At 63.7% G+C, this 230,686-nt stretch carries 171 protein-coding genes, 1 other RNA gene and 4 pseudogenes (1 of these 176 cut by a window edge); 88 read left to right on the top strand and 88 right to left on the bottom strand.

Annotated elements, in window-relative coordinates:
* From nuoF to nuoN, 9 genes are all read left to right on the top strand, one after another.
* Positions 1–1,041: the 3' portion of an NADH-quinone oxidoreductase subunit NuoF gene (nuoF, locus tag PPA02S_RS03950; protein WP_028632277.1), read on the top strand. It extends 324 nt beyond the left edge of the window; only the last 1,041 of its 1,365 coding nucleotides appear in the window; its start codon lies off the left edge, out of view; its stop codon occupies positions 1,039–1,041.
* A gap of 130 nt (positions 1,042–1,171) precedes the next feature.
* A complete protein-coding gene (gene nuoG, locus PPA02S_RS03945; protein ID WP_028632276.1) occupies positions 1,172–3,886 on the top strand; it encodes an NADH-quinone oxidoreductase subunit NuoG in 2,715 nt (904 codons plus the stop codon).
* Positions 3,883–4,890 (top strand): NADH-quinone oxidoreductase subunit NuoH, encoded by a 1,008-nt coding sequence (nuoH, locus tag PPA02S_RS03940; protein ID WP_028632275.1) that lies wholly within the window; start codon positions 3,883–3,885, stop codon positions 4,888–4,890. The genes nuoG and nuoH overlap by 4 nt, the downstream gene beginning before the upstream one ends.
* 11 nt (positions 4,891–4,901) lie before the next feature.
* Complete coding sequence (gene nuoI, locus PPA02S_RS03935; protein WP_016488223.1) at positions 4,902–5,450, top strand: NADH-quinone oxidoreductase subunit NuoI; 549 nt, start codon at positions 4,902–4,904, stop codon at positions 5,448–5,450.
* A gap of 10 nt (positions 5,451–5,460) precedes the next feature.
* A complete protein-coding gene (nuoJ, locus tag PPA02S_RS03930) occupies positions 5,461–5,961 on the top strand; it encodes an NADH-quinone oxidoreductase subunit J (RefSeq protein ID WP_028632274.1) in 501 nt (166 codons plus the stop codon).
* 3 nt (positions 5,962–5,964) lie between these two features.
* Positions 5,965–6,273 carry an NADH-quinone oxidoreductase subunit NuoK gene (gene nuoK, locus PPA02S_RS03925; RefSeq protein ID WP_003251446.1) on the top strand — a complete coding sequence of 103 codons (309 nt, stop codon included), beginning with the start codon at positions 5,965–5,967 and terminating at the stop codon, positions 6,271–6,273.
* Complete coding sequence (gene nuoL, locus PPA02S_RS03920; RefSeq protein ID WP_028632273.1) at positions 6,270–8,123, top strand: NADH-quinone oxidoreductase subunit L; 1,854 nt, start codon at positions 6,270–6,272, stop codon at positions 8,121–8,123. The genes nuoK and nuoL overlap by 4 nt, the downstream gene beginning before the upstream one ends.
* 49 nt (positions 8,124–8,172) lie before the next feature.
* On the top strand, positions 8,173–9,705 hold the full coding sequence (nuoM, locus tag PPA02S_RS03915) for an NADH-quinone oxidoreductase subunit M (RefSeq protein ID WP_028632272.1): 1,533 nt from the start codon (positions 8,173–8,175) through the stop codon (positions 9,703–9,705).
* A 7-nt stretch (positions 9,706–9,712) separates the two neighbouring features.
* Positions 9,713–11,182 carry an NADH-quinone oxidoreductase subunit NuoN gene (gene nuoN, locus PPA02S_RS03910; protein WP_028632271.1) on the top strand — a complete coding sequence of 490 codons (1,470 nt, stop codon included), beginning with the start codon at positions 9,713–9,715 and terminating at the stop codon, positions 11,180–11,182.
* 95 nt (positions 11,183–11,277) lie between these two features.
* Here the strand turns inward: nuoN and PPA02S_RS22480 are convergent, their stop codons facing one another.
* Complete coding sequence (locus tag PPA02S_RS22480) at positions 11,278–11,541, bottom strand: Ogr/Delta-like zinc finger protein (RefSeq protein ID WP_060481467.1); 264 nt, start codon at positions 11,539–11,541, stop codon at positions 11,278–11,280.
* Positions 11,542–11,742: 201 nt separating this feature from the next.
* On the opposite strand from PPA02S_RS22480, the gene PPA02S_RS03905 reads away from it, so the two are divergent.
* On the top strand, positions 11,743–12,135 hold the full coding sequence (locus PPA02S_RS03905) for a helix-turn-helix domain-containing protein (protein WP_028632270.1): 393 nt from the start codon (positions 11,743–11,745) through the stop codon (positions 12,133–12,135).
* On the opposite strand, the gene PPA02S_RS03900 is transcribed toward PPA02S_RS03905, so the two are convergent.
* The 3 genes from PPA02S_RS03900 to PPA02S_RS03890 are packed head-to-tail and all read right to left on the bottom strand — an operon-like array spanning position 12,132 to position 13,122.
* Positions 12,132–12,494 (bottom strand): hypothetical protein, encoded by a 363-nt coding sequence (locus tag PPA02S_RS03900; protein ID WP_028632269.1) that lies wholly within the window; start codon positions 12,492–12,494, stop codon positions 12,132–12,134. The genes PPA02S_RS03905 and PPA02S_RS03900 overlap by 4 nt on opposite strands.
* Positions 12,487–12,828, bottom strand: coding sequence for a head completion/stabilization protein (locus tag PPA02S_RS03895; protein WP_028632268.1), 342 nt, complete (start codon positions 12,826–12,828; stop codon positions 12,487–12,489). Before PPA02S_RS03895 ends, PPA02S_RS03900 begins: the two co-directional genes overlap by 8 nt.
* Before the next feature lie 9 nt (positions 12,829–12,837).
* Positions 12,838–13,122 (bottom strand): response regulator transcription factor, encoded by a 285-nt coding sequence (locus tag PPA02S_RS03890; RefSeq protein ID WP_245614629.1) that lies wholly within the window; start codon positions 13,120–13,122, stop codon positions 12,838–12,840.
* 220 nt (positions 13,123–13,342) lie between these two features.
* On the opposite strand from PPA02S_RS03890, the gene PPA02S_RS03885 reads away from it, so the two are divergent.
* Positions 13,343–15,415 (top strand): TonB-dependent receptor family protein, encoded by a 2,073-nt coding sequence (locus tag PPA02S_RS03885; protein ID WP_028632267.1) that lies wholly within the window; start codon positions 13,343–13,345, stop codon positions 15,413–15,415.
* Positions 15,416–15,469: 54 nt separating this feature from the next.
* On the opposite strand, the gene PPA02S_RS03880 is transcribed toward PPA02S_RS03885, so the two are convergent.
* Positions 15,470–16,030 carry an NADPH-dependent FMN reductase gene (locus PPA02S_RS03880; RefSeq protein WP_028632266.1) on the bottom strand — a complete coding sequence of 187 codons (561 nt, stop codon included), beginning with the start codon at positions 16,028–16,030 and terminating at the stop codon, positions 15,470–15,472.
* Between the two features lie 157 nt (positions 16,031–16,187).
* Here PPA02S_RS03880 and PPA02S_RS03875 point away from each other — a divergent pair, with 157 nt between their 5' ends.
* Positions 16,188–16,406 (top strand): hypothetical protein, encoded by a 219-nt coding sequence (locus tag PPA02S_RS03875; RefSeq protein ID WP_028632265.1) that lies wholly within the window; start codon positions 16,188–16,190, stop codon positions 16,404–16,406.
* Between the two features lie 179 nt (positions 16,407–16,585).
* Here PPA02S_RS03875 and dnaQ read toward each other — a convergent pair whose 3' ends face one another.
* From dnaQ to PPA02S_RS03860, 3 genes are all read right to left on the bottom strand, one after another.
* The gene (dnaQ, locus tag PPA02S_RS03870) at positions 16,586–17,344 is read right to left on the bottom strand and encodes a DNA polymerase III subunit epsilon (protein WP_028632264.1); all 759 of its coding nucleotides are present in this window, start codon (positions 17,342–17,344) and stop codon (positions 16,586–16,588) included.
* Positions 17,345–17,424: 80 nt separating this feature from the next.
* Positions 17,425–17,871 carry a ribonuclease HI gene (rnhA, locus tag PPA02S_RS03865; protein ID WP_028632263.1) on the bottom strand — a complete coding sequence of 149 codons (447 nt, stop codon included), beginning with the start codon at positions 17,869–17,871 and terminating at the stop codon, positions 17,425–17,427.
* Between the two features lie 13 nt (positions 17,872–17,884).
* Complete coding sequence (locus PPA02S_RS03860) at positions 17,885–18,658, bottom strand: methyltransferase domain-containing protein (protein WP_028632262.1); 774 nt, start codon at positions 18,656–18,658, stop codon at positions 17,885–17,887.
* 85 nt (positions 18,659–18,743) lie between these two features.
* Between PPA02S_RS03860 and gloB the strand changes: the two genes are divergently transcribed.
* The 7 genes from gloB (at position 18,744) to PPA02S_RS03825 (ending at position 28,522) form a co-directional block, all read left to right on the top strand.
* The gene (gloB, locus tag PPA02S_RS03855) at positions 18,744–19,523 is read left to right on the top strand and encodes a hydroxyacylglutathione hydrolase (protein ID WP_028632261.1); all 780 of its coding nucleotides are present in this window, start codon (positions 18,744–18,746) and stop codon (positions 19,521–19,523) included.
* 100 nt (positions 19,524–19,623) lie between these two features.
* Entirely contained in the window at positions 19,624–21,054 is a 1,431-nt protein-coding gene (locus tag PPA02S_RS03850; RefSeq protein WP_028632260.1) for a lytic transglycosylase domain-containing protein, read from the top strand.
* A 101-nt stretch (positions 21,055–21,155) separates the two neighbouring features.
* Complete coding sequence (locus tag PPA02S_RS03845; RefSeq protein WP_028632259.1) at positions 21,156–22,985, top strand: extracellular solute-binding protein; 1,830 nt, start codon at positions 21,156–21,158, stop codon at positions 22,983–22,985.
* Entirely contained in the window at positions 22,982–24,817 is a 1,836-nt protein-coding gene (locus PPA02S_RS03840) for an extracellular solute-binding protein (protein ID WP_028632258.1), read from the top strand. The genes PPA02S_RS03845 and PPA02S_RS03840 overlap by 4 nt, the downstream gene beginning before the upstream one ends.
* Before the next feature lies 1 nt (position 24,818).
* On the top strand, positions 24,819–25,892 hold the full coding sequence (locus tag PPA02S_RS03835) for a microcin C ABC transporter permease YejB (protein WP_028632257.1): 1,074 nt from the start codon (positions 24,819–24,821) through the stop codon (positions 25,890–25,892).
* A gap of 1 nt (position 25,893) precedes the next feature.
* Positions 25,894–26,913: an ABC transporter permease gene (locus PPA02S_RS03830; protein WP_028632256.1), complete on the top strand. Its 1,020-nt coding sequence runs from the start codon at positions 25,894–25,896 to the stop codon at positions 26,911–26,913.
* A gap of 1 nt (position 26,914) precedes the next feature.
* Positions 26,915–28,522, top strand: coding sequence for an ABC transporter ATP-binding protein (locus PPA02S_RS03825; RefSeq protein ID WP_028632255.1), 1,608 nt, complete (start codon positions 26,915–26,917; stop codon positions 28,520–28,522).
* On the opposite strand, the gene PPA02S_RS03820 is transcribed toward PPA02S_RS03825, so the two are convergent.
* Positions 28,477–28,932 carry a hypothetical protein gene (locus tag PPA02S_RS03820; protein ID WP_042141255.1) on the bottom strand — a complete coding sequence of 152 codons (456 nt, stop codon included), beginning with the start codon at positions 28,930–28,932 and terminating at the stop codon, positions 28,477–28,479. The genes PPA02S_RS03825 and PPA02S_RS03820 overlap by 46 nt on opposite strands.
* An 87-nt stretch (positions 28,933–29,019) precedes the next feature.
* On the opposite strand from PPA02S_RS03820, the gene PPA02S_RS03815 reads away from it, so the two are divergent.
* Positions 29,020–29,400, top strand: a complete 381-nt coding sequence (locus PPA02S_RS03815; RefSeq protein WP_028632254.1) for a MerR family transcriptional regulator — start codon at positions 29,020–29,022, stop codon at positions 29,398–29,400.
* Here PPA02S_RS03815 and PPA02S_RS23555 read toward each other — a convergent pair.
* The 3 genes and pseudogenes from PPA02S_RS23555 to PPA02S_RS03805 all read right to left on the bottom strand — a co-directional run.
* Positions 29,381–29,815, bottom strand: a pseudogene (locus PPA02S_RS23555) (methyl-accepting chemotaxis protein); the annotation flags it as partial. The gene PPA02S_RS03815 and the pseudogene PPA02S_RS23555 sit on opposite strands and share 20 nt — an antisense overlap.
* A gap of 102 nt (positions 29,816–29,917) precedes the next feature.
* Positions 29,918–30,493, bottom strand: a pseudogene (locus PPA02S_RS23550) (PAS domain-containing protein); the annotation flags it as partial.
* Positions 30,494–30,527: 34 nt separating this feature from the next.
* Entirely contained in the window at positions 30,528–32,312 is a 1,785-nt protein-coding gene (locus PPA02S_RS03805; RefSeq protein WP_028632252.1) for a sensor domain-containing diguanylate cyclase, read from the bottom strand.
* A 242-nt stretch (positions 32,313–32,554) separates the two neighbouring features.
* On the opposite strand from PPA02S_RS03805, the gene PPA02S_RS03800 reads away from it, so the two are divergent.
* Together PPA02S_RS03800 and PPA02S_RS03795 are read left to right on the top strand one after the other, a co-directional pair.
* Entirely contained in the window at positions 32,555–35,485 is a 2,931-nt protein-coding gene (locus tag PPA02S_RS03800) for an aminotransferase (RefSeq protein WP_028632251.1), read from the top strand.
* A 116-nt stretch (positions 35,486–35,601) separates the two neighbouring features.
* On the top strand, positions 35,602–36,507 hold the full coding sequence (locus tag PPA02S_RS03795; RefSeq protein ID WP_028632250.1) for a LysR family transcriptional regulator: 906 nt from the start codon (positions 35,602–35,604) through the stop codon (positions 36,505–36,507).
* An 18-nt stretch (positions 36,508–36,525) separates the two neighbouring features.
* On the opposite strand, the gene PPA02S_RS03790 is transcribed toward PPA02S_RS03795, so the two are convergent.
* The 14 genes from PPA02S_RS03790 to PPA02S_RS03725 all read right to left on the bottom strand — a co-directional run bounded on the left by PPA02S_RS03790 (position 36,526) and on the right by PPA02S_RS03725 (position 50,585).
* Entirely contained in the window at positions 36,526–37,221 is a 696-nt protein-coding gene (locus tag PPA02S_RS03790; protein WP_028632249.1) for a response regulator, read from the bottom strand.
* The gene (locus PPA02S_RS03785) at positions 37,218–39,872 is read right to left on the bottom strand and encodes a DUF4118 domain-containing protein (RefSeq protein ID WP_028632248.1); all 2,655 of its coding nucleotides are present in this window, start codon (positions 39,870–39,872) and stop codon (positions 37,218–37,220) included. The genes PPA02S_RS03790 and PPA02S_RS03785 overlap by 4 nt, the downstream gene beginning before the upstream one ends.
* A 97-nt stretch (positions 39,873–39,969) precedes the next feature.
* On the bottom strand, positions 39,970–40,521 hold the full coding sequence (gene kdpC / locus PPA02S_RS03780) for a potassium-transporting ATPase subunit KdpC (protein WP_028632247.1): 552 nt from the start codon (positions 40,519–40,521) through the stop codon (positions 39,970–39,972).
* A gap of 10 nt (positions 40,522–40,531) precedes the next feature.
* Positions 40,532–42,586, bottom strand: a complete 2,055-nt coding sequence (gene kdpB, locus PPA02S_RS03775) for a potassium-transporting ATPase subunit KdpB (protein WP_028632246.1) — start codon at positions 42,584–42,586, stop codon at positions 40,532–40,534.
* 9 nt (positions 42,587–42,595) lie between these two features.
* Positions 42,596–44,290, bottom strand: coding sequence for a potassium-transporting ATPase subunit KdpA (gene kdpA, locus PPA02S_RS03770; protein WP_028632245.1), 1,695 nt, complete (start codon positions 44,288–44,290; stop codon positions 42,596–42,598).
* A 9-nt stretch (positions 44,291–44,299) separates the two neighbouring features.
* Entirely contained in the window at positions 44,300–44,389 is a 90-nt protein-coding gene (kdpF, locus tag PPA02S_RS03765) for a K(+)-transporting ATPase subunit F (protein ID WP_033727914.1), read from the bottom strand.
* Between the two features lie 137 nt (positions 44,390–44,526).
* On the bottom strand, positions 44,527–45,576 hold the full coding sequence (locus PPA02S_RS03760) for an AI-2E family transporter (protein WP_028632244.1): 1,050 nt from the start codon (positions 45,574–45,576) through the stop codon (positions 44,527–44,529).
* Between the two features lie 12 nt (positions 45,577–45,588).
* The gene (locus PPA02S_RS03755; RefSeq protein WP_028632243.1) at positions 45,589–46,383 is read right to left on the bottom strand and encodes a DUF4892 domain-containing protein; all 795 of its coding nucleotides are present in this window, start codon (positions 46,381–46,383) and stop codon (positions 45,589–45,591) included.
* Between the two features lie 109 nt (positions 46,384–46,492).
* Entirely contained in the window at positions 46,493–47,347 is an 855-nt protein-coding gene (locus tag PPA02S_RS03750; protein ID WP_028632242.1) for an alpha/beta hydrolase, read from the bottom strand.
* Positions 47,344–48,132 (bottom strand): alpha/beta fold hydrolase, encoded by a 789-nt coding sequence (locus PPA02S_RS03745; RefSeq protein ID WP_028632241.1) that lies wholly within the window; start codon positions 48,130–48,132, stop codon positions 47,344–47,346. The genes PPA02S_RS03750 and PPA02S_RS03745 overlap by 4 nt, the downstream gene beginning before the upstream one ends.
* 92 nt (positions 48,133–48,224) lie before the next feature.
* Complete coding sequence (locus PPA02S_RS03740) at positions 48,225–48,608, bottom strand: hypothetical protein (RefSeq protein ID WP_028632240.1); 384 nt, start codon at positions 48,606–48,608, stop codon at positions 48,225–48,227.
* Positions 48,609–48,720: 112 nt separating this feature from the next.
* Positions 48,721–49,179 (bottom strand): phosphohistidine phosphatase SixA, encoded by a 459-nt coding sequence (gene sixA / locus PPA02S_RS03735; protein WP_028632239.1) that lies wholly within the window; start codon positions 49,177–49,179, stop codon positions 48,721–48,723.
* Positions 49,176–49,523, bottom strand: coding sequence for a DUF4389 domain-containing protein (locus PPA02S_RS03730; protein WP_028632238.1), 348 nt, complete (start codon positions 49,521–49,523; stop codon positions 49,176–49,178). The genes sixA and PPA02S_RS03730 overlap by 4 nt, the downstream gene beginning before the upstream one ends.
* Positions 49,524–49,559: 36 nt before the next feature.
* Complete coding sequence (locus PPA02S_RS03725; protein ID WP_028632237.1) at positions 49,560–50,585, bottom strand: NAD(P)H-dependent glycerol-3-phosphate dehydrogenase; 1,026 nt, start codon at positions 50,583–50,585, stop codon at positions 49,560–49,562.
* Positions 50,586–50,766: 181 nt separating this feature from the next.
* On the opposite strand from PPA02S_RS03725, the gene PPA02S_RS03720 reads away from it, so the two are divergent.
* From PPA02S_RS03720 to fabB, 5 genes are all read left to right on the top strand, one after another.
* Positions 50,767–52,881: a TonB-dependent receptor plug domain-containing protein gene (locus PPA02S_RS03720; protein ID WP_028632236.1), complete on the top strand. Its 2,115-nt coding sequence runs from the start codon at positions 50,767–50,769 to the stop codon at positions 52,879–52,881.
* A complete protein-coding gene (locus tag PPA02S_RS03715; protein WP_028632235.1) occupies positions 52,881–53,771 on the top strand; it encodes an ABC transporter substrate-binding protein in 891 nt (296 codons plus the stop codon). The genes PPA02S_RS03720 and PPA02S_RS03715 overlap by 1 nt, the downstream gene beginning before the upstream one ends.
* A complete protein-coding gene (locus tag PPA02S_RS03710) occupies positions 53,768–55,696 on the top strand; it encodes an ATP-binding protein (protein WP_028632234.1) in 1,929 nt (642 codons plus the stop codon). The genes PPA02S_RS03715 and PPA02S_RS03710 overlap by 4 nt, the downstream gene beginning before the upstream one ends.
* Positions 55,697–55,903: 207 nt before the next feature.
* Positions 55,904–56,419: a 3-hydroxyacyl-[acyl-carrier-protein] dehydratase FabA gene (gene fabA / locus PPA02S_RS03705; RefSeq protein WP_008089108.1), complete on the top strand. Its 516-nt coding sequence runs from the start codon at positions 55,904–55,906 to the stop codon at positions 56,417–56,419.
* Positions 56,420–56,430: 11 nt separating this feature from the next.
* Entirely contained in the window at positions 56,431–57,651 is a 1,221-nt protein-coding gene (gene fabB / locus PPA02S_RS03700; RefSeq protein WP_028632233.1) for a beta-ketoacyl-ACP synthase I, read from the top strand.
* 62 nt (positions 57,652–57,713) lie between these two features.
* Here fabB and PPA02S_RS03695 read toward each other — a convergent pair whose 3' ends face one another.
* The 3 genes from PPA02S_RS03695 to htpG form a co-directional block, all read right to left on the bottom strand.
* Entirely contained in the window at positions 57,714–58,718 is a 1,005-nt protein-coding gene (locus tag PPA02S_RS03695; protein ID WP_028632232.1) for an amidohydrolase family protein, read from the bottom strand.
* A gap of 85 nt (positions 58,719–58,803) precedes the next feature.
* Positions 58,804–59,529 carry a dienelactone hydrolase family protein gene (locus tag PPA02S_RS03690; protein WP_028632231.1) on the bottom strand — a complete coding sequence of 242 codons (726 nt, stop codon included), beginning with the start codon at positions 59,527–59,529 and terminating at the stop codon, positions 58,804–58,806.
* A gap of 64 nt (positions 59,530–59,593) precedes the next feature.
* Positions 59,594–61,498 carry a molecular chaperone HtpG gene (htpG, locus tag PPA02S_RS03685; RefSeq protein WP_028632230.1) on the bottom strand — a complete coding sequence of 635 codons (1,905 nt, stop codon included), beginning with the start codon at positions 61,496–61,498 and terminating at the stop codon, positions 59,594–59,596.
* A gap of 305 nt (positions 61,499–61,803) precedes the next feature.
* Between htpG and PPA02S_RS03680 the strand changes: the two genes are divergently transcribed.
* A complete protein-coding gene (locus tag PPA02S_RS03680) occupies positions 61,804–62,076 on the top strand; it encodes a hypothetical protein (RefSeq protein WP_028632229.1) in 273 nt (90 codons plus the stop codon).
* Positions 62,077–62,142: 66 nt separating this feature from the next.
* On the opposite strand, the gene PPA02S_RS03675 is transcribed toward PPA02S_RS03680, so the two are convergent.
* From PPA02S_RS03675 to sdhC, 11 genes are all read right to left on the bottom strand, one after another.
* On the bottom strand, positions 62,143–62,892 hold the full coding sequence (locus PPA02S_RS03675; RefSeq protein ID WP_028632228.1) for a DUF599 domain-containing protein: 750 nt from the start codon (positions 62,890–62,892) through the stop codon (positions 62,143–62,145).
* A gap of 213 nt (positions 62,893–63,105) precedes the next feature.
* Positions 63,106–64,419: a branched-chain amino acid transport system II carrier protein gene (gene brnQ, locus PPA02S_RS03670; protein WP_028632227.1), complete on the bottom strand. Its 1,314-nt coding sequence runs from the start codon at positions 64,417–64,419 to the stop codon at positions 63,106–63,108.
* A gap of 382 nt (positions 64,420–64,801) precedes the next feature.
* Positions 64,802–65,686, bottom strand: coding sequence for a succinate--CoA ligase subunit alpha (gene sucD, locus PPA02S_RS03665; RefSeq protein WP_016393102.1), 885 nt, complete (start codon positions 65,684–65,686; stop codon positions 64,802–64,804).
* A complete protein-coding gene (gene sucC, locus PPA02S_RS03660) occupies positions 65,686–66,852 on the bottom strand; it encodes an ADP-forming succinate--CoA ligase subunit beta (RefSeq protein WP_028632226.1) in 1,167 nt (388 codons plus the stop codon). The genes sucD and sucC overlap by 1 nt, the downstream gene beginning before the upstream one ends.
* 173 nt (positions 66,853–67,025) lie before the next feature.
* Positions 67,026–68,462 carry a dihydrolipoyl dehydrogenase gene (gene lpdA, locus PPA02S_RS03655; RefSeq protein WP_028632225.1) on the bottom strand — a complete coding sequence of 479 codons (1,437 nt, stop codon included), beginning with the start codon at positions 68,460–68,462 and terminating at the stop codon, positions 67,026–67,028.
* 96 nt (positions 68,463–68,558) lie between these two features.
* Positions 68,559–69,779, bottom strand: a complete 1,221-nt coding sequence (odhB, locus tag PPA02S_RS03650; RefSeq protein WP_028632224.1) for a 2-oxoglutarate dehydrogenase complex dihydrolipoyllysine-residue succinyltransferase — start codon at positions 69,777–69,779, stop codon at positions 68,559–68,561.
* Positions 69,780–69,821: 42 nt separating this feature from the next.
* Positions 69,822–72,653, bottom strand: a complete 2,832-nt coding sequence (locus tag PPA02S_RS03645; protein ID WP_028632223.1) for a 2-oxoglutarate dehydrogenase E1 component — start codon at positions 72,651–72,653, stop codon at positions 69,822–69,824.
* A 243-nt stretch (positions 72,654–72,896) separates the two neighbouring features.
* Positions 72,897–73,601: a succinate dehydrogenase iron-sulfur subunit gene (locus PPA02S_RS03640; RefSeq protein ID WP_028632222.1), complete on the bottom strand. Its 705-nt coding sequence runs from the start codon at positions 73,599–73,601 to the stop codon at positions 72,897–72,899.
* Positions 73,602–73,612: 11 nt separating this feature from the next.
* Positions 73,613–75,385 (bottom strand): succinate dehydrogenase flavoprotein subunit, encoded by a 1,773-nt coding sequence (gene sdhA, locus PPA02S_RS03635; protein ID WP_028632221.1) that lies wholly within the window; start codon positions 75,383–75,385, stop codon positions 73,613–73,615.
* Between the two features lie 3 nt (positions 75,386–75,388).
* Positions 75,389–75,757 (bottom strand): succinate dehydrogenase, hydrophobic membrane anchor protein, encoded by a 369-nt coding sequence (gene sdhD, locus PPA02S_RS03630; protein ID WP_028632220.1) that lies wholly within the window; start codon positions 75,755–75,757, stop codon positions 75,389–75,391.
* Positions 75,751–76,137, bottom strand: a complete 387-nt coding sequence (gene sdhC, locus PPA02S_RS03625) for a succinate dehydrogenase, cytochrome b556 subunit (RefSeq protein ID WP_174435875.1) — start codon at positions 76,135–76,137, stop codon at positions 75,751–75,753. Before sdhC ends, sdhD begins: the two co-directional genes overlap by 7 nt.
* 352 nt (positions 76,138–76,489) lie before the next feature.
* Between sdhC and gltA the strand changes: the two genes are divergently transcribed.
* Entirely contained in the window at positions 76,490–77,779 is a 1,290-nt protein-coding gene (gene gltA / locus PPA02S_RS03620; RefSeq protein ID WP_028632218.1) for a citrate synthase, read from the top strand.
* 103 nt (positions 77,780–77,882) lie between these two features.
* On the opposite strand, the gene PPA02S_RS03615 is transcribed toward gltA, so the two are convergent.
* From PPA02S_RS03615 to PPA02S_RS03575, 9 genes are all read right to left on the bottom strand, one after another.
* On the bottom strand, positions 77,883–78,488 hold the full coding sequence (locus tag PPA02S_RS03615; RefSeq protein WP_028632217.1) for an START domain-containing protein: 606 nt from the start codon (positions 78,486–78,488) through the stop codon (positions 77,883–77,885).
* Between the two features lie 33 nt (positions 78,489–78,521).
* The gene (locus PPA02S_RS03610; RefSeq protein ID WP_028632216.1) at positions 78,522–78,776 is read right to left on the bottom strand and encodes a YkgJ family cysteine cluster protein; all 255 of its coding nucleotides are present in this window, start codon (positions 78,774–78,776) and stop codon (positions 78,522–78,524) included.
* Between the two features lie 127 nt (positions 78,777–78,903).
* The gene (locus tag PPA02S_RS03605; protein WP_028632215.1) at positions 78,904–79,356 is read right to left on the bottom strand and encodes a hypothetical protein; all 453 of its coding nucleotides are present in this window, start codon (positions 79,354–79,356) and stop codon (positions 78,904–78,906) included.
* 64 nt (positions 79,357–79,420) lie between these two features.
* Positions 79,421–80,863: an aminotransferase-like domain-containing protein gene (locus tag PPA02S_RS03600; RefSeq protein ID WP_028632214.1), complete on the bottom strand. Its 1,443-nt coding sequence runs from the start codon at positions 80,861–80,863 to the stop codon at positions 79,421–79,423.
* A 194-nt stretch (positions 80,864–81,057) separates the two neighbouring features.
* Entirely contained in the window at positions 81,058–81,870 is an 813-nt protein-coding gene (locus PPA02S_RS03595) for an OmpA family protein (RefSeq protein ID WP_028632213.1), read from the bottom strand.
* The gene (locus tag PPA02S_RS03590; RefSeq protein WP_028632212.1) at positions 81,867–82,220 is read right to left on the bottom strand and encodes a DUF4398 domain-containing protein; all 354 of its coding nucleotides are present in this window, start codon (positions 82,218–82,220) and stop codon (positions 81,867–81,869) included. The genes PPA02S_RS03595 and PPA02S_RS03590 overlap by 4 nt, the downstream gene beginning before the upstream one ends.
* Before the next feature lie 9 nt (positions 82,221–82,229).
* Entirely contained in the window at positions 82,230–83,051 is an 822-nt protein-coding gene (locus PPA02S_RS03585; RefSeq protein WP_028632211.1) for a substrate-binding periplasmic protein, read from the bottom strand.
* A gap of 73 nt (positions 83,052–83,124) precedes the next feature.
* Positions 83,125–84,054 (bottom strand): electron transfer flavoprotein subunit alpha/FixB family protein, encoded by a 930-nt coding sequence (locus PPA02S_RS03580; protein WP_028632210.1) that lies wholly within the window; start codon positions 84,052–84,054, stop codon positions 83,125–83,127.
* On the bottom strand, positions 84,055–84,804 hold the full coding sequence (locus tag PPA02S_RS03575; RefSeq protein ID WP_016498683.1) for an electron transfer flavoprotein subunit beta/FixA family protein: 750 nt from the start codon (positions 84,802–84,804) through the stop codon (positions 84,055–84,057).
* A gap of 553 nt (positions 84,805–85,357) precedes the next feature.
* Here PPA02S_RS03575 and PPA02S_RS03570 point away from each other — a divergent pair.
* Positions 85,358–87,022, top strand: a complete 1,665-nt coding sequence (locus PPA02S_RS03570; RefSeq protein ID WP_028632209.1) for an electron transfer flavoprotein-ubiquinone oxidoreductase — start codon at positions 85,358–85,360, stop codon at positions 87,020–87,022.
* Between the two features lie 63 nt (positions 87,023–87,085).
* Here PPA02S_RS03570 and PPA02S_RS03565 read toward each other — a convergent pair whose 3' ends face one another.
* The 3 genes from PPA02S_RS03565 to PPA02S_RS03555 form a co-directional block, all read right to left on the bottom strand.
* A complete protein-coding gene (locus PPA02S_RS03565) occupies positions 87,086–88,423 on the bottom strand; it encodes an MFS transporter (protein ID WP_028632208.1) in 1,338 nt (445 codons plus the stop codon).
* Positions 88,424–88,495: 72 nt separating this feature from the next.
* A complete protein-coding gene (locus PPA02S_RS03560) occupies positions 88,496–88,969 on the bottom strand; it encodes a hypothetical protein (protein WP_028632207.1) in 474 nt (157 codons plus the stop codon).
* Between the two features lie 167 nt (positions 88,970–89,136).
* A complete protein-coding gene (locus PPA02S_RS03555; RefSeq protein WP_272867583.1) occupies positions 89,137–89,664 on the bottom strand; it encodes a sigma-70 family RNA polymerase sigma factor in 528 nt (175 codons plus the stop codon).
* Positions 89,665–89,825: 161 nt separating this feature from the next.
* On the opposite strand from PPA02S_RS03555, the gene PPA02S_RS03550 reads away from it, so the two are divergent.
* From PPA02S_RS03550 to PPA02S_RS03540, 3 genes are read left to right on the top strand one after another with little or no spacing between them, the layout of a single operon-like run.
* Positions 89,826–91,004, top strand: coding sequence for an efflux RND transporter periplasmic adaptor subunit (locus PPA02S_RS03550; protein ID WP_028632205.1), 1,179 nt, complete (start codon positions 89,826–89,828; stop codon positions 91,002–91,004).
* Complete coding sequence (locus PPA02S_RS03545; RefSeq protein WP_028632204.1) at positions 91,005–92,969, top strand: MacB family efflux pump subunit; 1,965 nt, start codon at positions 91,005–91,007, stop codon at positions 92,967–92,969.
* 3 nt (positions 92,970–92,972) lie between these two features.
* Positions 92,973–94,391, top strand: coding sequence for an efflux transporter outer membrane subunit (locus tag PPA02S_RS03540; protein ID WP_028632203.1), 1,419 nt, complete (start codon positions 92,973–92,975; stop codon positions 94,389–94,391).
* Between the two features lie 39 nt (positions 94,392–94,430).
* Here PPA02S_RS03540 and pvdP read toward each other — a convergent pair whose 3' ends face one another.
* Positions 94,431–96,053, bottom strand: coding sequence for a pyoverdine maturation tyrosinase PvdP (pvdP, locus tag PPA02S_RS03535; protein ID WP_028632202.1), 1,623 nt, complete (start codon positions 96,051–96,053; stop codon positions 94,431–94,433).
* A gap of 177 nt (positions 96,054–96,230) precedes the next feature.
* Here pvdP and pvdM point away from each other — a divergent pair, with 177 nt between their 5' ends.
* The 5 genes from pvdM (at position 96,231) to PPA02S_RS03510 (ending at position 104,149) form a co-directional block, all read left to right on the top strand.
* The gene (gene pvdM / locus PPA02S_RS03530; protein WP_028632201.1) at positions 96,231–97,583 is read left to right on the top strand and encodes a pyoverdine-tailoring dipeptidase-like protein PvdM; all 1,353 of its coding nucleotides are present in this window, start codon (positions 96,231–96,233) and stop codon (positions 97,581–97,583) included.
* 8 nt (positions 97,584–97,591) lie between these two features.
* A complete protein-coding gene (pvdN, locus tag PPA02S_RS03525; protein WP_028632200.1) occupies positions 97,592–98,872 on the top strand; it encodes a pyoverdine-tailoring periplasmic protein PvdN in 1,281 nt (426 codons plus the stop codon).
* A gap of 82 nt (positions 98,873–98,954) precedes the next feature.
* Positions 98,955–99,821 carry a dihydropyoverdine dehydrogenase gene (gene pvdO / locus PPA02S_RS03520; RefSeq protein ID WP_042141283.1) on the top strand — a complete coding sequence of 289 codons (867 nt, stop codon included), beginning with the start codon at positions 98,955–98,957 and terminating at the stop codon, positions 99,819–99,821.
* 134 nt (positions 99,822–99,955) lie between these two features.
* Positions 99,956–101,605, top strand: a complete 1,650-nt coding sequence (locus PPA02S_RS03515; RefSeq protein WP_028632198.1) for a cyclic peptide export ABC transporter — start codon at positions 99,956–99,958, stop codon at positions 101,603–101,605.
* Positions 101,606–101,749: 144 nt separating this feature from the next.
* Positions 101,750–104,149: a TonB-dependent siderophore receptor gene (locus PPA02S_RS03510; RefSeq protein WP_042141282.1), complete on the top strand. Its 2,400-nt coding sequence runs from the start codon at positions 101,750–101,752 to the stop codon at positions 104,147–104,149.
* A gap of 97 nt (positions 104,150–104,246) precedes the next feature.
* Here PPA02S_RS03510 and PPA02S_RS03505 read toward each other — a convergent pair whose 3' ends face one another.
* The 5 genes from PPA02S_RS03505 to PPA02S_RS03485 all read right to left on the bottom strand — a co-directional run bounded on the left by PPA02S_RS03505 (position 104,247) and on the right by PPA02S_RS03485 (position 134,856).
* Complete coding sequence (locus tag PPA02S_RS03505) at positions 104,247–105,188, bottom strand: alpha/beta hydrolase (RefSeq protein WP_028632196.1); 942 nt, start codon at positions 105,186–105,188, stop codon at positions 104,247–104,249.
* A 63-nt stretch (positions 105,189–105,251) separates the two neighbouring features.
* Positions 105,252–117,095 carry a non-ribosomal peptide synthetase gene (locus PPA02S_RS03500; protein ID WP_028632195.1) on the bottom strand — a complete coding sequence of 3,948 codons (11,844 nt, stop codon included), beginning with the start codon at positions 117,093–117,095 and terminating at the stop codon, positions 105,252–105,254.
* Positions 117,092–123,559: a non-ribosomal peptide synthetase gene (locus PPA02S_RS03495; RefSeq protein ID WP_154660046.1), complete on the bottom strand. Its 6,468-nt coding sequence runs from the start codon at positions 123,557–123,559 to the stop codon at positions 117,092–117,094. The genes PPA02S_RS03500 and PPA02S_RS03495 overlap by 4 nt, the downstream gene beginning before the upstream one ends.
* 13 nt (positions 123,560–123,572) lie before the next feature.
* Complete coding sequence (locus tag PPA02S_RS03490; RefSeq protein ID WP_033727912.1) at positions 123,573–126,935, bottom strand: non-ribosomal peptide synthetase; 3,363 nt, start codon at positions 126,933–126,935, stop codon at positions 123,573–123,575.
* Positions 126,922–134,856: a non-ribosomal peptide synthetase gene (locus PPA02S_RS03485; protein WP_050577079.1), complete on the bottom strand. Its 7,935-nt coding sequence runs from the start codon at positions 134,854–134,856 to the stop codon at positions 126,922–126,924. The genes PPA02S_RS03490 and PPA02S_RS03485 overlap by 14 nt, the downstream gene beginning before the upstream one ends.
* 177 nt (positions 134,857–135,033) lie before the next feature.
* Here PPA02S_RS03485 and PPA02S_RS03480 point away from each other — a divergent pair, with 177 nt between their 5' ends.
* Positions 135,034–136,002 carry a siderophore-interacting protein gene (locus PPA02S_RS03480; RefSeq protein ID WP_028632193.1) on the top strand — a complete coding sequence of 323 codons (969 nt, stop codon included), beginning with the start codon at positions 135,034–135,036 and terminating at the stop codon, positions 136,000–136,002.
* A 38-nt stretch (positions 136,003–136,040) separates the two neighbouring features.
* Here PPA02S_RS03480 and PPA02S_RS03475 read toward each other — a convergent pair whose 3' ends face one another.
* The 6 genes and pseudogenes from PPA02S_RS03475 to PPA02S_RS23545 all read right to left on the bottom strand — a co-directional run.
* Positions 136,041–137,432 carry an aspartate aminotransferase family protein gene (locus PPA02S_RS03475; protein ID WP_028632192.1) on the bottom strand — a complete coding sequence of 464 codons (1,392 nt, stop codon included), beginning with the start codon at positions 137,430–137,432 and terminating at the stop codon, positions 136,041–136,043.
* Positions 137,433–137,523: 91 nt separating this feature from the next.
* The gene (locus PPA02S_RS03470; RefSeq protein WP_028632191.1) at positions 137,524–138,846 is read right to left on the bottom strand and encodes an ATP-binding protein; all 1,323 of its coding nucleotides are present in this window, start codon (positions 138,844–138,846) and stop codon (positions 137,524–137,526) included.
* Positions 138,843–139,526 carry a response regulator gene (locus PPA02S_RS03465; protein ID WP_028632190.1) on the bottom strand — a complete coding sequence of 228 codons (684 nt, stop codon included), beginning with the start codon at positions 139,524–139,526 and terminating at the stop codon, positions 138,843–138,845. Before PPA02S_RS03465 ends, PPA02S_RS03470 begins: the two co-directional genes overlap by 4 nt.
* Positions 139,527–139,620: 94 nt before the next feature.
* Entirely contained in the window at positions 139,621–140,184 is a 564-nt protein-coding gene (locus PPA02S_RS03460; protein WP_028632189.1) for a nucleotidyltransferase family protein, read from the bottom strand.
* A complete protein-coding gene (locus PPA02S_RS03455; RefSeq protein ID WP_028632188.1) occupies positions 140,181–141,152 on the bottom strand; it encodes an XdhC family protein in 972 nt (323 codons plus the stop codon). Before PPA02S_RS03455 ends, PPA02S_RS03460 begins: the two co-directional genes overlap by 4 nt.
* A gap of 3 nt (positions 141,153–141,155) precedes the next feature.
* Positions 141,156–141,260: pseudogene (locus tag PPA02S_RS23545) on the bottom strand (hypothetical protein); the annotation flags it as partial.
* Between the two features lie 177 nt (positions 141,261–141,437).
* Here PPA02S_RS23545 and dsbD point away from each other — a divergent pair.
* From dsbD to PPA02S_RS03430, 5 genes are all read left to right on the top strand, one after another.
* Positions 141,438–143,156, top strand: a complete 1,719-nt coding sequence (dsbD, locus tag PPA02S_RS03450) for a protein-disulfide reductase DsbD (protein ID WP_028632187.1) — start codon at positions 141,438–141,440, stop codon at positions 143,154–143,156.
* On the top strand, positions 143,156–143,992 hold the full coding sequence (locus PPA02S_RS03445; protein ID WP_028632186.1) for a TlpA family protein disulfide reductase: 837 nt from the start codon (positions 143,156–143,158) through the stop codon (positions 143,990–143,992). The genes dsbD and PPA02S_RS03445 overlap by 1 nt, the downstream gene beginning before the upstream one ends.
* Position 143,993: 1 nt before the next feature.
* Positions 143,994–144,752, top strand: a complete 759-nt coding sequence (dsbG, locus tag PPA02S_RS03440; RefSeq protein WP_028632185.1) for a thiol:disulfide interchange protein DsbG — start codon at positions 143,994–143,996, stop codon at positions 144,750–144,752.
* A 1,295-nt stretch (positions 144,753–146,047) separates the two neighbouring features.
* Positions 146,048–146,803: a hypothetical protein gene (locus PPA02S_RS03435; protein WP_033727911.1), complete on the top strand. Its 756-nt coding sequence runs from the start codon at positions 146,048–146,050 to the stop codon at positions 146,801–146,803.
* Complete coding sequence (locus PPA02S_RS03430) at positions 146,804–147,508, top strand: ATP-binding cassette domain-containing protein (RefSeq protein ID WP_028632183.1); 705 nt, start codon at positions 146,804–146,806, stop codon at positions 147,506–147,508.
* A 56-nt stretch (positions 147,509–147,564) separates the two neighbouring features.
* Here the strand turns inward: PPA02S_RS03430 and PPA02S_RS03425 are convergent, their stop codons facing one another.
* Positions 147,565–160,512 (bottom strand): non-ribosomal peptide synthetase, encoded by a 12,948-nt coding sequence (locus tag PPA02S_RS03425; protein ID WP_028632182.1) that lies wholly within the window; start codon positions 160,510–160,512, stop codon positions 147,565–147,567.
* 303 nt (positions 160,513–160,815) lie between these two features.
* Between PPA02S_RS03425 and PPA02S_RS03420 the strand changes: the two genes are divergently transcribed.
* Entirely contained in the window at positions 160,816–161,346 is a 531-nt protein-coding gene (locus PPA02S_RS03420) for an RNA polymerase factor sigma-70 (RefSeq protein ID WP_028632181.1), read from the top strand.
* Positions 161,347–161,386: 40 nt separating this feature from the next.
* Here the strand turns inward: PPA02S_RS03420 and PPA02S_RS03415 are convergent, their stop codons facing one another.
* The gene (locus PPA02S_RS03415; protein WP_028632180.1) at positions 161,387–162,397 is read right to left on the bottom strand and encodes a GNAT family N-acetyltransferase; all 1,011 of its coding nucleotides are present in this window, start codon (positions 162,395–162,397) and stop codon (positions 161,387–161,389) included.
* A gap of 64 nt (positions 162,398–162,461) precedes the next feature.
* Positions 162,462–163,262 (bottom strand): substrate-binding periplasmic protein, encoded by an 801-nt coding sequence (locus PPA02S_RS03410; RefSeq protein WP_028632179.1) that lies wholly within the window; start codon positions 163,260–163,262, stop codon positions 162,462–162,464.
* Between the two features lie 171 nt (positions 163,263–163,433).
* On the opposite strand from PPA02S_RS03410, the gene PPA02S_RS03405 reads away from it, so the two are divergent.
* Complete coding sequence (locus PPA02S_RS03405; protein ID WP_028632178.1) at positions 163,434–163,979, top strand: 3'-5' exonuclease; 546 nt, start codon at positions 163,434–163,436, stop codon at positions 163,977–163,979.
* Between the two features lie 91 nt (positions 163,980–164,070).
* On the top strand, positions 164,071–164,355 hold the full coding sequence (ppnP, locus tag PPA02S_RS03400; protein WP_028632177.1) for a pyrimidine/purine nucleoside phosphorylase: 285 nt from the start codon (positions 164,071–164,073) through the stop codon (positions 164,353–164,355).
* A 54-nt stretch (positions 164,356–164,409) separates the two neighbouring features.
* On the opposite strand, the gene PPA02S_RS03395 is transcribed toward ppnP, so the two are convergent.
* Positions 164,410–165,105 (bottom strand): alpha/beta family hydrolase, encoded by a 696-nt coding sequence (locus PPA02S_RS03395; RefSeq protein WP_028632176.1) that lies wholly within the window; start codon positions 165,103–165,105, stop codon positions 164,410–164,412.
* A 49-nt stretch (positions 165,106–165,154) separates the two neighbouring features.
* Here PPA02S_RS03395 and ccoN (PPA02S_RS03390) point away from each other — a divergent pair, with 49 nt between their 5' ends.
* The 16 genes from ccoN (PPA02S_RS03390) to PPA02S_RS03315 all read left to right on the top strand — a co-directional run bounded on the left by ccoN (PPA02S_RS03390) (position 165,155) and on the right by PPA02S_RS03315 (position 180,580).
* The gene (ccoN, locus tag PPA02S_RS03390; protein WP_028632175.1) at positions 165,155–166,579 is read left to right on the top strand and encodes a cytochrome-c oxidase, cbb3-type subunit I; all 1,425 of its coding nucleotides are present in this window, start codon (positions 165,155–165,157) and stop codon (positions 166,577–166,579) included.
* 13 nt (positions 166,580–166,592) lie between these two features.
* On the top strand, positions 166,593–167,201 hold the full coding sequence (ccoO, locus tag PPA02S_RS03385) for a cytochrome-c oxidase, cbb3-type subunit II (RefSeq protein WP_028632174.1): 609 nt from the start codon (positions 166,593–166,595) through the stop codon (positions 167,199–167,201).
* Between the two features lie 5 nt (positions 167,202–167,206).
* Positions 167,207–167,410 carry a cbb3-type cytochrome oxidase subunit 3 gene (locus tag PPA02S_RS03380; RefSeq protein WP_028632173.1) on the top strand — a complete coding sequence of 68 codons (204 nt, stop codon included), beginning with the start codon at positions 167,207–167,209 and terminating at the stop codon, positions 167,408–167,410.
* Entirely contained in the window at positions 167,407–168,336 is a 930-nt protein-coding gene (ccoP, locus tag PPA02S_RS03375) for a cytochrome-c oxidase, cbb3-type subunit III (protein ID WP_028632172.1), read from the top strand. Before PPA02S_RS03380 ends, ccoP (PPA02S_RS03375) begins: the two co-directional genes overlap by 4 nt.
* Before the next feature lie 383 nt (positions 168,337–168,719).
* The gene (gene ccoN / locus PPA02S_RS03370) at positions 168,720–170,162 is read left to right on the top strand and encodes a cytochrome-c oxidase, cbb3-type subunit I (RefSeq protein WP_028632171.1); all 1,443 of its coding nucleotides are present in this window, start codon (positions 168,720–168,722) and stop codon (positions 170,160–170,162) included.
* The gene (ccoO, locus tag PPA02S_RS03365) at positions 170,162–170,770 is read left to right on the top strand and encodes a cytochrome-c oxidase, cbb3-type subunit II (RefSeq protein ID WP_028632170.1); all 609 of its coding nucleotides are present in this window, start codon (positions 170,162–170,164) and stop codon (positions 170,768–170,770) included. The genes ccoN (PPA02S_RS03370) and ccoO (PPA02S_RS03365) overlap by 1 nt, the downstream gene beginning before the upstream one ends.
* Positions 170,771–170,775: 5 nt before the next feature.
* Entirely contained in the window at positions 170,776–170,973 is a 198-nt protein-coding gene (locus PPA02S_RS03360; protein ID WP_028632169.1) for a CcoQ/FixQ family Cbb3-type cytochrome c oxidase assembly chaperone, read from the top strand.
* Positions 170,970–171,947: a cytochrome-c oxidase, cbb3-type subunit III gene (gene ccoP / locus PPA02S_RS03355; RefSeq protein ID WP_028632168.1), complete on the top strand. Its 978-nt coding sequence runs from the start codon at positions 170,970–170,972 to the stop codon at positions 171,945–171,947. The genes PPA02S_RS03360 and ccoP (PPA02S_RS03355) overlap by 4 nt, the downstream gene beginning before the upstream one ends.
* A 318-nt stretch (positions 171,948–172,265) precedes the next feature.
* Complete coding sequence (ccoG, locus tag PPA02S_RS03350; RefSeq protein WP_028632167.1) at positions 172,266–173,681, top strand: cytochrome c oxidase accessory protein CcoG; 1,416 nt, start codon at positions 172,266–172,268, stop codon at positions 173,679–173,681.
* A gap of 15 nt (positions 173,682–173,696) precedes the next feature.
* Entirely contained in the window at positions 173,697–174,224 is a 528-nt protein-coding gene (locus tag PPA02S_RS03345; RefSeq protein ID WP_028632166.1) for a FixH family protein, read from the top strand.
* Positions 174,221–176,692 carry a heavy metal translocating P-type ATPase gene (locus PPA02S_RS03340; RefSeq protein WP_028632165.1) on the top strand — a complete coding sequence of 824 codons (2,472 nt, stop codon included), beginning with the start codon at positions 174,221–174,223 and terminating at the stop codon, positions 176,690–176,692. The genes PPA02S_RS03345 and PPA02S_RS03340 overlap by 4 nt, the downstream gene beginning before the upstream one ends.
* Entirely contained in the window at positions 176,671–176,898 is a 228-nt protein-coding gene (gene ccoS, locus PPA02S_RS03335) for a cbb3-type cytochrome oxidase assembly protein CcoS (protein ID WP_028632164.1), read from the top strand. The genes PPA02S_RS03340 and ccoS overlap by 22 nt, the downstream gene beginning before the upstream one ends.
* Positions 176,891–177,574 carry a sulfite exporter TauE/SafE family protein gene (locus PPA02S_RS03330; RefSeq protein WP_028632163.1) on the top strand — a complete coding sequence of 228 codons (684 nt, stop codon included), beginning with the start codon at positions 176,891–176,893 and terminating at the stop codon, positions 177,572–177,574. Before ccoS ends, PPA02S_RS03330 begins: the two co-directional genes overlap by 8 nt.
* A gap of 99 nt (positions 177,575–177,673) precedes the next feature.
* Positions 177,674–179,056 (top strand): oxygen-independent coproporphyrinogen III oxidase, encoded by a 1,383-nt coding sequence (hemN, locus tag PPA02S_RS03325; RefSeq protein ID WP_028632162.1) that lies wholly within the window; start codon positions 177,674–177,676, stop codon positions 179,054–179,056.
* 186 nt (positions 179,057–179,242) lie between these two features.
* Positions 179,243–179,977, top strand: a complete 735-nt coding sequence (fnrA, locus tag PPA02S_RS03320) for a Crp/Fnr family transcriptional regulator FnrA (protein ID WP_028632161.1) — start codon at positions 179,243–179,245, stop codon at positions 179,975–179,977.
* 54 nt (positions 179,978–180,031) lie between these two features.
* Positions 180,032–180,580 carry an adenine phosphoribosyltransferase gene (locus PPA02S_RS03315; protein WP_028632160.1) on the top strand — a complete coding sequence of 183 codons (549 nt, stop codon included), beginning with the start codon at positions 180,032–180,034 and terminating at the stop codon, positions 180,578–180,580.
* 44 nt (positions 180,581–180,624) lie between these two features.
* Here PPA02S_RS03315 and recR read toward each other — a convergent pair whose 3' ends face one another.
* The 3 genes from recR to dnaX form a co-directional block, all read right to left on the bottom strand.
* Entirely contained in the window at positions 180,625–181,227 is a 603-nt protein-coding gene (recR, locus tag PPA02S_RS03310) for a recombination mediator RecR (protein ID WP_028632159.1), read from the bottom strand.
* A 166-nt stretch (positions 181,228–181,393) separates the two neighbouring features.
* Complete coding sequence (locus PPA02S_RS03305) at positions 181,394–181,729, bottom strand: YbaB/EbfC family nucleoid-associated protein (protein WP_023535908.1); 336 nt, start codon at positions 181,727–181,729, stop codon at positions 181,394–181,396.
* 65 nt (positions 181,730–181,794) lie between these two features.
* Positions 181,795–183,861 (bottom strand): DNA polymerase III subunit gamma/tau, encoded by a 2,067-nt coding sequence (gene dnaX, locus PPA02S_RS03300; protein WP_028632158.1) that lies wholly within the window; start codon positions 183,859–183,861, stop codon positions 181,795–181,797.
* 124 nt (positions 183,862–183,985) lie between these two features.
* Between dnaX and PPA02S_RS03295 the strand changes: the two genes are divergently transcribed.
* Positions 183,986–184,717 carry a substrate-binding periplasmic protein gene (locus tag PPA02S_RS03295; protein ID WP_028632157.1) on the top strand — a complete coding sequence of 244 codons (732 nt, stop codon included), beginning with the start codon at positions 183,986–183,988 and terminating at the stop codon, positions 184,715–184,717.
* Positions 184,718–184,729: 12 nt separating this feature from the next.
* Here PPA02S_RS03295 and PPA02S_RS03290 read toward each other — a convergent pair whose 3' ends face one another.
* On the bottom strand, positions 184,730–185,206 hold the full coding sequence (locus tag PPA02S_RS03290) for a DUF2938 domain-containing protein (RefSeq protein WP_028632156.1): 477 nt from the start codon (positions 185,204–185,206) through the stop codon (positions 184,730–184,732).
* An 80-nt stretch (positions 185,207–185,286) separates the two neighbouring features.
* Here PPA02S_RS03290 and PPA02S_RS03285 point away from each other — a divergent pair, with 80 nt between their 5' ends.
* The gene (locus PPA02S_RS03285; protein WP_028632155.1) at positions 185,287–185,706 is read left to right on the top strand and encodes a helix-turn-helix domain-containing protein; all 420 of its coding nucleotides are present in this window, start codon (positions 185,287–185,289) and stop codon (positions 185,704–185,706) included.
* 28 nt (positions 185,707–185,734) lie between these two features.
* Here PPA02S_RS03285 and ffs read toward each other — a convergent pair.
* From ffs to PPA02S_RS03265, 5 genes are all read right to left on the bottom strand, one after another.
* Positions 185,735–185,831: signal recognition particle sRNA small type (gene ffs, locus PPA02S_RS22470), an RNA gene on the bottom strand.
* A 190-nt stretch (positions 185,832–186,021) separates the two neighbouring features.
* Positions 186,022–188,352 (bottom strand): NAD-dependent DNA ligase LigA, encoded by a 2,331-nt coding sequence (gene ligA / locus PPA02S_RS03280; protein WP_028632154.1) that lies wholly within the window; start codon positions 188,350–188,352, stop codon positions 186,022–186,024.
* 98 nt (positions 188,353–188,450) lie between these two features.
* Complete coding sequence (gene zipA / locus PPA02S_RS03275; protein ID WP_028632153.1) at positions 188,451–189,344, bottom strand: cell division protein ZipA; 894 nt, start codon at positions 189,342–189,344, stop codon at positions 188,451–188,453.
* 206 nt (positions 189,345–189,550) lie between these two features.
* Positions 189,551–193,039 (bottom strand): chromosome segregation protein SMC, encoded by a 3,489-nt coding sequence (gene smc, locus PPA02S_RS03270; protein WP_028632152.1) that lies wholly within the window; start codon positions 193,037–193,039, stop codon positions 189,551–189,553.
* 3 nt (positions 193,040–193,042) lie between these two features.
* Positions 193,043–193,702: a GntR family transcriptional regulator gene (locus tag PPA02S_RS03265; RefSeq protein WP_028632151.1), complete on the bottom strand. Its 660-nt coding sequence runs from the start codon at positions 193,700–193,702 to the stop codon at positions 193,043–193,045.
* Positions 193,703–193,970: 268 nt separating this feature from the next.
* On the opposite strand from PPA02S_RS03265, the gene xdhA reads away from it, so the two are divergent.
* Genes xdhA through guaD form a run of 4 tightly spaced genes read left to right on the top strand, consistent with a single transcriptional unit; the run spans position 193,971 to position 199,994 of the window.
* On the top strand, positions 193,971–195,425 hold the full coding sequence (gene xdhA, locus PPA02S_RS03260) for a xanthine dehydrogenase small subunit (protein WP_028632150.1): 1,455 nt from the start codon (positions 193,971–193,973) through the stop codon (positions 195,423–195,425).
* On the top strand, positions 195,418–197,817 hold the full coding sequence (gene xdhB, locus PPA02S_RS03255) for a xanthine dehydrogenase molybdopterin binding subunit (protein WP_028632149.1): 2,400 nt from the start codon (positions 195,418–195,420) through the stop codon (positions 197,815–197,817). The genes xdhA and xdhB overlap by 8 nt, the downstream gene beginning before the upstream one ends.
* A 10-nt stretch (positions 197,818–197,827) precedes the next feature.
* Positions 197,828–198,673, top strand: coding sequence for a xanthine dehydrogenase accessory protein XdhC (xdhC, locus tag PPA02S_RS03250; RefSeq protein ID WP_028632148.1), 846 nt, complete (start codon positions 197,828–197,830; stop codon positions 198,671–198,673).
* 10 nt (positions 198,674–198,683) lie between these two features.
* Positions 198,684–199,994 carry a guanine deaminase gene (guaD, locus tag PPA02S_RS03245; protein WP_028632147.1) on the top strand — a complete coding sequence of 437 codons (1,311 nt, stop codon included), beginning with the start codon at positions 198,684–198,686 and terminating at the stop codon, positions 199,992–199,994.
* Between the two features lie 15 nt (positions 199,995–200,009).
* On the opposite strand, the gene PPA02S_RS03240 is transcribed toward guaD, so the two are convergent.
* Positions 200,010–200,765 (bottom strand): GntR family transcriptional regulator, encoded by a 756-nt coding sequence (locus tag PPA02S_RS03240; protein WP_028632146.1) that lies wholly within the window; start codon positions 200,763–200,765, stop codon positions 200,010–200,012.
* A 280-nt stretch (positions 200,766–201,045) separates the two neighbouring features.
* Here PPA02S_RS03240 and PPA02S_RS03235 point away from each other — a divergent pair, with 280 nt between their 5' ends.
* Positions 201,046–202,395, top strand: coding sequence for an NCS2 family permease (locus PPA02S_RS03235; protein WP_028632145.1), 1,350 nt, complete (start codon positions 201,046–201,048; stop codon positions 202,393–202,395).
* Positions 202,396–202,545: 150 nt separating this feature from the next.
* Here the strand turns inward: PPA02S_RS03235 and uraH are convergent, their stop codons facing one another.
* Positions 202,546–202,899 (bottom strand): hydroxyisourate hydrolase, encoded by a 354-nt coding sequence (uraH, locus tag PPA02S_RS03230; RefSeq protein WP_028632144.1) that lies wholly within the window; start codon positions 202,897–202,899, stop codon positions 202,546–202,548.
* 376 nt (positions 202,900–203,275) lie between these two features.
* Here uraH and puuE point away from each other — a divergent pair, with 376 nt between their 5' ends.
* The 7 genes from puuE (at position 203,276) to PPA02S_RS03195 (ending at position 210,225) form a co-directional block, all read left to right on the top strand.
* Positions 203,276–204,202 carry an allantoinase PuuE gene (puuE, locus tag PPA02S_RS03225; RefSeq protein WP_028632143.1) on the top strand — a complete coding sequence of 309 codons (927 nt, stop codon included), beginning with the start codon at positions 203,276–203,278 and terminating at the stop codon, positions 204,200–204,202.
* Positions 204,202–204,717: a 2-oxo-4-hydroxy-4-carboxy-5-ureidoimidazoline decarboxylase gene (uraD, locus tag PPA02S_RS03220; protein ID WP_028632142.1), complete on the top strand. Its 516-nt coding sequence runs from the start codon at positions 204,202–204,204 to the stop codon at positions 204,715–204,717. The genes puuE and uraD overlap by 1 nt, the downstream gene beginning before the upstream one ends.
* 46 nt (positions 204,718–204,763) lie before the next feature.
* Complete coding sequence (locus tag PPA02S_RS03215) at positions 204,764–205,267, top strand: ureidoglycolate lyase (protein WP_028632141.1); 504 nt, start codon at positions 204,764–204,766, stop codon at positions 205,265–205,267.
* Between the two features lie 60 nt (positions 205,268–205,327).
* The gene (locus PPA02S_RS03210) at positions 205,328–206,641 is read left to right on the top strand and encodes a urate hydroxylase PuuD (protein WP_028632140.1); all 1,314 of its coding nucleotides are present in this window, start codon (positions 205,328–205,330) and stop codon (positions 206,639–206,641) included.
* 235 nt (positions 206,642–206,876) lie between these two features.
* Positions 206,877–208,232 carry a nucleobase:cation symporter-2 family protein gene (locus PPA02S_RS03205; protein ID WP_028632139.1) on the top strand — a complete coding sequence of 452 codons (1,356 nt, stop codon included), beginning with the start codon at positions 206,877–206,879 and terminating at the stop codon, positions 208,230–208,232.
* Positions 208,233–208,304: 72 nt separating this feature from the next.
* Positions 208,305–209,090 (top strand): outer membrane protein OmpK, encoded by a 786-nt coding sequence (locus PPA02S_RS03200; protein WP_028632138.1) that lies wholly within the window; start codon positions 208,305–208,307, stop codon positions 209,088–209,090.
* 352 nt (positions 209,091–209,442) lie between these two features.
* Positions 209,443–210,225: an outer membrane protein OmpK gene (locus PPA02S_RS03195; protein ID WP_028632137.1), complete on the top strand. Its 783-nt coding sequence runs from the start codon at positions 209,443–209,445 to the stop codon at positions 210,223–210,225.
* A 40-nt stretch (positions 210,226–210,265) separates the two neighbouring features.
* Here PPA02S_RS03195 and PPA02S_RS03190 read toward each other — a convergent pair whose 3' ends face one another.
* On the bottom strand, positions 210,266–211,180 hold the full coding sequence (locus tag PPA02S_RS03190) for a DUF808 domain-containing protein (RefSeq protein ID WP_028632136.1): 915 nt from the start codon (positions 211,178–211,180) through the stop codon (positions 210,266–210,268).
* A 133-nt stretch (positions 211,181–211,313) separates the two neighbouring features.
* On the opposite strand from PPA02S_RS03190, the gene PPA02S_RS03185 reads away from it, so the two are divergent.
* Complete coding sequence (locus PPA02S_RS03185) at positions 211,314–211,925, top strand: TetR/AcrR family transcriptional regulator (protein ID WP_028632135.1); 612 nt, start codon at positions 211,314–211,316, stop codon at positions 211,923–211,925.
* Positions 211,926–212,091: 166 nt separating this feature from the next.
* Here the strand turns inward: PPA02S_RS03185 and PPA02S_RS03180 are convergent, their stop codons facing one another.
* On the bottom strand, positions 212,092–212,532 hold the full coding sequence (locus PPA02S_RS03180) for a GlcG/HbpS family heme-binding protein (RefSeq protein WP_028632134.1): 441 nt from the start codon (positions 212,530–212,532) through the stop codon (positions 212,092–212,094).
* 257 nt (positions 212,533–212,789) lie between these two features.
* Between PPA02S_RS03180 and gcl the strand changes: the two genes are divergently transcribed.
* From gcl to PPA02S_RS03150, 6 genes and pseudogenes are all read left to right on the top strand, one after another.
* Entirely contained in the window at positions 212,790–214,565 is a 1,776-nt protein-coding gene (gene gcl / locus PPA02S_RS03175; protein ID WP_028632133.1) for a glyoxylate carboligase, read from the top strand.
* Positions 214,566–214,619: 54 nt separating this feature from the next.
* A complete protein-coding gene (gene hyi / locus PPA02S_RS03170) occupies positions 214,620–215,402 on the top strand; it encodes a hydroxypyruvate isomerase (protein WP_028632132.1) in 783 nt (260 codons plus the stop codon).
* 197 nt (positions 215,403–215,599) lie between these two features.
* A complete protein-coding gene (locus tag PPA02S_RS03165; RefSeq protein ID WP_028632131.1) occupies positions 215,600–216,493 on the top strand; it encodes a 2-hydroxy-3-oxopropionate reductase in 894 nt (297 codons plus the stop codon).
* A 130-nt stretch (positions 216,494–216,623) separates the two neighbouring features.
* A complete protein-coding gene (locus tag PPA02S_RS03160; protein WP_028632130.1) occupies positions 216,624–217,898 on the top strand; it encodes a glycerate kinase type-2 family protein in 1,275 nt (424 codons plus the stop codon).
* Positions 217,895–219,309 (top strand): annotated as a pseudogene (pyk, locus tag PPA02S_RS03155) (pyruvate kinase). The gene PPA02S_RS03160 and the pseudogene pyk overlap by 4 nt, the downstream one beginning before the upstream one ends.
* 75 nt (positions 219,310–219,384) lie before the next feature.
* A complete protein-coding gene (locus PPA02S_RS03150; RefSeq protein ID WP_028632129.1) occupies positions 219,385–220,245 on the top strand; it encodes an urea transporter in 861 nt (286 codons plus the stop codon).
* A gap of 11 nt (positions 220,246–220,256) precedes the next feature.
* On the opposite strand, the gene PPA02S_RS22460 is transcribed toward PPA02S_RS03150, so the two are convergent.
* Positions 220,257–220,997: an RHS repeat-associated core domain-containing protein gene (locus PPA02S_RS22460; RefSeq protein ID WP_080667811.1), complete on the bottom strand. Its 741-nt coding sequence runs from the start codon at positions 220,995–220,997 to the stop codon at positions 220,257–220,259.
* A gap of 148 nt (positions 220,998–221,145) precedes the next feature.
* Here PPA02S_RS22460 and PPA02S_RS03140 point away from each other — a divergent pair, with 148 nt between their 5' ends.
* Entirely contained in the window at positions 221,146–221,967 is an 822-nt protein-coding gene (locus PPA02S_RS03140; protein WP_028632127.1) for an ion transporter, read from the top strand.
* A 111-nt stretch (positions 221,968–222,078) separates the two neighbouring features.
* Complete coding sequence (locus tag PPA02S_RS03135; protein ID WP_028632126.1) at positions 222,079–223,077, top strand: sulfate ABC transporter substrate-binding protein; 999 nt, start codon at positions 222,079–222,081, stop codon at positions 223,075–223,077.
* A 77-nt stretch (positions 223,078–223,154) separates the two neighbouring features.
* Here the strand turns inward: PPA02S_RS03135 and PPA02S_RS03130 are convergent, their stop codons facing one another.
* Positions 223,155–224,081 carry a class I SAM-dependent methyltransferase gene (locus PPA02S_RS03130; protein WP_028632125.1) on the bottom strand — a complete coding sequence of 309 codons (927 nt, stop codon included), beginning with the start codon at positions 224,079–224,081 and terminating at the stop codon, positions 223,155–223,157.
* A 509-nt stretch (positions 224,082–224,590) separates the two neighbouring features.
* On the opposite strand from PPA02S_RS03130, the gene PPA02S_RS03125 reads away from it, so the two are divergent.
* Complete coding sequence (locus PPA02S_RS03125; protein ID WP_028632124.1) at positions 224,591–226,123, top strand: NCS1 family nucleobase:cation symporter-1; 1,533 nt, start codon at positions 224,591–224,593, stop codon at positions 226,121–226,123.
* 16 nt (positions 226,124–226,139) lie between these two features.
* On the top strand, positions 226,140–226,868 hold the full coding sequence (locus tag PPA02S_RS03120) for an aspartate/glutamate racemase family protein (RefSeq protein WP_028632123.1): 729 nt from the start codon (positions 226,140–226,142) through the stop codon (positions 226,866–226,868).
* A 30-nt stretch (positions 226,869–226,898) separates the two neighbouring features.
* Here PPA02S_RS03120 and PPA02S_RS03115 read toward each other — a convergent pair whose 3' ends face one another.
* The 5 genes from PPA02S_RS03115 to PPA02S_RS03095 all read right to left on the bottom strand — a co-directional run bounded on the left by PPA02S_RS03115 (position 226,899) and on the right by PPA02S_RS03095 (position 230,481).
* On the bottom strand, positions 226,899–227,564 hold the full coding sequence (locus tag PPA02S_RS03115; protein WP_028632122.1) for a hypothetical protein: 666 nt from the start codon (positions 227,562–227,564) through the stop codon (positions 226,899–226,901).
* 233 nt (positions 227,565–227,797) lie between these two features.
* Positions 227,798–228,136: an FKBP-type peptidyl-prolyl cis-trans isomerase gene (locus PPA02S_RS03110; protein ID WP_028632121.1), complete on the bottom strand. Its 339-nt coding sequence runs from the start codon at positions 228,134–228,136 to the stop codon at positions 227,798–227,800.
* A gap of 75 nt (positions 228,137–228,211) precedes the next feature.
* Positions 228,212–228,619 carry a GFA family protein gene (locus tag PPA02S_RS03105; RefSeq protein ID WP_028632120.1) on the bottom strand — a complete coding sequence of 136 codons (408 nt, stop codon included), beginning with the start codon at positions 228,617–228,619 and terminating at the stop codon, positions 228,212–228,214.
* Between the two features lie 83 nt (positions 228,620–228,702).
* Positions 228,703–229,491: a PhzF family phenazine biosynthesis protein gene (locus PPA02S_RS03100; protein WP_028632119.1), complete on the bottom strand. Its 789-nt coding sequence runs from the start codon at positions 229,489–229,491 to the stop codon at positions 228,703–228,705.
* Positions 229,492–229,542: 51 nt separating this feature from the next.
* Positions 229,543–230,481, bottom strand: a complete 939-nt coding sequence (locus PPA02S_RS03095) for a 2-hydroxyacid dehydrogenase (RefSeq protein WP_028632118.1) — start codon at positions 230,479–230,481, stop codon at positions 229,543–229,545.
* Between the last annotated feature and the right edge of the window lie 205 nt (positions 230,482–230,686).

The following is a 230,686-nucleotide window of genomic DNA, read 5'->3' as shown; positions in this document are numbered from 1 at the left end:
GACCGCATGCTGATGGAGCAACAGCCCCATCTGCTGATCGAAGGCATGCTGATCAGTGCGCGGGCCCTGAAGGCCTACCGCGGCTATATCTTCCTGCGTGGCGAATACACCACCGCCGCCAAGAACCTTAACCGCGCCATCGATGAAGCCAAGGCCGCCGGCCTGCTGGGCAAGAACGTGCTGGGCAGCGGTTTTGACTTCGAGCTGTTTGTGCACACCGGTGCCGGGCGCTACATCTGCGGCGAAGAAACAGCACTGATCAACTCGCTGGAAGGCCGCCGCGCCAACCCGCGCTCCAAGCCGCCCTTCCCTGCCGCCGTGGGTGTGTGGGGCAAGCCGACCTGCGTGAACAACGTCGAGACCCTGTGCAACGTGCCGGCCATCGTCGCCAACGGCAACGACTGGTACAAGGCGCTGGCCCGTGAAGGCAGCGAGGACCACGGTACCAAGCTGATGGGTTTCTCCGGCAAGGTGAAAAACCCGGGCCTGTGGGAACTGCCATTCGGCGTGACTGCCCGCGAGCTGTTCGAGGACTACGCCGGTGGCATGCGCGACGGCTTCACGCTCAAGTGCTGGCAGCCGGGTGGCGCTGGTACGGGCTTCCTGCTGCCCGAGCACCTCGACGCACAGATGTACGCCGGTGGCATCGCCAAGGTGGGTACCCGCATGGGTACGGGCCTGGCCATGGCCGTGGACGACAGCGTCAGCATGGTTTCGCTGCTGCGCAACATGGAGGAGTTCTTCGCCCGCGAGTCGTGCGGCTGGTGCACCCCATGCCGTGATGGCCTGCCATGGAGCGTGAAGATGCTGCGCGCCCTGGAAAAAGGCCAGGGCCGCGCCGAAGACATCGAGACGCTGCTGGGCCTGGTCAACTTCCTCGGCCCAGGCCGTACCTTCTGTGCTCACGCACCGGGTGCCGTCGAGCCCTTGGGCAGTGCCATCAAATACTTCCGGTCCGAGTTCGAGGCCGGTGTCGCGCCAGCAAGCGCTGCCGACACCCTGCGCCCGAACCTGGGCCAGCCGATTACGGTTGGCGCATAACAAGATGAAACGCGGGTGGTCCGTGCCACCCGCCGGCCTTGCAGGCGCGCGCAGGTTTGACGCGAGCCGCGGGCCCACCGATTTCCATTAGCCACGCCCGCTCACGCGGGCCAACGAAGAACTTTGAACAATGGCCACTATCCACGTAGACGGCAAAGCGCTCGAAGTCAATGGTGCAGACAACCTGTTACAGGCCTGTCTGTCGCTCGGCCTCGACATCCCCTATTTCTGCTGGCACCCGGCGCTTGGTAGCGTTGGCGCTTGCCGGCAGTGCGCGGTCAAGCAGTACACCGACGAGAACGACACCCGTGGTCGTATCGTGATGTCCTGCATGACCCCTGCCTCCGACGGCACCTGGATCTCCATCGAAGACGAAGAGTCCAAGGCGTTCCGCGCCAGTGTCGTCGAATGGCTGATGACCAACCACCCGCACGACTGCCCGGTGTGCGAGGAAGGCGGTCACTGCCACCTGCAGGACATGACGGTAATGACCGGCCACAACGAGCGCCGCTACCGTTTCACCAAGCGTACCCACCAGAACCAGGACCTCGGCCCGTTCATCGCCCACGAGATGAACCGCTGCATCGCCTGCTATCGCTGCGTGCGTTATTACAAGGACTATGCCGGTGGTACCGACTTGGGCGTCTACGGCGCTCACGACAACGTGTACTTCGGCCGGGTCGAAGACGGCGTGCTGGAAAGCGAGTTCTCCGGCAACCTGACCGAGGTCTGCCCGACTGGCGTATTCACTGACAAGACCCACTCCGAGCGCTACAACCGCAAGTGGGACATGCAGTTCGCCCCGAGCATCTGCCATGGCTGCTCCAGCGGCTGCAACATCAGCCCCGGTGAGCGCTATGGCGAACTGCGCCGTATCGAGAACCGCTTCAACGGCTCGGTCAACCAGTACTTCCTGTGCGACCGCGGCCGCTTCGGCTACGGCTACGTCAACCGCACCGACCGCCCCCGTCAGCCGCTGCTGGCCGACGGCACCAAGTTGGGCCTGGATGCTGCACTGGACAAGGCCGCCGACCTGCTGCGTGGCCGTACCATCGTTGGCATCGGCTCGCCACGCGCCAGCCTCGAAAGCAACTATGGCCTGCGTGAGCTGGTGGGCGCCGAGTACTTCTACTCGGGTATGGAGGCCGGCGAGCTGGCCCGCGTACGCCTGGCGCTGAGCGTGCTGAACAACAGCCCGTTGCCGGTACCGACCCTGCGCGACATCGAAGACCATGACGCCGTGTTCGTGCTGGGTGAAGACCTCACTCAAACCGCCGCGCGCCTGGCCCTGTCGGTGCGCCAAGCCACAAAAGGCAAGGCCGAGGCCATGGCCGAGGCGATGAAAGTACAGCCTTGGCTGGACGCCGCCGTGAAGAACATCGGCCAGCACGCGCTGTACCCGCTGTTCATCGCATCCCTGGCTGAAACCAAGCTGGACGACGTGGCCGAAGAATGCGTACACGCCGCGCCAGCCGACCTGGCCCGCATCGGCTTTGCCGTGGCCAACGCCATCGACCCAAGCGCCCCGGCCGTTGCTGGCCTGGACAGCGAAGCCCAGGCCTTGGCCCAGCGCATCGCCGACGCACTCGTGGCTGCCAAGCGCCCACTGGTGGTCGCCGGTACCTCGCTGGCCGACCCGGCGTTGATCGAAGCGGCTGCCAACATCGCCAAGGCGCTGAAGCTGCGCGAGAAAAACGGCTCCCTGAGCCTGGTAGTGCCCGAGGCCAACAGCCTGGGCATGGCCATGCTCGGGGGCGAGTCGGTAGACGCTGCACTGGATGCAGTGATTGCCGGCAAGGCTGACGCCATCGTGGTGCTGGAAAACGACCTGTACGCCCGCGTACCGGCTGCCAAGGTCGATGCTGCCCTGGCGGCGGCCAAGGTGGTGATCGTGGCAGACCACACCAGAACCGCCACGGTCGAGCGTGCCCACCTGGTGCTGCCAGCTGCATCGTTCGCCGAAGGCGACGGTACCCTGGTGAGCCAGGAAGGCCGTGCCCAGCGCTTCTTCCAGGTGTTCGACCCGCAATACCTGGACAGCAGCATCCAGGTTCACGAAGGCTGGCGCTGGATGCACGCCCTGCGTGCCACCCTGCTGAACAAGCCCGTGGACTGGACCCAGCTGGACCACGTGACCAGCGCCTGCGCCGAAGCCGCCCCGCAACTGGCCGGCATCGTCAACGCTGCGCCAAGCGCCGCGTTCCGCATCAAGGGCATGAAGCTGGCCCGCGAACCGCTGCGTTATTCGGGCCGTACCGCCATGCGCGCCAACATCAGCGTGCACGAACCGCGTACCCCGCAAGACAAGGACACCGCGTTCGCGTTCTCGATGGAAGGCTACTCGGGCTCTGCCGAACCGCGCCAGCAAGTGCCGTTCGCCTGGTCGCCGGGCTGGAACTCCCCGCAGGCGTGGAACAAGTTCCAGGACGAGGTCGGTGGCCACCTGCGTGCCGGTGATCCGGGCGTGCGCCTGATCGAATCCCAGGGCGATGGCCTGAGCTGGTTCACTGCCATTCCGGGCGCCTTCAACCCGGCCCGTGGCAACTGGACAGCCGTGCCGTTCTTCCACCTGTTCGGCAGCGAAGAAAACTCGTCGCGCGCCGAACCGGTGCAAGCGCGCATCCCGGCTGCCTACGTGGCACTGGCCAAGTCCGAAGCGGACCGCCTGGGTGTCAACGAAGGCGCCCTGCTGAGCCTGAACGTGGCTGGCGTGGCCCTGCGCCTGCCGCTGCGTATCAATGAACAACTGGGCGCAGGCCTGGTGGCATTGCCCAAAGGCCTGGCCGGCATCCCGCCTGCCATCTTCGGGGCAACCGTCGACGGCCTGCAGGAGGCAGCACAATGAGCTGGTTCACCCCGGAAGTAATCGATGTGATCCTCAGCGTCTTGCGCGCCATCGTGGTGCTGCTGGCGGTGGTGGTGTGCGGCGCGCTGCTCAGCTTCGTCGAGCGCCGCCTGCTGGGCTGGTGGCAGGACCGTTACGGCCCGAACCGCGTCGGCCCCTTCGGCATGTTCCAGATCGCTGCCGACATGCTGAAGATGTTCTTCAAGGAAGACTGGAACCCACCCTTCGTCGACCGGGTGATCTTCACCCTGGCACCGGTGGTGGCCATGAGCGCCCTGCTGATCGCCTTCGTGGTCATCCCGATCACCCCGACCTGGGGCGTGGCCGACCTGAACATCGGCCTGCTGTTCTTCTTCGCCATGGCGGGCCTCTCGGTGTACGCCGTGCTATTCGCCGGCTGGTCGTCGAACAACAAGTACGCCCTGCTGGGCAGCTTGCGGGCATCGGCACAGACCGTCTCGTACGAGGTGTTCCTGGGCCTGGCGCTGATGGGCGTGGTGGTGCAGGTGGGCTCGTTCAACATGCGCGATATCGTCGAGTACCAGGCACAGAACCTGTGGTTCATCATTCCGCAGTTCTTCGGCTTCTGCACCTTCTTCATCGCTGGCGTCGCCGTGACTCACCGTCACCCGTTCGACCAGCCGGAAGCGGAACAGGAACTGGCCGACGGCTACCACATCGAGTATGCCGGCATGAAGTGGGGCATGTTCTTCGTCGGTGAGTACATCGGCATCATCCTCATCTCGGCGCTGCTGGTCACCCTGTTCTTCGGCGGCTGGCACGGCCCGTTCGGCATTCTGCCGCAACTGTCGTTCCTGTGGTTCGCGCTGAAGACCGCATTCTTCATCATGCTGTTCATCCTGCTGCGCGCCTCGATCCCGCGCCCACGCTATGACCAGGTGATGGACTTCAGCTGGAAGTTCTGCCTGCCGCTGACCCTGATCAATTTGCTGGTGACCGCTGCGATCGTGCTTTACAACACGCCAGCCGTCGCGGCCCAGTGAGGATTTGACCCATGTTCAAATATATCGGCGACATCGTTAAGGGCACCGGCACCCAGCTGCGCAGCCTGGCAATGGTGTTCTCCCACGGGTTCCGCAAGCGCGACACCCTGCAGTACCCCGAAGAACCCGTGTACCTGCCGCCGCGCTACCGCGGCCGCATCGTGCTCACCCGCGACCCCGACGGCGAAGAGCGCTGCGTGGCGTGCAACCTGTGTGCGGTCGCCTGCCCGGTGGGCTGCATCTCGTTGCAGAAGGCCGAGACCGAGGATGGACGCTGGTACCCGGAGTTCTTCCGCATCAACTTCTCGCGCTGCATTTTCTGCGGGCTGTGTGAAGAAGCGTGCCCGACCACCGCAATCCAGCTCACTCCGGATTTCGAAATGGCCGAGTTCAAGCGTCAGGACCTGGTGTACGAGAAAGAAGATCTGCTGATCTCCGGCCCCGGCAAGAACCCTGACTACAACTTCTACCGTGTTGCGGGCATGGCGATCGCTGGCAAGCCGAAAGGCGCTGCGCAGAACGAAGCCGAGCCGATCAACGTGAAGAGCTTGCTCCCATAAGGACAGAAAGATGGAATTCGCTTTCTACTTCGCATCCGGGATCGCCGTGGTTTCCACCCTCCGGGTGGTCACTGGCACCAACCCTGTGCACGCCCTGCTCTACCTGATCATTTCGCTGATTTCCGTGGCGATGATCTTCTTCTCCCTTGGCGCGCCGTTCGCGGGCGCCCTGGAAGTGATCGCCTATGCCGGCGCCATCATGGTGCTGTTCGTGTTCGTGGTGATGATGCTCAACCTGGGGCCGGCCTCGGTAGCCCAGGAACGTGGCTGGCTCAAGCCGGGCATCTGGGCCGGGCCGGTGATTCTTGGCGCCCTGCTGCTGCTCGAGCTGCTGTATGTGCTGTTCGTCGCCCCAAGCGGCGCCGCCATCAGCGGCACCACCGTGGGCCCGAAGGCCGTTGGCATCAGCCTGTTCGGCCCCTACCTGCTGGTGGTCGAACTGGCGTCGATGCTGCTGCTGGCGGCAGCGGTCACCGCCTTCCACCTGGGCCGCAATGAGGCGAAGGAGTAAATCATGGGTGCTATCCCTCTCGAACATGGTCTGGCGGTCGCCGGCATCCTGTTCTGCTTAGGTCTGGTTGGCCTGATGGTCCGCCGCAACATCCTCTTCGTGCTCATGAGCCTGGAAGTGATGATGAACGCCTCTGCCCTGGCGTTCGTCGTCGCCGGCGCCCGCTGGGTGCAGCCTGACGGCCAGGTGATGTTCATTCTGGTGATCAGCCTGGCAGCCGCCGAGGCCAGCATCGGCCTGGCCATCCTGCTGCAGCTGTATCGCCGCTTCCACACTCTCGACATCGATGCTGCCAGTGAGATGCGCGGATGAACCTTCTCTTTCTGACTTTCGTCTTTCCCCTCATCGGCTTCCTGCTGCTGTCGTTCTCGCGCGGGAGGTTCTCGGAAAACCTGTCGGCCGTGATCGGCGTGGGCTCGGTAGGCCTGTCGGCGGCCACCGCTGCCTATGTCATCTGGCAATTCAACGTCGCCCCGCCTGAGGGTGGCGCCTATAGCCAGCTGCTGTGGCAGTGGATGTCGGTGGACGGCTTCGCGCCGAATTTCACCCTGTACCTGGATGGCCTGTCGGTCACCATGCTGGGCGTGGTCACCGGTGTCGGCTTCCTGATCCACCTGTTCGCCTCCTGGTACATGCGCGGCGAAGCCGGTTATTCGCGCTTCTTCTCGTACACCAACCTGTTCATCGCCAGCATGCTGTTCCTGATCCTGGGCGATAACCTGCTGTTCATCTACTTCGGTTGGGAAGGCGTGGGCCTGTGCTCGTACCTGTTGATCGGTTTCTACTACAGCAACCGCAACAACGGTAATGCAGCGCTCAAGGCGTTCATCGTCACCCGTATCGGCGACGTGTTCATGGCCATCGGCCTGTTCATCCTGTTCGCCCAGCTGGGTACGCTGAATGTGCAGGAACTGCTGGTGCTGGCACCGCAGAAATTCCAGGCCGGTGACACCTGGATGGTGCTGGCAACGCTGATGCTGCTCGGTGGCGCGGTCGGTAAATCCGCCCAGCTGCCATTGCAAACCTGGCTGGCCGACGCCATGGCGGGCCCTACCCCGGTTTCGGCACTGATCCACGCCGCGACCATGGTAACCGCCGGCGTTTACCTGATTGCCCGCACCAACGGCCTGTTCCTGCTGGCGCCAGACATCCTGCACCTGGTAGGCGTGGTGGGCGGCGTGACCCTGGTGCTGGCCGGCTTCGCCGCGCTGGTGCAGACCGACATCAAGCGTATCCTCGCCTATTCGACCATGAGCCAGATCGGCTACATGTTCCTGGCCCTGGGCGTAGGTGCATGGGACGCCGCGATCTTCCACCTGATGACCCACGCGTTCTTCAAGGCCCTGCTGTTCCTGGCGTCCGGCGCGGTGATCGTTGCCTGCCACCACGAGCAGAACATCTTCAAGATGGGTGGCCTGTGGAAGAAACTGCCCCTGGCCTACGCCAGCTTCGTGGTTGGCGGCGCTGCGCTTGCGGCCCTGCCTATCGTGACCGTGGGCTTCTACTCCAAGGACGAGATCCTCTGGGAAGCCTTCGCCAGCGGTAACTCCGGGCTGCTGTACGCCGGCCTGGTGGGTGCGTTCATGACCTCGCTGTACACCTTCCGCCTGATCTTCATCGCCTTCCACGGCGAAGCCAAGACCGAAGCCCATGCGGGCCATGGCATCAGCCACTGGCTGCCACTGGGCGTGCTGATCGTGCTGTCGACCTTCGTCGGCGCCTGGATCACCCCGCCACTGGCTGATGTACTGCCGCAAAGTGCCGGCCATGCCGGTGGTGAAGCCAAGCATGCACTGGAGATCACCTCGGGCGCCATCGCCATTGCCGGTATCCTGCTGGCGGCGTTGCTGTTCCTGGGCAAGCGCAGCTTTGTCAGCGCAGTCGCCAACAGCAGCCTTGGCCGGGTGCTGTCGGCCTGGTGGTTCGCCGCCTGGGGCTTCGACTGGATCTACGACAAGCTGTTCGTCAAGCCTTACCTGCTGATCAGCCACCTTCTGCGCAAGGACCCGGTCGACCGTACCATCGGTTTGATCCCGCGCATGGCGCGCGGCGGCCACGTTGCCATGAGCAAGACCGAGACTGGCCAGCTGCGCTGGTACACCGCTTCCATCGCCGTAGGCGCAGTGCTGGTACTTGGCGCTGTGGTAGTGGCCGCGGTATGACCATGAACCTTGCGAACCTTGCGACCCTGCAAAAGGAAATGAACCCGTCATGATTTTGCCTTGGCTGATCCTGATCCCCTTCATCGGCGGCTTCCTGTGCTGGCTGGCTGAGCGCTTCGGCGCCACCCTGCCACGCTGGATCGCGCTGCTGACCATGTCCCTGCTGCTCGGCATCGGCCTGTGGCTGTGGGCTAACGGCGACTACACCCTGGCCCCCGCTCCGGGCGCCGAGCCTGCATGGGCCCTTGAATACAAGGTCCAGTGGATCCAGCGCTTCGGCATCAGCATCCACCTGGCGCTGGACGGCCTGTCGCTGCTGATGATCCTGTTGACCGGCCTGCTCGGCGTGCTGTCGGTGCTGTGCTCCTGGAAGGAAATCCAGCGCCATGTCGGCTTCTTCCACCTGAACCTGATGTGGATCCTGGGTGGTGTGGTCGGCGTATTCCTGGCCCTGGACCTGTTCCTGTTCTTCTTCTTCTGGGAAATGATGCTGGTGCCGATGTATTTCCTCATCGCGCTCTGGGGTCATAGCTCGGCAGACGGCAAGAAAACCCGCATCTACGCCGCCACCAAGTTCTTCATCTTCACCCAGGCCAGCGGCCTGATCATGTTGGTGGCGATCCTGGGCCTGGTGCTGGTCAACTACAGCAATACGGGTGTGATCACCTTCAACTACAGCGACCTGTTGAAGGCTGACCTGCCGGCCGGTACCGAGTACCTGCTGATGCTCGGCTTCTTCATTGCCTTCGCGGTGAAGCTGCCGGTGGTGCCCTTCCACTCCTGGCTGCCGGATGCCCACGCCCAGGCGCCCACCGCGGGCTCGGTGGACCTGGCCGGTATCCTGCTGAAAACCGCCGCCTACGGTTTGCTGCGTTTCGCCCTGCCGCTGTTCCCCAACGCCTCGGCCGAGTTTGCGCCCATCGCCATGACCCTGGGCCTGATCGGGATCTTCTACGGTGCCTTCCTGGCGTTCGCCCAGACTGACATCAAGCGCCTGATCGCCTTCTCCAGCGTTTCGCACATGGGCTTCGTGCTGATCGGGATCTACTCCGGCAGCCAGCAGGCCCTGCAGGGCGCCGTCATCCAGATGCTGGCCCACGGTGTTTCGGCTGCCGCGCTGTTCATTTTGTCGGGCCAGCTGTACGAACGCCTGCATACCCGTGACATGCGCCAAATGGGGGGCCTGTGGCACCGTATCGCCTACCTGCCGGCCATCAGTCTGTTCTTCGCCGCAGCTTCCCTGGGCCTGCCGGGCACCGGTAACTTCGTGGGCGAGTTCCTGATCCTGCTGGGTAGCTTCGTGCATGTACCGTGGATCACGGTCATTGCCACCACTGGCCTGGTGTTCGGCTCGGTCTACTCGCTGATCATGATCCACCGTGCCTACTTCGGCCCGAGCAAGGCCGACACCGTGCTGGCCGGCATGGACGCTCGCGAACTGATCATGGTCCTGGGCCTGGCAGTGCTGCTGATCCTGCTGGGCGTGTATCCGCAGCCGTTCCTCGACACCTCTGCCGCCACCATGAGTGGCGTGCAGCAGTGGCTCGGTTCCGCTTTCACTCAACTCGCTTCGGCCCGGTAAGAGCGCTATGGAATTCACCACTCAACACTTCATCGCATTGGCGCCGATGCTGATCACCACTATCACCACGGTGGTGGTGATGCTGGCGATCGCCTGGAAGCGCAACCACTCGCAAACCTTCCTGCTGTCCACCGTGGGCCTGAACCTGGCCCTGCTGTCGATCCTGCCGGCGCTGAAGGTAGCCCCCCTGGCGGTTACCTCGCTGGTGACCATCGACAAGTTCGCCTGCCTGTACATGGCGATCATCCTGGTGGCAACGCTGGCGTGCGTCACCCTCGCCCACGCCTACCTTGGCGATGGCGCCAAAGGCTTCCCGGGCAACCGCGAAGAGCTGTACCTGCTGCTGCTGATGTCGGCACTGGGTGGCCTGGTGCTGGTCAGCGCCAACCACCTGGCCGGCCTGTTCATCGGCCTGGAGCTGTTGTCGGTGCCGGTGTACGGCCTGGTGGCCTATGCCTTCTTCAACAAGCGGTCACTGGAAGCCGGCATCAAGTACATGGTGTTGTCGGCGGCAGGCTCGGCTTTCCTGCTGTTCGGCATGGCGTTGCTGTACGCCGACGCCGGCAGCCTCACCTTCGACCAGCTGGGCAAGGCCCTGGCCGCCACCAGCATGCCAAGCCTGCTGGCCCAGCTGGGCCTGGGCATGATGCTGGTCGGCCTGGCCTTCAAGCTGTCGCTGGTACCGTTCCACTTGTGGACCCCGGACGTGTATGAGGGCGCTCCTGCCCCGGTTGCCGCGTTCCTGGCCACGGCCAGCAAGGTGGCGGTATTCGCCGTGGTGGTACGCCTGTTCATGCTGTCGCCTGCTGCAAGCAGCGGTGTCTTGAGCACGGTGCTGGCCGTGATCGCGGTGGCATCGATTCTGGTCGGCAACCTGCTGGCGCTGACCCAGAGCAACCTCAAGCGCCTGCTGGGTTACTCGTCCATCGCCCACTTCGGCTACCTGGTGATCGCCCTGGTTGCCAGCAAGGGCCTGGCCATGGAAGCCATGGGCGTTTACCTGGTGACCTACGTGATCACCAGCCTGGGTGCCTTTGGCGTTATCACCCTGATGTCGTCGCCCTACGCTGGGCGTGATGCGGATGCGCTGTACGAGTACCGTGGCCTGTTCTGGCGCCGCCCGTACCTGACCGCCGTACTGACCGTGATGATGCTGTCGCTGGCGGGCATTCCGCTTACCGCAGGCTTCATCGGCAAGTTCTACATCATCGCCACAGGCGTCGAGTCGCAACTGTGGTGGCTGGTGGGTGCACTGGTGGTGGGTAGCGCCATTGGTGTGTACTACTACCTGCGCGTCATGGTGACCCTCTACCTGGTAGAGCCGAACCTGCGCCGTCACGATGCCCCGTTGAAGTGGGAGCAGCGCACCGGTGGCGTCATGCTGCTGGCCATCGCCGTGCTTGCGTTCGTGCTCGGCGTGTATCCGCAGCCGTTGTTGGACCTTGTTCAACAAGCCAGCCTGCAACTGATCGGCTGATCGGTCCGGCAACACGAAAACACCCCGCTTGTGCGGGGTGTTTTTGTATCTGCGCCATCAAGGTGGTGCGCCATCCATGGCCACATCGTTGCGCCTCACTCACCGTGGCAGCTCAGCGCTGTATCCGGTAACGCCGCCTTGCGCAAGTCGCCCTTGGCTGGCGGCAGGTAGACGCCGGGGTTTGGCATGCCGCTAGGGGACAACTCGTGGGTCATCTCGAACTCAGCGCGCACTGACCAGCCGCACGCCTCGGTGGTGCATTGCAAATAAGCAATTCGCAAGAAAATATGACGGCCTTCGCTGGTACGTATGCGCATGCGGCTATGGCAATGCGGGCAGACCAGTTTATAAGTACTCACGAGAAGTACCTGCTAGCATTGTCCATGCCCCTGCGATGCAGGCATGATCCGAACACCACGTAGGTTTTGGCTGAATGCAGGGCTGGGTGGCTCATCTTCAAGTTCCTCATGCGGGAATCCTCCTAAAAAAACACAGGGCTGTATTCATAACGAGTAGTTTGAGCCCATGGAATATCATTAAACCAGTGATGGATATTTGTTATGAGTACTCATGTACTTGCTGCAGTGATGGACCGCCTCAAGCAGCTGACCGGTGCCCAAACTGACGCGGAGCTTTCACGGGCGTTGTCGATCAGCCCGCAGACATTGAGCAGCTGGAAAGTACGCAACAGTATCCCGTACTCCCTTTGCATAAAAATGGCTACGCACTATGCGTGCTCTCTGGACTGGTTACTGCTGGGCAGAGACCAGGCCGGCTTTAGCCCTCAAGACGACGCTGCGTGGGAGTCGGATTTGCTGGGGCGATTGCGCAGCCTGTCCCCTACTGACCGGCAAGCCATCTTGCTGGTGATCAAGGACAAACAACGGATACAGATGCTGGAACAGCGGCTGACCGAACTGGGCATGCACCCTGGCAGCAGTGGCATCCCTTAACCCCGCCGCCGCCAGCGCTGAATCAGCTCGCGCGGGTCCAGTGAATCCAGCCAGACCATGACCTTCAGGCTGATGGGTATGACCACAACAGCCGCGACGAAGGCCGACATGCCAGGGGTCAGCAAAGGCGCCACGGATGAAACCAAGGGTTCGAACAGGTGCCCTACCCCCACTGTCACGAACACCAGCAGCATTTTCTTGCCCAATGTAAGCCGCTTGGCCGTGTTGGTGATGAGCCGATCCCGGGCTGCGCTGACCAGCAAAGCGCCAAGCAAGGCGGCGAACAACACATTGGCCTCCCCGCTCAGCAGCTGTATCACCGCCTGGGATAACCCCCCTGCATCGAGTCGTTCAGCCATGGTGAACACCCCGACGCGATGAGCGTACATAGGGCACTCCCAGGTAATGCATGATTGCCGCGTCCACGAAGCACAGGTAACACACCCGCAGCGCACGCCCATGGTCATGCCCGCACACATCATCCAGGCGTTTGTAGCCCAGGTTGCGCAACACGGCCCGCCAGTTGGCAAACTCGTGGGCGGCCTCGATCACGGCGCAACGAGCGGCCACCTCGATTGCTGCATCACCGGTGCTTCGCTGCAACCTAAGGCGCTTGCGGAGCTTATTGAGCTCAATGCGTGGCCAGAACGGGTCGTGGCAGTCGGCAACCCGTGCAGTGTCTTGATGATCCATGACCGTACCTCACGCTTCGGCCAACAGGCCGTAGCGAATGGCCTTGATCACTGCCCCTACCCGGGTAGGCACGTCGAATTTGCGCAGAATGTTGGACACGTGGAAATTCACCGTCGACTCCTTGCACCCCAGTATCTGCCCGATTTCCCACGAACTCTTGCCATAGGCGCACCACAGCAGTACCTGCTGTTCACGGGGTGTCAGGCGTGCCGGGGCGCTTATGGGTTCGCCGGTGGGCGCGCTTGTAGGGGTTGATGCGACGGATTGTTGCGGACCTCTTGCATCGGTAACCATGTTCGAACTCCAGGGTGGTTTGCGACCGGCGGTGCTGCCGACCTGTCGCCACCTTACGAAGCAAGTGCGCGCCCGCTCTAGCGACGGGCTTTGTAAAGAAACTTCGTACACTTGCGCGCTACCAAGTGTGCGAGAGATTTACTGGCTTTCGACGTGCTCCGAGCGCCATTTCGCTCGTCTCAACGCAGTTGTTCACCCGCTATCTACCTGGAGCCCTACAATGCGTCGCGTTTTGTCCCTACCCCCCTGCGTGGGCCTGCTGGGTGCGTTCATGGCTGCCCAGCCCGCGCAGGCAGCTGCACCGGTCGAACTGGGCCAGGTGTTGATCACCGAGGAGGAGCAGGACGACCTGAGCGCCGCAGGTGAACGCTTGCGGGCCATACCGGGCGCCAGCAACCTGGTGGACATGCACGGCGTTGGGCAGGGCCGCGTGGCCAGCAACCAGGACGTACTGGCCTACCAGCCGGGGGTATTCGCCCAGTCGGCAGGCAACGATGGGATCAAGCTGTCGATCCGTGGTTCGGGCATCAACCGGGCGCCAGGTGCTCACGGCTCGGGCGTGTACACGATGTTCGATGGCCTGCCCTTGACTGGCCCAGGCGGCACCCCCTATGAGCTGTTCGAACCCTTGTGGTTGAGCCGCGCCGAAGTGCTGCGAGGCGCCAATGGCTTCGACCAGGGTGCCTTGGCCCTTGGCGGTGCGATCAACTATGTCACACACACGGGCCGCGACGCCGCGCCGTTACAGGTGCGCTACGAAGTGGGCAGCCGCGGCTACCAGCATCGGCATGTCAGCTCGGGCCAGGTGCTGGGTGACCTCGATTACTACGTAGCCCTGACTGACGTTGAGTACAACGGCTACCAGCGGCACAGCAGTGGCAGTGCCAAAGGGGTTGCCGCCAATGTTGGCTACCGCTTCAACCCGAACCTGGAAACGCGGTTCTACCTGCGTTACCGGGAAACCGAAAACGAACTGGCCGGCCGCCTGACCAAAGACCAGACCAAGCACCACCCGCGGGCAGCCAACCCGGGCTACCTGGCACGCGATGACAGCCGCCCGCAACCGGGCAGCACCTGGCTGGGCAACAAAACCACCTTCTACCTCGATGACGACGCCAGCCTTGAGGCTGGCCTGGTGTACCACGACTACCCCATGGACCTTCGCGAAGGGCCCATGCGCCTGAAGGTCGCCTACACCGATGTCAGCGGCACGCTCAGCTACAAGCGCCGCGACACGGTGTTCGGGCGTGAAAGCAAGTCCACCATCGGCTGGCGCACCACCAAGCACCTGCCCAACAGCGGCGCATCGCAGTTTGCACGCAATGGCCATGTGTTCGGCGACCGCACGCGGGACTTCACCTATCAAGGGTCGGATACCGTGCTGCACCTGGGCAACGACCTGGAGCTGATACCCAACGTATGGCTGACCACCGGGCTTGCCGCCATCTATACCCGCCGCGAGAGTGACGTAACCTACCCCGCCCAAGGCGGCAAGGTGTCGATGCACGACTGGGACTACGCGCCACGTGTGGGCCTGCGCTACGACATACGCCCCGACCTGCAGGTGTACGGCAACCTCAGCCGGTCGGTAGAGCCGCCGCACCCGTGGTCATTGATCTGGAGTTCGCCAAGCGTCGGCGGCAAGCAGATCCAGCCGATCAAGATGCAGAACCAGACCGCGACCACCCTGGAGCTGGGTGCCCGTGGCGACTCCGCACTCGGTCGCTGGGACCTCGCCTGGTATTACTCGCGGGTCCGCCATGAGCTGCTGGCAGTTGAAGTGGTGCCCAATTTCACGTCCGAATTCAACGCCAGCGCTACGGTACACCAAGGTGTGGAAGCCGGCCTGCAGAGCACGTTGTGGGAAAGGCCAGGCACTGGCAAGCTCAGCGCGCGCCAGGCCTACACGTTCAGTGATTTCCACTACCGTGACGACGACCGCTTCGGCGACAACCGCCTGCCCGGCATCCCCATGCACTACTACCAGGCCGAGCTTCGCTACGACTGGCCAAGCGGGTTCTATGCCGGCGTGAACACCCAGCTGGCGTCGAAAGTGCAGGTGGACTACGCCAACAGCAACTATGCCGATGCCTACGCGATCATGGGGGCGCGGCTGGGCTGGGACTCGCCAAAGCAGGACTGGCAGGCCTGGCTGGACCTGCGCAACCTGGCCAACAAACGCTACGCCGCCACGGTAACCCCGGCGTACAACGATGCAGGCAGGGACAACCCCCGCTCCACGCCCGGCGAAGGTTTTGGGGTGTATGCAGGGGTTTCTTACAGCTTCCGCTAACAGGCCTTTAACCCGGGAGCGCCGCCATGCGGCCCTCCTGGGCGTCAACAGCTATCAAACAGCGCGGTTCAGCTTCACCCAAGAGGCGAACTTGTCGATGAACGCCTGCAAGAATGGCCGGGTCTTGTCATTGAGCTTGCCTGACTCGTCGAACAGGTTGGCCGCGCCGCCGATGTAGGCCTCTGGCATCTGCATACAAGGCATGTCGAGGAATACCAACGCCTGGCGCACGGCGTGGTTGGCGCCAAAGCCGCCTATGGCACCCGGCGATACACTGACGACCGCCGTGGGCTTACCCGCCCAGGCGCTTTGCCCATAGGGCCGGGAGCCGACGTCGATGGCGTTTTTCAGGCAGCCCGGTATCGAGCGGTTGTACTCCGGGGTGACGAACAGCACTGCATCGCTGTGGCGGATATCATCGCGGAAACGGGTCCAGGCCTGGGGTGCAGCTTCAGCCTCGACATCTTCGTTGTACATAGGCAGGTCGCCGATTTCGACGATTTTCAAGGCCAGGCTTGAGGGGGCCAGTTCCGACAAGGCGCGGGCGACCTTACGGTTGTAGGACTCCTTGCGCAAGCTACCGACAACGACAGCAACCGAATACACCTGGGTCATGGCGATCTCCATACTTCACGGGTTCAAGGGACGATGTAGTTATAGATGACCCTTTTCAGGCGCTTTGGTTTTTTTTCGGGCGCACGAAAACTTCCCTGACCGTTCCACGGTCTATTACTCCATACATTTCTTACGCAATTCAGAGGGTTCCACCCAAATGGCAGCAGTAATGGTCGGCCAATTCCATGCCCGTGACGCCGAAGGCCGCATCTACCCCGTGCACGAGTTTCAGGAATCGACCCTGCAACTGGACGGCAGCACGACGGGCGCCCCTATCACCACCTATCGCCTTGCCATCGGCGACCGGGTCAATCACCTGGGTGAGAACCGCTTCGAGCTGGTGCGTACGGGTATCGAGATCATTCGTATTCCGTAAGGCGTGCGATGTGCAGGGACTGCCTTACCCCTGTCCCTGTGGGAGCGGGTTTAACCGCGAAGCAGGCAGCGCGGGGCTTGGCACCGGCTTCGCCGGTGTTCGCGGGTAAACCCGCTCCCACCGTGATGGCGCCAACTTTGAGATCTTGTGGAAGACAGTTGCCCCCACAGGCCCCCTCACTACCCGGCTGTCGCCTCATTCAAGGCCTGCCACAACGATGGGCCACCCGCCGACTTGGCGATGGCCGCCAGGCGTTCGGCATGGGCCTCCAGTTCTTCGGCGCTAGCTATCACCACCCGCCCTGGTGCGCGACCGGTGATGCGGCGGATTTCACTGCCGCCACTACCCTGCCCGTCTCCATCAGCGTCAGTACCATGACCCGCCAGCGACAGGCTGGTCTGGCCCCCGGTCATCGCCAGGTAAACGTCGGCCAGCAGTTCGGAGTCGAGCAACGCGCCGTGCAACTCACGGCCGGAGTTGTCGATGTCGTAGCGTTTGCACAGGGCATCCAGGCTATTGCGCTGCCCCGGGTGGCGCGCCCGCGCCAGCAACAGGGTGTCGAGAATGGCGCAGTGCTGCGAGATGTCCGCCCGGTCCTGCTGGCCCAGCAAGGCATACTCGTTATTGATGAACCCGACGTCGAACGCCGCGTTATGGATGACCAGGGTGGCGCCGCGGATGAAGTCGAAGAACTCTTCGGCCACATCGCCAAACCGGGGCTTGCCGATCAGGAAGGCGTCAGTGATGCCGTGAACGTTGATCGCCCCCTCGTCGCTCTCGCGGTCCGGCTGCAGGTACACATGAAAATGCCGCCCCGTCAGCCGCCGGCCAATCACCTCGACACAGCCGATCTCGATGATGCGGTGCCCCTCGCTCACCGGCATGCCCGTGGTTTCGGTATCGAGAATGACGAACCGTTTGTCTTGCTGCTGCTCCACGTGGCGTGCTCCAAGTTGCATCAGTTACAGGGGCGCGCAGTATACCAGCAAGCGCCAGGCACCACGTGCCAGCCTGTCGATCAGCGCCCGGCGCGGACCTCGTCGACACCGCGGTTGGCCAACTGATCGGCGCGTTCGTTACCGGGGTGGCCGATGTGGCCACGCACCCACTTCCAGGTCACGCGGTGGCGGTTGACCTGTTCGTCAAGCTGCTGCCACAGGTCGGCGTTTTTGACCGGTTCCTTGGCGGCGGTTTTCCAGCCGCGCTTCTTCCAGTTCACCATCCACTCGTTGATGCCTTTCATCACGTATTGCGAGTCGGTGGTCAGCACCACGTCGCACTCACGCTTGAGGGCCATCAGCCCCTGGATGGCGGCCATGAGCTCCATGCGGTTGTTGGTGGTTTCACGCTCACCACCCCACAGTTCCTTCTCCACGCCCTTGAAAATCATCAGGACGCCCCAGCCGCCCGGGCCAGGGTTGCCCTTGCAGGCACCATCGGTATACATCTCGACGCTTTCGCTCATGCACCACTCATGTTCAGTTCTGTTCGGTATCGGTACTGGCCGCAGCGCGGTTCACCTTGGCCAGCGGCAACGGCAGCAGCTTGCCCATCGGCTCGCGCCGTTCGGGCCGCAATGGGCGCAGGCCCACCACCATCTTGCGCGCCACCAGCAGGTAGACACCGCCGCCTGCACTTTGCCAGCCACCAGCGATGCGCTCCCAACCTTGCAGGCGTTGCTGCCAGGCGGGTGAAGCGAGCGGCGGACGATAGCACCCGAAGCGGCGTTTCTCCAGCGCGAAGCCCAGCAGGTTCAGCCAGTCCCCTACCCTGGATGCAGGGATGCAGCGGGCCTTGCGCAAGGCCCCCTGGCTGAAGCAATGGCGGATGCCCCAACTGCTCCACGGGTTGATGCCGATGATCAACAGATGCCCGCCTGGGCGCACGGCGCTGGCAGCCTCGCGCAGCAGGCCGTGGGGTGAAAGGCTGAAATCCAGGCCATGCTGCAGCACCACCACGTCGGCGGCGTGTTCGCTCAATGGCCAGGCCTGCTCTTCGCAGACGATTTCAACCCCCGGCAAAGGCGCGCCCAGGCGCACGTTGCGTTGCACCTTGGGCGCACTGGGCGGCGCCTCGGCGCACGGGCCATAGTGCACGAGATAGCCACCAAAGAAGCGCCCCAGTTCCTCCTCGAGCAGCTTCTGTTCCTCCTGGAGCATCAACCGGCCCACCGGGCCGTTGAACCACTCACGGGCCAGGCTGGTCAGCGAGACCCACTCCGGGTCGGCCTGGGCAAAGGCTTGGTCGGTCATTGTGCTCTCCCTCGAAGGTTCTCGCGCCGCGCCATCGCGGCTAAGATGCCTTCATATGCCAAGCTAGGCGAATCGGATCCGCACCATGATACAGATCGATGCTCTCCCCGCTTTCTCCGATAACTACATCTGGTTGTTACAGGATAATGCCAAACGCCAGTGCGCGGTGGTCGACCCGGGCGATGCCGGCCCGGTGCAGCGCTGGCTGGCCGCGCACCCGGAGTGGACGCTGACGGACATCCTGATCACCCACCACCACAATGACCATGTGGGCGGAGTTGAACAGCTCAAGCGGCAGACCGGCGCACGGGTCTACGGGCCGGCCAGCGAAGCGATCCCGTGCCGCGATGTGGCCCTGGGCGAGGGTGACCAGGTCACCGTACTGGGCCAGACCTACCAGGTACTGGCCGTACCCGGCCATACCCTGGGGCATATCGCCTTCTTCAGCGACCAACCCACACCCGCGGTGCTGTTCAGTGGCGACACGCTGTTCGCGGCCGGATGCGGGCGCATGTTCGAGGGCACACCCGAGCAGATGCAGCCTGCCCTGGCCCGCTTGGCGGCGTTGCCGGAGCACACCCAGGTGTACTGCGCCCACGAATACACCCTGAGCAACCTGCGCTTCGCCAAGGCGGTGGAACCTGGCAACGCGGACATCCAGCAGCGCTTCGATGACGTCAGCCGCCTGCGTGCTGAGGATCGCATCACACTGCCTTCCACCATCGGCCTGGAACGGCGCACAAATCCATTTTTGCGCACCTCTGAAACATTAGTTAAACAAAAAGCAGACGAATGGAAGGGACATTCCAACACCACGCATGTCGCTGTTTTTGCTGCCTTGAGGTCTTGGAAAGACCAGTTCTGATAACCCCAAGATATATCGCAAGTGGTGGGGAAAGGTTGACCCGGTAGGGTGCGGTTCCTAGAATCGCCGAAATTTTTCGCCCGGATACCCGTACCCGCCGATGTCTTCCCGTAGCCGCAGAACCTCTCATTCCGTCGCGCTGACGCGCCTGGCCCAGGTCAGTGCGCTGGCCCTGGCCGCCACCCTGGTGGGTTGCCAGAGCACCCGTCAGCTCGAAGAATCCGACAGCGTTCGCGCGCACAATTACCAGGCGCGAATCAAGCCAAAGCCCGCGCCGTTGCTGGCCAAACCCGTGGAACAGGCACCGCGCGACGTCTGGGAGCGCATGCGCCAGGGCTTCGTGCTGCAGGACTACATCGACGTCAACCCACGTATCGACCAGCAGCGCCTCTGGTTCGCCAGCAACCCCACTTTTATCGAGAGCGCGGGCGAGCGCGGCAGCCTGTACCTGCATTACATCGTCGAACGCCTGGAAGAACGCGGCATGCCGCTGGAACTGGCGCTGCTGCCAGCCATCGAAAGCGCCTACAACCCGATGGCCTACTCCCGCGCCAGTGCTGCCGGCATGTGGCAGTTCATGCCGGCCACCGGCCGCCATTTCAACCTGCGCCAGACCAACTTCTATGACGGGCGCCGCGACGTCACCGCCTCGACCAACGCGGCGCTGGACTACCTTACCCGCCTGCACGACATGTTCAACGGGGACTGGCTGCTGGCCCTGGCGGCCTACAACGCAGGCGAAGGCACGGTGAGCCGGGCCATGGAGCGCAACGAAAAGCTCGGCCTGCCCACCGACTACTGGAACCTGCCACTGCCTCAGGAAACCCGCGACTACGTGCCCAAGCTGCTGGCCCTGTCGCAGGTGGTGTCCACCCCTGAAGCCTACGGCGTCAACCTCACACCGATCGCCAACGAACCCTATTTCGAGGCGGTGGCCATCAATGACCGCCTCGACCTAACCCGCGTAGCGGCGTTCGCCAACATCGACGAAGACGAGCTGATCCAGCTCAACCCGGCATTCAAGAAGCGCATGACCGTCGACGGCCCCAAGCAACTGCTGGTGCCTACCGCCAAGGCGCAATTGCTCACCGCCAGCCTTTCCAACCTCAAACCCGAGCAACTGGTGACCCTGCAGCCGCCGCAGGCAGCCTTCGCCCGGGCCGTGGCAGAGGCCAAGGCACCTGCCGCAGCCCGCAGCTACCGCGTCAAGCGCGGAGACAACCTGGGTGCGATTGCCCAGGCCAACCGTGTATCGGTGCAGGACATCAAGCGCTGGAATCGCCTGAGTGGCAACAACCTGCGCGCCGGCCAGGTGCTGGCCCTGCGCGGCGGCAATGCGCCGAGTGCAGCGGCCAACCGGGTCGCCAGCGCTGCCCAGCGCTCTACTCAGTACAAGGTGCGTAAAGGCGACTCCCTGTACCTGGTGGCCAAGCGTTTCAATGTGGAGATGACCCACCTCAAGCGCTGGAACCCACGCAGCGGCCATGCCCTCAAACCCGGCCAGACCCTGACCGTCTACCTCGGCCACTGAAAGTGTGCAGCTTCGGGCATGCAGCCTGAAGCTTTTTCCTACACTGGCAAGCTGTTACTGTACCCCGATCAAAGCCCAATGCCTCTGGATCGGATGCCGACTTGATACGTCCCCTCCTGCTTACGCTCAGCCTGGCCTTGAGCTTTCCCACAGTCGCGATGGTGAGCGAAAGCCACGGATACGCGCAGTTCGGCACGCTCAAATACCCAGCCACCTTCACCCACTTCGACTGGGTCAACCCGCAAGCGCCCAAGGGTGGCACCTTGCGGGCCATGGCCTTCGGCACATTCGACACCCTCAACCCCTATACCTTCAAGGGGTCGAGCCCGGTCACCACACCCAACTTCCAGCAGTACGGCGTGAGCGAGCTGAACGAAACGCTGATGGTGGGCACCGGCCAGTACGACCCCTCTGGCGACGAGCCCACGTCCAGCTATGGCCTGATCGCGCGTTCGGTCGAATACAGCGAAGACCGCAGCTGGGTGGTGTTCAACCTGCGCCCCGAAGCCCGCTGGCACGATGGCAAGCCGATTACCTCGGCAGACGTTGCCTTCAGCTACCGCACGCTGCTCAAGGAAGGCCACCCCCTTTACCGCACCAACCTGCAGGAAGTGCAACGGGTGGACATCCTTGGGCCGTTGCGCATCCGTTTCGTGTTCAAACGGGCGGGCAACCCGTTGTTGATCCTGCGCCTTGGCGAAATGCCGGTGCTGCCCAAGCACTATTGGCAGAACCGCGATTTCAAGGCCACCACCTTCGAGCCACCGCTGGGCAGTGGCCCCTACCGCATCACCGAGGTCCAGCCGGGCCGCCGGCTGGTGTTCGAGCGCGTGAAGAACTACTGGGGCAAGGACTTGGCGGTGAACCGCGGCAAGTACAACTTCGACCGCGTCGAATACGAGTTCTACCGCGATGCAACGGTGGCCTTCGAGGCGTTCAAGGCGGGTGAGTTCGACATCTACATCGAGCACCAGGCCAAGAATTGGGCGAACGGCTACAACTTCCCCGCCGTGCGCCGGGGCGAGGTGATAAAGGCGCAGATCCCCCACCGCATACCCACGCAAACCCAGGGCCTGTTCATGAACAGCCGCCGCGCCACCTTCAGCGACCCGCGGGTGCGTGAGGCGCTGGGGCTGATGCTGGACTTCGAGTGGACCAACCGCGCGCTGTTCAGCAGCGCCTACCGCCGCTCTACCAGCTACTACCCCAACAGCGAATTCACCGCCGAGGGCCTGCCAAGTGGCAAGGAGTGGCTGCTGCTGGCGCCGTTTCGCGATCAACTGCCAGCCAAGCTGTTCACCGAACCCTACCAGGTGAGCCATACGGATGGCCGTGGCACTAGCCGCCAAACCCTGCGCAAAGCCCTGGGCCTGCTGGGTGAAGCCGGCTGGAAGCTGAACGGGCAGCGCCTGGTCGACGCCAAGGGCCAGCAGCTGCGCATGGAGGTGCTGCTGGTGAACCCCAACCTTGAACGCATCCTGCAACCTTATGTCGAAAATCTGTCCAGCATCGGTATCGACGCACACTTGCGCACCGTGGACCGCGCCCAGTACAAACAGCGGCTGGACCAGTTTGATTTCGACATGATCCTGATGACACTCAACCAGACCCTCAGCCCCGGCCTTGAACAGTGGCTGTACTTCCACTCCAGCCAGGCGGCAACCAAGGGCAGCAAGAACTACGCAGGCGTCAAGGACCCTGTGGTGGACCACCTGCTCGACACGCTGCTGGCCGCACGCACCCGCGATGACCAGGTTGCCGCTGCCCGTGCACTGGACCGGGTGCTTTCGTGGCAGTACTACATGATCCCCAACTGGTACCTGGACAACCATCGCCTGGCCTACCGCAACCGCTTCGCCTTCATCACCACGCCGCCCTACACCCTTGGGCTGAACAGCTGGTGGATCAAGACTTCGGAGAAAGCCCAATGACGCCAACCCACCGACTGCGCCGGTTGGCAGGCAGCCTTCTGCTGGCCTGCCTGAGCCTTCCCGCCCTGGCGGCCCCCCAGCATGCACTGACCCTGTATGACGAGCCGCCCAAGTACCCCGCCGACTTCAAGCACTTCGACTACGTGAACCCGGACGCCCCCAAGGGCGGCACCTTCCGCCAGTCCAGCTTCGGTGGCTTCGACAGCCTCAACCCGTTCATCAACAAAGGCGTGTCGGCCGAGAACATCAGCATCATCTACGACACGCTGATGCGCCAGAGCCTGGACGAGCCGTTTACCGAATACGGGCTGGTGGCCGGCAAGATCGAAAAAGCGCCGGACAACAGCTGGGTGCGCTTCTACCTGCGCCCCGAAGCGCGCTTCCATGACGGTACGCCGATGCGTGCCGAAGACGTGGTGTTCAGCTTCAATGCGCTGGTGAAGGACGGCGCGCCGCTGTACCGGCAGTACTACGCCGACGTCGAAGACGTAATCGCCGAAGACCCGCTCAGGGTGCTGTTCAAGTTCAAGCACAAGGGCAACCGCGAACTGCCGCTGATCCTCGGCCAGCTACCGGTGCTGCCCAAGCACTGGTACGCCACCCGCGACTTCAAGCGGGGCAACCTGGAAGTGCCCCTGGGCAGCGGCCCGTACAAGGTCGCCGAGGTCAAGGCCGGGCGCTCGGTGCGCTATGAGCGGGTAAAGGACTACTGGGCCAAGGACCTGCCGATCAACCGCGGGCTCTACAACTTCGATGCAATGACCTACGACTCCTACCGCGATACCACGGTCGCCCTGGAGGCGCTGAAGGCAGGTGCATTCGACTACGCGCTGGAAGTGAGCGCCAAGAACTGGGCCACCGCCTACAACGTGCCTGCCGTACGCGATGGCCGGCTGATCAAGGAAGAACTGCCCAACGGCAACCCTACCGGCATGCAGGGCTTCATCTTCAATATCCGTCGCCCGGTGTTCCAGGACGTGCGTGTACGCCAGGCACTGAGCCTGTTGCTGGACTACGAATGGACCAACAAGCAGCTGTTCAATGGCGCCTATACGCGCACGGGCAGTTACTTCGAGAACTCGGACATGGCGGCTCGCGGGCTGCCCAGCCCCAGCGAGCTGAGCATCCTCGAGCCATTGCGCGGCAAAGTGCCAGACCCTGTGTTCAACCAGGCTTTCCACAACCCGGTCAGCGACGGCAGCGGCATGATTCGCGACCAGCAGCGCCAGGCCTACAAACTGCTGCAGGAAGCCGGCTGGAAGATCGTCGACGACAAGATGGTCGACGCCCAGGGCAAGCCCGTGAGCATCGAGTTTTTGCTGGCGCAAACCGAGTTCGAACGGGTTCTGCTGCCCTTCAAGCGCAACCTGGCTGACCTGGGCATCGAGCTGAACATCCGCCGCGTCGACGTTTCCCAGTACATAACCCGCCTGCGTTCGCGGGACTTCGACATGATCGTGGGCGGTTACCCGCAGTCCAACTCGCCCGGCAACGAACAGCGCGAGTTCTGGTCCAGCAATGCCGCCGACAACCCCGGCAGCCGCAACTTCATCGGCCTGCGCGACCCTGCCATCGACCAACTGGTGGAAGCACTGATCAACGCCGATTCGCGCCAGAGCCTGATCGACCATTGCCGCGCCCTGGACCGGGTGTTGCTGTGGGGCTACTACGTGATCCCCAACTGGCACATCAAAACCTGGCGCGTGGCCTACTGGAACCACATAGGCCACCCCAAGGTTTCGCCCAAATATGACATCGGCATCGACACCTGGTGGATCAAGCCCGACGTTACCCCGGCCGTAAGCGCCGCCCCCGCGAACGAGGCCAACTGAGATGCTGGCCTACATCCTGCGGCGCCTGCTGCTGATCATCCCGACCCTGTTCGGCATCCTGGTCATCAACTTCATCATTGTCCAGGCTGCCCCTGGCGGCCCGGTGGAGCAGATGATCGCCAAGCTGGAGGGCTTTGAAGGCGCCACCAGCCGCATTGCCGGCGGCGGCGCCGAAGTGTCCGTGGCCGGCTCCAACTACCGGGGCGCCCAGGGCCTGGACCCGGCGTTGATCGCCGAAATCGAGCACATGTACGGTTTCGACAAATCACCGCCCGAGCGCCTGTGGATCATGATCAAGAACTACGCCCGGCTGGACTTCGGCGACAGCTTCTTCCGCGATGCCAAGGTGATCGACCTGATCATCGAGAAAATGCCGGTGTCGATCTCGCTGGGGTTGTGGAGCACCTTGATCATGTACCTGATCTCGATCCCCCTGGGCATCGCCAAGGCTGTGCGCCACGGCAGCCATTTCGATGTATGGACCAGCTCGGCGATCATCGTCGGCTACGCCATCCCGGCGTTCCTGTTCGCCATCCTGCTGATCGTGCTGTTTGCCGGTGGCAGCTACTTCGACTGGTTCCCACTGCGCGGCCTCACCTCGAACAACTTCGACGAGCTGAGCACCACCGGCAAGGTGCTCGACTACTTCTGGCACCTGGTGCTGCCCATCACCGCGCTGGTCATCGGCAACTTCGCCACCATGACCCTGCTCACCAAGAACAGCTTCCTGGACGAGATCAACAAGCAGTACGTGGTCACCGCCAAGGCCAAGGGCCTGAGCAGGCCGCGGGTGCTGTACGGGCATGTATTCCGTAATGCCATGCTGCTGGTGATCGCCGGTTTCCCGTCGGCGTTCATTGGCATCTTCTTCACCGGTTCCCTGCTGATCGAAGTGATTTTCAGCCTCGACGGCCTGGGGCTGATGAGTTTCGAGGCGGCCATCAACCGCGACTACCCGGTGGTCTTCGGCACCCTGTTCATCTTCACCCTGCTGGGGCTGGTGGTGAAACTGATCGGCGACCTGACCTACACCCTGGTCGATCCTCGCATCGACTTTGCCAGCCGGGAGCACTGACATGGCCTTGTCCCCTCTCAACCGCCGGCGCTTCGAGCGCTTCAAGGCCAACCGCCGTGGCTGGTGGTCGCTGTGGTTGTTCCTGATTCTGTTCGGCCTGAGCCTGGGCGCCGAGCTGATCGCCAACGACAAACCCATCGCCGTGCGCTACGACGGTGAGTGGTACTTCCCGGCGTTCAAGCGCTACCCGGAGACCACCTTCGGCGGTGAATTCCCGCTGGAAGCCAACTACAAGAGCCCGTACATACGCGACCTGCTGGCAAAGAAAGACAGCTTCGTGCTGTGGGCACCGATCCCGTTCAGCTACCAGAGCATTAACTACGACCTGCGCGTGCCGGCCCCCGCGCCGCCTTCGGCGGACAACTGGCTAGGCACCGATGACCAGGGCCGCGATGTGCTGGCCAGGGTCATCTACGGCTTCCGCATTTCCGTGCTGTTCGCCCTCACTCTCACCGTGCTCAGTTCCATCGTGGGGGTGATCGCCGGGGCCTTGCAGGGCTTCTACGGTGGCTGGGTAGACCTAGCCGGGCAGCGCTTTCTGGAGATCTGGTCGGGCCTGCCCGTGCTGTACCTGCTGATCATCCTGGCCAGTTTCGTGCAACCCAATTTCTGGTGGCTGCTGGGCATCATGTTGTTGTTTTCGTGGATGAGCCTGGTGGATGTGGTGCGCGCCGAGTTCCTGCGCGGGCGCAACCTGGAATACGTGCGCGCCGCCCGGGCACTGGGCATGCGCAATGGCGCCATCATGTACCGGCACATTCTGCCTAACGCCATGATTTCGACCATGACCTTCATGCCCTTCATCCTCACCGGGGCCATCGGCACGCTGACCGCCCTGGACTTCCTCGGCTTCGGCCTGCCGCCAGGGGCGCCGTCGCTGGGCGAGCTAGTGGCCCAGGGCAAGTCCAACCTCCAGGCGCCTTGGCTGGGTATCAGCGCTTTCGCCGTGCTGGCCCTGATGCTGAGCCTGCTGGTATTCATCGGCGAATCCGCCCGCGATGCCTTCGACCCGAGGAAGTGACATGAGTGAACAGAACCTGATCGAAGTGCGCGACCTGGCCGTGGAGTTCGTGACCGGCGAGCACGTCAACCGCGTGGTGGATGGCATCAGCTTCGATATCCGCAAGGGCGAAACCCTGGCGCTGGTGGGCGAGAGCGGGTCGGGCAAGTCCGTCACCGCGCACTCCATTCTGCGCTTGCTGCCCTACCCCCTGGCACGTCACCCGGCGGGTAGCATCCGCTACGAAGGCAAGGACCTGCTTCAGCAAAACGAAAAGAGCCTGCAGCGCATCCGTGGCGACCGCATTGCGATGATTTTCCAGGAGCCAATGACCTCGCTGAACCCTTTGCACAGCATCGAAAAGCAGATCAACGAGATCCTGCTGCTGCACAAGGGGCTGACCGGCAAGCAGGCCACTGCACGCACGCTGGAACTGCTGGACATGGTGGGCATACCGGAGCCGCACAAGCGCCTCAAGGCCCTGCCCCATGAGCTGTCCGGCGGCCAGCGCCAGCGGGTGATGATCGCCATGGCACTGGCCAACGAGCCCGAACTGCTGATTGCCGACGAACCCACCACGGCGCTGGACGTGACCGTGCAGTTGAAGATTCTCGACCTGCTCAAAGCGCTGCAGGCACGCCTGGGCATGGCGCTGCTGCTGATCAGCCATGACCTCAACTTGGTGCGGCGCATCGCACACCGGGTGTGCGTGATGCAGCGCGGCAAGATCGTCGAGCAGGCCGAGTGCGCGACGCTGTTCAGCGCACCGCAACACCCCTACACGCAGATGCTGATCAACGCCGAGCCCAGCGGGCTGCCGGCCCACAACCCGCAGGGTGCACCGCTGCTTGAGGTGGATGACCTGAAGGTCTGGTTCCCGATCAAGAAAGGCCTGCTGCGCCGCACCGTCGACCATGTAAAGGCCGTGGATGGGGTAAATTTCAGCCTGCCCCAGGGCCAGACACTGGGCATCGTCGGTGAGTCCGGGTCGGGCAAGTCCACATTGGGGCTGGCCATTTTGCGCCTGATAGCCAGCCGCGGCGCCATCCGGTTCAACGGGCAGGACCTGCAAGGGCTGAATCAGCAAGCGGTGCGCCCGCTGCGCCGGGAGATGCAGGTGGTGTTCCAGGACCCGTTCGGCAGCCTGAGCCCGCGCATGAGCGTGGCGGACATCGTCGGTGAGGGGCTACGCATTCACCGTATCGGCACCGCCGCAGAACAGGAGGTGGCGATCATCGCGGCGCTTGAAGAGGTCGGGCTCGACCCGCAAACCCGTCATCGCTACCCGCATGAGTTCTCTGGTGGCCAGCGTCAGCGCATCGCCATCGCCCGGGCACTGGTGCTCAAACCTGCCCTGATCCTGCTGGACGAACCCACCTCCGCGCTGGACCGCACCGTCCAACGCCAGGTGGTCGAGTTGCTGCGCAACCTTCAGCACAAGTACAACCTTACCTACCTGTTCATCAGCCACGACCTGGCCGTGGTCAAGGCGCTGAGCCACCAGTTGATGGTGATCAAGCATGGGCATGTGGTGGAGCAAGGCGATGCCCAGGCGATCTTCCAGGCCCCGCAGCATGCCTACACTCAGCAACTGCTGGAGGCGGCATTTCTGCAGGCTGACGTGTCATGACAGGCAGCAGCTGGCGCCTTCGCCACAGGCGCCAGCTGCGCAATCGCCCACAGCACTTCCAGCACCAGAATGCCCCACAGCAACGCGGAGGCCCCGTTGGCCAGCGCATACAACTGCCAGGCAGAAAACAGCACCCGGCCTGCGGCGTCGTAGCGGCCGAACAACACCTGCGGGTGACGGATCCGCAGCCACGCCCACACACACACGATCGAGCCCATCAGGTTGGCCATCATCACGTGCATGGGTTCGAACACGGGTATTTCCCCTGCAAGGCCGAGGGTGCCGTGTAGCGTGCTGAGCCAGCCATGCAGCCAGGCAAAGGTCCAGGGGGTGGCGAAGCCCACGGTGATCAGCAAGTCGTAGAGGCCGCTGGCCCGCACCAGCTGGCGATACTGGGTGTTGCTCCACATGTTCGATGCCTTCTGCAATTCAATGAAGGCAGCAGGCTAAAGCCTGGAGTATGCTCCAGGGTCAAGCCCATGTTCAGGAAAAACACAGTGCGTATTGGTCAACTGGCCCAGGCCTGCGGCGTCAGCCGTGACACCCTGCGCTTTTACGAGGAACGTGGGCTGATCCGCTCGCACCGGTTGGCCAATGGCTACCGCGACTACGATCAGGAAACCGCGCAACTGGTCGCGTTCATTCGCACTGCGCAGCAGTTGGGGTTCAGCCTGAACGAGATCGGCAGCAACGTGCAAGCGCTCTGGGCCGCCCCAGACCCGGACCGCGCAGTGGAGGCGCTGCTACGGGACAAACTGGCCTTGGTGGAACAGCGCCTGGCAGACCTGCAAGCCCTGCGTGCTGCCTTGCAGCAACGCCTGACCCTGGCCTGCCCGCTGCGCCCGGAGTTACCCGCCGCTAGCGCAGGTCCTCGCTGACCCGCTCCACCGCCGCCACCACCCGCTTGGCGCCTTCCTGTATACCCGTGATGACATGGCCGGCATGCCCGGCCAGTTGCAGCCCATTGGCGGCTTCGGTGCGGCTGCTTTGCACTTCGCCAACGGCCTGGCTGACCAGGGCCTGGTTGCGCGCTACCACGGCATCGATCTCGGCCGTGGCAGTGCTGGTGCGGCCGGCCAGCTTGCGCACTTCATCGGCCACCACCGCAAAGCCACGCCCCTGTTCACCCGCCCGGGCAGCCTCGATGGCGGCATTCAAGGCCAGCAGGTTGGTCTGCGAGGCAATGGCACCGATGGTCTGCACGATCGCGCTGATGACCGTGGACTGTTCACCCAGCGCACTGATGGTATCGCCAGCCGATTGCAACTGACGGGCCACACCCTGCATCGACTGCCCCACCTCGTGCATTACCAACACACCCTCGCTGGCGCCGCCGTCGGTACGCCGCGACACTTCCAGGGCCACCTGCGCGGCCTGGCGCACCGCCTCCTCGCGCTGCACCTGGTCAGTGACCACCGAGGCGAATTTCACCACCCTCACCAATTTGCCACTGGCGTCGCTGACAGGGTTGTAGCTGGCTTCCAGCCACACTTCATGGCCCTGTTTATCGAGGCGTTTGAAGCGGCCGGTCACATAACGGCCGGCATTGAGGGTGCGCCAGAAGGTGGTGTAGCCGTCCCCGGACACTTCCTCGGCGCTGCAGAACATGCGGTGGTGCTGGCCGACCACTTCTTCCAGCCGATACCCCAGGGCGTTGAGGAAGTTGGCGTTGGCCGAGAGCACCTTGCCGGTCAGGTCGAACTGGATCACTGCACTGGAGCGTAACAGGGCATCTACCAGCGCCTGGCTCTCCTGGGCAGGTTCGGCCAGCCACTGGGCCAACGGTTGCCCCACCATTTCGCCAGCCTCCACCCCCAGCGCCGCAGCAAAGGCCGGGCTGCAGGTGGCGACGCGGCGCTGGTCGTCCAGACGCAGGAAAACGCCGCTTTCCAATTGTTGAAGGCGCTGACGGAGTTCAGCGAGTTCGGCATCACGCGCGGCTAGCGTTGCTTTTAGTTGGCGATTGAACATGAATGTCACCTGCGGGTGGAGTGCGCCATTGTCATTAGCCGGCGACCTGATCGATCTGCCGGGTGTTGCAGAACCATTGCACGAAATCGGCGACCGGCATGGGCCGGGCGATATGGAACCCCTGGGCCTCGGCGCATCCCCAGGCCGACACCTGGGCGAGCTGTTGCGCCGTTTCAACCCCTTCTGCCAGTACCCGGTATTTCAGGTGGCTGGCAAGGTCGATCACCGACCGCACCAGCAATGCCTCTCTGCAGCCTGGCAGCGCGTGGTGCACCAGCGACCTGTCGAGCTTGACGATGCTGGCCGGTATCCGCGCCAGGTAAACCCAGTTGCAGTAGCCGGTGCCAAAGTCGTCAATGGCAATGTCGATGCCGGCTTGCTGGGCGCGTTGCAACTGCAACTGCAACGCCTCGGGCTGCTCGATCAGCACACTTTCGGTGAATTCCAGTTGCACCCGCCTGGGGGAGATGGCTGCGCCCTGCAATGTGCTCAACAGCGCATCCATGAAGGTCGGGCTCTCCAGGTCACGGGCCGTGACGTTCAGGCTGATGCTGAAATCCATGCCCCGGGTATTGTCCAGAATGCCCACCACAGCGCGCATCACCCAAAGGCTGAGGCTGGCCATGAGCGCAGTCTTCTCTGCCAAGGGGATGAATTCTGCCGGGGATACATTACCCAACTGGGGGTGGTGCCAGCGTAGCAGCGCCTCGGCCGACCGGCATTGGCCAGAAGGCAGTTCAATGCGCGGTTGCAGGTGCAGGCTGAGCTCACCTTCATTGAGCAAGGCGTGCCCCAGGGATGCCAGCAGCAGCAACGCACGGCGCTGGGCGGCATCGACCTCCGGCACATACCAGGCATAGCGCCTCACATTGCGCCGCGCCGAGTCCGCTGCAGCCACCGCCCTGCGTAACCATTCCAGGCTGTTGCGTTCGTCGGCCGGGGGTGTGATTGGCGCAATGCCGATGCCGGCATCCAGCAACACCGGCACCTGGTGGCACTGGGCAGGCGCCTGCAGTGCAGCCACGATGCGCTGGCACAAGGGCTGAACGTTGCCAACGTCTTCCAGCAAGACCGCAAAGCGCGTAGGGCTTATCTTGTACAGGCATAGCCCAGCGTCCAACTGCGCAGCAATGCGTGCCATGGCCTGCAGGGTCAGGTCGTGGGCGAAGTTGTAGCCCAACCCGCGGATGATGTCGTTGAGCGCCTCGGGGGGCATGATGTCTACCGCCAACAGTGTCAACGGCTGCCAACGGCCCAGCGCCGCGCTCACGTCGTATTCGAGCTTGAGGCGGTTGAACAGCCCAGTGTCCTGGTCCGTGAATACATTCCGGCGCAAGCCAGAGATGATCTGCATGGCGGTTTCGGCGAAGGCCACCAGCATGGCTTTTTGCGCGTCGTCCAGCGGTGGACGCGTGGTGGTGTCGATGATGCAGAAACTGCCAATCGCAATCCGCTGCCCGACCATCAGCGGCGCACCGCAGTAGTAGCGTACGCCGGGTTCGCCGGTGACCAGCGGGTTGCGCGCGAAGCGAATATCGGCAGTGGCGTCCAGCACTTCCATGGGCTGAGCCTGCAAAATGGTGTGGGCACAGAACGAAATGTCCCGGGGCATTGTCTGTGCATCCAGCCCGGCCCGTGCCGCAAACCACTGCTGGCACTCACCGACGATCGAAACCACGCAGGTGGGCACACTGAAGTAGCGGCGCGCCAGGTCGACCAGCGCCTTCAGCTCGGTACTGGGCTCATGGTGCAACACGCACCACTCGGCAACCTCGGCCAGGCGGTCCTGTTCGTTGATCGGAACGGGTGCAACCATCATCTTGTTTCACCAGTCCTACAAGGCAGTGGATCATCAGGGGGGAATAATGGCGCTACGCTACACCAAATACTTGTACAAACCTAACTACTTGTACAGGTTTTTTGAAAGATCTTGCCGAGTGGTTGATCTCCGTCAAGCTATCGGGGCTGCTGCTTTTCAGAAAAACTGAAAATGATCGTCTTTCGTTGTCTGGCAAAACCGGCATAAATACGGGCTGCCTCCACCTCGATGACGGTAGCCCCATGCACAACCTTCCAGCTGACGCCTCTACACCCTTAATAGAACAACTGGCTGCGCGGGCCAGCCTGGCAAGCCCGGTGCTCGGTGCCAGCCAGGCCGCCAGCCTGTTGCAAGCGCATTACGGCATCTCGGGTGAGCTGCAAGCGCTGGGCAGCCAGCAGGACTTCAACCTGCGCGTGGAGGCGGCGCAAGGGCGTTACGTGCTGAAGGCCTGCCACGGCAGCTATGCTGAAACCGAACTGCAGGCGCAACATGCCGCGCTGGATCATCTGAAGGCCCAAGGCCTGCCCGTGCCTGCAGTGATCGCGGCACACAGCGGCGACACCCTGCTGGCAGTGAACATCGGCGAGCAGCCGCTGCGCGTACGCTTGCTGGAGTATCTCGACGGCCAGCCGTTGACCCGTGTCGCCCACCTGTCACCCGATGTGGTGGGCCGCCTGGGCGCACTCTGTGCACAGGTCGACAGGGCGCTTGCCGGTTTCGACCACCCGGGGCTGGCCCGCACGCTCCAATGGGACCCCCGCCATGCCCGCACCCTGATCAACCACTTGCTGCCGTTGATTGAGGACGCCGGCCAGCGCGCCCGCCTGCACGAAGCCGCCCGGGTGGCAGGTGAGCGCCTGGCGCCGCTGGTCGATCGGCTGCCTACGCAGGCTGTGCACCTGGATATCACCGATGACAATACCGTGTGGGCCTTGGACCCACAGCGTCAATGGCGGCTGCAGGGCGTGATTGATTTCGGCGACCTCATCCGCACCTGGCGCATCGCCGACCTGTCCGTCACCTGTTCTGCCCTGCTGCACCATGCCGACGGCGACCCGTTCATGATCCTGCCCGCGGTGAGCGCTTACCAGGCAGTCAACCCGCTGACCGAGGCGGAGCTGTGCGCCCTTTGGCCGCTGGTGCTCAAGCGCGCCGCCGTGCTGGTGCTGAGCAGCGCCCAACAGCTGGCGGTCGACCCCGGCAACCAGTACACCCGTGACAATGTCGCGCATGAATGGGCCATCTTCGACACGGCCATGGCCGTGCCACTGGCCCTTATGGAAGCGGCCATTCTCCAGGCGGCGGGGCTGGAACCTGAAGGCCCTGCGCTGGACGGCTGCCTGGCGTTGCTGCCTGGTTTGGCCGGGCAACCTGTTACCCGGCTCGACCTGGGGGTGCTCAGCGTCCACTGCCAAGCCGGCAACTGGGAGCAACCCGGTTTCGACCAGCGCCTGCTGGCCGCCCAGGCGGCGCCTGCATGCACGCTGCACGGGCAGTATCGCCTGTCTCAAACCCATATTGACCGCGCTGAGGCGCCCGCCACCTGCGCCTTGGGCGTGGAGCTGCACCTGGCGCCAGGCAGCCCGGTGCAGGCACCCCAGGCCGGCACCTGGGAAGCCCACGGTGACGGCGCCGGCTGCTTGCGCACTGCCCGCTGGAGCCTGTGGCTGTACGGGCTGAGCGCAGGCCCGCTGGACGGGCAACGCGTGCATCAGGGCGAGCCCCTTGGCCAAACCGGTGACAGGCTGAGCGTACAGCTGTGCCTGGACAGCAACCTGCGGCCGCCATTCTTCGCCACGCCCGCCCAAGCCCCGGCCTGGCTGGCATTATGCCCCTCGCCGGCAGCATTGCTGGGCGTTGACTGCGACGCCGATCCCTTGCCAGACCCACAGGCGCTGCTGGCGCGGCGCGATGCCAGCTTTGCCCGCTCGCAGAAACACTATTACGCCCAACCGCCACACATCGAGCGGGGCTGGCGCAATTACCTGATCGACATGCAAGGCCGCTCATACCTGGACATGCTCAACAACGTGGCCGTGCTGGGCCATGGCCACCCACGCATGGTGGCCGAGTCGGCGCGGCAATGGTCGTTGCTCAACACCAATTCACGCTTCCACTATGCGGCCATCACCGAGTTCTCGGAGCGGCTGCTTGACCTGGCGCCCGACGGCTTCGACCGGGTGTTCATGGTCAATAGCGGTACCGAGGCCAACGACCTGGCAATCCGCCTGGCCTGGGCCTACAGCGGTGGGCGCGACATGCTCAGTGTGCTCGAGGCCTATCATGGCTGGTCGGTGGCCACCGATGCCATTTCCACCTCCATCGCCGATAACCCCAAAGCCCTGGAAACCCGCCCCGGCTGGGTGCACCCGGTGGAAGCGCCGAACACCTTCCGCGGGCGCTTTCGCGGTGCCGACAGCGCCGCCGACTACCTGCGCGACGTGGACGCCAAGCTGGCCAGCCTTGACGCCAGCGGCCGGCAGTTGGCGGGCATCATCTGCGAGCCAGTTTACGGAAATGCCGGTGGCATCGCCTTGCCGGCCGGCTACCTGAAAGCCGCCTACGCCAGCGTGCGGGCCCGTGGCGGGGTGTGCATCGCCGATGAAGTGCAGGTGGGGTACGGCCGCCTGGGTGAGTATTTCTGGGGTTTCGAAGAGCAGGGCGTGGTGCCGGATATCATCACCATGGCCAAAGGCATGGGCAACGGCCAGCCCCTCGGCGTGGTGATCACCCGCCGCGAAATTGCCGAAGCCCTCGAGGCCGAGGGTTACTTCTTCTCTTCGGCCGGCGGCAGCCCGGTGAGTTGCCGCATCGGCATGGCGGTGCTGGATGTGATGGAAGATGAAGGCCTGTGGGACAACGCCCGCGACACAGGCCGCTACTTCAAGGCCAGGCTACAGGCGCTGGTAGACCGACACCCACTGGTGGGCGCTGCCCATGGCTCAGGCTTCTACCTTGGGCTTGAGCTGGTGCGTGACCGCGACACCCTGGAACCGGCCACGGAGGAAACCATGGTGTTGTGCAATCGCTTGCGTGACCTGGGTATTTTCATGCAGCCCACGGGGGATTACCTGAATATCCTCAAGATCAAGCCACCGATGTGCACGACGCGGGCCAGCGTGGATTACTTTGTCGACAGCATTGACCGGGTGTTGGCTGAAGGGGTGTGATGGTTGGGTGTTCGCCTTGAAGCAGTTGGCGCTTGCAAGCGCGAGCGCCGAAGTGCTTTTTCATGCTGCATCCCCTACCCTCCAAGCCCTGCGTCTGTTCTTTCAAGGTAACCACCATGGCCTTCACCAGCGACTCCCTGGCAATCTTCCTGGCGGTGCTGGAAGCGGGCTCCTTTTCAGCTGCGGCACGCAAGCTGGGGCGGGTGCCATCGGCTGTCAGCATGGCGATCGCTCAGCTGGAGGCCGAGCTGGACCTTGCGCTGTTCGACCGCACCACGCGCAAGGCCCTGCCCACAAGCGCCGCGTTGGCGCTGGAGCCGCAGGCCAGGCAGGTAATCTGCCAGCTGAACCTGCTGGATGCCCAGGCGCTGCAGCTGCACAAGGGCCTGGAAAAACGCCTCACCATCGCCATGGCCCCCGAGTTGCAAACCGGCGCCTGGAGCCAGCCGCTGCAGGCCCTGGCGCAGGAGTTTCCCAGCCTGGAAGTGGAGATCCGCTCCGCCACCCAGACCGAGGCCATCCGCCTGCTGCATGACGGCAGTGTGCAACTGGCCCTGGTGTTCGAAAGGCCTGGCATCGACGAGCGCGAATCCTTCCTGGAAGCAGGCAGCCAGTTGCTGGTGGCCGTGGCTTCACCGCGCCATCCCGCAGGGCAGAACGGCGGCATGCCCCTGCCTGAAGAGGCCTTTGCCGAGCAGCGGCAGATCATCGTGGCATCCGGCAAGGCCACAGGCTCCGACCCGCGCATGGTGTTGTCACGGCGTATCTGGCTGACCGACAGTTACCTGGCCACGCTGGACCTGGTGCAGTCGGGGCTGGGCTGGGCTTACCTGCCGCAGCCATTGGTCGAACCGCTGATCGCCTCTGGCGCGCTGGCCGAAGTGCGCTTCGACAACATGGCCAGCCGGTTACGCCTGTGGGTGGACATCATCTGGGTCAAGCCGCGCCCGCTGGGGCTCGGCGCCCGGCGCTACCTGGAGATCATGCGCAAACTGTTCGAACAGGAGCCGCCCAGGGCATGAGGCCACTTGCCGGCCGGTTCAACCCGCCGGCGCCGCCAGCCGGTAGCCCACCCCGGGTTCGGTGATGATGTAGCGCGGCGCAGTCGGGTCGTCGCCAAGCTTTTGCCGCAGATGCCCGACCACGATGCGCAGGTAGTGGGTATCGTCCACATGGGTGGGCCCCCAGATATCCTTCAACAGCTGCTGCTGGGTGATGACCCGGCCTGGGTGGCGGGCCAGCTGCGCCAGCAGCGCATATTCCTTACGCGTCAGGGCCACCTCGACGCCGTCGAGGGTGACACGGCGAAACGCGAGGTCCACGGTCAGCGGCCCAAGGCGCAGTGCAACCTCGGCGCCCTCTGCTTGCGGCACCTGGCGCAACAGCGCCCGCACCCGCGCCAGAAACTCCTGGATGCCGAACGGCTTGGTCACGTAATCGTTGGCGCCACCGTCCAGGGCATCCACCTTCTGCAGTTCGCTGGCGCGCACCGACAACACCATCACCGGTACCGCACTCCATTCACGCAGCTCGCGCAGCACGTGCTGGCCGTCCATGTCTGGCAACCCCAGGTCGAGCACCACCAGGTCAGGCTTGCCCAAGGCGGCCTCGGCCAGGCCCTGGGCGCCGGTGGCCGCCTCGAGCACCTTGTACCCCTGGGATGCCAGGCTGATGCGCAGGAACTTGCGAATCTGCGGTTCGTCATCAATGACCAGCAAGGTGGCGGTGTGGCTCATGGCATTTCACTTTCGCTTTCAGGTTGGACGGGAAGCGGCAAGCATAGGGTGATGCAGGTGCCCTTACCATCAATGCCGTCGTCGACCAGAATCTGCCCCCCATGGGCACCAATCATGCCCTGGCAGATCGCCAGGCCCAGCCCGGTGCCCTGCCCGCCCCGGTCGCCACGGGCGGCGGTGTAGAACATGTCGAAGATCTTCGCCCGGTCAGCCAGGGGAATACCGGGCCCTTCGTCGCTGACGGCCATGCGCAATTGCGAGTGTTGCACGGTTACCTGCAACTGCAAACGGCCTGCAGGCGGCGAAAAGCGCGCGGCGTTTTCCAGCACGTTGACCAGTGCCTGCTCGATCAGCGCGGCGTGCACGAACAGCAGCGGCAATTGCGCAGGCACGTCAGTGTGCACCTGCAAGGGTGCCAGCACTGCACGCAGGCGCTGCAAGGCACTGCCGACAATGTCGGCCGGGGCTACCCAGTCACGGGCCAGCTTGAGGCTGCCGTGGCCCAGGCGGGTCATGTCCAGCAGGTTCTGGATGTAGCGGTCCAGGCGCTCCGCCTCGTTGCGGGTGCCCTCCAACAGCTCGCGGCGGTCGCTCACCGGGATCGCTTCGCCCAGTGCCAACAGGCTGTCGATACTGCCGCGCATGGCCGTCAGCGGCGTACGCAGGTCGTGGGACACCGATGCCAGCAAGGCACTGCGCAGTTGCTCCGTCTCACCTTGCAGGCGCGCCGCCTCCAGCTGTTCGGCCAGGTCCGCGCGGGCCAGGGCCTGGGCCAAGGGTTGCCCCAACGCCCGCAACAGGCGCCGGTGCGGGTCGCCCAGGGGCTGACCGGAGCGCAGGCAAACTCCCAGCAGCGCCAGGGGGGCTTCATCGACCACCAATGGCCACCACCACCAGCGGCCATCCGGCAGCGTATCACTGCCGCGGCCTGCCGCCTGGCGATGCTGCCAGGCCCACTGCGCCGCCGCCTGTTCAGTGGCGCTGAAGCGCGGCACCTCGCCACTGGCCACCTGCAACTGGCCCTCGGCATCGCGCTGTAGCAGGCACACCTGCAAGCCTTGCTGGCCATCGAGGTACTGGCTGGCGGCAGTGAGCACCGCCTGGCGGTCGGTCGCCACCGTCAGCCGGCGTGACAGGTCGAGCAACTGGCTGGTTTGCGCCTGGGTTTCACGCAGGGCCTGCAACTGGCGGCGCTGACGGGCCGCCAGGTTGCCGGTGAGTGCAGCCATCAGCAGGAAGAACACCAAGGTCAGCACGTCTTCTTCGCGCTGGATGCTCAACGAGAAATTCGGCGGGATGAACAGAAAGTCGTAGGCCAGAAACGACAACAGCGCGCACGCCAACGCAGGGCCCAGGCTGCTGCGCACTGCCACCAGCAGCACTGCCGCCAGAAACACCAGCGATATGTTGGGCAACGCCAGCACGCTGGCAACCGCCCAGGCCAGGCCGGCTGCCGTCACGGTAGCCAACAGCGCCAGCACGTAATGACGCCACACCCAGACCTGCCGCACCACTGGCCGTGGTGCCGGGCGCTGCGCGTCACGGGCCAGTACGTTGACCTCCAGGCCGTGGCTGGCACGCAGCAGCCGCGTGGCCACGCCCGCCCCGAACAGCCGCCGGCGCAGGCGCTGTCGGGTCTGCCCCACCAGCACCAGGCTGGCGCGCCGCTCGGCCGCGTGCTGAATCAACGTGTGCGCCACCTCCCCTGCCCGCAGCACCACCACCTCGCCGCCCAGGCGCTCGGCCAGCTGCTGCGCCGCTTGCAGGCGCTGGCGGCCTGCTTCGTCACGTACCCCGCCGTTGTTCACATGCACCAGGCTCCACGGCAGGTGCCGACGCTGCGCCACACGGCTGGCATGACGCACCAGCCGTTCAGCCTGATCGTCACCGTCAACACCCACCAGCAAGCGCCCACGCAAGGCAGGCGCCGCCTCACCGCGCTGTCGGTAACCTTGGGCAACATCCACGTCCACCTGGGTCGCTGCGGCCTGCATGGCCAGTTCCCGCAGGGCGTTGAGGTTGCTCGGCGAGAAGAATGCATCCACCGCCGCCCGCGCCTGCTCTGGTACGTAGACCTTGCCGGCACGCAGGCGCTCCAGCAGTTCGCGGGGCGGCAGGTCGATCAGCAGCAGTTCGAAGGCATCCTGCAGCACCCAGTCCGGTACGGTTTCGCGGACCCGCACGCCGGTAATGTCCTGCACCTTGTCATTGAGGCTCTCAAGGTGCTGGACATTGAGGGTGGTGTATACATCGATACCGGCGGCCAGCAGTTCCTGCACATCCTGCCAGCGTTTGGCATGGCGGCTGCCGGGGGCGTTGGTGTGGGCCAGCTCGTCGACCAGTACCAGGCCGGCTGCGCCCTGAAGCACGCCATCGAGGTCCATTTCCTCCAGGGTGACGCCGCGGTACTGGCTGCGCAGCAGGGGTTGCTGTTTCAAGCCTGCCAGCAGCGCCTCGGTTTCGGCGCGCCCGTGGGTTTCCACCACCGCCGCCAGCACCGCCTGGCCCTGGCGCTGGCGGGCGTGGGCGTCCTTGAGCATGGCGAAGGTCTTGCCGACACCGGGGGCAGCGCCGAGAAACACCTTCAAGCGGCCCCGGCCGGTACGCGGGAGCGTGGCCAGCAGGGCGTCGGCGCGGGCGGAATCGCTCATGTTTCGGTCCTTGGGTTCTGCTTGGGTGAGGTGCGTCGTTCGGGCCTGCTGGGCACGCCGTCGCGAGCTGCGCGCGTGCCTGGCATTGTCTCGACGGCTAGTCGCTCAGGCGTGCCAATGCTTGGTTGAGCGCCAGCACATTGACCACCGGCGGGCCAATCAACGGGTGCAGGGTGGCCTGTTCCAGCAGGCCTTGCAAGCGCGCCGGGGGCAGGTTTCGCGCTGCTGCCACGCGCGGGATCTGGTAGGCCACAGCCTCTGGCGGCAGGTGCGGGTCCAGGCCGCTGCCAGAGGTTGTGAGCAGCGCCAGCGGTACCGGCCCGAGTTGCGCCTGGTACAGCTGCGCAGCGTCGCCCTTCACCCGCTCGGCCAGGGCCGGGTTGCCCGGCGACAGGTTGCTGGCCGCACTGGCGACGGTGGCATAGGCGCCTGCCGAAGGCCGCGAATGGAACCACGCGTCGCCCGTGAACGCCTGGGCGATCAACGCCGAGCCGCGCACCTGGCCCTGCTCGTCACGCACCAGGCTGCCGTTGGCCTGGGTGGGGAACACAAGCTGGGCAATACCGGTCACGGCCAGGGGGTACAGCGCACCCGTCAACAGGGTCATCAACAGCACCAGGCTCAAGGCCGGGCGTAGGTAAGCATTCATGTTGGCCTCCTCAGACCAGGTGCAAGGCGTTGAGCAGCAAGTCGATCAGTTTGATCCCGGCGAACGGCACGACGATGCCGCCCAGCCCGTAGATCAGCAGGTTGCGCCGCAGCAGCTGCGCGGCGCTGGCGGCCTGCACCCGCACCCCGCGCAGCGCCAGCGGGATGAGCACCACGATGATCAATGCGTTGAACACGATGGCAGACAGGATCGCGCTCTGCGGGCTGGCCAGGTGCATCAGGTTCAGCGCCCCCAGTTGCGGGTAGATGGCGGCAAACAACGCCGGCAGGATGGCGAAGTACTTGGCCACATCGTTGGCAATGGAAAAGGTGGTGAGTGCGCCACGGGTCACCAGCAGCGCCTTGCCCACCTGCACCACGTCCAGCAGCTTGGTGGGGTCGCTGTCCAGGTCGACCATGTTGGCGGCCTCGCGAGCAGCCTGGGTGCCATCATTCATGGCCATGCCTACGTCCGCCTGGGCCAGCGCTGGGGCGTCGTTGGCCCCGTCGCCGCACATCGCGACCAGGCGCCCGTCGTTCTGCTCCTGGCGAATGCGGGCCAGCTTCTTCTCAGGCGTTGCTTCGGCCAGTACGTCGTCAACCCCCGCCTCAGCGGCGATGGCAGCGGCCGTCAGGGGGTTGTCACCGGTCACCATCACGGTGCGGATACCCAACTTGCGCAATTCGGCAAAACGCTCGCGGATACCCGGCTTGACCACGTCCTTGAGGTGGATCACCCCCAGCAGGCGCTTGTCGACACATACCAGCAATGGCGTGCCACCGCTTTGGGCAATGCGTTCTATCTCGCGGGCCAGCGCGGCTGGCACGTCCAGGCGCTGCATGCCAACGAAGGCCAGCACCGCGTCCACCGCGCCCTTGCGGTAGCGGCGCGGGCCCACATCAATGCCCGACAGCCGCGTCTGCGCGGTGAATGCCACCGGCTCGAACTGGCCAGCAGCTGGCTCGACGAAGCCGTGCAGCTGGCGCAGGTATTCCACGATCGATTTGCCTTCGGCCGTGTCATCGGCCAGCGACGCCAGCAAGGCGCCCTCCCCCAGCTCGCGCGGGGTAATGCCAGGTGCCGCATGCAAGGCACTGCAGCGGCGGTTGCCGAAGGTGATGGTGCCCGTCTTGTCGAGCATCAGCGTGTGCACGTCGCCGGCCGCCTCCACTGCGCGGCCCGAGCGGGCGATGACGTTCAGGCGTACCAGGCGGTCCATGCCGGCGATACCAATGGCGGAGAGCAGCCCGCCAATGGTGGTGGGGATCAGCGTGACCAGCAACGCGGCCAGGAAAATCAGCGGCAGGCTGCCACCGACGAAGTGGGCGAACGGCTGCAAGGTCACCACCACGATCAGAAATACCAGGGTGAGCCCGATCAGCAAGATATCCAGGGCAATCTCGTTCGGAGTTTTCTGCCGTCGGGCGCCTTCGACCAAGGCCACCATGCGGTCCAGGGTCGATTCACCGGGGTTGCTGACGATACGGATCATCAGCCAGTCAGACACCAACCGTGTGTTGCCGGTAACCGCCGAGCGATCCCCGCCCGACTCACGAATCACCGGGGCGGACTCACCGGTAATGGCGGCCTCGTTGACCGCGGCGATGCCGTCGATGACCTCGCCGTCGCCGGGGATCATCTCGCCAGCCTCCACCCGTACCACATCGCCTTTGCGCAGCGCACTGGCGGCGACCGTCTCGTAGCTGCCATCGCCCAGGCGCCGCCGGGCAGCCAGGCCTTGGCTGCCTGCTTTGAGGCTGTCGGCGCGGGCCCTGCCGCGGCCTTCGGCCAAGGCCTCGGCGAAATTGGCGAACAGCACGGTAAACCACAGCCACAGCGCGATCTGCACGGCGACGCCCGTGCTCACCCCGCTGTCGGGCGCCAGGCACAACAGCGTGGTCAGCAGCGCAGTGATGGCCACCACCAGCATGACCGGGGAGCGCTTGAGCTGGCGCGGGTCGAGCTTGATGAACGCCTGCACCAGGGCCGGGCGCCACAGGGCAGCCAGGCGGGTCTGGTCGACGGAGGCGTGCCGGGCCTTCACTTCAGGAATGGGCATGTTCATGGTGAGTCCTCAGTAGACCTGGCTCAGGTGTTCGGCGACCGGCCCAAGGGCCAGTGTGGGCAGGAAGGTCAGCCCCCCTACCAGCAGGATGGTCAGCAGCAGCAGGCCGGTGAACAGCGGCCCATGGGTCGGGAAACTGTTAAGCCCCTGCGCAGCGCTGCGCTTCGCCGCCAGGCTACCGGCCAGCGCCAGCACCGGGAGGATGTAGCCGAAGCGCCCGATCAGCATCGCCAGCGCGATCATCAGGTTGTGGAACACGGTGTTGGCGCCAAACCCGGCGAACGCCGAACCGTTGTTGGCAGCACCCGAGGTGTAGGCATACAGCAGTTGGCTGAAGCCGTGGGGCCCTGGGTTGCTGATGGCCGCTGCAGGGCCTGGCAGGCTGGCAGCGATGGCCCCGAGCACCAGCACGCCGACCGGCATCACCAGCAGGGTCGCCACCAGCAGTTGCACCTCACGGGCCTGCAGTTTCTTGCCCAGGTATTCGGGTGTGCGGCCAATCATCAGCCCGGCCAGAAACACCGCGATCAACACGAACAGCAGCATGCCGTAAAGGCCCGCCCCCACCCCGCCGAAGATCACCTCACCGACCATCATGTTGATCATGGCGACCATGCCGGTCAGTGGGTTGAGGCTGTCGTGCATGGCATTGACCGAACCATTGGAAGCGGCCGTGGTGGTAGCCGTCCACAGCACCGAGCCCGTTACGCCGAAGCGGCTTTCCTTGCCCTCCAGCGGTGCGGTCTGCTGCACCTGGCTGCTTTGCAGGGCCAGGTTGGGCTGGTGTTCGGACCACAGCGCGGTGGCGCCACCGATCAGGAACAGGGCCAGCATGCAGGCCAGAATCGCGCGGCTCTGGCGCAGGTCTTTTACGTAGTGGCCGAAGGTGAATACCAAGGCCACCGGGATGAGGATGATCGCGCCTACCTCCAGCAGGTTGCTCAACGCCGTGGGGTTCTCGAACGGGTGCGCCGAGTTGACGCCGAAGAAGCCACCGCCGTTGGTGCCCAGCTGCTTGATGGCGATCTGGCTGGCAGCAGGGCCCAGCGGGATGACCTGTTCGGCACCTTGCAGGGTCAAGGCATGAACATAGTCGGTGAAGGTTTGCGGTACGCCCTGCCAAACCAGCAGCAGTGCCAGGACCAGGCACAGGGGTAACAGGCCGTAAAGCGTGGCACGTGTCAGGTCGACCCAGAAATTACCCAACGTGGCCGACGTGCGCCGTGCAATGCCGCGGCACAGGGCAACCAGCACTGCCAGGCCTGTGGCGGCGCTGACGAAGTTCTGCACGGTCAGCCCGAGCATCTGGCTCAGGTAGCTGACGGAAGCCTCCCCGCTGTAGGCCTGCCAGTTGGTGTTGGTCACGAAGCTCACGGCCGTGTTGAGTGCCAGTGACCATTCCTGCCCTGGCAGGTGCTGGGGGTTCAGGGGCAAATGGCCTTGCAGCAACAAAACCCCGAACAGCAGCACGAACCCGGCCAGGTTGAACGCCAGAAGGGCCAGCGCATAGTGCCGCCAGCCCTGCTCATGCCCTGGTGATACCCCTGCCAGCCGGTAGCACGCCCGCTCGACCGGGCCCAGCACGGGGGTGAGCCAGGTGCGCTGGCCTTCCATGACGTTGTAGTAGAAGCGCCCGAGCCAGGGTGCAGGTAACAGGACGATGGCAAAAAATGCCAGCAGCAACGCGATGTCGTAACTGTGCATGGGCGCCACCTAGCTGCGGTCGGCGCACAACAGCGCCACCAGCAGGTAAACCGCCAATGCCACTGCCAGCAGCAGTGACAACCCGTCGAGTACGTTCATCAATGGTTCTCCCCTTGGTGCGGCAGTGGCCGCTTTGGGGGAATTGTCCGGTTCAGGCGCGTAAAGGGGCGAGATCGCTCAGGGGGGCTTGGTATAAAGAATGCGTAAAGATCTGACCTGGGCCTGGCTACGGGGCGTCAGGCAGACGGCGGCTGTTCGGCATTGCGGCTCCAGTCCAGCAGCAGGCTGTAGCCCACCGCCAGCAATGTCGGCCCGATGAATAGCCCAATGAAGCCAAAGGCCAACAGCCCGCCGAAGACGCCCAGCAGCACGATGACCAAGGGCAGGTCGCCACCGCGGCTGATCAGGTAGGGCTTGAGCACGTTGTCCACGCCGCTGATGACGAAGGTGCCCCAGATGCTCATGAAAACGGCCATGCCGTAATCCCCCTTCCACACCAGCCAGCCGGTGACCGGAATCCAGGCCAGCGGCGGGCCCATGGGGATCAGGCTGAGCATGAAGGTAACCAGGCCCAGCACGATGGCGCCGGGCACACCCGCAATCAGGAAGCCGATCATGGCCAGCAGGCCCTGCGCCGCGGCAGTGCCGATCACCCCGTTGACCACCCGTTGCACGGTGCCGGCGACCAGGTTGAGGTAATACTCGGCACGTTCGCCCATCAGCCGGTGCAGCAGGCGCAGCACGAACGCCGACAGGCGTGGGCCGTCACGGTAGAAGAAAAACACGAACACCAGGCTCAGGGTGAGCTCCAGCACCCCGCTGCCGATCTGCGCGCTGCGGGCCAGCAACCAGTTGCCCACCTGCCCCAGGTAGGGCTTGACCGACGCCAGCAGTGCAGCGCCCTGCTGGTCCAGGGACTGCCACCAACTCACCAGACGCTCACCGACAAAAGGCAGGCTGCCTACCCAGGCGGGGGCGTCTGGCAGGCCATCGACCTGCACATCCCGCACGAATGCCGTGGCGTCACGAATGTGGTCGGCCAGGTTGAAGCCCAGCCACACCAGCGGCAGGGCTACGATAAGAATCCAGGCGGTGGTCAGCAGGCTGGCTGCCAGGGTTTCGCGACCGCCCAATGCGCCGGTGAGCAGGCGCATCACCGGCCAACTGGCGAAGGCCAGGATCGCGCCCCACAACAGGGCCGAGATGAAAGGCGCCATGACCCACAGGCCAGCGCCCAGCAGTGCCAGCAGCAGGATCTGGACCAGCAGGCGGTCGTTGTTAAGCATGGTGTTGCTCGTTCAGCGGATCAGTTCGAGGTGCAGGCCATCGGTTGGCGCATCACCCGTTTCAAGGCGCGCACTGCGTACTCCGGCCTTTATCAGTGCCTGGCGCCAGTCTTCGGCCTTGGCACCGCTGAGGCTTGCCCGCAGCGTGCTGTCGAGGTTCAGGCTGCGCGCCAACAAGGTGGCCCAGGCAGCGTTAGGCGCTGCCAGGTCCGGGTAGTCGAGCTTGCCGGTGTCGCGCATTTCGCGCAGTACGGTGGCGGCGGTGGGCAACAGATCGCCAAGCGGGCTGGCTGCGACGAACTCTTCGACATGCAGGTAGGCACGGCGGTTGCCGCGGGTGACGCTGTACAGCGCGACCAGGGTGTCGGCTTGCTCTGCGGAGCGGCGCAGCAGGATAAATGCCTGCTGCTCGTCACCCCCATTGAGGCGGGCATTGGCGAACACGTCGTTGGCCCAGATGCTGGCCTCGCCACAATCGCGGCCCTGGCACCAGAACAGCGGGTAGCCGCCCGCCTGCTGCAGGGCCTCGCGGGCACTGGTGAACGCTTCGCGGGCGGTGCGTTCGACCGGCAGTTCGTAGGTAACCGAACTGACCTGGCCACGGCTCTCGACCTTGTTTTCAACCCGCAGGCGGCCGCTGATCTTGCGCAGCGGGCCCATGGGGTAAATGCGCTCCTGCTCCACCGATGGCCGCTGGTCGACCACCTTGGCATCTACCGGCACCGGCAGGCTGCTGGCCCACAGCAGCGGGCTGGCCAGCGCAAGCCCGGCCGCCAAGGCGCAACGCAGGGCAATGGGCGCGCTCATTGGCGAACCACGCGGCGCGCGGCGCCGAGGTGAAGCATGTGGATGTCTGGCAGTTGCATGGTTGTCTCCCTGATCAACCCGCCAAGCCTCGACACTTGTCCGGTGCAAGTCAAGCAAAGCCAAAGAAGCGATTGAAACAGTCTGCGACAAGCTGCGCCCCCTGCTCATCGTTCAGGTGCAGGTGATGGCCACCGGGCAGTGTCACCTGCTCGAAGGGTAGCTGCTCCAGCAGCCCCGTGTTGCGTGCCAGCATGCCACTCTGCGCAACCACCAGCCGCACCGGGCAACTGACCCGCATCACGTAGGCCATCGCCTGGGCTTCGCTGAGGCGCACCGGCGACGGCAGGGTCAAGCGGCTGTCACTGCGCCAGCTGTACCCCCCCGGCACAGGCATCAGGCCCCGCTGGGCCAGCAGCTCGGCGGCCTCGCGGCTGACGGCCACCATGCCTTTCATCCTGGCGTGCACGCCTTGCTCCTGGGTGGCATACACCGACTTGCGCTTGCCATCGAGCCGCAGTTGCGCCTGCAACGCCATGCCCAGTCGCTCGGCCGCATCCTGTTCACCGCCGGTGGGCGGTATTACGCCGTCGATCAGGGCAAGGTGGCTGACCCGGTCGGGCAAGGCAGCGGCCAGTTGCACGCAGATGATGGCCCCCAGCGAATGCCCAAGCAGCGCGAACCGCTGCCAACCCAGCTGCTCAGCCACCCGCAGCACGTCATGGGCATAGTCTGCCAGCGCATAACCGGCACCCGGCGGGCGATGCTGCGAGTACCCATGGCCTGCCAGGTCCAGCGCCACGATGCGCAGGCCCTTCAGCCGTGGGGCCAGGTGCGCGAAGCTGTTGGCGTTGTCGAGCCACCCATGCAGGGCAATGACCGGCAGGCCGTCCTCGGGGCCGAACAAATGGGCGGCCAGCTCGATATGGCCGAGGCTCAGGCGAACCTCTTCCACCGCCGCGCTCATGCCTGCCCCCAGCGGTCGAACAGCCCCTTCAACAGGCTGGCGGTGTCGGCGGGCCGCTCGAGCGGGAACATGTGCCCACCTGGCACGCTGTGAAACTCGCCCCGCGGCATGCCACGCACGGTGAAGGTATGGTGGCGGCGGATGACGTCGCTGCGCTCGCCGCACACCATCGCCAACGGCACCTGCAGCTGGCGAGCAGGCGCCGGGCTGGTATGGGGGATACTGCGGTAGATGCTGATTTCGGTGGCGGGGTCGAAGCGCAACTGCAGTTTCTGCTGCTGCTCAAGAAGCCCGTGCTCGATGTACGCGTCCAGGCACTCCGGGTCAAACTGGCGGAACAGCGACTTGCCGGCGAAATACTGCCGCGCGCTGTCCCGGTCCTCGAACTCCGAACGGCGGCCCAGTGTACGCCCTGCGGGGGTGATGCGGTCGATGAACCCCAGCCGCTTGGCGATGCGCAGCAGCCACTGATCGGCACGGGTAAGCACGGGTGAGTCAAGCATGACCACACCGCGGTACAGGTCGGGCCGGCGCAGGGCCGCGTGCAGGTGCAAAACGCCCCCCAGCGAGTGGCCCACCCCCCATACCGGTTGCGGTTGCAACGCCAGGTGATGCAACAGCTCGTCAACCAGGTTCTGCCAGTTGTCATCCACCGGAAAGCGCGGGTCGTGGCCATGCTGGGGCAAGTGCTGCACGTGGTAGTCCGGCGCCAGGGCAGCGAACAGCTTGCCGTAGGTGGCCGATGGAAAACCGTTGGCGTGGGCGAAGAAGATCGGCTGCGACATGGCGCGTATCCGGGCGATGGGTGATGGCCCATTGTCTGCACCCGCGCACGTTCAGGCAACGTTCGGATAGGTCATCGGCAAGGGCAATCAGGTCACGCCGAGCGGTCGAAGCTCGCCAGCGAGCGGCGCAGGCAAGCCTGAATGCAGGCCTGCTGGCTTTCCAGGGCCTCGCGGGCCAGGCGCTGTTCGGCGGCGTCGAGCCCCAGCCGACGCAGTGCCAGGCAGCTGATCTGCAGCAAATGGGCAACATGCAGGCAGGCCTCCTGCAGGGCCCGCAGGTCAGCTTCGATGAGCTCACGGGTGGCAGGCTCCAGGCTGGCGGCGCTGACCTTGCGCATCAGCTGGTAGAACCTGGCATCGGCCACCTCCCGCAGCAGCGTATGCTGGGCAAAATCAAGCGCAACGCCCTGCTCTACCTTGGCCACGGTGGACTGCAGGTCCAGCGAATTCAACAATTCCCAGATATCGCCTGTCATGCAAGCCGCCTTGAGCGCGAAGTGTGCGGCCAAGCTAGCAACAGGCCAGCACCCGGGGCAACTGACAGAAATGCCAGTTGCCCACTGAAGAACGTTCACCCATGGCGCCCGCTCACGCAGGCGAATGGATGCCCCTGAGCGTCATCAGCCCGGCCAGTGGCCAGTCGCCTTCCAGTTCAGCCAGGCTGGCGGTGCTCATGGCCGCAGGCCGCTGGTGAGCCCCCTGCTCGAGCATCGTGACCAGGTGGCCGACCAGGGGCTGGTGGCTGACCAGCAACACATGCTGCAAGCCCAGTTGCTCGATTTCGCCGATCACCTGCTGCACGTCGCTTTCAGGGGTCAGCCAAGGCACGGTGCGGACCGGTTCGGTAAAGCCGAGGGTGCCATGCACCAGCGCAGCGGTTTGCTGGGCCCGTACATACGGGCTGGCGATTATTGCCCGCAAGGGTTTGCCCAACAGGCGTGCAGCGCTGTGCAGCACCTGTTCGCGGCCATGGGCAGTCAGGCGCCGTTCGGCATCCGTGTTGGCCCGTGGTTCGGCTTCGCCGTGGCGCAATACCCACAGGTTCACAGCTTCGGTTCCTCATCGCGAACCGGGTGCGGAGCCGGTGGCACGCTGTGCGCGGCCTCACCTTCGGGGGCACGCGGGGCTGGCCAGTCAGCGAACGGCCAGGGCTTCTGATCGGTGTGGAAAGTGCCGAAACGGCCGATCTGGGCCAGGAACTGGCTGAGGCTGTCGCCGAAATTCATCAGGCTGGCGCTGGGGGCACCATAGATCAGGCGATAGACCAGCTGCACCAGCACCAGGCCGCCGAGCAGCAGCTCGGCCAGTTGCCACACCACTGCAAACACCAGCATCCACACCACCCGCAGGATGATGGACTCGCGCTGGGCGCGTTCGGGGGTATCGTTCATGTTTCGCTCCTTGCTGCGACGAAGGCCACCTGCGGCTCAGTTGAAGCCGCTGATGGAAATGAAATCGACATCGGTCTTGGGCTCGGCGCGCATCAGGTGCTCGATGACCTGATCCAGCGTACGGCCTTCGAACAGAATGGCGTGCAGGCCCGCCACCAGCGGCATGTAGATTTGCGCCTGCTGGGCCTTGGCCTTGAGCACCTTGAGGGTGTTGACGCCCTCGGCCACTTCGCCCAGGCGGTTGACCGCCTCTTCAAGGCTAAGGCCCTGGCCCAGGGCATGACCAACCTGGTAGTTACGGCTTTTGGGCGAGGAACAGGTGACGATCAGGTCACCGACACCCGCGAGCCCCAGGAAAGTCATGGGGTTCGCGCCCTGGCTTACCGCAAAACGGGTCATCTCGGCCAGGGCACGGGTAATCAGCATGCTCTTGGTGTTCTCGCCCATGCCCAGGGCCACCGCCATGCCGGCGATGATGGCGTAGACGTTCTTCAGCGCCCCGCCCAGTTCGACGCCAAACCGGTCGCCACTGGCGTAGACCCGGAAGGTACGCCCATGCAGCACCTCCTGTACCTGCTGGCACAGCAGCTCGTCTTCACTGGCCACCACCGTTGCGGTCAACGCATGCTCGGCGATTTCCCGGGCCAAATTGGGGCCGGACAGCACGCCGATACGTGCCTGAGGGGCGATTTCTTCGACGATCTGGCTCATCAGCTTGAACGTCTGCGCCTCGATGCCTTTGGTCAGGCTGACCAGGCCCTTGCCGCTGAGCAGCTCGGCATGGGGGGCCAGCACGCTGCGCAAGGCGCTGGACGGCAGTGCGACGAAGATCAGGTCGCAGGCCTGCAACGTAGCCAGCAGGTCATTGACCGGTTCAACGCCGTCCTGCAGGCGAATGCCCTTGAGGTAGCGCGGATTCTCGCGGTTGGCGCGCATGGCCTCGGCCTGGGCCGGGTCGCGCATCCACTGGCGCACGGGCACGCCATTTTCCGCCAGCAGGTTCGCCACGGCGGTGCCGAAGCTGCCGCCCCCCAGAACTGCAACAGGTTGCTGTTCAGTCATATCCAATCCGTTAAAGCCAAAAAGTAAGTGGCGACGGGCGCATTATACGGCTCGCCAGGCCCGCGCCAAGGCGGGTGGCGATAATCCCACAACCGGCGTGCAACCCGGCGCAGATCACTGGCAAAACGCCAAAGGTCAGTTACCATGCCTGTTTAATTCAACTCTGATACAAGGCCGCTCCGTGTTCCCTGGCTCGCCCCCGTACCCGCACCTGCTCGTACTGACCGCCCTCTTCGGTGCGCCAGCCGTGGCCGACGACCTGTTCATCGACAATACCGACCTGCCACAGGTTCTGACCGCGACGCGGCTGAAACAATCCCCCGCGGCGGTGCCAGGCAGCATGACCGTGCTGGACAGCGAACTGATCCGCGCCAGTGGTGCACGGGATATCCCCGAACTGCTGCGCCTGGTCCCGGGCATGATGGTGGGTTACGGCGCGGGCAACCAGCCCACGGTCAACTACCACGGCAGCAACGCCAACGAGGCGCGCCGCATGCAGGTGCTGATCGACGGGCGTTCGGTGTACCGGGCCGGGCTGGCCACGGTGGACTGGAGCGATATACCGCTGGCCATGGAAGACATCGAGCGCATCGAGGTGTTCCGCGGGCCCAACACCGTCAGCTATGGCGCCAACGCACTGATGGCCGTGGTCAACATTCTCACCCGCAACCCGGCAGACAGCCATGGCTCACGCCTGAAAATGACCCGTGGCCAGAACGGTATCAATGACTTCTATGCCAGTCACGGCTTCGGCTGGGACGGCGGCGACATGCGCCTGTCGCTGTCGGGGCAGCAGGATGATGGCTTCGACCACAACCAGTTCGGCCAGGACTACCGGGACAGCCGCCGCGCCACCCGCCTCAACCTCAGCGCCAGCCACACCCTGGCGCCCGACCAGACCCTGGAATGGCAACTGGCAGCCAAGGAGGGCAGCAACCAGCGGCCCTATACGTACCAGCCCGTGTTCCCCTACGTCACCCAGCGCGGCGACAATGCCGATGTCGACGCCAAGGATTACGCAGGGTCAGTCCGCTGGAACATCGACTTCAACCCGGACCACAGCCTGTACGTGCAAGGCTCGGCGCAGCACTTCGACCGCCAGCAAGTCTGGCGGGCGTGCGATGCGGCGCTGTCGTTCAGCCCCGAGCTCACGCGCCTGTGGCAGCTCAACCCCAACTACGCCGAGCAGGTGGCCCGTGGCGCCAACAACCCGCCCCCCAGCAGCAACCCGCAGGAGCAGGCGTTGGTCGAGGCCATCAAGGCGCAGTGGCAAACCGGCGGTGGCAAGAATGTGGTCTGCGGCGACGTCGACCAGAGCACCCGCGAAACCCGCTACGACCTGGAAATCCAGGACACCCTGAGCCTGACCGACAACCTGCGCCTGCTCAGTGGCATGAACTACCGGTATGATCGTGCCGACTCCCAGACCTACTTCAACGGCAGCGTCGATGACCAGACCTGGCGCCTGTTCGGGCAACTGGAATGGCGCGCCGACGAGCACTGGATCGTGCAGGGTGGCGCCATGCTGGAGGACTCGCGCCTGTCCGGCAGCTCGCTTACGCCGCGGGTGGCGGTCAATTACCTGATCACCCCGCGCCACGGCCTGCGGGCGGTGTACTCGGAGGCGGTGCGCTCGCCGGACATGTTCGAGAACAACGTCAACTGGAGCTACACAGTCACCAACCTCAGCCCGTATGCCTTTGGCCAGCAGCGCGGCCAATACTTCGTCAAGACGCGCGGGCCTGGCGACCTGGAGCAGGAGCGCATGCGCTCACGCGAGGTGGGCTACAACGGCTACTTCAGCGATATCGACCTGAGCATGGATGTGAAGCTGTTCTACGACGAGATCACCGGGATGATCAGCGAGCCGCTGAAGAATAACCAGTACATCGCCAGCAATGCCAACCGCGCCCGCTTCAGCGGTAGCGAGGCGCAGCTTGACTGGCGCCCTACCCTGCGCGACCGGCTGCGCCTGACCTATTCCCATGTGGACGCCTGGGCCAGCAACCCGGATGACCGCCGCCTGAGTGCGCACAACAGCGGGTCGGCTGGCTGGATGAGGAACTGGGGCGATGGCTGGTCCAGTGCGGTGTTCTATTATGGCGACGATGCGCTCAACCAATACCGCTACGAACGCCTGGACCTGCGCCTGGCCAAGCGTTGGCGGGTCTACGGCAACAGCCTCGAGCTGGCCGCACTGTGGCAACAGCGCCTGGACGACGAACCGACCACCGCCGTGCAGAACCGCTACGACAGCCGCCATCGGCTGAGCGTGAGCGCGGAGCTGGAGTTCTGATGGCCCTGCTGCTGCGCCTGGCGCTGCTGTGTCTATGGCCAATGGGGCCATTGTCTGCCGGCGAAATCCTGCTGGTCGGGGCCCAGGACCAGCCGGGTATTCGCAGTTTCATTGCGGCACTGGAAAGCCGCCGCCCCCATGACCATGTGCACTTTCAGTCGGCCACCGAGCTGCCGCGCCCAGGCAGCCTGAAGCCGGATCAGCGCTTGGTACTGCTGGATAACGATGCACTGGAATGGCGCTTGTCGGAGAGCGCCGGCCCGCCGGCACTGGCGATGCGCGTAGGGCGGGTACAGGTTGAACAGCGCCTGGGAAAGTCCCGCCCCGGGTTTCTCACCTTGCTGTGGAGCGACCCGCCGCTGGGCCGGCAACTGCGCCTGGCCCATTACCTGTTACCGCAGGCCCAGCGCGTTGGGGTGCTCTACGGTGAACACAGCCGCTTTTTGCTTGACGAACTGCGCCAGGCTGCCGGCCCTTTGGGGCTGGAGATCGTCGCCCAGGCGTGGCCAGACCCGCTCGACAGCCGCCCGCTTCAACACGTGCTGGCCAACAGTGATGTGCTGTTGGGGCTCGACGACCCTGACCTGTATAACTCCAAGACCGCGAAAAACCTACTGTTGAGCAGCTACGGCCGGCAAATGGCACTGATTGGCCCGAACGCCGCATTCGTGCGCGCCGGCGCCCTGGCCAGCACCTACAGCGACCAGGACGACTGGATCGCGGTACTGGACCACCTGCTCGACCAAGCGCCTGCACGGTGGCCGCGCAGCCTGTACCCCCACCAGTTCGGGGTCAGCGGCAACCAGCAGGTGGCACGCGCCCTCGGCCTTGAACCCATCGACGTCAACGTTGCCGCCAAGGCGCTGGCCGAAGGAGCCCCCACGCCATGAGCAAACGCCTGAGCTGGGACATCCACACCCGCACCCAGATCATCAGCCTCGGCCCTGCCCTGTTGCTGACCCTGCTGCTGATCAGTTTCTTCACGTTCGTGCGCATCCAGGACTTGCGCCAGGAGCTCAACCACACCGGCCAACTGATCGCCAACCAGTTGGCACCGGCGTCGGAGTACGGGGTGATTTCGGGTAACAACGAAGTGCTCGAAAGCCTCATGCGCGCCACGCTGACCATCCCGCACGTGCGCTTTCTGGAAGTGCAGGACAGCCGTAACCATATCCTGGTCTACGTTGAGCAGTCGGACGAAAGCATCAACCGCGCGCAGCGGGTGGAAGTGTTCCAGGCGCCCATCCGCCTGCAGCAAATCCGCCTGGAGAACGACTTCCTGCAGCAAGGCCCGAGCGCTGCACCGGCCATTGGGGATGATTACCTTGGCCGGGTGATCGTTGGCATGTCGGACGATGCCTTCAGCCAGCGGCAGCAGGAAATTGTCATAAAGGCCGCCGTACTGGCCCTGTTCGCCCTGCTGTTCACCTTCCTGCTGGCCCGGCGCCTGGCGCTGAACCTGGCCAAGCCGATCAGTGACATGGGCCATGCGGTGAAAGCCATTCAGCAGGGGCAGTACGACACGCCCGTGCCGGTGGTGGATGACAGCGAACTCGGCCACCTGGCCCGCCACATCAATAACCTGGCCCACGCCCTGGAACAGGCCAGCGCCGAGCAGAAACAGGCCATCGCCGAGCTGATCCAGGCACGGGAAGAAGCCGAGCAGGCCAACCGCGCCAAGTCGGACTTCCTGGCCATGATGAGCCACGAACTGCGCACACCCATGAATGGCGTACTGGGCATGCTGCAACTGCTGGAGACCACCCCGCTGAGCAATGAGCAGGCCGACTACACGGCGGTGGCCAGCGAATCCACCGGGCATCTGCTCAAGGTCATCAACGATATTCTCGATTTCTCGCGGATCGAGCGCGATGCGCTGCAACTGGAGCACATCGATTTCAACCTCGGCGAACTCATCAGCAGTTGCGTGCAGTCGTTCCAGCACACTGCCCAGCAACGGGGCTTGGGCCTGCAACTGGAACTGGCAGCCGATACCGCGCAGTTGCAGGTGAACGGTGACCCTACGCGCATCCGCCAGATCCTGCTGAACCTGATCGGCAACGCGCTGAAGTTTACCGAACATGGCCATGTGCAGGTGCAGGCGCGCTGGCAAGCCCTGGATGACCAGCTGATCTGGCTTACCTGTGATGTACGCGACACCGGTATCGGCATCGACAGCGAGCGCCTCGAGCTGATGTTCGTGGCGTTCCAGCAGGCCGACAGCTCGATCTCGCGCCGTTACGGTGGCACTGGGCTGGGCTTGTCCATCGCCCGAACGCTGGCCGAACGCATGGGGGGCAACCTGCGTGGCCAGAGCGGCGAGGGCCGCGGGTCCACCTTTACCCTGGAGATGCCCCTCACCCTCACTACCCGGCCTGCGGCGTCGGCAGCACCCGAACGGGGCCAACTGCAGTGGGTTGAAGGGCGCCAAGTGCTGCTGGTGGAGGACAACCTGGTCAACCAGAGCGTCACCGAGGCCATGCTGCGCAGCCTGGGCTTGAACGTAAGCACGGCCGACGACGGTCAACAAGCCGTCGCGCAGGTAGAACAGCAACGGTTCGATGCGATCCTGATGGATTGCGGCCTGCCGTTCATGGACGGTTTCGAGGCTACCCGCCGTATCCGCCTGCTGCCCAATGGCAAAGCCCTACCGATCATCGCCCTCACGGCCAATGCGCTACAGGGCGACCGCGAGCGATGCCTGGCTGCGGGCATGGACGATTACCTGAGCAAACCCTTGCGCCGCAGTGAACTGCAGCAGGTGTTGCAGCGTTGGCTGCCGGGGGAGGCAACCGCGACTGGCGATAAATGCTAAAGTGCGGCAGTCTTAAAGACTGGACAGGACGTTCTTCGGACCTGAAAATAGACGTTTCAGTGCACACCTGTACTTCTTTCGACAGGCGCACTGTGACTTTCACCACAACGCAATAGTCTACCTGTAGGCTGCCGCCCCGGACGCGATGCGTAACGGGCCGGCCGGGAAGATTCATCCCCTGCCGCAGGGGGTTATTGAGGAGCTCGCATGACCAAACAACACGCCTTTACTCGGGAAGACCTGCTGCGCTGCAGTCGCGGTGAGCTGTTCGGCCCAGGTAATGCGCAACTGCCCGCGCCGAACATGCTGATGGTCGATCGCATCACCCACATCAGTGAAGAAGGCGGCAAGTACGGCAAAGGTGAATTGGTCGCCGAGCTGGATATCACCCCGGACCTGTGGTTCTTCGCCTGCCACTTCGAAGGTGACCCCGTCATGCCAGGCTGCCTGGGCCTTGACGCCATGTGGCAGTTGGTCGGTTTCTTCCTCGGCTGGCAGGGCCTGCCAGGCCGCGGTCGTGCGCTGGGCTCGGGCGAGGTGAAATTCTTCGGCCAGGTGCTGCCCACCGCCAAGAAAGTCACGTACAACATTCACATCAAGCGCGTCCTGAAAGGCAAGCTGAACATGGCCATCGCCGATGGTTCTGTCAGCGTAGACGGCCGCGAGATCTACACAGCCGAAGGCCTGCGGGTCGGCGTGTTCACCTCCACTGACAATTTCTAAGGGTTATTCGCATGCGCCGCGTCGTTATCACTGGTCTGGGCATCGTATCGTGCCTGGGCAATGACAAAGCTACCGTCACCGAAAACCTGCGCAACAGCCGTTCGGGTATCCGTTCCAACCCGGAATACAAGGAAATGGGGCTGCGTAGCCAGGTTTCCGGGTCCATCGACCTCAACCTCGAAGAACTGATCGACCGCAAGGTCTTCCGCTTCGTCGGCCATGCCGCTGCCTATGCCTACCTGGCCATGCAGGACGCGATCAAGGATGCCGGCCTGACCGAAGAGCAGGTTTCCAACCCGCGTACCGGCCTGGTGGCAGGTTCGGGCGGTGCATCGACCCTGAACCAGATGGAAGCGCTGGACACCCTGCGCGAGAAAGGCGTCAAGCGTGTGGGCCCCTACCGGGTTACCCGCACCATGGGCAGCACCGTGTCGGCGTGCCTGGCCACCCCGTTCAAGATCAAGGGCCTGAACTACTCGATCTCGTCGGCGTGCGCCACGTCCGCGCACTGCATCGGCACCGCGCTGGAGCAGATCCAGTGGGGCAAGCAGGACATCGTGTTCGCCGGTGGCGGTGAAGAAGAGCACTGGAGCCAGTCGTTCCTGTTCGATGCCATGGGCGCCCTGTCGACCAAGCGCAACGACACCCCTGAACAGGCCTCCCGTGCCTACGACGCCGACCGTGACGGCTTCGTCATCGCCGGTGGCGGCGGCATGGTCGTGGTCGAGGAGCTGGAACACGCCCTCGCCCGTGGCGCCAAGATCTACGCCGAGATCGTCGGCTACGGCGCCACTTCCGATGGCTACGACATGGTCGCGCCAAGCGGTGAAGGCGCCATTCGCTGCATGCAGCAGGCACTGGCGACTGTCGACACCCCAATCGACTACCTGAACACCCACGGCACCTCCACCCCCGTAGGTGATGTTGCCGAGATCAAGGGCGTGCGGGAAGTGTTTGGCGGCAATGCGCCGAAAATCAGCTCGACCAAGAGCCTGTCGGGCCACTCTCTGGGTGCTGCCGGTGTACACGAGGCGATTTACTGCCTGCTGATGATGGAAAACAATTTCATCGCCGGCTCCGCCAACATCGACGAGCTGGACCCTGAGGTTGCCGACCTGCCAATCCTGCGCAAAACCGAAGAAAACGCCAAGGTCGATACGGTCATGAGCAACAGCTTCGGCTTCGGCGGCACCAACGCCACCCTGGTGCTCAAGCGCTGGGAAGGCAAGTAAGGCGCTGCTGCGGTAGATGCAAAACGCCCCGACTGGTTCGGGGCGTTTTTGTTTTCAGGCGTTTACTTGGGCTTGGGTAACACCGCCAGAAAGTTCTCGCGCGCGACCTTGTTGGCCACAGGTTCGGGCAAGGCGTCCAGAAACGGTTTGAACCCGTGCATCTGCTCGCCAAGGCTCCCGAAACGCCCGACTACATCCGACCCCAGCATGAACCGGTCGGGGTATTTCTGCACCAACTCCAGCCATGGCTGCTGTGGCTTGCCCTGCTCATCCAGCAGGTAAGGCTCAAGCACGCTCCAGGACAGGTCCACATAAAGGTTGGGGTAGTCCTCCAGCAGCCGGGTCAATACGGGGAGCAAGAAATCCATGCGGGTCTGGTGCCGGTGAATCTCCATGCTGCTGCCGGCATGGGCCCAGATGAAGCGTGTGTGGGGGTGCTCGCGCAGGGGCTCCTCGATCTCCGCCAGGTACAACGGGTTACGCTCGCGCTTGGAGGTGATATTCGAGTGCAGCAGTACCGGCAGATCGCGCTCGGCGGCCAGGTGATAGATGCGCGTCATGGCCTCGTTATTGGCCCGCGGCGTCTCGCCACTGGTCAGCGCGGTCAGGTCGTCATGGCGGGTGAACACTTCGCCGATGCCCTGCCACAGGCCTGGGTACAGGTCGAGCATGCGCTCGATGTGGCTCACGGCATTCTTGTCCACCGGGTTGATGCCGGTCAGAAAGGGATGAAAGCGCTGACGCTGTTCAGGGGGGAGTTTCTGGATGGCAGCCGCTACGTAGGTGTCCGTGGCACTGTACCAGTAGGCATCGGCGTCATCGCCGGCGTAATAGCGGGGCCGCTTGGGCTCGTCCTCGTGCCATTTCTTGGCAACCGGAATGCCGGAAATCATCGATTGGTCGATACCTGCGGCATCCATGGCCTTGAGCAGCGCCGGCATGCCCTCGGTTTCCTGGAAGAAATCCACATAATGCAGGTGAGCATCGCTGTAGCGGTACTCACGGGCCTGTGCTGCCTGGCATAGCCAGGCAACTACAACGGCGCAGGCCAGCGCTTTGGCGTTCATGGTCAGCTTCCTTGTACGGGGACGAACCGAATAGACCCGCCAGCAGGCGGGACGGTTCAGCGCGCCCCTATTACAAGCCCGTGCACTAGGGGTGGAACACTTCACTCAGCAGGTTATGCATCGACCGGAACGCCCGCTCGGCAGTGCGCCTGTCGTACTGCATCTTGCCTGGCACGTTGGCGCCCGGGTCAGTGAAGGAATGAACCGCACCGCCGTAGCTCAGCAGTTGCCAGTCCACCTTGGCTGCATTCATTTCCGCCTCGAACGCTGGCAGCTGGTCCTTCGGTACCAGCGGGTCGGACGCGCCATGCAACACCAGGACCGAGCCCTTGATATTCTTTGCGTCATCCGGGTTGGGGGTGTCGAGGGTGCCGTGGAACGACACCGCAGCACGCAAATCGGCGCCTGAGCGCGCCAACTCCAGCGCACAGCAACCGCCAAAACAGAAGCCGAATGTGGCGGCCTTGCCAGGTGCCAGCAACGCCTTGGATTGCCCGAGCAGCTGCGCCAATGCTTCCTGCATGCGTTTGCGCAGCTCAGCGCGGTCATTTTTTAGCGGCATCATTGCAGCCCCTGCCTCGTCGGCATTCGACGGGCGAATCGACTGGCCGTACAGGTCCGCGAGCAGCACCACGTAGCCCTGCTCAGCCACCTCCTTGGCGATGCGCTCAGCCCCTTCGGCAATGCCCATCCAGTTCGGCGCCATCACCAGCCCTGGGCGGCCCAGGGCGCCCGGCTCATACACCAGGCGGCTTTCGTAGGTTTTGCCGGCCAGGTGATACACCAGCGACTCGACGATTACCTTGCTCATCCTTTACTCCTCAGGCGTGCACCATGAAAAAAGCCCGCCGAAGCGGGCTTTGCCATGCATCAATTCAAGCAGACAATTCGACCAGCAGCTTGTTCAGGCGCCGTACATAGGCGGCAGGGTCCTTCAGGCTGTCACCCGCGGCAAGCGCGGCCTGATCGAACAGGATGTGCGACAACTCGGCGAAACGGTCCTCGCTCTGTTCGTGGTCGAGCTTCTCGATCAGCGGGTGTGTCGGGTTGAATTCGAAGATCGGCTTGGAATCTGGCACTTTCTGACCGCTGGCTTCCAGAATCTGGCGCATTTGCAGGCCCAGGTCCTGTTCTCCGATCGCCAGGATTGCCGGCGAGTCCGTCAGGCGGTGGGATACCCGCACCTCGGCCACGCTTTCACCCAGGGCAGCTTTCAAGCGCTCCACCAGGCCTTCCTTGTCCTTGGCGACTTCTTCCTGGGCCTTCTTGTCTTCTTCCGAATCCAGCTTGCCCAAGTCCAGGTCGCCACGGGCCACATCGACGAACGCCTTGCCATCGAATTCGGTGAGGTAGCTCATCAGCCACTCATCGATACGGTCGGTCAGCAGCAGCACTTCGATGCCTTTCTTGCGGAAGACCTCGAGGTGTGGGCTGTTCTTGACCTGCGCGTAGGATTCGCCGGTGAGGTAGTAGACTTTGTCCTGGCCTTCTTTGGCACGCGCCAGGTAATCGGCAAGGCTGACGCTCTGCTCGCCGCTTTCGTCATGGGTGGAGGCAAAGCGCAGCAGGCCGGCGATTTTCTCCTTGTTGGCGAAGTCTTCGGCCGGGCCTTCCTTGAGCACCTGCCCGAAGTTTTTCCAGAAGCCCTTGTACTGCTCAGGCTCGTTCTTGGCCAGTTTTTCCAGCATGTCCAACACGCGCTTGGTCAGCGCCGTCTTCATCGAGTCGATGATCGGGTCTTTCTGCAGAATTTCACGCGACACGTTCAGCGACAGGTCGTTGGAGTCGACCACGCCCTTGATGAAGCGCAGGTACAGCGGCAGGAACGATTCGGCCTGGTCCATGATGAACACACGCTGTACGTACAGTTTCAGGCCGCGGGGCGCTTCACGCTGGTACAGGTCGAACGGGGCACGGGCCGGCACGTACAGCAGCGAGTTATACTCGAGCTTGCCTTCAACCTTGTTGTGGCTCCAGGCCAGCGGGTTTTCGAAGTCGTGGCCGATGTGCTTGTAGAACTCCTGGTACTCCTCGTCCTTGATCTCGGTACGCGGACGGGTCCACAGGGCGCTGGCACGGTTGACGGTTTCCCACTCTTCAGCCGGCTGCTCTTCGCCTTCGGCCGCCGCCTGCTCCTTGGGCAGCTGGATGGGCAGCGCGATATGGTCAGAGTACTTCTTGACCACGTTGCGCAGGCGCCAGCCATCGGCGAACTCCTGCTCGTCCTTCTTCAGGTGCAGGACGATGCGGGTGCCGCGCTCTGGCTTGTCGACGGTGGCCACTTCGAAGTCGCCCTCGCCCTTCGACGACCAGTGCACACCTTCGCTGGCCGGTTGGCCAGCACGGCGGCTGTAGACATCGACCTGGTCGGCAACAATGAACGCCGAGTAGAAGCCAACGCCAAACTGACCGATCAGGTGCGAGTCCTTCTTCTGGTCACCGGTGAGGTTCTTCATGAAGTCGGCAGTGCCCGACTTGGCGATGGTGCCCAGGTGCGTGATGACATCCTCACGGCTCATGCCGATGCCGTTGTCCTCGAGGGTGACGGTGCCGGCATCTTTGTCGAAGGTCAGGCGGATCCTCAGGTCGGCATCGTTTTCGAACAGCTCGGGCTTGGCCAGTGCTTCGAAACGCAGCTTGTCGGCCGCATCGGAGGCGTTGGAGATCAATTCACGCAGGAAGATCTCCTTGTTCGAGTACAGGGAATGAATCATGAGGTGCAGCAGCTGCTTCACCTCGGTCTGGAAGCCCAGGGTTTCTTTTTGAGTCTCCACACTCATGGTCGTCACACTCCGATCTGATGGCAGTAGTCGCCAAGCGGCCCGGTTGGCTGCGTTGGCGGCGGATGACATGCAGATGGGGGCTGCCCGGATGATTTCAAGGGCTTTTGCGGTGCGAACCTTGAATGCACCTGCGCCAGGGTGAGCGAGGCGCCCCCCGATGCGCGATGGCAGGACCCTGCAGACAGTAGAAGTGCCTGCACCTCAAAAACATGTTTATACCTGTGAAATTACCGTGGAACTTATTTCAGGAGGCCCCACTCGAAGGAACAAGCCAACTTATTCCACCAAGGAGAAACACCCCCATGCGTAAACCATTTGCTTTTGCTCTGATGCTGGCTGCTGCCATGGGCCTGGCCGCTTGCGATAAAGCGAGCGAAGACAAAGCCCAGGACGCACAAGAACACCGTGAACAAGCCCAGGAAAAAATGGGTGATGCTCAGGACAAGATGAACGACGCTGCCAAGGAAAACGCCGAAGCCGCCAAAGACCAGGCCGAAGCCAACCAGAAGGCTGCTGAAGAGGCCGCCCCGGCCACGCCGGCGACCACTGTTCCGGCCGAACCTGCCAAGCAGTAATCGCGCCGCTAAAAAAACCCGACATTGTCGGGTTTTTTTATGCCTGAAATAATTAGGCTAGCCGTTTCAGTCATTCACATTTGAACGCTGCCCGGGTACTTCGGTCGCTGAACTTTCCGTGGGCGTAAATACCATCACGTCAAGTACATCGGAATGGAACTCGCGGCGATACAGAATTAACACTACCCCCACGCTAATGCCCATGAACAACCACGGGCTGATGAACCAGCTCAACATCGCCATGCCGAAATAATACGACCGCAGCCCGAAGTTGAATTGGTTGGCGGCCAACGACAGCACCCGCGCTGCACGCGCGGCAAACGCCTTGCGCTCCATTTCATTGACCTGGCGCTCGCCGATCATGGGTGCCGACCCCACCAGCACCGCGGCGAAGTTGTACTGCCGCATGCACCAGCTGAAGGTGAAAAAGGCGTACACGAACACCGTCGCCAGGCACAGCAGCTTGATTTCCGACATCCCTTGGGAGGCCTGCTGAACCAGAGGCAAGTCAGCGAGCAGCGACAAGGCTCGGTCGGACGCCCCCAGCACCGTCAGGATGCCGGCGAGGATGATCAGGGTGCTGGAGGCGAAGAACGAGGCGTTGCGCTCAAGGTTGCCGATCACGCTGGCATCGGCAATACGGTTGTCACGCAACAACATGCGGCGCATCCAGTCTTCACGGTACAGGTGCAACACACTGGCAAGGCACGCGGTGTCCCGACCCTTCCAGAGGGCATAGCGTGTGTAGCCGCCCCAGCACAGCACAAACCAGCAGGCCGCCAGGAGGTTGTTCAAATTGCTTGAAATGAAAGTCATACCAGGTTCCCGAAATGCCAGGTGCCAAAAGGATAGGGACCGCATTTCGACGCTGGCAAGCGGCAAAAGGCACAGGGCGACAGCGAAAAACACGCGCACTCACCCTATAGCCAAACAAAAGCCCCGCATCCTTGCGGATACGGGGCTTGGGTGTTTGATACCGAGGCGACAGGTTCAGGCTTTTGGCCCATGCCGCCAGCGGGCTTCAACACATCACGCCAGGGCCTCGCGAGGCTTGCCCAGCATGCGGTCGCACACCACGGCCCCCACCAGGGTGACGACCGAAGGTACCAGCCAGGCAAGGCCTTGATCGCTGAGTGGCAGGTTGGCCATGAAGTCGGGCAACACATGGGCCGCGCTGCTGCCCTTGATGGCATCGACCATACCGAACAGCAGCGATACCAGCATTACCGGCGCCAGGATACGCGTCGGCGAGTTCCACAGGTCCTTCACGAAGCTCAAGCCCACCACCACGATGCACGGCGGGTAGATGGCCGTGAGCACGGGGATGGAGAACATGATCAGCTTGGTCAGCCCCAGGTTCGACACCAGCAGCGAGAAACCAGCCAGAATCACCACCAGCGCACGGTACGACAACGGCAGCATCTGGCTGAAGTATTCGGCACACGCGCACGTCAGGCCGACGGCTGTCACCAGGCACGCCAGGGCGATCAGCACGGCAAGGAAGCCGCTGCCCAGCGAGCCGAAGGTGTGCTGTACGTAGGCATGCAGTACCGCCGCACCGTTGCTGGCGCCCGCGGCAATTTCATGGCTGCCGGCGCCCAGGCGGAACAGGCTGATGTACACCAGGGCCAGGCCGACACCGGCAATCAGGCCGGCGATGATGGCGTAGCGGGTGATCAGCTTCGGCGACTCGACGCCGCGTGAGCGGATGGCGTTGACGATGACGATGCCGAACACCAGAGCACCCAGGGTATCCATGGTCAGGTAACCATCAGAGAACCCCTTGGAGAACGCGGCGGCGGCGTAGGCCGGCTGCGCTTCACCGATGGTACCGGCTGGCAGCGCGAACGCGGCGATGCCCAGTACGGCCAGGGCAATGATCTTCAGTGGCGCAAGGAAACGCCCCACGGTATCAAGCAGCTTGCCCGGGTACATGGACACGGCCAGTACCACGGCGAAATACACCAGGCTGTAGATGAACAGGGCCAGCGGGCTTTCACCGGTCAACGGCGCAACGCCCACTTCGAACGACACGGTCGCGGTACGCGGCGTGGCGAACAACGGGCCGACCGACAGGTAGCAAACAGCGGCCAGCAGGCCGCCGAAGAACTTGCCGATCGGGCTGCTCAGGGCATCCATACCGCCGCCGACCTTGGCCAGCGCGACCACGGTGATGACCGGCAGGCCCACCGCCGTCACCAGGAAGCCCAAGGCGGCCATCCAGACGTGCGGGCCCGATTGCAGGCCGACGATAGGCGGGAAGATGATGTTGCCGGCGCCTACGAATAGCGCAAACGTCATAAAGCCAAGCGCCAGGATATCCTGGCCTTTGAGAACTTTCATTTAAGGTAGTACCACACTGCTGGAATCGGGGTTCGAGAGGGGACTTTCCAATGGGTGAGGAAAATGCTGCCCGGCGTGATAGGCCAGACCCGTTAAGCGTGTCGTTCCCTTTTGGGGACGGGCACAGAATAGGCGCGTAGATTAACCGTTTTGCCGCGCAAACGCACTGGAACAGTGCTGCTTGTCCGATGTGCGTACGTGTTTGTCGTCTGTGCGTCCGGGGACAGGAGGAATTATCCTCAGATTGAAATATTCGTCTGTAAGGTAATTCCTATGGGGACGATTGGGAGGCGTGTGCTGGCCTGGCAGTGATAAGGCCCGCCCCCAAAACGACAGAGGCCACCCGAAGGTGGCCTCTGTGCGCGTGGGGGGTGTTGCAGTATTACTTCTTGGCTTCCCAGCCAGTCAGCTCGGCCAGGGCCTTGCCGATGTCAGCCAGGGAACGCACGGTTTTCACGCCTGCGTCCTGCAGGGCTGCGAATTTCTCGTCCGCAGTACCCTTGCCGCCAGAAATGATGGCGCCAGCGTGGCCCATGCGCTTGCCAGCCGGCGCAGTCACGCCAGCGATGTAGGAAACGACAGGCTTGGTGACATTGGCCTTGATGTAGGCCGCAGCTTCTTCTTCAGCCGAACCGCCGATCTCGCCGATCATGACGATCGCTTCGGTCTTCGGGTCTTCCTGGAACAGCTTCAGGATGTCGATGAAGTTGGAGCCCGGGATCGGGTCGCCACCGATACCCACGCAGGTCGACTGGCCGAAGCCGGCGTCGGTGGTCTGCTTGACCGCTTCATACGTCAGGGTGCCGGAACGCGAAACGATACCGACCTTGCCTGGCAGGTGGATGTGGCCTGGCATGATGCCGATCTTGCACTCGCCCGGGGTGATGACACCTGGGCAGTTAGGGCCGATCAGGGTCACGCCCAGCTCGTCGCACTTGACCTTGGCATCGAGCATGTCGAGGGTAGGAATGCCCTCGGTGATGCAAACGATCAGCTTGATGCCACCGAAGGCTGCTTCCAGGATCGAGTCCTTGCAGAACGGTGCTGGCACGTAGATGACCGAAGCGTCAGCGCCGGTCGCTTCCACGGCTTCCTTCACGGTGTTGAACACCGGCAGGCCCAGGTGGGTGGTGCCACCCTTGCCCGGGGTAACGCCGCCGACCATCTTGGTGCCGTAGGCAATGGCTTGTTCGGAGTGGAAAGTACCCTGCGAGCCGGTGAAGCCCTGGCAGATGACTTTGGTGTCTTTATTGATCAGGACGCTCATTACTTGCCCTCCGCAGCTTTGACAACTTGTTGAGCAGCGTCGGTCAGGCTGGTTGCAGCAATGATGTTCAAACCGCTTTCTGCCAATACTTTAGCGCCCAGTTCGGCGTTGTTGCCTTCAAGGCGAACCACGACCGGAACCTTGACGCCGACTTCCTTCACTGCACCGATGATGCCTTCGGCAATCATGTCGCAGCGAACGATGCCGCCGAAGATGTTGACCAGAACGGCCGCGACATTGCTGTCGGACAGAATGATCTTGAACGCTTCGGTAACGCGCTCTTTGGTAGCACCACCGCCTACGTCGAGGAAGTTGGCTGGCTTGCCGCCGTGCAGGTTGACGATGTCCATGGTACCCATGGCCAGGCCAGCACCGTTGACCATGCAGCCGATGTTGCCTTCGAGGGCAACGTAGTTCAGTTCGAACTTGGCAGCGTGGGCTTCACGGGCGTCGTCCTGGGACGGGTCGTGGAAGGTCTTCAGCTTCGGCTGACGGTACATGGCGTTGGCGTCGATGTTGATCTTGGCATCGAGGCAGTGCAGGTCGCCGTCGGCCTTGATCACCAGCGGGTTCACTTCCAGCAGGGCCAGGTCATGGTCCTTGAACAGCTTGGCCAGGCCTACGAAGATCTTGGCGAACTGTTGAACTTGCTTGCCTTCCAGGCCCAGCTGGAACGCCAGCTCACGGCCCTGGAACGGCTGCGCGCCGACCAGCGGATCGATGGTGGCCTTGAGAATCTTCTCAGGCGTGTCGTGGGCGACTTTCTCGATGTCCACGCCACCTTCGGTGGAGGCCATGAACACGATACGGCGGCTCGAGCGATCGACTACAGCGCCCAGGTACAGCTCTTTGGCGATGTCAGTGCAGGATTCGACCAGAATCTTGGAGACGGGTTGACCGTTGGCATCGGTCTGGTAGGTAACCAGATTCTTGCCCAACCACTGTGCAGCGAACGCCTTGGCGTCTTCTTTGCTGCGAACCAGCTTGACGCCGCCCGCCTTGCCGCGACCACCCGCGTGAACCTGGGCTTTTACAACCCACTCGTTCCCGCCGATCTTGTCGCAGGCTTCTGCCGCTGCTTCAGGGGTGTCGACTGCGAAACCCTTGGAAACTGGCAGGCCGTACTCAGCGAACAGCTGCTTACCCTGATACTCGTGAAGATTCATGCTTTTTACCGTCTTCGTTAGGTACTGCGCTTCGGCGCTGCGCCATCACTGGCGCCGCACCACCTGTGACCGTTGACCCCGGGTTATCCCATGTGATCCGGTCCGGCGGACTTTCCGCGGTGAGTCATGCACGCAAGACTCACGACGGGCAGCCCGCCGTGGTTTCTTATGATTTAACGCTTCTTACGGTTGGCTACGTGAATGGCACCGCCATTCACGGCCAGCGCTGCTTCATGCAGCGCTTCGGACAGGGTCGGATGGCTGAAGACCATCATGCCCAGGTCCTCGGCACTGGTGCCGAATTCCATTGCGATAGCGCCCTGCTGCACCAGTTCGGCAGCCGACGGGCCAATCACGTGAACACCCAGTACGCGGTCGGTCTTGGCATCGGCGATGACCTTGACGAAACCACCGGTGTCGTTGGCAGCCATCGCACGGCCGCTGGCCGCGAACGGGAAGGTGCCCACGTTAACCTCAACGCCTTCGGCCTTCAAGGCCTGCTCGGTCTTGCCGACCCAGGCGATTTCCGGGTGGGTGTAGATCACCGAAGGGATCAGGTCGTAGTTCATCTGGGCTTTGTGGCCCTTGATGCGCTCAACCACCATGATGCCTTCTTCCGAAGCCTTGTGCGCCAGCATCAGGCCACGTACCACGTCGCCGATGGCGTAGACGCCCGGTACGCTGGTGGCGCAGTAGTCGTCGACATAGATGTAGCCACGCTCATCGATGTTCACGCCGCTGTCGGAGGCCAGCAGGTCGGTGGTCACCGGGCGACGGCCGACCGCAACGATCAGCTTGTCGAAGGTGATCTTCTGCTCGCCTTCGGCGTTGGTGTAGGTCACCTCGACTTCGTCGCCGTTCACCTTGGAACCGGTAACGCGGGCACCCAGCTTGATGTCCAGGCCTTGCTTGGTCAGGGTCTTCTGGGCTTCCTTGGACACCGCCGTGTCGGCAGCCATCAGGAAGGTGTCCAGGGCTTCCAGCACGGTGACTTCAGCACCCAGGCGGGCCCATACCGAACCCAGCTCCAGGCCGATCACACCGGCACCGATAACGCCCAGGCGCTTCGGTACGGCCTGGAATTCCAAGGCGCCGGTGGAGTCGACGATGACGTTCTGGTCAACCGGGGCTGGCGGAATGTCGATCGGGCGAGAACCGGAGGCCAGGATCACGTTATCGGCTTCGACGATTTCAGTGGTGCCGTCGGCCTTGGTCACTTCGACCTTTTTGCCAGCCAGCAGCTTGCCGTGGCCCTGGATGGAGGTGACGCCGTTGGCCTTGAACAGGGTGGCGACGCCACCGGTCAGGTTCTTCACGATGCCAGCCTTGCGGCCAACCATCGCAGCCACGTCCATCTTCACTTCACCAGTTGAGATACCGTGTACGTTGAAGCTCTCTTTGGCTTCCTTGTATTTCCAGGAGCTGTCCAGCAGCGCCTTGGAAGGAATGCACCCTACGTTCAGGCAGGTGCCGCCCAGGGCCAGCTTGCCCTCGGCATCGGTGTACTTCTCGATACAGGCAGTCTTCAGACCAAGCTGGGCGGCCTTGATCGCAGCCACGTAGCCGCCAGGACCTGCACCAATCACTACCACGTCGAATTTCTGGGTCATAAAAGATTCCTTGTTAGCTTCAAGCGGCACGCTGCAAGCCGCAAGACAGGCAGGCTTCGACTTGAAGCTTGCCGCTTGCAGCTTACAGCTGCGCGATTAGATGTCCAGCAGCAGGCGGGACGGATCTTCCAGCAGGTTCTTGATGGTCACCAGGAAGGTTACGGCTTCCTTGCCATCGATCAGGCGGTGGTCGTAGGACAGCGCCAGGTACATCATCGGGCGGATCACCACTTGGCCATTGACGGCCATCGGGCGCTGGATGATGTTGTGCATGCCCAGGATCGCAGCCTGCGGCGGGTTGACGATCGGGGTCGACATCATCGAGCCGAAGGTACCACCGTTGGTGATGGTGAAGGTGCCGCCGGTCATCTCTTCGATGGACAGCTTGCCGTCACGGGCCTTCTTGCCGAAGGTGGCGATGCCGTTTTCAATCTCTGCCAGGCTCATCGACTCGGCGTTGCGCAGTACCGGAACTACCAGGCCACGGTCGCTGGAAACCGCCACACCGACGTCGGCGTAACCGTGGTAGACGATATCGTTGCCGTCGATCGAGGCGTTCACGGCCGGGAAGCGTTTCAGCGCTTCGGTGGCCGCCTTGACGAAGAACGACATGAAGCCCAGGCGCACGCCGTTGTGGGTCTTCTCGAACAGGTCCTTGTACTTCGAACGCAGGGCCATGACTTCGGTCATGTCGACTTCGTTGAAGGTGGTCAGCATCGCCATGTTGGACTGGGCTTCGACCAGACGCTCGGCAATCTTGGCGCGCAGGCGGGTCATCGGCACGCGCTTCTCGGTGCGGTCGCCAGCAGCGGTCACCACCGGTGCCGGGGCGGCAGCAGGCTTGGCAGCCGGGGCTGCGGCCGGCGCAGACTTCTTGTTGGCGACGGCAGCAACGACGTCTTCCTTGGTCACGCGGCCGCCTTTGCCGGTACCGGCCACAGTGGCCAGGTCGATGCCGTTTTCTTCGGCCAGCTTGCGCGCAGCCGGGGCAGCAACCGGGTCGTCCTCACCGGCATCGGCAGCAACGGCGGCCGGTGCGGCGGCGGCCGGGGCAGCAGCAGGCGCTGCGGCAGCGGCGCCGCCTTCAACGATCGAACCCAGCACTTCGTCGGACAGAACGGTATCGCCCTCGCCCTTGACGATGGCACCCAGCACGCCGTCGGCGGTGGCCAGCACTTCGAGCACGACCTTGTCGGTCTCGATGTCGACGATCAGTTCGTCACGCTTGACGGCCTCGCCCGGCTGCTTGTGCCAAGTGGCAACGGTGCCGTCGGCAACCGATTCCGGGAAGGTTGGGGCTTTGATCTCGATAGCCATTATCAGTGTTTCCTTAAATTCGGTTTCAAGTGCGCGAAGGCGTTAAACAGTGAAGGCGTCTTGCAGCAGTTTCTCCTGCTGTTCGGCGTGCTTCGAAGCGTAACCACAGGCAGGTGCGGCAGAGGCATCGCGACCCGCGTACTCCAGGGCCAGTGCCTTGTTATGGCGACCGAGGATGCGACGCATATGGTGCTGGCTGCTGTACCAGGCGCCCTGGTTCATCGGTTCTTCCTGGCACCACACCGCATGCTTGAGGTTGGTGTAAGGCGCCAGGATCTCGACCAGGTCGTCTTCAGGGAACGGATACAGCTGCTCGATGCGCACGATCGCGATGTCTTCGCGGCCTTCGGCGCGGCGTTTTTCCAGCAGGTCGTAATAGACCTTGCCGCTGCACAGCACCAGGCGCTCCACCTTGGCAGGCTCGAGGGTGTCGATTTCCGGGATGACGGTCTGGAACGAACCGTCGGCCAGGTCTTCGAGGGTCGAGACGGCGAGTTTGTGGCGCAGCAACGACTTGGGCGTCAGCACGATCAGCGGCTTGCGCAGCGGACGGATGACCTGACGACGCAGCAGGTGGTAGATCTGGGCCGGCGTGGTCGGTACGCAGACCTGGATGTTCTGCTCGGCGCACAGTTGCAGGTAACGCTCCAGGCGCGCCGAGGAGTGCTCAGGCCCCTGCCCTTCGTAGCCATGCGGCAGCAGCATGGTCAGACCGCACAGGCGGCCCCACTTGTGCTCGCCACTGGTGATGAACTGGTCGATCACCACTTGCGCACCGTTGGCGAAGTCGCCGAACTGGGCTTCCCAGATCACCAGCGCGTTCGGCGTGGTGGTGGAGTAGCCGTATTCGAACGCCAGTACTGCTTCCTCGGACAGGAACGAATCGTACAGTTCGAAACGTGGCTGGCCCGGGTACAGGTTCATCAGCGGGATGTAGGTGCCCGCATCCTTCTGGTTGTGCAGCACCGCATGACGGTGCGAGAAGGTGCCGCGGCCGATGTCCTGGCCGGTCATGCGGATGGGGTGGCCCTCGAACTGCAGGGTGGCGTAGGCCATGGTCTCTGCATAACCCCAGTTGATCGGCAAGCCACCGGCCTGCATCTTCTGGCGGTCTTCGTAGATCTTGGCGACCTGGCGCTGCACCACGAAGCCTTCAGGCAGCTCCAGCAACTTGGCCGACAGCTCCTGCAGGGTCTTGAGGTCGAAGCGGGTGTCGTGGCGTGCGGTCCAGGCATGGCCCAGATAAGGGCGCCAGTCGACGAACAGCTCGCGGTTCGGCTCCTTGACCAGGCTCTTGACCACGTGCAGGCCGTTGTCCAGCGCACTGCGGTAGTCGTCGATCTTGGCCTGGGCGCGATCGGCATCGATACGGCCGGCCTGGATCAGCGCTTCGGCATACAGCTCACGGGTGGTGCGCTGCTTGCTGATCTGCTGGTACATCAGCGGCTGGGTGCCGTTCGGCTCGTCAGCCTCGTTGTGGCCGCGGCGACGGTAGCAGACCAGGTCGATGACCACGTCGCGCTTGAACTGCATGCGGTAGTCGACCGCCAGCTGGGTCACGAACAGTACCGCTTCCGGGTCGTCGCCGTTGACGTGCAGGATTGGCGCCTGAATCATCTTGGCCACGTCGGTGGCGTACTCGGTGGAGCGCGCATCCAGCGGGTTGCTGATGGTGAAACCCACCTGGTTGTTGATCACGATGTGCACGGTGCCGCCGGTCTTGAAACCGCGGGTCTGCGACATCTGGAAGGTTTCCATCACCACGCCCTGGCCTGCAAATGCAGCGTCGCCGTGGATGGAGATGGGCAGCACCTTGTCACCCACGCTGTCGTTGCGACGGTCCTGACGGGCACGCACCGAACCTTCGACAACCGGCGAGACGATTTCCAGGTGGGACGGGTTGAACGCCATGGCCAGGTGCACTTCGCCACCCGGGGTCATCACGTTCGAGGAGAAGCCCTGGTGATACTTCACGTCACCGGAGCCCAGCTCGTTCATCTTCTTGCCTTCGAACTCGTCGAACAGCTCGCGCGGGTTCTTGCCGAAGGTGTTGACCAGCACGTTCAGGCGGCCACGGTGGGCCATGCCGATGACCACTTCCTTGGTGCCGTAGGAACCGGAGCGCTGGATCATCTCGTCCAGCATCGGGATCAGGCTTTCGCCGCCTTCCAGGCCGAAACGCTTGGTGCCTGGGTACTTGGTGCCCAGGTATTTTTCCAGGCCCTCGCCAGCGGTCACACGCTCGAGCAGGTGGGACTGGATATCAGCGGAAAACTCGGGCCGGCCACGCACGCTTTCCAGACGCTGCTGGAACCAGCTGCGCTGCTCGGAATCGACGATGTGGGTGAACTCGGCGCCAATGGTGCGACAATATGTCTTCTGGAGCGCGTCGAGGATGTCGCGTAGGCTCGCCTCCTCTTTGCCGATGAACAGGTCGCCGGCACGGAAGGTCGTATCAAGATCGGCATTGGTCAAGCCGTAGTGATTGATCGACAGGTCTACAGGCACTGGACGCTGCCACAACCCCAAGGGGTCAAGCTTGGCAGCCTGATGGCCGCGCATCCGATAGGCCTGGATCAGTCGCAGCACTTCAACCTGCTTCTTCTCGTGTTCACTGCTCACGCTCCCGGCAGACACCGGCTGGGCGCGGCGCTGGTTCTTCGCCAGCAATACGAAATGGTCGCGAATCGTCGAGTGCGAGACATCGGTAGCGGTGCTGCCGTCGGCGGGCAACTTCTGGAAGTAGGTGCGCCACTCTTCTGGCACAGCGTTAGGGTCGTGCAGGTAGAGTTCGTAGAGCTCTTCCACATATGCAGCGTTACCACCTGAAAGGTGGGCGCTTTCCCACATGCGCTGCATCACGCTTTCTTGCATGCTTGGTCACCCTCGGTTAGGGGACTGATCGGCGAGAGCCACAGCAAACCTGGAAAAGTCCGAAAACAGCGACTGAACCACGCCACCTGGATCCTGCTGATTTTCCGGGTACCAGCCCGGAAAGCCCCTGCTGGTCTCATCTTCATAGGTAATGAACAAGGGCTTTGTGAGCCCCGGTTCGGGTTTTACCTCAGTGCGGGCTCAGCGCCCGCACCTCGGCATACTGCAGGTACAACGGGTATATCAGGTGCCGCTTTGCAGCAGCATGTTACGTACGTGACCGATTGCCTTGGTAGGGTTCAGACCCTTCGGGCAAACGTTTACGCAGTTCATGATCCCGCGGCAGCGGAATACGCTGAACGGGTCATCCAGGGACGCCAGGCGCTCCTGGGTCTTGGTATCACGGCTGTCGGCCAGGAAGCGGTAAGCCTGCAACAGCGCAGCTGGGCCCAGGAACTTGTCCGGGTTCCACCAGAACGACGGGCAGGACGTGGAGCAGCAGGCGCACAGGATGCACTCGTACAGGCCGTCGAGCTTCTCGCGCTGTTCTGGCGACTGCAGGCGCTCGATGGCCGGGGCCGGCGTGTCGTTCTGCAGGAACGGCTTCACCTTCTCGTACTGCTTGTAGAAGATGCTCATGTCGACGACCAGGTCACGAATGACCGGCAGGCCCGGCAGCGGGCGCAGCACCAGCTTGTTGCCCTTGACCACGCCCGACAGCGGGGTGATGCAGGCCAGGCCGTTTTTGCCGTTCATGTTCATGCCGTCGGAACCGCACACGCCTTCACGGCAGGAGCGACGGTACGAGAAGCCCTCGTCCTTTTCCTTGATCAGCGCCAGCACGTCCAGAACCATGAGGTCCTTGCCGCCGGTGTCGACGTCGAACGACTCCATCTTGGGGGCCGTGTCGGTGTCGGGGTTGTAACGATAAACTTCGACTTTCAACATAGCAGCCACCCTTAGTAAGTCCGGATTTTTGGTTCGAAGGCCGGTACGGTCTTCGGCGCAAAGTTGACGCCACGCTTGGCAACGCGCTTCACACCCGGGTAGTACAGGGTGTGGCACAGCCAGTTTTCGTCGTCACGGTCTTCGAAGTCTTCACGGGCGTGAGCGCCGCGGGACTCTTTACGGGCTTCGGCCGCGATGGCGGTAGCTTCGGCAACTTCCAGCAGGTTCTGCAGCTCCAGCGCTTCGATACGCGCGGTGTTGAAGGCCTGGGACTTGTCGTTGATCTTGACGTTGGCGATCCGCTCGCGCAGGCCGGCCAGCTGCTCGATACCCTTGAGCATGTATTCGCCAGTACGGAACACACCGAAGTAGTTCTGCATGCAGCTCTGCAGCTCGCGCTTGAGGCTGGCAACGTCTTCGCCAGTGGAGCGCTCGTTGAGCTTGTTCAGGCGGCTCAGGGCAACATCGATGTCGGTGTCGCTGGCGTCTAGGTGCTCGATACCGTCGCTCAGCGCCTTCTCCAGGTGCAGGCCGGCCGCACGGCCGAACACCACCAGGTCGAGCAGCGAGTTGCCGCCCAGGCGGTTGGCACCGTGAACCGATACGCACGCCACTTCACCTACGGCGAACAGGCCAGGAATGATGTGATCCTTGCCTTCGTCGTCCATGGTGATGGCCTGGCCATGAATGTTGGTGGCAACGCCGCCCATCATGTAGTGGCAGGTTGGAACGACCGGAACCGGCGCGACCACAGGGTCGACGTGGGCGAAGGTCTTGGACAGCTCGCAGATGCCTGGCAGGCGGCTGTGCAACACTTCCTCGCCCAGGTGGTCCAGCTTCAGCAGCACGTGGTCCTTGTTCGGGCCCACGCCGTTGCCGGCGATGATCTCTTTGACCATGGAACGGGCAACCACGTCACGGCCGGCCAGGTCTTTGGCGTTCGGCGCGTAACGCTCCATGAAGCGTTCGCCGTGGGCGTTGATCAGGTAGCCACCTTCACCGCGGCAACCCTCGGTGACCAGTACACCGGCGCCGGCGATGCCGGTTGGGTGGAACTGCCACATCTCGATGTCCTGCACCGGTACACCGGCACGCAGGGCCATGCCGATACCGTCGCCGGTATTGATCAGGGCGTTGGTGGTGGAGGCGTAGATACGGCCTGCACCGCCCGTGGCCAGTACGGTGGCCTTGGACTTGATGTACAGGGTTTCGCCGGTTTCGATGCAGATCGCGATCACACCAACGAAGGCGCCTTCCTGGTTTTTTACCAGGTCAACGGCGTAGTACTCGTTGAGGAAGGTGGTGCCGGCTTTCAGGTTGCCCTGGTACAGGGTGTGCAGCAGCGCGTGACCGGTACGGTCGGAAGCGGCGCAGGTACGGGCCGCCTGGCCACCTTTACCGAAGTCCTTGGACTGGCCACCGAACGGACGCTGGTAGATACGGCCGGTTTCGGTGCGCGAGAACGGCAGGCCCATGTGGTCCAGCTCGAAGACCGCAGCCGGGCCTTCCTGACACATGTATTCGATAGCGTCCTGGTCACCGATGTAGTCGGAACCCTTGACGGTATCGTACATGTGCCAGCGCCAGTCGTCGTTCGGGTCGGCCGAAGCGATGGCGCAGGTGATGCCGCCCTGGGCGGATACGGTGTGCGAACGGGTCGGGAACACCTTGGTGACCACGGCAGTCTTGTGACCGCCTTGTGCCAGCTGAAGCGCTGCGCGCATGCCGGCGCCGCCGCCACCGATGATGATGGCGTCGAAGGAAATGGTTGGAATGCTAGCCATGGATCAGATACCCCAGAGAATCTGCACACCCCAGACGAAGTAAGCGAACATCGCAACGCCGCATACCGCCTGGAACAGGAAACGAATCGCAGTTGCCGACTTGCCGAACGACATAGGCGTCAGGTAGTCGGTGGCAATGGTCCACATGCCGACCCAGGCGTGAGCGCCGAGGGCAACGAGGGCCAGCAGGCTGAAGATCCGCATCGCGTTGTTGGAGAACAGACCATGCCACTGGGCGTAGTCGATACCGGGGTGAGCGACCACGTAGCCGATCAGGAAGATGAAGTAAGCCGCGAGAACGACCGCAGAAACGCGCTGCGCCATCCAGTCGTAGAGGCCCGAACGCGACAGGTTCGTGACGTTGGTTACCATACCCAAACTCCCACCAGTACGATCACCACCACGGAGATGACAATCACGATTTTCGAGCCCAGTTTGCCGCCTTCCAGCGTCTCACCGATGCCCATGTCCATGATCAGGTGGCGCACACCGGCCACCAGGTGATACAGCAGGGCGGACAACAGGGCCCAGGTCACGAACTTGGCCAGCGGGCTGGTCAGACACGCCTTCACCTCGCCGAAGCCTTCCTCGGAACCCAGCGACTTGCCCAGTGCATACAGCATGATGGCAAGGCCGAGGAACAGGATGACGCCGGAGATACGGTGCAGAATGGACGTGTACGCAGTGACGGGGAGCTTGATGGTCCTTAGGTCTAGGTTTACAGGTCGTTGGCTTTTCACGGCTTTTTTCACACTGAAGAGCCCCTAGCGAATCAGGGCAAAGTTGTTGGTAAGTGTACTGGTCAGGTACCCACCACCCAGGGAACGGCGACCCCCAGCAGTTCGGGCTTGCAAGCCCCTGGCGGTCGGGTGCCGAGTATAGACAGTTAGGCTGCTCATGACAACGTGACGGGGTAGCCCGAATAGCGCATTGCCTTTGCCGCGCAAAAGGCGTAAATGGGCCGAAAATTCCCGAAAAATCAGGCTCCAGCCCTTGATTCAACAAGCCTTTAGGCAAATTGACATCTGAATTTATCCCTCTATAGTGGTGCGGGCCCTGCGTGGGGGGTCTGTCTGATGATTTCAAGCATTAATAGGAGGCCACATGGCTGACAAAAAAGCGCAGTTGGTCATCGAGGGCGCAGCCCCCGTCGAGCTGCCCATTTTAACCGGCACCGTTGGTCCTGATGTAATCGACGTCCGCGGGTTGGGGGCCACAGGTCACTTCACCTTCGACCCTGGTTTCATGGCGACCGCATCGTGCGAGTCGAAGATCACCTACATTGATGGCGACAAGGGCGTACTGCTGCACCGCGGCTACCCCATCGAGCAACTCGCCGAACAGTCCGACTACCTCGAAACCTGCTACCTGCTGCTCAATGGCGAACTGCCAAACGCCGAGCAGAAGGCCAAGTTCGTCAGCAACGTCAAGAACCACACCATGGTTCACGAACAGCTGAAAACCTTCTTCAACGGCTTCCGCCGCGACGCTCACCCGATGGCGGTGATGTGCGGCGTGGTCGGTGCCCTGTCGGCCTTCTACCACGACTCCCTGGACATCAATAACCCGCAACACCGCGAAATCTCTGCGGTGCGCCTGGTCGCCAAGATGCCGACCCTGGCCGCGATGGTTTACAAGTACTCCATGGGCCAGCCGATGATGTACCCGCGCAACGACCTGTCGTACGCGGAAAACTTCCTGCACATGATGTTCAACACCCCGTGCGAGATCAAACCGATCAGCCCGGTGCTGGCCAAAGCGATGGACCGGATCTTCATCCTCCACGCCGACCACGAACAGAACGCCTCCACCTCCACCGTGCGCCTGGCGGGCTCTTCGGGTGCCAACCCGTTCGCCTGTATCGCGGCCGGCATCGCCGCGCTGTGGGGCCCTGCCCACGGCGGCGCCAACGAAGCCGTACTGACCATGCTCGATGAAATTGGCGATGTCTCGAACATCGACACTTTCATTGCCAAGGCCAAGGACAAGAACGACCCGTTCAAGCTGATGGGCTTCGGTCACCGCGTTTACAAGAACCGCGACCCGCGCGCCACCGTGATGAAGCAGACCTGCGACGAAGTGCTGCGCGAGCTGGGCATCAAGAATGACCCGCAGCTGGAACTGGCCATGCGCCTGGAAGAGATCGCACTCACCGATCCATACTTCATCGAGCGCTCGCTGTACCCGAACGTCGACTTCTATTCGGGCATCATCCTGAAGGCGATCGGCATTCCGACCAGCATGTTCACCGTGATCTTCGCCCTGGCGCGCACCGTAGGCTGGATCTCGCACTGGAAAGAGATGCTCTCCAGCCCGTACAAGATCGGCCGCCCACGCCAGCTGTACACCGGCGAACCGAAACGCGACATCGTTGCACTGCAGGACCGCAAGTAAGCCCTACGGGCTGAAACCAAAAGGGCTGCCCATGGGCAGCCCTTTTTATTACACCGCCCCAACCTGATGCCCGAAACACATCGCACCCGGCCGGATTTGGCAGTCAGTTTTTCTCGGCGCGTTCGCGCAACGCCTTCAGGGTATTAAACGGCGCATCCACCACGAACTTGTTGGCCAACCATGACGGCACGCTGCCCCCTGGCTCGGTGTGCACCTGGTACGTCACCTCGGTACTGTTGCCCTGAGGCACCAGCTTCCAGAAGCCCTCGACCTGGGCCACCCGCACGAAGCCTTTTTCTTCGGGCACATAGGTCGGCTCCTCCTTGAGGTTGCGCAACAGGCTGCCATCGGCCTGCTTGACCGTGGTCACCTGCAGCACCGAGTCCCGCGGCGTCACCGGCCAGGGCGTATTGAACTGGGTGTAGGTCCAGGTCTTGTCACCCTCGTGCTTGAGCACCTTTTGCGCCTTGCATTCATGAATCCATGCGCAAGCCCCCGCCACGTCTTCCTGCAGCGCCTGCACCTTGGCCAGGGGCGCCTTGATGACGGTGACACCCCGGTAGGCCTTGTACTTGGAGCCAGGCACTTCACTCAGGGACACCTTGATCCCGTCCTCATCCTTGGCCACCTGCCAATTCTCGGCCCAGGCAACAGGCGACAGCAGGGCACTGACACCACACAGCAATGCAATACGCTTCAACGATCTCATCATGTTTATCCTTGTTGTCGAGGATCCAGCCTGTCACGCCGCCGTCATGCGCTCCCACCAGCCGAGAATTCTGATGGCCTCTTCACTGTCCCGGCCACACACCTCAGGGTCAGCCTTGAAACCGCCGCACACCGCTGGCCGCTCGGGCTTGCCGAACAAGTCGCAGAGGTTTGCAGCCGTCAGGTGCAGGCAACGCTGGCCAGCGGGCTTGCCGTCAGGCATGCGCGGCATGGCGGAGGTGATGGAGGGCGCGATGCAGCAGGCACCGCAGCCCTCACGACAGGTCATGGCTTGCAACACAATCAGAACTCCATGGCACACAACGGGGCGATCACCCCTGGATACTAGCGGCTCAAACGCACGTTTGAAATTGCTGGCTTGATGAAATCTGCAGTGACCGGGCAGTCAGCAGAGCTTACTGGCGGTACTGGAAGTCGATGGCCGCACCTTCCACATCCCGACGGCTGTCGTTGCGCAGCTGCAACTGCATCTCGTTGCTGATCAAGCGGCCATTGAGCTGGAACGGGCTGTCGGCTTCGGGCTTTTCAGCGAACATGGGCGGTAGCAAAGGCTTGCGCTTCTTGATCGGCGAGGGGTTGGTGCCCACGTTGGGCGTCAGGTTCTCCACCATCTCGGCAGGCAGGCTCAGGTCGAGGTTGGCCTTGGGCAGCGGCTTGGCCACGGTTTTGGCCTGCCTGGCCTTCTTACTGGCGGGCTTGCGCACAGCCTGTTTTTTCACCGCCTTGGACGGCGCCTGGGCCTTGCCAGCCTGCGCCTGGGCAGCCGGCTGGGCAGCCAGCACCACACCAGCAGGCCAGCACAACGGTGCAAGGCAGAAAACCAGGAAAAAACGGCGCAATGCAATCATGGCAAATGGACAGACCGACATGGTAAATGCGTATGCTCCCTGTTCCGCAGCCGCCTGACAAGCCTTACAAAAGTGTGGTTGCCGGCTCCCTGCACAATTGTTGTGCCAGCAGGCCCAGTGTGATGACTGCTCGCTCGGCTTCCTTGTTCCATGGGATGCCGCAGTTTAGCCGAATGCAGTGGTTGAACTGCTCGGTATTACTGAAGATGAGCCCCGGTGCAATGCTGATCCCCTGCTCCAGCGCACGTACGTGCAGGTCTTGGGTGTTTACCCGCCCAGGCAGGCTTACCCACAAAATGAAGCCACCGGTGGGCCGCGTCATCTGGGTGCCTTCGGGGAAATGCTGCTGCACCGCCAGCTGATAGGCACTGAGGTTCTTGCGGTACTCCTGACGAATGAACCGCAGGTGCCGGTCATAGCCACCGTTCTCCAGGTAGGCGGCCACAGCCATCTGCGTGACGCTGCAGGCCGAGTGCGTGGTAAAGGTCTGCAGCCGCTGGATTTCGTCCTGGTAACGCCCGGCAATCATCCAGCCAACGCGCACGCCGGGGGACAAGGTCTTGGAGAAGCTTGAGCAGTAGATCACCCGGTCAAGCCGATCATAGGCTTTGAGCGCCTTGGCCTTGCCCTGATCGAACATCAGCTCGCCATAGATATCGTCTTCGATGATCTGGATATCGAAATCCGACGCCAGGCGCAGCAACTGCTTTTGTCGCTCTTCCGGCACGGTGCCACCCAGTGGGTTACTCAGCCGCGCAGTGAGCACCAGCGCCTTGATCGACCACTGGTTGGCGGCCAGTTGCAAGGCCTCCAGGCTGATGCCGGTGGACGGATCACTGGGTATTTCGATCACTTTCAGGCCCAGCAGGTCAGCCAACTGCAGCAAACCGTAGTACGTGGGCGATTCGGCGGCAATCAGGTCACCTGGCCGTGTCAGCACACGCAGGGACATTTGCAGGGCGTCTACGCAACCGTGCGTGACGATGACCTCACGCGGGTCGACCAGCACACCCGCATCGCGCATGCGAATGGCAATTTGCCGGCGCAACGGCTCGAAACCTGGGCTGAACATGTAGCTGAACGCACGCGGGCTGTGGAAGCGGGTGACCTTGGCAATCTGCTGGTGCAATGCCCGCACCGGCAAATAATCGACATGGGGTACGGCAGCACCGAACGGAAACACGCCATCACGACGCGCCTCGGCCAGCACCTGCTGGATGATACTGGCGCGGGTGACCAACCCTGGGCGCTCCACCCGGGCAATGTCCGGGGTCTGCGCAGTCAGGGCCGGGGTCTGGTGCACATAGTAGCCAGACTGCGGCCGCGCACGGATCAAGCCCTGGTCTTCGAGGTTGGCGTAGGCCTGCAGCACCGTGGCATGGCTGACATTCAACTGGGCGCTCATCTTGCGCACCGAAGGCACACGCTCGCCCGGCTGGTACACACCACGGCGGATGTCTTCGGCCAGTTGCTGGGCGATACGCTGGTACAGCAGCAGGTTGGTCATGGCAACACGCTCATTGTTCTTGTACGACTGACGGTAGAGGATACCGTAACAGTTGCAAAGTGTACGGGGACAGAATGCAACTTAATCGACAATACAGCTTGTTGGGGCGAGTGAGCCCAAGCTGAGATCGGATGAGCGCTGCCAGCTGCTCGTCATGACCGGGAGGGCTGCTCTGCAACCCTTTACAAGCTCAATTAGCGCGCCGGCGCCAGCTTGCCCTTGTCGTCAGAAAACACGATCTCCACACGGCGGTTCTGCGCCCTGCCCCGCTCCGACGCGTTCACCTCAACGGGGTACTGGTCACCGTAGCCTTCCACCAGCAGGCGCTTTTCATCAATACCAAGGTCGGCAAGCATATCTGCCACGGCCTGGGCGCGGTCGCGGGAAAGTTTGAGGTTTTCTTCGGGCGTACCCGTGCTGTCGGTGTAGCCCTCGATGCGCACGACGCGGCGCGGGTTGAGCTGGAGGAACTGCACCAGCTTGAGCACCGTGCGGCTGGCGGAATTGCGCAGGTCGGCACTGCCCGTGTCGAACAGCACATCGCCCAGCGTCAACACCAAGCCACGGTCACCCTGCTCCGAGGCCAGTGCGGCGATCTGCGACTCCACCCATTGGCCCTGCTGCTGCACACTGGCCAACTTGGCCTCGCGCAATGCCAACTGCAGACGCTGGCGCTCCAGGTCAAGCTTGGCCAGGCGCTCCTGGTTCAACGCCAGTTTGGTGTGCTCGCGGGCGATCTGGCTGTAGCGCTGGCTCAGGTAGGCGTAATGGCGCACGTCCGAGCCACTGCCGATGTACGTGGACAAGCGCTCGGCGCGGGCCAGCGACTCACCCGCACGGATCACATCACGCGGGGCGCTGCGCAGCACATCGGAATCGTCCTTGACCTGCTGGAATGCCACGGTCGCCTCGTCCAGCGCAGAAGCACTGCGCTGGCTGGCGCACCCGGTAAGCCCTGCCGCCAGCATCAGCAGCGCCAACGTGGCCAATGGCTTGCGAGCGATCATGGCTGCACCTCCAGCTGTTTGCGCAAGCGCTTCACCCGAGTCTGCAACAACTGCAGCTGTTCATCGCTCTTGACGTTGAGCACCTGTGCTTCGGCCAGCCTGGCATCCAGCTCGGCTTGCTCGGCGCGCATGCGCGCGTCACGGAAGTCCTGGGTGAGCATGTTGGTGCGGGCTCGGCCCAGCTTGTCTTCAGCCAGCTTCAGGGATTCGACCTGGTCAGTAGCGCCCACGGCCTTGGCCTGTTCCAGCGCCTTTTCGGAAAGGCGCATCTGTTCTTCAGGGGCCGGATCATTGGCGCAGCCAGCCAGGCCCAACACGGCCATGGCGAGGATGAATGCTTGGGTTCTCACGCGATCTTCCTAGTGTTTGGGGGCGTCCGCAGGCACCTGCAATTGCGCTTTCCAGCGCTCGAGGTTGGCCTGCAGCACAGCGTCGGACTTACCGGAGATCGGCAATTCTGTCAGTTTTTTCGCCAATTGCCCACGTAACCAGCTGTCATTGCAGGCAGAATTGTGCGAAAGCGCCAGGTACAGGCCAGGCCTGTCCACCGGCAGGCCCCGTGCAATCAGGTGGTTGCTCATGCCCAGCCCCTGGGCCATGGCCATGCCGGAGTAACGACCGGCCAGCACATAGTCGACCTGGCCAAGCACCAGCTTCTGGAAAGCCTGGGTAAGGTTCTGAGCGGGCACCAGCCGCAACTGGGCCTTGGCGAACGCACTGAAAGCAGGTGTGAGGCGGGCCCGCTCCGACAAACTGCCCTGATACTTGGCCAGGTCAGCGGGGCCGTCGAAGGTGAGCTCGGCGTCATGGCGCGTCCACACCAGGTATTCGTTGAGCTGCAGTGGCGGGTGAATGTAGTCCAGCGCCGTCAGTTGCTCCACTTGCATGGGCGCGTCAAGCAGCAGGTCCATGCGCCCGCTGCGCACCTCTTCCAAGGCCTGATCGCGACGGCCCGCACTCAGCACTTCCACCTTCACCCCCAGCTCACCGGCCACCTGGCGCAGCAGGTCGACGTTGGTGCCGATCAGGTGCCGGGGGTCTTTCGGGTCCTGCCACGAATAAGGCGGCGCATCAGGGCTGCCGGTCGCCACCAGGCGCTCGCACTTGCCAGCCGCCATGGCCAGCGGCGTTATCAGTGCCGCCATGCAGGCCAGCCACCTGCCCTTCCACCGCCGTATCATCCGTTACTCCTCAACCCATAAAAAAACCCGGCCCCTCAACGGGGCCGGGTTCTTTATAAGTGAAGCCAGCGGATCAGACCAGCTTTTCCAGCTCCGGCACGGCTTCGAACAGGTCCGCGACCAGGCCGTAATCGGCCACCTGGAAGATGGGCGCCTCTTCGTCCTTGTTGATCGCAACGATCACCTTGGAGTCCTTCATACCGGCCAAGTGCTGGATGGCACCCGAAATACCGACGGCGATGTACAGCTGCGGCGCGACGATCTTGCCGGTCTGGCCGACCTGCATATCGTTAGGCACAAAGCCCGCATCGACCGCGGCGCGCGAGGCACCCACGGCAGCGCCCAGCTTGTCGGCAAGGCTGTACAGGTGGCTGAAGTTGTCACCGTTGCCCATGCCACGGCCGCCAGACACGACGATCTTGGCTGCAGTCAGCTCAGGGCGGTCGGACTTGGCCAGCTCTTCACCAACGAAGGTGGAGATACCAGCGTTGTGCGCAGCGCCAACAGCTTCAACAGCAGCGGAGCCACCTTCGGCAGCCACGGCGTCAAAGCCGGTGGTACGTACGGTGATGACCTTGATTGCGGCACTCGACTGCACGGTGGCAATGGCGTTGCCGGCGTAGATCGGGCGCTTGAAGGTGTCGGCGGATTCGACCGAGATGATCTCGGAGATCTGGTCGACGTCCAGCAACGCGGCAACGCGTGGCAGGATGTTCTTGCCGTTGGTGGTGGCAGGTGCCAGCACGTGGCTGTAGCCCTTGGCCAGGTCGACGATCAGCGGCGAGACGTTTTCCGGCAGGACGTGGGCGTAGGCTGCGTTATCAGCAACCAGAACCTTGGCAACGCCAGCGATCTTGGCAGCGGACTCGGCAACGCCGCCGACGTTCTGGCCTGCGACCAGCACATGCACATCACCACCAATCTTGGCGGCTGCAGCGACAGTGTTCAGGGTGGACGGGGCTACGGCACCGTTTTCGTATTCAGCGACAACCAGGATAGTCATTTAGATTACCTTCGCTTCGTTCTTCAGCTTCTCGACCAGTTCGGCCACCGATTTGACCTTGATGCCGGCGCTGCGGGCAGCCGGGGCTTCAACCTTCAGGGTCTTGTTGGTGGAGGCGAGGGAAACGCCCAGGGCGTCGGGCGTGACGGTTTCCAGTGGCTTTTTCTTGGCCTTCATGATGTTGGGCAGCGACGCATAGCGCGGCTCGTTCAAGCGCAGGTCGGTGGTGACAATGGCTGGCAGGTTCAGCGATACGGTCTGCAGGCCGCCATCGATTTCACGGGTGACGTTCAGCTTGTCGCCCGCCACTTCCACTTTGGAAGCGAAGGTGCCCTGGGCGTAGCCGGTGAGCGCCGCCAGCATCTGGCCAGTCTGGTTGTTGTCGCTGTCGATGGCCTGCTTGCCAAGGATAACCAACTGTGGCTGCTCCTTGTCGACAACGGCCTTGAGCGCCTTGGCCACAGCCAGGGAGTTCAGCTCGTCAGCAGCTTCCACCAGGATGGCGCGGTCAGCACCCAGTGCCAGGGCAGTACGCAGCTGCTCCTGGGCAGTGGTCGGGCCGACGGAGACGACGACGATCTCGGTCGCAACGCCCTTTTCCTTCAGGCGGACGGCTTCTTCCACGGCAATTTCGCAGAAGGGGTTCATGGACATCTTGACGTTGGCGAGGTCGACGCCGGAGTTGTCCGCCTTGACGCGAACCTTGACGTTGTAGTCGACCACTCGTTTGACAGCTACAAGAACCTTCATGGATTCCTCGTTACTCTCCGGTGAATAGATAGTCGCCTGGGGCTGAGCCCGGCGATGCGCGTGGGTACAAGGGCACCTCTAAAAACGTACCTGGGGGCAGCTTCTTCAGCGTGACCAAACAGTCGTATGCGGACCGCTGCGGCAAATACGCGCGGGTCATTTTCTGTCGTGGTGTGTAAACTGCACTACAAACCGCGCCAAAGTCTGAAAACCCTGCTCCACACCTGGTTTTTAGAGGTGTACCTGCGCCCGGCTGCAAGCCTACGGCGAACGTAAAACCGCTCGTATCTTGACCGTAACACCTAATCCGGTCAATACGGCAAACCGGTCACCTTCCAGCCGCTTACCTGTGATTTTACTGGCCTGCGGCAAATTCAAACAAACGTTTGTATTGGACCCGCCAAGTGGTGTAGATATAATGCGCGACCAAGACAAAACGGTGTAGTCCGCCATTTGCCCGGCTACCGCTGCGCGGTTGCCACCACTACAGCAAATGCCCTATGCACCCATAAGACCAAGCAACACACCCGCCTTGATGAGTAGGAGAGAACCAGTGGAACGCGAATACATGGAATTCGACGTGGTCATCGTCGGCGCTGGCCCGGCAGGCCTGTCCGCCGCCTGCCGCCTGAAGCAGAAGGCCGCCGAAGCCGGTAGCGAAATCAGCGTCTGCGTGGTGGAAAAAGGCTCCGAGGTCGGCGCCCATATTCTCTCCGGTGCCGTGTTCGAACCCCGCGCCCTGAACGAGCTTTTCCCGGACTGGAAAGCCATGGGCGCGCCGCTCAATACCGAAGTCAAGCGCGACGACATCTATGTGCTCAAGGATGCGGGCAGCTCGACCAAGGTGCCAGACCTGTTCGTGCCCAAGACCATGCACAACCATGGCAACTACATCATCTCCCTGGGCAACCTGTGCCGCTGGCTGGCCCAGCAGGCGGAGAACCTGGGTGTGGAGATCTACCCGGGGTTCGCCGCCCAGGAGGCGCTGTTCGACGAAAACGGCGTGGTGCGTGGCATCGTCACCGGCGACCTGGGCGTTGACCGTGAAGGCCAGCCCAAGGACGGCCTGTACACCCCTGGCATGGAACTGCGCGCCAAGTACACGCTGTTCGCCGAGGGCTGCCGCGGCCATATCGGCAAGCAACTGATCAAGCGCTTCGACCTGGACAACGCGTCGGACGTGCAGCATTACGGCATCGGCCTGAAAGAGCTGTGGGAAATCGACCCCGCCAAGCATGAGCAGGGCCTGGTGGTACACACCGCCGGCTGGCCGCTGGATGTAATGGCCAAGGACAACACCGGTGGCTCGTTCCTCTATCACCTGGAAAACAACCAGGTGGTGGTCGGGCTCATCGTTGACCTGTCCTACGCCAACCCGTACCTGTCCCCGTTCGACGAGTTCCAGCGCCTCAAGCATCACCCGGTCATCAGCCAGTACCTTGAAGGCGGCAAGCGCATCAGCTACGGCGCCCGCGCCCTGGCCAAGGGTGGCCTAAACTCGCTGCCGAAAATGGTCTTCAACGGCGGCGCCTTGATCGGCTGCGACCTGGGCACCATGAACGTGGCCAAGATCAAGGGCAGCCACACCGCGATGAAGTCCGGCATGCTTGCCGCCGAAGCGGTGGCCGACGCCTTGCTGGCCGGCAGCGAGGGTGGCGACCAGCTCAATGGCTACGTCAGCGCCTTCAAGGCCAGCTGGCTGTACGAAGAACTGTTCGCCAGCCGCAACTTCGGCCCTGCCATGCACAAGTTCGGCCCCCTGCTGGGCGCTGCCTTCAACTACGTCGACCAGAACTGGTTCGCCGGCAAGCTGCCGTTCACCCTGCGTGATACCAAGCCGGACTACGCCTGCCTGAAGCTTGCAGCCGATTCGCAAAAAATCGAGTACCCGAAACCCGATGGCAAGCTGAGCTTCGACAAGCTCAGCTCGGTGTTCCTCTCCAGCACCAACCACGAAGAGGAGCAACCCTGCCACCTGAAGCTGACCGACCCGAGCGTACCGATCGCCAGCAACCTGCCGTTGTACGATGAACCTGCCCAGCGTTACTGCCCGGCCGGCGTGTATGAGGTGGTCACCCAGGAAGACGGCAGCAAGCGCTTCCAGATCAACGCGCAGAACTGCGTGCACTGCAAAACCTGCGACATCAAGGACCCGGCCCAGAACATCACCTGGGTCACCCCTGAGGGTGCAGGCGGCCCCAACTACCCGAACATGTAACGTTCTTGGGGTGAAAAAAACCGGCTCTTGGGAGCCGGTTTTTTTATGTGCACAGGTGAGCGTTCAGCGCCTGCCTGATCGAGCGCCACACAAGACGGGCTTGGGTTCCGCGGCGAACGCCAGCGGCTCACGCGCCCCAAAATACAACGCCGTCAGCAGCCCCACCGCCCCCATTACGGCGCAGAACCCTACACACACCCATGGGCTCCACGGCATCAGCGCGATCAAGGCCAGGGGCGTGGTACTGGCCCACAACGCATACGCCACGTTGTAGGTAAACGAAATGCCCGACACGCGTATCTCAGCCGGGAACAACCCCACCATCACCGACGGGACCACCCCCACAACCCCGCAACCAAGGCCCGCCAGCCCATAGGCCAGCCAGGTCACGCCCCACTGCCCCACCAGGCTGGCGTACAAAGCGCCGATGCCCAAAGGCAGCACCAGGCTGTAGACCATCAAGGCACGCCAGGCCCCCACCCGGTCGACCAGCAGGCCGGCCAGCACGCACCCCACATTGAGGAAGACGATACCCACGCTGCTCAGGGCAAAGGTGTGCCCGGCCGTCATGCCGAACCGCTGCTGCATCACTGTCGGCGTAATCACCACCAGTACCACCACTGCGGACGTCAGTACGCAGGTGAGCAACGCCGCGGGGATCAACGCCTGCCGGTGCTCACCCAGTACCCGCCGCAGCGGGAACCTTACTGGCTGCGCCTGGCGCGCCCGCAGGGCCAGAAACACCGGTGTCTCGCTCAGCCAGCGGCGCAGCCACACGCCGACCACGCCAAACACACCGCCCAGCAGAAACGGGTAGCGCCAGGCGTAAGCAAGAATCTCTTCAGCTGTGAACACCTGCGCCAGCAGCGTCGCCGTCAGCGCCCCCAGCAAGTAGCCGAAGGTCAGCCCCGCCTGCAGGAAGCCCAGGGCATAACCGCGCCGGCCCGCGGGCGCATGTTCGGCAACGAACGTCCACGCACTGGGCACTTCGCCGCCCACCGCCGCCCCTTGCAGAATGCGCAGGGCCAGCAGCAGCAATGGCGCCGCATAGCCGATATCGGCATAGGTGGGCATCACGCCGATCAGCAGGCACGGCAGGGCCATCATCAGGATGCTCAGGCTGAACACCTTCTTGCGCCCCAGATGATCAGCAAAATGCGCCATCAGAATGCCGCCCAGCGGCCGCGCCAGGTAACCCGTGACAAAAATGCCGAAGCTTTGCAGCAGGCGCAGCCACTCGGGCATTTCAGGGGGAAAGAAAAGCTGGCTGAGGGTCAGGGCAAAGAACACGAAGATGATGAAATCGTAGATTTCCAACGCGCCGCCCAACGCAGCCAGGCCAAGGGTCCGGTGGTCGCCGCGGGTGAACCGGGGTGGGCGAGCGGTATAAAGGGCAGTCATGGCAGGTTTCGCAACAGGATGAAGGGCTGGAGGATACCAAATAGCGGCCCCGTTGCCCTGCCCTTGCCGGCTTCAGCGATGGAACACCGTCTGCGCGAAATTGCCCAGCGGTCTGCCCACCGGCGCCGGCACGCCACCCGGCAACCTGAGTGTGCCCACCACCTGGGGCGCGTCGATGATCGACATGAATGACAACAGCGCCTCGTTGTCCGGCACCTGGGGCAGGCTCAGGTTGATGGCCTGGCGTTCGGCCTGGGGCACAGCCGGCACTTTCATCTGGGTGGAGTGGTAGAGCAAGGCGTGCTGGATCTGCGTGCTCACCCGGCAGAACCGCGCCAGGTCCACACCGGCGTGGCTGGCCAGTTCGATGTTGCCCAACAGCAGGTGGAACGGCTGCAAGGCGCACTGCACCAGGCGCTGCAACTCTCCAAAATGCTCGACCGGGGCAATGCGGTAATAGCCCATGCCGTTGAGCAAGCGTTCCAGTTGCAGGCGCTGGTACGGGTGGGCGTCGGCGATGAGGATGCGCAGGGACTTGTTTGCCATGATCGGGCCTGGGGCAAGGGGGTAATGGTTGCATTCCAGACCTACTGCGCCAATCACGGCTACTGCGAGGGCCATACCTAACAGCGGTCTTCTTTGATAGAAGCCGGGAAAGCTGCATAAATCAAGTGATTGGCTGTTGGAATTTACATTTGCCTCTAACCCGGCGTTCAGCAATCCCACTGGCGCATGCGCACCCGGCAGTGCTTCATGGCGTTGACAATGTGCTTTTCCACCAGGCTGCGCGAGATGCCCAGGCTTTCAGCGATCTGTTGGTGGGACAGCCCTTCGAGCTTGCGCAGCAGGAAGCTGTCGCGGCAGGGCTTGCTCAACTCATCCAGCGCACGCTGCATCAATGCTAGGCGCTGATCGAGCTGCATGCCATGGGTCAGTGCAGGACTGTGCCAGCGCTCGTCGTTGTCCAGCACGTCCAACGGTTCGGCCTGGCGCACCTGATGCCTCCGATGACGGTCGACTACCAGGTTGAGTGCTGTGCGGTACAGAAACGCGCGTGGGTGCTCAATGCGCTCGGGGTCGGTGCGCTCCAGTACCCGCAGGTATGCATCGTGGGCAACGTCCTCTGCCGCCTGGCGACTACCAAGACGTGCGCAAAGGAAGCTCACCAATTCACGGTAATAATGTTCCACAACGACACCTGGCGCCGCCCTGCCTGGCCAACGGCAAGGTCGAGGGAAAATGTGATATCAGCGTGCAATCTTACAAATTATAATTATTCTCAGCAACACAGCCTCCCTCCACTTAACCGGGTAAATCCTGCTCCCCCAACTTCGTCTCACTGGGACCTCCCTGCGCGCCGCATTTAGCCGCGTGTAGCCAACATCCCTGGCTGGAAGCCCGCATGACACGCTCATCCAACACTCGCCGCCGCCTCTTCCTCGGTGGCCTGGGCCTGCTTGGCCTGGGCAGCCTGCTGGCCTGGAAGGCCCTGCCCTTCGACAATCAGCCGGTCAACACGGTCGCTGTTACCCGCGCCGACATCGAAAGCAGTGTAACGGCACTCGGCACGCTGCAACCACGCCGCTATGTGGACGTTGGCGCACAGGCCTCCGGGCAGATACGTCGCCTGCATGTAGAAGCGGGCGACCAGGTTCGCCAAGGCCAGTTGCTGGTGGAAATCGACCCTTCCACCCAGCAGGCCAGGCTCGATGCCGGCCGCTATTCGATCGAAAATCTCAAAGCCCAGCTGGCCGAACAGCGCGCCCAGTATCGCCTGGCCCAGCAGCAGCTCAAGCGCCAGCGCGACTTGGCCGCCGCCGGCGCCACCCGCGAGCAAGACCTGCAGACCGCCGATGCCCAGCTCAAGGTCACCCAGGCGCGCATCGACATGTACCAGGCGCAGATCCTTCAGGCCCAGGCCAGCCTGCGCAGCGACCAGGCCGAACTGGGCTACACGCGCATCTATGCACCCATGGACGGCACCGTAGTGGCCGTGGATGCCCGTGAAGGCCAGACCCTCAATGCCCAGCAACAGACCCCGCTAATACTGCGCATCGCCAGGCTTTCACCGATGACCGTCTGGGCGCAGGTTTCCGAAGCCGACATTGGCAAGGTCCAGCCCGGCATGATGGCCTACTTCACCACCCTCTCCGGCGGCAAGCGCCGCTGGACCAGCACCGTGCGGCAGATTCTGCCGATCCCGCCCAAACCGCTGGAACAGTCAAGTCAGGGCGGCGGCAGCCCAGTCAGCGCCACCGCCGGGACCACGGGTGCCCAAGTGGTCCAGTACACCGTGCTGCTCGATGTGGACAACCCGGATGGCGCCCTGATGGCCGAGATGACCACCCAGGTATTCTTCGTCGCCGGCCAGGCCAGCCAGGTCCTGACCGCACCGCTGGCGGCCCTCGACGACAGCAACGGCGACGGCCTGCGCCTGGCACAGGTGCTCACCCGCGACGGCAAAGTCGAAGCGCGCAAGGTGCGCACTGGGCTCAGTGACCGCCTGCGGGTACAGATTCTGGACGGCGTCAGCGAAGGCGAACGCCTTGTCATCGGCGCGCCTGCCGCCAGCGGAGGTTGAATGCCTGTTCCCCTGATCGAGCTCAACGATATCCGCAAAGTCTATGGCGGCCTCGACACCCCGAGAGTCGACGTGCTGCGCGGCATCAGCCTGACCGTGCACCCCGGCGAATTCCTCGCCATTGTCGGCGCCTCGGGCTCCGGCAAGTCGACCCTGATGAACATCCTTGGCTGCCTGGACCGCCCCTCCTCCGGCAGCTATCGCTTCGCTGGCAAGGACGTGGCCGAACTGGGCAGTGACGAACTGGCCTGGTTACGCCGCGAAGCGTTCGGCTTCGTGTTCCAGGGCTACCACCTGATTCCTTCCGGCTCGGCCCAGGAAAACGTCGAGATGCCAGCCATTTATGCTGGCACCCCCGCCAGCGAACGCCACGCCCGCGCGGCCGCCCTGCTCACTCGCCTGGGCTTGGCCAGCCGCACCGGCAATCGCCCGCACCAGCTGTCCGGCGGCCAGCAACAGCGAGTGTCGATTGCCCGGGCGTTGATGAACGGCGGCCACATCATCCTTGCCGACGAACCCACCGGTGCCCTGGACAGCCACAGCGGCACCGAGGTAATGGCGCTGCTCGACGAACTGGCCAGCCAAGGCCATGTGATCATCCTGATCACCCACGACCGCGAAGTGGCGGCGCGTGCGCAGCGGGTTATCGAGATTCGCGATGGCCTGATCATCAGCGACTCGGCAGCCGGGCTGCCCAGCCCCGAAACGCCAAAAGGGCTGCAGGCCGACACACTGCGCCAGCGCCTGGGCCACGGCGCAACCCTGCGCGGTGCCTGGAAAGGTGAGTTGCTGGAAGCCCTGCAGGCGGCCTGGCGGGTGATGTGGATCAATCGGTTCCGCACCGCCCTGACCCTGCTTGGCATCGTCATCGGCGTCGCTTCGGTGGTGGTCATGTTGGCCGTGGGCGAAGGCAGCAAGCGCCAGGTCATGGCACAGATGGCCGCCTTCGGTTCGAACATCCTTTACCTCAATGGCCGCCATGCCACGCTGCGCGAGCCCGCGGGGATAGTTACCCTCGACGATGTCGCAGCCATTGCGCAACTGCCCCAGGTCACCCGGGTCATGCCGGTCATCGGAAACGACGTGATGGTGCGCCACGGTAACAACAACCAGAAATTCTACGTGGGCGGCAACAACATCGAGTTCCCCCACATTCTCAACTGGCCGGTAGTGCGGGGCAGCTTCTTCAGCGATAGCGACGAACGCACCGGCGCCGCCGTGGCGGTCATTGGCCAGAAGGTACGCGACAAGCTGCTCGAACCCGGCAGCGACCCGATCGGCCAGTACCTGCTGCTCGGCAACGTGCCCTTCCAGATCGTCGGCGTGCTGGCTGAAAAGGGCGCCAGCTCCGGCGACCAGAACAGTGACGAACGTATCGTGGTGCCCTACTCGGCAGCGTCCATTCGCCTGTTCGGCACCCAGGACCCGGAGTACGTGATCATTGCCGCCCGCGACTCGGCCCGGGTGGCCGAGACCGAGGCGGCCATCGACCACCTGATGCGCCAGCGCCACCAAGGCAAGCAAGACTTCGAACTGACCAACGACGCTGCGCTGATCCAGGCCGAGGCGCGCACGCAGAACAGCCTGTCGCTGATGCTCGGTGCCATCGCCGCGATTTCCCTGCTGGTCGGCGGTATCGGCGTGATGAACATCATGCTCATGACGGTACGCGAACGCACCCGCGAAATCGGCATCCGCATGGCTACCGGCGCCCGCCAGCGCGACATCCTTCGCCAGTTCCTCAGCGAGGCGGTGATGCTGTCGATGGTCGGCGGCCTCACCGGCATCGTCCTGGCCCTTGGCATCGGCGCAGGCCTGATGCTTGGCGGCGTCGCCGTGGCCTTCGCCCTGCCCGCCATTCTTGGCGCCTTTGCCTGCGCCGTGGTGACCGGCATCGTGTTCGGCTTCATGCCTGCCCGCAAGGCGGCCCGTCTCGACCCGGTCAAAGCCCTTACCAGCGAATAATCCATGACATTGCCAAGCCGTATCAGCCTGTTGACCCTCAGCCTGGCCCTCGCCGCCTGCAGCACACCCGCGCCGCCCGCAAGCGGCATCGCCCCACCTGGCACCTGGCAGGGGGAAGCCGGTGATCCCTCGCTCGTCACGCCCCAGGCCCAATGGTGGCAAGCGTTCGCCAGTCGCGAACTGGACCGCCTGGTTGAACGCGCCCGCCTCAACAGCCACGACCTTGGCGCCGCCACTGCCAAGGTGCGCCAGGCCCAGGCTCGCGCCGTGATCGCAGGGGCACCGTTGCTGCCGGAACTGGCCCTCGGCATGAATGGCAGCCGCCAGCATTTGATGCGTGGTGAAGGCAGCGACCAACTTGACGCCAGCAGCAACGAACGCACTAGTACCTCGTTCGGTACCCAGTTGAGCGCGACCTACGAGATCGATTTCTGGGGCGGCCTGCGCGCAGCCCGCGACAGCGCCCGGCTAGGCCTCGACGCCAGCCGTTTCGACCGCCAGACAGTGGAGCTGACCCTGGTCAGCGCCGTGGCCGACAGCTACCTGCAAGGGTTGGCGCTGGACGAGCAACTGCGCATTGCCCACCTGAACCTGCGCAACGCCCGGGATGTGCTGGGGCTCGTCGAAGCACGCCAGCGTTCTGGTTCTGCCACGCGCCTGGAGCTGGCGCAGCAGCGCAGCCTGGTGGCGGCTCAGGAACGCCAGTTGCCGTTGCTGGAGCAACGTCGGCAGGACAACCGCGTGACCTTGGCCACCCTGCTTGGCGACCCGGTACAGAACCTGCCTGGTAGCAATGAACGTATCGAGGCCGTGCGCTGGCCTACCATCGGCAGCGGCATGCCCAGCGAGCTGCTGACCCGCCGCCCCGACATCGCCGCAGCCGAAGCAAGACTGGCAGCGGCCAGTGCCAACGTACAGGTGGCACGGGCGGCCATGCTGCCCAAGTTGACCCTCGGCGCCGAGCTTGGCACAGGGGCGCGCACCTTACCCCATGTCTTCGACAGCCCCTACTACACGCTGACTGCGGGCCTGGTCGCGCCGATATTCAACAACGGCCGGCTACGCGCCTCACGCGATCTGGCCAAGGCCGAGCAGGAGGAGTTGCTGGAGGCATATCGTAGTAGCATCCTGGCCGGTTTTGCCGATGTCGAGAAAGCGCTCAATGCCATCCAGGGTGTCGACCGCCAACGGCAGTGGCAGGACGAGGAAGTGCAGCAGGCACGCCTGGCCTTCGACCTGGCACAGCAGCGTTATGGTGCCGGGGCCGAGACGCTGCTGACAGTGCTGGAGACCCAACGCACCCTGTATGAAGCCCAGGATCAGCAGGCCCAGTTGCGGCTGGCACGGTTACAGGGGAGCGTGGCGCTGTACAAGGCGCTGGGTGGCGGCTGGCAGGTAGAGAAAGTACAAACGGGGGAATAAGCCCAGGGGCTGCCATGCAGCCCCGGTATGGTCGAACCGTCAGGCCAGCAACCCCTTCAACGACAGGTGCCGGGCATACCATGGCCGCTTCGGCACCTGGCGCATGAACCCTGCCAGCTTCCCTTCGTCTTCGCTGAAGATGATGCGCAAGGCCAGCTTCATGGTCTCGACATCCATTTCCACCGACTTGCCCGGCCTGAGGCCCGGCACCGTGCTGCAACCATGGGTATCCGGCCCCAGCCACGGATCGTCCACTTCCACCCAGCGCCCCGGTGCGAACCATGGCACGCCGTTGACCTGCAAGCGGCTGACTTCCCCTGGGTGGAAACGCTCGTGGGCCGCAAACCAGTCCTCCAGCCGATCATCAATCCAGCCATGGAAACGCCAGAACACCGGATGCACATGCGACGAGAACGGGTCGCCCAGAAAGTCGTTTTCCGCTGCATACCAACGTGGTGCAAAGTCGTCCAGCTCACGGGCCAGCGGCACCGGCGCGCCATTGGAGGGGTCGCGCGGCACCGACGCCCAGCGCATGTGCAGCCAGTCGTGCAGGCCCAGCTCCATCTCCGACCCCAACTGCCCCAAGGTCATTCGCGACAGGTAGCGCGGGTCGCGGTACTGAGACTCCCAGACCGCGAAGTTGCCATGGAACGTCTCGGCCCGCTTGATGCCGTTTACCCACTCGCTGAACGCGTCGTCCCCCGGAGCCAACCAGGTCGGCGGCACCGAACAGCCGTCGAGGTTGTCGAAATAGCGGGCAAATCCCAGGCGGTCGCGCTCGAGTTCCGGCTGCGGCAACGGAAAGCGCTGCCATGACGGCAGCGGCTGCAAGGCGCGGGCCGCAGCCAGCATGTGCCGGTGCATGAAGAAGAAGTCCTCGCCTGAACCGTTGCGGTCCTTGAGCTTCCCTCGGGCATCGCGCTCCTTGTCACGGGGGCCGGGCTGCCAGCCCAGCCCGCGCAAGGCATTGCGCTTGTCGTCCGGCAAGCTGTGCCATTTGTCCCGCGAGGCATGCCAGAGTTGGTGGAACAGACGGTGCTCCGGCGAAATCAGCCAAGCCAGCAGGGGCGGCTCCAAGGCGATGGTCTGGCGCGCCTCGGGGACGCGCTGGCGAATAGCGACGAAACGGTTGTCCTGCAGCGGCAGTGCCAGCGGCCGATCCAGCGCTGCGATGCGCCCACTCAAGGTCTCGCTGCCCGCATTGCCGAACCCGCCCCACACTTCGTCGAACGTGATCGCCATCTCGTAACCCGGGTGGCTGCCATCCTCGGGTTTGAGGCGCCAATACAGGCGGTTGGGTTCGGACTCGATCAAGTCACCTATCAACTGATAACGAGGCGGCTGCGCGCTGCGCAGGCGTTGCGCGCTGTCCAGGCAACCGCGTACCCCGCGACCACGCGCGGCAATGTCGATGAACAGTTCCAGCGCCTCGGAGGGCAAACCTGCCAGCCCGGCATCCGCGCCCTCAAGGCGCAAGCTCCAGATACCGCGCAAGCGGTTACCCAGGCGCTGACCGGCGGTGTCGGCAAGCTCCACGCTGGCCTCCCCGGGGGTCACCGGAAATTCCTCCCTGGTCAGCTCGCGGCGCCCGTAGTAGGCCGCTGGCAGGGCCGCGCCCGCCAAGGCCACACCGGCCATGAACCCTCGTCGAGAAATCGTCATTACCCTTCCCGTGTCCGCCATGAAGCAGGCGCTATCCCAGCAAGAACGTATGTTGCCCGGCAAAATTTAGCGGCGGCGCGATACCCCACCCCCGCCCCGGTAAATTTCCGCCCATGCTGCTCGTCCCTCCCAGATAGCCCAAGCCCCCGGCATTCGCGGACCTGAATCGAGATGGCAATGACAAGACCTCGCTGGAAGAAAACCTTGTACATCGGCGTGCCCCTGGCCCTGCTGCTCGGCGCCGGCGGCTATCTGGCCTGGAGCCAGTGGCTGAGCCCTGCGCCCCACTTTCCGCGCGAAGTGATCAAGCAAGCCGATGAATTGCAGGAGCGGCTGATTTCCTTCGACAGCCATATCACCCTGCCGATGGACTTCGGCACCTATGGCCAGGAAGCCGACAAGGATGGGGACGGCCAGTTCGACCTGGCGAAGGCCGCCAAGGGCAGGCTGTCGGGCGCGGCACTGACCATCTTCGGCTGGCCGGAAATCTGGAATGGCCCCAACGCACCGCATCGGCCGACCGCAGGCTTTCTCGATGAGGCCCGCAACCAGCAAGAAGTGCGTTACAAGATCATCTCCGGCCTCGTCCGTGATTTCCCCAACCAGGTTGGCATCGCCTACACCCCCGAAGACTTCCGCCGTCTGCACGGCGAAGGGAAGTTCGCCATTTTCATCAGCATGCTCAATGCCTACCCACTGGGGAACGACCTGAACCTGCTGGACAAGTGGGCAGCACGGGGCATGCGCATGTTCGGTTTCAGCTACATCGGCAACAACGACTGGGCCGACTCGTCGCGCCCGCTGCCGTTCTTCAATGACTCCCCCGATGCCCTGGGCGGCCTCTCACCTATCGGCAAGCAAGCCGTACAACGGCTCAACGACTTGGGGGTGATCATCGATGTCTCGCAAATGTCCACCCAGGCCCTGGAGCAGGTCAGCGCCCTGACCCGCGCGCCCATCGTCGCCTCGCACTCGGCGCCGCGGGCCATGGTCGACATTCCACGTAATCTCAGCGACCGCGAACTGCAACTGATCAAGAAAAGTGGCGGCGTAGTGCAGGTCGTCGGGTTCTCCGGCTACTTGCGGCCGCTCACGCAAAAGACCCAGGACAAGCTCAACGCGCTGCGCGCCAAGTTCGACCTGCCACCACTGCCCAACCTGGCGATGGCGCTGATGCCAGGTGACCCGATCATCGCTGCCTGGCCCGAGCAACGCTTCGGCAGCTATGCCAGCCAGCTCTACGCCATTCTCGATGAAGAGCCCAAGGCCAGCCTCAAGGACCTGGGCGATGCCATCGACTACACCGTGCGCAAGATTGGCATCGACCACGTCGGCATTGCCTCGGACTTCAACGAAGGTGGCGGCGTGCAGGGTTGGGACGATGTCAGCCAAGTACGCAACGTCACAGCCGAACTGATCCAGCGTGGCTATTCCGAAGCCGATATCGCCAAGCTCTGGGGCGGTAATTTCCTGCGTGTCTGGGCCCAGGTGGAAAAAGCCGCCAGCCCTTCCCTCTCCTCAACCCGGTAAGCGCAACCATGAGCGACCGCCGCACCTTCCTCAAACACGCCAGCCTGCTTGCCGTCGCCCTGCCCTTGGGCAGCAGCCTTGGCCAGGCCTTGGCCAGCCCCGCCAGCGCGCCGAAGGCAGGTGACCGATGGGCGCAATTGCGCCAGCTGTTCAACCAGGACCCGGCGTACCTGCATCTCTCCAATTTCCTGATCACATCCCACCCCAAGCCGGTGCAGGACGCCATCGACCGCTACCGTTTCAGCCTCGATCGCAACCCAGGCCTGGTAATGGACTGGGACCGCCAGGAACCCTGGCAGCACGAAGCACGTGTGCGCGAATGGGCCGGCAAGTACCTGCAGGCACGTCCCGGCCAGATCGCCCTGACCGGCAGTACCACCGAAGGCCTGGCAGTCATCTATGGCGGGCTGCACGTGCGTCCAGACCAGGAGATCCTGACCACCGAGCACGAGCATTCTGCTGCCGAAGCGATTCTCGACTTCCGCACCCAGCGCCAGGGCACCCAGGTTCGTCGAATCCGTCTGTTCAAGGCTCCGGCCAAAGTCAGCACCGACGAGATCGTCGGTAATATCGACCGCAACATCCGCCCCAACACCCGCATCCTGGGCATGACCTGGGTGCAATCGGGCAGCGGCGTGAAGCTGCCCCTGGCCGACATCGGGGCGGTAGTCGACCGGCATAACCGCGACCGTGCAGAAGCCGATCGCATTCTTTATGTCGTCGACGGTGTACATGGCTTTGGCGTGGAAAATGTGAGCTTCCCGCAGATGAACTGCGACTATTTCATCGCCGGTACCCACAAGTGGATGTTCGGCCCGCGCGGCACCGGCATCGTCTGCGCGCGCAGCGAGCAGCTCAAGAACATCACGCCTCTGATCCCAACCTTCTCACAGGACAACGACTTCGCCACCAGCCTCACCCCTGGCGGCTACCATGCCTTCGAACATCGCTGGGCACTGGACGAGGCTTTCAAACTGCACCTGCAACTGGGCAAGGCCGAAGTCCAAGGGCGTATTCACCAGCTCAACAGCTATCTCAAGCAACGCCTCAGCGAACACGCGCAGGTGGAACTGGTCACGCCACTGTCTCCCGAGCACAGCGCAGGCTTCACCTTCTTCCGCGTCAAGGGCCGCGACAGCGACAAAGTCGCCGCTGCCCTGCTTGAGCGCAAAGCGATCGTCGATGCGGTGTACCGCGATGTCGGCCCGGTTGTGCGTACCGCACCGGGCCTGCTCAATGACGAGTCCGAGATTGATCGCTTCATGACCCTGCTCAGCGCCCAGCTGTGACCTCCGATCACCTTGAACGAGAAGCCTCATGAATCCGACCCTGTCTACTTCCCCACATGGCCCGCTGTGCATCTTCGCCCCAATGACTTTACTCGCCCTGCTTTCCGTTGCCGTGCCGGCGCAAGCCGAAACACCCACGCCCGGCACTGTTTTCAAGGACTGTGCAAAGGGTTGCCCCGAGATGGTCGTGCTGCCAACCGGTTCATTCATGATGGGCTCCCCCGACGACGAAGTCGGTCGCCAGGACGATGAGGGCCCTGTGCACCAGGTCACCTTCAGCAAACCCTTCGCCATCAGCCGCTTCCAGATCACCTTTGGCGAATGGGATGCGTTCATCAAGGCCACCGGCTACATGATGCCCAGCGGCGACGACCGCCCTGGCCGCCTGTGCCAGGCCGGCACGTCGACCCAAGGCGGCCGGCCCACCTACGGTGGCAACCACCAGGTCACCAGCAAACACCCGGCCGTCTGCATGAACCTCAAGGAGGTCCAGGCCTACGTCGCCTGGCTGTCGAAAAAAACCGGCAAGCAGTACCGGCTGACCAGTGAATCGATCCGTGAGTATGCCGCCCGCGCTGGCAGCACCGGCCCGTTCCCGTTCCCCTTCGATGAGGGCAAGGAGTACAGCATCGCCAAGCACGCCAACACCTACGGCCCGACCGACGGCTACAGCTACACCGCGCCGGTGGGCAGCTTCCCGGCCAACGCCTTTGGTGTGTATGACATGCACGGCAACGTCTACGAATGGACTGCCGACTGCAAGCACGACAACTATGTCGGTGCGCCGACCGACGGCAGCCCCTGGGTGGAAAAAGACTGCAAGTTCCAGAGCATTCGTGGCAACGACTACGGTGAAGCCCCTGTGTTCTCCCGCTCCGCCAACCGCAACGACCTCTATCCCAACGAGCGCGGCGACTGGATCGGGTTTCGTGTAGTGCGCGATATCTAGCAGACGGCAGGCCACAGGGCGGCCTCGTGTCGCGAACGGGGCGCAAGGCGCCCCCAGGTTCCCGCTAAATTACCCCGCCCACCAGTCGTTCTACAGGGAGCCCAAAGCCAACTTCCTAAGCGGAACCCTGCCCCATGACTCAGCCAACCCGCGGCGTCCTCAGCGAACTGTTCGCCCTGCTCAGACCCTTCTGGCCCATCGTCGCTCTCTCCATCGTCCTGGGCATGGTCGGCGGCCTCAGCGTCACCGCCCTGCTCGCGAGTATCAATACCGCCCTGCACAGTGAAGGCAACATCACCAGCACCGCCATCGCCACCTTCGCCGGCCTGTGCCTGCTGGCCCTCGCCTGCTCGATCAGTTCCGACATCGGCACCAACTACGTCGGCCAGAACATCATCGCCAAACTGCGCAAGGAGCTGGGAGAGAAAACCCTTGCCGCTCCCATCGAGCAGATCGAACGCTACCGCAGCCATCGACTGATCCCGGTGCTTACCCACGATGTCGACACCATCAGCGACTTCGCCTTCGCCTTCGCTCCGTTGGCTATCTCAATGACCGTCACCCTTGGTTGCCTGGGTTACCTAGCCATGTTGTCCTGGCCGATGTTCCTGCTGATGGTGGTGGCCATCGCTATCGGCAGTGTCGCCCAGTTCGTCGCCCAGGCCAGCGGCGGCCGTGGCTTTGCCGCCGCGCGGGAAGCCGAAGACACTCTGCAGAAAAACTACAGCGCCATCGCCGAAGGCGCCAAGGAACTGCGTATCCACCGCCCGCGCCGCAACCGCATGTTCAGCCAGGGCGTACAGACCACCGCCGACTTCATCTGCAAGACCCAGATCAAGGCAATCAACACCTTCGTGGTGGCCAAGACCTTCGGTTCGATGTTGTTCTTCGTGGTCATTGGCTTGGCCCTGGTGCTGCAGTCGCTATGGCCCAGCAACGATAAGACGGTCATGAGCGGCTTCGTGCTGGTGCTGCTGTACATGAAAGGCCCGCTGGAACACCTCATCGGCACCCTGCCCATCGTCAGCCGCGCCAAGGTCGCCTTCGCCCGCATCGCCCAGCTGTCCGAGCAGTTCTCCTCGCCCGAGCCGCACCTGCTGCTCGACGCCAAGCACACCAAGCCCGCGCCGGTGCACAGCCTGGAACTGGTGAACGTGGGCTACGCCTTTCCACCAGTTGAAGGCAGCGAGCCGTTCCGCCTGGGCCCGGTCAACCTGCGCATCGAGCAAGGCGACATCATCTTCATCGTGGGCGAAAACGGCTGCGGCAAGACCACCCTGATCAAACTTCTGCTCGGCTTATACGCCCCGAACCAAGGTGAGATCCGCCTCAACGGCAACGCCATCGACCCCAGTAATCGCGACGAATACCGCCAGCTGTTCACCACCATCTTCGCCGACTACTACCTGTTCGACGACGTGGTCGAAGGCGACCTGCACATCCCCGACGACGCCAACCGCTACCTGCAACGGCTGGAAATAGGTCACAAGGTCAGCGTACGCGACGGCAGCTTCACCACCACCGACCTGTCGACCGGCCAGCGCAAGCGCTTGGCTTTGATCAACGCCTGGCTCGAAGAACGCCCTGTGCTGGTCTTCGACGAATGGGCAGCGGATCAAGACCCGACCTTCCGCCGCATTTTCTACACCGAGCTGCTGCCCGACCTGAAACGACTGGGCAAGACTATCATCGTTATCTCCCACGACGACCGCTACTTCGATGTGGCGGACCAATTGGTGAGGATGAATAGCGGCAAAGTGAGCTCATCCCCCGTACCGGCCTGAGATGACAAAAAACAGCGGCAAGTTCTTTCCGGAAATTGTCGACGAATGCGTCTTTTTATCAACAACCAAAAATTCTGCCGTTCACTTACATGAGCATTTGAAATGTTGCCTGTCCATAAGCCCTTGAGCCTTGCCGGCTTGATCATGCGCTGCACTCTTCGTCACAAGCCTCTGTCACGCTTTGGCCTGCTGCTGGCATTGCCCATCGCGGCCCAGGTACAGGCCCAGGAGGCCAGCTTCGATATCCCGGCCCAATCACTGGCCAGCGCGCTGCAAACCTTCGGCAGTCAAGCCGATATGCAGATCCTGTTTAACCCCGATGATGTCAGCGGCCTCACCAGCCAGGCCGTCAAGCAACGAACCGAACCGGCACGCGCGCTGGCCAAATTGCTCGGCGGCACCGGCATGACCTTCACCCTGCAGGGCGACCCGCAGGTGATTCTGCTGCGCAAAGGCAACAGTTCCGACATGGAATTGGCACCGACCAACATCAGCGGCGCTACCTTGGGCGGCACCACCGAAGGCACCCATTCCTATGCCACCGGTACCTCCAATACCGCTACGAAACTGCCCATGTCCCTGCGTGAAACACCGCAGTCGGTGACCGTGGTCACCCGTCAGCGCATGGACGACCAGAACATGCAGACCCTCGACGACGTCATGAATAACGCCACTGGCATCACCATCGTCAAGAATGGCGGCGAGCGCTCGATCTACCAGGCACGCGGCCAGTCGGTGGACAACCTGCAGATCGACGGAGTGCCAACCAACATCAGCAACCCCTACTCGATGGATGTCATTTCCAAGCCAAATACCGATATCTACGACCGGATTGAAATCGTGCGTGGCGCCACCGGCCTGATGGAAGGCGCGGGCAACCCTTCGGCCTCCATCAACATGGTCCGCAAGCGCCCCACTGCCGAGCCTCAGGCCCTGATCGAGACCTCGGTTGGTTCCTGGGACAACTACAAGACCATGGTCGATTTGTCCTCGCCACTGAACGAAGCCGGTACCGTGCGGGGTCGCTCGGTGATTTCGTACAACAATGCAAACAGCTACCTGGACACCGCCCAGAAAGAAAACCAGCTGTTCTACAGCATCCTCGAGGCCGACCTGAACGAGTCGACCCTGGCCACCTTCGGCTTCACTTACCAGAAAGAACGTAACTCCGGTTACGACTGGTCAGGCCTGCCAACTCAGGAAAACGGCGAGTTCTACCCGATTTCCCGTTCCACCTCACTGACCGGCGACTGGAACCATCTGGACAAGCGCAACACCACGCTATTCGCCGACATTCAGCACACCTTCGACAATGGCTGGAAAGGCGTCGTCGCCGTCAACCAAATGTGGTCCAAGTCGGACTTCCTGGGCAACTACACCTTCCCAGGGGGTGACACGGACCTGTTTACCCTGAACCCGCGCTTGTTTCGTTACGACGACACCCAGACCAGCATCGACGGGTACTTCACCGGCCCGTTCCAACTGTTCGGGCGCCAGCATGACCTGATCATCGGCGGTAACTGGAACAAAGATGATCACGATTACCATGGCGGCCGCGATGCTGCCTATCGCTACATCATCGACATGAACAACCTTGGCGCGTTCGACCCGCCCAAGCCGACCGGCCTGAACGCCAACCAGTGGAAATACAACCGCACCCAAGAACAAAAAGGCATCTATGTCGCCAGCCGCTTCAGCCTGACTGACACCACCAAGTTCATTCTCGGCAGCCGCATCAGCTGGTACAGCTTCGACTCCCTGACCGACACCAATGGAATCCGTGAAGACAGTGACCGTGGCCACTTCTCCAAAAGTGGCGAGGTCATCCCGTACGCCGGCCTGGTTCAGGATCTGAACGAAAACTGGTCGGCTTACGCCAGCTACACCGAAATCTTCAAGCCTCAAGATAACCAGTCCCTCGAAGGCAGCATGCTCAAGCCGATGACTGGCAGCAACTACGAGATCGGTTTGAAAGGCGAGTTCTTCGACAAGCGCCTGCAAACCTCCATCGCCGTGTTCCAAGCCGACCAGACCGGTCGTGCGGAGGCGATCTTCTGCGACAGGCCATGGTCGTGCTACCGCGCGTCCGACAAGGTGCGCAACAAGGGGATCGAGCTTGAGATGAACGGTGAGATCCTGCCGGACTGGAACCTGTCCGCAGGCTATACCTACACCCAGTCCAAGTACATCGGCGGCGAGCAGAAGGGCGATGACTTCAACGGCGCCTCGCCACGTCACCTGTTCAAAGTGGCGACCGACTACCGTCTGCCGGGCACGCTGAACCACCTGCGCGTGGGCGGCAGCTTCTACGCCCAAAGCAAGATGACCCAGACCGAAGTTGGCGAAGCCTACAAGATCCAGCAGGACGCCTACCACCTGACCAACCTGCATGCGATCTACGAGATCAACAAGAACCTCGAAGTCCAGTACAACCTGGATAACGTATTCAACAAGAAGTACTACCAGACCCTGGGCAACCCAAACTACTGGAACTTCTACGGCGAGCCGCGCAACTTTAACCTGGCGCTGCGCGCCAAGTTCTGACTTCACCTGCCTCCCCATCGTCGGCAAGCCGGCTCCTGTAGGAGCCGGCTTGCCGACGATGCAGACAAGAGGGTGCAGGGCGCCCGCAAGCTGACTCCTACAGCCGCCGTTGCAACGCCTCGGCAATCACTTCCAGCGCCTCTTGTGCTTCGTCCACCAATGCATCCATGCGCATGAAGTCATGGACCATGCCTTCGTAAATGCGCTCCTCCACCTCTACCCCCGCTGCACGCAGGTGCGCGGCATAGGCGCGCCCTTCATCGAACAGCGGGTCGCATTCGGCAACCACGAGAAGCGCTGGCACACGCAGGCGCTCGGGCGTTTCGAGCAACGGCGAGAATCTTGGGTCTGAGCGGTCTTCAACGCTACGCTGATAATGCTGGTAGAACCACTCCAAGGTGTCAGCCTCCAGCAAGTGTCCGGTGGCGTAGCGCTGGACTGAATCGTGCCAGCGGCTGGCATCAGTGACCGGGTAGATCATTACCTGCAGGCGCGGCGCCACCGCCGCGTGGTTCGCTACCACCGTGGCCAAGCTGCCACCGACACTGTCACCGGCAACCGCCAGGCGCCCGGCATCAATGCCGATGCCAGGGCCCTGGTCCTGTAGCCATTGCCAGGCATCCAGGGCGTCCTGCGCCGCGGTAGGAAAGCGCCACTGCGGCGCCAGCCGGTAGGCCACCGACAGCACCACGCAACCGGACAACGCAGCCAGGGTGCGGCACAGTGCATCGTGGGAGTCCAGGCTACCGACCACATAGCCACCCCCATGGAAGTACAGCACACCCGGCTGCAAGCGATCACGGTCGATGCCATGAGCGCTGTACAGCCGTGCGGGCAGCAGCGCGCCGTCACGGGCCGGAATCTCCAGTTCCTCAATGTGTTCAAGATCGTCGCCTCCCGCGCTCATCAGCAGCGACGATTGGTCGAACACTTCGCGGGCCAGTTCGGGGCTTGCGGCGTGCATGGCCAGGGTCTTGCCTTCGGCGCGGCCGGCTTCGACCAGCTGCAGGTAGGCAGCGATATCAGGGTTAAGGGACATGGTGCGAATGCTCCAGACCGGTCGGCGCTAGGCACGACCGGCGGTTGAGAGATTAAGGAAGGGTCAGCAGACGGTAACTGGCACGGTCAGGGTATCCAGGGCATTTTCAAGCGCCGCGAGCAGGGAGGCATCACGCGGAATTTCGAAGTGCCCGCATGACAGCACATCGCCGGCCAATGGCTGGCCGATCTGGTCCGCCAGGGCTCGGCGCCCGGCATCGCGACCCTGCACCCACCAACTGACGGGTTCGACCGCCACTTCGCGGCAGCGCGGCAACAGCACTGATAACTGCTTGAGCTTTCGGGCGACCACGAACACGTTAGCCAGTTCGTCACTGCTCAGTGCTGCGTAGGCCGAACGGGCAGCCTCACTGGTATCGCGCTCGACGACCATCTGCGCCATCAAACGGCGAATGGCGTCAGGGCTTTCCGGCCCGTTGACCGCCGGTACCGTGGTGCCCGGCAACATCACCCGGGAGAAGGACTGCAAGTCCTCCAGCCAGTCGTCCTCGACGCTGCAGCTGGCGGAGGGTACGAAGCTGTCGAGCAGGCCGACGAAGGCAACCTTCTGGCCCTGCGCTTCAAGCTCGGCGGCCATCAGCAGCGCCAGGGTCCCGCCCAGCGACCAGCCGGCCAGGTGGTACGGCCCCCGAGGCTGGCTCTGGCGCAGGTAGGTCACGTAGTCCCGCGCCATGCTCTCAAGCGAGTCGTCCTGCCACTGCGCGTCCAGCAGCATGCGGTTGCTGATGGCGATCAGCGTACGCTTACCATTCAGACGCCGGGCCAGTGGCTCGTAGTCGAATACGGTGCCAAACCCCGCATGCACGCAGAACAACGGCGGTACTTGCTCGACAACACGGTTGAGCGTCAGCAGCGGCGACACCGCGTCGCTGTCATCCACACCCGTCAGCTGGCCGATGGTCGGCTTCTGCACCAGGTCTCGCAGCTTCAGGTTCAGCCCCAGCGCTTTCAAACGACGCGCCTTGGCGATCACCTGCAGGCTGAGGATCGAGTCGCCGCCTAGGTCGTAGAAGTTATCTGTCAGGCCCACCCGCTCGACCTTCAGCACCGCCTGCCAAATCTCGGCTAATGCACGCTGCAGTTCGGTCTGTGGCGCGACGAAGTCATCACCCTGGGGTACGGCTTGCGGCGCTGGCAGCGCTTTGCGGTCGACCTTGCCGTTGGGGGTCAGTGGTAAGCTATCGAGCACAACCCATTGGGCAGGCACCATGTAGTCCGGCAGGCTTTGCTGCAGTTGCGCACGAAGTCCCTCGCACAGGCCCGTTGCCTGGCTGCTGGTCGCCACTACATAGGCCACCAGCTGCTTGCCGCTGCCGCCCTCGCGGGCCACCACCACGGCATCGGTTACGGTCGGCGCCTGGCGCAGGCTGGCCTCGATCTCGCCTAGCTCGATGCGGAAGCCGCGAATCTTCACCTGGTTGTCGATACGGCCCAGGTAGTCATAGATACCATCGATGCGCTTGCGCACCAGGTCGCCGGTGCGATACAGGCGGTCTCCCGGGCCGCCAAACGGGTCGGCCACGAAGCGCTCGGCGCTTTGCCCGGCGCGGTCCAGATAGCCACGTGCCAGGCCCTCACCGCCCAGGTAGAGCTCACCGGCAGCACCCACCGGCAATGGGTTGAGGTCCTGGTCGAGGACATACCCAACCCGCGTCCCGACGCAGCGCCCGATGGGCGCGTACGCCGCACCGCACATCTCGCCCTCGGCCGCCTTCCACAGCAGTGGCGTCACCACCGTTTCGGTCGGGCCGTAGCCGTTGATGATGTAGCGCGGCTGCAATGCCCGGCGCGCCTGGTCGTAACTGGCCTGCGGAACGGCATCGCCACCGAAGCAGTAGACCCGCACTGCAGGCGGGTTACCCGCCTGCTCGGCATGTTCGGCCAGCTGTTGCAGGTAAGCCGGCGGGAACGCAGCCACAGTCACGTCGTAGCGTTGCATGGCCTGGTAGGTCTGCTCCGCCGTCCACAGGCTGTCGTCGCGCAGCAACAGGCTGCCGCCGTGGGTCAGCGTGGTCAGCCAACGTTCGTGGGAACCGTCGAAGGCGAAAGACATGAAGTGCAGTTCGCAGTCTTGCGGGCTCATCTCGTACAGCTCGCCGATGGCCTGGCAATGCATGGCCAGCGGGCCATGGCTGACCACCACGCCCTTGGGTCGGCCGGTGGAGCCTGAGGTATAGATCACGTAGGCCAGGCTGTGAGCATGCAGCTCAACCAGCGGCGCGGTGTGCGGCTGGTCGTCCAGCACCAGGGTGTCGAGGCTCAGCACCTGCAAGGTGGCTGGCACCGGCAAGCGCGACAGCAGCGGCGACTCGGTCAGCAGCAAGGCGATGCCAGAATCCTGGATGAGGTACTCCAGCCGCTCACGGGGGTAGCTGCTGTCCAGCGGCACATAACCCGCGCCGGCCTTGAGCACCGCCAGCAAGGCAATCACCTGCCCGGCATTGCGCGGCATCGCCACGCCTACACGAATTTCCGGGCCAACGCCGCGGGCGATCAGCGCGTGGGCCAGGGCATTGGCTCGCGCGTCGAGTTCGGCGAAGTTTAGCACCTGCTCGCCGACCCGCACCGCAGGGCACCCGCCCTGGCTGAGGGCAAGCTGCGCGATGCGCTGGTGCACCGGCACGAAGGTCGGCTCGTTCAGCTGCGCTGGCAAGCGGGGTGCGTCGAGCTGGGCCAGGCCCTCAGGCAGGCCGATCTCGCCGAGCAGGCGGCCCGCGTCGCTGGCTAGCACCGCCAGCAAGCCTTGCATGTTGGTGCGGATCGACGCTACCGCAGCTTCGCTGAAGTGCTCGCGCATATACATGTATTCGATCACCAGGCCTTCTTCGACGGTGACCATCAGGTCCATCGGGAAGTTGGTCACACCGGAGCTTTCCAGGTCGCCGAAGCGCAGCGACTCACCGCTCCATTCACGCAGGGTGCGGTCCACTGGCTGGTTTTCGAAGACGATTATGCTGTCGAATAGCGACTGACCACTGCGGCCCGACCAGCGCTGGATATCACTGAGCGGCGTGTACTCGTGCTCGCGCATTTCCAGGTTGTAGTCCTGCAGTCTGCGCAGCCATTGGCCGACCGACTGGCCTGGGGCGATTTCCTGGATCACCGGCAATGTGTTGATGAACAGGCCAAGGATGCGCTCGCTGTGCACCAGGCTTGCCGGGCGGCCGGCCATGGTCGCCCCGAAGGCCACGGTACGCTGGCCGCTGTAACGGCTAAGCAGCAACAGCCATGCACCTTGCACCAGGGTGTTGAGGGTGACCTGCTCGGCCTTGGCGAAGGTCTTGAGCTGTTCGGTGGCCTGGGCGTCCAAGCGGGTGTACAGCGCATGGTGGCCCTGCCCAGCCGGTTGCGCCGGGAAGCCGTTGACCAGGTAGGTCGGCTCGTCCAGGCGCGCCAGCTGGCCGCGCCAGAAGCCTTCGGCGGCGTTCACGTCCTTGGCACGCAGCCAGGCGATGTAGTTGCCATAGGCGACTACCGGCTCCAGCGTCTGCCCAGCGTAGTGTGCCAGCACCTCGCCCATCAGTTGTGAAGTGCTCCAGCCGTCGATAAGGATGTGGTGGTAGGTCCAGATCAGCTGATGGCTGTCTTCGCCCGTGCGCACCAGCACCAGCCGCTGCAACGGCGGCGCCTCGAGGGCGAAGCCGCGCTGGCGTTCGGCCTCGGCCAGCGCTGACACCCGCGTCTCGACGTTCTGTTCGCCGCGCCAGTCATAGGAGGTCAGCGGTACCGGTAGCTCGGCCATGACGAACTGCAGTGGCTCATCCAGGTCCTGCCACAAGAAACCGGTACGCAGCACCGCATGGCGATGGCTGACGGCGGCCCAAGCGGCAGCGAAGCGCTCGCCATCCAGGCCGTGCACCGGAATGCTCAACTGGTTGACATAAAGATCGGCCTCCGGGGTGTTGAGGCCGAGGAACAGCATGCCCTTCTGCATCGGCGATAGGCTGTAAAGTGCCTCGACCCGCGCATGCTCGATCGGCAGGGCCAACACTTGCGCTTCGTTCAGGCCGTGCAACGGCACCACCGGCACGGGTGTGGCCGGCGCGCGATCATTGGTGTCACAGCACAGTGCCAGCTTCTCGATGGTCTGTTGCTGGAACAGATCTTTGGCGCTGAAGACGATGCCCACCTGGCGAGCGCGGCTGACCAACTGAATGGAGATGATCGAGTCACCGCCTAGGCCAAAGAAGTTGTCGGTAACACCCACCTGCTCCAGCCCCAGCACGTCCTGCCAGATCTGAACCAGGCTGGCTTCCAAGGCATTGCGCGGTGCCACCCTAGCAACGGCGCCTGGACCGGTGTGCGGCCGCGGCAGGGCCTTGCGGTCAAGCTTGCCGTTGGGGCTGAGCGGCATGCGCGCCAGTACCACTGTCTGGGTCGGCACCATGTAGTCCGGCAGCTCGCACAGCAGCGCCTGGCTCAATTCGTGGTGCAGTGCCTGCTGCGCAGCAGGCACATCGTCCAGCAGGCTGGCGTCGGTGGGCACCAGGTAGGTAACCAGGCGCTTGCTGCCATTGAGTTCAACGGCAAGCACCACGGCCTCGCGAACCTGCGGTTGTTCCAGTAGGCGCGACTCGATTTCACCCAGTTCGATGCGCAAGCCGCGTATTTTCACTTGGTGGTCGGAGCGGCCTAGATACTCGATCACCCCATCGGCACGCTGACGGCAGAGGTCGCCGGTACGGTACAGGCGCGTCCCAGGCACGAACGGGCTGGCCAAGAAGCGTTCGGCGGTCAGCGCCGGACGACGGTGGTAGCCACGGGCAAGGCCGGTACCGGCCAGGTACAGCTCGCCGGTGACGCCGACCGGCACCGGTGACAGTTCGCCGTCGAGCACATAGGTGGCCAGGTTGGCGATGGGCTGGCCGATCGGCACGGTATCGGCGCCTTCGTCACGACACGTCCAGTGGGTGACATCGATAGCCGCCTCGGTCGGGCCATAGAGGTTGTACAATCCCACCTGCGGCAGGCGCTCGAACACCTGCTGCTGGGTATCCACCTGCAATGCTTCGCCACTGCACATGATCTGCCGCAGGCTCGCGCAGCCCGAGAGTTCGGGGTGCTGCATGAAGGCCTGAAGCATGGACGGCACGAAGTGCAAGGTGGTGACCTGCTGCGCTTCGATTACCGCCACCAGGCGAGCCGGTTCGCGATGATCGCCAGGGGCCGCCATGACCAGGCGTGCGCCGGTCATCAGCGGCCAGAAGAACTCCCACACCGATACGTCGAAGCTGAAAGGCGTTTTCTGCAGCACGCAGTCGTGAGCAGCCAGCGGATAAGCCTGCTGCATCCAGTACAACCGATTGCTCAGGCCCCGATGCGGGTTGCCGGCGCCCTTGGGTTTGCCGGTGGAGCCCGAGGTGTAGATGACGTAGGCGAGGTTCTCCGGGTTGAGCTCGACGCACGGATCGGTCAGCAGGTCGCCATCGAACACCTCGGCGTAGCCATCCAAAGTCAGGATGCGAACAGCGTCACCCACCGGCAACGCGACACGCAGGTGAGCCTGGGTCAGCAGCAATTCGATGCCACTGTCCTCAATCATGTAGGCCAGCCGGTCCTGCGGGTACTCAGGGTCGAGCGGCACATAGGCGCCGCCGGCCTTGAGAATGGCCAACAGGGCAATGACCATTTCCAGGCTGCGCTCGGCAGCCACGCCGACCAGCACATCCGGCCCTACCCCGCGTTTCGCTAGGTCGAGAGCCAGGCGGTTGGCACACTGGTTGAGCGCCTTGTAGCTCAAGCTGCGCTCACCACTGATCAAGGCAATCGCTTCGGGCTGCGCGTGGGCGTGCCCCTCGAACAGGCGGTGCACGGCGACTTCGTCGGGGTAACGCATGTCGGTGGCGTTCCACTGCCGGATGATGCGGTCGTGCTCGTCGGCTTCCAGCACCTGGAAATCGCCCAAGGCACGCTCTGCATCGCCGCTCATCTGCAGCAACAGGCGCGCCATCTGGCCAAGCAGGCGCTCGACGCCGGCTTCATCGACGCAGGCGCGGTCATAGCTGATATTGAACGACAGGGTCTGGCCCAGGTTCACCGCCAAGGTCAGCGGGTAGTTGGTTTGCTCATGAACATCGACATCGCCGAACTCCAGGCTTTGCGGCGCCCCTTCCCGCAGGGCTTGCGAGACCGGATAATTCTCGAACACCAGCAGGTTGTCGAACAGCGCCTGCCCTTCAAGGCCTGCCCAGCGTTGCACATCGAACAGCGCAGTGTGCTCGTGTTCGCGCAGGACCAGGTTGTCGTTCTGCAGAGCCTGCAGCCAGGCGCCCAGGCGTAGCTCCGGACGAATCGGGGCAATTACTGGCAGGGTGTTGATGAACAAGCCGACCTGTTGCTCGACGCCCTTCAATTCAGCCGGCCGACCCGCTACGGTGGCACCGAACACTACGGTGTCGAGGCCGGTATAACGCTGCAACAGCAGCAACCAGGCAGCCTGCACCAGGGTGTTGAGAGTGATCCGCTGCTGGCGGGCGAAATCGGCCAGCCGCTGGGTGGTGGCCTGGTCCAGCAGGCGGGAGCAGTGGCCGTGGCCGCTCAGGCCAGGCAGCTTGCCAGCGGCCATGGCCGGCACCAGCCGGGTCGGCTCGCCCAGGTGGCGCAATTGCCCATCCCAGAAGGCCTTGCCGCACACCGCGTCACGTTGCTGCAGCCAGCCGATGTAGTCGCGGAACCGGCCCGGCTGACGCTGGGCGGGCTGGCCGGCGTAGTGCTGCAGCACCTCGCCCAGCAACTGTGAATTGCTCCAGCCGTCCATCAGCACATGGTGGTTGGTGTAGACCACTTGGTAGCAATCCTCGCCGGTACGCACCAGCACCAGGCGCAGCAATGGCGCCTGTGCGACATCGAAGCCGCGCTCGCGCTCGCTGACCAGTAATGCGGCCATGCTCGCCTGCTGGTCGGCCTTGTGGCGCCAGTCGTGTTCGGCGTACGGCAACTGCAGGTGCTTGCGCACCACCTGCACCGGTTGCTCAAACAGCCCGCCCCAGACAAAGCCGGTGCGCAGGATGTCGTGACGGTCGAGCATGGCCTGCCAGGCCTGCACGAAACGCTGTGGGTCAAGACCGCGCACTTCCAGGCACAACTGGTTGATGTAATGCCCGTCACCCTGCTCGTACAGACTGTGGAACAGCATGCCTTGCTGCATCGGGGACAGCGGGTAGATGTCTTCAATCTGGCCGGCCTCTAGGCCGAGGCTGTCCAGTTGCGCCTGGGTCAGGCGGGCCAATGGGAAGTCCGACGGGGTCACGCCCTGGCTGTCAGCCTGGCAGCAGTGCTCGACCACACGCCGCAGGGCAACGCCGTAAGCATCGGCCAGGGCTTGCATGGCCGCCTGCTCGAAACGTTCGCCACTGAATGTCCAGCTCAGGCTCAACTCGCCGTCATAGACGCGGCCATTGACGGTCAGCCAGTTGCCCAGCGGCGCCGACGGGCTTTGCTCCTCGCCCGCCGACTCCTGCGCCGGGGTGAACAGTGCCCCCTGCTCGGCATCAAAGCTGCCGTCGAACTGGCCGAGATAGTTGAACGTCACCCGCGGCACCGGCAACGCCTCGATGGCCTGCCGCACGTGCGCACCGGCCAGGTAGCGCAGCACGCCAAAGCCCAGGCCCTTGTTGGGCGCTGCGCGCAATTGTTCCTTGATGCGTTTGATCGAGCTGCCGATGTCAGCGGCCGGCGCGAGGTGCACCGGGAACACGCTGGTGAACCAGCCAACGGTGCGGGTCAGGTCAATCGCGTCATCCAGAGCTTCGCGGCCATGGCCTTCGAGCTGGACCAGCGCCGACCCATGCCCGCTCCAATCGCACAGCACCTGGGCCAGAGCGGTCAGCAGCAGGTCGTTGACCTGGGTGCGGTAGGCCGCCGGGGCACGTTGCAGCAACTGGCTGGTGAGGTCCTTGTCGAGTACGGTGTACACGCTCACGGCGTGGCGCTTTTCCTGGCTGGCGGCCGGGTTGTTGCATGGCACGCCTTCAGGGGCACCTCGCAGGCGTTGTTGCCAGCCTTCGAGCTCCTGCAGCAAAAGCGGGCTCTGGGCATGCGCCTGAAGCTGGGCGGCCCAGGCCTGGTAGGCACTGGTCTTGGCCGGCAGGCGCACGGTCTGGCCCTGGACGATCTGCTGGTAGGCGCTTTGCAGGTCCTCGAACAGGATGCGCCAGGACACACCATCGACCACCAGGTGATGCACGGCCAACAACAGCCGCTGGCTGCCATCGGGCAAGGTCGCCAGTACGGCACGCACCAGCTCGCTGCTGGCCAGGTCAAGGCTGGCCTGGGCCTGGTTGGCCAGCGCGTAGAGCGCCTCGAACGAGTCCGGGCTGGCCTGCCACAGCAGTTGCGGGCGCGGGCCCGTCTCGCCATGGCTGGCACTCCACACACCGTCCTGCTCGACGAAACGCAGGCGCAGGGCATCATGGTGCTCGAGCAGCGCATCCAACGCCTGGCCCAGCGCGGCAGCATCCAGTGCCTGCTGTGGTTGCAGCAGCACTGCCTGGTTCCAGTGATGGCGCTCGGCCATCGACTCGGCGAAGAACGCTTGCTGCACCGGCAGCAGCGTGATCGGGCCGGTCACCGGGCCCTGGTCGATCAGGGCGATGCCGTCATCGACCTGGGCCACCGTGGCCAGGCCTTCCACGGTCTGGTGCAGGAACAGGTCCTTGGGGGTGAAACGAATACCGATCTGACGTGCCCGGCTCACCACCTGGATGGAGATGATCGAATCGCCGCCCAGTTCGAAGAAGTTGTCGCTCAGGCCGACGCGTTCGAGCTTGAGCACGGTTTGCCAGATCTCGGCGATGCGCTGTTCCAACTCGGTGCGCGGCGCCACGTAACTGTGTTGCAGCAGGCTGGTGTCCGGCTTGGGCAACGCCTTGCGGTCGAGCTTGCCGTTGGGGGTGACCGGGAACCGCTCGACGAACAGGATGTGCGTGGGCACCATGTAATCGGGCAGCAGCGCTTTGAGCTGGCCGCGCAGGCGCTCGGCCAGGCCTTCGCGGGCCGTGCCAGATTGGGCGATCACATAGCCGATCAGCTGTTTGCCGGTGTTGCCGTCCTGAGCCGCGACCACAGCGTCGACAACCTCGACCAACCCTTGCAGACGGGCTTCGACCTCACCGAGCTCGATACGGAAACCACGGATCTTCACTTGGTTGTCAATCCGGCCGAGGTAGTCGAACACACCGTCCTGGCGCTGACTGACCAGGTCGCCGGTGCGGTACAGGCGACCGCCCCGGCCATCGAATGGGTCGGGCACGAAGCGCTCGGCTGTTAGCGAAGGCCGGTCCAGGTAACCACGGGCCAGCCCTTCCCCGCCCAGGTACAGCTCCCCCTTGGCGCCCGGCGGCAGCAGGTTCAGTTCAAGGTTGAGAATGCAGGTGCGGCGATGGCCAATACGCGTGCCGATCGGTGCGTAGGCGGCCGCGCAGACATCGCTGGTCGCGGCCTTCCATATTAGCGGCGTGACCACGGTTTCGGTGGGGCCGTACCCGTTGATGATGTACTGCGGGCGCAGCACCCGCTTGACCAGTTCGAAACTGGCCTGGGGCACCGCGTCGCCACCAAAGCAGTAGACACGCACTGCCGGCGGATTGCCCTCGCGCTCAGCATGCTCGGCCAGCTGTTGCAGGTACACCGGCGGGAACGCCGCCACGGTCACACCGTGTTCGTGCATCTGCCAGCAGGTCTGCTCCGGGGTCCACAGGCTGTCGTCGCGCACCAGCAGGCGCGCGCCGTGGGTCAGCGCAGTGAGCCAGCGCTCCTGGGCACCGTCAAAGGCGAACGACATGAACAGCAGCTCGCAATCGTCGGTACGCATCTCGTAGCGCTCACCGATAGCGCGGCAGTGCATGGCCAGAGGGCCGTGGCTGACCGCCACACCCTTGGGCAGGCCAGTGGAGCCGGAGGTGTAGATCACATAGGCCAGGTTGCGCGGGTCGACGTTCACCTCGGGCGCCTGATGCGGCAAGGCGCTCAGGTCGAGGCTGTCGAACAGCAACACGGCGACCTGCTCGGGTAACGGCAGTTGCGCTTGCAGACTGGTGTCGGTAAGCAACAAGCCAATGCCTGCGTCGCCCATCAGGTAGGCCAGGCGCTCGCGAGGGTATTGGCTATCCAGTGGGACGTAGGCCCCGCCGGCCTTGAGTACCGCGAGCAGGGCCACGATCATGTGTTCGCTGCGCGGCAAGGCCACCGCTACCCGGCTTTCCGGGCAGACTCCACGGGCGACGAGGGCGTGGGCCAGGCGGTTGGCCTGTTGGTCGAGCTGGGCGAAAGTCAGTGTGCGATCGCCACACAGCACCGCTGGAGCATCCGGGGTGAGCCGCGCCTGCTCGGCAATGCGCTGGTGTACCAGCGGCGCCTGGGCATCGCTTTGTGGCTGGCCATCGAGCAGCAAGGTGCGCTGTTCGGCGTCACTGAGCAGCGGCAACGCGCCCAGGGTCTGCGCAGGGTTGGCGGCGATGCCTCGCAGCAGGTTGAGCCAGTGGTCCACCAGACGCTGGGCGGTGGCCTCGCTGAACAAGTCGGTGGCGTAGACCAGCTTGGCCGACAGCCCCTCGGGGCCTTCGACAGTGTCCAGGGTCAGGTCCAGGTGGGCGCTACGGATCTCCCACTCCAGGCTCTCCACGCTCAGGCCCGGCAACTGGCCCAGCGACTGGCTGGCGCCCTTGCCTGCGCTCTGGTGGTTGTACATCACCTGGAATAGCGGGTTGTAGCTGAGGCTGCGTTCCGGCTGCAGGGCTTCCACCAGTTGCTCGAACGGCAGCTCTTGATGCTGCTGGGCTTGCAAGGTGGTGGCGCGTACCTGCGCGAGCAGGTCGAGAAAGTTCAACTCGCCATGCAGCTCGGCCTTGATGATCTGAGTGTTGACGAAGAAGCCGATCAGGCGCTCGGTCTCCACCCGGTTCCGGTTGGCCAGTGGCACACCGATGCGCAGATCCTGCTGGCCGCTGTAGCGGTACAACAGGGTGTGGAGTGAGGCCAGCAGCAACATGAACATGCTGGCACCCTGCTGCTGCGCCAGGGCTGAGAGCTGGTCGCTGAGCGCACGGCTGAACGGCACCTGTAGGCGAGCGCCCTGCATGCTCTGCACCGCTGGGCGTGGGTAGTCGGTGGGCAGCTCGAGTACCGGCTGGATCGCGCCGAGCTGTTCGCGCCAATAGCTCAACTGGCGCTCCTGCTCGCCTGCTTCCATCCAGTGGCGTTGCCAGATGGCGTAGTCGGCATACTGTATTGGCAACGCCGGCAAGTCGAGGGAGCCACCCGTACTGAGCGCGGCATACCCACGGATCAACTCGTCAACCATGATCTGCATCGACCAGCCATCGGAGACAATGTGGTGCTGGGTCAGCACCAGCACATGGTCGTCAGCAGCCAGGCGCAGCAGTTTGACCCGCAGCAACGGACCGCTGCCCAGGTCGAACGGGCGCTGGGTCTCCTCCTCCACCGCAGCACGAATCTGCTGATCGCGCTGCACTGGGTCGACCGAGCAGGCCAGCGGCTCGGCGACGATGTTCGGTGCGCTCGGCTCGGCAATCACTTGCACCGCCTGTCCGTCGTGCTCATGGAAGGTACTGCGCAGCGGCTCGTGGCGGGCGATCAGATGGGCGAAGGCGCCCTCGAGCGCCGCAAGATCCAGGGCGCCATGCAGGCGCAAGGCACGTGGAATGGCATAGGCACTGCTGTGCGGCGCCATCTGCCAGATGAACCACTGGCGCTGCTGGGCGAATGACAGTGGTACATGCTCGAACTGGGCACTGGTCCGGGGGATGGGCAGGTTGGCCGGGGAAATGCCTTCCTGAGCCATTTTCTGCAAATAGACCCGGCGTTTTTCCAGCGGTAGCAGGATGAAGCGCTCGGCGATCTTCAGTGCAGCTGCTTTATTTTCCATCATGCTTCATCCACCTCATCCAGCAAACTTTCCAGTCGATTCAAACGGTCCGCATCCAGCACTGCGACAGGCGGCTCCAGGTGATCGACAAATTCATTGAGTACAGGGAACTGGAACATCAACTGGGGAGCGGCGCCGATACCCAGTTCCAGTTGCAGGCGCGAGAGCACGCCCATGACCAGCAGCGAATGGCCGCCCAGTTCGAAGAAGTTGTCGCCCAGCCCTACGCGCTCGGCCTTGAGCACGTCCTGCCAGATCTGCGCGACCTGTTGCTGCAGCGAGGTCTGCGGTGCCTGATAGGTGGCGCGGGCGGCATCCAGGTCGGGGGCAGGCAGGGTCTGGCGGTCAAGCTTGCCGTTGGCGGTCAGCGGCAGGGCCGCGAGGCTCACCACGTGGGCCGGAATCATGTGTTCGGGCAAGTGCTGGCGCAGGTAGGCCCGCACTTGCTCACGCAGTACACCGACATCGGACGGCGCTACCACATAGGCCACCAGTTGCTTGCCCTGCTCGGTGTCACGGGCGACCACAGCGGCATCGACCAGTTCCGCCATGCCGCGCAGGCAGGCACTGATTTCACCGGGCTCGACCCGGTAACCGCGGACCTTCACCTGGTCATCGATACGGCCAAGGGTCTCGATCGTGCCGTGATGGATACGTACCCGGTCACCCGTGCGGTACAGGCGCTCGCCATGACTGGCCTGCGGGTCAGGAACGAAGCGTTCGGCGGTGAGCCCCGGGCGGCCCAGGTAGCCTCGGGCGAGGCTCGGCCCACCCACGTACAGTTCGCCGTGAACCCCTTCGACCACCGCTTGCAGGTTCGCATCCAGCAGTTGCAGACGCACGTTGAGCAGCGGGTGCCCCAAGGGCATGCCCGACAATTGCGCGGCCGCCGGCAGCTCGGTGGCCAGCACGCCAATGGTGGTTTCGCTCGGGCCATAGTGGTTGACCACCCGGCATGCCGGCGCCAGTTGCTGGACCTGGGCCAGTAACTCGACACCACTGGATTCGCCACCCAAAACCAGGCAGCGACGCGGCAGCATTTCGGCTGGCTCGGCCACCTTGAGCAATGATTGCAGGTGCGAAGGCACCAGCTTGATGAAGTCGATCGTCTCGCGGCTCATGTACTGCGCCATACCTTGGGCATCCATGGCCAGTTGCTCGTCGAGCAGGTGCAGGGTGCGGCCGCTGCACAGGGCCGAGAACAGGGTGGTGTAGCCCAGGTCGGCGGCCAGGGTGGAGGCCAGCGCCATGCGCTCTACCCCTTCCAATGGCAGCACCGCCAGCGCCGAAGCCAGGTAGTCGGCCAGCGCACCCTGGCTGACCAGCACACCTTTCGGCCGGCCTGTGGAGCCGGAGGTGAAGATCACGTATGCGGCCAGCTCGGCATCGCACGGTATGGCACTGAGCGAACCACCGTGCGGCAACTGGGCAAACGCTTCGAAGGCAAGGCCGTGCACAGCAGGCGACGTGGCGTGTTCGACCAGCCAGGAAGCCGGCCCCAGTAGCAGGCACGCCTGACTGTCTTCAAGCATCTGCCGGGTACGCGCAGGTTGTGCCCGCAGCTCCAGCGGCAGGAATGCTGCACCGGCCTTGAACACCGCCAGCAGGCCAACCACGAACTGCGCCGAACGCTCGGCGGCAATCGCCACCACACATTCCGGGCCGACACCGTTGGCTTGCAGGTGCACGGCCAGATCCCCGGCGCGCTGGTTCAACTCGCCATAGCTCAGGCGCTGCTCGCCACATACCAGCGCCAACTTGGACGGATTGGCCCGTGCCTGTTCTTCGAACAGCTGCAAGGCTTGCAGTGCCTGGCTGTCATCCCGCACATCGCCTTGGCACAGTTCAGCCATTGCCTGACGCGACGCCTCGCTGCCCATCTGTACGGCCCCGACCAGCTGGGCGGCATCGGCCACCATCGCTTGCAACAGGCGGCGCCAGTCGGCCAGCAGGCGCTCAGCGGTATCGCTGTCGAACTGGTCGGCGGCATACACCAGGGTGGCGATCACGCCCTCGGGGGTTTCGACAGTTTCCAGGTTGAGGTCGAACTTGGCCTCCTGAATGTCGGCGGCCAATAGCTCGATGTTCAGCCCGGATACCAGCGGCCCTTGAGCCTGGGTACCCTGGGCACGGTGGTTGTACAGCACCTGGAACAGCGGGGTATGGCTGAGGCTGCGCTCAGGCTGCAAGGCTTCGACCAGTTGCTCGAACGGCAGGTCCTGATGGTCTTGGGCCTGCAAGGTGGTCTGGCGCACCTGCTCGATCAACTGACTGAATGGCAAGCGGCCATCGACATTGGCACGCATAACCAACGTGTTGATGAATACCCCGAGCAGGCCTTCGGTTTCCTGGCGGTTGCGGTTGGCCACCGGCACACCGACGCGGATATCGTCCTGGCCGCTGTAGCGATGCAACAGCACCTGGAACCCGGCGAGCAAGACCATGAACAAGGTCGCCTGCTGACGCTGGGCGAGCTCACGCAAGCCTTCGCAAAGCGGCGCTTCCAGTTTCAGTTCAAGCTGCCCGCCACGGTGGCTGGGCTGGGCCGGGCGCGTACGGTCGCCGGGTAGTTGCAGCACGGGCTGCTGCTCGCCCAGCTGCGTACGCCAGTACTGCAATTGCCGCTCGCGCTCACCGCCGTCCATGCGCTGACGCTGCCACAGCGCGTAGTCGGCGTACTGGATCGGCAAGGCAGCAAAGTCCGGCTCACGGCCTTCGACCTGGGCGACATAGCTGCGCACCAGCTCATCGACCATTACCTGCATCGACCAGCCGTCGGAGACGATGTGATGCTGGGTTAGCACCAGCAGGTGGTCCTGATCTGCCAGCGGCAACAGGGCTACGCGCAATAATGGGCCATTGACCAGGTCGAACGGCTGGCGCACCTGCTCTTCGATGAAACGGGTAACGAGCGTGCTGTCATCGGCCTGGGCATGCACCTGAATCTGCACCGGCAGCGCGGCATGCACCACCTGGCGAACACCCTCTGCGTCATGGGCGAAGGTGGTGCGCAGCGGCTCGTGGCGGGCCACCAGGGTGCCGAAACTGACACGTAAGGCCTCGATATCCAACACGCCACGCAGGCGCAGGGCACGCGGCAGGTTGTAGGCAGCGCTGTAGGGCTGCATCTGCCAGAGGAACCACAAACGCTCCTGGGCGTAAGACAACGGCAATACACCTTCACGCGGCGCAGGGGTGATACGTGGCCCGCCGTCCGACGGCAAGGCTTCGAGCATCACCGCCTGGGCTTGCAGGGTGCTGTTTTCGAAGACCTGACGCAGGCGTGCCTCACGGCCCAACTCGTCACGAATGCGCGACACCAGCCGGGTGACCAGCAGCGAATGGCCGCCCAGGTCGAAGAAGTTGTCGTGCAAGCCAACCCGTTCGAGCTTGAGCAGCGTCTGCCAGATGACAGCCAGTTGCTGCTCCAGCACAGTACGTGGCGCCACATAGGCCTGTTGCCATTGGCTGGCATCCGGCTTGGGCAGGGCCTTGCGGTCCAGTTTGCCGTTAGGCGTCAGCGGCATGGCCGCTATGAACATCACGTGCGCCGGCACCATGTACTCCGGTAACTGTGCCTTGAGCCGGCCTTTGAGTTGCTCGCGAACGGCATTCTGGGTGACGCTGTCGGCCTGGGCCAACGCCGGGTCGTGCGCCACGACATAACCCACCAACTGGTCACCACCGATGCCCGGCTGGGCGACCACGACCACCTCGCGTACCACCTCGCAACCCAATAGGGCCGACTCGATCTCGCCCAATTCGATGCGAAAACCACGGATTTTCACTTGATGATCTGCGCGACTGATGTATTCGTACTCGCCGCCAACGTTCAGCCGCGCCACGTCACCGGTGCGGTACAGCCGCTCGCCCTGGTTGGAGAACGGGTTGGGCAAGAAGCGCTCGGCGGTGAGCGAGGCGCGGTAGAGGTAACCGCGGGCCAAGCCCTGGCCGCCGATCATCAGCTCACCCGCCACACCCTCTGGTACCGGGCCAAAGTCGGCACCGACCACATGCAGCTGAGTGTTGCCGATCGGCTGGCCGAGCAGCGGCCGTGGGTGCTCGATGTCCAGCCGGTAGCGCGCCGACCAGATGGTGGTTTCGGTCGGGCCATAGAGGTTCCAGACCGGGCCGATGGCCTCCAGCATGCGCGCGGCCAGGTCTGGCGCAAGGGCCTCCCCACCGCACAGGCATTTGCAGCCAGCAAGTGCCTGGGTGTCGCCGTGGTCGAGCAGCATGCGCCAGGTCGACGGCGTAGCCTGCAAGGCCGTGACGGACCAGCGCCGGGCCAGCGCCAACGCGGCCGACGGGTCCTGGGCGATGTCCTTGTCGGCCAGCACCACCTGGGCGCCGCAGGTCAACGGCACGTACAGCTCCAGGCCGAAGATGTCGAACGAGAAGGTGGTCAGCGACAACATTCGGTCAGCGGCGTCCAGGCCAGGTTGCTGCGCCATGCTCGCGACGAAGTTAGCTAGAGCATGGTGGCTGATCACCACCCCTTTGGGGTTGCCGGTAGAGCCGGAGGTATAGATCACATACGCCGCTGAGTCGGCGGGCAGGTTCGGCCGCGGGTCGTCCAGTGCTAGCGCTGCCTGGGGCAGACGGTCCAGGCACAACAACTGCGGGCCACGGCCTTCGAAGCGCGGAGCCAGGGCTTGGTGGGTCAGCAACAGGCCCATGTTGCTGGCCTCGATCATGTAGTCCAAGCGCGCCTGTGGGTAGGCTGGGTCCAGGGGAATGTAGGCACCGCCCGCCTTGAGGATGGCCAGCAGGCCCACTACCAGGTCAACCCCGCGCTCGACCGACAGGCCCACCATCACCTCAGGGCCAACGCCCAGGGCAATCAGCCGATGGGCCAACTGGTTCGCGCGTAGGTTCAGTTCGGCGTAGCTCAGCACCTGCTCGGCAAAGGCCAGTGCCGGGGCATCCGGGGTACGTGCCGCCAGGGCGGCGAACTGCTGGTGCACCGGCAACGCCGGTACCGCCATGGGCGTGGCGTTGTTACCGTGAACAAGCTGTTGCCAGTCGGCGGCGTCGAACAACGCCAAGGCGTCGACCCGTTCGGCAGGGTTGACCAGCAGGCCCTGCAGCAGGTTCTGCCAGTGGCGGCCGAGACGCTGAACCGTGGCGGGGCTGAACAGGTCGGTGGCAAACACCAGGGAGGCACCGATACCGCCGGGGGTTTCCACGGTTTCCAGGGTCAGGTCGAACTGCGCGGTGTGCTGGCGGGCGTCGTAGTTGCTCACCTCAAGGCCCGGCAAGCGGGTGACCGAGGCTTCACCGACTTCCTGGCCACGGTGGTTGTACATGACCTGGAACAACGGGCTATGGCTCATGCTGCGTTGTGGCTGCAGCAGCTCGACCAGCTGTTCGAACGGCAGGTCCTGGTATTCACGGGCTTGCAAGGTTGCCTCACGCACTTGGGCGAGCAACTCGGTGAAGGGTCGGCTGCCATCAACCACCGCGCGCAACACCTGGGTGTTGACGAAGAAGCCGATCAGGCCTTCGACCTCAGGGCGATTGCGCCCCGCCACTGGCACACCGACGCGCACATCTTCCTGGCCGCTGTAGCGGTACAAAAATGCTTGGAACGCGGCCAGCAGCAAGGTGTACAGCGTCACGCCTTCGCGCCGGGCCAGGTCTTTGAGACCTTGGGTCAACGCTTCTGAAAGCTGGAAGTCCAGCCGGTCGCCGCGATAGCTCATGGCCTGGGGTCGAGGGAAGTCGGCAGGCAGTTCCAGCACCGGCTGGGTGCCGCCGAGACGTTGCTTCCAGTAGGCCTGCTGGCGATCACGCTCCCCGGCGTCCATCCAGCTGCGCTGCCAAAGGGCGTAGTCGGCGTATTGCACCGGCAATGCCGCCAGCGCAGCTGTGCTGCCCGAGACACGGGCGCTATACAGTTTGATCAGCTCGTCGATCATGATGCGCATTGACCAGCCATCGGAAACGATATGGTGTTGCACCAATGACAACACGTGTTGCTGGTCACCCAGACGCAGCAACTTGACCCGTAGTAGTGGCCCCTCACGCAAGTCGAAGGGCTGTTGCTCATGGGCCTCGATCAGCTCGGCCAAACTTGCCGGGTCGCCCACTGCCTGCTGCTCGACCTGAATGCGGCCCTGAGCGTCGACGTGCTGCACTGCCTGGCCGTCGACCTCGGCAAAGCGGGTGCGCAGCGGCTCGTGCCGAGCGACCAGCTCGTCGAAGGCTGCCTGCAAGGCATCGCTGTCCAGAGAGCCTTGCAGGCGCAGTACCGACGACATGTTGTAGGCACTACCGTCAGGGTCCAACTGCCAGAGAAACCACAGACGTTCCTGCGCATAGGACAAAAGCAGCGGCTGGGAGGCATCACGCTTGAACATCGGCGCTATGCCGAACAGATTGATCCCTTTCCTCCCGAGCATCACGGCGAGGGCTTTCCTCTCGGTCAAGGACAGCCCTTCCACCGACTCGATCAACTTTTGCACGCGCACCCCCAAACTAGGAAATCAGACTTTCAAGCTCTTGTGCTGATAAACGTTTGAGGGCCTCCAAGGATTTAGCCAACTCGTCTTCAACGGGTTGGACGTCTGTTTGCAACTGCTGCACCTGCTCGACGAACTGTTCCAGGCTGGCGGTCTGAAACAGGGCTTTGAGCGGCACATCGACCCTCAGTTGCTGGCGGATCTGCATCATCATCTGGGTTGCCAGCAGCGAATGGCCGCCGAGGTCGAAGAAGTTGTCGTGCAAGCCGACCTGTTCGAGCTTGAGCACGGTTTGCCAGACTTGCGCCAACTGCGCCTGCAGTGGGGTTTGCGGCGCCACATATGCCTGCTGGCGCTGGCTGCTGTCAGGCGTCGGCAGGGCCTTGCGGTCAAGCTTGCCGTTGGGGCTCAGCGGCAGGCTGGCCAGCAGCACCACCTGGGTGGGCACCATGTAGGCGGGCAACAGCGTGCGCAGGCGAGCCTTGAGCTGCTCGCCTAGCTGCGCCGAATCTGGCTGGTGCGGCACTAAGTAGGCCGCCAGCTGCATGTCGGCGCCGGTACCGACCGCCAACACCGCCGCTTCACACACTTCGGCCTGCTCCAGCAGGCGCGCCTCGATTTCGCCCAGCTCGATACGCAGCCCGCGGATCTTCACCTGGTGGTCGATGCGACCCATGTACTCGATCACCCCGTCAGTGCGCTGACGCGCCAGGTCGCCGGTACGGTACAGCCGTTGGCCCACCCCGAACGGGCTGGCCACAAAGCGTTCGGCAGTCAACCCCGGGCGGCGGTGGTAACCCCGCGCCAGCCCTTCCCCGCCCAGGTACAGCTCGCCCACCACCCCGGCCGGCACCGGCGCCAGGTCGTGGCTCAGTACGTAGGTGCTCAGGTTGGCAATCGGCCGGCCAATCGGCACGCTGTCCTGCCCTTCTTCACGGCACGTCCAGTGGGTCACGTCGATGGCCGCCTCGGTCGGCCCGTACAGGTTGTACAGCCCCGCATTCGGCAGCTTGGCGAACACCTGCTGCTGGGCATCCACCTGCAACGCCTCACCGCTGCACACGATGCGTTTGAGGCTGGTGCAACCGGACACCCCAGGGTCTTGCAAAAACACCTGCAGCATCGACGGCACGAAGTGCAGCGTGCTGACCCGCTCACGCTCGATCAACGCCACCAGCCGCGCCGGGTCGCGGTGATCGCCCGGGGCGGCCACCACCAGGCGGGCACCGACCATCAGCGGCCAGAAGAACTCCCACACCGACACGTCGAAGCTGAACGGGGTTTTCTGCAACACCGTGTCTCTGGCCTCCAGGCCATAGGCCTGCTGCATCCAGCACAAGCGGTTGGTCAGCGCCTTGTGGCGGTTGCCCGCCCCCTTGGGTTTGCCGGTGGAGCCCGAGGTGTAGATCACGTAGGCCAGGTTCTCGGGCGCGGGCTGCACGGCGGGCGCCTGGGTCGGGAAGGCCAGGTGGCCCTGCCCGTCCAGGTTCAGCACGCGCACTGCATCCGGTACCGGCAGCTCGGCACACAGGTGCGACTGGGTCAGCAACAGTTCGATGCCGCTGTCTTCGAACATATAGGCCAGGCGGTCACGGGGGTATTCCGGGTCCAGCGGCACGTAGGCGCCACCGGCCTTGAGCACCGCCACCAGGCCCAGCACCATCTCCAGGCTGCGCTCCACGGCGATGCCCACCAGTACGTCGGGGCCCACACCCTGCTCGATCAACTGGTGCGCCAGCTGGTTGGCCTGCTGGTCCAGCTCGCGGTAGCTCAGCTGGCGCTCGCCGAACACGAGGGCCACGGCGTCCGGGGTCCTTTGCGCCTGGGCCTCGATCAGGGTGTGGACGCAGGCGTCCAGCGGGTAGGCGTCGGTCGCGGTGGCATTCCACTGCACGACGATGCGCTCCTGCTCAGCCGCGCCCAGCATCGGCAACTCGCCCACCGGTTGCCGGGGGTTGGCGACGATGGCCTGCAGCAGGTTCTCCCAGTGCTCGGCCAGGCGCTCGATGGTGGCACGGTCGAACAAATCGGTCGCGTAGGTCAGGCTGGCCGACAGGCCTTCGGCAGACTCGACAGTGTCCAGCGTCAGGTCCAATTGTGCGGTGTGGTTGTCCCACTGCAGTGCTTCCACCGCCAAGCCGTTACCTACCTGGCCCAGCCGGCGGCGGTCCTGGTGGTTGAACATCACCTGGAACAGTGGGTTATGGCTGAGGTTGCGCTCTGGCTGCAAGGCCTCCACCAGTTGCTCGAACGGCAGGTCCTGATGAGCCTGCGCATCCTGCCCGGTCAGGTGCACCGCACGCAGGAAGGCGTCAAACGGAAGCGGGCCATCGAGCAGGCCCTTGAAAACCTGGGTGTTGACGAACAGGCCGATGAGGCGCTCGGCCTCGGCTCGGTTGCGGTTGGCATTGGGTACGCCAACCCGGATATCGGCCTGACCGCTGTAGCGATGCAGCAAAACCTGGAAGCTGGCCAGCAGTACGGTGAACAACGATACATCCTGTTGCCGGGCCAATTGCCGCAGGCCGTCGCGCAGCGCTACGGGCAGGTGCACGCCCAGGCTCGCGCCGCGCAAGCTTTGTACAGCCGGGCGCGGGCGGTCCAGCGGCAGCGGTACCACTGTCTGTTCGCGCCCAAGTTGCGCTTGCCAGTAGGCCAGTTGCCGCTCACGCTCGCCGGCCTCCAGCCATTGGCGCTGCCACATGCCGTAGTCGGCATACTGGATCGACAATTCGGGCAACTGCGCCACGGTGCCCAGGCGGGCGGCTTGGTAGAGCGCCAGCAGTTCCTCGACCAGCACACCCATCGACCAGCCGTCGGTGATGATGTGGTGCAAGGTCAACACCAGCACATGATCGTCACTGGCCAACTGCAAAAGGCAGGCGCGAATCAACGGTTGCGCCGTGAGCTCGAACGGACGCTTGGCCTGTTCGGCCACACATGCCTCGATGGCCTGCGTCGGGTTTGCCTCGCCCGCCTTCCGATGCTGCACTGCAAAAGCCAGTTCCTGCGGCGTCAGAATGCGCTGCCAAGCCTGGCCATCCTCCTCGACGAAGCGGGTTCGCAAACTTGCCTGGCGTGCGATCAGACCCTGCAATGCCTGTTCCAGGGCGCCAGCCTCGCACTCACCCTTGAGCCGTAGCGCCGTACAGATGTTGTAGGCCGCCGATTGTGGTTCGAGCAGCCACAAGAACCACTGGCGCTGCTGTGCGTAGGAAAGCGGTAACAAGCCGCTTTCGCGCGCGGGCACGATCGGCAGGCGGGCGACGTTGACACCCGCCTGGTGCAGTTTGCGATACAGCTGCTGGCGCTTGTTGCCGTCCAGCCCCTGGATGCGTTCAATCAGTTCCTGGGAACGTGCTGGATCAGGCTTGAGCATTGTTTTCCTCCAGTTCATCGAGCGCGTCGAAGATCAGGTCGAGTTCGTCAGTGGATGCCTGCCCGGCCACGGCACCTTCAAGGTAATCCGCCAAATCGACGAGCTTGCGCAATCCTTGGAATGCCTTGATAGGCAGTTCGATGCCAAATGCGCTGCGAATACGCGACAGCAGCATGACTACCTGCAGCGAGTGCCCGCCGAGTTCGAAGAAGTCATCGTCCAGACCCACTTCGGGCACACCGAGCACCTCGCACCATAGGCCGGCCAACTGGCGCTGAGTCTCATCAACAGGTGGCCGATGGGCGACCCGCCCCTGACCTGGCGCCACGCTCGGCAGCGCTTTGCGTTCGAGTTTGCCGTTAGGGCTCAGTGGCAGGCGGTCGAGCAACAACAGGTAGGTAGGTACCATGTATTCGGGCAGCAGCGCCTTCAGGCGGGCCCTGAGTACGTCGCGTAACAGGGCCTGTGCGGCCTCATCGGCGCTGTCCAGCGCAGCAGGCACCACATAGCCCGCCAGTTGCACGTCGGCACCACTGCCGACGGCCAGCACTGCGGCTTCACGCACTTCTGGCTGCTCCAGCAGGCGCGCCTCAATCTCGCCCAGTTCGATACGCAGGCCGCGGATCTTCACCTGATGGTCGATACGCCCCATGTACTCGAGCACCCCATCGGCGCGCTGGCGGGCCAGGTCGCCGGTGCGGTACAGCCGCTGGCCATTACCGAACGGGCTGGCGACGAAGCGCTCGGCGGTCAGCCCCGGACGACGGTGGTAACCTCGCGCCAGGCCTTCACCGCCCAGGTACAACTCGCCCACCAACCCCGCCGGTAACGGCGACAGGTCGTCAGCCAGCACATAAGTGCCCAGGTTGGCGATGGGCTGCCCGATCGGCACGCTGTCCAGGCCTTCGTCGCGGCAGGTCCAGTGGGTGACGTCGATGGCAGCCTCGGTAGGGCCATAGAGGTTGTAGAGCCCGGCATTCGGCAACTTGGCGAACACCTGCTGCTGGGCATCCACCTGCAGCGCCTCACCGCTGCAGACGATGCGTGTAAGGCTGGTGCAACGCGACACGCCTTCATCCTGCAGGAACACCTGCAACATCGACGGTACGAAGTGCAGGGTGGTGATGCCCTGCTGCTCGATCAACCGCACCAGCCGTGCCGGCTCGCGATGATCGCCCGGCGCCGCGACCACCAGGCGGGCACCGGCCATCAGCGGCCAGAAGAACTCCCACACCGACACGTCGAAGCTGAACGGGGTTTTCTGCAACACCGCGTCCGTGGCATCCAGGCCGTAGGCCTGCTGCATCCAGCACAGCCGGTTGGTCAGCGCCTTGTGACGGTTGCCTGCGCCCTTGGGGTTACCGGTGGAGCCGGAGGTGTAGATCACATAAGCCAGGTTTTCCGGCTTAAGCTGTACCTGGGGCGCAGTCAGCGGGTAGTTCAGGTGAGCCTGCCGGTCGAGACACAGTGCACGCAAACCCGCTGGCAGCGGCAGTTGTGGCAGCACTTGGGTCTGGGTCAGCAACAATGCCATACGGCTGTCATCGAACATGTAGGCCAGGCGTTCGCGGGGGTATTCGGGGTCCAGCGGCACGTAGGCAGCACCGGCCTTGAGCACCGCCAACAGGCCAAGGACCATCTCCACGCTGCGCTGGGCGGCGATGCCGACCAATACGTCCGGGCCCGCGCCCTGCTCGATCAGTTGATGGGCCAGTTGGTTGGCCTGCTGATCCAGCTCGCGATAGCTCAGCTGACGCTCGCCGAACACCAGAGCCACGGCATCTGGCGTCTTGCGCGCCTGGGCTTCGATCAACGTATGTACACAGGTGTCCAGCGGGTAGTCGGCGACGGTGGCGTTCCACTGTTCGACCACCTGCTCCTGTTCGGGCGCAGTGAGCATGCCTAGCTCGCCAAGGGCGCGCTGTGGGTCTTGCGCCAGGGCGTCGAGCAGCTGTGCCATGTGGCCATTGATGCGGCGGATGCGCTCGGCGCTGAAGTATGCCAGGTCGAAGCTGTAGTGCAGCGCCAGGCGCTCACCCTGGGTCACGCCCAGGGTCAGTGGGTAGCTGGTCAGGTCACTGTGCCTGGCCGGACCGAACTGCAGGCCCTGTGGTGCTCCGCGCTCCAGCGCCTCGGAAACCGGGAAGTTTTCAAACACCAGGATGTTGTCGAACAGGGCCTCTCCGCTATGGCCGACCCAGCCCTGCACTTCGAACAGCGCGCTGTGTTCGTGCTCGCGCATGGCCAGGCTCAGGTCCTGCAGGGTATGCAGCCATTGCGCCACGGTTTGTTGCGGGTGCGGGCTGGCGGCCAGGGGCAGGGTATTGATGAACAACCCCAACTGGTTTTCCACCCCCGGCAGATCAGCCGGGCGACCGGCCACGGTGGTGCCAACGGTGACGCAATCCTGGCCGGTGTAACGCTGCAACAGCAACAGCCAGGCAGCTTGCACCAATGTGTTGAGGGTAACTTTCTGCTGCCGCGCGAAGGCGTTCAGGCGCTGGGTCGCGGGCATGTCGAAATCATGGTGCAACAGCTCGTGGCCGCTGCCACTGGCAGGCTCGGCGCCTGTCCGGGCCAGCAGCGTCGGCGCCTCGAACGCCGCCAGGCGCTCTTTCCAGAAGCGCTCGCTGCTCTGCGCATCGCGCTGCTGCAGCCACTGGATGTAGTCGCGATAACTCCCCAGCGGGCGCTCGGACGCCTTGCCGTGGTATCGCTGCATCACCTCACCCAGCAACTGCGAGCTGCTCCAGCCGTCCATGAGGATATGGTGGTGGGTGAACATCAGGTGATGACGATGTACGCCGGTACGCACCAGCGTCAGGCGCAGCAAGCCGGGGCGCGACAACTCGAAGCCACGGGCGCGGTCCTGCTCGGCCAGTGCCTGCAGGGCGCCGTCGAGGTCAGCGCTACCGCGCCAATCAAGGCAGGTGAAATCCAGCGGCAGGTGGCGATGGATGATCTGCAGCTGCTGGCCGCCGCCTTGCCAGACGAAGGCGCTGCGCAAGATGCCGTGGCTATCCATCGCCGCCTGCCATGCGCCGCGGAAACGTTCGACGTCAAGGCCATCCACATCTACGCACAACTGGTTGACGTACTCGCCGCTGCCCTGCTCCAGCAGGCTGTGGAACAACATGCCCTGCTGCATGGGCGACAGCGGGTAGATATCCTCGATCTGGCAGGCCGGCACCTCAAGCGCATCCAGCTGGGCCTGGTCGATGCCCGCCAGCGGGAAGTCGGACGGCGTGACACCCATGGCCCCGGGCTGGCAGCAATGCTCGACCAAGGCGCGTAGCTGCTCGTCGAAGCTGGCGGCCAGGTGGTCGATGGTAGCGGTGTCGAACTGTGCACCGCTGAAGGTCCAGCGCATCTCCAATTCACCGTCGTAGACCTGGCCTTCCACCTCCAGCCAGTTACCCAGCGGTGCATCTTCGCTCAATTCGGCACCCGCGCCTTCGTGGGCGGGCACCAGCAGCGCACCTTCGTCGAAACTAGCGTCGAACTGCCCCAGATAGTTGAAGGTCACGCGTGGCTGCGGCAGTGCCGCGAGGGTATCGCGCACCGGCTGTGGGCCAAGGTAGCGCAGCACGCCGAAGCCCAGGCCTTTGGCCGGCACCGCGCGCAGTTGTTCCTTGATGGCCTTGAGGCTGGCCGCCACGTCGTCGTGGGCTGTGAGGCGTACCGGGAACAGGCTGGTGAACCAGCCCACGCTACGGCTCAGGTCGATTGCGGCGAACAAGTCCTCACGGCCATGGCCTTCGAGCTGGATCAGGGCGTCGGCATGGCCGGTCCAGCCACACAGGGTCAGGGCCAGGGCGGTGAGCAGCAGGTCATTGACGTGGGTGCGGTAGGCGGCAGGCGCCTGCTGCAACAGTTGGAGGGTGGCCTGGCGATCAAGACGGCTGCGGACCACCTGGCGGTGACGGCTTCGCAGGCTGCCCTGCGGGCGATCGCACGGCAGGTCGAGGGGGGCATCGCGCAATGCGCCGGCCCAATAGCCCAGCTCGTCCTGCATGGCCTGGGTTTGTGCCCATGCGCTCAGGCGCTCGGCCCAAGCCTGGACCGAGCTGGTCTTGGCTGGCAGTTGCACCGGCAGGCCTTGCAGCGACTGGCTGTACGCCTGTTGCAGGTCCTCCAGCAGGATGCGCCAAGACACACCATCCACTACCAAATGGTGAATAGCCAGCAGCAGGCGCTGGCTACCATCGTCCAGCGTCGTCAGTACCGCACGCAACAGTGGACCCTGGGCAAGGTTCAAGCTGGCCTGCGCCTGGGCATTCACTTCGCCAAGCTGCCCAAGGGACACACCCTCGTGCACCCATAACAGGTCTTCATCGCCCGAGATCGGCTCGGCGATCCGTGCTTGCCAGCACCCCGCCTGTTCCAGGAAGCGCGAGCGCAACACGTCGTGATGGGTAACGATCGATCCCAGTGCCTGGCGCAAGGCATCAGCCTGCAAGGCTTGCTTCGGTTGCAACAGCAATGCCTGGTTCCAGTGGTGGCGCGCCACAATGGGCTGGGCAAAGAAATCGCACTGAATCGGCAACAACTCCAGCGGCCCGTGCACCGGGCCCTGGGCGATCACCACACCCGCCTCGCCCTGGCGAGCGACACTGGCCAGGCCCTGTACGGTCTGATGCTGGAACAGGTCCTTGGGGCTGAACAGCAAGCCGGCCTGACGGGCACGGCTGACCACCTGGATCGACATGATCGAGTCGCCGCCCAGCTCGAAGAAGTTGTCGGTGACACCGACCTGCTCGCGCTTGAGCACATCTTGCCAAATGGTCGCGATTCGCTGTTCCAGCGCAGTGCGTGGCGCCACATGGCTGCGCTGCATCTCGTTGGCATCGGGGCGTGGCAGGGCCTTGCGGTCGAGCTTGCCGTTGGGGCTGAGGGGGAACTGGGCCAGCAGCAGCAACTGCGCCGGCACCATGTAGTCGGGCAGATGCGCTTGCAAGCCGCTGCGAATGGTTTCGCGCAGGGCAACCTGGGTGGCCGGATCGGCGTCGACCAGGTCGCGCTCGGCCGGCACCACATAGCCCACCAGTTGCAGGCCATGGGCACCCGGTACCGCCAGTACCAAGGCATCAGCTACTTCATCGCGCTCCAGCAGACGCGCTTCGATCTCACCCAGCTCGATACGGAAACCTCGGATCTTCACCTGGTGGTCGATTCGACCGGCGTACTCGATCACCCCTTCGGCATTGAAACGGGCCAGGTCGCCCGTGCGGTACAGGCGTGCGCCAGCACCGCTGTACGGGTCAGGGATGAAACGCTCGGCGCTCAACCCTGGACGCTGGAAGTACCCACGCGCCAGCAACTCACCCCCGATCACCAGTTCGCCGACCACCCCTACCGGCGCCGGCAAGCCATTGTCGTCCAGCACCAGGATATCGCGCCCTGGTAGAACGGAGCCGATCGGCAGGGTCAGCGGGATCAGGCGCTTGCCTTGCACATAGTCGTCGCAATCGAGGGTAGTGGCGGTGACCGTCGCCTCGGTCGGGCCGTAGGTGTTGAGCAAGCGCACATGGCCCAGCCCGGCCTGACGCCAGGCCAGCAGGCCTTCCGGCGGCATCGCTTCGCCGCCCCCGTGCACCTGGCGCAGTACGCCATAGTCACGCGGGCCGACAGTGGCGAATTCCTTGGCCAGCATGTGCCAGTAGGCGGTGGTCAGGTCCATGACGCTGATGCGTTGCTCGACCAGTTGGCGATAGAGGGTTTCGGCGTCCCAGATCTCACTGCCGCGGATCACCACCGAGGCACCGCAGATCAATGCCGGGTAGAGCTGCTCGACGAAGCCGTCGAAGTTGAAGGTGGCGAACTGCAGCACCCGGTCGGCAGCGCTCAGCTCGAAGAAGCCCAGCGACACGTGGGCGTGGCGCACCAGCGCACGGTGGCTGATACCGACGCCTTTGGGCCGACCGGTGGAGCCGGAGGTGAACATGACGTAGGCCAGGTTACCGGGCAACGCGCGGTTGGCCAGGTCGCTGTCGTCGCTTTGTGCCCAGGCTTCCTGATGGTCCAGGCAGAGGGTTTGCACACCTTGGGGCAGCGGCAACCGCTGCAGCAGGCTGTCCTGGGTCAGGACCAGGCGGCTGCCGCTGTCTTCGATCATGCACTGCAGGCGGTCGGCCGGGTATTGAGGGTCGAGTGGCACGTATCCGCCACCGGCCTTGAGCACCGCCAGCAGGCCGATAACCATGTCCAGGCCGCGCTCCAGGGCGATGCCGACCAACACCTCACGGCCCACGCCACGGTCGACCAGGGTGCGGGCCAGGCGATTGACGCTGGCATTGAGTTTCCCGTAAGACAGCTGCCGGCCCTCGAAAATCAGCGCGACTGCCTCGGGCGCACGGGCGGCCTGGATCTCGAACAACTCATGCACCGTCAGCTCGTTGGGGTATCGAGCCTCGTTGCGGCCCCAGCCCTCCACCACCTGCTGGTATTCCTGCGGATCCAGCAGGGCAATGTCGCCGATGCGCTGGGCCGGGTTGGCGACCATCGCCCGCAACACGCTTTGCCAGTGCCGGGCCAGACGCTCGATGGTCGGCGCTTCGAACAGGTCACAGGCGTAGGTGAAGGCGGCATTCAAGCGGCCACCCTGCTCAAAGGTGTCCAGGCTCAGATCGAATTGGGTGGTGCGACTTTCCCACTCGATAACGCTTAGTTCCAAGTCCTTGCCCACCGTCAGGCGAGTGACGTCAGCCACTTCCGGCTGGTGGTTGTACATCACCTGGAACAACGGGTTGTAACTCAGGCTGCGTTCAAGCTTGAGGGCGTCCACCAGGCATTCGAACGGTAGGTCCTGATGATCCTGGGCGCCCATGCAGGTGTCTTTGATATCAGCCAGCATCTCGGCCACCGAGGTCATGCCATCAAGCTGACTACGTAATACCTGGGTGTTGACGAAAAAGCCGATCAGGCCCTCTGTCTCGTTGCGGTTGCGGTTGGCGACGGGTACGCCGATGCGCAGGTCGCCCTGGCCGCTGTAGCGGTGCAGGACAATGTTGAATGCCCCCAGCAGCAGCATGAACAGGGTCACCCCCTGCTGGCGGGCCAGTGCGCGCACCTGCTCGACCAGTTGCTCATCCAGGGCCAACTGGTGGCGGCGCCCCGCGTACGTCGGCTGCACCGGGCGCGGATGGTCACTGGGCAGTTCCAGCACGGGGTGTTCATCACCCAGCTGCGCCCTCCAGTAATCCAGTTGGCGCTGCTGCTCGCCCGCCTCCAGCCAACGGCGCTGCCATAAGGCATAGTCGCTGTACTGCACCGGCAGTGCCGCCAGTTGCGGCTGGTCACCTTGATCATGGGCGTCGTAGAAACGGCAGAATTCATCGATCAGCACAGTCATCGACCAGCCGTCAGACACAATGTGATGCAGGGTCAACAGCAGCACGTGCTCCTGTTCCGCCAAACGTAGCAGGCGTACCCGCAGCAGTGGGCCGTTAGCCAGGTCGAATGGCTGTTGCGCCTGGGCCTCGGCCTCGGCGGCCACTTCGGCTTCGCGCTGCTCGGGCGACAGCGCACCGAGGTCGCGCCAGGCTATGGTCAGCGCCTGCTCGCAGGGCACTTGGCACAGGCTGTCGTCCGGCAGTTGGCGAAATACCGTACGCAGGGTTTCGTGACGTTCGACCAGGCTGGCGAACGCCTGCTCCAGCGCCTGAGGGTTGAGTACCCCTTTCAAGCGCACCGCGGCGGGTAGGTTGTAGGCGCCGCTGTGCGGGTCCAGGTGCCAGAGAAACCACATCCGCTGCTGAGCATAGGACAGGGCCTGACGGTCCTGGGCCTCTATATCCCGAGGGATGGGGAACTGGGAGAAATCCACCCCTTCCTTGCGTAGCGCCGCCAGGAACACCTGGCGTTTTTCCGCGGGCAGGCCGATGAACCGGCGAGCGAGTTTCAGGGCGTCTTCAGCATTCATTTCTTGGCATCCGGAGCGTGGGTCGAATAACCCGATGACAGGTCGTCCCTATAGAACGAACCCAAGCCGGAAAAATTAGCGTTGGCCGGCCAGAGCCGGTCAACCGCGCCGGCGTGACGCTAAATTGGCCGGCGCAGGCTTCGTCCAATCGGTGAACCCGATGCCAAAGGACTTGCCATGTCCACCACTTCCACTCTCGCCACTGCCATGCAGCGCGGCCTGCGCAGGCTGGCCAGCGGCCTGGTGCAAAAGCCAAGCGCTTACCGGATGTTCGACCTGCAACTGGTCGACAAGGTCACGCTCAGCCCCTCGCTCTGCCGCTTGGTATTTACCGGGCCCGATGTCGGCAGCATGCAACGCACCGGGCCCGACCAGCGGGTCAAGTTGTTCTTCCCGGCTGCCGACGGCAGCCTGCCCACCCTGCCGCACGGCAGCCACTGGAACGAGGCGCGCAAAAAACTGCCGGAAGCCGCCCGCCCGCCCATGCGCACCTACACCATCCGCGCCCTGCGCCGGGAGGCGCTGGAGGTGGACGTGGACTTCGTCCTGCACGGCGTCAACGGCCCGGCCTCGGCCTGGGCCACCCAGGCGCAGGTGGGCGATTGCCTGCAAATGCTGGCGCCCAACCTGGCCTACGAAGGCGACCCTGGGGGTTACGAATGGAAGCCACCACAGGGTGTACGCACTGTTTTGCTGATAGGCGATGAAACCGCGCTGCCGGCGATTGCCGGCGTGCTCGAAGCGCTGGCCCTGACGCAACCCGACCTGGCGGTACAGGCGTTCATCGAGGTGCCGCTGGAGGCCGATTGCCTGGCACTTGTGCATGGCAGTGCCGTTCAATTGCACTGGCTGCCGCGCGACCTGCTGGGCTGTGCGCAAGGGCAGGCCATGCTGCATGCCGTGCGCGAACTGGCAAGCCTGCCGCACGGGCTGGCGGCAGCACCGGCAACGCTTGAAGACGTGGACATCGACACCCGCATCCTGTGGGAGCAGGCCAGCGGCAACCGCAGCGCATTCCACGCCTGGGTGGCAGGGGAGTCAGGCACGGTGATGGACATACGCCGCTACCTGATCAAGGAGCGCGGCCTGCCACGCGATTGCCTGACCTTGATGGGTTACTGGCGCGCCGGGCGAACCTTCGACTGACGCGCCACAACCGGGGGCGCATGGCCCCCGGTACAGGCTCAGACAGCCGCGACCAGGGCATCGGCAAAGCGCCGTGCCACTTCATCAATCTGCTCGCCACTGATGATCAGCGGCGGCAAGAAGCGCACCACCGCCCCATGGCGCCCGCCCAGCTCCAGAATCAGGCCACGCTTGAGGCACTCGCGCTGCACCCGGGGTGCCAGCGCCCGGTGGGCAGGCGGGTGCCCTTGGGCATCCCTTGCACCGTCAGGGTCGACCAACTCCACCCCCAGCATCAGCCCGCGGCCACGGATATCGCCCAGTTGCGGGTAATCCTTCTGCAAGGTGGTGAGGTGCCCGCGCAACCGCTGGCCCATGGCCTCGGCGTGGTCGGCCAGGCGATGCTCCACCAGGTAGTCGAGCACGGCCGAGCCGGCCGCCATGGCCATCTGGTTACCGCGGAAGGTGCCGGCATGGGCGCCTGGCTTCCAGGTGTCCAGCCAGTCGCGGTACACCACCACGGCCAGCGGCAAGCTGCCACCGATGGCCTTGGACAAGGTGACCACGTCCGGCAGGATGCCGGCGTGTTCGAACGCGAACATGCGCCCGGTGCGGGCAAAGCCGCTCTGGATTTCGTCGACGATCAGCGCCACCCCGGCCTGCTCGGTGATGCGGCGTACGCCCTTGAGCCATTCGATGTCCGCCGGGATCACCCCGCCTTCGCCCTGCACCACCTCAAGAATCACCGCTGCGGGCAGCGGTACACCGCTTTCAGGGTCGAGCAGCAGGTTTTCCAAGTAATGCAGGTTGGCCTTTACCCCCGCCTCGCCGCCCAGCCCGAACGGGCAGCGGTAATCGTAGGGGTACGGCATGAACTGCACGCCGCTGCCCAGCAGCGCACCCAGTGGCTGCTTGGGCCCCAGGCTGCCCATCAGGCTCAGCGCGCCCTGGCTCATGCCGTGGTAAGCGCCCTGGAACGTGATGATGGTGCTGCGGCCGGTGGCGCTGCGCACCAGCTTGAGCGCGGCCTCCACTGCATCTGTGCCGGTGGGCCCGCAGAACTGCACCTTGGCCTCGCGTCGCAAGGCTTCGGGCAGTACGCCGAACAGGTCCTGGACGAAGCGGTCCTTGACCGGTGTGGTCAAGTCCAGGGTGTGCAGGGGCAGTTCGTCGGCCAGCACGCGCTGGATCGCTTCGACCACCACCGGGTGGTTGTGCCCCAGCGCCAGGGTACCGGCCCCGGCCAGGCAGTCGATGAACTGGCGGCCTTCGACGTCTTCGACATAGATACCCCGCGCCCGCTTGAGCGCCAGCGGGATGCGCCGGGGGTAGCTGCGGGCGTTGGATTCCTGCTGCTGCTGGCGGTGCAGCAGCGGCGAGTCGGTGAATTCGTACAGGGGCTGCGGCACATTGGCCGGGGCGACCTGAGCAAGGCTGGTAGCGGTGGACATGGTGAATCCTCGCAAGCAAGCGAATGGGCAGTTGTCGCTTTGGAAACGCTTGGGTGCGAGGAGGATTTAGCTGTTGTTGCTGGATTTCTCGTCAGTGCCCGGCGCGCGCCGGTACCTGCAACAGCACCCGCAACCCATCGGCATGGCTGTCAAAGCGCAGGCTACCGGCGCAGCGCTGCACGATGGCCTGGACAATCGCCAGGCCCAACCCGCAGCCCCCACTCTGCCCATTGCGCCAGAAGCGCTCAGTGAGGTGCTCAAGGTCGGCTTCGGCAATGCCTGGGCCATGGTCGCGCACCATGAAGCCCACCTGCCCATCGGCCATCTGCACCTCCAGCTCTACGGCCTGATCGCCGCCATGGCGCAGGGCGTTGTCCAGCAGGTTGCGCAACGCGGCTACGGCCAACGGCGCCGGCATGCCCAGGTAGATCTGTGTGGCTTCCTCGGGCAAACGCAGCACGATCCGCCGGTTGTCGCCGCCACCTGCATCCTGCACCGCCTGGCGGGCCACCTGCTCGGCGCTGCACTGGATGCCGTCGTCAAACGACAGGCTGCCCTCCACCCGTGCCAGCATCAGCAGCTGCTCCAGGGTGCGGTGCATGCGGTCGGTGCCCTGCTCGGCATGCTCCAGCGCCTGCTCGCGCACGGCACCATCGGTCATGCGCGCCACCTGCAGGTGGGTCTTGATGGCCGTGAGCGGGCTGCGCAGCTCATGGGCGGCATCATCGGTGAGGCGCCGCTCGCGTTCGATGGTTTGGCCAATGCGCGCAAACAGCTGGTTCTGGGTTTCCAGCAGCGGCTGCAGCTCGCTGGGCATACCGGCTACCTGCAGCGGTTCGACGCTGTCGGGGCGCCGCCGCCGCAAGGCATCGCGCATGCGGTTCAGCGGCTCCAGCCCCTTGCCCAGGCCGATCCACAGCAGCCCCAGGCTACCGAGCAAGGCCATGAGCACCGGCGCCGAAGCGGCCAGCAGAATCGACTGGTTCAGGGCCTCGCGCTCCATGTGCCGGTCGGCGGTAGTGATGCGCACATCACCATGGTTGTAGGTAAAGGTGCGCCACGATGCGCCGTCGATGGTCTGGTCACGGAAGCCGCTGCGCTGGTCATCCATGGTACCGTCGTGCTTGTGGTTGGTCGCCAGGATTTCGCCGCGCAACGAGCTGACCTGGCAGGCCATGCCGTCCGGCACGCTGAGTTGGTCGGCCGCATAGTGGGTGCCCTCGCCCTTGACGCTGAGCGGTTGCGGCAACTGGTCGATGAGCCCGGCCACCATGCGCGCCGACGCCACCAGGCGCTGGTCGAGGGAAAACATCATCTGCTGGCGCAAATCACGCAGCATCCAGGCGGCCGCCAGCACCCAGATGACCACGAAGGCGCTGCCCAGAATGAGGCTGAGGCGGACCCGCAGGCTCATGATGCGGCCCCTTCCGGCGCCTGCGCCGGGCCCAGCCGGTAACCCAGGCCGCGCACCGTCTCGACAATGCCGTTGCCAAGCTTGCGCCGCAGGTGATGGATGTGCACGTTGAGGGCGTTGCTCTCGACCTCATCATTGAAACCGTACACGCAGTCCTTGAGCTGGTCGCTGGACAGCACGCGCCCGGGGTTCTGCAGCAATGCCTGCAGCAGTGCCTGCTCACGGCGCGACAGGTCCACCGCCTGGCCCGCCAGGGTGGCCTCGCAGCTGCTGGGGTCGTAGCGCAACGGGCCGTGCTCAATCACGTTCACCGCGCGGCCGGCCACCCGCCGCAGCAGGGTGTGCAGGCGCGCCGCCAGCTCGCGCAGGTCGAAGGGCTTGAGCAGGTAGTCATCGGCACCGGCCTGCAGGCCATCGACACGGTCGGTGACCGCATCGCGGGCGGTGAGCACCAGCACGGGCAGCGTCTCGCCCTGCTGACGCAGGCGGCGCAGCAGCTTCAGGCCGTCTTCGTCGGGCAGGCCAAGGTCCAGGATCATCACGTCGAACTGCGCAGCCTGCAGCATGGCGCGCGCCGCCCCGGCATTGCCCACACGGTCCACGGTCAGGCCCTGGGCAGTAAGGCCGGCGCAGATGCCAGCGGCGATCAGGTCATCGTCCTCGCAGAGCAGAACGTGCATGGTGGGGCTCCCGGATGGTGTAGCAGGCATTGCACCTTGGGCGGATTAAGGGGGGATTATGAACCCTTTGCGGCCCGCTGAGGTGTTTTGCCGGCTACTGCAGGGCGCCGGGTGTGTCGACATCGCGCAGCACACCTGCATCATCCAGGTGCAGCCGCACCTGGCGTGCGCCGTGGGCCTGCACGATCACCCGTGCGCCCTGGTCGCCGGCCAGTTGCTGCAGCGCCGGCCACAGGTCGCGGCCAAAGATCACCGGGTGGCCGCTATGCCCGTCATGGCAGGGTACAACGATGGTGCTGGGGCTGGCGGCCTGGGCAAGGCGACGCAAACTGGCCGTTGCAATCCACGGCATGTCGCCCAGCAAAATCGCTACGGCCTGTGCCGGGCTGTCTGCCAGCGAAGCCGCACCGGCGGCCAGGCTGTGCCCCATGCCACAGGCCGCTTCGGGGCTGATGACCACCCTGCAATCGGCCGAGAGGCCAAACGCTTCGGCCCGCTCACCCTCGCGCAGCACGACCCGCACGTCCTCGAACACTGCCCGGGCGTTATCCACAGTGTGCGCCAGCAGGCTCCGGCCGTCGGCCATGACCGCCAGCCGCTTGTCGCCGCCAAAGCGCACGCCACGCCCGGCCGCCAGTACCAGGGCGACCACCGTCACAGGGCAGCCCGCTGGATGCCGTTGCGCACGCGCAACACGTCGGCGAGCACCGCCAGGGCGATTTCCGCCGGGGTCTTGCTGCCCAGGTTCAGGCCAATGGGCGCATGAATACGGCCCAGCTCCGGTGCACCCAGGCCACCAATGCGCTGCAGGCGTTCCCGACGCTTGTCCGAGGTTGCCCGCGAGCCCATCACGCCGATGTAGAACGCGTCGGTGCGCACGGCCTCGAGCATGGCCAGGTCATCGATCTTGGGGTCGTGGGTGAGCGCCACCACCGCCGTGTCGGCATGGCAGCCACCATTGATGATGAATTCGGACGGCAGCTCGCGGCGCAGCTCGATGCCGTCGATGTGCACGCCAGCAAGCACCTCTTCGCGGGGTTCGCACAGCACCACCTCGAACCCCATGCCCCTGGCGAACTCGGCGCAGTACTGGGCGACGCTGGAATAACCCGCCAGCAGCAAGCGCTGGGCTGCGCCAATACGCAGTTGCACGCTGTTGCCTTCACGCTGTACCCGCGGGCCCTGGCTGAGATCGTCGGCCAAGCCTTGCAGGCCATCGGGCACCCTCACCTGCCGCAGTACCCGGCGCTGGCCCAGCAGCGCGCTTTCCAGTTGCCGCAGGTGGCCCTGCACCTCGCAGCTGGGGGCCAGGTTTTCGACCAGCACGTCCAGCACCCCGCCGCACGGCAGGCTCACCTGCGAGCGTGCATCACTGCCATCGCCATAACGCACGATGGCGGCCGGCTCAGGGAATTCGCCCAAGGCCACCCGCTCGAGAAAATCGTCTTCCACGCAGCCGCCGGACAACGAACCCAGCCACTGGCCAGCGGCATTCACCGCCAGCAGCGAACCCGGCGCACGAGGCGCCGAACCGTAGGTGGCCAGCACCGTGCACAGCCAGACACGCTGGCCGGCACCCGACCACTGCAACGCCTGGCGAACCACCTGTAGATCGAGATGCTGCACGCTTCACTCCGCCTTCAGCTCGGCCAGCTGTTGTTCACTAAAGTCACCGGGCAAGCCACCCCATGCCTGACGCAGATAGTTGACCATGTCGGTCACCTGGCGTTCATCATACGACCTCAAAGGATCGATTTGACCATGGGGCGTGGCTCGCACCAACCCAACGCGCTGATGCCTTGCACAACTGCAACCACGGGCAGTTGCCGCTTTCCAGCCGACAAGGGTTAACCTTGGGTTAATAAACCCGGGCCAGCATGGCCGCATTCGAAATTCTGCCAAGGCAAACACATGCGCGTTCTTCTGCTGTTTCTGACAGTGCTGCTGGCCGGGCCCCTGCAGGCCAACCCCTTCGCCGTCAAACCTGATTTCCTGCCCGTCGAGCAGGCGTTCGTACTCACCCAGGACCGCCAGGCCGACGGCCAGATGCACCTGTATTTTCAAATCAAGCCCGGCTATTACCTGTACCAGAAACGCCTGAAGTTCGACGGCCTGCCGGCTGAGCAGCACCCGCAGTTGCCGCCCGGGCTCAACCACAATGACGAGTTCTTTGGTGACAGCACGGTGTACCGTGAGCAGCTCGAGCTGGTGCTGCCGGCCAACGCCCGAGGCCAGCTGCGCCTAGGCTGGCAGGGCTGCGCGGACGCCGGCCTGTGCTACCCGCCGCAGACCACGTTGATCGACTTGGGTGGCAGCGCCGCAACGCCGGCGGGCGAACAGGCCAGCGACCAGGCGCTGGCCAGCAACCTGCAGGACGGCAACCTGGCCTGGGGCTTGCTGGCGTTCTTCGGCCTTGGCCTGCTGCTAGCGTTCACGCCCTGCTCGTTGCCGATGCTGCCGATACTGGCCGGGCTGGTGTTGGGCAATGGTGCCAGCGCGCGCCGGGGCTGGCTGCTGGCCGGGGCCTATGTGGTGAGCATGGCCCTGGTCTATGCCGCCTTGGGCGTGGTGGCCGCCCTGCTGGGCGCCAGCCTGCAGGCCTGGCTGCAACAGCCCTGGCTGCTGGGTAGCCTGGCCGCCTTGTTCGTGCTGCTGGCCCTGCCGATGTTCGGTGCCTTCGAGCTGCAACTGCCCGCTGCCCTGCGCGACCGCCTGGACCGTGCAGGCCAGGGCACCCGCGGTGGCAACCTGTACGGTGCGGCCCTGCTGGGTGCGTTGTCCGGCCTGCTGCTGGGCCCCTGCATGACGGCGCCCCTGGCCGGCGCGCTGCTGTACATCGCCCAGAGTGGCGACGTGGTGCAAGGCGGCCTGGTGCTATTCAGTCTGGGGCTGGGCATGGGCCTGCCCCTATTGCTGCTGGTGACCCTGGGCAACCGCTTCCTGCCGCGCCCAGGCGCCTGGATGAACCTGGTCAAGGGCGTGTTCGGTTTCGTGTTCCTGGCCATGGCCTTGTACATCTTGCGTACCCTGCTGCCGGCCAGCCTGCTGCTGGCGTTGAGCGGCGCCTGGCTGATCGCCCTGGCCTGGGCGGCGTGGCCGGCGCTGCAGCGCCTGCCGGCCCTGCGCGCCGTGCCGCTGCTGGGCGCGCTGTGGGGTGGGCTGCTGCTGGTAGGCGCGGCTGCCGGCGGCGATGACCTCTGGCAACCCTTGCGGCCGTTCACGGGTGGCGGAGGCGCGCCAGCGGCCAGCCAGGCTGGCGAAGACCACTTCGTCACGGTCAACACCCCAGAAGCCCTGCAACGCGAACTGGACGCTGCCAAGGGCCGTGGCCAGTGGGTGCTGGTGGACTACTATGCCGACTGGTGCGTGTCGTGCAAGGTCATGGAAAAACAGGTGTTCAATCGCCCTGACGTACAGGCCGAGCTGGCAGGTGTGCACCTGCTGCGCCTGGACGTCACCGCAGACACCCCCGCCAGCAAGGCCCTGCTGCAGCGCTACCAGGTGCCGGGGCCGCCGACGCTGATCTGGGTTGGCCCTGAAGGCGACGAGCGCCGCGCCAGGCGCATCACCGGCGAAGTGGATGCAGCGGCGTTCGTGCAACACTGGGCACACACCAGGAGCCAAGGCTGATGCTCACCGTCACCCTGGGGCCGCTCACCATGGCCCTCAACCACCTGCTGCTGCTGGCGGCGCTGGGCATTGCCAGCGTGGTTGGCTGGTGGGTGGCCCGCCGGGGTGGCGAAAGCCCCGAATCTGCATTGTTCAACCTGTTCCTGGTCGGCGTGGTGTGCGCCCGTATCGGCTTTGTCGTGGCCTACTGGCCGATGTACAAGGACGAGCCGTTGCAGGTGATCGACATCCGTGACGGCGGCTTTCTGTTCTGGTCCGGCCTGGTCGGCATGGTGCTGGCGGCTGGCTGGCAGGGCTGGCGCCAGCCCGGGTTGCGCCGGCCTCTGGGGTGGGCGCTGTTCAGCGGCGCCCTGTTCTGGGCGCTGGCCAGCTTGGGCGGCCACCTGTACAGCAAGGGCACCGAGCTGCCAGAACTGACCCTGCGCGATGCCAGTGATCAGCCGGTGGCGCTGCACAGCTACCGTGGCAAGCCGCTGGTCATCAATATCTGGGCCACCTGGTGCCCGCCGTGCCGCCGCGAAATGCCGGTGCTGCAGCAGGCCCAGGGTGAGTACCCGCAGGTGACCTTTCTGTTCGTCAACCAGGGCGAGACCCCGGAAAACGTCAGCACCTTTCTCGCAACCACGGGCTTGAGCCTGACCCACGTGCTGTTCGACGGCACCGGCCTGCTGGCCCAGCGCGTGGGCTCCATGGCGCTGCCCACCACCCTTTTCTATGACGCGGATGGCCGGCTGGTGGGCAGCCACCTGGGCGAACTGTCCCGGGCCAGCCTGCGTCATGCCCTTGAATCATTCGACCGGGCCCCTGCGCCCGGGCCTGCCGTACAAGGAAAATGACATGCGCATCACCCCACTGCTGCCCCTGACCCTGGCCCTGCTTGCCACCCCTGCCGTGTATGCCGAAGACCTGCCCAAAGCCGTTCAGCAGTTGCAGGCCAAGGGCGCTGTCATCAAAGGCAGCTTCGACGCCCCCAACGGCATGCGCGGCTATGCGGCCGAGTACCAGAACAACGGCCTGGCCTTGTATTTGACCCCGGACGGCAAGCATGTGCTGGTGGGTAACCTGTTCGACGAACAAGGCAAGGACCTCACCGCCGAGCCCCTGCAGAAACTGGTGTACGGGCCAATGACCAAGGCATTCTGGGGCAAGATGGAACAGTCTGCCTGGATCGCCGATGGCAAGGCCGACGCGCCGCGCACGGTCTACCTGTTCAGCGACCCGAACTGCCCGTACTGCAACATGTTCTGGGAGCAGGCGCGCCCGTGGGTAGAGGCTGGCAAGGTCCAGTTGCGCCACATCATGGTGGGCATCATCCGCGAAGACAGCCCCGGCAAATCGGCGGCCCTGCTCGCCGCCAAAGACCCTGCCAAGGCCCTGCAGCAGCATGAAAAAGCCGGCCGCGCGAGCACTCTCAAGGCCCTTGAGCAGGTGCCGGCTGCCGTGCAGCAGAAGTTGGCGGGGAACATGGCCTTGATGCAGGAGATGGGCCTGCAGGCCACACCGGCGATTTTCTACAAGGATGACCAAGGCAACATCCAGAGCCAGCAGGGTGCACCGCGGCCTGAGATGCTGGAGAAGATCTTGGGCAAGCGCTGAATTGGTGGAGGGCGCTGGGTGCTCGCCACAGCAAGGTCTGCGCCTGTGAGACCGAGCGCCGCCCGCGCGGCGCATCGCGAGCTTTGCTCGCTCCTACGCTTATTTCGGGCCAATTAGGCCTGCGCCATTTGCGCGCGGACGCCTTGGCGCATGACGCGATGTCGCGTGGAACAAACCAGGCGGTCGCGCGCGCCCGCCACAGGCATGACTGGCCCGAAATAAGCGTAGGAGCGAGCGCAGCTCGCGATGCGCCGCGCGGGCGGCGCTCGATTTCATAGGCGCTGCACCTGTAACGGCGAACACCTTCACGCCCTACCACAGCCTGGGGGGCATAAGCCGAGATACCAGGAAGGGCGCTGGGTGCTCGCCACAACAAGGTCTGCGCCTGTAAGACCGAGCGCCGCCCGCGCGGCGCATCGCGAGCTGCGCTCGCTTTTACGTTTTTTTCGGGCCAATTAGGGCTGCGCCATTTGCGCGCGGACACCTTGGCGTACGACACGATTTCGCGTGGAACAAACCTGGCGGTCGCGCGCGCCTGTAACAGGCGTGACTGGCCCGAAATAAGCGTAGGAGCGAGCAAAGCTCGCGATGCGCCGCGCGGGCGGCGCTCGATTTCACAGGCGCTGCACCTGTAACGACGAACACCTCGCAGCCCTCACTCGATTCGATACCGAGCCTGCAGCCATCGCGTGGCGCATCGCAAACAAGCTCCCCCTTACAACCCCTCCAACTCCGCCATCAATCACTCAGCCGATCAACCTTGTCCTCATTCAGCGCACTCTACCTCTCTCAGCTAAAGGCTTCCTAGGCTTTCATAGCAAAATTTTGAAACACTAATACTCATCTAATTCAAATATTAAATTTGCATTTAAGGCAAGTGTAAATCGGAAAATCATTGCACGAAATGAATATAAATCCCACTAAATTTAGAGCCCCACACCACAAGAAATCAGAAGCCTCTTACATCGAACAGCATTTTTAGAATATTTGTAATACCTATCTTTCATACGAATCCTACAACTTAAATTAATGGTAGCGTCTCTCCCACGCTGCTCGTTTGATGTGGCTGCCTGCACGCACTTGACGCCACCAAATTTTCTAACTAAACCGACATAGCCCCGAGTTCCGGAGCCCATTAAGGAGATTTAGATTGACAAGTTTTGGGCGAGACCAATGAATCTGACGCACGACAGTGATTGCGATGGAGAAGCCGAGTTCTTCGGCAGATCAGGCGGAGCAGGTGGTTGCGGCAGAAGCGCTGGCTTCGAGCGACTCCAACAAGAGGTGCCTTTCCCATGAGTACGATCAATGAACCGAACATGCCAGCTGCCCGCCCCATCTACCGCATCGCCACACTTCTGCTCAAAGAGCATCTCAGAGAACCCTCCAGCCTGCTATGGACTGCGATCGCCCCCTCCCTGTTGTATTTCCTGATGGCGCCTGCATCAGCCGAGAGTGAAAACGTCCGCCCTTATTTATCTTATGCAGCATGGTTCTATGCCTATCTATCAGCCAATGTAGCACTGTTCGGTTTCAGTTTTTACCTGATCGGCAGACGAGAAAGTGGTTTTGTGCGCTCATTCATCTATAAAAGAGCGTCCATTCGCCTATTTCTTTCAGCGCACATGTTAAGTTATACAGCCCTGGGTATGATATACGCCACGGCTTTCTACCTCATGACCAAACCCCTACACGGCGGCTACGCCTATCAAGAATACCTTCATATTCTGATTTGCTTTCTCGCGAGCTACATGGGTTTTATATGCTTGGGTCTCATCATTGTTGCACTTCCCATCCGGTTTGGCACCGCCAGCACGCTTTTCTCACTGCTGTCCTTCTTGATGCTCATCTCCAGCTACAGGGGGGCGAGCGCGGATCACGGTCAGGCTGGGCTATTCGCCCTTGTGAACCCGTTACAACTTAGCACTTTACTTTTTTTAAACCACAACCCGCCCCTTCAAGCTCTTTTGCTGATAGCGCCGTGCGCGCTATTGGCCTTCTACCTAATCGTGAAATATTTCAGAATCCAGCCAGTATGGAGCCGATACTAAATGAGCCTCGTCACTGTCAATGACCTGTCGTTCTCATACACAGGCAAGCCGCTCATTCGTAATATCAACCTGCGCCTGTCTGCCGGGGAGGCAGTGGGGATATTGGGTATCAATGGCGCAGGCAAAACGACACTCTTCGACCTCATCTGTCAACTTAGGCATCCGTGCGGAGGCGAGATTATCAATCGTTCCAAACATCCGACCTATTTGACGCAGATTTTGACACCGCCGCCTCAGTTGAAGATGTGCGAAGTTTTCGAACTCATCATGCACCTTAATGCACCCGCCCCGATGACGCTCTGCACAGCCCAAGCCCGGCTTTATACGTGGTCAAGCGCCCTGTCCAACCGGTATCGAGCAATTGCACACAAAAAAGCAGCCACCTGCAGCTATGGCGAGATCCGGAGTTTCTTCACATTGACCCTGCTGCTAATAGGCAGTGACCTGATCATGCTTGACGAACCGACGGCAGGCGTGGACCCCGGATTTCGACACTTCATATGGCTAGGCATAAAAAAAGCGTGTGCTGAAGGCGCCTGTGTTTTGGTTTCCTCCCACTACACAGAAGAAATCGCAGCCAACTGCAATCGGTTTTACATGCTCGCCCATCAGCACCTGGAAGCGTTCACGAGTGGTGATCAATTTCTCGCACGCTACGGTGCAAACTCTCTGACCGATGCATTTCTCAACGCCTCGCTGACATGAACCTCGTCAAATTAGCTTATCGCTAGCTAAAGGGGGGCACGAAGCCCCCCTCCCCCCTACAACCCCTCCAACTCCGCCATCAAATCACTCAGCCGATCAACCTTGTCCTCGTCCAGCGCACTGCCCTGCAGCCCCTCCACATACACCGCCAGTTCCTCCACCGTGCTGCACTCGAACATCGCCCGTAGCGGCACGTTCAGTTGCAACTGCTTCTGCACCCGGGAGGCGATCTGCGTAGCCAGCAGGGAATGCCCGCCCAGCTCGAAGAAATTGTCGTGCACACCCACCCGCTCGGCCTTGAGTACATCGGCCCAGATGCCGGCCAGGGTCTCCTCCAGCGCGGTACGGGGTGGCTGGTAGGCCTGGCTGTGCTGGCCGCCGATTTCGATGGCTGGCAGGGCCTTGCGGTCCAGCTTGCCGTTGGCGTTGTGCGGCAGGCTGTCGAACCAGGCCCAGTGCAACGGCACCATGTATTCCGGCAGTTCCGCGCGCAGCCGTTGCTTGATCTGCTCCAGCAGTGCGCCATCCCCGGTCACACCCTGATGGGCCACCAGGTAGCCCACCAGATGCTTGCCGTTGACGCCCTCCTGCACCGCCACCGCTGCATCACGCAGGGGTGGTTGTTCGTGCAGGCGCGCTTCGATTTCGCCCAGTTCGATGCGGTAACCGCGGATCTTCACCTGATGGTCGATACGCCCAACGTACTCCAGCACCCCGTCTGCACGCCGCCGCGCCAGGTCACCGGTGCGGTACAGCCGCTCACCCGGTGCCCCGTAGGGGTGCGGGATGAAGGCCAGGGCCGTGCGCACCGGGTCGCTGACGTAACCACGCCCCACACCGGTGCCGGCTACGCACAGTTCACCCACCGCCCCCAGCGGCACCAGGGTCTGTTCGTCGCCCAACAGGTACAGGCGGTTGTTGTCGGTCGGCGTGCCGATAGGCAGGTAGGTGCCACGGGTAGATGCGGCATCGACGCGGAAGAACGCCACGTCATCCGAACACTCAGCAGGGCCGTAGGCATTCACCAGCCCGATATGCGGGTAACGTTGCAGCCACTGCGCGGCCAGCTCCGGCGGCATGGCCTCGCCCGTCGGCAGCATCCAGCGCAGGCCGTCCAGGGCCTGGTGTTCGTTCGCCAGCATGCCTTGGATCAGCGACGGCACGCTCTCCAGCACCGTAATGCCGGTGGCTTGCACATGGGCCAAAAGGCCCTGGGGATCATGGGCGATCGCATTGGGCACGATCTGCACCGTGGCACCGAACAACGGGGCAGCGAGGAACTGCCACACCGAAATATCGAAGCTTTGCGACGCCGTCTGGGCGATTACGTCCTGCTGGCTCAGCTCAAGGTAAGGCACTTTGCTCAACTGGTTGTTGAGCATGCCGCGCTGCTCCACCATCACACCCTTCGGCAGCCCGGTGGAGCCAGAGGTGTAGATGACGTAGGCCAGGTTGTCCGGCCCGCTGTAGATACCCGGGTTATGGCTGGCTACCTGGCTGGCCTGGATGTCCTCCCACACCAGCAACTGCACCTGCCCTTGCAGGCCGCCCAGCAATTGCCGGGCCTGCTCGGCACAGCCCGCTGTGCACACCAGCACCGGGGTGCCGCTGAGCCCGATGATGCCTTGCAGGCGTGCGCTTGGCAGGCCCGGGTCGAGCGGTAGGTAACCGGCACCCGCCTTGAAGCTGCCGACGATCATGCCCAGCAGCGGCAACCCGCGCTCGGCCAGCAGGGCCACCGGCTGGTCCAGCTTCACCCCGGCTGCCACCAGGGCGTGGCCCAGGCGGTTGGCCGCCAGGTTGAGCCCGGCGTAGTCGTAGGAGGCCTCTTGGCAGCGGGCCACGGTACGCTGCGGGTGTGCGGCCACCTGGGCTTCGAACTGCGCGATGTAGCTGTGCTCCAGCGGGTAGTGGTGCGCAGTGCGGTTGCAGTCGTCCAGCAGGTAGCGCTGTTCTTCGGTGCCCAGCAGCGGCAGCTCGCTCACCTCACCGTCGAAGCCTTGCACCAGCGCCAGCAACAGGCGCTTGAACTCGGCCAGCAGGCGCTCGACAGTTGGGTAGTCGAAGTAACGCTGGTCGAACGACAGGTGCAGGCCCAGGTCGTCGCCCGGGTAGCACACCGCCGTCAGCGGGAAGTTGGTGTGGGTGCGGCCCGAATCGGAGCTGGCATTCAGGTGCTGGGCGTGGTCGAGCACGGCGGTTTCCACCGGGGCGTTCTCGAACACGAACAGGCTGTCGAACAACGGTTGGCCCTTGGGCAGCTCGCTGCATTCCTGGATCGCCACCAGCGGCAGGTACTCATATTCGCGCAGCTCCATGTTGCTTTGCAGCAGGCCCTGCAACCACTGGCGCACACTGCAGCGCTCACCCGGGAGCGGCAGGCACACCCGCAGGGCGACGCTGTTGATGAACAGGCCAACGGTGCGTTGCATCTGCGGCATGCTCACCGGCCGACCGGCAACGGTCACCCCGAAGGCCACGTCACGCTCGCCGCTGTAGCGCGCCAGCACCAGGGCCCAGGCCGCCTGGGCGAAGGTATTGACGGTAAGCTGGTGGGCCTGTGCCAGCTCACGCAGGCGCACACCCTCGGTGGCTTGCAGGCGGGTGTAGCAGTCGCCGACCACCATGCCGCTGCCGGCGTGGTCATGGCGCAGCGGGCGGTCGCTGGGGATGGCGGTTGCGCGCTCAAAGCCGGCCAGGTTCGCCTGCCACCAGATGCGGGCATCCTCCAGGCCCTGGCGTTGCAGCCAGCCAATGTAGTCGCGATAGCGCGGTGGCACCGGCAACTGCGCCGGGCGGCCTTCGCCCAGCGCCTGGTAGACCTCGAAGAAGTCGTTCATCAACAGCGAGCGGCACCAGGCATCGATGAGGATGTGGTGGTTGCTCATCATGAACCAGTAGCGCTCGTCCGCCACGCGCACCAGGCGCAGATGGAACGGCGCCTCACGCAACAGTTCGAAGCCAGCTTCGCGCTCCTGCTTGTGCAGTGCCTGCAGGCGGGCTTCCTGGGCGGTGTCGTCAAGGCCGCGCCAGTCCTGGTAATCGACGGGCAGGTTGCCCGGTTTATGGATGATCTGCAGCATGGCCTCGCCGCTGTTCCAGCTGAACGAAGCACGCAGCGCTTCGTGGCGCGCCACCACTGCCTGCCAGGCCAGGGCAAACCGCTGCGGGTCCAGGGCGCTGTTGATGCGGTAGCGGTCCTGCATGTAGTAAAGGCCGGTGCCGGGCTCCAGCAGGGTGTGCAGCAGCATGCCTTCCTGCATCGGGGTCAGGGGGTAGACGTCCTCGATCTGCGCAGCCGGTACCGGCAAGGCGTCGATCTGCTCCTGGGTCAGGTGCGCCAGGGGGAAGTCCGACGGGGTGAAGCTGCCATTGCCATCGACCAGGCAGTGGTCCACCAGTGCCAGCAGCTCCTGCCGATAGGCTTCGGCCAGGCGGGCAATGGTTGCCGGGTCATAGCGTTCGGCACTGAACGTCCAGCGCAGTTGCAGGGCGCCGCCATACACCTGTCCGTCCACGCTCAGCCAGTTGGGCAATGGCGCTTCCGGGTCATGGGCCTGGCCGGCCGGTGCCTGCAGTGGCTCGAACAGCGCCGCGCCGTCGAACTGCTGGTCGAACTGCCCCAGGTAGTTGAAGGTGATCCGCGCCTGCGGCAAGGCCGCCATCTGTTCACGCCCGGCCTCATCGCCCAGGTAACGCAGCACACCGTAGCCCAGGCCCTTGTGCGGCACTTGGCGCAGTTGCTCCTTGATACGCTTGATAGAACCGGCGCGCGCAGCGTCGTCATTTCCCGGCAACGGGCGTAGGCTCAGCGGGTAGGCATTGGTGAACCAGCCGACGCTGCGGGTCAGGTCCATGTCTTCGAACAGCCCGTCACGGCCATGGCCTTCGAGCTGCACCAGCACTTCCTGGTCGCCGCTCCAGCCGCACAGGGCCCGCGCCAGCGCCGTCAGCAGCAGGTCGTTGACCTGGGTGTGGTAGGCCGCCGGCGCTTGCTGCAGCAGTTGCCGGGTCTGTTCCACGTCAAGGCCGATGGCCAGCGTATGGGCGTGGCGGTGCAGGTTGCCCCCCTGCGGGTGATCGCAGGGCAGTTCGCGGCGCACGCCACCCAGTTGGCCTTGCCACCAGCCCAGCTCGTCGCGCAGCGAATCGCTGCCAGCGTAATTCGCCAGACGGGCCGCCCAGTCGCCCTGGGTGTGGGTCTTGGCCGGCAGCGGCTGGCTGCGGTACAGCGCCTGCAGGTCTTCGAGCACTACCCGCCACGACACGCCGTCGACCACCAGGTGGTGGATGGCCAGCAACAAGCGCTGAGCGCCCTGCCCGTCGCTGACCAGCAAGGCACGCAGCAACGGCCCGCGCTCTAGGTGCAGGCTACGCTGCACGTCGGTGTACAGTGCCTGGCAGTCGGCAAAATCAGCGACCGTGGCGGTCCACAGCAGTTGCTCAGCAGCAGGCGGGGCATACTCGGCCTGCACGCGGCCATGGGCCTGGACGAAGCGCAGGCGCAGGCTGTCGTGGTGCTGCACCAGGGCTTCCAGGGCCTGCCCCAGCACTGTTTGATCCAGCGGCTGACGCGCCTGTAGCAACACGGCCTGGTTCCAGTGCTGCGGCTGCGGCACATCGCTGTCGAAGAACCAGTGCTGGATGGGCGTGAGGCCGGTCTGGCCCGTGCGCTGACCCTGCTCGATGGCGCTGGCCGTATCGCTGCGCTGCACCACGGCAGCCAAGGTCTGGATGGTCTGGTGCTGGAACAGGTCACGCGGGCTGAACTGCAAACCGGCCTGACGGGCGCGGCTGACCACCTGGATCGACAGGATCGAGTCCCCACCCAGCTCGAAGAAGTTGTCGTTCACACCCACCTGGGCAAGGTTGAGCACATCGGCCCACACCTGCGCCAGCTGCGCTTCCACTTCGTTACTCGGGGCCTGGTAGTGCTGGCGGGCCTGCTCCAGGTCCGGCAGGGGCAAGGCGCGGCGGTCGAGCTTGCCGTTACCCATCAGCGGCAGGCTGCAGAGCAGCACCAGGTGCGCCGGGACCATGTAGTCGGGCAGGTGCTGGCGGGCATCGGCCTTCACCGCCTCGCGCAACCGGGCCTGGGCCTCGCTGGCGGCGCTTGCCTGCTGGCACACCAGGTAGCCAACCAGTTGCCGGCCACCCGGCAGGTCCAGTGCCAGCACCACGGCCTCTTCCACATCGGCATGGGCCTGCAGGCGGCTTTCGATTTCACCCAGTTCGATACGGAAGCCGCGAATCTTCACCTGCTGGTCGGCACGGCCAACGTACTCCACCAGGCCATCCACGCCCAGGCGCACCAGGTCGCCCGTACGATACAGGCGGCCACCTTCCGTGCTGAACGGGTCGGCGACAAAGCGCTCGGCGCTCAGGCCCGGGCGGTCGTGATAACCCTGGGCCAGGCCCGCCCCGCCCACATACAACTCGCCTATGCCGCCTTGGGGCAACAGGGCCAGGTCTTCGTCCAGGATGTAGGCGGTACGGTTACCGATGACGCGCCCGATCGGTACGCTGCCCAGGTCTGCCCCCAGCACCTCGGGCGCCAGGCAGGCCAGTGGCATGACCACGGTTTCGGTGGGGCCGTAGGCGTTGAAGCACTGCTGCGGCGCGAAGGCCTGGCGGATGCGCTGCAGGTGCTCGCCGGTCAGCGCTTCACCCCCGGTGATCACCAGCCGTACCGGCAGTTGCTCGCCCTGCGCACCCAGGTATTGGGCCAGCTGGCTGCCGTAGCTGGGGGTAAAGCCAAGAATGCTTACCTGCTGCTCGCGCACCAGCTGGCAGATCTCCTGCGCGCCCCATTGCCCCTGGGCCCGCAGCACCACGCGGGCCCCACACAGCAGCGGCACCCACAGGCGCTCGCTGGCCGCATCGAAGTTGATCGAATAGAAGTGCAGTTCGCAGTCATCACTGCGCATGCCGAACGCGGCGATCACCGCCTGGCAGTGCATGGCGAACTCGCCGTGGCTGACCACTACGCCCTTGGGCTTGCCGGTGGAGCCGGAGGTGTAGATCAGGTAGGCCTGGTGCTGCGGCAGGCTGACGTTATCCAGCGGCGCATCGCTGAAGGCAGCCAGGCTGGCGGCATCGTCCTCGAGGCACCAGCGTGCCACGCCCTCCGGCAGGTCGCCCAGTGTATTCAACAACGCCCGCTGGCTCAGCAGCAGGCCGATGCGGCTGTCCTCGATCATGTAGCGCAGGCGGTCGAGCGGGTACTCCGGGTCGAGGGGTACGTAGGCGCCGCCGGCCTTGAGGATGGCCAACAGGCCAATGACCATTTCCAGCGAACGCTCCAGGGCCAGGCCCACACGGACCTGCGGCCCCACGCCGCGCTCGCGCAGGGCGCGGGCCAGGCGGTTGGCACGCTGATCGAGTTCGGCATAGCTCAGGTGCTGGCCGGCGAAGGTCAGCGCGCCCGCCTGGGGCGTGCGCGCAGCCTGGGCGGCGAACAGGCCGTGCAGGGTCTGGCCCAGGTCGAAGCCCTGCTCGCCCTGCAACTCCCCGGTCAGCGCCTGTTGCTCGGCGCTGGTCAGCATCGGCAATTGGCACAGGCGTTGTTGCGGGTCGTCGAGCAGGCCCACCAGCAACTGCTGCCAGTGCTCGGCCATGCGCGCAATGCGCGGCTCATCGAACAGGTCGCGGCTGTAGGTGAGGCAGCAGCCCAGGCGGCCGTCCAGGTCGGTGACCTCCAGGTACAGGTCGAACTTGGTGGCACTGGCGTCGTTGACCAGGTAGTCCACTTGCATGCCCGCCAAGGTGCGGCTTTGCTGGAAGGCCCAGCGCTGCACGTTGCACATGACCTGGAACAACGGGTTGTAGGCGCTGCTGCGGGGCGGCTGCAAGGCCTCCACCAACTGGTCGAACGGCAGGTCCTGGTGCGACTGGCCCTCGACGGCGGCCTGGCGCACCTGCTCCAGCAGCGCACTGGCAGTCATCTGGCCATCCAGCTGGCAGCGCAGCACCTGGGTGTTGAGGAAGGCTCCGATCAGGCCTTCGCTTTCCGGGCGGATGCGGTTGGCCACCGGGGCACCGATGCGCAGGTCACGCTGGCCGCTGTAGCGGTGCAACAGGGCCGCCAGGGTGGCGGTCATGGTCATGAACAGGGTCAGGCCGCGCTGGGCATTGAAGGCATGCACGCGGCTTACCAGGGCCGGCGCCAGCTCGAAACGGTACAGCGCGCCCCGGTGGCTCTGCACAGCGGGCCGTGGGCGGTCGGCGGGCAGTGCCAGCACAGGGTGCTCGGCGCCCAGGCGCTGTTGCCAATAGGCGAGCTGACGGGCGCCCTCGCCGCTGTCCAGCCACTGGCGCTGCCACACGCTGTAGTCCAGGTACTGCACGGGCAGCGGTGCCAGTGGCGAGTCACGGTCATCGACAAAGGCCTCGTACAGCTCGCCCAGCTCGCGGGCGAAGATGTCCATGGCCCAGCCTTCGGTGACGATGTGGTGCAGGGTGAGCACGAAGAAATGCTCGCGCTCGCCGGCTTTCACCAGGCAGGCGCGCAGCAGCGGGCCGCGCTCCAGGTCGAACGGCTGGTGGGCTTGGTCATCGGCCAGTTGCTGCAGCCGTTGCTGGCGGGTCTCGGCGGGCCAGGCGCTGAGGTCCTGCCAGTGCAGCTGCAGACGGGTGTCTGCCGCCACGCATTGGTAGGGCACGCCATCAATGCTGGGGAAGGTGGTGCGCAAGGTTTCGTGGCGCACCAGCAGCGCCTGAAGCGCCCGTTCGAAAGCATCCACATGCAAGGTGCCGCGCAGGCGGGCCATGCCGCCGACGTTGTAGGCCGGGCTGCCCGGCTCCATCTGCCAGAGGAACCACATGCGCTGCTGGGAATACGACAGCGGCACGGCCTGGCGGCGGTCCACACGGGCGATTTGCCCTTGCAGGTTGCGTTCACCGGCTGCCTGGATGCGCGCGATTTCGGCGCAGAACGCCCCCAGTTCGCTGGCGTCGAACAACGCCTTGAGCGGCAGTTCCACATCGCAGGCCTGGCGCGTGCGCGACACGATCTGGGTGGCCAGCAGCGAGTGCCCGCCGAGGGCGAAGAAGTCGTCCTGCAGGCCAACGCGCGGCAGGTTCAGCACCTCGCGCCAGATGGCGGCGATGGTTTGCTGCAGCGCCGTCTGCGGCTCGACGTGTTCGCGCTGCTGCCACACCGGGGCCGGCAACGCCTTGCGGTCGACCTTGCCGCTAGGGCCCACGGGCATCTGTGCCAGGGGCACGAGCTGCGCCGGCACCATATAGGCGGGCAGTTGCGCTGCCAGCACGTTCAACAGGTCGGCTGGCTGCGCACTGCCGCTGTAGTAGCCCACCAGTTGCGCGCCGACGGCGTCCTGGTGAATGAGCACCAAGGCCTGCTCGACGCCGGCCTGCGCCAGCAGGCACGCCTGCACTTCCTCAGGCTCCACGCGGAAACCCCGCACCTTTACCTGGTGGTCCAGGCGGCCGAGGTATTCCAGCGCTTCGAGCTGCGGCTGCCAGCGGGCGCGGTCACCGCTGCGGTACAGCCGCTCGCCATGGCCATCAGGCTGGGGCACGAAGCGCTCGGCGGTCAGGCCTGGGCGGTTCAGGTAGCCACGGGCCAGGCCCGCGCCACCGAGGTACAGCTCACCCGGCACGCCGGGGGCGGTCAGTTCGAGTTCGTCGTCCAGTACCCGGCACAGCACATTGCCCAGCGGGCGACCGATGGGCGAGCGCTCGCCATCGGCCACCTGGCAGTGCCAGTGGGTGACGTTGATGGCGGTTTCGGTCGGGCCGTAGCGGTTGTGCAGTTGCACCTGCGGCAGCACCTGCAGCACGCGGTCACGCAATGCGGCCGGCAAGGCTTCACCACCGGAGAACACCCGGCGCAGGCTGGTGCAGCCGGCCGCCTGGGGCTCCTGGGCAAATACCTGCAGCAGGGGCGGTACGAAGTGCAGCGTGGTCACAGCATGAGCCTGGACCAGGGCAGCGATGCGCTGCGGGTCGCGGTGCTCACCGGGGCCGGCGAGCACCAGCCGGCAACCGGTGACCAGCGGCCAGAAGCACTCCCACACCGACACGTCGAAGCTGATCGGTGCTTTTTGCAGAAGCACGTCGCTGTCGTCCAGGCCGTAGGTAGCCTGCATCCACTGCAGCCGCTCGGCCAGCGCACCATGGGTATTGCCCACGCCTTTGGGCTGGCCGGTGGAGCCGGAGGTGTAGATCACATAGGCCAGGTTGTCGGCTTCCAGGTGCAGGCCCGGGGCCTGGCTGGGCCAGCTGTCGAGGTGCAGTTGATCAAGGGCGATCACACTCACGCCGTCGACCTGGGGCAGGTTGTGCAGTGTATTGCTGTGGCTGAGCAGCAGGCTGGCCTGGCAGTCCCTGAGCATGTAGTCCAGGCGCTCGGCCGGGTAGTCCACATCCAGCGGCACATAGGCACCACCGGCCTTGAGGATGGCCAGCAGGCCCACCAGCAACTGCGGCGAGCGCTCCACGGCAATGGCCACGCACGTATCGGGGCCCACACCCTTGTCGCGCAGGTAATGGGCCAGGCGGTTGGCCTGCTGGTGCAGTTCGGCATAGCCGAGGCTGCCACCCTCCCAGGCCAGCGCCACGCGCTGCGGGTGAAGCCGGGCCTGCTCGTTGAGCTGCTCCACCAGCAGGCGCTGGGGCGCAGGTGCCGGGGCCTGGCCCCAGCCCAGCAACTGCGCACGGGCCGCCTCGCTCAACAGCTGCACGTCGCCCACCGGGCATTGCGGGTTGGCACAAACCTGCTCGAACAGGGCCAGCAAATGCTCGGCCAGGCGCTGGACAGTGCTGGCCTCGAACAGCTCGCTGGCATAGTCGAACGCCAGGCTCAGGCGGCCCTGGTGGTCTTCCTCGCTGTGCAGCTGCAAGTCGAACTTGGCTTCACGGCTGTGCCAGGGCAGCTCCTCGGCCAGCAGCCCGGGCAGGCGGCGCAAGGCCGACAGGTCGCGTTGCTGGTGGTTGAACATGACCTGGAACAGGCCCTGCTCGCGGGCATCGGGCAACGCCTCCAGCAGCTGTTCGAACGGCAGGTCCTGGTTGGCCTGTGCCTCGACGCTGGCCTGGCGCACCTGGGCCAGCAACTGGGTGAACGGCAACCGCCCATCGACGTGCGCACGCAGTACCTGAGTGTTGATGAAGAACCCCACCAACCCCTGGGTTTCCAGGCGCGGGCGGTTGGCGTTGGGGATGCCCACGCGGATGTCAGCCTGGCCGCTGTAGCGGTACAGCAACGCCTGCCAGCCCGCGAGCAGCACCATGAACAGGCTGGCCTGCTGCTCACTGGCCAGGCGCTTGAGGGCTTCGGTGAGGCGCGTGGGCACCTTGACCTGCAAGCGCGCGGCAAGGTGCTCACGCTGGCGGCTGCGGGGGTGATCGGTGCACAGGTCCAGCGCGGGCAATTCGCCTGCCAGGTGCGCCTGCCAGTACGCCAGCTGGCGCTCGGCCACACCGCTGGCCAGCCACGCCCGCTGCCAGGTGCCGTAGTCGGCATAGCCCAGGGTCAGCGGCGCCAGCTTGGCCTCCAGGCCCTGGCAGCTGGCCGCGTACAAGCGGGCCAGTTCGTCCAGCAGAATGTTCAGCGACCAGCCGTCGGCGACGATGTGGTGCAGGGTTACCCAGAGCTGGTGGTGTTCATCGTCCAGACGCGCGAGGGTGACGCGCAGCAGCGGGCCCTGGGTCAGGTCGAACGGCTGGCGGGCTTCGGCTTCACGCTGCAGGGTGACCTGAGCGCCAGGCAGCCCATCAAGGTCAAGGTGCTGCAGGGCCAGCGGCTGGGCGGGCAGGATGTGCTGCAGCGGCTGGCCGCCTGCCTCGCTGAATACCGTGCGCAGGGACTCGTGGCGTTCCACCAGCGCCTGCAGTGCAGCCTGCAGTGCGTGCTCATCGAGCTCGCCGCGCAGCACCAGCCCGGCCGGAATGTTGTAGGCCGCCGATTGGGGTTGCAGCTGCCACAGCAGCCACAGGCGGTTCTGGGCCAGCGACTGGGGCAGCGGTTGTTCACGTTGCAAGGTGCCGATGGCAGCCGCCTGAGGCAGCCCTTGCGCGACAAGGGCTGCCACTGCGCGGGTGTAATCGGCCAGCACCGGCGCTTCGAACAGGGTACGAAGGCTCAGGTCGATGCCCAGCTCGTCGGCCAGCCGTGCAGTGGCCTGGGTGGCGGCGATGGAGTTGCCGCCCAGCAACAGGAAGTGGTCGTCGGCGGCCGCCGTCTCGACGTTGAGAACATCCCGCCATACCTGGGCGATACGCGCTTGCAGGGCATCGCCGCTGAGGGCTCGGGCGGCCTCTGGACGCTGCTGCGGGAAGCGGGCGTAGCAATCCAGGGTGCCCTCTTCCATGCGCAGGCGGCAGGCTGAGCGTTGCAGCTTGCCACTGGAGGTCTTGGGCAGCGCCCCGGGGTTCAGCAGCAACACCACGGCAGGTGCCTGACGGCAGGCATCGGCGATCACCTGGCGCAGGGTGGTGATCAGCGCCTGGGGGTCTATCGCCTTCTGCACATTGCGGCTGACCTCCACCGCCACACCAATGCCCTCTTCGCCCTGGTGCTCCACGCCGAACACCGCCACCCGGCCTTTGCGCAGCCCCTGAACCTCCTGTTCCAGGGTTTTTTCCAGGTCTTGCGGGTACAGGTTCTGACCGCGCACGATCAGCATGTCCTTCAGACGGCCGGTCACGAACACCTCACCGTCACGCATGAAACCCAGGTCGCCGGTACGCAGCCAGCGCTGGCCGCCCTGCTCGACGAAGGTGCGGGCAGTCGCCTCAGGGTTGCGCCAGTACCCCAGGGCGATACTCGGCCCTGCCGCCCAGATTTCACCCACCTGATTGTCGGCCAGTACCTGCAGGTGCTGGGGCTCGACAATGCGCACGGCATGCCCGGGCTGCGGCCAGCCGCAACTCATCAGCACGCTGCCTTCGCCAGGCTCGGCGCGGTGTTCGGCGAAGGCCTGGGCGTCCAGTTCCAGCGCCGCGATGCCTTGGCCACGGCGGCTGCCGCTGACGAACAGGGTGGCTTCGGCCAAGCCATAGCTGGCAAAGAAGCTTTGCGGGTCGAAACCACAGGCCTGGAAGCGCTCGGCGAAGGTGGCCAGGCTGTCCTGGCGGATCGGTTCGGAACCCGAATACGCCACGCGCCAGCGGCTGAGGTCGAGCCCTTCGAGGGCGCTTTCACTGACCCGCTCGCTGCACAACCGGTAGGCGAAGTCGGGGCCCCCGCTGATGGTGCCGCCGTATTCGCTGATTGCCTGTAGCCAGCGCAGGGGGCGTGCCAGGAAGTAGCCCGGCGACATCAGTACACACGGCACGCCGCTGAAAATCGGCTGCAGCAGCCCGCCAATCAGGCCCATGTCGTGGTAAAGCGGCAACCAGCTGACGATCACATCATCGGGGTTGAGGTCGATGCCGAAACCACCGCGGATCAGTTGTTCGTTGGCCACCAGGTTGCCGTGGCTGACCTGGACGCCCTTGGGCAGCGCAGTGGAGCCGGAGGTGTACTGCAGGAAGGCGATGTCGTCGGCCTTGAGCACGGGTTCGCGCCACGCATCCGCCAGTGCCAGGTCAAGGCCATCGACGGCCAGCAGCTCAGGGGCATCGGCGGCTGAAAGCGCGTCCAGGCCCTGCAGGCTGCCGTGCAAGGCGTCGACGGTCAGCAGCAGGCGCGGCTGTGCGTCGGCGATGATCGACAGCAACCGCTGCTGGTGATGCTGGCGGGCCGATTCTGGCGGGTAGGCAGGCACGGCGATGATGCCGGCGTACAGGCAGCCGAAGAACGCCGCTACGTAGTCTGGCCCGCTGGGGAACAGCAATACCGCGCGTTCGCCATAGCCGGCCCGCGCCTGCAGGGCGGCAGCGATGGCACGGGCGCGCTGGTCGAGGTCCCGGTAACTGAGCACCGCCTGCTCGCCCGGCGTGTCGGCCAGAAAGCGCAAGGCGACTTGGTCCGGGCTGAGCGCGGCACGCTGCGTCAGGGCCTGGACCAGCGTGAGCGGGAGTTCGAAGGCATGCGTCATGGGGTGTTCCTGCCGGTGTCTGGGTGGGCGGGCCGGTTGCACCGCCACCAGGGCGGGCAGCATGGGCGGCCGGGGATGTACACAGGGGAACGGATAGGCAGGGGCAGAAATTAGCGGGTGTTGCCCCGTGCGCGGGCCCGAGCAGGCGCCCCTCAGGCAGGGCCTGGCTTAGAACTGAAAAATACAGATACTAATTTCGTTTCGTATTTGACAATCATTATCATTCTGAATAGCTTGTCGCACGTCTTAGGACGCATCTGAAGTTTCAGTGCGCCCTTTCCCTTCTGTGACAAGGTGATTTCCATGGCGGAACAACTATCCACAAGTAAGTGCGATTCACCATTACTCCAGGCCTTCGTCGACAACCGCAACATCCTGCTGAAGATAGCTGCACGCATTACCGGCTGCCGTTCACGCGCCGAAGACGTGGTACAGGACGCGTTTTTCAGGCTTGGCAGCGCGCCACAGATCACCTCCTCGTTCAAGGCGCAGCTCAGCTACCTGTTCCAGATCGTGCGCAACCTGGCCATTGACCATTACCGCAAGCAGGCAATGGAGCTGAGGTATTCCGGCAGCGAGGAAGAGGGCCTGAACGTGGTCATCCAGAATGCCTCGCCCGAAGCCACCCATATCAACCGGGCAGCGCTCGACGACATCGCCCAGGCCTTGAACGAGCTGCCACAACGCACCCGCTATGCGTTCGAGATGTACCGCCTGCACGGTGTGCCGCAGAAGGACATCGCCAAGGAGCTGGGCGTCTCCCCTACCCTGGTCAATTTCATGATTCGCGACGCGTTGGTGCATTGCCGCAAAACGGCCAGCCGTCAAGGTTGAACGGGCGCCGCGCAGCGCATCGCGCTGCGCGCCCGCTCACTCAAACCAGGTCACAACGCTCAAAAAAACGCTCCCGCCCCAGAATCATCAGCGCGGCGCGCTTGTGCGGGAAGTCGAATTCCTTGTCGCAGTGGAAGCACTGGTCATGCATGTAGCCAATCATCCTGGCATTGTCGGCACGCGGCTCGGCCACTACCCGCTGGGTGCGGGGGTCGTCCAGGAACAGGTAGTGCACCAGCGCCGATAGCCAGCTGGCGACCTTGTGCGGGCCGCGGTGGCGCTGTTCGCCCACCAGCATGTGGATGCCGCGGTCGTAGTCATCGGCCGGGTAGAACGGCGCGATGCGGTCTTCCTTGGCCCAATAGGCTTCGAAGTAAGCGAACGGCTCGTCGTCGAAGCAGCCGATCAGCGTCAAGGTATGCGGGTCGGCGTCCAGCTTGCCCAGGTATTCGCGGTGCTGCGCCAGCGTGCCGCCTTCCTGCCAGAACGCCTCTACCCGCGGGTCGTTCTGCCAGCGGTTGAAGCGCTCCAGGTCGTGCTCGATTTCCAGGGTACGCAACGACACCCAACTGCCCAGCCGCGCATCGAAGCGCCGGTACACTTCCCCCCGCGGCTTAGGCGCGCGCTGGGGGTGGCGCTTGCCATCGGTGATGCGCAACTGCTGCGGGTACACCGGTGCCACCGACTCGCCCAGCCATGGCTGCGGCAATTGCCAAAACATCCCGCGCTCGCACACATAGTGGCCCGGCTGCTCTTGGCGCAACAGGCCGCTGGCAAGGGCCTGCACGGGCAATTCGGGGATCTGCCAGGCCAGCCGCTGGCAAGCCGGGTTGCGTGACAGCAACCAGTAGCATGCGGCCCACAGCGCCTGGTAGGGCCGCTCGGTGCATGCGTGTTCCAGCTGAACGGCAAGCGGCTCACCAGGCTGCACACGCAACTGAATCAATGGCAGCCCCTGTAGAGACAGGCTCAACCGGTTATCCCCCTCCTGGCCATCAAGGCTGCGCCAACGGGGGGGTGACAAGGGCTGCGAAGTGGCATCAAAAGGCATGGGCGTAGCTCGCTGAAGTGGAAAAGTGGGCTCACAGTCCAGAACGAGGGCGCCAAGGCCGAATTTAGTGGAGTTCGGGCGTGAGCTGTATGCCGTAGGGCTCGAAGATGCGGCCCAGTTGGCCATTGTCGCGCAGCACCTGCAGCAGCCCGGCAAACGATTGCGCCGGTATCGGCGCGCCGGGGCGCAGCAGCGCATAGTGGTGGTACAGCTGGTCGATGCGCTGCGAAGGCAGCAGTTGCGCGCGGCTGGCCGGGTTGCGGGCGATGAAGTCGTTGAAGAACGAGCGGGTCACCAGGGCAATGTCGGCCCGCCCCGCCTGCACCATCAGCAGGTTGCTGTCATGGGAGTAGGTGAGCGTGGCATTGAACGCATTGCGCAGGTAGCCGGGGTCGGGGTTGAACCCGGCGAATGCGTAGTGGTAGCCGTTGAACAAGGCCAGGCGTTTGCCCCGCAGGTCGTCGAAATAGCCAGGGCTTTGCGCGCTGCTGGTGCGGGCAACGAACACCTCCGCGTCTTCCAGGCCCATGTCCACGGCCTGGTGCGGCACCTGTGCCCAGCCCCATTGCGGGTTTTCGAAAATGGCCATGTCGGTGCGGCCCTGCTTGAGGTCGCTGAAGCGGCGCTGCACGGAGGTGGGCACCAGCACGAACCGATAGCCAGGCTGCAGGCGGTTGAGGGCGTCGATCAGTTGCACCAGCAGGCCGGCACCGGCGCCCTGCTCGGGGCGCACGGTATAAGGGGGAAAATGCGCAGCCCCGACCCTGACCTCGACCTGCTCGGCAGCCCATGCCGGTGCCGCCAGCCAGATCGCGGCAAACAGCAGCAAGGTCGACAGGGCCTTAAGGCCGGGCGCTGGAGTCAAGACGGACACTCATCACGTTGGATGCCTGGGTATGCCTAAGCTAGGCGCTTTCCAGGGGCGGCACAACTGCCGAAACCTGGCCTTTATGCCAAAGCAGGCGGCAAAATGCCAGGGGGTGCCTGAACGCCGGACTTTGGCTACGCTCTAGCAGGATCTGCAAGGGAGCCTGGTATGGGCCATTGGTTGGTGATCGACCTGGAAGCGACGACAGACGACGGCGGCTGGCCAGTCGCAGACATGGAAGTGATTGAAATCGGCGCAAGCCTGGTGACCCGTGAAGGCCGTGAGGTGGACCACTTCCAGCGCTTCGTGCGGCCCCGGCGCAGGCCGCAGCTGACACCGTTCTGCCGGCAGCTGACCCACATCAGCCAGGCCAACGTGGACACCGCGGCACCGTTCACCGAGGTATGGGCAAGCTTCGAGCGCTGGCTGGGGCATCACCGCGAGCAATTGCAGGCGTGGGTGAGCTGGGGTGACTACGACCGCCAGCAACTGGCCCAGGAGTGGCAGCAGCACGGCCTCGACAGCCTGCTGCGCGCCCTGCCGCACATCAACCTCAAGCAGCGCTTTGCCAAAGCTCGCCACCTGCAACGGCCCACGGGGCTCAACAGCGCCTTGCAGATGGCCGGCATGCACTTCTGCGGGCAGCAGCACCGGGCCCTGGAAGATGCGCGCAACACCGCACGGCTGCTGCCGTTGAGCCTGCCAGCCGGTTGACCTGCGCTGCCGTTCAAAGCAGATGACGGGGCCTTTGGCCTTGGGCATACTGGCCAGCCTTTTTGCCCACTTCTTTTTTCTGGAGTCGCCCATGTTCAAGGTCAACGAGTACTTCAACGGCACCGTCAAGTCGATCGCCTTCACGGGCGAGGAAGGCCCGGCCACCGTTGGGGTGATGGCGGCAGGCGAATACGAATTCGGTACGGCCAAGCGCGAAATCATGCACGTGGTGTCGGGCGCACTCACGGTCAAGCTGCCAGGCAGTGACAGCTGGGAAACCTTCAAGGCGGGCGACAAGTTCAATGTGCCGGCAGACAGCAAGTTCCAGTTGAAGGTAGCGGTAGATACCGCTTACCTGTGTGAATACCGCGACTGATCCAGCGCGTTCGCGGGGGCCTGCTGCGCAGGCCATCGCGACCTCCGGTCGCCCCTACGGGCGGATCAGGAATTCTGCGGTTAGCCGGGCGGCCGCCTGCAGGTGCTGGTCGTGGGTGAAGCCTGAGGCACGCAGGGGTTTCAGGTCGTGATCGGCAGCGGTCAGCCAGCTGACCTCGATGGCGGGCGATAACCTGTAACCGGCCACCGCCTCCCGGTTACCCAGCGCGTCCCGCTCGCCCTGCACGATCAGGGTCGGCGTCTTCAATGCGGCCAGATGCTCCACCCGCGGCTTCTCCGGTTTACCCGCCGCATAGAACGGGTAACCCAGGCACACCAACCTATCTGCACCCAGTTCATCGGCCACCAGGCTGGCCATGCGCCCGCCCATGGACTTGCCGCCAATGGCCAATGTTCCTGTGACTAATGGTCGCACCTGCGCATACACCTCACGCCAGCAATCAAGCAATACCTGTTGCGGGTTAGGCGGGCGCTTGCTGCCGCCCTGGCGCCGCTGCGCCATGTAGGGGAACTCGAAGCGCACTACCGCTACCCCAAGCGCCGCAAGCCTTTGCGCCATTTCGTCCATGAACCCGCTGTCCATCGGTGCGCCTGCACCGTGGGCAAGGATCAGGCAAGCCCGGTACCTGCCACTGCCCTGCAGCTGTGCAGGATCGCAGCGCAAGCCTGGGACATTTCCGACCTTCGCCCATTGATCCCCGTCAATGCAGGCATTTTGCCCATTAATCATGCTTGCCTCGCTGTATAGCCTGCCAATAACCGTGGATGGGAACCCATACATGAACACAACCAGCAGTACCGCCTATAACTACAAGGTGGTCCGCCAATTCGCCATCATGACGGTGGTTTGGGGAATCGTCGGGATGGGGCTCGGCGTCTTCATCGCCGCCCAGCTCGCCTGGCCTTTCTTCAACTTCGACCTCCCCTGGACCAGCTTCGGCCGCCTGCGCCCACTGCATACCAATGCGGTGATCTTCGCCTTCGGTGGCTGCGCCCTGTTCGCTACGTCGTATTATTCGGTGCAACGCACCTGCCAGACCACCCTGTTTTCTCCGCGACTGGCGGCGTTCACGTTCTGGGGCTGGCAACTGGTAATCCTGCTGGCGGCCATCAGCCTGCCGCTGGGCTACACCAGTTCCAAGGAATACGCTGAACTGGAATGGCCGATCGACATCCTGATCACCATTGTCTGGGTTGCCTACGCCATCGTGTTCTTCGGCACGCTGATGAAGCGCACCACCAAGCACATCTACGTGGGCAACTGGTTCTTCGGTGCGTTCATTCTCACCGTTGCCATCCTGCACATCGTCAACAACCTGGAACTGCCGGTCAGCTTGACCAAGTCCTACTCCGTGTATGCCGGGGCCACCGATGCCATGGTGCAGTGGTGGTACGGCCACAACGCGGTGGGCTTCTTCCTGACCGCAGGCTTCCTGGGCATGATGTACTACTACGTGCCCAAGCAGGCCGAGCGCCCGGTGTATTCCTACCGCTTGTCCATCGTGCACTTCTGGGCACTGATCACCCTGTACATCTGGGCCGGCCCACACCACCTGCACTACACCGCCCTGCCCGACTGGGCACAGTCGCTGGGCATGGTGATGTCGCTGATCCTGCTGGCACCCAGCTGGGGTGGCATGATCAACGGCATGATGACCCTGTCAGGCGCCTGGCACAAACTGCGCAGCGACCCGATCCTGCGCTTCCTGGTGGTGTCGCTGGCGTTCTACGGCATGTCCACCTTCGAAGGCCCGATGATGGCCATCAAGACGGTCAACGCCCTGTCCCACTACACCGACTGGACCATTGGCCACGTACACGCCGGCGCCCTCGGCTGGGTAGCGATGATCTCCATCGGCGCGATGTACCACACCATCCCGAAAGTGTTCGGCAAAGAGCGCATGTACAGCATCGGCCTGATCAACGCGCACTTTTGGCTGGCCACCATCGGCACCGTACTGTACATCGCCTCGATGTGGGTCAACGGCATCGCCCAGGGCCTGATGTGGCGCGCAGTCAACAGCGACGGCACGCTCACCTACTCGTTCGTGGAAACCCTGGTGGCCAGCCACCCAGGCTTCATCGTGCGCTTCGTCGGTGGTGCGATCTTCCTCAGCGGCATGTTCCTGATGGCCTGGAACACGTGGCGTACCGTGCGTTCGCCGGCGCTGGATACCGCCCCTGCGAATGCCCAGCTGGCTTGAGGAGACCTGCCTGATGAAACATGAAGTCATCGAGAAAAACGTTGGCCTGCTGGCCCTGCTGATGGTGTTCGCCGTCAGTATCGGCGGCCTTACCCAGATCGTCCCGCTGTTCTTCCAGGACGTCACCAACAAGCCGGTGGAAGGCATGAAGCCCTACACCGCCCTGCAGCTCGAAGGCCGCGACATCTACATCCGCGAGGGCTGCGTAGGTTGCCACTCGCAGATGATCCGCCCGTTCCGCGCCGAAACCGAACGCTATGGCCACTACTCGGTAGCCGGTGAAAGCGTCTGGGACCACCCGTTCCTGTGGGGCTCCAAGCGTACCGGGCCGGACCTGGCCCGCGTGGGCGGCCGCTACTCGGACGACTGGCACCGGGCGCACCTGTACAACCCGCGCAACGTGGTGCCGGAATCGAAGATGCCGGCCTACCCATGGCTGGTTGCCCAGCAGGTCGACAACAGCCACACCGATACCAAGATGCGCACCCTGCGCACCCTCGGCGTGCCCTACACCGACGACGACATCGCCGGCGCCCGCGAAGCGGTCAAGGGCAAGACCGAGATGGACGCCCTGGTCGCCTACCTGCAGGTGCTCGGCACCGCGATCAAGAACAAGAGGTAAGTGCGATGGAAATGGATATCGGCATGATCCGTGGCCTGGGCACCCTGGTGGTGATGATCGCCTTCATCGGCCTGAGCCTGTGGGTGTTCAACCGCAACCGCGACCGTGACTTCGCCGAGGCGCGCTTGCTGCCCTTCGTCGATGACGCCGTGCCTGCGGGCAGCCAGGAACCTGCAAAACGTGCAGCTGTGAGGAGCAACGCGCAATGACCGCCTTCTGGAGTACCTATATCAGCGTACTGACCATCGGCAGCCTGATCGGCCTGACCTGGCTGCTGCTCGGGACCCGCAAGGGCCAGAGCAGCGAGACCACCGACCAGACCATGGGGCACAGCTTCGATGGCATCGAGGAATACGACAACCCGCTGCCCAAATGGTGGTTCTGGCTGTTCGTCGGCACCTTGGTGTTCGGCGCCGGCTACCTGGTGCTGTACCCAGGCCTGGGCAACTGGAAAGGCATCCTGCCTGGCTATGAAGATGGCTGGACCGGTGTGAACGAGTGGCAGAAGGAGATGGACAAGGCTGACGCCAAGTTCGGCCCGATCTTCGCCAAGTATGCCGCCATGCCCGTGGAGGAAGTGGCCAAGGACCCGCAGGCACTGAAAATGGGCAGCCGCCTGTTCGCCTCCAACTGTTCGGTGTGCCATGGCTCCGACGCCAAGGGTGCCTATGGCTTCCCCAACCTGACCGACAAGGACTGGCGCTGGGGCGGCGAGCCGGAAACCATCAAGGCGTCGATCATGAATGGCCGCCACGGCGTGATGCCGGCCTGGGCTGAAGTGATCGGTGAGCAGGGCGTGGCGGATGTGGCTGCGTTCGTGCTGACCAACCTCGATGGCCGCAGCCTGCCGGAAGGCGTCAAGGCCGACGCTGCCAAGGGTAAGGAAATCTTTGCCGGCAACTGCGTGGCCTGCCACGGGCCTGAAGGCAAGGGCACCCCTGCCATGGGCGCGCCAGACCTGACCCACCCACAGGCGTTCATCTACGGCTCAAGCTTCGCCCAGTTGCAGCAAACCATCCGCTACGGCCGCCAAGGCCAGATGCCAGCCCAGGCTGACATCCAGGGCAACGACAAGGTGCACCTGCTGGCCGCCTACGTCTACAGCCTGTCCCAAGGCGAAACCGCCGCCCAGTAACCCTCCCCCTCGCTCCGCCGGCCCCCGCCTCGGCCGGCAGGAGCGACCCCAGGTCGCGATGCGTGGCCAACTCCGCACCACTCTCCCCCTCCTTGCACCCCCCACTATCCCAACTAGACTTGCTGCCACCTTGCACACGCCGCGCACGGCCTGGCGCTGGCGCACGCAAAAGGTTGACCGTTCGATCAGAAAAAAACGAAAAACGGTACACATAACAAATATTTGTTTGTGTACAATCTTCAGCATCCTGTTCCTTGCGTGCCACCTTCGAACAGGGCTGGACACGGGTCGGCGTACCAAAGTTGCGTTGCGATATCCCGGGTGGTTATCAATACTGGCGCCGATTTTCGACCAACAAGAACATAAAACCGTGGAACCTTAGAATGAGCACTGCAACCAGTCCGACTGCTTATAACTACAAGGTCGTCCGCCAGTTCGCCATCATGACGGTGGTGTGGGGGATACTTGGCATGGGCCTCGGCGTCTTCATCGCCTCGCAACTGGTCTGGCCGCAACTGAACCTGGACCTGCCCTGGACCAGCTTCGGCCGGCTGCGCCCCCTGCACACCAACCTGGTGATCTTCGCCTTCGGCGGTTGTGCGCTGTTCGGCACCAGCTACTACGTGGTGCAGCGCACCTGCCAGACGCGGCTGATTTCCGACAGCCTGGCGGCCTTTACCTTCTGGGGCTGGCAAGCCGTGATTGCCGGTGCGCTGATCACCCTGCCGATGGGCTACACCACCACCAAGGAATACGCCGAGCTGGAATGGCCGCTGGCGATTTTGCTGGCGATCGTCTGGGTGACCTACGCCGTGGTGTTCTTCGGCACCATCGTCAAGCGCAAAACCCGGCACATCTATGTGGGCAACTGGTTCTATGGCGCATTCATCGTGGTCACGGCCATGCTGCACATCGTCAACCACATTTCCCTGCCGGTGAGCCTGTTCAAGTCATATTCGGCCTACGCCGGTGCAACCGATGCCATGATCCAGTGGTGGTACGGGCACAACGCGGTGGGCTTCTTCCTCACCACGGGCTTCCTGGGCATGATGTATTACTTCGTGCCCAAGCAGGCGGAGCGGCCCATCTATTCGTACCGGCTGTCCATCGTGCACTTCTGGGCGCTGATTACCCTGTACATCTGGGCCGGCCCACACCACCTGCACTACACCGCCCTGCCCGACTGGGCCCAGTCGCTGGGCATGGTGATGTCGATCATCCTGCTGGCACCGAGCTGGGGCGGCATGATCAACGGCATGATGACCCTGTCGGGTGCCTGGCACAAACTGCGCACCGACCCGATCCTGCGCTTTCTGGTGGTCTCGCTGGCGTTCTACGGCATGTCCACCTTCGAAGGGCCGATGATGGCCATCAAGACGGTGAATGCGCTGTCCCACTACACCGACTGGACCATCGGCCACGTGCACGCCGGTGCCCTCGGCTGGGTCGCGATGATTTCCATCGGTGCCGTGTACCACATGATCCCGCGCTTGTATGGGCGCGAGCAGATGCACAGCGTCGGGCTGATCAACGCGCACTTCTGGCTGGCCACCATCGGCACCGTGCTGTACATCGCCTCGATGTGGGTCAACGGCATCACCCAGGGCCTGATGTGGCGTGCGATCAACGATGACGGCACCCTGACCTACTCGTTCGTCGAAGCCCTGCAAGCCAGCCACCCCGGCTACATCGTGCGGGCGCTGGGCGGCGCGTTCTTCGCCAGCGGCATGCTGCTGATGGCCTACAACGTCTGGCGCACGGTACGGGCCGCCAACCCGGTACAAGCCGAGGCAGCCGCCAAGATCGTCATCGTGGGAGCGCACTGATGAAGCACGAAGCCGTTGAGAAGAACATAGGCCTGCTGGCGTTCTTCATGGTCATCGCCGTGAGCATCGGTGGCCTTACCCAGATCGTCCCGCTGTTCTTCCAGGACGTCACGAACAAACCGGTGGAGGGCATGAAGCCGCGCACCGCGCTGGAACTGGAAGGGCGCGATATCTACATCCGCGAAGGCTGCGTAGGTTGCCATTCGCAGATGATCCGCCCGTTCCGCGCCGAAACCGAGCGCTATGGCCATTACTCGGTGGCCGGCGAGAGCGTGTGGGACCACCCGTTCCTGTGGGGCTCCAAGCGTACCGGGCCGGACCTGGCCCGTGTCGGCGGCCGCTACTCGGACGACTGGCACCGGGCGCACCTGTACAACCCGCGCAACGTGGTACCGGAATCGAAGATGCCGGCCTACCCGTGGCTGGTGGAGAACACACTCGACGGCCGTGATACGGCGAAGAAGATGGAGGTACTGCGCACCCTGGGCACGCCGTACACCGACGCGGATATCGCCGGCGCCCGCGACGCGGTCAAGGGTAAAACCGAGATGGACGCCCTGGTGGCCTACCTGCAAGGCCTTGGCACCCTCATCAAGAGCAAACGGTGACGCTGATGGATATCGGGATGATTCGCGGCCTGGGCACTGTGGTGGTGCTGGTGGCCTTTGTCGGGCTGGCGTTATGGGTGTTCAGCCCACGCCGCAAGAAGGATTTCGACGAAGCGACCCAGCTGCCATTCGCAGATGACCCCGAGGCCCGCCGCCACGTCGAGAAAGCGCAAGCAAACGCGTCTGGGAGAAAACAACAATGACAACCTTCTGGAGTGTGTACATCACGGTCCTGACCCTGGGTACCATCTTCGCGCTGACCTGGTTGCTGCTGTCCACCCGCAAAGGCCAGCGCGACGAAGTCACCAACGAAACCGTCGGCCATGCCTTCGACGGCATCGAGGAGTACGACAACCCCCTGCCCAAATGGTGGTTCTGGCTGTTCGTCGGCACCATCATCTTTGCCCTGGGCTACCTGGTGCTGTACCCGGGCCTGGGCAACTGGAAGGGCATGCTGCCGGGGTACAGCTACCTGGATAACGACAAGCAGACCGAGTTCGCCAACGGCGAGGCCGGCTGGACGGGCGCCCATGAGTGGGAAAAGGAAATGGCCAAGGCCGACGCCCGCTTCGGCCCGATTTTCGCCAAGTTCGCCGCCATGCCCATTGCGGACGTGGCCAAGGACCCGCAGGCCCTGAAAATGGGGGCCAGGTTGTTTGCCTCCAACTGTTCGGTGTGCCACGGCTCGGACGCCAAGGGTGCCTATGGCTTCCCCAACCTGACCGACAACGACTGGCGCTGGGGCGGTGAGCCGGACACCATCAAGGCAACCATCATGGGTGGCCGTCATGGGGTGATGCCGGCCTGGGCCGAGGTGATCGGCGAACAGGGCGTGGCCGACGTGGCCGCATTCGTGGTCAGCAAGCTCGATGGGCGCACGCTGCCCGAAGGCGTCAAGGCCGATGTGGAAAACGGCCAGAAGATCTTCGCGACCAATTGCGTGGCCTGCCACGGGCCCGAGGGTAAGGGTACGCCGGCCATGGGTGCGCCAAACCTGACGCACCCGCAGGCGTTCATCTACGGCTCGAGCTTTGCCCAGCTGCAGCAGACCATCCGCTATGGTCGCCAAGGGCAGATGCCGGCGCAGGAGCAGTTGCAGGGCAATGACAGGGTGCATTTGCTGGCCGCCTACGTGTACAGCCTGTCGCATCAGGATGCGCCGGCCGAGGCGGAGTAAGCAGGCCTGCCCCCGTCGCGGGCAAACCCGCCCCCACATCCCCCACCCTTTTTGCAGTGGGTGCGGGTATCCGTGGGAGCGGCTTCAGCCGCGAAGAGGCCAGTACAGCCACGCATTTCTCGCCGCCTGATGACATGGATCAATTGACACTCGCCATATCACGATTCAGGGCGTGAACCCAATGCGGCATAAGGTCGCAATGCGACCACTGCGTGCCATCACCGGCGTATCATGGCCCGCAGAGCGCTAGCAGATTGCGCGAGACTGCAGCCGGCATGCACTGGCCGCAGCGTTTCTCCACTGCCGTGGGACATGATGATGAGCAAGCACATTCCGGTACATGACGTAACCCCGCCTGCCAGCAAAGGGAAGGACTCCGTCGACCTCTACGCCTCGCGCGAAAAAATCTACACCCGCGCCTTCACCGGCCTGTTCCGGCGCCTGCGCATGGTGGGCGGCGCGGCGCTGTTTCTGCTGTATTTCGGCACCGTGTGGCTGAATTGGGGCGGCCACCAGGCAGTGTGGTGGGACCTGCCGGAGCGCAAGTTCTACATCTTTGGCGCCACCATCTGGCCCCAGGACTTCATCCTGCTGTCGGGCATTCTGATCGTTGCCGCCTTCGGCCTGTTCTTCATCACCGTGTACGCCGGGCGCGTCTGGTGCGGCTACACCTGCCCGCAGAGCGTGTGGACGTGGATCTTCATGTGGTGCGAGAAGGTCACCGAGGGCGACCGCAACCAGCGCATGAAGCTGGACAAGGCGCCCATGAGCGGCAACAAGTTCGTGCGCAAGCTGGCCAAGCACAGCCTGTGGCTGCTGATCGGCTTCGTCACCGGCATGACCTTCGTCGGCTACTTCGCGCCGATACGCGAACTGGTGATCGAATTTTTCACCGGCCAGGCGGATGGCTGGTCGTACTTCTGGGTCGGCTTCTTCACCCTCGCCACCTACGGCAATGCGGGCTGGCTGCGCGAGCAGGTGTGCGTGTACATGTGCCCCTATGCACGCTTCCAGAGCGTGATGTTCGACAAGGACACCCTGATTGTGTCCTACGACCCGCGCCGTGGCGAAACCCGTGGCCCGCGCAAGAAAGACGTGGACTACAAGGCCAAGGGCCTGGGCGACTGCATCGATTGCACCATGTGCGTGCAGGTGTGCCCCACCGGCATCGACATCCGTGACGGCCTGCAGATCGAGTGCATCGGCTGCGCGGCGTGCATCGATGCCTGTGACAGCATCATGGACAAGATGCACTACCCCAAAGGCTTGATCAGCTACACCACCGAGCACAACCTGTCAGGCCAGAAAACCCACATGCTGCGCCCACGGCTGATTGGCTACGCCATCGTGCTGCTGGTGATGATCGGCGCCTTGGCCACGGCCTTCGCCATCCGACCACTGGTAGGCCTGGACGTGAGCAAGGACCGCGTGCTGTACCGCGAGAACGCCCAGGGGCGGATCGAGAACGTGTACAGCCTCAAGGTGATGAACAAGGACCAGCGCGACCATGTTTACGTACTGGATGCCGCCGGCTTGCCGGACCTGAAACTGGACGGCCAACGCGAGATTCACGTGGCTGCCGGCGACATCGTCAGCCTGCCCGTGCAGTTGTCGGTGGCACCCGAGAAGCTGCCCTCGACCACCAACGAAGTCACCTTCATCCTCAAGAGCGCCGACGACAGCGACGCACAGGTTGAAGCCAAGAGCCGTTTCATCGGCCCCCAGATCCGCTAGGAGAGACGTACGACAATGCCTGCCACCGCTGCCAGCCCCTGGTACAAGCACCTTTGGCCCTGGATCATCATCGGCATCCTGACCACGTCGGTCTGCCTGAGCCTGACCATGGTCAGCATCGCCGTCCGCAACCCGGACAACCTGGTGAACGACAACTATTACGAGGCTGGCAAGGGCATCAACCGCTCCCTGGACCGCGAACTGCTGGCCCAGCAACTGGGCCTTAAAGCCAGCGTGCACCTGGATGAGCTGACCGGCGAGGTGGACCTTCGCCTGACCGGCAGCAGCCACCCGCAAACCCTGGAGCTGAACCTGATTTCGCCGACCCAGCCGCAGAAAGACCGCAGGGTACTGCTGAGCCAGGCCGAAGCGGGCCGGTACGTGGGGCAACTGGATGACAAGGTGGACGGCCGCCGCTTCGTCGAGTTGCTGGGCAACGAAGGCGGCCAGGTATGGCGCCTGTTCGAGGAAGAAAAGGTCGAGCACGGGGTGGACCTGCAATTGGGTGACGAAGCCCTGCAAGGTGCCGAGCGCCAGCAATGACCCAACCCACCCCCTGCTTTCACTGTGCCTTGCCCGTTCCTGCGGGCAGCCAGTTCAGCGCCGTCGTGCTGGGTGAGCCCCGACCCTTTTGTTGCCCAGGGTGCCAGGCGGTGGCCGAGTCGATCGTGGCAGGGGGGCTTGAGCACTATTACCAGCACCGCAGTGAAACCAGCGCCAACCCCGACGCCCTGCCCAGGCAGCTGCAGGATGAGCTGGCGCTGTACGACCGCAGCGATGTGCAGCAGGCTTTCGTGCGCCACGAAGGCCAACTGGCCGAAACCACGCTGCTGGTCGAAGGGGTAAGTTGCGCGGCGTGTGGCTGGCTGATCGACAAGCACCTGCGCAACCTGCCCGGCGTGGCCGAGGCACGCCTGAACCTGTCCAACCACCGCCTGCTGCTGAGCTGGGACGACCAGCAGTTGCCGCTCTCCGCGGTGCTGGCACAGTTGCGCCAGATCGGTTATGCCGCCCACCCCTACCAGCCGGACCAGGCCGCCGAGCAGTTGGCCCGGGAAAACCGCAGCGCTTTGCGCCGCCTGGGCGTGGCCGGGCTGCTGTGGTTCCAGGCGATGATGGCAACCATGGCCACCTGGCCTGAGTTCAACATCGACCTGTCGCCCGAGATGCACACCATCCTGCGCTGGGTGGCGTTGTTCCTGACCATCCCGATCGTGTTTTACAGCTGTGCGCCGTTTTTCAAAGGGGCTGCCCGCGACCTGCGCACGCGCCACCTGACCATGGACCTGTCGGTGTCACTGGCCATCGCCCTGGCCTTCGGTGCCGGCATCTGGACCGCCATCACCGGCAGCGGTGAGCTGTACTTCGACACGGTGGGCATGTTCGCGCTGTTCTTGCTGACCGGCCGCTACCTGGAACGCCGTGCCCGCGAGCGCACGGCTGCGGCCACGGCGCAGCTGGTCAACCTGCTGCCAGCCTCGTGCCTGCGCCTGGATGCACTGGGCCGCAGCGAGCGCATTCTGCTCAGCGAACTGCGCTGCGGCGATACCGTGCAGGTGCTGCCCGGGGCCGTGATCCCGGCCGACGGGTGCATCGTCGAGGGCCGCTCGAGTGTGGATGAGTCACTGCTGACAGGCGAATACCTGCCGCAGCCGCGCCGCGTTGGGGAGCGTGTGACGGGCGGCACGCTGAACGTCGAAAGCACCCTGCATGTAGCGGTCGAGGCCGTGGGCCATGACTCGCGCCTGTCGGCCATCGTGCGCCTGCTGGAGCGGGCACAAACCGAAAAGCCGCGCCTGGCGGAAATCGCCGACCGCGCCTCGCAATTGTTTCTGTTGTTTTCGCTGTTGGCCGCCGTCGCCATCGGCCTGTGGTGGTGGCAGCAAGCCCCTGACCGCGCGTTCTGGATCGTGCTGGCGATGCTGGTGGCAACCTGCCCATGCGCACTGTCGCTGGCCACCCCTACCGCGCTGACAGCCGCCACCGGCACCTTGCACAAGCTGGGTTTGCTGGTGACCCGGGGCCATGTGCTGGAAGGGCTGAACCAGATCGATACGGTGATTTTCGACAAGACCGGCACACTGACCGAAGGCCGCCTGACATTGCGCAGCATTCGCCCGCTGGGCAGCCTGGGGGCCGATGAATGCCTGAGCCTGGCCGCCGCCCTGGAAAACCGCTCCGAGCACCCCATTGCCAGGGCGTTTGGCCGCGTTGCCAGGGCTGCCGAGGATGTTCAGACGGTGCCCGGCCTGGGCCTTGAGGGGCAGGTCGACGGCCAACGCCTGCGCATCGGCCAGGCGGCGTTCGTGTGCGCCTTGAGTGGCACACCGGCACCTGCCATTCCCGAGCCCCGGGGCCAGTGGCTGTTGCTGGGCGGGCGCCAGGGGCCGCTGGCCTGGTTCGGCCTGGACGACCGCCTGCGGGACGACGCCCCTGCCCTGCTTGCCGCCTGCCGTGCCCGTGGCTGGCGCACGCTGCTGCTGTCGGGCGACAGCTCGCCGATGGTCACCGAAGTGGCCGCGCAACTGGGCATCGACGACGCCGTGGGCGGCCTGCGCCCGGACGACAAGCTGGAGCGGCTGAAGGCCTTGCAGCAGGCTGGGCGCAAAGTGCTGATGTTGGGTGATGGGGTGAATGACGTGCCGGTACTGGCTGCCGCCGACATCAGCATCGCCATGGGCAGCGCCACCGACCTTGCCAAGACCAGCGCCGACGCCGTGCTGTTGTCCAACCGCCTGCAGGCGCTGGTACAGGCGTTCGAGCTGGCCCGGCGTACGCGGCGCAATATCCTCCAGAACCTGCTGTGGGCAAGCCTGTACAATGGCCTGATGCTGCCCTTCGCGGCGGTTGGCTGGGTCACCCCCGTGTGGGCAGCCATCGGCATGTCGGTCAGCTCGCTGGTGGTGGTGCTCAACGCCCTGCGCCTGACCCGCCAGCCCGCCCTGGCATCAACGCCCACCCCTGCAACCTACCAGGTGAGGAAATCGCCATGCCCGCCCTCTATATCATGATCCCTGCGGCGTTGCTGCTGGTCGGCGTGGCCGTGTACATCTTCTTCTGGGCAGTGGACAGCGGGCAGTACGACGACCTGGAAAGCCCCGCCCACAGCATTCTGTTCGACGACCAGGACCCGCGCCACCAGGCAGCGGTGAAGGCGCCGCCGACCGACGTGCCCCCCTCACACGAACAACCCGAGGAACAACCACCCCGTGCATGACCTGCTCCCCCTGCTGGGTTCTGCCCTGGTGCTGGGCCTGCTGGGCGGTGGCCACTGCCTGGGCATGTGCGGCGGGCTGATGGGCGCACTGACCCTGGCCATCCCCCCCGAGCAACGCAGCAGGCGCCTGCGCCTGCTGCTGGCGTACAACCTCGGCCGCGTGTGCAGCTATGCCTGCGCCGGGCTGCTGCTGGGCCTGGCCGGCTGGGCCGTGGCCAGCGGCCCGGCAGCGGTGGTGCTGCGCACGGCGGCGGCGCTGCTGCTGATTGCCATGGGCCTGTATCTGGCCGGCTGGTGGAGCGGGCTGACGCGGGTGGAGGCCTTGGGGCGCGGGTTGTGGCGGCACATTCAGCCGCTGGCGACGCGCCTGCTGCCGGTGTCCAGCGTACCCCGGGCCATGCTGCTGGGGGCCCTGTGGGGGTGGCTGCCCTGCGGCCTGGTCTACAGCACCCTGTTGTGGGCGGCCAGCCAGGGTAATGCAGGCTACAGCGCGGCCCTGATGCTGGCCTTCGGCCTGGGTACCTGGCCGGTGCTGTTGGCCACCGGGCTGGCGGCAGAACGGGTAAACGCTTTGTTGAGACGGCGCAGCGTGCGCGTGGCAGGCGGGGTGCTGGTGATGCTGTTCGGCATCTGGACCCTGCCCGGCCCGCACCAGCACTGGCTTATGGGGCACTGAAACGGCCACGTGTCGCGGGCGGTTGATACAAATCAACACAGATTCCTACAGACGCCCCTAGACTCCGGAGCATTGCTGCTCTTTCCGGGGACCGCCCTCATGCTCGACGACCTACGTTGGGACACCGACCTGATCCGCCGCTACGATCTCGCCGGGCCACGCTACACCTCCTACCCGACCGCCGTGCAACTGCACAGCGAGGTGGGCTCGTTCGACCTGCTGCACGCCCTGCGCGAGAGCCGTCGGGCGGTGCGCCCCCTGTCGTTGTACGTGCACGTGCCGTTCTGCGCCAACATCTGCTACTACTGCGCCTGCAACAAGGTCATCACCAAGGACCGCGCCCGTGCGACGCCCTACCTGCAGCGCCTGGAGCAGGAAATCCAGCTGGTGGCCTGCCACCTCGATGGCAAACAGCGTGTGGAACAGCTGCATTTTGGCGGCGGTACGCCCACCTTCCTCAGCCACGTGGAGCTGCGCCAGCTGATGGCGACGCTGCGCCAGCACTTCAACCTGCTGGACGACGATTCCGGCGATTACGGCATCGAAATCGACCCCCGTGAAGCGGACTGGTCGACCATGGGGCTGCTGCGCGAGCTGGGCTTCAACCGCGTCAGCCTGGGTGTGCAGGACCTGGACCCCGCCGTACAGCGTGCGGTCAACCGCCTGCAAAGCCTGGAGCAGACACGCACGCTGATCGAAGCTGCCCGCACCCTGCAGTTCCGCTCGATCAACCTTGACCTGATCTACGGCCTGCCACGGCAAACCCCGGAAGGTTTCGCCCGCACCGTCGAAGAAGTGATCCGCCTGCAGCCTGACCGGCTGTCGGTGTTCAACTATGCCCACCTGCCCGAGCGCTTCATGCCGCAACGGCGCATCGAGGCCGGGGAGCTGCCCAGCGCAGCCGCCAAGCTGGAGATGCTGCATGCCACCATCGATCAGTTGACCGCCGCAGGGTATCGCTACATCGGCATGGACCACTTTGCCCTGCCAGACGACGAACTGGCCATCGCCCAGGAAGAAGGCACCCTGCAGCGCAACTTCCAGGGCTATACCACCCACGGGCACTGCGACCTGATCGGCCTGGGCGTTTCGGCCATCAGCCAGATCGGCGACCTGTACTGCCAAAACAGCAGCGACCTCAACACCTACCAGGACAGCCTCTCCAACGCCCAACTTGCCACCCAGCGCGGCCTGCTGTGCAACACCGACGACCGTATTCGCCGGGCCGTGATCCAGCAACTGATCTGCCACTTCGAACTGGATTTCGAGCCTATCGAAAAAGCCTTCACCATCGATTTTCGGGGGTACTTCAACGACCTTTGGCCCGAACTGCTGACCTTGCAGCGCGACGGCCTGATCCGCCTGGACGACAAGGGCATTCGGATCCTGCCAGCCGGCCGCCTGCTGGCGCGCTCGGTGTGCATGGTGTTCGACGCCTACCTGGCCATGCAGAACCGCCAGCGCTTCTCGCGGGTGATCTGACGGCCGAGGCGTTCAGCCGCATGGACAACCGCCCCAGCCAGGCGGACCATAAGCGCACAGGAACTCCGGCAGTTGCCTGCCGGGGGTTTCGCCGGGTCGTACCATAGTCGAGCACGCTGGCCTACACCCTCCTTCGTGGGTTACCCTTACGGCTTATGTGTGCTTTCCCACAAGGATCGAGTCAAAATGTCCGAGCCAGTCAAACTGCGCCCACACAACCAGGCCCATTGCAAGGATTGCAGCCTGGCCCCACTGTGCCTGCCTCTTTCGCTTAACCTGGAAGACATGGATGCATTGGATGAAATCGTCAAGCGGGGTCGCCCGCTGAAAAAAGGCGAGTTTCTGTTCCGCCAGGGTGACAATTTCGGCTCGGTCTACGCAGTTCGCTCCGGCGCCCTGAAAACCTTCAGCCTCAGCGACAGCGGCGAAGAGCAGATCACCGGCTTCCACTTGCCCAGCGAACTGGTGGGGCTGTCGGGCATGGACACCGAGGCCTACCCGGTGTCGGCCCAGGCCCAGGAAACCACGTCGGTGTGCGAGATCCCCTTCGAGCGCCTGGACGAGCTGTCGGTGCAACTGCCCCAACTGCGCCGCCAGCTGATGCGGGTGATGAGCCGTGAAATCCGCGACGACCAGCAGATGATGCTGCTGCTGTCGAAGAAAACCGCCGACGAGCGCATCGCCACCTTCCTGGTCAACCTGTCGGCGCGCTTCCGCGCCCGTGGGTACTCGGCCAACCAGTTCCGCCTGAGCATGTCGCGCAACGAAATCGGCAACTACCTGGGCCTGGCGGTGGAAACCGTGTCACGGGTGTTCACACGCTTCCAGCAGAACGGCCTGCTGCATGCCGAAGGCAAGGAAGTGCACATTCTGGACCCGATCCAGCTGTGCGCGCTGGCCGGTGGTGCAATCGAGGCCTGAGGCCCGCTTTAGCAGGTATACTTGGCCATTCGTTTTCCCAGGATACCTGCAACAATGCACAGCGACGCTTTCGACCTCAAAGCCCTGATCCGCCCGGTAGTGGACTTCCCCAAACCGGGTGTGATCTTCCGCGATATCACCCCGCTGTTCCAGTCGCCGCGCGGGCTGCGCTATGTAGCCGACCAGTTTATCGAACGCTACGTCGAGGCCGAGTTCACCCACATCGGCGCCATGGATGCGCGCGGCTTCCTGATCGGTTCGATCATCGCCCACCAGCTGAACAAGCCACTGATCCTGTTCCGCAAGCAGGGCAAGCTGCCCGCCGACGTGCTCAGCGAAGGCTATCAGACCGAATACGGCGAAGCGTTCCTTGAAGTGCACGCCGACAGCCTGTGCGAAGGGGATTCGGTGTTGATCTTCGATGACCTGATCGCAACGGGCGGCACACTGCTGGCAGCTGCCAATCTGGTACGCCGCACCGGTGCGCAAGTGTTCGAGGCCGCAGCCATCATCGACCTCCCTGAACTGGATGGCTCGCGCCGGCTGCAGGCAGCAGGCGTGCCCACCTTCTGCCTCACCGAGTTTTCCCTCAGCGAGCGCTGAGCGGCCAAGCGGCGTGCTGCAGGGTCGGCTCGCAGCGCGCCCGGTTACAACGAGATCGGCCGACGGCCCGCAAACGCGTGGGCCAGGGTGCCGCCATCGACCATTTCCAGCTCGCCGCCCAGGGGCACGCCGTGGGCAATGCGCGATGCCACGAGGCCTTTCTCGGCCAGCAACTGCGCGATGTAATGGGCTGTTGCCTCACCTTCCACCGTTGGGTTGGTGGCCAGGATCACCTCGCTGAAGGTGCCCTGTTCCTCGATGCGCGCCATCAGTTGGGGAATACCGATGGCCTCGGGCCCCAGGCCGTCCAGCGGGGACAGATGCCCCTTGAGCACGAAGTAGCGGCCACGGTAACCGGCCTGCTCCACGGCATAGACATCGGTGGGGCCCTCTACAACGCACAGCTGGGTATCGTCACGCCGTGGGTCGGCGCACTGCGGGCACAGGTCCTGCTCTGTGAGGGTGCGGCACTGACGGCAATGCCCTACCCCTTCCATGGCCTGGGTCAGCGCCTGGGCCAAGCGCATGCCGCCGCTGCGGTCGCGCTCAAGCAGCTGCAGGGCCATGCGTTGGGCGGTTTTCTGGCCAACGCCCGGCAGGATGCGCAGGCCATCGATCAGTTGGCGGATGAGAGGGCTGAAGCTCATGGGAAAGGCCTGACAAATCAATAAGAGGCGGTTTATACCCAGCGTGGGCAGTGGCGTCAAATCCGCCATTGTTCCTGCGCCTGGCTATTTCGACCGCAGCACGCCAGTAACAGCGCAAAAAAAACCGCCGCTGGTTTCAGCGGCGGCTTGTGAGCCTGAAAATGCCTTAGAACGGCATCTTGAAGCCCGGCGGCAGTTGCATGCCAGCGGTCATGCCGCCCATTTTTTCCTGGCTGCTCTGCTCGATCTTGCGCACAGCGTCGTTCAGGGCTGCGGCAATGAGGTCTTCCAGCACTTCCTTGTCGTCTTCCTCGGTCGACATCAGGCTCTGGTCGATGCTGACGCGCTTGACGTCATGCCGGCCAGTCATCACCACGCTGACCAGGCCACCACCGGACTGGCCGGTGACTTCCGCGTTGGCCAGCTCTTCCTGCATTTTCTGCATCTTCTCTTGCATCTGCTGGGCCTGCTTCATCAGGCCGGCCATGCCACCTTTCATCATGGGGAGATACCTCGATTTGGGTCATGTGATGCAGCCCGCCACGAAGCCGGCTGCATGGTTATCGGTTATTGGCCCTGACTGGCCAGGGCCTCTACAGGCTCAATAGTATCCTGACGCACCTTGGCGCCAAACAGCTTGATCATCTGCTGGATCAACGGGTCTTGCTCGATCGAGGTCACGGCTTCGTGCTGGCGCTCGATGCGTTTGCGTGAAGCCGCCTGGGCAGGGGTTTCCTGCTCCGGGAGGACCAGTTCGATGCGCAGGTTGAGGGTGCGACCCAGGTGCTGGTTGAGCGCCTCATTAAGCCGCCGCTGCTGGGTGGCGTTGAACAGCGCACCCTGGCCAGGGTCCAGGTGCAGCAGCCAGTCGTCACCCTCGGCCGCGATCAGCGTGCAGTTGGCTGCGATGTTGCCCGTCATGCCCGATACGGGCAACTGCGGGAATAATTCCAGCCATTGCAGGGCCAGGCCGGTGGCAGGCCTGGCTGCAGGCAATGGCTCGGCAGCAGGCTGGGCGGGCTCTTCCTGCACATGCTCGGCGAGCTCGTCCAGGTAGCTGAAGCCAACGGGGTCACTCTCGCCCACGTAATAGTCTTCGTCCAGCGGCGGCTCGTCGTCGCGGTCCATGCCCACGGCGGCATAGGCGCCGGGGTCGAACGGCGGGGCGTCGTCATGGGAGGCCACAGCCGGCTGTGCAACGGGCGGCGCAACGGGCTCAGGCTCGGGCGCAGTCGCCGGGGCAGCCACCTGGGCGACAGGCAGTGCAGGCTCTTCCCAGGGCAGGTCGACCACCTCGGCGACGGGCTCCGGCACCGAGATGGCCTCGATTTCGGCCTCTATCTCGGGGTCGCGTTGCGCCTCTGGCTCATGGTCAGCGGTGGCCGGTGGCGGCACTTCCACGTCCGGGGCAGCCGCCGCCGGCTCAAGCGACACGGCCTGCACTGCCGGCTGCGCCACGGGGGCCTGGGCTGCCACCGGCTTGGCGGAATCAGCTGTGGCCTGGCTGATCCCCACTGGCTTTAGCTGCGGCTTCGGGGCATCGTCCGTATCGGCCGGGCGGAATGCCAACATGCGCAGCAGCACCATCTCGAACCCACCGCGCGGCTCCGGCGCCAAAGGCAGGTCGCGGCGGCCGATCAGGCCCATCTGGTAATAAAACTGCACATCCTCGGCCGGCAGTGCCGCAGCCAGGGCCAGCACCCGCTCGCGATCACCCTGGCCGTTGTCCACGGCTTCTGGCAGCGCCTGGGCAATGGCCACGCGGTGCAGCACGTTGAGCATTTCGGCCAGCACACCTGCCCAGTCCGGGCCCTGCTCGGCCAGGTTGCGAATGGCCTCCAGCAAGGCCCGCGCGTCGCCCTCGAGCAGCGCCTGCAGCACATCGTAGACCTGGCCATGGTCCAGGCTGCCCAGCATGGCACGCACATCAGCCGCCAGCACCTTGCCCTCGCCAAAGGCGATGGCCTGGTCGGTGAGGCTCATGGCATCGCGCATCGAGCCATCTGCCGCACGGCCCAACAGCCACAGCGCATCGGGCTCGAAGGGTACGTTCTCGGCCTGCAGCACGTGGCTGAGGTGTTCCACCACCCGTTCCGGGCTCATGTTCTTCAGCGAGAACTGCAGGCAGCGCGACAGGATGGTAGCCGGCAGCTTCTGCGGGTCGGTGGTGGCCAGGATGAACTTGACGTAGGGCGGCGGCTCTTCCAGCGTCTTGAGCAAGGCGTTGAAGGAGTGGGTAGACAGCATGTGCACTTCGTCGATCAGGTAGACCTTGAAGCGACCACGGCTGGGGGCGTACTGCACGTTGTCCAGCAGCTCGCGGGTGTCTTCCACCTTGGTGCGGCTGGCGGCGTCGATCTCGATCAGGTCGACGAAGCGGCCTTCGTCGATTTCGCGGCACACCGAGCAGGTGCCACAGGGGGTGGAGGTGATGCCGGTTTCGCAGTTCAGGCACTTGGCTATGATGCGTGCGATGGTAGTCTTGCCCACACCACGGGTACCTGTGAACAGGTAGGCATGGTGCAGGCGCTGGTTGTCCAGCGCGTTGATCAAGGCCTTGAGCACATGGGCCTGGCCGACCATTTCGCGAAACGAGCGCGGACGCCATTTACGTGCAAGAACCTGATAACTCATCGAAAAACCATCGTAGCCTGATAGTGCGGAAGATCGCTAATGCTAGCGGAGCGGGGGCAAAATTGCACCCTGCCTGGTTGGTCTAGACTTGGCTATCACCTGTGCGGCTCACGGAGGAACTGCTTTGCGAACCTTGCTGGCCCTGTTGCTGTTATGGACGGCGCAATGCCTGGCGGATCAGCCGGTGCTGCGTTTTTCGGTGGCGGAGAGCTGGAGCATGCCACTGGTGCGCATCGAAGGCGATCAGCCGGTCGAAGGCCTTCTGTACGACCTGATGCAGGCGGCCGCCCAGGCGGCGGGTGCCCGTGCCGAATACCACGTGATGGCCAGGCTGAGGCTGGAAGAGGCCATGAACGGCGGCGACATCGATGTGCGCTGTTATGTCAGCACCCAGTGGCTGATCGACCGACCCAAGGATTTCATCTGGAGCATCCCGCTGATTCACCAGCGCGATGTGTTGGTAGCCCGCGCCGGGGAAGCCGGCCCTGGCCTCCCGGAGCAACTGCCGCCCCAGGCCATCGGCACGGTGCTGGGCTACACCTATGCCACCCTGCAACCGCTGCTGGCGCAGAACCGCGTGCACCGTGAAGACAGCCGTAACCAGTTGCTGGCCCTGCAGAAGCTGCAAGCCGGTCGCTATCGCTATGCGGTGAGCAACCAGCTGTCCTTGCAGTGGTTCAACCGCCAGGCGCCTGCGGGGCAGCAACTGCAGGCGCTGGCGGTGCTGGATGACCAGGACCTGGGGTGCATGGTGCGTAATGACCCCGACATCCCGGCACAGGCCTTTCTGCGGGCGCTGGTACGAATGAAGACCTCAGGGGAAATCAAGCGGCTGGTCGAACGCTATGGCGGCTAACCGCCCCTCCTTTCAAACCAACGCCACCAGAAACAACCCTACCCCAAACACCCCATGCGTCAGCACACTCTTCACGCAACCAAGCACCGGCGCCTCCGTCCTGGACGCAAAAAAACCGGCCCCCATTGCCGGCTGCATCACACACAACGGTGCCACGGCCGTACCGATACCAAATGCCAGCGCCGGCCACAGCGTAGGCGCCCGCAACCAGCCCTCGCCCGCCATCAAAACGAACGCCATCGCAAAGCAAACGCCGATCACATAATGAATCACCCACCCCCAGGCCCGCTCATGCCGCACCGGCCGCGCTTTGGCAATTGCCTCATGCCATACCCGCCCGCGTAGCAGATGCCCAGCCCAGCGCCCGACCATGGCGAAATTCAACGTGGTAACCCCAAGCCGCCTTAGCAGCAACGCCCACAAATCCATCACGACAGTTGCGCCTATACCTATGGGCAACGCCGCTGAAAGCAGTGCAGTTATCGTCATTTGAAAGTCTCCGGCATTGACGGTTATTACCCTGGCGAGCAGCATAGAAGTTGAAGTCAACTTCAAGTCAAGGGCCGAACATGGACATTGCCGACGTTGCCAAGCGCACAGGCGTACCCGCCTCGACACTGCGCTACTACGAGAAAAAAGGGTTGATCACCGCCTTGAGCGGCCCTGGCCAGCGACGCCAGTTCGGTGCAGAGGTAACAGACCGGCTAGCACTGATCGCACTGGGCCAGGCCGCAGGGTTTTCACTGGATGAGGTGGGTGCGATGCTGGTGGACCTGCAGGTTGATCGGCAGCTGCTCACCGCCAAGGCGGATGAACTGGACAGGCGCATCAAGCGCTTGCAGGCAATGAGCCGCGGTTTGCGGCATGCGGCGCAGTGCCCCGAGCAGGATCACCTGGCATGCCCGACCTTTCAGCGGCTGATGAAGCTGTCGGCGGCGGGTGGGCTGGGGGGTAGGCAGGGCAAGGCGAAAGCGTTTGCCGGGGACTGAAATTTATCAGGGGCAAAAATGGAGGCGGCCCCGTCAGCCACACCCCGGCACTCGATGTTCCCGCTATGGCTGCTCCCTTCCGGGCCTGACCAGGTTAACGGGTAATCAATGCGGGGGGACCGACAGGGCCACCACTACAAGTCTCGCTGAGCAGCGAGTGGCGCCATTGTACCGGGACTGGGCGCAGATACAACCTCTGAGGCAGAAAAAGTCATCGTTTCTCAATGACTTGTCTGGGGTGGCGGGAGTTTGGGGTGGTGCTGATCGCGAGCTGCGCTCGCTCCTACGGGAGCGGAGTGAGGCAGCTTGGGATTATCAGGCCGTTATACCGTGCCCGGCCAAAAACGCCACGAACGCCTCTTCATCCAGCACTTTGAGCCCCAACTCGCTGGCCTTGGCCAGTTTGGAGCCTGCGCCGGGCCCTGCGACCACGCAGTGGGTCTTGCCAGAGACGGAGCCTGCCACCTTCGCCCCCAGGCTCTCCAGCTTGTCCTTGGCAATGTCGCGGCTCATGCGCTCGAGGGAACCGGTGAGCACCCAGGTTTGACCGGCCAGCGGCAAGCCCTCTGCCACTTTCTTCTCGCTGTGCCAATGCATGCCGAAGGCCAGCAACTGGGCCTCGATATCGCGGGCCAATTGCTGATTGGCAGCATCACGGAAAAACTCACGTACAGCGTCAGCCTGTTTGGTATTGAGCGCCTGGCGCAGGTCGATACCGTCGGCGGCGATGATCTTGTCCAGGCTATCGAGCTTGGCCACCAGCTTTTCAGCCCCGGTTGGGCCGACGGAGGCGATGTCCAGTTTGGCGATCAGGCCGGCAAGTGTGGTGCTGGCGGCAAACTCGGCAGCCAACTCACCTTCATCCTGCAATTGCATGCCACTGTCCAGAAGTTGCTGAATAACCTTCTGGTTGTGCTCGTCTTCAAAGAAGTTGTGAATTTCATACGCCACCTCCAGGCCGATATCAGGCAGGTAGGTAAGCACCTGCGGCAAGGCCTGCTGCACACGCGCCAGGCTGCCCAGCGAACGGGCCAGCACCTTGGCGGTTTCCTCGCCCACATCCGGAATGCCCAGGGCGTAGATGAAGCGTGCCAGGGTGGGCTGCTTGCTGGCTGCAATGGCCTCCAGCAGCTTTTTGCTGGACACTTCGGCAAAGCCTTCCAGGCCCACCACTTGGTCGAACTCGAGCTTGTACAGGTCTGCAGGCGAGGCGATCAGGCCTTCGTCCACCAGTTGCTCGACGCTCTTCTCGCCCAGGCCGTCGATGTCCATGGCACGGCGCGACACGTAATGGATAATCGCCTGCTTGAGCTGGGCACCGCAGGCCAGGCGGCCGACACAGCGGTACACCGCACCTTCGCTGGTGGTTTCCTTGCCCTTGCTGCGCTTGACCAACTGGGTGCGCTCCACCTGCGACCCACACACCGGGCACTGGCTGGGCACCTGCACCGGGCGGGCGTGCTCGGGGCGGCGCTCCAGCACCACCTGCATCACCTGAGGGATCACGTCCCCGGCACGCCGGATGATGACGGTATCGCCGATGCGCAAGCCCAGGCGGGCGATCTCGTCCATGTTATGCAGGGTGGCGTTGGACACCGTCACGCCGGCCACCTTCACCGGTTTCAGGCGCGCTACCGGCGTCACCGCCCCCGTACGCCCCACCTGGAACTCGACGTCCAGCACCTCGGTGAGCTCCTCCATGGCCGGAAACTTGTGGGCGATGGCCCAGCGCGGCTCACGCGCGCGGAACCCCAGCTCGCGCTGGCTGGCCAGGCTGTTGACCTTGAACACCACGCCGTCGATTTCATAGGGCAGGCTGTTGCGCCGCTCACCGATGTCGCGGTAGTACTCAAGGCACTGCTCGATGCCTGCTGCATGGCGCAACTCGCGGCTGATGGGCAGGCCCCAGGCCTTGAGCTGCTGAAGCGTGCCGATATGGCTGTCGGCGATGGGCGCAGCCACCTGGCCAACGCCATAGCAGCAGAACTCCAGGGGCCGGCTGGCAGTGATTTTCGAATCCAGTTGGCGCAGGCTGCCGGCAGCGGCGTTGCGCGGGTTGGCGAAGGTCTTGCCCCCGGCCTCGGCCTGGGTCGCGTTCAGCCGGTCGAAACCGGCCTTGCTCATGAAGACCTCGCCACGCACCTCAAGCACGGCTGGCCAGCCTTGGCCCTGCAGCTTGAGGGGAATGTTGCGCACGGTGCGCACGTTGGCGCTGATATCCTCGCCGGTAGTGCCATCGCCCCGGGTTGCGCCCTGCACCAGGTGCCCATCCCGGTAAAGCAGGCTGACTGCCAGGCCGTCCAGCTTCGGTTCGCAGCTGTAATCCACCGCACCGGGCAGGTCGAGGCCCTCCACCACGCGGCGCCCGAATTCACGCAGGTCAGCCTCTTCGAAAGCGTTGCCCAGGCTGAGCATGGGCACTTCGTGACGCACCTGGCTGAATGCAGCCAGTGCCGCCCCACCGACGCGCTGGGTAGGCGAGTCGGGGGTAACCAGGTGCGGGTTATCGGCCTCAAGCGCCTTGAGCTCGTTGAACAGGCGGTCGTATTCGGCATCGGGAACGCTGGGCTCGTCGAGCACGTAATAGCGGTAGTTGTGCTGGTCGAGCTCGGCACGCAGTTCGTGGATACGGGTTTCGGCGGTCATTTTCAGGATCTCTTGCAAAGCAAAAGAGCAGCACTGGGCTGCTCTTGCACTTGAAACAGGGTGGACAGGGCTTGGCCAGACCTATCCACTTGGGCACATCAACGCTTCTGGGTCAGCGCCCGGCGCTCGAACTCGACAATGCGCTGGCGGTAGTGCTCGATGGTCTGGGCGGTCAGCACACTGCGCTGGTCGTCCTTGAGCTCGCCGTTGAGTTCGTGGGCCAGCTTGCGTGCTGCGGCCACCATCACGTCGAAGGCCTGCTTCGGGTGACGGGGGCCTGGCAGCCCCAGGAAGAAGCTGACGGCACGGGTGCTGAAGTGGTCGATGTCGTCCAGGTCGAACACGCCGGGCTTCACAGCGTTGGCCATGGAGAACAGCACTTCACCGTGACCGGCCATGCTTTCGTGGCGGTGGAAGATGTCCATTTCGCCGAAGCGCAGGCCGCTTTCCAGAATGTTCTGTAGCAATGCCGGGCCTTTGAAACCGCCGTCGTCGCGGGAGATAACGCTGATCACCAGCACTTCTTCGGCAGGCGGCAGCTCCTTCACGCTGCTGTTGGCAGGCGCGGTGGAGGTGTTGCGGGTATTGTCCGCGGCGAAGTCGTCATCGCTGTCGGCAAACAGGTCCGCTTCGCGGGGTTCGGCGGCAAGGCCCAGGTCGCCACGCGGGGCATCTGCCGCCGCAGCGGCACGCTTGGGACGTTTGCTGGCTTTGACCGGCTTCACTTCGCGTTCGCGGTCGCGGCCCGAAGCGCTGAGCGACGGCAGGTAGCTTTCGTCCAGCTCAGGCTCCTTGTGGTTATCCAGCACGCGGGAAGGGCCGAGCACCTCGGCGCTGCCACCCTCATCGTCCGCCACATTGGAGTAACTGCGGTCCAGACGGAATTTCAACTTGCCCTTGCCGCCGCGCATGCGGCGCCAGCCGTCGAAAAGAATACCGGCAATGACAATGATGCCGATGACGATCAGCCACTCGCGCAGACCGATTTCCATGTAATCCCGTGCCTCTAATAAAAATATGCTTGAAAACAAAGGCTTCAAAGGCCTTTAACACGTGGCGCCAACTCTATGTTCTGACAGGCGTTTTACCCACGCAAAAAACGAGTGACATTAAGCTAGCACGACCAAAGACAACTTTACACCGTCTGTCACACATGACAGGGGTATTTCACCGCACAATTCGCCCTCAGGGCTGCGTATCACCCGTCGACCATGGCCATGGCCGCCTCCACATCAACTGCAACAAGACGTGAACAACCCGGTTCATGCATGGTCACCCCCATCAGCTGATCGGCCATTTCCATGGCGATCTTGTTGTGGGTGATGTAGATGAACTGCACGCTCTCACTCATCTCCTTCACCAGCCGGGCATACCGCCCGACGTTGGCATCGTCCAGCGGTGCGTCGACTTCGTCGAGCATGCAGAACGGTGCCGGGTTCAACTTGAAAATGGCGAAAACCAGCGCCAGTGCGGTCAGTGCCTTCTCGCCGCCGGACAGCAAATGGATGGTGCTGTTCTTCTTGCCCGGGGGGCGCGCCATGATCGTCACCCCTGTATCGAGTAAATCTTCGCCCGTCAGTTCCAGATAAGCGCTGCCACCACCGAAAACTTTTGGGAAAAGTGCCTGTAATCCGGCATTTATCTGATCGAAGGTATCCTTGAAGCGGTTGCGGGTTTCCTTGTCGATCTTGCGGATGACGTTTTCCAGGGTTTCCAGCGCTTCGACCAGGTCGGCATCCTGGGCGTCGAGGTAGCGCTTGCGCTCAGACTGCTGTTCGTATTCTTCGATGGCCGCCAGGTTGATGGCGCCCAGGCGCTGGATGCGCGCGTCCAGTTGCTCCAATGCCTGCTCGGTGCCCGGCTCGGTGGCTTCTGGCTCAAGCGTAGCCAGCACGCCTTGCAGGTCATAACCGTCGGCGAGCAGTTGCTCCTGCAACGTGTTGCGGCGTACATCCAGGCCCTGGCACTCCAGGCGCAGCTGTTCAAGCTGGCCGCGCAGCAACTGGGCCTGTTGCTCGGCCTGGGTGCGGCGTTTTTCGGCATCGCGCAGTTCGCGGTCGGCCTCGTCCATGTGCAGGCGGGCCAGGCGCATTTCCTCGTCGACCCCCATGCGCCGTTCCAGCAGCCCTTCAAGTTTGAGGCGCAGCTCTTCGAGGGGTGCTTCACCCTCCTCCAGGTTCAGGCTCAATTGCTCCTGCCGCTCGCTCAGGCGTGCCGCCTGCAGCTCCAGGCGCTCCAGGGCCTGACGGGTGGAGTCATGCTGGGCCCGCAGCGAGCCCAGGCGCACGGCCAGCTGGTGAGCATGGTCCTTGTGCTGGCGCGCGTCCTGGCGCAGCCGGTCCAGGCCCTCACGCAGCCGGTCACGCGACGCCATCAACTGCTCGCGCTGCTCGGTGTCCTGTGCCATCAGCTCCAGGGCCTCCTCCAGCAGCAGCCGGGATTCGCCTAACTGCTCGTGCTCGAGGGCGCGCTGCTCTTCCAGCTCGGCCAGCTCTTCCTGCAACCGGCGACGCCGCAGTTCTACCTGTTCGGCGCGGGCGCGCCCCGCCGACAGGCTGGCCTTGAGCTCACCGAGCAAGCGGTTCTCTTCCTGGGCACGGCGGCGCAACTGCTCGCGCTGCGCCTCCAGCGCCTGCTGCTGTTCGCGCAGGGCCTGGGCCTGCTGCTCAAGCTGCTGCAAGGCGTCCGCCTGCTGCAGTTGCTGTTGTTGCAGTTGCTCGATTTCTTGCCCGCGGGCCAGCACCCCGCCTTCGCCGCTGCCACCGCGCCGTACCCGCAAGAAGCGCCGCCCTACCCAATAGCCGTCACGGCTCACCAGGCTCTGGCCCGGCGCCAGCGTGGCCCGCCGCCGCAGCGCCTCGGCCAGGTCCTCCACCGGTTGCACCTGCGCAAGCCAGGGGGACAGGTCGGCGTGCCCCTGTACTTTGGCCAGTAAACTCCCAGGTATGGGCGCCGCCTCACCTCCTGCCTCCAGCAGGCACAGTTCGCCTTGCTCGAGGCCGGCCAGGTCCAACTGGTCGAAATCCTCCACCAGCACAGCCTGCAAGTCGGCGCCCAGCACCGTTTCCACAGCCAGCTCCCAGCCCGGCTCTACCCGCACGCTTTCGGCCAGGCGCGGGAGGTTGGCCAGACCGCGCGCCTGCAGCCACTCGGTAGCCCCAGTGCCCGGTTCAAGGGCGGCCTGCTGCAACGCCTCCAGCGACGCCAGGCGGCCGCCCAGGCGCTGCTGGTCACCCTGGGCCTGCTGCTGGGCCTGGCCCGCTTGCTGCAATTGCTCGCGCACACGTTCCAGGTGTTCTACCAGCTGTTGTTCGTCGAGCTGCAGTTCGTCCAGCAGCAATTCACTGCTGGCCACTTGTTCGGCCCATTCGAGCATGGCCGCGCCCTGTGGGTCTTCACCCAACTGCGCACGTTCCTCGCCCAGCTTGCGCTGACGGTCTGCCAGGCGCTCCAGGCTGGTTTCAAGTTGCTGCAAGCGCGCCTGCTGCACTTCGGCCTGGCGCCGCGGCTCAGCAGAACGGCTGTTGAAGCTGTCCCATTGCTCCTGCCAACCCTGCATGCCGGCCTCGGCTTCTTCCAGGGCTGCGGCCGACAGTTCGGCGGCGGCAACCGTCATGTCCTGCTCAGGCTCGAGCATGGCCAGCTCTTCACCCAGGGTTGCGAGCAGCGTGCGGTCGTGGCCCAGGTGCGATTCGGTTTCCAGGCGCGTACGCTCGGCTTCCTTGAAGTCGTCCTGCAACTGGCGCAGGCGCTGCTGGCCATGCTGAATGCTCTGCTCCACTCGGGCAATGTCACCGGCCACCGAATAGAACCGCCCCTGCACCTGGTTGAAGCGCTCGGACAATTCATGATGGCCATCGCGCAGCCGCTCGATGCTGGCGTCAGCATTGCGTTGCTCGGCCACCAACGCCTCGTGGGACACGTCCTGGTCGCCGATCACCGCCTGTCGCTGGCGCACCCGCTCGTCCAGGTCGCGCCAGCGCAACGCCGACAACCGCGCCTTCAACTGCCGCTCCTGGGCCTTGAACTCACGGTACTTCTCTGCTGCCTGGGCTTGGCGCTGCAGGCGCTCCAGCTGGCGCTCCAGCTCTTCGCGCAGGTCGGTCAGGCGGGCGAGGTTTTCCTGGGTGCGGCGGATGCGGTTCTCGGTTTCGCGGCGGCGCTCCTTGTACTTGGAAATACCGGCAGCTTCTTCGATGAAGTTGCGCAGTTCCTCGGGCTTGGCCTCGATCAGCTTGGAGATCATGCCCTGCTCGATGATCGAGTAGCTGCGTGGGCCCAGGCCTGTGCCCAGGAAGATATCGGTGATATCCCGGCGCCTGCACTTGGTGCCGTTCAGGTAATAGCTGTTCTGCCCGTCGCGGGTGACCTTGCGGCGGATCGAGATTTCCGCATAGGCGGCGTATTCGCCCACCAGGGTGGTTTCGCTGTTGTCGAACACCAGTTCGATGCTGGCCTGGCTGACCGGCTTGCGGCCGCTGGAGCCGTTGAAGATGACATCGGTCATCGACTCGCCGCGCAAGTTCTTGGCCGAGCTCTCGCCCATCACCCAGCGCACCGCGTCAATGATGTTGGACTTGCCACAGCCATTGGGGCCCACCACTGCGGCCATGTTGCTGGGGAAATTCACCGTGGTCGGGTCGACGAACGACTTGAACCCCGCCAGCCGAATGCACTTCAGGCGCATCGGTCAGCCTCGGCCCAGCGCCGCCAGCACCAGCTCGCAACTGCGCTGGCCGTAGGCGGTTAGCACCTCGCGAATGCGCGGCAGGTCACGCACGACCACGGCGTCGAGTAGGCGGGCGAACAGGTCCAGGTAATCGTTCATGCTGGCCTGGCGCTGGTCCAACGACAGGTAGTAGGCGCGGCTCATGGCAGGCTGCAGGTTTTCGACCGTTTCCTGCAGGAAGGGGTTGTCGGCGAAGGGGTAAGCGGCGCGCATCACCGCAAAACTCTCGGCCACGAACGCTTCGATGTCCCGCTGCTCATGGGCCAGCTGCAAGCGCTGCTGGATGGCCAGAAAGGGGCGCAAGTCGGCCTCCAGGCGCCATTTTTGTGCAACGGCATTGCCCAGCAGAATATAGAACTCGCTCATCAGCGCACACAGGCTGCGCACGCTGCGCTCGTCCAGCTCGGTCACGTGGGCCCCGCGGCGCGGCAGAATGGCGATCAGATGGCGGCGTTCGAGGATTAGCAGCGCCTCGCGCACCGAGCCACGGCTGACGTTGAGGGCCTGGGTAACCTTCAGCTCCTGAATGCGCTCGCCCGGCGCCAGCTCGCCGCGAATGATGCGCTCGGCCAGGTAGTCGGCAATCTGCTCGGAGAGGCTGTCCGGGGCCTTGAACGTCATGGTTTTCCTTCAAAATCATTGAACTGGGCACAAGGGGCGAAGTGTAGCGTAATTGCATACGCGTAGCGCAGAGGGGGCGCCGGGTTTATTTGACCGATGGGACAGCTGCCAGGTCGGCGCGATCTATGCTTGTAACAAGCATGAAGCACCCGCTTGGGCTTGACCGCGCATCATTTCCTGACCTTTGAGTCAGAAAATTATTGACCCGAAACACGGGTGTTGCTTAGAGTCGGCCCAACAACAATAAAATCCTCTGCGAGGTCACCCCGTGATCCAGTTTCTCGTCAACCAGGTGCTGCGCAGCGAGCACGCCCTGGACCCGAACATGACCGTGCTTGAATACCTGCGCGGCCCGCTGGGCAAGACCGGTACCAAGGAAGGCTGCGCCAGTGGCGACTGCGGCGCCTGCACCGTGGTCGTCGGCGAACTCATCACCGGCCCCGATGGCACCGACAGCTTGCGCTACCGCAGCCTCAACGCCTGCCTTACGTTCGTTTCCAGCCTGCATGGCAAGCAACTGATCAGCGTCGAAGACCTCAAGCACCAGGGCCAGTTGCACAGCGTGCAGCAGGCCATGGCCGACTGCCACGGCTCGCAATGCGGCTTCTGCACCCCAGGCTTTGTGATGTCGCTGTTCGCGCTGCAAAAAAACAGCGACGGCCCCGACCTGCAGCGTGCCCAGGAAGCCCTGGCCGGTAACCTGTGCCGCTGCACCGGCTATCGGCCCATCCTCGATGCCGCCCAGGCGAGCTGCAGCCAACCGTGCCGCGATCAGTTCGATGAGCAGCAGGCCCACACCATCGCCCGCCTCAAGGCCATTGCCCCCACCCAGACCGGGGAGTTGAACAGCGGCGACAAGCGCTGCCTGGTGCCACTCACCGTGGCCGACCTGGCCGACCTGTACAGCTCGCACCCGGAGGCACGCCTGCTGGCTGGCGGCACCGACCTGGCGCTGGAAGTCACGCAGTTCCACAAGACGCTGCCGGTGATGATCTACGTGGGCCACGTGGCCGAACTCAAGCGCATCGAGAAAACCGCCACCCACCTGGAGATCGGCGCAGCCGCGAGCCTGACCGACTGCTATGGCGCCCTGCATGATGATTACCCGGACTTCGGTGCCCTGCTGCATCGGTTCGCCTCGCTGCAGATCCGCAACCAGGGCACGCTGGGCGGCAACATCGGCAATGCCTCGCCCATCGGTGACTCCCCACCCTTGCTGATCGCCCTGGATGCGCAGGTTGTGCTGCGCCAGGGCGAACGCCAGCGGACCTTGCCACTGGAGCAGTACTTCATCGACTACCGCGTCACCGCACGGCAGGAAAGCGAGTTCATCGAGAAGATCCTGGTGCCGCGGGCCAACCGTGAATGGGCATTCCGCGCCTACAAGGTTTCCAAGCGCCTGGACGACGATATCTCTGCGGTGTGCGCGGCCTTCAACCTGCGTATCGAAAACGGCGTGGTGCGTGAAGCCCGGGCTGCGTTCGGCGGCATGGCGGCCATCCCCAAGCGCGCCCATGCCTGCGAAGCCGCCCTATGCGGCGCTGCCTGGAACCAGGCCACTGTGGAGCGCGCCTGCCAGGCCCTGGCCGAGGACTTCACGCCACTCAGCGACTTCCGCGCCAGCCAGCAATACCGCTTGCTCGCCGCTCAAAACCTGTTGCGCAAATACTTCATCGAACAGCAATCGCCGCACATCGAAACCCGGGTGACCGCTTATGTCTAACCATCAGATCGCCAAGAGCCAGGCCGAGATGGCCGAGCTGTTCAGCCAGGACCTCACCACTGGTGTGGGGCGTAGCGTCAAGCACGACAGCGCCGACAAGCATGTGGCCGGCGAGGCGGTGTACATCGACGACCGCCTTGAGTTTCCCAACCAGTTGCATGTCTACGCCCGTACCGCCGACCGGGCCCACGCCCGCATCGTGCGAATAGACACCACGCCGTGCTACGCCTTCGAAGGGGTACGCATCGCCATCACCCACGAAGACATCCCAGGCCTCAAGGACATCGGCCCGGTGGTGGCAGGTGACCCGCTGCTGGCCATCGACAAGGTCGAGTTCTTCGGCCAGCCAGTATTGGCGGTGGCCGCGCGCGATCTGGACACTGCGCGCCGTGCGGCCCTGGCCGCCATCGTCGAGTACGAAGACCTGGAGCCGGTGCTGGACGTGGTGCAGGCACTGCGCAACAAGCATTTTGTGCTCGACAGCCACACCCACCAGCGCGGCGACAGCGCAGCGGCACTGGCCAGTGCCCCGCACCGGCTGCAAGGCACCCTGCACATCGGCGGCCAGGAGCACTTCTACCTCGAAACGCAGATCTCATCGGTAATGCCCAGCGAAGACGGCGGCATGATCGTCTACTGCTCCACCCAGAACCCTACCGAAGTGCAGAAGCTGGTGGCCGAAGTGCTGGACGTGCCCATGCACAAGGTGGTGCTGGACATGCGCCGCATGGGCGGCGGCTTCGGCGGCAAGGAAACCCAGGCCGCCAGCCCCGCCTGCCTGTGCGCCGTCATCGCCCGCCTGACCGGCCAGCCTACCAAAATGCGCCTGCCACGGGTCGAAGACATGACCATGACCGGCAAGCGCCACCCGTTCTACGTGGAATACGACGTGGGCTTCGACGCCAACGGCCGGCTGCACGGCATCAACCTCGACCTGGCCGGCAACTGCGGCTACTCGCCCGACCTGTCCGGCTCGATCGTGGACCGCGCCATGTTCCACTCCGACAACGCCTACTACCTGGGCGATGCCACCGTGCACGGGCACCGCTGCAAGACCAACACCGCCTCCAACACGGCCTACCGTGGTTTCGGCGGGCCGCAGGGGATGGTGGCCATCGAGCAGGTGATGGACCACATCGCCCGGTACCTGGGGCTGGACCCGCTGAGCGTGCGCAAGGCCAACTACTACGGCAAGACCGAGCGCAACGTCACCCATTACTACCAGACCGTCGAGCACAACATGCTCGAGGAGATGACGGCCGAGCTGGAAGCCAGCTGTGATTACGCCGAGCGGCGCGAGGCTATCCGCCGCTTCAACGCTGCCAGCCCGGTACTGAAAAAGGGCCTGGCGCTGACCCCGGTCAAATTCGGTATCTCGTTCACCGCCACGTTCCTCAACCAGGCCGGGGCGCTGATCCACATCTACACCGACGGCAGCATCCACCTGAACCACGGCGGCACCGAAATGGGCCAGGGGCTGAACACCAAGGTGGCGCAAGTGGTCGCGCAGGTGTTCCAGGTGGATATCAGCCGCATACAGATCACCGCCACCAACACGGACAAGGTGCCCAACACCTCGCCAACGGCCGCCTCCAGTGGGGCCGACCTGAACGGCAAGGCGGCGCAGAACGCAGCAGAAATTCTGAAAAAACGGCTGACCGAATTCGCCGCCCGCCATTACCAGGTCACCGAGGAAGACGTGGAATTTCGCAATGGCCACGTACGCGTGCGCGAACAGCTCGTGAGCTTCGAACAGCTGGTGCAACAGGCGTATTTCGGCCAGGTGTCGCTGTCCACCACGGGCTTTTATCGCACGCCGAAGATCTTCTACGACCGCAGCCAGGCACGTGGCCGGCCCTTCTATTACTACGCATTTGGTGCCGCCTGCGTGGAAGTGGTGATCGACACCCTGACCGGCGAGTACCGCATGTTGCGCGCCGACATTCTCCACGACGTAGGTGACTCGCTGAACCCAGCCATCGACATCGGCCAGGTGGAGGGCGGCTTCATCCAGGGCATGGGCTGGCTGACCACCGAGGAACTGGTGTGGAACAGCAAAGGCAAGCTGATGACCAATGGCCCGGCCAGCTACAAGATCCCGGCCGTGGCCGACATGCCGCTGGACCTGCGGGTGAAGCTGGTGGAAAACCGCAAGAACCCGGAGGACACGGTGTTCCATTCCAAGGCCGTGGGTGAGCCCCCCTTCATGCTCGGCATCGCTGCCTGGTGTGCGATCAAGGATGCCGTGGCCAGCATTGCCGATTACCGGGTACAGCCGCAGGTGGATGCACCGGCGACGCCGGAGCGGGTGTTGTGGGGCTGTGAACAGATGCGCAAGGCGGGGGCTGCCGTGCAACCGGCGGTGCTCGAACTGGACACTGTGAACCACTGAGGGCTGCATCATGCATCAATGGATCAATGCCCTCGCCGACCACCAGGCCCGTGGCGAGGCCTGCGTGCTGGTGACCATCATCGAGGAGCGCGGCTCCACCCCGCGCAATGCCGGCTCGAAGATGGTGGTCAGTGCCATCGGGCTGTTCGACACCATCGGTGGTGGCCACCTGGAATACAAGGCCCTGCACATCGCCCGGCAGATGCTCGACGAGCAGCGCACCTCGCCACACCTGGAGCGCTTCAGCCTGGGCGCCAGCCTGGGCCAGTGCTGCGGTGGCGTCACCGTGTTGCTGTTCGAGCCCATGGCCACGGTGCAGGCGCACATCGCCGTGTTCGGCGCGGGCCATGTGGGCCGCGCTCTGGTACCCTTGCTGGCTGCCCTGCCCTGCCGGGTGCGCTGGATCGATTCGCGTGCGCAGGAGTTTCCGGCTTTCATTCCTGACGGGGTTACCCAGGTTGTCAGTGAAGAGCCGGTAGACGAAGTGCAGCACCTGCCGCCGGGCAGCTACTGCATCGTGATGACCCACAACCACCCGCTTGACCTCGAACTGACCGCCGCCATCCTCAAGCGTAACGACTTCACCTGGTTCGGCCTGATTGGCTCGAAAACCAAGCGTGTGAAGTTCGAGCATCGCCTGCGCGAGCGCGGCCATGACCCTGCGGTGATCGCGCGCATGCGCTGCCCGATGGGCCTGGCCGAGGTCAAAGGCAAGCTGCCGATCGAGATTGCCGTGTCCATCGCCGGCGAAATCATCGCCACCTACAACGCCCGCTTCGGCCAGCACGACGCTGCCGCCAATGCCGGCCCCATTGCCCAGTTGCTGCCGCCCTCCCGGCGCAGCCAAGCTATTTGACGAGTGAGATATGACCGTTACCCGCAAAGCCTACCGTGCCGCCATCCTGCACAGCATCGCCGACCCCGCGGAGGTCGGCCTGGAGGCCTCCCACGCGTACTTCGAAGATGGCCTGCTGGTGGTCGACCAGGGGCGCATCAGCGCCGTGGGCCACGCTGCCGACCTGCTGCCGACCCTGCCGGCCGACATGCCGGTGGAGCACTACCCGGACGCGTTGATCACCCCGGGCTTCATCGATACCCATATCCACTTCCCGCAGACCGGCATGATCGGCTCCTACGGCGAGCAGCTGCTGGACTGGCTGAACACCTACACCTTCCCCTGTGAAAAGCAGTTCGCCGACAAGGGCCACGCCGATAACGTCGCGAAAATCTTCCTGAAGGAGCTGCTGCGTAATGGCACCACCACCGCGCTGGTGTTCGGCAGCGTGCACCCTGAATCGGTCAATGCCCTGTTCGAAGAAGCAGAACGCCTGGACCTGCGCCTGATTGCCGGCAAAGTGATGATGGACCGCAACGCACCGGACTACCTCACCGACACCGCCGAGTCGGGTTATGCCCAGAGCAAGGCACTGATCGAGCGCTGGCACGGCAAGGGCCGCCTGCACTACGCGGTTACCCCCCGCTTCGCGCCGACCAGCACGCCCGAGCAACTGGCCATGGCCGGGCGGCTGCTCAAGGAGCACCCTGGGGTGTACCTGCACACGCACCTGTCGGAAAACCTGAAGGAAATCGACTGGGTAAAATCGCTGTTCCCGGAACAGAAAGGCTACCTGGATGTGTACGACCACTTCGAGCTGCTGGGCGAGCGCTCGGTCTTTGCCCATGGCGTGCACCTGTGCGACGAAGAATGCCAGCGCCTGGCAGACACCGGCTCGGCATTGGCGTTCTGCCCAACCTCCAACCTGTTCCTGGGCAGCGGCCTGTTCAACCTGCCCCAGGCCGAGCGCTTCAAGGTCAACGTGGGGCTGGGTACCGACGTGGGTGCCGGCACCAGTTTCTCCCTGCTCAACACCCTGAATGAGGCCTACAAGGTGATGCAGCTGCAGGGCGCGCGCCTGCACCCGTACAAATCGCTGTACCTGGCCACCCTGGGCGGTGCCCGCGCGCTGCGCCTGGACGACCGGATCGGCAGCCTGCGCCCGGGTAACGACGCGGACTTCGTGGTGCTGGACTACAAGGCCACGCCACTGCTGGACTACCGGATCCAGCAGTCCAAGAGCATCGAGGAAACATTGTTCGTGCTCACCACCCTGGGCGATGACCGCACCATTCGCGAAACCTACGCAGCGGGGCGCTGCGTGCATCACCGCGATGCCTGATGCACCCGCAAGGTGTCAGCCTTTGGCTGCCACCTTGGGTTTCTTCAGCAAATGGGAGAACACCGCATGCAGGTCGTCCGAGGCGCTTTCTTCGTCCAGGTTCAGCTTGCTGTCGATGTGATCCATGTGGTGCATCATCAGGCTCACCACCTGGGCCGCATCGCGCGCCTCGATGGCATCGATCAGTTGCATGTGTTCGTCGTACGAACAATGCGAACGGTTGCCGCTTTCGTACTGGGCGATGATCAGCGAGGTTTGCGATACCAGGCTGCGCTGGAAGCTCACCAACGGCGCATTGCCTGCAGCTTCGGCCAGCTTGAGGTGGAATTCGCCGGACAGGCGAATACCTGCGCCGCGATCACCCCGGGAAAAGCTGTCGCGCTCTTCACGCACCATGTGGCGCAGCTCGGCCAGTTGTTCGGCGGTGGCGTGCTGTACCGCCAGTTCGGTGATGGCCCGTTCCACCATGCGCCGCGAGAAAAACACCTGGCGCGCCTCCTCCACCGTGGGGCTGGCCACCACTGCGCCGCGGTTGGGCCGTAGCAGCACCACGCTTTCGTGGGCCAGACGAGACAGGGCGCGGCGGATAATGGTGCGGCTGACGCCGAAGATTTCGCCCAGGGCTTCCTCGCTCAACTTGGTGCCCGGCGCCAGGCGCTGCTCCAGGATGGCCTCGAAAATGTGCGCGTAGACGATGTCGTCCTGGGTGCCACTGCGGCCGGCCTTGCCGGCACGCGCAGGTTTTTTCAGAGGTTGCAGCTGGTCGTTCATGGGCGCTCGAGCATGAAGGAAGGTATGGCGTCATTGTACACAGGCTGAGCCGTTTCTGCAGGTGGCCTTTTGCGCATATAGCGAATGTACGGCGCACTGCGCATACAAAATAAAAAACAGTATTTGCATTCTTTGTACACAAACGCATAATCGCCCTGTCAGTTTCCTGACCTATAGGTCAACAAAAAACCGGTGACTGCCACCCCTCTCGGAGCCGCCAAGTGCATTGCTCAGGACAACGGGCTCCATAACAACAAGAAAGACTTGAGGAGTACTCGCTGTGGAAAGCCGCAAATCCGAAGCCCCCCTGCTGGATGCTGCACCGCCCCGCGAAACGGGCTGGCTGGAGCGCATCTTCAAACTCAGGCAGCACGGCAGTACCGTCAGAACCGAGCTTATCGCCGGGGTGACCACGTTCATCACCATGGCCTACATCATCTTCGTCAACCCCAACATCATGGCCGACGCCGGCATCGACCACGGTGCGGCGTTTGTCGCCACCTGCATCGCCGCCGCATTGGGCTGCCTGCTGATGGGCCTGTACGCCAACTGGCCGGTTGGCCTGGCGCCTGGCATGGGCCTGAATGCCTTCTTCACCTACACCGTGGTCGGCACCATGGGCTACAACTGGGAAACGGCGCTGGGCGCGGTATTTGTGTCAGGCGTGCTGTTCATGTTCCTGACCCTGTCCAGGGTGCGCGAATGGCTGCTCAACAGCATTCCTGTGAGCCTGCGCCACGCCATGGGTGCGGGCGTGGGCCTGTTTCTCGGGCTGATCGGCCTGAAAACCGCCGGCATCATCGTTGCCAGCCCATCCACACTGATCAAGCTGGGCTCGTTGCACGAACCGGCGCCGCTGCTGGCGGCCGTGTGCTTCCTGCTGATCGCCATCCTCAGCTACAAGCGGGTGTTCGGCGCCATTCTGATCAGCATCATCGGCGTTACCTTGGCGGGCTGGGGCCTGGGCCTGGTGAAGTTTGGCGGCGTGGTCTCGATGCCGCCAAGCCTGGCCCCTACCTGGATGGCCATGGACGTGGCCGGTGTGTTCAACGTCAGCATGATCAGCGTAGTGCTGGCATTTCTGTTCGTGCACATGTTCGACACGGCGGGCACGCTGATGGGTGTGGCCCAGCGGGCCAACCTGGTGGCGCCGGACGGGCGTATCGAAAACCTGTCCAGAGCGCTGAAGGCGGACAGCGCCTCGAGCGTGTTCGGTGCCGTGGTCGGCGTACCGCCGGTGACCAGCTACGTTGAAAGCGCCGCCGGGGTAGCCGCCGGCGGCCGCACGGGCCTGACTGCCGTGGTGGTGGGCGTGCTGTTCATCGCCGCCATGTTCTTCGCCCCGCTGGCGGGCATGATCCCGGCCTACGCCACCGCCGGCGCCCTGATCTACGTGGCGATGCTGATGATGGGCAGCATGGCGCACATCAATTGGGACGAAGCCACCGACAGCATCCCGGCAATCGTCACGGTGATCATGATGCCGCTGACCTTCTCGGTGGCCGACGGCATTGCGCTGGGCTTTATCAGTTATGTGGCGTTGAAGGCCGGCACCGGCAAATACAAAGAGGTGTCCGCCAGCCTGTGGGTGCTGTGCGTGATCTTTATCGCCAAGTTCATATTCTTATAAAACTATTAGGTATAACCAAGGCGCCTGAGCGCCTTGGTTAACGCGTCAGCGCTACGCGACATTCGCAAAGGCAATCTTCAGGGCTAGACGAAAAAAAGCCCGCCAGTGTGAGGGCGGGCAAGGACCTACGAAGATGCGTCTAGCGACCTACTAGCTACCTCGATAAGTCGAATAACTGTACGGCGAAATCAGCAACGGCACATGGTAGTGCTCCTGCTGTTCATCAATGCCAAAACGCAGCACCACCACATCCAGAAACGCCTGGGCCGGCAATGGCGTGCCGCGGGCGCGGTAATAGTCACCGGCGCCGAACTGCAGCTGGTACACACCCGTGCGGTAGTTGTCGCCTTGCAGCAGCGGCGCATCGACGCGGCCATCACTGTTGGTCAGCGCTGTATTTACCAGCTCCAGCTCCTGGCCTTCAACGCGGTAGAGCTCCACCTTGATGGAGCTGCCCGGGCAGCCGTGGGCGGCATCGAGTACGTGCGTGGTCAAACGTCCCATCTGCTTGTGGCCTCTTGTTCATCAATGGGCAAAATGTACACAACCGCTGCACCGCAACAGCGCACGCAGTGTGCCTGACGAGTGCCATTAAGACAGTTGAAGCCAGAATTGTACACAATTTTCTACCTCATCCAGGAACCGATTGTCTCAGCTCAGGAAGCAGCTCGGTTGCAGCCGGCTCGCAGGGGCGTGCATTATTAACTGACCATTCAGGCAGGTTTCTTGCAAGTGTTCAGAACGCGACAAATGGGCAGAAATGCGGAAAAACAGGCTTACAAAAGATTTCATAAGTTGTATACAATCAGCCCATCCGGTGGTGCGACACAGCGACGCGGCCCGCCCACCCCCGCACAAACGCACAAGAAGGAAAACTGCAGTGAGCGCTGACTATCCTCGCGACCTGATCGGTTACGGTAACACCCCTCCTCACCCGCACTGGCCAGGCAACGCCCGTATTGCACTGTCTTTCGTGCTCAACTACGAAGAAGGCGGCGAGCGCAACATCCTGCACGGTGACAAGGAGTCCGAAGCCTTCCTGTCGGAAATGGTCGCTGCCCAGCCGCTGCAGGGTGTGCGCAACCAGAGCATGGAGTCGCTTTACGAGTATGGCAGCCGCGCCGGGGTATGGCGCCTGCTCAAGTTGTTCAAGGACAGCGGCGTGCCGCTGACCATCTTCGCCGTGGCCATGGCAGCCCAGCGCCACCCTGACGTGATCCGCGCCATGGCCGAAGCCGGCCACGAGATCTGCAGCCACGGTTACCGCTGGATCGACTACCAGTACATGGACGAGGCCCAGGAACGCGAGCACATGCTCGAAGCCATCCGCATCCTCACCGAAATCACCGGCGAGCGCCCCCTGGGCTGGTACACCGGCCGTACCGGCCCCAATACCCGCCGCCTGGTAATGGAAGAAGGCGGCTTTTTGTACGACAGCGACACCTACGACGATGACCTGCCCTACTGGGAGCCCCGCAACCCAACCGGCAAACCGCACCTGGTGATCCCGTACACCCTGGACACCAACGACATGCGCTTCACCCAGGTGCAGGGGTTCAACTGCGGCGAACAGTTCTACCAGTACCTGAAAGATGCCTTCGACGTGCTGTACGCCGAGGGCGCCGAAGCGCCCAAGATGCTCTCCATCGGCCTGCACTGCCGCCTGGTAGGTCGCCCGGCAAGGCTGGCGGCGCTCAAGCGCTTCGTCGACTACGCCAAGCGCCATGAGCAGGTCTGGTTTGCCCGGCGCGTAGACATCGCACGCCACTGGCACGCCACCCACCCGTACCGCAAAGAGAACGCCTGATGACCGCTTTCAACACCCTGCAACCCTCCACCCTGGGCCGCGAAGCATTCGTCGAGGCATTTGCCGACATCTACGAACATTCGCCTTGGGTCGCTGAAAAGGCGTACGACCTGGGCCAGCCCCATGAGCTGGACCAGGTCGAAGCGCTGCACCAGCGCATGAGCACTATCCTGCTCGATGCACCGCACGCTGACCAACTGGCCTTGATCAACGCCCACCCGGATCTGGCCGGCAAGGCAGCCGTGCAAGGCGAGCTGACGGCATCGAGCACCAACGAACAGGCCGGTGCAGGCATCCACCAGTGCACTGCGGCAGAGTTCGCCCGCTTCACCGAGCTGAACGATGCCTACAAAGCCAAGTTCCAGTTCCCGTTCATCATGGCGGTGCGTGGCAGCAACCGGCACCAGATACTGGCCGCATTCGAGCAGCGTATTCACAACGACCCCGAAGCCGAGTTCCGCGAAGCGCTGACGCAAATCAACCAGATTGCCCTGTTCCGCCTGCAGCAGCTGTAACCCCCGACGATTCTTTAGAACAACGCACAATAGAAGAGATAACCGCATGCGCACCCTGATGATCGAGCCCCTGACCAAAGAAGCCTTCGCCCCCTTCGGTGACGTGATCGAAACCGATGGCAGCGATCACTTCATGATCAACAACGGCTCGACCATGCGCTTTCACAAGCTCGCCACGGTCGAAACCGCCGAGCCTGAAGACAACGCCATCATCAGCATCTTCCGCGCCGAAGCGCTGGACATGCCGCTGACCGTGCGCATGCTGGAACGCCATCCGCTGGGCAGCCAGGCTTTCATCCCGCTGCTCGGCAACCCCTTTCTGATCGTGGTCGCGCCCATTGGCGATGCACCTGTATCAGGTCTGGTCCGTGCCTTCCGCAGTAATGGCAGGCAGGGCGTCAATTACCATCGCGGCGTCTGGCACCACCCGGTGCTGACGATCGAAAAGCGGGATGACTTCCTGGTGGTTGATCGCAGTGGTGCAGGTAACAACTGCGATGAGCATTACTTCAGCGAGGAGCAGATGCTGATCCTCAATCCCCACCAATAAGAAAAGGTCGGTCATGCCCCGTCATCGTCCCGGGGCTGTGGTCGGCAAGAGGTACATACTGTGGAAGCACACCTTCACGAGTGGCTGAACCTGAGCATTCGCTGGGTTCACATGATCACCGGCGTGGCCTGGATCGGTGCATCGTTCTACTTCGTCTGGCTGGAAAACAACCTCAACCGCAGCAACCCGCGCGATGGGTTGTCGGGTGATTTGTGGGCCATACACGGGGGTGGTATCTACCACCTCGAAAAATACAAGCTGGCACCGCCGAAAATGCCCGAGAACCTGCACTGGTTCAAATGGGAAGCCTACTTCACCTGGATGTCCGGCATTGCCCTGCTGTGCGTGGTGTTCTACTGGAACCCAACGCTGTACCTGCTGGCCCCGGGCAGTACCCTGAGCGGCGCCGAGGGCGTGGCCATCGGTATCGGTTCGCTGGTGGCCGGCTGGTTCGTCTACGACTTCCTCTGCGACTCGCCGCTGGGTAAAAAGCCCATGCTGCTGGGTGCGGTGCTGTTCGTGCTGATCATCGCGGCCTGCTGGGGCTTCAGCCTGGTGTTCAGCGGCCGTGGCGCCTACCTGCACACAGGCGCCATCATCGGCACCATCATGGTCGGCAACGTGTTCCGCATCATCATGCCGGCCCAGCGCCAGCTGGTGGCGGCGATCGAGAACAACACCACGCCCGACCCGTTGCTGCCGGCCAAGGGGCTGCTGCGTTCGCGCCATAACAACTACTTCACCTTGCCGGTGCTGTTCATCATGATCAGCAACCACTTCCCCAGCACCTATGGCAGCCAGTACAACTGGCTGATCCTGGCCGGGATCGCCGTGGCCGCGGTGCTCATCCGCCACTATTTCAACACGCGCCACGACAGCAACAAGTATGCCTGGACCCTGCCCGCCGGCGCCCTGGCGATGATCTGCCTGGCCTACGTCACCGGCCCCCGGCCAATGGCCGTGAGCCCTGAGCAAGCTGCCGCGAAGGTGGAGTACCAGCCACTCCCAGCCACGGCAGTGGGCGGCAAGACTGCCGCCGAGCTGCGCGCCGAGCAGGCGGCCAAACCGGCTGAAGCCGCCGCCCCCGCGCAAGCGACTGCCCAGGCAGGTGGCGAGAGTTTCGACAAGATTCACAACGTCATCCAGGAACGCTGCACCGTGTGCCATTCGTCCAAACCGACCAGCCCACTGTTCAGCGCCGCCCCGGCCGGCGTGATGTTCGACACCCCGCAGCAGATCCAGGCCCAGGCTGCGCGCATCCAGGCGCAGGCCGTGGCCAGCCAGATCATGCCGCTGGGCAACATCACCCAGATGACCACCGAAGAGCGCAAGCTGGTGGGTGACTGGATCGCCAAAGGCGCCCCGGTCAACTGACCACACCCCGCCGGCCAACCCGCCCCCAAGGGCATTCCCTTGCCGGGGTGGGCTTGCCGAGCACCTGACTGGCGCATAGAGGCCGCTAGCCAAAGGCCTCGACGCGCCTGTGTTACGCAACAAGCAAGCATCGAGCGCCAGGTTTCATGGCGGTAACCCAGCATTCCGTGCTGGAACGTACCGCCTGATACCTGCTGCTTGGATCCGAGAATAAAAACAAAACTCGAGGTGCTGCATGTCCGAGTCACGCAAGGCCTACATTCCAGTAGCGCCACCCCGACAGCCATTGCCGCTGTTCCAACTCATCCTGGTGGGCCTGCAACATGTGCTGCTGATGTATGGGGGTGCCATCGCGGTGCCGCTGATCATTGGCCAGGCCGCAGGGCTGTCCCGCGAAGAGGTTGCCTTCCTGATCAACGCCGACCTGCTGGTGGCCGGTGTTGCAACCATCGTCCAGTCCTTCGGTATCGGCCCTGTCGGCATTCGCATGCCGGTGATGATGGGCGCCAGCTTTGCCGCCGTCGGCAGCATGGTGGCCATGGCCGGCATGCCCGGTGTGGGCCTGCAAGGCATTTTCGGCGCCACCATCGCCGCCGGGTTCTTCGGCATGCTGGTCGCACCGTTCATGTCCAAGGTGGTGCGGTTCTTCCCGCCCCTGGTCACCGGCACCGTGATCACGTCCATTGGCCTGTCGCTGTTCCCTGTGGCCGTGAACTGGGCAGGTGGGGGCCAGCAGGCCACCACCTTCGGCTCGCCGGTCTACCTGCTGGTGGCCGGCCTGGTGCTGGCGGTCATCCTGCTGATCAACCGCTTCATGCGCGGGTTCTGGGTGAATGTCTCGGTGCTGGTGGGCATGGGCCTCGGCTACCTGCTGGCCGGCGCCATCGGCATGGTCGACCTGTCAGGGCTGGGGGCTGCACCCTGGTTGCAGGTGGTAACGCCCCTGCACTTTGGCATGCCCACCTTCAGCCTGGCGCCCATCCTGTCCATGTGCCTGGTGGTAGTGATCATCTTCGTCGAGTCCACGGGCATGTTCCTGGCGTTGGGCAAGGTCACCGACCGGGAAGTCACCCCGGGGATGCTACGGCGCGGCCTGCTGTGCGATGCCGGCGCCTCGTTCATCGCCGGGTTTTTCAACACCTTCACCCATTCCTCGTTCGCCCAGAACATCGGCCTGGTGCAGATGACCGGCGTACGCTGCCGCTACGTCACCGTGGTTGCCGGTGCCCTGTTGGTGCTGCTCAGCCTGCTGCCCAAGGCGGCGTTCCTGATTGCCTCGATACCACCGGCCGTGCTGGGCGGCGCCTCCATCGCCATGTTCGGCATGGTCACCGCCACAGGGATCAAGATTCTTCAGGAAGCCGACATTGGTGACCGGCGCAACCAGTTGCTGGTGGCGGTCAGCGTGGGTTTCGGGCTCATCCCGGTGGTGCGCCCGGAATTCTTCGCCCAAATGCCCCAGTGGATGGAGCCGATCACCCACAGCGGCATTGCCATGGCCACGGTCAGTGCACTGGTGCTGAACGTGCTGTTCAACATTCTGGGCGGGGCTGACCGGGCGGCGCACAACGCGCCCTGCCACCCCCACTGAAGACCAGGGCGGCGCCATGCCGCCCCTGCCCGCCGCACCAACCAACAAGAACAATAAGGCCGGGAGCCCCCCATGAAACACATCACCTCGTCCCTGTTGCTGGGCGGCAGCCTGCTGGCCAACGCGCCCACCCACGCTGGCGAATGGCTGCAATGGCACGGCGAAAGCCTGACCTACCTGTATGGCAAGGATTTCAAGGTAAACCCTGATATCCAGCAAACCCTCACGTTCGAGCACGCCAACAAATGGAAGTACGGCGACACCTTTCTGTTCGTCGACAAGATCTTCTACAACGGCAAAGCCGACCCGGGCAAAGGCGTAACCACTTACTACGGCGAGTTCAGCCCGCGCCTGTCATTGGGCAAGATCCTAGACCGCAAGCTGGCCTTTGGGCCGATCAAGGACGTGCTGCTGGCCATGACCTACGAGCGCGGCGAAGGTGACAACGAGGCGTACCTGATCGGCCCGGGCTTTGACCTGGACGTGCCGGGTTTCAACTATTTCGTGCTCAATTTCTACGTGCGCAACACCGAGGGCAGCCGGCCGGGCGACAACGTCTGGCAAATCACCCCGGCCTGGTCATACACCGTGCCTGTCGGCAAATCCGACATTCTGATAGACGGCTACATGGACTGGGTCACGGACAACGACCGGAACCGCCGTGGCACCTACCACGCCAACCTGCACTTCAACCCACAGGTGAAATACGACCTGGGCAAGGTCCTGAATTTCGGCGCCCGGCAGTTGTACGTGGGCTTTGAATACAGCTACTGGAAAGACAAATACGGCATCGACAGCCGCGGCAGCCTGAGCACCAACCAGAGCGTGGCCAGCGCCTTGGTCAAGGTGCACTTCTAGGAAGCTGACCAAACGCACAAGTTTGTACCACGTGCGCCAGGAAGGAGCACTTGAGGCCAGGCGCGCAAGCCAGTAACCTGCGCGCCCCCTCGATCGGGGCAGAACGGATTCTGCCTGCGTTAACTGACCGCTCAGTCAATGAATTCGGGCGGTTGGCCGACGTGTTGCCAGCCTGAAAGACCCTTTTCATCCGTTCAGAACGACGTCGAGCAGGACGGTTCGGCCAACCTGGAAAAGTTGGCGCGACCCTTGCCAAACAGCTATGGCCAAACGAAAAAAGCTGACTAAAAAGACAGAAAAAGCGCCATCAACGAGCGCTGACAACTGACCAATCAAGGGAGCGACACACGCGATGCGTATCATCAAGAGCCTGATCCTGGCCGGCGGCCTGCTGGCGTGCGGCACCACCTTCGGTGGCGACCTGCTGCAGTGGCAGAGCAACAGCCTCACCTACCTGTGGGGCAAGAACTTCAAGGTCAACCCGCCGACCCAGCAAACCGTCACCTTCGAGCATGCCGATGGCTGGAAGTACGGCGACAACTTCATCTTCGTCGACAAGATTTTCTACCAAGGGCAGAAAGACAGCGGCAATGGCCCGAACACCTACTACGGCGAGATCACCCCGCGCCTGTCGTTCGGCAAGATCTTCGACCAGAAGTTTGAGTTCGGCCCCATCAAGGATGTGCTGTTGGCCATGACCTACGAGTTTGGCGAAGGTGATACCGAGGCATACCTGATCGGCCCAGGGTTCGACCTGGCGATCCCGGGCTTCGACTACTTCCAGCTGAACTTCTACCAGCGCACCACCGACGGCAGCCGCCCGGGTGACAACGTCTGGCAGATCACGCCTGTGTGGTCGTACACCATCCCGGTGGGCTCGTCGGATGTGCTGATCGATGGCTACATGGACTGGGTGGTGGACAACGACGAAAACCGCCGCGGCACCTACCAGGCCAACCTTCACTTCAACCCACAGATCAAGTATGACCTGGGCAAGGCCCTGAACCTGGGCGAAAAGCAGCTGTACGTGGGTGTGGAGTACGACTACTGGAAGAACAAGTACGGGATCAAGGACAGCGACGGCTTCACCACCGACCAGAACACCATGAGTTTCCTGGTCAAGGTGCTGTTCTAACCTGAGTGCGCGGCCGGCGCAGCAGCACCGGCCAGCCACCTCAGTGGGCGGGGCGCAATGCCTGCCACAGCTTGCTCGCCCCACTCACCACCGCCAGCACCACGGCACCGGCGACCACACCGGCCACGCCGTTGAGCAGCGCGCCCGTCAACGCCCCGCCACGGCCCTCGCTGAACGCCTCGACAGCATGGTGCAAAGGCGCGATGCCGTGTACCAAGATGCCACCACCGACCAGGAACATGGCCGCCGTGCCGACCACCGACAGAGCTTTCATCATGTAGGGCGCGGCCCGCAGGATGCCGTTGCCGATGGCCTGTACCAGGCGCGAAGCCTTGCGGCTCATCCACAGGCCCAGGTCGTCCAGCTTCACGATCCCGCCCACCACCCCGTACACACCGATGGTCATGACCACGGCGATGCCCGACAGCACGATGATCTGCTGGGTCAGTGGCGCATCGGCAACGATGCCCAAGGTGATGGCGATGATCTCAGCAGAGAGAATGAAGTCGGTGCGCACGGCCCCCTTGATCTTGGCCTTCTCGAACGCCACCAGGTCGGTGTTCTGGTCCGCCAGCGCCTCGCTGCGCTTGGCACGCCGGGCCTGTTCTTCGTCCTTGTCGTGGAAGAACGCATGCGCCAGCTTCTCGAAGCCCTCGAAGCACAGGTAGGCGCCCCCCACCATCAGCAACGGTGTGACCGCCCATGGGATGAACGCGCTGATCAACAGCGCCGCCGGCACCAGGATCGCCTTGTTCATCAGCGAGCCCTTGGCCACTGCCCACACCACGGGCAATTCGCGGTCGGCGCTCACGCCGGTCACCTGTTGCGCATTGAGTGCCAGGTCATCCCCCAGCACGCCAGCGGTTTTCTTTGCCGCGACCTTGGTCATCAGCGATACGTCGTCGAGCAGCGTGGCGATGTCGTCGATCAGTACCAGTAAACTGCTTGCTGCCATAATTATGCTGTTTCCAAGTGTGTGAATGAGCCGGAGTCTAGCCCAAGGCCGCTGCCTTGAGCGCCCGTCAGGCACGGTGCTACCATGCCCGATCCCTCTTAGAGGTGGCCAGACACGAGGAAGATCCCTGACCATGAGCACCATTCGCGAGCGCAACAAGGAACTGATCCTGCGCGCGGCCAGCGAGGAATTCGCCGACAAGGGCTTCGCGGCCACCAAGACCAGCGACATCGCGGCCAAGGCCGGGCTGCCCAAGCCCAACGTGTACTACTACTTCAAGTCCAAGGACAACCTGTACCGGGAAGTGCTCGAGAGCATCATCGCGCCGATCATGCAGGCCTCCACGCCGTTCAACGCCGATGGCGACCCCAAGGAAGTGCTCAGCGCGTACATTCGCTCGAAAATTCGCATTTCCCGTGACCTGCCCCATGCGTCCAAGGTGTTTGCCAGCGAGATCATGCACGGCGCACCGCACCTGTCACCCAGCCAGGTAGAACAGCTGAATGCGCAGGCACGGCACAATATCGAGTGCATCCAGCACTGGATCGACCATGGGCAGATCGCCCATGTGGATGCGCATCACCTGATGTTCAGCATCTGGGCAGCGACCCAGACCTATGCCGACTTCGATTGGCAGATTTCGGCCGTGACCGGCAAGGCCAAGCTGGCCGACAGCGACTACGATGCTGCTGCCGAAACCATCATCCGCATGGTGCTCAAAGGCTGCGAGCCTGAGGTAGCCTGAGTACTGCGCTGGCCCTTTCGCGGGTAAACCCACTTCCACAGGGGCATTCAGCCCTAGGGCAGAGGCTGTAGTGGGGCAGACGCTGGCTTGCACAAAACCCGAGCGCTGGCGCCATCATTGTGGGAGCGGGTTCACCCGCGAAAGGGCCAGCCCAGGCCAACCCTGGTCAGGCCACCACCCCCGCATCCGCCCGCAGCCCCACCGCCTCGATGGCACTGATGGCGCACTGCTCGTCAATGTCCGACGTATCGCCACTGATCCCCACCGCGCCCAACACCCTGCCCTCCTGATCACGTATCAGCACACCCCCCGGTGCCGGCACCACCGGTCGCTCGCCCAGCCCATTGAGCGCCGCAAAAAACGCCGGCCGCTGCTGGGCGTCCAGGGCCAGCAAGCGTGAGCCCTTGCCCAGCGCAATGGCGCCCCAAGCCTTGCCCGTGGCCAGCTCAGGCCGCAGCAGGCTGGCACCGTCTTCGCGCTGCAATACCAGCACATGCCCACCGGCATCCAGCACTGCCACGGTCAACGGCGCTGCGTTGACGGTTCGGCCTGCCGCCAGCGCAGCCTCTACCAGGCTGACCGCGACTTTCAGGTTCAAAGCGTTCATGCAAAGGTCCTCTTCTTATTGTGAGACGCCCTGGGGGGCAGTCGAAAACCGAGAATCAAATAGAACACAACCAAGAATATTTTTGTATACAATATTTTTGATCAATCGTAGGCACCGTTGCAAAGCCCTCTGTGCACGGGCGCTTCACGCAAAGCGTTCTCACCCGATGAAAACCCATTGACCTGGCGACTCAGGCATGAATACACTGAATCGCATAGAAAGTTGTATACAATTACAAAATCGATGAGGCACAAATCATGAGCAAAATGAGAGCAATCGATGCAGCCGTTCTGGTCATGCGCCGTGAAGGTGTAGAGACCGCGTTCGGCATCCCCGGGGCTGCCATCAACCCGCTGTATTCGGCCCTGAAGAAAGTCGGTGGCATCGATCATGTCCTCGCTCGCCACGTCGAAGGTGCCTCGCACATGGCCGAGGGCTACACCCGCGCCAACCCCGGCAACATCGGCGTATGCATCGGTACCTCCGGGCCTGCCGGCACCGACATGGTCACCGGCCTGTACAGCGCCAGCGCAGACTCCATCCCGATCCTGTGCATCACTGGCCAGGCCCCCCGCGCCCGCCTGCACAAGGAAGACTTCCAGGCCGTGGACATCACCAGCATCGTCAAGCCGGTGACCAAGTGGGCGACCACCGTGCTGGAGCCGGGCCAGGTGCCCTATGCGTTCCAGAAGGCGTTCTTCGAAATGCGCAGCGGCCGCCCGGGCCCGGTGCTGATCGACCTGCCGTTCGACGTGCAGATGGCCGAAATCGAATTCGATATCGATGCCTACGAACCCTTGCCAGTGCACAAGCCAGCGGCCACCCGCATACAGGCGGAAAAAGCCCTGGCCATGCTCAACGACGCTGAACGCCCGCTGCTGGTGGCTGGCGGCGGCATCATCAATGCTGATGCCAGCGACAAACTGGTGGCCTTCGCCGAGCTGACCGGCGTGCCGGTCATCCCCACCCTGATGGGCTGGGGCACCCTGCCCGACGACCACCCGCAAATGGTCGGCATGGTCGGCCTGCAGACCTCGCACCGCTATGGCAACGCCACGCTGCTGAAGTCCGACCTGGTGTTCGGTATCGGCAACCGCTGGGCCAACCGCCATACCGGTTCTGTGGACGTGTACACCGAAGGCCGCACCTTCATCCACGTCGACATCGAGCCGACCCAGATCGGCCGCGTATTCACGCCCGACCTGGGCATCGTCTCGGACGCAGGCCTGGCCCTGGACAAGCTGCTGGAGGTGGCGCGCGAATGGCAAGCCGCCGGCAAGCTCAAATGCCGCAAGGCCTGGCTTGAAGACTGCCAACAGCGCAAAGCCAGCCTGCAGCGCAAAACCCACTTCGACAACGTGCCGGTGAAGCCGCAGCGCGTTTACCAGGAAATGAACCAGGTATTCGGCAAGGACACCTGCTACGTCAGCACCATCGGCCTGTCGCAGATTGCCGGTGCGCAGTTTCTGCATGTGTACAAGCCGCGGCACTGGATCAATTGCGGCCAGGCCGGCCCGCTGGGCTGGACCATCCCTGCCGCGTTGGGCGTGGTCAAGGCCGACCCTCAGCGCAAGGTGGTGGCGCTGTCAGGCGACTACGACTTCCAGTTCATGATCGAGGAACTGGCCGTGGGCGCGCAGTTCAACCTGCCCTACGTCCACGTGCTGGTGAACAACGCCTACCTGGGGCTGATCCGCCAGGCGCAGCGTGGCTTCGACATGGATTACTGTGTACAACTGGCGTTCGAGAACATCAACGCCAGCGACGCCGCCACCTACGGCGTCGACCACGTCGCGGTGGTCGAAGGCCTGGGCTGCAAGGCACTGCGCGTATTCGAGCCGGGCGACATCGCCCCCGCTCTGCTCAAGGCGCAAAAAATGGCAGAAGAGTTCCGCGTGCCCGTGGTGGTGGAGGTGATTCTCGAGCGCGTGACCAATATTTCCATGGGCACCGAGATCAACGCGGTCAACGAATTCGAAGACCTGGCCCTGGTCGGCAATGACGCGCCCACCGCCATCTCGCTGCTGGACTGACTGTCGCACGCCCCCAGGCCGCTGCCGGGGGCCTTCTACGCAAGGAGACACACCATGCCGCGCTTCGCCGCCAACCTGTCCATGCTGTTCACCGAACAGGATTTTCTGGCCCGCTTCAAAGCCGCCGCCGACGCCGGCTTCAGCGGTGTCGAATACCTTTTTCCGTATGATTTCAGCGCTGCCGACATCAAGCAGCAACTGGACGCCAACGGCCTGACCCAGGTGCTGTTCAACCTGCCCGCCGGCGACTGGTCGCAAGGCGAGCGCGGCATTGCCTGCCATCCTGACCGGGTGGAGGAATTCCGGGCCGGTGTCGACAAGGCCATCGCGTACGCCAAGGTGCTGGGCAACACCCAGGTCAACGCCCTGGCCGGCATTCGCCCGCAAGGCACGGACTGCGCCACCGTGCGCAGCACCTTTGTGGGCAACCTGCGCTATGCCGCCGACACGCTCAAGGCCGCCGGTATTCGCCTGGTCATGGAAATGATCAACACCCGCGACATCCCGGGCTTCTACCTCAACACCACCCAGCAAGCGCTGGACATCCAGGCCGAGGTGGGCAGCGACAACCTGTTCCTGCAGTACGACATCTACCACATGCAGATCATGGAAGGTGACCTGGCGCGCACCGTCGAGGCCAACCTGCCCGTGATCAACCATATCCAGCTGGCCGACAACCCCGGCCGCCACGAGCCGGGCACCGGCGAGATCAACTACCGCTTCCTGTTCGAGCACCTGGACCGCATCGGTTACCAAGGCTGGGTGGGCGCGGAGTACAAGCCCAAAACCACAACCGAAGCCGGCCTGGGCTGGCTGAAAACCCATAACGCGATCTGAGGGCCGGGCATCAGCCTGTGTGAACCACCAGATTCTGTGGAAGACACCAGCCACTGTGGGAGCGGGTTCACCCGCGAACACCGGCGCAGCCGGTGCCATCCACCGCGGCGTCTGCTTCGCGGGTAAACCCGCTCCCACAGAAGGCCTGCACCGCGTGCTCTACCGAGATTCAATAAATACAAAAGAGGCAATTTCTCATGGCTAAAATCGGTTTCATCGGCACCGGCATCATGGGCAAGCCCATGGCCCAGAACCTGCAAAAAGCAGGGCACAGCCTGTTCGTTTCCACCCACCACGACGCCGCCCCGGCCGACCTGCTGGCAGCGGGCGCAGTGGCCCTGGCCAACCCCAAGGAAGTGGCCCAGGAAGCCGAGTTCATCATTGTGATGGTGCCTGACACCCCCCAGGTGGAGAGTGTGCTGTTCGGTGAAAACGGTGTAGCCGAAGGCGTGGGCCCGAACAAGGTGGTCATCGACATGAGCTCGATTTCTCCCACCGCCACCAAGGTATTCGCCGACAAGATCAAAGCCACGGGCGCCGCCTACCTGGACGCCCCGGTATCCGGCGGTGAAGTCGGCGCCAAGGCCGCCACCCTGAGCATCATGGTCGGGGGCTGCCCGAAAGCCTTCGAGCGCGCACTGCCGCTGTTCGAAGCCATGGGCAAGAACATCACCCGTGTCGGTGGCAACGGCGACGGCCAGACCGCCAAGGTGGCCAACCAGATCATCGTTGCCCTGAATATCCAGGCCGTCAGCGAAGCGCTGCTGTTCGCTGCCAAGAACGGTGCCGACCCGGCCAAGGTGCGTGAAGCGCTGATGGGCGGCTTTGCGTCGTCGAAGATCCTCGAGGTGCATGCCGAGCGGATGATCAAGGGCACCTTCGACCCGGGCTTCCGCATCAACCTGCACCAGAAAGACCTGAACCTGGCCCTGCAGGGCGCCAAGGAGCTGGGCATCAACCTGCCCAACACCTCCAATGCCCAGCAGGTGTTCAACACCTGCCAGGCCCTGGGCGGCGGCAACTGGGACCACTCGGCACTGATCAAGGGCCTGGAACACATGGCCAATTTCTCCATTCGCCAAGAACAGTGAGCGGCAAGTAAAGCGAGCTTCAAGCGGCAAGCTTCAAGCGGCAAGTAAAAGCAGATCTGCTTTTGCTTTAGCTTGCAGCTTGCAGCTCGCTTTTTCGGTCTTGCAAAACAATCAGAATTGGGAGCCTGCCATGTCGGTCGATCCGCAAAAAATTCTTCGCGAGCTGTTCGACACAGCCATCGCCGCCGCCCACCCTCGCCAGGTCCTTGAACCGTATCTGCCCGCTGACCGCAGCGGTCGGGTCATTGTCATCGGCGCCGGCAAGGCCGCAGCCGCCATGGCCGAAGTGGTCGAGCAGTGCTGGCAGGGCGAAGTCTGCGGCCTGGTGGTCACCCGCTACGGCCATGGGGCCAATTGCCAGAAAATCGAAGTGGTTGAAGCCGCCCACCCCGTTCCCGACGCTGCCGGCCTGGCCGTGGCCAAGCGCGTGCTGGACCTGGTCGGCAACCTCAACGAAGACGACCGCGTGATCTTCCTGCTGTCTGGCGGTGGCTCGGCACTGCTGGCCCTGCCTGCGCAGGGCCTGACGCTGGCCGACAAGCAGCAGGTCAACAAGGCGCTGCTCAAATCCGGCGCCACCATCGGCGAGATGAACTGCGTGCGCAAGCACCTCTCGGCGATCAAGGGCGGCCGCCTGGCCAAGGCCTGCTGGCCGGCCACGGTGTACACCTATGCCATTTCCGATGTGCCAGGCGACCTGGCCACGGTGATCGCTTCCGGCCCTACCGTGGCCGACCCGAGCACCCGCGCCGATGCCCTGGCCATCCTCAAGCGCTACGCCATCGATGCGCCCAAAGCCGTCATCGACTGGCTCAACAACCCCGCATCAGAAACCGTCAAGGCCGATGATCCGGCCCTGGCACGTAGCCATTTCCAACTGATCGCCAAGCCCCAGCAGTCGCTGGAAGCCGCGGCCGTCAAAGCCCGCCAGGCGGGCTTCAGCCCGCTGATCCTGGGCGACCTCGAAGGCGAGTCGCGTGAGGTGGCCAAGGTGCACGCGGGCATCGCCCGGCAGATCATCCAGCACGGCCAGCCGCTCAAAGCACCCTGCGTGATCCTGTCCGGTGGCGAAACCACCGTCACCGTACGGGGCAACGGCCGCGGCGGGCGCAACGCCGAGTTCCTGCTCAGCCTCACCGAAAGCCTGAAAGGCCTGCCGGGGGTGTATGCCCTGGCCGCCGATACCGATGGCATCGACGGGTCGGAAGAAAACGCCGGTGCGCTGATGACCCCCAGCAGCCATGCCCGCGCCCAGGCACTGGGCCTGTGCGGCAGCGACGAGCTGGACAACAACAACGGCTACGGCTACTTCGCCGCGCTGGATGCGTTGATCGTCACCGAGCCGACCCGCACCAACGTCAACGACTTCCGCGCCATCCTGATTCTCGAGAGCAACCCATCATGACGCCCGACAAGAAAGTTAAGGTACTGGCCACCCTCGGCCCGGCAATCAAGACCATCGACGACGTGCGCCAGCTGGTCGAGGCCGGGGTAAATATCTTCCGCCTGAATTTCAGCCACGGCGAACACGCCGACCACGCCTTGCGCTACCAGTGGATTCGCGATGTGGAGCAGCAGCTGAACTACCCGCTGGGCATCCTCATGGACCTGCAAGGGCCCAAGCTGCGGGTGGGTCGCTTCGCTGACGGCAAAGTGTACCTGCAGCGCGGCCAGGCCCTGCGCCTGGACCTGGACACCACACCCGGCAGCCCCCAGCGGGTGAACCTGCCGCACCCAGAGATCATTGCCGCGCTGGAACCCGGCATGGACCTGTTGCTGGACGACGGCAAGCTGCGCTTGCGGGTCACCGCCAAGCACCACGACGCCATCGACACCGAGGTGCTGGCCGGCGGGGAGCTGTCCGACCGCAAAGGGGTCAACGTGCCCCAGGCGCTGCTCGACCTCTCGCCACTGACCGAAAAGGACCGCCGCGACCTGGCCTTTGGCCTGGAGCTGGGCGTGGACTGGGTTGCGCTGTCGTTTGTGCAGCGCCCTCAGGACATCGCCGAAGCACGCGCCCTGATCGGCGACCGGGCTTACCTGATGGCCAAGATCGAAAAGCCGTCGGCGGTGGAACAGCTGCAAGCCATCGCCGAACTGGCCGACGCCATCATGGTGGCCCGAGGTGACCTGGGGGTGGAGGTACCGGCCGAGAGCGTGCCGCAGATCCAGAAGCGCATCATCAACACCTGCCGGCAGTTGGGCAAACCGGTGGTGGTGGCCACACAGATGCTTGAGTCCATGCGCTTTTCCCCGGCCCCTACCCGCGCCGAGGTCACCGACGTGGCCAACGCCGTGGCCGAAGGCGCCGATGCCGTGATGCTGTCAGCAGAAACCGCATCGGGCGACTACCCGCTGGAAGCCGTGCAGATGATGAGCAAAATCATCCGCCAGGTGGAAAACGGCCCCGACTACCAGGCCCAGCTCGACGTCGGCCGGCCCAAGGCCGAGGCCACGGTGTCGGACGCCATCAGCTGCGCCATCCGCCGCATCAGCGGCATCCTGCCGGTGGCGGTGCTGGTGAACTACAGCGAGTCGGGCGCCTCGACCCTGCGCGCTGCCCGCGAGCGACCCCGCGCCCCATTCTCAACCTCACCCCCAACCACGCCACCGCGCGCCGGCTGAGTGTGACGTGGGGCGTGCATTCGGTGGTCAATGACCGCTTGCGCCAAGTGGACGAGGTGGTGTCCACCGCCCTTGAAATCGCCCAGGCACAAGGCATGGCCAGCCGGGGTGATACGTTGCTGATCACGGCCGGGGTGCCGTTCGGCAAGCCCGGGTCGACCAACACGCTGCGGATCGAGAGCTTGATCTAGCCCACTGCACCTGACTGCGGACAAATCGAGGCCCGAAGAGGCCCGCCGCTTCTCTTTCAACCTTGCTGACTGCCCATGTACACAAAACATTTCGTCAACCCGTGCCCCGACTGGGCCACGGCGCTGCTCAACGGCTTCAGCCAGGTGCTGCTGCTGCGCAGCCCTGCCTGCGGCCTGTGCTGCCTGTTGGCCATTTTGCTCACCGCACCCGGGCTGGTCGGCGGCGCCCTGCTTGGCGCCCTGGCCGGCCTGATGACCGCACAGGCCCGTGGCTACGACCGTGCCGACCGGCAGGCCGGGTTGTACAGCTACAACGGCGTGCTCATCGGCATCTTGATCAGTGCGGTATTGCCCTGGTCGGTCATCCAGCCACCGCTGATCATCGCCGCGGCGGGCCTGTCCAGCATCATCACCCACCAATGGCGCAAGCGCGGCGGCAAGCTGCTGGTCGCCTACACCGCCCCGTTTGTGCTGCTGGGCTGGGCCGTGCTGTTGGTTGGCAGCCCTGCGCCAAGCGGCCCTGTCGAGGCCGGCCCGCTGTACGGGTTGGCGCGTGGCGTGGGCCAAATCTTTTTGCTCGACCAGCCATTGGCCGGGCTGCTGATCATCCTCGGCCTGTTCATCGCGCACCCCTACGCTGCCCTGTGGGCCGTGATCGGCTCGGCAATCGGCGGTGGCGTAGCACTGATCACCGAGCAGCAGGAGGCAGCCTGGCTGGGCCTTTATGGGTTCAATGCGGCGCTGGCGGCGCTGGCGTTCAGCCGCCAGGGGGAAAAGCCGTTGGCGACGCTGACGGCAATCGCCGTGGCGGTGATGCTGCAGTCACTGTGGAAACTATTGCCGACTGCTCCGCTGACCGCGCCTTTCGTCATGGCATGCTGGCTTATGCATGGGGGCTCTTCGATTAGACGATCTGCCCAAACTGCCAGCCCGTAGCTCGCGACAGGCTATTGGCGGATTTGCCTTACAACCTCATTGGCCAGGTCTTTATGAGATACCCGAAAGGTTGCATGATTCCAGGACACACGCTTTTCAGACTGCAGCACCAGCCCCACAGGCAGCGGTACAGCCACGGTGCCATCCGCGGGTTTCGTGGTTGCTGATGAGACGGCTGTCTTGACCGCATCCACGTGGGGGACGGTAACGGTGGTTTCCGTGAGAGAGATCCTAAGCGTGGAGTTTTCCGAGCCCTGCACCAGGCTCCCCAACGGCAACTCAAGGCGGGTCTTGCCTTCCGACTCGACCCATTTCCCTTTTTTCAACATATTCACAACATCGCCTAGGGCAATATTGACCTGAGGTCTGCCGTTCACAAGGCTGACACTGCCCTTTGATAATGGAACTGAGGAAGGCGCTGGTTTCTGTTGAGGGGTTCGGGTCCACAAGCCTTCATATTTCGATCTCACAGGCGCCTGCCCAGTTGGATCACTCAGAACCACAGGGTTACCTACGCAATATACATAGGCATTTAACCCGCCTTTACCAAATGGGCTATAGAAGTCGCTGCTGAAGAATCGCATCAAGGCGGGGCTGTAATAACGGTACCCAGCCCCCAGCGGGTAGCCATGTAGCCGGCGATCCAAGTATTGACCGGTGTAACCAAGCCATGTCCTGCCTGATGCCTGGCCCAGGTAACCATAGACGGTGTAGGCCCTGCCGAGCCGGGGTGAAATGCAAGCGTTGCCCATTGACGTGCTCCTGTGAACTCCGCAGGGCCATTAGTAACAGCTCACGCCCCGGTACAGAACTGGCATTTTTAGAGCGCCTCTGGGGCTGCGTTGCCGTGTATGGGGCAGATCCTCTACTCTTGGTGTTTGCTTTACGGACCCGCGCCTTATGCCCACCCCGCAACCCTGGCGTGAACGCCTCTACGTCATCGTCTTCCAGACCGACACGGTCGCCGGCAGGCGCTTCGACAAAACGCTCCTGTTGATCATCCTCGCCAGCCTCGTCACGGTGATCCTCGACAGTATCGACGAGGTGCACCGGGGTTACGGCGGCCTGCTGGCGGCCCTGGAGTGGGGCTTCACTGCGGTGTTTCTGTGCGAATACCTCACCCGCCTGTACTGCTCGCCCCGGCCCTTGCGCTATGCGTTCAGCTTCTACGGCCTGGTCGACCTGCTGGCGATCGTGCCAGGCATCATTGCGCTGTACTACAGCGACGCCCAGTACCTGCTGATCGTGCGGGTCATCCGTATGTTGCGGATCTTCCGCGTGCTCAAGCTGGGGCCCTACCTCAAGCAGGCCAATTACCTGCTTGCCGCCCTGCGCGGCAGCAAGCAGAAGATCATCGTGTTTCTGGTCAGTGTATCGACGCTGGTCACCGTGTTCGGCACGCTGATGTACGTGATCGAGGGGCCGGAGCATGGCTTTACCAGCATTCCCAAAGGCATCTACTGGGCCATTGTCACCCTCACCACGGTCGGCTTCGGCGATATCGTGCCGCGAACACCCCTGGGGCAGGTGCTGTCGTCGCTGGTGATGATCACCGGTTATTCGATCATTGCAGTGCCGACCGGCATCTTCACTGCGGAGCTTGCCAACGCCATGCGTGGCGAGCAGTTGCAGCACGATTGCCCTGCCTGCAGCAAACCCACCCACGAGCACAATGCAGCGTTCTGCTCGCGCTGTGGCAGCCAGCTGTTCACCCCGCGATAAAACCGTGCAGCCGGGCATAACCAAAGGCGTTTTTGTTCTTTAAAGGCAACATCGCCAGCCGCTATAGTCGCAGGCAATGTGCCAACACCCTACCGCCAACAAGGACGCCCTGTGAAAAAGCTCTTCACCGCCTCGCTGCTCGCCGCCGGCCTTGCCTTGGGCAACATTGCCCAGGCAGCACCGACCCTGCTCAACGTCTCCTACGACGTGATGCGCGACTTCTACAAGGACTACAACCCCGCCTTCCAGAAGCACTGGGAGGCCGAGCACAACGAGAAGGTCAACGTGCAGATGTCCTTCGGCGGTTCGAGCAAGCAGGCGCGTGCAGTGATCGACGGGCTGCCGGCCGATGTCATCACCATGAACATGGCTACCGACATCAATGCCCTGGTCGACAATGGCAAACTGGTACCCGACAACTGGGTAACCCGGCTGCCGAACAACAGCGCCCCGTTCACCTCTGCCACTGTGTTCATCGTGCGCAAGGGCAACCCCAAGGCACTGAAAGACTGGCCCGACCTGCTCAAGGATGGCGTGCAGGTGATCGTGCCCAACCCCAAAACCTCCGGGAATGGCCGCTACACCTACCTGTCGGCCTGGGGTTATGTGCTCAAGCAGGGCGGTGACGAGGCCAAGGCCCGTGACTTCGTGGGCAAGCTGTTCAAGCAGGCGCCAGTGCTCGACACCGGTGGTCGCGCGGCAACCACCACCTTCATGACCAACCAGATTGGCGATGTGCTGGTCACCTTCGAGAACGAGGCCGAGATGATCGCCCGCGAGTTCGGCCGCGACCAGTTCGAGGTGGTGTACCCCAGCGTTTCGGCTGAAGCCGAGCCACCGGTGAGCGTGGTTGACAAGGTGGTAGCCCGGAAGGGCACCCAAGCAGTGGCCGAGGAGTACCTGAAGTACCTGTGGTCACCTGCTGCGCAGGAAATCGCCGCACAGAACTACCTGCGCCCGCGCGATGCAACCGTGCTGGCCAAGTACACCGACCGGTTCCCGAAGGTGGATTTCCTGTCGGTTGAGAAAACCTTTGGTGACTGGCGCACAGTGCAGAAGACCCACTTCAATGATGGTGGGGTGTTTGACCAGATCTACACCAACCAGTAAGCGGCACCCTGGTCTCGCGAACAAGTTCGGCCTCGCCCGCACTTGCTCGCGATGCCCCACGGCGCCCCTCCCCGCGACTACGCCTGACGAAATACCAGGGCCTTCAGCCCGCCCGCCGAATCCGCATCAGGGAACTCAGGCGGGTTTTCCAGGCGTTCGACAAACGCCAGGCCAGGCGCCTGCTCCGCCATCCCGTCAATCAAGAACTCCGGCCCTATCGCCGGGTCGTTCACACAGGCCAGTACCGTCCCGCCCGGCGTCAGCAGCTCTGGCAACCGCCGTAGAATCTTCGCGTAATCCTGGGTCAGCACGAAACTGCCGCGCTGGAAGGTGGGCGGGTCGATGATCACCAGGTCGTAGGGGCCGTATTTGCGTACCTTGCCCCACGACTTGAACAGTTCGTGCCCCAGGTAAGCCACCCGCGAGGCATCGTGGCCGTTGAGCCGGTGGTTTTCCCGCCCTCGGGACAACGCCGACTTGGCCATGTCCAGGTTGACCACCTGCTCAGCCCCGCCGGCAACGGCCGCAACCGAGAAACCGCAGGTGTAGGCGAACAGGTTCAGCACACGCTTGCCACCGGCCTGCTCGCGCACCCATTGCCGCCCGTAGCGCATGTCCAGAAACAGGCCGTTGTTCTGGCGCACGCCCAGGTCCAGCAAGTAGGTGAGCCCGTCTTCGACCACCTCGCGCTGTTGGCAAGGCTCACCCACCAACCACTGGCCAGGGCTGTCAGGCAGGTAGCGATGCTGAACAAGAATGGCCTCACCGGCCCACTGCGGCCGCTTGGCAAGCGCCAGCAGCATGGCCTCCAGCTCTGCCAGCTGGCCATCGGGCGGCTCACGAAACAACGCCACCGAGAGCACGCCCTGCAGCCAGTCCACCGTGACCTGTTCCAGGCCCGGCCAGCAGCGCCCACGGCCATGGAACAGGCGGCGGGTTTCTTGTGGGGCTGGGTCGAGGGCGGCAAGCAGGTGTTGCTCAAGGGTGTGGATCGGCGAGGTCATTGAAAGTCACGAACAGGGAAAAACGCCATTCTACAGCCGCTGGCCTACTACGGGAAAATTGCCCCGGCGACCGCAGACTAAATTTTGTACACATAAACGTAACCATAAGTGCCATTTTTGTGTGCACTTAGTGTTTTGGCGCACCATTACGTTACAGGCAGAACCGCTTAAAATCTGACTGGATGATCAACTAGTTCAGCTCTGAGAAATTTAAGAATTGTCTATCCATATGAATATTTCTGAATAAATTCAGATAGTTAAAAAATTCATATCCGTACTGATGTCTTCGATCGTGGCTGACTCAACAAGGCTTGGCATGGAACTCGCTATTGTGTGTTCATGTTTTGTATACAAATTAGACAAAACATAAATACACAATAACCCGCGACGCCGACTCACCCTTGGCCGCCGCGCCCAGAACCCTGTGATGCCAACGCTGCACCGACGAGAAGGCCAGCCCGTGCGCATGCCCGCTCATCGCAGTCTGCGTGCATCAGGAGCCCGCCGGAATGAGTAGCAGCCTCAACCTTGCCCCTGAACTGTCCGTCGCCAGCACCCAACCCACCACCACACAGCCCGACCCCGCACTAGCCCTCGGCCTCAGCCCACGCCTGCACAACCGCGACCTGGCGCCCACCCGCATCGCCGGGCGCCGCTGGGGTGGCTACAGCATTTTCGCCCTGTGGACCAACGACGTGCACAACATCGCCAACTACTCCTTCGCCATGGGGCTGTTTGCGCTGGGCCTGGGGGGTTGGCAGATCCTGATGTCACTGGCCATTGGTGCGGCACTGGTGTACTTCTTCATGAACCTGTCGGGCTACATGGGGCAGAAGACAGGCGTCCCGTTCCCGGTCATCAGCCGGATTGCCTTCGGTATCCATGGTGCGCAGATACCCGCCCTCATACGCGCCGTGATCGCCATCGCCTGGTTCGGCATACAGACGTACCTGGCGTCAGTGGTGCTGCGGGTGCTGTTGAGCGCCGTGTGGCCGCAACTGGCAGCCTACGACCATGACAGTATTCTGGGGCTGTCGAGCCTGGGCTGGGTGTGCTTCGTGGCCATCTGGCTGGTGCAACTGGTCATTCTGGCCTACGGCATGGAGATGGTGCGCCGCTACGAGGGGTTCGCCGGGCCGGTGATTCTGCTCACGGTCGCTTCGCTGGCCGTGTTCATGTACATCAAGGCCGATGCCCGCATTGCCTGGTCGGTTGCCGAGCCGCTGACCGGCGTTGACATGTGGCGCAACATCTTTGCCGGCGGCGCGCTGTGGCTGGCCATCTACGGCACGCTGGTGCTCAACTTCTGCGACTTCGCCCGGTCTTCGCCCTGCCGCAAAACCATTCGCGTAGGCAACTTCTGGGGCCTGCCGGTCAACATTCTGGTGTTCGCCGTCATCACGGTGGTGCTGTGCGGTGCCCAGTTCCAGATCAACGGGCAGATCATCGACAGCCCCACCCAGATCGTGGCCGCCATCCCCAGCACCGCGTTCCTGGTACTCGGCTGCCTGGCATTCCTGATCGTCACCGTGGCGGTGAACATCATGGCCAATTTCGTGGCGCCGGCCTTCGTGCTCAGCAACCTGGCCCCGCGCCACCTCAACTTCCGCCGCGCCGGGCTGATCAGCGCCACTTTGGCGGTATTGATCCTGCCTTGGAACCTGTACAACAGCCCGCTGGTGATCGTGTACTTCCTGTCTGGCCTGGGCGCCCTGCTAGGGCCGCTGTACGGCGTGATCATGTCCGACTACTGGCTGCTGCGCAAAGGCTGCATCAACGTGCCGCAGCTCTACAGCGAAGACCCGGCCGGCGCTTATCACTACACGCGGGGCATCAACCTGCGTGCCATCGCGGCATTCCTGCCTGCCGCATTGCTGGCCATCGTGCTGGCCCTGGTACCCCATTTCCACAGCGTGGCACCGTTCTCCTGGCTGATCGGCGCAGGCATTGCCGCTGCCATCTACCTGCTGATCGCCCCGCGCAACCGTCACTATCACGATGTCAGCGGCGAATGCATCGCCGTCGACCACAGCAGCCACTGAACAGGGAGGACTGCCCATGCGCATTCTTATCGCCAACGTCAACACCACAGAAGCCATCACCGATGCCATCGCCGAGCAGGCTCGCGCGGTGGCCGCCCCCGGCACCGAGATCATCGGGCTCACCCCCTGGTTCGGCGCCGAATCGGTGGAAGGCAATTTCGAAAGCTACTTGGCCGCCATCGCGGTAATGGACCGGGTACTGGCCTACGAAGGCCCTTACGATGCGGTGATCCAGGCCGGCTACGGCGAGCACGGGCGTGAAGGGTTGCAGGAGTTGTTGAACGTGCCGGTGGTGGACATCACCGATGCGGCGGCCAGTACAGCCATGTACCTGGGGCATGCCTACTCAGTGGTCACCACGCTGGACCGCACGGTGCCGCTGATCGAAGACCGCCTCAAACTGTCGGGCCTGTACGACCGCTGCGCCTCGGTGCGCGCCAGCGGCATGGCGGTGCTGGAGCTGGAAGCCGACCCGCAGCGGGCCGTTGAGGCCATCGTCGAGCAGGCTGAACGTGCCGTGCGTGAAGACAAGGCCGAGGTCATCTGCCTGGGTTGTGGCGGCATGGCCGGGCTGGACGAGCAGATCCGCCAACGCACCGGGGTACCGGTGGTGGATGGCGTCAGTGCGGCAGTGACGGTCGCCGAGGCGTTGGTGCGCATGGGCTTGAGCACATCGAAAGTACGCACCTACGCCACGCCCAGGGCCAAGAAGGTAGTGGGCTGGCCGATGCGCCTGGGCCGCTGACCCCGTTGTGGTGCTGCCCTGGGCAATGAATCAGCTGGGGCAGCTTTCGGCGCCGTCGTTCAGGCCCTGGCGCACGTTACGGCTGAGCAGGCTGGCCTTGCCGTCGTGCCAGGTCAGGGTCAGCACATACAGTGTGTCGAAGTCGTCACCCTCCCAGTCTTCGGTGATCACCCGCTTTTCACCCAACGCCTTGCCGGCCACGGCATTGATCAGATCCGGCAGGTAGCCATGGGACCAGGCGGTATACACGGTCGCGTTGCGGTACTTGTCACGCAGCAGTTCGTCGGCAAGCTCGTCGGTGTCGTTGGCGCTGAAATCGATATTCACCGGCAAGCCCAGCCGAATGGCACTGGGGGTGATGGTCATCAGCGGGCGGATATAGCTGTAGCTCTTGTCCTGGCTGCCCTCCTCCACATGCCGCGTGGGGTTGGCGGCGAACACGTAATCGGCGTTACCGAAACGCGCAGGCAATACCGTGGCCAGGTCAAGCGCGCGGTTCAGCCCCTGGCAATTCAACTGGCCCAGGCCTTCACCGGGTTTTTCGGCATGCCGCAGAAACACCAGGGTCTGGGTACCGTCCACAGGTTCTGCCCTGCTGTCGAGCGCCTCCAGCGTCAACGGCACGGCCACTGCCGTGAGCAGCAGGCCAAGCAGCAACGGGTGGCGACGGCGACGGAAGAAAGCTGGCAATTTCATCAATTCAAGGCCTGTGTGGCAGAACAATCGGTTGCACCCGACACAGTACCCGGCCTGTTGCAGGCCGCCTTGAGCGTGATTGCCATCCTTGGCAACGGGTGAGGGTCAGAGTGCCCCGAACCCGTTTGGTTCCTCCCTGAGCGTGAATGCCGTTCCCTAGGCAAGGCCCAGACTAGCCCCCTGCTGTTGCGCATTTGTGTCTGGCAGGTGAACCTGTTGTTGCCTGCTGAGGCTCAGTCGTCCCGTGTGAGCACTTCCAGCAACTCGATCTCGAAGGTGAGGTCGGCGTGTGGCGGGATGGCGCCCAGGGTGCGTTCACCATAGGCCAGGTGGGCTGGCACTTGCAGCTTGCGCTTGCCGCCCACACGCATCCCCATCAACCCTTGGTCCCAGCCTTTGATGACACGCCCGGTGCCGATGACGCACTGAAACGGCTTGCCACGGGACCAGGAAGAATCGAACTCGCTGCCATCGGCCAACCAGCCGGTGTATTGAGTGGTGATGAGCGCGCCTTTGACGGCGACTTTGCCATCACCCTCTACCAGGTCGGTGATCTGCAGTTCTTGGCTCACGGGCATACTCCATCAGAAAGACAAAGCCGCCCTTTTCTCAGGATTGCAGCGCTTTGGCAAGCCCGCACGCCGGCATCAGCCCAGCTGTTCGAAGGCCTGCTGGCCGGTGAGGGATGTAGTCTGGTTGGCGAAGCAGTACCAACCGGGTTTCTGCTCGATGAAGATCTGCAGGCTGAACTGCCAGTTCAGCTCGCCATCCAGCAGGCCGATCGGCACCGCGTAGCTGTCGTTGGCCCTGAGCCTGTAGAACAGGTGTGTACCGCACTGGCTGCAGAACCCGCGCTGCGCCCAGTCTGACGAATCGTAAACACCGGGGGTGAGGCCCTCGAACGTCGGCGGCTGGTTGCAATGCACCACCAGCAGCGGGCCGCCGGTCCACTTGCGGCACATGCTGCAATGGCAGGCGCTGACATGGGCATGGTCAAACGAAACCTTCAACCGGGTGGCGCCGCACAAGCAGCTGCCGGACGTTTCCAAAGCCATGATGCACTCCCCGAAAAAGACAAAGAAGCCAGTATAGCCTCAGGCCCGGCAGCCCATCGCCGGCACGCGAATGCGCAGACGTGTCAGACAAACACCGTACCGCGCAGGTACAGCGCCGCCCGACCACTGATGATCACCCGGCCATTGCCCGGCACCTCACAGTGCAACTGGCCCTTTCGTGCCCCGCCCTGCTCGCAGGCCAGTCGCTGCTTGCCAAGGCGCTCGGCCCAGATCGGTGCCAGCGAGGTGTGCGCCGAGCCTGTCACCGGGTCCTCATTCACGCCCACCCGCGGCCCGAACCAACGGGTAACGAAGTCGAACCCCCGCCCCGCCGCAGTCACGGCAATGCCGCGCACATCGTAGCGCGAGAGCGCGGCGAAGTCGGGTTGCAGCGCGTCCAGCAGCAATGGGTCTTCGATCACCACCACGTAGTCATCGCTGCGGTACAGCGCCAGCGCCTGGTGCAGGCCCAGTGCCTCCAGCAACCCTGCAGGCATTTCTGCGGCTGCGGGCTGTTTGGCGGGGAAGTCCATGGCCAGCAGCCCATCGTCCCCCCGGGTGACCCGCAACTCGCCACTGCGGGTATTGAAGCGCAGCACCTGGGCGGGTTCACCCAGTTGTTCGAACAGCACATAGGCAGACGCCAGGGTGGCGTGGCCGCAAAGGTCCACTTCCACGGCGGGGGTAAACCAACGCAGGTCGAAGCCCTCGCCATTGCGTACGAAGTACGCCGTTTCCGACAGGTTGTTCTCTTCAGCGATACGCTGCAGCACCTGGTCTGGCAGCCAGTCTTCAAGGGGGATGACGGCCGCCGGGTTGCCCCCGAACGGTTCGGCACTGAAGGCATCGACCTGGAAGATTTCGAGTTGCATGGACACGCTCCTTATGGCCCGGCAGCTACCAGGCGGCTTTCTGTGTCAGGGTTACGGGCGAACGGGTGTCAACACGGGCTCACCGGCAAAGAATGCCTGCAGGTTACGCAGCACGAGGGCCACGGTGTCCCGCGCGGCCTCAGGCGACTGGCCTGCTACGTGGGGGGTGAGCACGGTGTTGTGCAGTGCCTTCAGGGCATCAGGCACCTGGGGCTCATCATCGAATACGTCCGTTGCAGCGCCTGCCAGCGCGCCGCTTTGCAGGGCAGTAACCAGCGCCTGGGTGTCGACCACACTGGCGCGGGCGATATTGACCAGGTAACCCTGCGGGCCCAGTGCCTTGAGCACGCTGGCATCGATCAGGTGATGGGTGTTGGCACCCCCTGGCGTGGCCACCACCAGAATATCGACGGCCTCTGCGAGGCGTTCGGGGCTGTCGAACCAGGTGTAGGGCTGATCAGCCTTGGGGCTGCGGCTGTGATAGCTGACCGGCATGGCAAACCCGAGTTGGGCACGCCTGGCGATGGCCTGCCCGACGGCGCCCAGGCCGACGATGCCGAGGCGCTTGCCGCTCACCGACGGGCTGATGACGCGCTGCCATTCGCCGCGGCGGGTGCTGGCGTCTGCCTGGGGAATATTGCGCAGCAGGGCCAGGAGCATGGCCATGGCATGGTCTGCAACGGCTTCTGCATTGGCGCCGGCGCCGTTGGTCACGGTGATGCCGCGGGCTGCGGCGGCGGGCAGGTCGACTTGCTCGTAGCCGGCGCCGATGACGCAGATAATCTGCAATTTGGGCAACGCGGCCATTTCACTGGCGGTGAGGCCGAGCGGGCCACGGGTGAGCACGGCGTCGATCTGCGCGCCCTGTTGCTCGATGGCTTGGACGCGGAGCTTGGGGGATTGAGCGCGGATCAGGTGATAACCGGACTGCTCCAGCAGGGGGAGGTAATCGTCGACGGTTTCTACCAGTACCAGGACTGTTTTGGGCATGCCACCTCCAAGGTTAATGGGGGGATTATGCGGAGTGAGTCGGCGGTACAGTCAATGGGAAAAATGAGGGGCAACTGTACTGTGCTGGTAGTTTCTGATTTGGGCTGTTGCTCTAGATCTTGATCTTGATCTTGATCTTGATCTTCGCGACTTCAGGAGGCCGAACGAAGGACTTGCGGAGGGAGGTGACGGGCATGGATGCCCG

Source organism: Pseudomonas parafulva NBRC 16636 = DSM 17004 (genome assembly GCF_000730645.1).
Lineage (GTDB): Bacteria > Pseudomonadota > Gammaproteobacteria > Pseudomonadales > Pseudomonadaceae > Aquipseudomonas > Aquipseudomonas parafulva.
The sequence above is the reverse complement of the archived record's forward strand: the minus strand, read 5'-3'. Positions and strand labels throughout refer to the sequence as shown.

Excerpts from the sequence above, each read along its gene's own strand:
- nuoG (WP_028632276.1), top strand. The coding sequence starts at position 1,172 with ATGGCCACTATCCACGTAGACGGCAAAGCGCTCGAAGTCAATGGTGCA.
- nuoH (WP_028632275.1), top strand. The coding sequence starts at position 3,883 with ATGAGCTGGTTCACCCCGGAAGTAATCGATGTGATCCTCAGCGTCTTG.
- nuoI (WP_016488223.1), top strand. The coding sequence starts at position 4,902 with ATGTTCAAATATATCGGCGACATCGTTAAGGGCACCGGCACCCAGCTG.
- nuoJ (WP_028632274.1), top strand. The coding sequence starts at position 5,461 with ATGGAATTCGCTTTCTACTTCGCATCCGGGATCGCCGTGGTTTCCACC.
- nuoK (WP_003251446.1), top strand. The coding sequence starts at position 5,965 with ATGGGTGCTATCCCTCTCGAACATGGTCTGGCGGTCGCCGGCATCCTG.
- nuoL (WP_028632273.1), top strand. The coding sequence starts at position 6,270 with ATGAACCTTCTCTTTCTGACTTTCGTCTTTCCCCTCATCGGCTTCCTG.
- nuoM (WP_028632272.1), top strand. The coding sequence starts at position 8,173 with ATGATTTTGCCTTGGCTGATCCTGATCCCCTTCATCGGCGGCTTCCTG.
- nuoN (WP_028632271.1), top strand. The coding sequence starts at position 9,713 with ATGGAATTCACCACTCAACACTTCATCGCATTGGCGCCGATGCTGATC.
- PPA02S_RS03905 (WP_028632270.1), top strand. The coding sequence starts at position 11,743 with ATGAGTACTCATGTACTTGCTGCAGTGATGGACCGCCTCAAGCAGCTG.
- PPA02S_RS03900 (WP_028632269.1), bottom strand. The coding sequence starts at position 12,494 with ATGGCTGAACGACTCGATGCAGGGGGGTTATCCCAGGCGGTGATACAG.
- PPA02S_RS03895 (WP_028632268.1), bottom strand. The coding sequence starts at position 12,828 with ATGGATCATCAAGACACTGCACGGGTTGCCGACTGCCACGACCCGTTC.
- PPA02S_RS03890 (WP_245614629.1), bottom strand. The coding sequence starts at position 13,122 with ATGGTTACCGATGCAAGAGGTCCGCAACAATCCGTCGCATCAACCCCT.
- PPA02S_RS03885 (WP_028632267.1), top strand. The coding sequence starts at position 13,343 with ATGCGTCGCGTTTTGTCCCTACCCCCCTGCGTGGGCCTGCTGGGTGCG.
- PPA02S_RS03880 (WP_028632266.1), bottom strand. The coding sequence starts at position 16,030 with ATGACCCAGGTGTATTCGGTTGCTGTCGTTGTCGGTAGCTTGCGCAAG.
- PPA02S_RS03875 (WP_028632265.1), top strand. The coding sequence starts at position 16,188 with ATGGCAGCAGTAATGGTCGGCCAATTCCATGCCCGTGACGCCGAAGGC.
- rnhA (WP_028632263.1), bottom strand. The coding sequence starts at position 17,871 with ATGAGCGAAAGCGTCGAGATGTATACCGATGGTGCCTGCAAGGGCAAC.
- PPA02S_RS03860 (WP_028632262.1), bottom strand. The coding sequence starts at position 18,658 with ATGACCGACCAAGCCTTTGCCCAGGCCGACCCGGAGTGGGTCTCGCTG.
- gloB (WP_028632261.1), top strand. The coding sequence starts at position 18,744 with ATGATACAGATCGATGCTCTCCCCGCTTTCTCCGATAACTACATCTGG.
- PPA02S_RS03850 (WP_028632260.1), top strand. The coding sequence starts at position 19,624 with ATGTCTTCCCGTAGCCGCAGAACCTCTCATTCCGTCGCGCTGACGCGC.
- PPA02S_RS03840 (WP_028632258.1), top strand. The coding sequence starts at position 22,982 with ATGACGCCAACCCACCGACTGCGCCGGTTGGCAGGCAGCCTTCTGCTG.
- PPA02S_RS03835 (WP_028632257.1), top strand. The coding sequence starts at position 24,819 with ATGCTGGCCTACATCCTGCGGCGCCTGCTGCTGATCATCCCGACCCTG.
- PPA02S_RS03830 (WP_028632256.1), top strand. The coding sequence starts at position 25,894 with ATGGCCTTGTCCCCTCTCAACCGCCGGCGCTTCGAGCGCTTCAAGGCC.
- PPA02S_RS03825 (WP_028632255.1), top strand. The coding sequence starts at position 26,915 with ATGAGTGAACAGAACCTGATCGAAGTGCGCGACCTGGCCGTGGAGTTC.
- PPA02S_RS03820 (WP_042141255.1), bottom strand. The coding sequence starts at position 28,932 with ATGTGGAGCAACACCCAGTATCGCCAGCTGGTGCGGGCCAGCGGCCTC.
- PPA02S_RS03805 (WP_028632252.1), bottom strand. The coding sequence starts at position 32,312 with ATGATGGTTGCACCCGTTCCGATCAACGAACAGGACCGCCTGGCCGAG.
- PPA02S_RS03800 (WP_028632251.1), top strand. The coding sequence starts at position 32,555 with ATGCACAACCTTCCAGCTGACGCCTCTACACCCTTAATAGAACAACTG.
- PPA02S_RS03795 (WP_028632250.1), top strand. The coding sequence starts at position 35,602 with ATGGCCTTCACCAGCGACTCCCTGGCAATCTTCCTGGCGGTGCTGGAA.
- PPA02S_RS03790 (WP_028632249.1), bottom strand. The coding sequence starts at position 37,221 with ATGAGCCACACCGCCACCTTGCTGGTCATTGATGACGAACCGCAGATT.
- PPA02S_RS03785 (WP_028632248.1), bottom strand. The coding sequence starts at position 39,872 with ATGAGCGATTCCGCCCGCGCCGACGCCCTGCTGGCCACGCTCCCGCGT.
- kdpC (WP_028632247.1), bottom strand. The coding sequence starts at position 40,521 with ATGAATGCTTACCTACGCCCGGCCTTGAGCCTGGTGCTGTTGATGACC.
- kdpB (WP_028632246.1), bottom strand. The coding sequence starts at position 42,586 with ATGAACATGCCCATTCCTGAAGTGAAGGCCCGGCACGCCTCCGTCGAC.
- kdpA (WP_028632245.1), bottom strand. The coding sequence starts at position 44,290 with ATGCACAGTTACGACATCGCGTTGCTGCTGGCATTTTTTGCCATCGTC.
- kdpF (WP_033727914.1), bottom strand. The coding sequence starts at position 44,389 with ATGAACGTACTCGACGGGTTGTCACTGCTGCTGGCAGTGGCATTGGCG.
- PPA02S_RS03760 (WP_028632244.1), bottom strand. The coding sequence starts at position 45,576 with ATGCTTAACAACGACCGCCTGCTGGTCCAGATCCTGCTGCTGGCACTG.
- PPA02S_RS03755 (WP_028632243.1), bottom strand. The coding sequence starts at position 46,383 with ATGAGCGCGCCCATTGCCCTGCGTTGCGCCTTGGCGGCCGGGCTTGCG.
- PPA02S_RS03750 (WP_028632242.1), bottom strand. The coding sequence starts at position 47,347 with ATGAGCGCGGCGGTGGAAGAGGTTCGCCTGAGCCTCGGCCATATCGAG.
- PPA02S_RS03745 (WP_028632241.1), bottom strand. The coding sequence starts at position 48,132 with ATGTCGCAGCCGATCTTCTTCGCCCACGCCAACGGTTTTCCATCGGCC.
- PPA02S_RS03740 (WP_028632240.1), bottom strand. The coding sequence starts at position 48,608 with ATGACAGGCGATATCTGGGAATTGTTGAATTCGCTGGACCTGCAGTCC.
- PPA02S_RS03730 (WP_028632238.1), bottom strand. The coding sequence starts at position 49,523 with ATGAACGATACCCCCGAACGCGCCCAGCGCGAGTCCATCATCCTGCGG.
- PPA02S_RS03725 (WP_028632237.1), bottom strand. The coding sequence starts at position 50,585 with ATGACTGAACAGCAACCTGTTGCAGTTCTGGGGGGCGGCAGCTTCGGC.
- PPA02S_RS03715 (WP_028632235.1), top strand. The coding sequence starts at position 52,881 with ATGGCCCTGCTGCTGCGCCTGGCGCTGCTGTGTCTATGGCCAATGGGG.
- PPA02S_RS03710 (WP_028632234.1), top strand. The coding sequence starts at position 53,768 with ATGAGCAAACGCCTGAGCTGGGACATCCACACCCGCACCCAGATCATC.
- fabA (WP_008089108.1), top strand. The coding sequence starts at position 55,904 with ATGACCAAACAACACGCCTTTACTCGGGAAGACCTGCTGCGCTGCAGT.
- fabB (WP_028632233.1), top strand. The coding sequence starts at position 56,431 with ATGCGCCGCGTCGTTATCACTGGTCTGGGCATCGTATCGTGCCTGGGC.
- PPA02S_RS03695 (WP_028632232.1), bottom strand. The coding sequence starts at position 58,718 with ATGAACGCCAAAGCGCTGGCCTGCGCCGTTGTAGTTGCCTGGCTATGC.
- PPA02S_RS03690 (WP_028632231.1), bottom strand. The coding sequence starts at position 59,529 with ATGAGCAAGGTAATCGTCGAGTCGCTGGTGTATCACCTGGCCGGCAAA.
- htpG (WP_028632230.1), bottom strand. The coding sequence starts at position 61,498 with ATGAGTGTGGAGACTCAAAAAGAAACCCTGGGCTTCCAGACCGAGGTG.
- PPA02S_RS03680 (WP_028632229.1), top strand. The coding sequence starts at position 61,804 with ATGCGTAAACCATTTGCTTTTGCTCTGATGCTGGCTGCTGCCATGGGC.
- PPA02S_RS03675 (WP_028632228.1), bottom strand. The coding sequence starts at position 62,892 with ATGACTTTCATTTCAAGCAATTTGAACAACCTCCTGGCGGCCTGCTGG.
- brnQ (WP_028632227.1), bottom strand. The coding sequence starts at position 64,419 with ATGAAAGTTCTCAAAGGCCAGGATATCCTGGCGCTTGGCTTTATGACG.
- sucD (WP_016393102.1), bottom strand. The coding sequence starts at position 65,686 with ATGAGCGTCCTGATCAATAAAGACACCAAAGTCATCTGCCAGGGCTTC.
- sucC (WP_028632226.1), bottom strand. The coding sequence starts at position 66,852 with ATGAATCTTCACGAGTATCAGGGTAAGCAGCTGTTCGCTGAGTACGGC.
- lpdA (WP_028632225.1), bottom strand. The coding sequence starts at position 68,462 with ATGACCCAGAAATTCGACGTGGTAGTGATTGGTGCAGGTCCTGGCGGC.
- odhB (WP_028632224.1), bottom strand. The coding sequence starts at position 69,779 with ATGGCTATCGAGATCAAAGCCCCAACCTTCCCGGAATCGGTTGCCGAC.
- PPA02S_RS03645 (WP_028632223.1), bottom strand. The coding sequence starts at position 72,653 with ATGCAAGAAAGCGTGATGCAGCGCATGTGGGAAAGCGCCCACCTTTCA.
- PPA02S_RS03640 (WP_028632222.1), bottom strand. The coding sequence starts at position 73,601 with ATGTTGAAAGTCGAAGTTTATCGTTACAACCCCGACACCGACACGGCC.
- sdhA (WP_028632221.1), bottom strand. The coding sequence starts at position 75,385 with ATGGCTAGCATTCCAACCATTTCCTTCGACGCCATCATCATCGGTGGC.
- sdhD (WP_028632220.1), bottom strand. The coding sequence starts at position 75,757 with ATGGTAACCAACGTCACGAACCTGTCGCGTTCGGGCCTCTACGACTGG.
- gltA (WP_028632218.1), top strand. The coding sequence starts at position 76,490 with ATGGCTGACAAAAAAGCGCAGTTGGTCATCGAGGGCGCAGCCCCCGTC.
- PPA02S_RS03615 (WP_028632217.1), bottom strand. The coding sequence starts at position 78,488 with ATGAGATCGTTGAAGCGTATTGCATTGCTGTGTGGTGTCAGTGCCCTG.
- PPA02S_RS03610 (WP_028632216.1), bottom strand. The coding sequence starts at position 78,776 with ATGACCTGTCGTGAGGGCTGCGGTGCCTGCTGCATCGCGCCCTCCATC.
- PPA02S_RS03605 (WP_028632215.1), bottom strand. The coding sequence starts at position 79,356 with ATGATTGCATTGCGCCGTTTTTTCCTGGTTTTCTGCCTTGCACCGTTG.
- PPA02S_RS03600 (WP_028632214.1), bottom strand. The coding sequence starts at position 80,863 with ATGACCAACCTGCTGCTGTACCAGCGTATCGCCCAGCAACTGGCCGAA.
- PPA02S_RS03595 (WP_028632213.1), bottom strand. The coding sequence starts at position 81,870 with ATGATCGCTCGCAAGCCATTGGCCACGTTGGCGCTGCTGATGCTGGCG.
- PPA02S_RS03585 (WP_028632211.1), bottom strand. The coding sequence starts at position 83,051 with ATGATACGGCGGTGGAAGGGCAGGTGGCTGGCCTGCATGGCGGCACTG.
- PPA02S_RS03580 (WP_028632210.1), bottom strand. The coding sequence starts at position 84,054 with ATGACTATCCTGGTTGTCGCTGAATACGAAAACGGTGCCGTAGCCCCG.
- PPA02S_RS03575 (WP_016498683.1), bottom strand. The coding sequence starts at position 84,804 with ATGAAGGTTCTTGTAGCTGTCAAACGAGTGGTCGACTACAACGTCAAG.
- PPA02S_RS03565 (WP_028632208.1), bottom strand. The coding sequence starts at position 88,423 with ATGACTGCCCTTTATACCGCTCGCCCACCCCGGTTCACCCGCGGCGAC.
- PPA02S_RS03560 (WP_028632207.1), bottom strand. The coding sequence starts at position 88,969 with ATGGCAAACAAGTCCCTGCGCATCCTCATCGCCGACGCCCACCCGTAC.
- PPA02S_RS03550 (WP_028632205.1), top strand. The coding sequence starts at position 89,826 with ATGACACGCTCATCCAACACTCGCCGCCGCCTCTTCCTCGGTGGCCTG.
- PPA02S_RS03545 (WP_028632204.1), top strand. The coding sequence starts at position 91,005 with ATGCCTGTTCCCCTGATCGAGCTCAACGATATCCGCAAAGTCTATGGC.
- PPA02S_RS03540 (WP_028632203.1), top strand. The coding sequence starts at position 92,973 with ATGACATTGCCAAGCCGTATCAGCCTGTTGACCCTCAGCCTGGCCCTC.
- pvdP (WP_028632202.1), bottom strand. The coding sequence starts at position 96,053 with ATGACGATTTCTCGACGAGGGTTCATGGCCGGTGTGGCCTTGGCGGGC.
- pvdM (WP_028632201.1), top strand. The coding sequence starts at position 96,231 with ATGACAAGACCTCGCTGGAAGAAAACCTTGTACATCGGCGTGCCCCTG.
- pvdN (WP_028632200.1), top strand. The coding sequence starts at position 97,592 with ATGAGCGACCGCCGCACCTTCCTCAAACACGCCAGCCTGCTTGCCGTC.
- pvdO (WP_042141283.1), top strand. The coding sequence starts at position 98,955 with ATGACTTTACTCGCCCTGCTTTCCGTTGCCGTGCCGGCGCAAGCCGAA.
- PPA02S_RS03515 (WP_028632198.1), top strand. The coding sequence starts at position 99,956 with ATGACTCAGCCAACCCGCGGCGTCCTCAGCGAACTGTTCGCCCTGCTC.
- PPA02S_RS03510 (WP_042141282.1), top strand. The coding sequence starts at position 101,750 with ATGCGCTGCACTCTTCGTCACAAGCCTCTGTCACGCTTTGGCCTGCTG.
- PPA02S_RS03505 (WP_028632196.1), bottom strand. The coding sequence starts at position 105,188 with ATGTCCCTTAACCCTGATATCGCTGCCTACCTGCAGCTGGTCGAAGCC.
- PPA02S_RS03500 (WP_028632195.1), bottom strand. The coding sequence starts at position 117,095 with ATGATGGAAAATAAAGCAGCTGCACTGAAGATCGCCGAGCGCTTCATC.
- PPA02S_RS03490 (WP_033727912.1), bottom strand. The coding sequence starts at position 126,935 with ATGCTCAAGCCTGATCCAGCACGTTCCCAGGAACTGATTGAACGCATC.
- PPA02S_RS03485 (WP_050577079.1), bottom strand. The coding sequence starts at position 134,856 with ATGAATGCTGAAGACGCCCTGAAACTCGCTCGCCGGTTCATCGGCCTG.
- PPA02S_RS03480 (WP_028632193.1), top strand. The coding sequence starts at position 135,034 with ATGTCCACCACTTCCACTCTCGCCACTGCCATGCAGCGCGGCCTGCGC.
- PPA02S_RS03475 (WP_028632192.1), bottom strand. The coding sequence starts at position 137,432 with ATGTCCACCGCTACCAGCCTTGCTCAGGTCGCCCCGGCCAATGTGCCG.
- PPA02S_RS03470 (WP_028632191.1), bottom strand. The coding sequence starts at position 138,846 with ATGAGCCTGCGGGTCCGCCTCAGCCTCATTCTGGGCAGCGCCTTCGTG.
- PPA02S_RS03465 (WP_028632190.1), bottom strand. The coding sequence starts at position 139,526 with ATGCACGTTCTGCTCTGCGAGGACGATGACCTGATCGCCGCTGGCATC.
- dsbD (WP_028632187.1), top strand. The coding sequence starts at position 141,438 with ATGCGCGTTCTTCTGCTGTTTCTGACAGTGCTGCTGGCCGGGCCCCTG.
- PPA02S_RS03445 (WP_028632186.1), top strand. The coding sequence starts at position 143,156 with ATGCTCACCGTCACCCTGGGGCCGCTCACCATGGCCCTCAACCACCTG.
- dsbG (WP_028632185.1), top strand. The coding sequence starts at position 143,994 with ATGCGCATCACCCCACTGCTGCCCCTGACCCTGGCCCTGCTTGCCACC.
- PPA02S_RS03435 (WP_033727911.1), top strand. The coding sequence starts at position 146,048 with ATGAGTACGATCAATGAACCGAACATGCCAGCTGCCCGCCCCATCTAC.
- PPA02S_RS03430 (WP_028632183.1), top strand. The coding sequence starts at position 146,804 with ATGAGCCTCGTCACTGTCAATGACCTGTCGTTCTCATACACAGGCAAG.
- PPA02S_RS03425 (WP_028632182.1), bottom strand. The coding sequence starts at position 160,512 with ATGACGCATGCCTTCGAACTCCCGCTCACGCTGGTCCAGGCCCTGACG.
- PPA02S_RS03420 (WP_028632181.1), top strand. The coding sequence starts at position 160,816 with ATGGCGGAACAACTATCCACAAGTAAGTGCGATTCACCATTACTCCAG.
- PPA02S_RS03415 (WP_028632180.1), bottom strand. The coding sequence starts at position 162,397 with ATGCCTTTTGATGCCACTTCGCAGCCCTTGTCACCCCCCCGTTGGCGC.
- PPA02S_RS03405 (WP_028632178.1), top strand. The coding sequence starts at position 163,434 with ATGGGCCATTGGTTGGTGATCGACCTGGAAGCGACGACAGACGACGGC.
- ppnP (WP_028632177.1), top strand. The coding sequence starts at position 164,071 with ATGTTCAAGGTCAACGAGTACTTCAACGGCACCGTCAAGTCGATCGCC.
- PPA02S_RS03395 (WP_028632176.1), bottom strand. The coding sequence starts at position 165,105 with ATGATTAATGGGCAAAATGCCTGCATTGACGGGGATCAATGGGCGAAG.
- ccoN (WP_028632175.1), top strand. The coding sequence starts at position 165,155 with ATGAACACAACCAGCAGTACCGCCTATAACTACAAGGTGGTCCGCCAA.
- ccoO (WP_028632174.1), top strand. The coding sequence starts at position 166,593 with ATGAAACATGAAGTCATCGAGAAAAACGTTGGCCTGCTGGCCCTGCTG.
- PPA02S_RS03380 (WP_028632173.1), top strand. The coding sequence starts at position 167,207 with ATGGAAATGGATATCGGCATGATCCGTGGCCTGGGCACCCTGGTGGTG.
- ccoP (WP_028632172.1), top strand. The coding sequence starts at position 167,407 with ATGACCGCCTTCTGGAGTACCTATATCAGCGTACTGACCATCGGCAGC.
- ccoN (WP_028632171.1), top strand. The coding sequence starts at position 168,720 with ATGAGCACTGCAACCAGTCCGACTGCTTATAACTACAAGGTCGTCCGC.
- ccoO (WP_028632170.1), top strand. The coding sequence starts at position 170,162 with ATGAAGCACGAAGCCGTTGAGAAGAACATAGGCCTGCTGGCGTTCTTC.
- PPA02S_RS03360 (WP_028632169.1), top strand. The coding sequence starts at position 170,776 with ATGGATATCGGGATGATTCGCGGCCTGGGCACTGTGGTGGTGCTGGTG.
- ccoP (WP_028632168.1), top strand. The coding sequence starts at position 170,970 with ATGACAACCTTCTGGAGTGTGTACATCACGGTCCTGACCCTGGGTACC.
- ccoG (WP_028632167.1), top strand. The coding sequence starts at position 172,266 with ATGAGCAAGCACATTCCGGTACATGACGTAACCCCGCCTGCCAGCAAA.
- PPA02S_RS03345 (WP_028632166.1), top strand. The coding sequence starts at position 173,697 with ATGCCTGCCACCGCTGCCAGCCCCTGGTACAAGCACCTTTGGCCCTGG.
- PPA02S_RS03340 (WP_028632165.1), top strand. The coding sequence starts at position 174,221 with ATGACCCAACCCACCCCCTGCTTTCACTGTGCCTTGCCCGTTCCTGCG.
- ccoS (WP_028632164.1), top strand. The coding sequence starts at position 176,671 with ATGCCCGCCCTCTATATCATGATCCCTGCGGCGTTGCTGCTGGTCGGC.
- hemN (WP_028632162.1), top strand. The coding sequence starts at position 177,674 with ATGCTCGACGACCTACGTTGGGACACCGACCTGATCCGCCGCTACGAT.
- fnrA (WP_028632161.1), top strand. The coding sequence starts at position 179,243 with ATGTCCGAGCCAGTCAAACTGCGCCCACACAACCAGGCCCATTGCAAG.
- PPA02S_RS03315 (WP_028632160.1), top strand. The coding sequence starts at position 180,032 with ATGCACAGCGACGCTTTCGACCTCAAAGCCCTGATCCGCCCGGTAGTG.
- recR (WP_028632159.1), bottom strand. The coding sequence starts at position 181,227 with ATGAGCTTCAGCCCTCTCATCCGCCAACTGATCGATGGCCTGCGCATC.
- PPA02S_RS03305 (WP_023535908.1), bottom strand. The coding sequence starts at position 181,729 with ATGATGAAAGGTGGCATGGCCGGCCTGATGAAGCAGGCCCAGCAGATG.
- dnaX (WP_028632158.1), bottom strand. The coding sequence starts at position 183,861 with ATGAGTTATCAGGTTCTTGCACGTAAATGGCGTCCGCGCTCGTTTCGC.
- PPA02S_RS03290 (WP_028632156.1), bottom strand. The coding sequence starts at position 185,206 with ATGACGATAACTGCACTGCTTTCAGCGGCGTTGCCCATAGGTATAGGC.
- PPA02S_RS03285 (WP_028632155.1), top strand. The coding sequence starts at position 185,287 with ATGGACATTGCCGACGTTGCCAAGCGCACAGGCGTACCCGCCTCGACA.
- ligA (WP_028632154.1), bottom strand. The coding sequence starts at position 188,352 with ATGACCGCCGAAACCCGTATCCACGAACTGCGTGCCGAGCTCGACCAG.
- zipA (WP_028632153.1), bottom strand. The coding sequence starts at position 189,344 with ATGGAAATCGGTCTGCGCGAGTGGCTGATCGTCATCGGCATCATTGTC.
- smc (WP_028632152.1), bottom strand. The coding sequence starts at position 193,039 with ATGCGCCTGAAGTGCATTCGGCTGGCGGGGTTCAAGTCGTTCGTCGAC.
- PPA02S_RS03265 (WP_028632151.1), bottom strand. The coding sequence starts at position 193,702 with ATGACGTTCAAGGCCCCGGACAGCCTCTCCGAGCAGATTGCCGACTAC.
- xdhB (WP_028632149.1), top strand. The coding sequence starts at position 195,418 with ATGTCTAACCATCAGATCGCCAAGAGCCAGGCCGAGATGGCCGAGCTG.
- xdhC (WP_028632148.1), top strand. The coding sequence starts at position 197,828 with ATGCATCAATGGATCAATGCCCTCGCCGACCACCAGGCCCGTGGCGAG.
- guaD (WP_028632147.1), top strand. The coding sequence starts at position 198,684 with ATGACCGTTACCCGCAAAGCCTACCGTGCCGCCATCCTGCACAGCATC.
- PPA02S_RS03240 (WP_028632146.1), bottom strand. The coding sequence starts at position 200,765 with ATGAACGACCAGCTGCAACCTCTGAAAAAACCTGCGCGTGCCGGCAAG.
- uraH (WP_028632144.1), bottom strand. The coding sequence starts at position 202,899 with ATGGGACGTTTGACCACGCACGTACTCGATGCCGCCCACGGCTGCCCG.
- uraD (WP_028632142.1), top strand. The coding sequence starts at position 204,202 with ATGACCGCTTTCAACACCCTGCAACCCTCCACCCTGGGCCGCGAAGCA.
- PPA02S_RS03215 (WP_028632141.1), top strand. The coding sequence starts at position 204,764 with ATGCGCACCCTGATGATCGAGCCCCTGACCAAAGAAGCCTTCGCCCCC.
- PPA02S_RS03205 (WP_028632139.1), top strand. The coding sequence starts at position 206,877 with ATGTCCGAGTCACGCAAGGCCTACATTCCAGTAGCGCCACCCCGACAG.
- PPA02S_RS03200 (WP_028632138.1), top strand. The coding sequence starts at position 208,305 with ATGAAACACATCACCTCGTCCCTGTTGCTGGGCGGCAGCCTGCTGGCC.
- PPA02S_RS03195 (WP_028632137.1), top strand. The coding sequence starts at position 209,443 with ATGCGTATCATCAAGAGCCTGATCCTGGCCGGCGGCCTGCTGGCGTGC.
- PPA02S_RS03190 (WP_028632136.1), bottom strand. The coding sequence starts at position 211,180 with ATGGCAGCAAGCAGTTTACTGGTACTGATCGACGACATCGCCACGCTG.
- PPA02S_RS03185 (WP_028632135.1), top strand. The coding sequence starts at position 211,314 with ATGAGCACCATTCGCGAGCGCAACAAGGAACTGATCCTGCGCGCGGCC.
- PPA02S_RS03180 (WP_028632134.1), bottom strand. The coding sequence starts at position 212,532 with ATGAACGCTTTGAACCTGAAAGTCGCGGTCAGCCTGGTAGAGGCTGCG.
- gcl (WP_028632133.1), top strand. The coding sequence starts at position 212,790 with ATGAGCAAAATGAGAGCAATCGATGCAGCCGTTCTGGTCATGCGCCGT.
- hyi (WP_028632132.1), top strand. The coding sequence starts at position 214,620 with ATGCCGCGCTTCGCCGCCAACCTGTCCATGCTGTTCACCGAACAGGAT.
- PPA02S_RS03165 (WP_028632131.1), top strand. The coding sequence starts at position 215,600 with ATGGCTAAAATCGGTTTCATCGGCACCGGCATCATGGGCAAGCCCATG.
- PPA02S_RS03160 (WP_028632130.1), top strand. The coding sequence starts at position 216,624 with ATGTCGGTCGATCCGCAAAAAATTCTTCGCGAGCTGTTCGACACAGCC.
- PPA02S_RS03150 (WP_028632129.1), top strand. The coding sequence starts at position 219,385 with ATGTACACAAAACATTTCGTCAACCCGTGCCCCGACTGGGCCACGGCG.
- PPA02S_RS22460 (WP_080667811.1), bottom strand. The coding sequence starts at position 220,997 with ATGGGCAACGCTTGCATTTCACCCCGGCTCGGCAGGGCCTACACCGTC.
- PPA02S_RS03140 (WP_028632127.1), top strand. The coding sequence starts at position 221,146 with ATGCCCACCCCGCAACCCTGGCGTGAACGCCTCTACGTCATCGTCTTC.
- PPA02S_RS03130 (WP_028632125.1), bottom strand. The coding sequence starts at position 224,081 with ATGACCTCGCCGATCCACACCCTTGAGCAACACCTGCTTGCCGCCCTC.
- PPA02S_RS03125 (WP_028632124.1), top strand. The coding sequence starts at position 224,591 with ATGAGTAGCAGCCTCAACCTTGCCCCTGAACTGTCCGTCGCCAGCACC.
- PPA02S_RS03120 (WP_028632123.1), top strand. The coding sequence starts at position 226,140 with ATGCGCATTCTTATCGCCAACGTCAACACCACAGAAGCCATCACCGAT.
- PPA02S_RS03115 (WP_028632122.1), bottom strand. The coding sequence starts at position 227,564 with ATGAAATTGCCAGCTTTCTTCCGTCGCCGTCGCCACCCGTTGCTGCTT.
- PPA02S_RS03105 (WP_028632120.1), bottom strand. The coding sequence starts at position 228,619 with ATGGCTTTGGAAACGTCCGGCAGCTGCTTGTGCGGCGCCACCCGGTTG.
- PPA02S_RS03100 (WP_028632119.1), bottom strand. The coding sequence starts at position 229,491 with ATGCAACTCGAAATCTTCCAGGTCGATGCCTTCAGTGCCGAACCGTTC.
- PPA02S_RS03095 (WP_028632118.1), bottom strand. The coding sequence starts at position 230,481 with ATGCCCAAAACAGTCCTGGTACTGGTAGAAACCGTCGACGATTACCTC.